This is a genomic window from Onishia niordana (genome assembly GCF_004798965.1).
Classification (GTDB): domain Bacteria; phylum Pseudomonadota; class Gammaproteobacteria; order Pseudomonadales; family Halomonadaceae; genus Onishia; species Onishia niordana.
The window spans coordinates 1-230,686 of the sequence record NZ_SDSD01000001.1 but is presented as its reverse complement, the minus strand read 5'-3'; the positions used below and the strand labels follow the sequence as shown (position 1 = coordinate 230,686).

The 230,686-nt window shown below is 60.3% G+C and carries 195 protein-coding genes and 1 tRNA gene (1 of these 196 cut by a window edge); 146 read left to right on the top strand and 50 right to left on the bottom strand.

Annotated elements, in window-relative coordinates:
- The 3 genes in view from parE to serB are tightly spaced (at most 11 nt apart) and all read left to right on the top strand, a layout consistent with a single transcriptional unit that may run on beyond the window.
- Window positions 1–714 carry the 3' end of a DNA topoisomerase IV subunit B gene (gene parE / locus ETC27_RS00990; protein WP_136253126.1) on the top strand. Its footprint begins 1,167 nt before the window's first position, so only the last 714 of its 1,881 coding nucleotides appear in the window; its start codon lies off the left edge, out of view; the stop codon is at window positions 712–714.
- Between the two features lie 7 nt (window positions 715–721).
- Window positions 722–2,974 (top strand): DNA topoisomerase IV subunit A, encoded by a 2,253-nt coding sequence (gene parC, locus ETC27_RS00985; protein ID WP_136253125.1) that lies wholly within the window; start codon window positions 722–724, stop codon window positions 2,972–2,974.
- 11 nt (window positions 2,975–2,985) lie between these two features.
- Window positions 2,986–4,212: a phosphoserine phosphatase SerB gene (gene serB, locus ETC27_RS00980; RefSeq protein ID WP_136253124.1), complete on the top strand. Its 1,227-nt coding sequence runs from the start codon at window positions 2,986–2,988 to the stop codon at window positions 4,210–4,212.
- Between the two features lie 19 nt (window positions 4,213–4,231).
- Here the strand turns inward: serB and ETC27_RS00975 are convergent, their stop codons facing one another.
- A complete protein-coding gene (locus ETC27_RS00975; protein ID WP_136253123.1) occupies window positions 4,232–6,385 on the bottom strand; it encodes a sensor domain-containing diguanylate cyclase in 2,154 nt (717 codons plus the stop codon).
- Window positions 6,386–6,644: 259 nt separating this feature from the next.
- On the opposite strand from ETC27_RS00975, the gene ETC27_RS00970 reads away from it, so the two are divergent.
- From ETC27_RS00970 to leuA, 3 genes are all read left to right on the top strand, one after another.
- The gene (locus ETC27_RS00970) at window positions 6,645–6,902 is read left to right on the top strand and encodes a TIGR02647 family protein (RefSeq protein WP_136253122.1); all 258 of its coding nucleotides are present in this window, start codon (window positions 6,645–6,647) and stop codon (window positions 6,900–6,902) included.
- Between the two features lie 275 nt (window positions 6,903–7,177).
- Window positions 7,178–8,005 (top strand): ion transporter, encoded by an 828-nt coding sequence (locus ETC27_RS00965; RefSeq protein WP_136253121.1) that lies wholly within the window; start codon window positions 7,178–7,180, stop codon window positions 8,003–8,005.
- Between the two features lie 349 nt (window positions 8,006–8,354).
- A complete protein-coding gene (gene leuA / locus ETC27_RS00960) occupies window positions 8,355–10,070 on the top strand; it encodes a 2-isopropylmalate synthase (RefSeq protein ID WP_136253120.1) in 1,716 nt (571 codons plus the stop codon).
- A 159-nt stretch (window positions 10,071–10,229) separates the two neighbouring features.
- Here leuA and epmB read toward each other — a convergent pair whose 3' ends face one another.
- Complete coding sequence (gene epmB, locus ETC27_RS00955) at window positions 10,230–11,288, bottom strand: EF-P beta-lysylation protein EpmB (RefSeq protein ID WP_136253119.1); 1,059 nt, start codon at window positions 11,286–11,288, stop codon at window positions 10,230–10,232.
- A 97-nt stretch (window positions 11,289–11,385) separates the two neighbouring features.
- Here epmB and efp point away from each other — a divergent pair, with 97 nt between their 5' ends.
- The 44 genes from efp (at window position 11,386) to ETC27_RS00730 (ending at window position 67,620) form a co-directional block, all read left to right on the top strand.
- Window positions 11,386–11,952: an elongation factor P gene (gene efp / locus ETC27_RS00950; RefSeq protein WP_136253118.1), complete on the top strand. Its 567-nt coding sequence runs from the start codon at window positions 11,386–11,388 to the stop codon at window positions 11,950–11,952.
- A gap of 107 nt (window positions 11,953–12,059) precedes the next feature.
- Entirely contained in the window at window positions 12,060–13,034 is a 975-nt protein-coding gene (gene epmA, locus ETC27_RS00945) for an EF-P lysine aminoacylase EpmA (protein ID WP_136253117.1), read from the top strand.
- Window positions 13,035–13,233: 199 nt separating this feature from the next.
- The gene (locus ETC27_RS00940) at window positions 13,234–13,752 is read left to right on the top strand and encodes an Hcp family type VI secretion system effector (protein WP_136253116.1); all 519 of its coding nucleotides are present in this window, start codon (window positions 13,234–13,236) and stop codon (window positions 13,750–13,752) included.
- A 238-nt stretch (window positions 13,753–13,990) separates the two neighbouring features.
- Window positions 13,991–16,114 carry a type VI secretion system Vgr family protein gene (locus tag ETC27_RS00935; RefSeq protein WP_136253115.1) on the top strand — a complete coding sequence of 708 codons (2,124 nt, stop codon included), beginning with the start codon at window positions 13,991–13,993 and terminating at the stop codon, window positions 16,112–16,114.
- Window positions 16,099–16,971 (top strand): DUF4123 domain-containing protein, encoded by an 873-nt coding sequence (locus tag ETC27_RS00930; protein WP_168709003.1) that lies wholly within the window; start codon window positions 16,099–16,101, stop codon window positions 16,969–16,971. Before ETC27_RS00935 ends, ETC27_RS00930 begins: the two co-directional genes overlap by 16 nt.
- The gene (locus ETC27_RS00925; protein WP_136253113.1) at window positions 16,959–20,255 is read left to right on the top strand and encodes a hypothetical protein; all 3,297 of its coding nucleotides are present in this window, start codon (window positions 16,959–16,961) and stop codon (window positions 20,253–20,255) included. The genes ETC27_RS00930 and ETC27_RS00925 overlap by 13 nt, the downstream gene beginning before the upstream one ends.
- 2 nt (window positions 20,256–20,257) lie before the next feature.
- Window positions 20,258–21,241, top strand: a complete 984-nt coding sequence (locus tag ETC27_RS00920; protein ID WP_240724747.1) for a tetratricopeptide repeat protein — start codon at window positions 20,258–20,260, stop codon at window positions 21,239–21,241.
- Between the two features lie 19 nt (window positions 21,242–21,260).
- The gene (locus ETC27_RS00915) at window positions 21,261–22,241 is read left to right on the top strand and encodes a tetratricopeptide repeat protein (RefSeq protein WP_136253112.1); all 981 of its coding nucleotides are present in this window, start codon (window positions 21,261–21,263) and stop codon (window positions 22,239–22,241) included.
- Between the two features lie 105 nt (window positions 22,242–22,346).
- Window positions 22,347–23,243: a tetratricopeptide repeat protein gene (locus ETC27_RS00910; protein WP_240724746.1), complete on the top strand. Its 897-nt coding sequence runs from the start codon at window positions 22,347–22,349 to the stop codon at window positions 23,241–23,243.
- Between the two features lie 78 nt (window positions 23,244–23,321).
- The gene (locus ETC27_RS00905) at window positions 23,322–24,887 is read left to right on the top strand and encodes a hypothetical protein (protein ID WP_136253110.1); all 1,566 of its coding nucleotides are present in this window, start codon (window positions 23,322–23,324) and stop codon (window positions 24,885–24,887) included.
- Window positions 24,888–24,900: 13 nt separating this feature from the next.
- Window positions 24,901–25,932, top strand: coding sequence for a tetratricopeptide repeat protein (locus tag ETC27_RS00900; protein WP_240724745.1), 1,032 nt, complete (start codon window positions 24,901–24,903; stop codon window positions 25,930–25,932).
- A gap of 27 nt (window positions 25,933–25,959) precedes the next feature.
- Window positions 25,960–26,916 carry a tetratricopeptide repeat protein gene (locus ETC27_RS00895; protein WP_240724744.1) on the top strand — a complete coding sequence of 319 codons (957 nt, stop codon included), beginning with the start codon at window positions 25,960–25,962 and terminating at the stop codon, window positions 26,914–26,916.
- A 307-nt stretch (window positions 26,917–27,223) separates the two neighbouring features.
- Window positions 27,224–27,877 carry a hypothetical protein gene (locus tag ETC27_RS00885; RefSeq protein WP_168709002.1) on the top strand — a complete coding sequence of 218 codons (654 nt, stop codon included), beginning with the start codon at window positions 27,224–27,226 and terminating at the stop codon, window positions 27,875–27,877.
- Window positions 27,878–27,887: 10 nt separating this feature from the next.
- Window positions 27,888–28,238 carry a hypothetical protein gene (locus ETC27_RS00880; protein ID WP_205742656.1) on the top strand — a complete coding sequence of 117 codons (351 nt, stop codon included), beginning with the start codon at window positions 27,888–27,890 and terminating at the stop codon, window positions 28,236–28,238.
- A 685-nt stretch (window positions 28,239–28,923) separates the two neighbouring features.
- The gene (gene tssB, locus ETC27_RS00875; RefSeq protein ID WP_136253108.1) at window positions 28,924–29,442 is read left to right on the top strand and encodes a type VI secretion system contractile sheath small subunit; all 519 of its coding nucleotides are present in this window, start codon (window positions 28,924–28,926) and stop codon (window positions 29,440–29,442) included.
- 29 nt (window positions 29,443–29,471) lie between these two features.
- Window positions 29,472–30,950, top strand: coding sequence for a type VI secretion system contractile sheath large subunit (gene tssC, locus ETC27_RS00870; protein WP_136253107.1), 1,479 nt, complete (start codon window positions 29,472–29,474; stop codon window positions 30,948–30,950).
- A gap of 4 nt (window positions 30,951–30,954) precedes the next feature.
- Window positions 30,955–31,389, top strand: a complete 435-nt coding sequence (gene tssE, locus ETC27_RS00865) for a type VI secretion system baseplate subunit TssE (RefSeq protein ID WP_136253106.1) — start codon at window positions 30,955–30,957, stop codon at window positions 31,387–31,389.
- 7 nt (window positions 31,390–31,396) lie between these two features.
- Window positions 31,397–33,160 carry a type VI secretion system baseplate subunit TssF gene (gene tssF / locus ETC27_RS00860; RefSeq protein WP_136253105.1) on the top strand — a complete coding sequence of 588 codons (1,764 nt, stop codon included), beginning with the start codon at window positions 31,397–31,399 and terminating at the stop codon, window positions 33,158–33,160.
- Window positions 33,124–34,143, top strand: coding sequence for a type VI secretion system baseplate subunit TssG (tssG, locus tag ETC27_RS00855; RefSeq protein ID WP_136253104.1), 1,020 nt, complete (start codon window positions 33,124–33,126; stop codon window positions 34,141–34,143). Before tssF ends, tssG begins: the two co-directional genes overlap by 37 nt.
- A gap of 4 nt (window positions 34,144–34,147) precedes the next feature.
- Window positions 34,148–35,470 carry a type VI secretion system-associated FHA domain protein TagH gene (gene tagH, locus ETC27_RS00850; RefSeq protein ID WP_136253103.1) on the top strand — a complete coding sequence of 441 codons (1,323 nt, stop codon included), beginning with the start codon at window positions 34,148–34,150 and terminating at the stop codon, window positions 35,468–35,470.
- Window positions 35,467–36,051, top strand: a complete 585-nt coding sequence (tssJ, locus tag ETC27_RS00845; protein WP_136253102.1) for a type VI secretion system lipoprotein TssJ — start codon at window positions 35,467–35,469, stop codon at window positions 36,049–36,051. The genes tagH and tssJ overlap by 4 nt, the downstream gene beginning before the upstream one ends.
- Complete coding sequence (gene tssK / locus ETC27_RS00840) at window positions 36,051–37,385, top strand: type VI secretion system baseplate subunit TssK (RefSeq protein ID WP_136253101.1); 1,335 nt, start codon at window positions 36,051–36,053, stop codon at window positions 37,383–37,385. Before tssJ ends, tssK begins: the two co-directional genes overlap by 1 nt.
- Window positions 37,386–37,388: 3 nt before the next feature.
- The gene (gene icmH / locus ETC27_RS00835) at window positions 37,389–38,201 is read left to right on the top strand and encodes a type IVB secretion system protein IcmH/DotU (protein ID WP_136253100.1); all 813 of its coding nucleotides are present in this window, start codon (window positions 37,389–37,391) and stop codon (window positions 38,199–38,201) included.
- A gap of 84 nt (window positions 38,202–38,285) precedes the next feature.
- Window positions 38,286–41,015, top strand: a complete 2,730-nt coding sequence (gene tssH, locus ETC27_RS00830; protein WP_136253099.1) for a type VI secretion system ATPase TssH — start codon at window positions 38,286–38,288, stop codon at window positions 41,013–41,015.
- 4 nt (window positions 41,016–41,019) lie between these two features.
- Window positions 41,020–42,621 (top strand): sigma-54 interaction domain-containing protein, encoded by a 1,602-nt coding sequence (locus ETC27_RS00825; RefSeq protein ID WP_136253098.1) that lies wholly within the window; start codon window positions 41,020–41,022, stop codon window positions 42,619–42,621.
- Window positions 42,618–43,343, top strand: a complete 726-nt coding sequence (gene vasI / locus ETC27_RS00820; protein WP_205742655.1) for a type VI secretion system-associated protein VasI — start codon at window positions 42,618–42,620, stop codon at window positions 43,341–43,343. Before ETC27_RS00825 ends, vasI begins: the two co-directional genes overlap by 4 nt.
- An 11-nt stretch (window positions 43,344–43,354) precedes the next feature.
- Window positions 43,355–44,785 (top strand): type VI secretion system protein TssA, encoded by a 1,431-nt coding sequence (tssA, locus tag ETC27_RS00815; protein WP_136253097.1) that lies wholly within the window; start codon window positions 43,355–43,357, stop codon window positions 44,783–44,785.
- A 46-nt stretch (window positions 44,786–44,831) separates the two neighbouring features.
- Window positions 44,832–48,485 (top strand): type VI secretion system membrane subunit TssM, encoded by a 3,654-nt coding sequence (gene tssM, locus ETC27_RS00810; protein WP_136253096.1) that lies wholly within the window; start codon window positions 44,832–44,834, stop codon window positions 48,483–48,485.
- Entirely contained in the window at window positions 48,469–49,098 is a 630-nt protein-coding gene (locus ETC27_RS00805; protein ID WP_136253095.1) for a GNAT family N-acetyltransferase, read from the top strand. Before tssM ends, ETC27_RS00805 begins: the two co-directional genes overlap by 17 nt.
- 31 nt (window positions 49,099–49,129) lie before the next feature.
- Complete coding sequence (locus tag ETC27_RS00800) at window positions 49,130–49,417, top strand: type VI secretion system PAAR protein (RefSeq protein WP_136253094.1); 288 nt, start codon at window positions 49,130–49,132, stop codon at window positions 49,415–49,417.
- A 1-nt stretch (window position 49,418) separates the two neighbouring features.
- Window positions 49,419–51,551 carry a type VI secretion system Vgr family protein gene (locus ETC27_RS00795; RefSeq protein ID WP_136253093.1) on the top strand — a complete coding sequence of 711 codons (2,133 nt, stop codon included), beginning with the start codon at window positions 49,419–49,421 and terminating at the stop codon, window positions 51,549–51,551.
- Window positions 51,552–51,565: 14 nt separating this feature from the next.
- On the top strand, window positions 51,566–52,411 hold the full coding sequence (locus ETC27_RS00790) for a DUF4123 domain-containing protein (protein ID WP_168709001.1): 846 nt from the start codon (window positions 51,566–51,568) through the stop codon (window positions 52,409–52,411).
- A complete protein-coding gene (locus tag ETC27_RS17500) occupies window positions 52,408–55,944 on the top strand; it encodes a toxin VasX (RefSeq protein ID WP_240724743.1) in 3,537 nt (1,178 codons plus the stop codon). Before ETC27_RS00790 ends, ETC27_RS17500 begins: the two co-directional genes overlap by 4 nt.
- Entirely contained in the window at window positions 55,934–56,929 is a 996-nt protein-coding gene (locus ETC27_RS00780) for a hypothetical protein (protein ID WP_136253091.1), read from the top strand. The genes ETC27_RS17500 and ETC27_RS00780 overlap by 11 nt, the downstream gene beginning before the upstream one ends.
- 203 nt (window positions 56,930–57,132) lie before the next feature.
- Entirely contained in the window at window positions 57,133–57,570 is a 438-nt protein-coding gene (locus ETC27_RS00775) for a hypothetical protein (protein ID WP_136253090.1), read from the top strand.
- 70 nt (window positions 57,571–57,640) lie between these two features.
- Window positions 57,641–58,390, top strand: coding sequence for a hypothetical protein (locus ETC27_RS00770; protein WP_136253089.1), 750 nt, complete (start codon window positions 57,641–57,643; stop codon window positions 58,388–58,390).
- A 161-nt stretch (window positions 58,391–58,551) separates the two neighbouring features.
- On the top strand, window positions 58,552–59,745 hold the full coding sequence (locus ETC27_RS00765; protein WP_136253088.1) for a hypothetical protein: 1,194 nt from the start codon (window positions 58,552–58,554) through the stop codon (window positions 59,743–59,745).
- Window positions 59,746–59,925: 180 nt separating this feature from the next.
- A complete protein-coding gene (locus tag ETC27_RS00760; RefSeq protein WP_136253087.1) occupies window positions 59,926–60,336 on the top strand; it encodes a hypothetical protein in 411 nt (136 codons plus the stop codon).
- Complete coding sequence (locus ETC27_RS00755; protein WP_136253086.1) at window positions 60,333–61,148, top strand: hypothetical protein; 816 nt, start codon at window positions 60,333–60,335, stop codon at window positions 61,146–61,148. The genes ETC27_RS00760 and ETC27_RS00755 overlap by 4 nt, the downstream gene beginning before the upstream one ends.
- Before the next feature lie 169 nt (window positions 61,149–61,317).
- Window positions 61,318–62,535, top strand: a complete 1,218-nt coding sequence (locus ETC27_RS00750; protein ID WP_136253085.1) for a hypothetical protein — start codon at window positions 61,318–61,320, stop codon at window positions 62,533–62,535.
- A 363-nt stretch (window positions 62,536–62,898) separates the two neighbouring features.
- Complete coding sequence (locus ETC27_RS00745) at window positions 62,899–63,789, top strand: hypothetical protein (RefSeq protein ID WP_136253084.1); 891 nt, start codon at window positions 62,899–62,901, stop codon at window positions 63,787–63,789.
- Between the two features lie 357 nt (window positions 63,790–64,146).
- Window positions 64,147–64,719: a sugar dehydrogenase complex small subunit gene (locus tag ETC27_RS00740; RefSeq protein WP_136253083.1), complete on the top strand. Its 573-nt coding sequence runs from the start codon at window positions 64,147–64,149 to the stop codon at window positions 64,717–64,719.
- 2 nt (window positions 64,720–64,721) lie between these two features.
- The gene (locus ETC27_RS00735; RefSeq protein WP_136253082.1) at window positions 64,722–66,323 is read left to right on the top strand and encodes a GMC family oxidoreductase; all 1,602 of its coding nucleotides are present in this window, start codon (window positions 64,722–64,724) and stop codon (window positions 66,321–66,323) included.
- A 1-nt stretch (window position 66,324) separates the two neighbouring features.
- The gene (locus ETC27_RS00730) at window positions 66,325–67,620 is read left to right on the top strand and encodes a cytochrome c (RefSeq protein WP_136253081.1); all 1,296 of its coding nucleotides are present in this window, start codon (window positions 66,325–66,327) and stop codon (window positions 67,618–67,620) included.
- 115 nt (window positions 67,621–67,735) lie between these two features.
- Here the strand turns inward: ETC27_RS00730 and asd are convergent, their stop codons facing one another.
- The 3 genes from asd to rsgA all read right to left on the bottom strand — a co-directional run bounded on the left by asd (window position 67,736) and on the right by rsgA (window position 70,627).
- On the bottom strand, window positions 67,736–68,602 hold the full coding sequence (gene asd / locus ETC27_RS00725; protein ID WP_136253080.1) for an archaetidylserine decarboxylase: 867 nt from the start codon (window positions 68,600–68,602) through the stop codon (window positions 67,736–67,738).
- Between the two features lie 83 nt (window positions 68,603–68,685).
- A complete protein-coding gene (locus tag ETC27_RS00720; RefSeq protein ID WP_136253079.1) occupies window positions 68,686–69,516 on the bottom strand; it encodes a sulfurtransferase in 831 nt (276 codons plus the stop codon).
- Window positions 69,517–69,601: 85 nt separating this feature from the next.
- The gene (gene rsgA, locus ETC27_RS00715) at window positions 69,602–70,627 is read right to left on the bottom strand and encodes a small ribosomal subunit biogenesis GTPase RsgA (protein ID WP_136253078.1); all 1,026 of its coding nucleotides are present in this window, start codon (window positions 70,625–70,627) and stop codon (window positions 69,602–69,604) included.
- 58 nt (window positions 70,628–70,685) lie between these two features.
- Between rsgA and orn the strand changes: the two genes are divergently transcribed.
- On the top strand, window positions 70,686–71,273 hold the full coding sequence (gene orn / locus ETC27_RS00710) for an oligoribonuclease (RefSeq protein WP_136253077.1): 588 nt from the start codon (window positions 70,686–70,688) through the stop codon (window positions 71,271–71,273).
- A gap of 11 nt (window positions 71,274–71,284) precedes the next feature.
- Here orn and queG read toward each other — a convergent pair whose 3' ends face one another.
- The gene (queG, locus tag ETC27_RS00705; RefSeq protein ID WP_136253076.1) at window positions 71,285–72,391 is read right to left on the bottom strand and encodes a tRNA epoxyqueuosine(34) reductase QueG; all 1,107 of its coding nucleotides are present in this window, start codon (window positions 72,389–72,391) and stop codon (window positions 71,285–71,287) included.
- Between the two features lie 116 nt (window positions 72,392–72,507).
- Between queG and ETC27_RS00700 the strand changes: the two genes are divergently transcribed.
- The 11 genes from ETC27_RS00700 to ETC27_RS00650 all read left to right on the top strand — a co-directional run bounded on the left by ETC27_RS00700 (window position 72,508) and on the right by ETC27_RS00650 (window position 85,754).
- Window positions 72,508–74,013 carry an NAD(P)H-hydrate dehydratase gene (locus ETC27_RS00700; RefSeq protein ID WP_136253075.1) on the top strand — a complete coding sequence of 502 codons (1,506 nt, stop codon included), beginning with the start codon at window positions 72,508–72,510 and terminating at the stop codon, window positions 74,011–74,013.
- Window positions 73,991–74,476: a tRNA (adenosine(37)-N6)-threonylcarbamoyltransferase complex ATPase subunit type 1 TsaE gene (gene tsaE / locus ETC27_RS00695; protein ID WP_136253074.1), complete on the top strand. Its 486-nt coding sequence runs from the start codon at window positions 73,991–73,993 to the stop codon at window positions 74,474–74,476. The genes ETC27_RS00700 and tsaE overlap by 23 nt, the downstream gene beginning before the upstream one ends.
- Window positions 74,473–75,900: an N-acetylmuramoyl-L-alanine amidase gene (locus ETC27_RS00690; RefSeq protein ID WP_136253073.1), complete on the top strand. Its 1,428-nt coding sequence runs from the start codon at window positions 74,473–74,475 to the stop codon at window positions 75,898–75,900. The genes tsaE and ETC27_RS00690 overlap by 4 nt, the downstream gene beginning before the upstream one ends.
- Before the next feature lie 120 nt (window positions 75,901–76,020).
- The gene (gene mutL / locus ETC27_RS00685; protein ID WP_136253072.1) at window positions 76,021–77,991 is read left to right on the top strand and encodes a DNA mismatch repair endonuclease MutL; all 1,971 of its coding nucleotides are present in this window, start codon (window positions 76,021–76,023) and stop codon (window positions 77,989–77,991) included.
- Window positions 77,991–78,953 (top strand): tRNA (adenosine(37)-N6)-dimethylallyltransferase MiaA, encoded by a 963-nt coding sequence (gene miaA, locus ETC27_RS00680; RefSeq protein WP_240724742.1) that lies wholly within the window; start codon window positions 77,991–77,993, stop codon window positions 78,951–78,953. The genes mutL and miaA overlap by 1 nt, the downstream gene beginning before the upstream one ends.
- A 124-nt stretch (window positions 78,954–79,077) precedes the next feature.
- Complete coding sequence (gene hfq / locus ETC27_RS00675; protein ID WP_136253071.1) at window positions 79,078–79,323, top strand: RNA chaperone Hfq; 246 nt, start codon at window positions 79,078–79,080, stop codon at window positions 79,321–79,323.
- Window positions 79,324–79,337: 14 nt separating this feature from the next.
- A complete protein-coding gene (gene hflX, locus ETC27_RS00670) occupies window positions 79,338–80,654 on the top strand; it encodes a ribosome rescue GTPase HflX (protein ID WP_136253070.1) in 1,317 nt (438 codons plus the stop codon).
- Between the two features lie 161 nt (window positions 80,655–80,815).
- Window positions 80,816–82,057: an FtsH protease activity modulator HflK gene (hflK, locus tag ETC27_RS00665; RefSeq protein WP_136253069.1), complete on the top strand. Its 1,242-nt coding sequence runs from the start codon at window positions 80,816–80,818 to the stop codon at window positions 82,055–82,057.
- Complete coding sequence (gene hflC, locus ETC27_RS00660; protein WP_136253068.1) at window positions 82,057–82,941, top strand: protease modulator HflC; 885 nt, start codon at window positions 82,057–82,059, stop codon at window positions 82,939–82,941. Before hflK ends, hflC begins: the two co-directional genes overlap by 1 nt.
- A gap of 259 nt (window positions 82,942–83,200) precedes the next feature.
- Window positions 83,201–84,382, top strand: coding sequence for an ATP phosphoribosyltransferase regulatory subunit (locus ETC27_RS00655; protein ID WP_136253067.1), 1,182 nt, complete (start codon window positions 83,201–83,203; stop codon window positions 84,380–84,382).
- A gap of 52 nt (window positions 84,383–84,434) precedes the next feature.
- Window positions 84,435–85,754, top strand: a complete 1,320-nt coding sequence (locus ETC27_RS00650; protein ID WP_136253066.1) for an adenylosuccinate synthase — start codon at window positions 84,435–84,437, stop codon at window positions 85,752–85,754.
- Between the two features lie 124 nt (window positions 85,755–85,878).
- On the opposite strand, the gene ETC27_RS00645 is transcribed toward ETC27_RS00650, so the two are convergent.
- The 6 genes from ETC27_RS00645 to ETC27_RS00620 form a co-directional block, all read right to left on the bottom strand.
- A complete protein-coding gene (locus tag ETC27_RS00645) occupies window positions 85,879–88,638 on the bottom strand; it encodes a tetratricopeptide repeat protein (RefSeq protein ID WP_136253065.1) in 2,760 nt (919 codons plus the stop codon).
- Window positions 88,639–88,674: 36 nt separating this feature from the next.
- On the bottom strand, window positions 88,675–89,922 hold the full coding sequence (locus ETC27_RS00640) for an alginate lyase family protein (RefSeq protein WP_136253064.1): 1,248 nt from the start codon (window positions 89,920–89,922) through the stop codon (window positions 88,675–88,677).
- Between the two features lie 40 nt (window positions 89,923–89,962).
- Window positions 89,963–90,853, bottom strand: a complete 891-nt coding sequence (locus ETC27_RS00635; RefSeq protein ID WP_136253063.1) for a polysaccharide lyase — start codon at window positions 90,851–90,853, stop codon at window positions 89,963–89,965.
- 71 nt (window positions 90,854–90,924) lie between these two features.
- A complete protein-coding gene (locus ETC27_RS00630) occupies window positions 90,925–92,499 on the bottom strand; it encodes a PilZ domain-containing protein (protein WP_136253062.1) in 1,575 nt (524 codons plus the stop codon).
- A 44-nt stretch (window positions 92,500–92,543) separates the two neighbouring features.
- The gene (locus ETC27_RS00625; RefSeq protein ID WP_136253061.1) at window positions 92,544–94,463 is read right to left on the bottom strand and encodes a glycosyltransferase; all 1,920 of its coding nucleotides are present in this window, start codon (window positions 94,461–94,463) and stop codon (window positions 92,544–92,546) included.
- Between the two features lie 8 nt (window positions 94,464–94,471).
- The gene (locus tag ETC27_RS00620) at window positions 94,472–95,818 is read right to left on the bottom strand and encodes a UDP-glucose dehydrogenase family protein (protein WP_136253060.1); all 1,347 of its coding nucleotides are present in this window, start codon (window positions 95,816–95,818) and stop codon (window positions 94,472–94,474) included.
- A 536-nt stretch (window positions 95,819–96,354) separates the two neighbouring features.
- On the opposite strand from ETC27_RS00620, the gene ETC27_RS00615 reads away from it, so the two are divergent.
- The 7 genes from ETC27_RS00615 to ETC27_RS00585 all read left to right on the top strand — a co-directional run bounded on the left by ETC27_RS00615 (window position 96,355) and on the right by ETC27_RS00585 (window position 103,461).
- Complete coding sequence (locus ETC27_RS00615) at window positions 96,355–96,822, top strand: SUF system Fe-S cluster assembly regulator (protein WP_136253059.1); 468 nt, start codon at window positions 96,355–96,357, stop codon at window positions 96,820–96,822.
- Window positions 96,823–96,872: 50 nt separating this feature from the next.
- A complete protein-coding gene (sufB, locus tag ETC27_RS00610; RefSeq protein ID WP_136253058.1) occupies window positions 96,873–98,315 on the top strand; it encodes a Fe-S cluster assembly protein SufB in 1,443 nt (480 codons plus the stop codon).
- 81 nt (window positions 98,316–98,396) lie between these two features.
- Window positions 98,397–99,149 carry a Fe-S cluster assembly ATPase SufC gene (gene sufC, locus ETC27_RS00605; RefSeq protein WP_136253057.1) on the top strand — a complete coding sequence of 251 codons (753 nt, stop codon included), beginning with the start codon at window positions 98,397–98,399 and terminating at the stop codon, window positions 99,147–99,149.
- Entirely contained in the window at window positions 99,146–100,504 is a 1,359-nt protein-coding gene (gene sufD / locus ETC27_RS00600; protein WP_136253056.1) for a Fe-S cluster assembly protein SufD, read from the top strand. The genes sufC and sufD overlap by 4 nt, the downstream gene beginning before the upstream one ends.
- A gap of 3 nt (window positions 100,505–100,507) precedes the next feature.
- Window positions 100,508–101,749, top strand: a complete 1,242-nt coding sequence (locus ETC27_RS00595; RefSeq protein WP_136253055.1) for a cysteine desulfurase — start codon at window positions 100,508–100,510, stop codon at window positions 101,747–101,749.
- Window positions 101,750–101,776: 27 nt separating this feature from the next.
- Window positions 101,777–102,340 carry a putative Fe-S cluster assembly protein SufT gene (sufT, locus tag ETC27_RS00590; protein WP_136253054.1) on the top strand — a complete coding sequence of 188 codons (564 nt, stop codon included), beginning with the start codon at window positions 101,777–101,779 and terminating at the stop codon, window positions 102,338–102,340.
- Between the two features lie 260 nt (window positions 102,341–102,600).
- Complete coding sequence (locus ETC27_RS00585) at window positions 102,601–103,461, top strand: SanA/YdcF family protein (protein ID WP_136253053.1); 861 nt, start codon at window positions 102,601–102,603, stop codon at window positions 103,459–103,461.
- Here ETC27_RS00585 and ETC27_RS00580 read toward each other — a convergent pair.
- The 4 genes from ETC27_RS00580 to ETC27_RS00565 all read right to left on the bottom strand — a co-directional run bounded on the left by ETC27_RS00580 (window position 103,388) and on the right by ETC27_RS00565 (window position 106,343).
- Window positions 103,388–103,828, bottom strand: a complete 441-nt coding sequence (locus tag ETC27_RS00580; protein ID WP_136253052.1) for a hypothetical protein — start codon at window positions 103,826–103,828, stop codon at window positions 103,388–103,390. The two genes, ETC27_RS00585 and ETC27_RS00580, sit on opposite strands and share 74 nt — an antisense overlap.
- Before the next feature lie 104 nt (window positions 103,829–103,932).
- Window positions 103,933–104,841: a 30S ribosomal protein S6--L-glutamate ligase gene (gene rimK / locus ETC27_RS00575; protein WP_136253051.1), complete on the bottom strand. Its 909-nt coding sequence runs from the start codon at window positions 104,839–104,841 to the stop codon at window positions 103,933–103,935.
- 20 nt (window positions 104,842–104,861) lie between these two features.
- The gene (locus ETC27_RS00570; protein ID WP_136253050.1) at window positions 104,862–105,299 is read right to left on the bottom strand and encodes an ATP-dependent zinc protease family protein; all 438 of its coding nucleotides are present in this window, start codon (window positions 105,297–105,299) and stop codon (window positions 104,862–104,864) included.
- A 12-nt stretch (window positions 105,300–105,311) separates the two neighbouring features.
- Window positions 105,312–106,343, bottom strand: a complete 1,032-nt coding sequence (locus ETC27_RS00565; protein WP_136253049.1) for a DUF3549 family protein — start codon at window positions 106,341–106,343, stop codon at window positions 105,312–105,314.
- Between the two features lie 458 nt (window positions 106,344–106,801).
- On the opposite strand from ETC27_RS00565, the gene ETC27_RS00560 reads away from it, so the two are divergent.
- The 6 genes from ETC27_RS00560 (at window position 106,802) to ETC27_RS00535 (ending at window position 110,775) form a co-directional block, all read left to right on the top strand.
- Window positions 106,802–107,551: an amino acid ABC transporter substrate-binding protein gene (locus ETC27_RS00560; RefSeq protein WP_136253048.1), complete on the top strand. Its 750-nt coding sequence runs from the start codon at window positions 106,802–106,804 to the stop codon at window positions 107,549–107,551.
- Between the two features lie 12 nt (window positions 107,552–107,563).
- Complete coding sequence (locus ETC27_RS00555; protein WP_136253047.1) at window positions 107,564–108,238, top strand: amino acid ABC transporter permease; 675 nt, start codon at window positions 107,564–107,566, stop codon at window positions 108,236–108,238.
- Window positions 108,235–108,990, top strand: coding sequence for an amino acid ABC transporter ATP-binding protein (locus ETC27_RS00550; RefSeq protein WP_136253046.1), 756 nt, complete (start codon window positions 108,235–108,237; stop codon window positions 108,988–108,990). Before ETC27_RS00555 ends, ETC27_RS00550 begins: the two co-directional genes overlap by 4 nt.
- A 72-nt stretch (window positions 108,991–109,062) precedes the next feature.
- The gene (locus tag ETC27_RS00545; RefSeq protein ID WP_136253045.1) at window positions 109,063–109,398 is read left to right on the top strand and encodes a YqcC family protein; all 336 of its coding nucleotides are present in this window, start codon (window positions 109,063–109,065) and stop codon (window positions 109,396–109,398) included.
- 24 nt (window positions 109,399–109,422) lie between these two features.
- On the top strand, window positions 109,423–109,923 hold the full coding sequence (locus tag ETC27_RS00540) for a gamma-glutamylcyclotransferase family protein (RefSeq protein ID WP_136253044.1): 501 nt from the start codon (window positions 109,423–109,425) through the stop codon (window positions 109,921–109,923).
- A 213-nt stretch (window positions 109,924–110,136) separates the two neighbouring features.
- A complete protein-coding gene (locus ETC27_RS00535) occupies window positions 110,137–110,775 on the top strand; it encodes an OmpW/AlkL family protein (RefSeq protein WP_136253043.1) in 639 nt (212 codons plus the stop codon).
- Between the two features lie 150 nt (window positions 110,776–110,925).
- Here ETC27_RS00535 and brnQ read toward each other — a convergent pair whose 3' ends face one another.
- Window positions 110,926–112,260 carry a branched-chain amino acid transport system II carrier protein gene (gene brnQ, locus ETC27_RS00530; protein ID WP_205742654.1) on the bottom strand — a complete coding sequence of 445 codons (1,335 nt, stop codon included), beginning with the start codon at window positions 112,258–112,260 and terminating at the stop codon, window positions 110,926–110,928.
- Between the two features lie 177 nt (window positions 112,261–112,437).
- A complete protein-coding gene (locus tag ETC27_RS00525) occupies window positions 112,438–113,046 on the bottom strand; it encodes an OmpW/AlkL family protein (protein WP_136253042.1) in 609 nt (202 codons plus the stop codon).
- Between the two features lie 318 nt (window positions 113,047–113,364).
- Here ETC27_RS00525 and ETC27_RS00520 point away from each other — a divergent pair, with 318 nt between their 5' ends.
- Window positions 113,365–113,655 (top strand): cyd operon YbgE family protein, encoded by a 291-nt coding sequence (locus ETC27_RS00520; protein ID WP_136253041.1) that lies wholly within the window; start codon window positions 113,365–113,367, stop codon window positions 113,653–113,655.
- Window positions 113,656–113,852: 197 nt separating this feature from the next.
- Here the strand turns inward: ETC27_RS00520 and putP are convergent, their stop codons facing one another.
- The 6 genes from putP to ETC27_RS00490 all read right to left on the bottom strand — a co-directional run bounded on the left by putP (window position 113,853) and on the right by ETC27_RS00490 (window position 121,833).
- On the bottom strand, window positions 113,853–115,343 hold the full coding sequence (putP, locus tag ETC27_RS00515; protein ID WP_136253696.1) for a sodium/proline symporter PutP: 1,491 nt from the start codon (window positions 115,341–115,343) through the stop codon (window positions 113,853–113,855).
- Between the two features lie 331 nt (window positions 115,344–115,674).
- On the bottom strand, window positions 115,675–118,866 hold the full coding sequence (gene putA / locus ETC27_RS00510; RefSeq protein ID WP_136253040.1) for a bifunctional proline dehydrogenase/L-glutamate gamma-semialdehyde dehydrogenase PutA: 3,192 nt from the start codon (window positions 118,864–118,866) through the stop codon (window positions 115,675–115,677).
- A 284-nt stretch (window positions 118,867–119,150) separates the two neighbouring features.
- Window positions 119,151–119,924 carry a helix-turn-helix domain-containing protein gene (locus ETC27_RS00505; protein WP_136253039.1) on the bottom strand — a complete coding sequence of 258 codons (774 nt, stop codon included), beginning with the start codon at window positions 119,922–119,924 and terminating at the stop codon, window positions 119,151–119,153.
- Window positions 119,925–119,997: 73 nt separating this feature from the next.
- On the bottom strand, window positions 119,998–120,372 hold the full coding sequence (locus ETC27_RS00500; protein WP_136253038.1) for a hypothetical protein: 375 nt from the start codon (window positions 120,370–120,372) through the stop codon (window positions 119,998–120,000).
- Between the two features lie 50 nt (window positions 120,373–120,422).
- Window positions 120,423–120,496: transfer RNA gene (locus tag ETC27_RS00495), tRNA-Gly, on the bottom strand.
- Window positions 120,497–121,419: 923 nt separating this feature from the next.
- A complete protein-coding gene (locus ETC27_RS00490) occupies window positions 121,420–121,833 on the bottom strand; it encodes a CBS domain-containing protein (protein ID WP_136253037.1) in 414 nt (137 codons plus the stop codon).
- Between the two features lie 835 nt (window positions 121,834–122,668).
- Here ETC27_RS00490 and ETC27_RS00485 point away from each other — a divergent pair.
- The 9 genes from ETC27_RS00485 (at window position 122,669) to ETC27_RS00445 (ending at window position 132,944) form a co-directional block, all read left to right on the top strand.
- Window positions 122,669–122,956: a hypothetical protein gene (locus ETC27_RS00485; RefSeq protein ID WP_136253036.1), complete on the top strand. Its 288-nt coding sequence runs from the start codon at window positions 122,669–122,671 to the stop codon at window positions 122,954–122,956.
- Window positions 122,957–123,478: 522 nt separating this feature from the next.
- Window positions 123,479–124,567, top strand: coding sequence for an ABC transporter ATP-binding protein (locus tag ETC27_RS00480; protein ID WP_136253035.1), 1,089 nt, complete (start codon window positions 123,479–123,481; stop codon window positions 124,565–124,567).
- Between the two features lies 1 nt (window position 124,568).
- Window positions 124,569–125,669, top strand: coding sequence for an ABC transporter ATP-binding protein (locus ETC27_RS00475; protein ID WP_136253034.1), 1,101 nt, complete (start codon window positions 124,569–124,571; stop codon window positions 125,667–125,669).
- Window positions 125,662–126,540, top strand: a complete 879-nt coding sequence (locus tag ETC27_RS00470; RefSeq protein WP_136253033.1) for a carbohydrate ABC transporter permease — start codon at window positions 125,662–125,664, stop codon at window positions 126,538–126,540. Before ETC27_RS00475 ends, ETC27_RS00470 begins: the two co-directional genes overlap by 8 nt.
- A gap of 1 nt (window position 126,541) precedes the next feature.
- Entirely contained in the window at window positions 126,542–127,435 is an 894-nt protein-coding gene (locus tag ETC27_RS00465; protein ID WP_136253032.1) for a carbohydrate ABC transporter permease, read from the top strand.
- A gap of 12 nt (window positions 127,436–127,447) precedes the next feature.
- Window positions 127,448–127,720, top strand: a complete 273-nt coding sequence (locus ETC27_RS00460) for a DUF2160 domain-containing protein (RefSeq protein ID WP_136253031.1) — start codon at window positions 127,448–127,450, stop codon at window positions 127,718–127,720.
- 55 nt (window positions 127,721–127,775) lie between these two features.
- Window positions 127,776–129,503 (top strand): ABC transporter substrate-binding protein, encoded by a 1,728-nt coding sequence (locus ETC27_RS00455; RefSeq protein WP_136253030.1) that lies wholly within the window; start codon window positions 127,776–127,778, stop codon window positions 129,501–129,503.
- A gap of 85 nt (window positions 129,504–129,588) precedes the next feature.
- A complete protein-coding gene (glpK, locus tag ETC27_RS00450; protein ID WP_136253029.1) occupies window positions 129,589–131,097 on the top strand; it encodes a glycerol kinase GlpK in 1,509 nt (502 codons plus the stop codon).
- Window positions 131,098–131,246: 149 nt separating this feature from the next.
- Window positions 131,247–132,944 carry a glycerol-3-phosphate dehydrogenase/oxidase gene (locus tag ETC27_RS00445; RefSeq protein ID WP_136253028.1) on the top strand — a complete coding sequence of 566 codons (1,698 nt, stop codon included), beginning with the start codon at window positions 131,247–131,249 and terminating at the stop codon, window positions 132,942–132,944.
- 123 nt (window positions 132,945–133,067) lie between these two features.
- Here ETC27_RS00445 and ETC27_RS00440 read toward each other — a convergent pair whose 3' ends face one another.
- Window positions 133,068–133,529, bottom strand: coding sequence for a DUF6314 family protein (locus ETC27_RS00440; RefSeq protein ID WP_136253027.1), 462 nt, complete (start codon window positions 133,527–133,529; stop codon window positions 133,068–133,070).
- Window positions 133,530–133,554: 25 nt separating this feature from the next.
- Between ETC27_RS00440 and ETC27_RS00435 the strand changes: the two genes are divergently transcribed.
- From ETC27_RS00435 to ETC27_RS00410, 6 genes are all read left to right on the top strand, one after another.
- Window positions 133,555–134,433, top strand: coding sequence for a carboxylate/amino acid/amine transporter (locus ETC27_RS00435; RefSeq protein ID WP_136253026.1), 879 nt, complete (start codon window positions 133,555–133,557; stop codon window positions 134,431–134,433).
- 73 nt (window positions 134,434–134,506) lie between these two features.
- Window positions 134,507–135,388, top strand: a complete 882-nt coding sequence (locus ETC27_RS00430) for an NAD(+) kinase (RefSeq protein ID WP_136253025.1) — start codon at window positions 134,507–134,509, stop codon at window positions 135,386–135,388.
- 1 nt (window position 135,389) lies between these two features.
- The gene (locus ETC27_RS00425; protein ID WP_205742653.1) at window positions 135,390–136,385 is read left to right on the top strand and encodes a metallophosphoesterase; all 996 of its coding nucleotides are present in this window, start codon (window positions 135,390–135,392) and stop codon (window positions 136,383–136,385) included.
- A gap of 242 nt (window positions 136,386–136,627) precedes the next feature.
- Window positions 136,628–137,479, top strand: coding sequence for a rhomboid family intramembrane serine protease (locus ETC27_RS00420; protein WP_136253024.1), 852 nt, complete (start codon window positions 136,628–136,630; stop codon window positions 137,477–137,479).
- Window positions 137,480–137,544: 65 nt separating this feature from the next.
- Window positions 137,545–137,805, top strand: a complete 261-nt coding sequence (locus ETC27_RS00415) for a YeaC family protein (RefSeq protein WP_136253023.1) — start codon at window positions 137,545–137,547, stop codon at window positions 137,803–137,805.
- A gap of 77 nt (window positions 137,806–137,882) precedes the next feature.
- Window positions 137,883–138,635 carry a DUF2797 domain-containing protein gene (locus tag ETC27_RS00410; protein ID WP_439331785.1) on the top strand — a complete coding sequence of 251 codons (753 nt, stop codon included), beginning with the start codon at window positions 137,883–137,885 and terminating at the stop codon, window positions 138,633–138,635.
- A gap of 143 nt (window positions 138,636–138,778) precedes the next feature.
- On the opposite strand, the gene ETC27_RS00405 is transcribed toward ETC27_RS00410, so the two are convergent.
- From ETC27_RS00405 to ETC27_RS00395, 3 genes are all read right to left on the bottom strand, one after another.
- The gene (locus ETC27_RS00405) at window positions 138,779–139,813 is read right to left on the bottom strand and encodes a TAXI family TRAP transporter solute-binding subunit (RefSeq protein ID WP_240724741.1); all 1,035 of its coding nucleotides are present in this window, start codon (window positions 139,811–139,813) and stop codon (window positions 138,779–138,781) included.
- Window positions 139,814–139,976: 163 nt separating this feature from the next.
- Entirely contained in the window at window positions 139,977–140,393 is a 417-nt protein-coding gene (locus tag ETC27_RS00400; RefSeq protein ID WP_136253022.1) for a hypothetical protein, read from the bottom strand.
- A gap of 164 nt (window positions 140,394–140,557) precedes the next feature.
- On the bottom strand, window positions 140,558–142,060 hold the full coding sequence (locus ETC27_RS00395; RefSeq protein ID WP_136253021.1) for a RimK family ATP-grasp domain-containing protein: 1,503 nt from the start codon (window positions 142,058–142,060) through the stop codon (window positions 140,558–140,560).
- A gap of 171 nt (window positions 142,061–142,231) precedes the next feature.
- Here ETC27_RS00395 and rimI point away from each other — a divergent pair, with 171 nt between their 5' ends.
- The 4 genes from rimI to pepN all read left to right on the top strand — a co-directional run bounded on the left by rimI (window position 142,232) and on the right by pepN (window position 146,619).
- A complete protein-coding gene (gene rimI, locus ETC27_RS00390; protein ID WP_136253020.1) occupies window positions 142,232–142,714 on the top strand; it encodes a ribosomal protein S18-alanine N-acetyltransferase in 483 nt (160 codons plus the stop codon).
- An 85-nt stretch (window positions 142,715–142,799) separates the two neighbouring features.
- Window positions 142,800–143,285: a YajQ family cyclic di-GMP-binding protein gene (locus ETC27_RS00385; protein ID WP_136253019.1), complete on the top strand. Its 486-nt coding sequence runs from the start codon at window positions 142,800–142,802 to the stop codon at window positions 143,283–143,285.
- Between the two features lie 189 nt (window positions 143,286–143,474).
- Complete coding sequence (locus tag ETC27_RS00380; protein WP_136253018.1) at window positions 143,475–143,921, top strand: YbaN family protein; 447 nt, start codon at window positions 143,475–143,477, stop codon at window positions 143,919–143,921.
- Between the two features lie 58 nt (window positions 143,922–143,979).
- Window positions 143,980–146,619 (top strand): aminopeptidase N, encoded by a 2,640-nt coding sequence (pepN, locus tag ETC27_RS00375; RefSeq protein ID WP_136253017.1) that lies wholly within the window; start codon window positions 143,980–143,982, stop codon window positions 146,617–146,619.
- Between the two features lie 198 nt (window positions 146,620–146,817).
- On the opposite strand, the gene ETC27_RS00370 is transcribed toward pepN, so the two are convergent.
- Complete coding sequence (locus tag ETC27_RS00370; protein WP_205742652.1) at window positions 146,818–148,419, bottom strand: cation:proton antiporter domain-containing protein; 1,602 nt, start codon at window positions 148,417–148,419, stop codon at window positions 146,818–146,820.
- Between the two features lie 157 nt (window positions 148,420–148,576).
- Here ETC27_RS00370 and yegS point away from each other — a divergent pair, with 157 nt between their 5' ends.
- The 4 genes from yegS to ETC27_RS00350 all read left to right on the top strand — a co-directional run bounded on the left by yegS (window position 148,577) and on the right by ETC27_RS00350 (window position 151,254).
- Window positions 148,577–149,506, top strand: a complete 930-nt coding sequence (gene yegS, locus ETC27_RS00365) for a lipid kinase YegS (RefSeq protein WP_136253016.1) — start codon at window positions 148,577–148,579, stop codon at window positions 149,504–149,506.
- A 22-nt stretch (window positions 149,507–149,528) separates the two neighbouring features.
- Window positions 149,529–149,948 carry a VOC family protein gene (locus ETC27_RS00360; RefSeq protein ID WP_136253015.1) on the top strand — a complete coding sequence of 140 codons (420 nt, stop codon included), beginning with the start codon at window positions 149,529–149,531 and terminating at the stop codon, window positions 149,946–149,948.
- A gap of 44 nt (window positions 149,949–149,992) precedes the next feature.
- Window positions 149,993–150,430, top strand: coding sequence for a nucleoside deaminase (locus ETC27_RS00355; protein WP_136253014.1), 438 nt, complete (start codon window positions 149,993–149,995; stop codon window positions 150,428–150,430).
- A 68-nt stretch (window positions 150,431–150,498) separates the two neighbouring features.
- On the top strand, window positions 150,499–151,254 hold the full coding sequence (locus ETC27_RS00350) for a hypothetical protein (RefSeq protein ID WP_136253013.1): 756 nt from the start codon (window positions 150,499–150,501) through the stop codon (window positions 151,252–151,254).
- Window positions 151,255–151,455: 201 nt separating this feature from the next.
- Here the strand turns inward: ETC27_RS00350 and ETC27_RS00345 are convergent, their stop codons facing one another.
- Window positions 151,456–151,659 (bottom strand): cold-shock protein, encoded by a 204-nt coding sequence (locus tag ETC27_RS00345; RefSeq protein WP_043335501.1) that lies wholly within the window; start codon window positions 151,657–151,659, stop codon window positions 151,456–151,458.
- Between the two features lie 253 nt (window positions 151,660–151,912).
- Between ETC27_RS00345 and ETC27_RS00340 the strand changes: the two genes are divergently transcribed.
- The 3 genes from ETC27_RS00340 (at window position 151,913) to ETC27_RS00330 (ending at window position 153,989) form a co-directional block, all read left to right on the top strand.
- Window positions 151,913–152,752 (top strand): isopenicillin N synthase family dioxygenase, encoded by an 840-nt coding sequence (locus ETC27_RS00340; RefSeq protein ID WP_136253012.1) that lies wholly within the window; start codon window positions 151,913–151,915, stop codon window positions 152,750–152,752.
- A 101-nt stretch (window positions 152,753–152,853) separates the two neighbouring features.
- The gene (locus ETC27_RS00335) at window positions 152,854–153,267 is read left to right on the top strand and encodes an NINE protein (RefSeq protein ID WP_136253691.1); all 414 of its coding nucleotides are present in this window, start codon (window positions 152,854–152,856) and stop codon (window positions 153,265–153,267) included.
- Window positions 153,268–153,344: 77 nt separating this feature from the next.
- The gene (locus tag ETC27_RS00330; RefSeq protein WP_136253011.1) at window positions 153,345–153,989 is read left to right on the top strand and encodes a LysE family translocator; all 645 of its coding nucleotides are present in this window, start codon (window positions 153,345–153,347) and stop codon (window positions 153,987–153,989) included.
- A 167-nt stretch (window positions 153,990–154,156) separates the two neighbouring features.
- Here the strand turns inward: ETC27_RS00330 and ETC27_RS00325 are convergent, their stop codons facing one another.
- On the bottom strand, window positions 154,157–156,127 hold the full coding sequence (locus tag ETC27_RS00325) for a transglycosylase SLT domain-containing protein (protein ID WP_136253010.1): 1,971 nt from the start codon (window positions 156,125–156,127) through the stop codon (window positions 154,157–154,159).
- A 183-nt stretch (window positions 156,128–156,310) separates the two neighbouring features.
- Between ETC27_RS00325 and ETC27_RS00320 the strand changes: the two genes are divergently transcribed.
- The 9 genes from ETC27_RS00320 to ETC27_RS00280 all read left to right on the top strand — a co-directional run bounded on the left by ETC27_RS00320 (window position 156,311) and on the right by ETC27_RS00280 (window position 166,236).
- Complete coding sequence (locus ETC27_RS00320; RefSeq protein WP_136253009.1) at window positions 156,311–156,628, top strand: YkvA family protein; 318 nt, start codon at window positions 156,311–156,313, stop codon at window positions 156,626–156,628.
- Window positions 156,629–156,812: 184 nt separating this feature from the next.
- Window positions 156,813–158,717: a molecular chaperone HtpG gene (gene htpG / locus ETC27_RS00315; protein WP_136253008.1), complete on the top strand. Its 1,905-nt coding sequence runs from the start codon at window positions 156,813–156,815 to the stop codon at window positions 158,715–158,717.
- A 279-nt stretch (window positions 158,718–158,996) separates the two neighbouring features.
- On the top strand, window positions 158,997–159,824 hold the full coding sequence (locus ETC27_RS00310) for a glucosaminidase domain-containing protein (protein WP_240724740.1): 828 nt from the start codon (window positions 158,997–158,999) through the stop codon (window positions 159,822–159,824).
- Window positions 159,825–160,130: 306 nt separating this feature from the next.
- Entirely contained in the window at window positions 160,131–160,730 is a 600-nt protein-coding gene (locus tag ETC27_RS00305) for an isochorismatase family protein (RefSeq protein WP_168709000.1), read from the top strand.
- 384 nt (window positions 160,731–161,114) lie between these two features.
- A complete protein-coding gene (locus ETC27_RS00300) occupies window positions 161,115–162,686 on the top strand; it encodes a Re/Si-specific NAD(P)(+) transhydrogenase subunit alpha (protein ID WP_136253006.1) in 1,572 nt (523 codons plus the stop codon).
- Window positions 162,687–162,702: 16 nt separating this feature from the next.
- Complete coding sequence (locus ETC27_RS00295; protein WP_136253005.1) at window positions 162,703–164,145, top strand: NAD(P)(+) transhydrogenase (Re/Si-specific) subunit beta; 1,443 nt, start codon at window positions 162,703–162,705, stop codon at window positions 164,143–164,145.
- A 110-nt stretch (window positions 164,146–164,255) separates the two neighbouring features.
- Complete coding sequence (locus ETC27_RS00290) at window positions 164,256–165,311, top strand: NAD(P)H-dependent glycerol-3-phosphate dehydrogenase (protein WP_136253004.1); 1,056 nt, start codon at window positions 164,256–164,258, stop codon at window positions 165,309–165,311.
- A gap of 5 nt (window positions 165,312–165,316) precedes the next feature.
- Complete coding sequence (sixA, locus tag ETC27_RS00285) at window positions 165,317–165,805, top strand: phosphohistidine phosphatase SixA (protein WP_136253003.1); 489 nt, start codon at window positions 165,317–165,319, stop codon at window positions 165,803–165,805.
- Window positions 165,806–165,915: 110 nt separating this feature from the next.
- Window positions 165,916–166,236: an antibiotic biosynthesis monooxygenase family protein gene (locus tag ETC27_RS00280; protein WP_136253002.1), complete on the top strand. Its 321-nt coding sequence runs from the start codon at window positions 165,916–165,918 to the stop codon at window positions 166,234–166,236.
- A gap of 72 nt (window positions 166,237–166,308) precedes the next feature.
- Here ETC27_RS00280 and ETC27_RS00275 read toward each other — a convergent pair whose 3' ends face one another.
- Entirely contained in the window at window positions 166,309–167,271 is a 963-nt protein-coding gene (locus ETC27_RS00275; protein ID WP_136253001.1) for an AEC family transporter, read from the bottom strand.
- Window positions 167,272–167,476: 205 nt separating this feature from the next.
- Between ETC27_RS00275 and kdgD the strand changes: the two genes are divergently transcribed.
- From kdgD to ETC27_RS00240, 7 genes are all read left to right on the top strand, one after another.
- Window positions 167,477–168,394, top strand: coding sequence for a 5-dehydro-4-deoxyglucarate dehydratase (gene kdgD / locus ETC27_RS00270; RefSeq protein ID WP_136253000.1), 918 nt, complete (start codon window positions 167,477–167,479; stop codon window positions 168,392–168,394).
- Window positions 168,395–168,442: 48 nt separating this feature from the next.
- Window positions 168,443–169,492, top strand: coding sequence for a type 2 periplasmic-binding domain-containing protein (locus ETC27_RS00265; RefSeq protein ID WP_136252999.1), 1,050 nt, complete (start codon window positions 168,443–168,445; stop codon window positions 169,490–169,492).
- A 103-nt stretch (window positions 169,493–169,595) separates the two neighbouring features.
- The gene (locus ETC27_RS00260) at window positions 169,596–170,039 is read left to right on the top strand and encodes a tripartite tricarboxylate transporter TctB family protein (protein ID WP_136252998.1); all 444 of its coding nucleotides are present in this window, start codon (window positions 169,596–169,598) and stop codon (window positions 170,037–170,039) included.
- Window positions 170,040–170,053: 14 nt separating this feature from the next.
- A complete protein-coding gene (locus ETC27_RS00255; RefSeq protein ID WP_136252997.1) occupies window positions 170,054–171,562 on the top strand; it encodes a tripartite tricarboxylate transporter permease in 1,509 nt (502 codons plus the stop codon).
- Between the two features lie 37 nt (window positions 171,563–171,599).
- Window positions 171,600–173,165, top strand: coding sequence for a galactarate dehydratase (garD, locus tag ETC27_RS00250; RefSeq protein ID WP_136252996.1), 1,566 nt, complete (start codon window positions 171,600–171,602; stop codon window positions 173,163–173,165).
- A 35-nt stretch (window positions 173,166–173,200) separates the two neighbouring features.
- Window positions 173,201–174,526: an enolase C-terminal domain-like protein gene (locus tag ETC27_RS00245; RefSeq protein WP_136252995.1), complete on the top strand. Its 1,326-nt coding sequence runs from the start codon at window positions 173,201–173,203 to the stop codon at window positions 174,524–174,526.
- A 110-nt stretch (window positions 174,527–174,636) separates the two neighbouring features.
- Window positions 174,637–176,214 (top strand): aldehyde dehydrogenase (NADP(+)), encoded by a 1,578-nt coding sequence (locus ETC27_RS00240; protein ID WP_136252994.1) that lies wholly within the window; start codon window positions 174,637–174,639, stop codon window positions 176,212–176,214.
- Between the two features lie 143 nt (window positions 176,215–176,357).
- Here ETC27_RS00240 and ETC27_RS00235 read toward each other — a convergent pair whose 3' ends face one another.
- Window positions 176,358–177,299, bottom strand: coding sequence for an AEC family transporter (locus ETC27_RS00235; protein ID WP_136252993.1), 942 nt, complete (start codon window positions 177,297–177,299; stop codon window positions 176,358–176,360).
- Between the two features lie 300 nt (window positions 177,300–177,599).
- On the opposite strand from ETC27_RS00235, the gene ETC27_RS00230 reads away from it, so the two are divergent.
- On the top strand, window positions 177,600–178,334 hold the full coding sequence (locus tag ETC27_RS00230) for a FadR/GntR family transcriptional regulator (RefSeq protein ID WP_136252992.1): 735 nt from the start codon (window positions 177,600–177,602) through the stop codon (window positions 178,332–178,334).
- Window positions 178,335–178,352: 18 nt separating this feature from the next.
- Here the strand turns inward: ETC27_RS00230 and ETC27_RS00225 are convergent, their stop codons facing one another.
- Window positions 178,353–178,541 carry a hypothetical protein gene (locus ETC27_RS00225; protein ID WP_136252991.1) on the bottom strand — a complete coding sequence of 63 codons (189 nt, stop codon included), beginning with the start codon at window positions 178,539–178,541 and terminating at the stop codon, window positions 178,353–178,355.
- 71 nt (window positions 178,542–178,612) lie between these two features.
- Between ETC27_RS00225 and ETC27_RS00220 the strand changes: the two genes are divergently transcribed.
- The 3 genes from ETC27_RS00220 to ETC27_RS00210 are packed head-to-tail and all read left to right on the top strand — an operon-like array spanning window position 178,613 to window position 181,483.
- Window positions 178,613–179,473 (top strand): alpha/beta fold hydrolase, encoded by an 861-nt coding sequence (locus ETC27_RS00220; RefSeq protein ID WP_136252990.1) that lies wholly within the window; start codon window positions 178,613–178,615, stop codon window positions 179,471–179,473.
- Window positions 179,470–180,354 (top strand): alpha/beta fold hydrolase, encoded by an 885-nt coding sequence (locus ETC27_RS00215; protein ID WP_136252989.1) that lies wholly within the window; start codon window positions 179,470–179,472, stop codon window positions 180,352–180,354. Before ETC27_RS00220 ends, ETC27_RS00215 begins: the two co-directional genes overlap by 4 nt.
- Window positions 180,355–180,391: 37 nt before the next feature.
- Window positions 180,392–181,483 (top strand): patatin-like phospholipase family protein, encoded by a 1,092-nt coding sequence (locus ETC27_RS00210; RefSeq protein WP_136252988.1) that lies wholly within the window; start codon window positions 180,392–180,394, stop codon window positions 181,481–181,483.
- Between the two features lie 160 nt (window positions 181,484–181,643).
- Here ETC27_RS00210 and ETC27_RS00200 read toward each other — a convergent pair whose 3' ends face one another.
- The gene (locus ETC27_RS00200) at window positions 181,644–182,228 is read right to left on the bottom strand and encodes a Smr/MutS family protein (protein WP_136252986.1); all 585 of its coding nucleotides are present in this window, start codon (window positions 182,226–182,228) and stop codon (window positions 181,644–181,646) included.
- A gap of 134 nt (window positions 182,229–182,362) precedes the next feature.
- Here ETC27_RS00200 and prmB point away from each other — a divergent pair, with 134 nt between their 5' ends.
- The 5 genes from prmB to phaC all read left to right on the top strand — a co-directional run bounded on the left by prmB (window position 182,363) and on the right by phaC (window position 187,860).
- Window positions 182,363–183,316, top strand: coding sequence for a 50S ribosomal protein L3 N(5)-glutamine methyltransferase (prmB, locus tag ETC27_RS00195; RefSeq protein WP_136252985.1), 954 nt, complete (start codon window positions 182,363–182,365; stop codon window positions 183,314–183,316).
- 31 nt (window positions 183,317–183,347) lie between these two features.
- Entirely contained in the window at window positions 183,348–184,433 is a 1,086-nt protein-coding gene (gene aroC, locus ETC27_RS00190; RefSeq protein WP_136252984.1) for a chorismate synthase, read from the top strand.
- Window positions 184,434–184,504: 71 nt separating this feature from the next.
- The gene (locus ETC27_RS00185; RefSeq protein WP_136252983.1) at window positions 184,505–184,903 is read left to right on the top strand and encodes a hypothetical protein; all 399 of its coding nucleotides are present in this window, start codon (window positions 184,505–184,507) and stop codon (window positions 184,901–184,903) included.
- 96 nt (window positions 184,904–184,999) lie between these two features.
- Window positions 185,000–185,623 (top strand): phasin family protein, encoded by a 624-nt coding sequence (locus ETC27_RS00180; protein ID WP_136252982.1) that lies wholly within the window; start codon window positions 185,000–185,002, stop codon window positions 185,621–185,623.
- Between the two features lie 395 nt (window positions 185,624–186,018).
- Window positions 186,019–187,860: a class I poly(R)-hydroxyalkanoic acid synthase gene (gene phaC, locus ETC27_RS00175; RefSeq protein WP_136252981.1), complete on the top strand. Its 1,842-nt coding sequence runs from the start codon at window positions 186,019–186,021 to the stop codon at window positions 187,858–187,860.
- Between the two features lie 159 nt (window positions 187,861–188,019).
- Here phaC and lnt read toward each other — a convergent pair whose 3' ends face one another.
- The 5 genes from lnt to miaB form a co-directional block, all read right to left on the bottom strand.
- A complete protein-coding gene (lnt, locus tag ETC27_RS00170) occupies window positions 188,020–189,492 on the bottom strand; it encodes an apolipoprotein N-acyltransferase (RefSeq protein ID WP_136252980.1) in 1,473 nt (490 codons plus the stop codon).
- Between the two features lie 57 nt (window positions 189,493–189,549).
- Window positions 189,550–190,431, bottom strand: coding sequence for a CorC family transporter (locus tag ETC27_RS00165; RefSeq protein ID WP_136252979.1), 882 nt, complete (start codon window positions 190,429–190,431; stop codon window positions 189,550–189,552).
- Complete coding sequence (ybeY, locus tag ETC27_RS00160; protein ID WP_136252978.1) at window positions 190,428–190,955, bottom strand: rRNA maturation RNase YbeY; 528 nt, start codon at window positions 190,953–190,955, stop codon at window positions 190,428–190,430. The genes ETC27_RS00165 and ybeY overlap by 4 nt, the downstream gene beginning before the upstream one ends.
- The gene (locus ETC27_RS00155; RefSeq protein ID WP_136252977.1) at window positions 190,952–192,049 is read right to left on the bottom strand and encodes a PhoH family protein; all 1,098 of its coding nucleotides are present in this window, start codon (window positions 192,047–192,049) and stop codon (window positions 190,952–190,954) included. Before ETC27_RS00155 ends, ybeY begins: the two co-directional genes overlap by 4 nt.
- Before the next feature lie 120 nt (window positions 192,050–192,169).
- Window positions 192,170–193,519, bottom strand: a complete 1,350-nt coding sequence (miaB, locus tag ETC27_RS00150; RefSeq protein ID WP_136252976.1) for a tRNA (N6-isopentenyl adenosine(37)-C2)-methylthiotransferase MiaB — start codon at window positions 193,517–193,519, stop codon at window positions 192,170–192,172.
- A gap of 408 nt (window positions 193,520–193,927) precedes the next feature.
- On the opposite strand from miaB, the gene ETC27_RS00145 reads away from it, so the two are divergent.
- Together ETC27_RS00145 and ETC27_RS00140 are read left to right on the top strand one after the other, a co-directional pair.
- Window positions 193,928–194,551 (top strand): TIGR04211 family SH3 domain-containing protein, encoded by a 624-nt coding sequence (locus tag ETC27_RS00145; RefSeq protein WP_136252975.1) that lies wholly within the window; start codon window positions 193,928–193,930, stop codon window positions 194,549–194,551.
- Window positions 194,552–194,678: 127 nt separating this feature from the next.
- On the top strand, window positions 194,679–195,320 hold the full coding sequence (locus ETC27_RS00140; protein ID WP_136252974.1) for a thiopurine S-methyltransferase: 642 nt from the start codon (window positions 194,679–194,681) through the stop codon (window positions 195,318–195,320).
- Window positions 195,321–195,515: 195 nt separating this feature from the next.
- On the opposite strand, the gene ETC27_RS00135 is transcribed toward ETC27_RS00140, so the two are convergent.
- The 3 genes from ETC27_RS00135 to ggt all read right to left on the bottom strand — a co-directional run bounded on the left by ETC27_RS00135 (window position 195,516) and on the right by ggt (window position 199,158).
- Window positions 195,516–196,145 (bottom strand): YajG family lipoprotein, encoded by a 630-nt coding sequence (locus ETC27_RS00135; protein WP_306462149.1) that lies wholly within the window; start codon window positions 196,143–196,145, stop codon window positions 195,516–195,518.
- Window positions 196,146–196,168: 23 nt separating this feature from the next.
- Entirely contained in the window at window positions 196,169–197,350 is a 1,182-nt protein-coding gene (locus ETC27_RS00130; RefSeq protein WP_136252973.1) for an MFS transporter, read from the bottom strand.
- A 77-nt stretch (window positions 197,351–197,427) separates the two neighbouring features.
- A complete protein-coding gene (gene ggt, locus ETC27_RS00125; protein ID WP_136252972.1) occupies window positions 197,428–199,158 on the bottom strand; it encodes a gamma-glutamyltransferase in 1,731 nt (576 codons plus the stop codon).
- A gap of 187 nt (window positions 199,159–199,345) precedes the next feature.
- Here ggt and rpe point away from each other — a divergent pair, with 187 nt between their 5' ends.
- The 3 genes from rpe (at window position 199,346) to ETC27_RS00110 (ending at window position 201,345) form a co-directional block, all read left to right on the top strand.
- Window positions 199,346–200,044: a ribulose-phosphate 3-epimerase gene (gene rpe / locus ETC27_RS00120; RefSeq protein ID WP_136252971.1), complete on the top strand. Its 699-nt coding sequence runs from the start codon at window positions 199,346–199,348 to the stop codon at window positions 200,042–200,044.
- A gap of 5 nt (window positions 200,045–200,049) precedes the next feature.
- Complete coding sequence (locus ETC27_RS00115; RefSeq protein ID WP_136252970.1) at window positions 200,050–200,334, top strand: GIY-YIG nuclease family protein; 285 nt, start codon at window positions 200,050–200,052, stop codon at window positions 200,332–200,334.
- 168 nt (window positions 200,335–200,502) lie between these two features.
- Window positions 200,503–201,345, top strand: a complete 843-nt coding sequence (locus ETC27_RS00110) for a mechanosensitive ion channel family protein (protein WP_136252969.1) — start codon at window positions 200,503–200,505, stop codon at window positions 201,343–201,345.
- Between the two features lie 101 nt (window positions 201,346–201,446).
- Here ETC27_RS00110 and ETC27_RS00105 read toward each other — a convergent pair whose 3' ends face one another.
- Window positions 201,447–202,748: an NAD(P)/FAD-dependent oxidoreductase gene (locus ETC27_RS00105; protein WP_136252968.1), complete on the bottom strand. Its 1,302-nt coding sequence runs from the start codon at window positions 202,746–202,748 to the stop codon at window positions 201,447–201,449.
- Window positions 202,749–203,025: 277 nt separating this feature from the next.
- Between ETC27_RS00105 and ETC27_RS00100 the strand changes: the two genes are divergently transcribed.
- From ETC27_RS00100 to trpC, 5 genes are all read left to right on the top strand, one after another.
- On the top strand, window positions 203,026–203,691 hold the full coding sequence (locus ETC27_RS00100) for a phosphoglycolate phosphatase (protein WP_136252967.1): 666 nt from the start codon (window positions 203,026–203,028) through the stop codon (window positions 203,689–203,691).
- 266 nt (window positions 203,692–203,957) lie between these two features.
- Complete coding sequence (gene trpE / locus ETC27_RS00095) at window positions 203,958–205,445, top strand: anthranilate synthase component I (RefSeq protein WP_136253688.1); 1,488 nt, start codon at window positions 203,958–203,960, stop codon at window positions 205,443–205,445.
- A gap of 149 nt (window positions 205,446–205,594) precedes the next feature.
- The gene (locus ETC27_RS00090) at window positions 205,595–206,179 is read left to right on the top strand and encodes an anthranilate synthase component II (RefSeq protein ID WP_136252966.1); all 585 of its coding nucleotides are present in this window, start codon (window positions 205,595–205,597) and stop codon (window positions 206,177–206,179) included.
- A gap of 43 nt (window positions 206,180–206,222) precedes the next feature.
- Window positions 206,223–207,242 carry an anthranilate phosphoribosyltransferase gene (trpD, locus tag ETC27_RS00085; protein ID WP_136252965.1) on the top strand — a complete coding sequence of 340 codons (1,020 nt, stop codon included), beginning with the start codon at window positions 206,223–206,225 and terminating at the stop codon, window positions 207,240–207,242.
- A gap of 63 nt (window positions 207,243–207,305) precedes the next feature.
- Entirely contained in the window at window positions 207,306–208,160 is an 855-nt protein-coding gene (gene trpC / locus ETC27_RS00080; RefSeq protein ID WP_136252964.1) for an indole-3-glycerol phosphate synthase TrpC, read from the top strand.
- A gap of 194 nt (window positions 208,161–208,354) precedes the next feature.
- Here trpC and ETC27_RS00075 read toward each other — a convergent pair whose 3' ends face one another.
- Together ETC27_RS00075 and ydiJ are read right to left on the bottom strand one after the other, a co-directional pair.
- Window positions 208,355–210,208 carry a cation:proton antiporter gene (locus ETC27_RS00075; RefSeq protein ID WP_136252963.1) on the bottom strand — a complete coding sequence of 618 codons (1,854 nt, stop codon included), beginning with the start codon at window positions 210,206–210,208 and terminating at the stop codon, window positions 208,355–208,357.
- 310 nt (window positions 210,209–210,518) lie between these two features.
- Window positions 210,519–213,767, bottom strand: coding sequence for a D-2-hydroxyglutarate dehydrogenase YdiJ (ydiJ, locus tag ETC27_RS00070; RefSeq protein WP_136252962.1), 3,249 nt, complete (start codon window positions 213,765–213,767; stop codon window positions 210,519–210,521).
- Between the two features lie 211 nt (window positions 213,768–213,978).
- On the opposite strand from ydiJ, the gene serS reads away from it, so the two are divergent.
- The gene (gene serS / locus ETC27_RS00065) at window positions 213,979–215,256 is read left to right on the top strand and encodes a serine--tRNA ligase (RefSeq protein ID WP_136252961.1); all 1,278 of its coding nucleotides are present in this window, start codon (window positions 213,979–213,981) and stop codon (window positions 215,254–215,256) included.
- Between the two features lie 143 nt (window positions 215,257–215,399).
- Here the strand turns inward: serS and ETC27_RS00060 are convergent, their stop codons facing one another.
- Window positions 215,400–216,254: an SIMPL domain-containing protein gene (locus tag ETC27_RS00060; protein ID WP_240724739.1), complete on the bottom strand. Its 855-nt coding sequence runs from the start codon at window positions 216,252–216,254 to the stop codon at window positions 215,400–215,402.
- Window positions 216,255–216,364: 110 nt separating this feature from the next.
- Between ETC27_RS00060 and ETC27_RS00055 the strand changes: the two genes are divergently transcribed.
- The gene (locus tag ETC27_RS00055; protein WP_136252960.1) at window positions 216,365–217,462 is read left to right on the top strand and encodes an AI-2E family transporter; all 1,098 of its coding nucleotides are present in this window, start codon (window positions 216,365–216,367) and stop codon (window positions 217,460–217,462) included.
- Window positions 217,463–217,622: 160 nt separating this feature from the next.
- Here ETC27_RS00055 and trxA read toward each other — a convergent pair whose 3' ends face one another.
- The gene (trxA, locus tag ETC27_RS00050) at window positions 217,623–217,946 is read right to left on the bottom strand and encodes a thioredoxin (RefSeq protein ID WP_136252959.1); all 324 of its coding nucleotides are present in this window, start codon (window positions 217,944–217,946) and stop codon (window positions 217,623–217,625) included.
- Window positions 217,947–218,221: 275 nt separating this feature from the next.
- Here trxA and cysB point away from each other — a divergent pair, with 275 nt between their 5' ends.
- Complete coding sequence (gene cysB, locus ETC27_RS00045; RefSeq protein ID WP_136252958.1) at window positions 218,222–219,193, top strand: HTH-type transcriptional regulator CysB; 972 nt, start codon at window positions 218,222–218,224, stop codon at window positions 219,191–219,193.
- 106 nt (window positions 219,194–219,299) lie between these two features.
- On the opposite strand, the gene ETC27_RS00040 is transcribed toward cysB, so the two are convergent.
- Window positions 219,300–219,920 carry a phosphoadenosine phosphosulfate reductase domain-containing protein gene (locus ETC27_RS00040; RefSeq protein ID WP_136252957.1) on the bottom strand — a complete coding sequence of 207 codons (621 nt, stop codon included), beginning with the start codon at window positions 219,918–219,920 and terminating at the stop codon, window positions 219,300–219,302.
- Window positions 219,921–220,094: 174 nt separating this feature from the next.
- On the bottom strand, window positions 220,095–221,453 hold the full coding sequence (pabB, locus tag ETC27_RS00035) for an aminodeoxychorismate synthase component I (RefSeq protein ID WP_136252956.1): 1,359 nt from the start codon (window positions 221,451–221,453) through the stop codon (window positions 220,095–220,097).
- 258 nt (window positions 221,454–221,711) lie between these two features.
- On the opposite strand from pabB, the gene ETC27_RS00030 reads away from it, so the two are divergent.
- The 6 genes from ETC27_RS00030 to prpD all read left to right on the top strand — a co-directional run bounded on the left by ETC27_RS00030 (window position 221,712) and on the right by prpD (window position 230,227).
- Window positions 221,712–222,422 carry a GntR family transcriptional regulator gene (locus ETC27_RS00030; protein WP_136252955.1) on the top strand — a complete coding sequence of 237 codons (711 nt, stop codon included), beginning with the start codon at window positions 221,712–221,714 and terminating at the stop codon, window positions 222,420–222,422.
- Between the two features lie 40 nt (window positions 222,423–222,462).
- The gene (gene prpB / locus ETC27_RS00025) at window positions 222,463–223,350 is read left to right on the top strand and encodes a methylisocitrate lyase (protein WP_136252954.1); all 888 of its coding nucleotides are present in this window, start codon (window positions 222,463–222,465) and stop codon (window positions 223,348–223,350) included.
- Between the two features lie 75 nt (window positions 223,351–223,425).
- Complete coding sequence (prpC, locus tag ETC27_RS00020; RefSeq protein ID WP_136252953.1) at window positions 223,426–224,553, top strand: bifunctional 2-methylcitrate synthase/citrate synthase; 1,128 nt, start codon at window positions 223,426–223,428, stop codon at window positions 224,551–224,553.
- 179 nt (window positions 224,554–224,732) lie between these two features.
- Window positions 224,733–227,345 (top strand): Fe/S-dependent 2-methylisocitrate dehydratase AcnD, encoded by a 2,613-nt coding sequence (gene acnD, locus ETC27_RS00015; RefSeq protein WP_136252952.1) that lies wholly within the window; start codon window positions 224,733–224,735, stop codon window positions 227,343–227,345.
- Between the two features lie 9 nt (window positions 227,346–227,354).
- The gene (gene prpF / locus ETC27_RS00010; protein WP_136252951.1) at window positions 227,355–228,545 is read left to right on the top strand and encodes a 2-methylaconitate cis-trans isomerase PrpF; all 1,191 of its coding nucleotides are present in this window, start codon (window positions 227,355–227,357) and stop codon (window positions 228,543–228,545) included.
- Window positions 228,546–228,742: 197 nt separating this feature from the next.
- Window positions 228,743–230,227: a 2-methylcitrate dehydratase gene (gene prpD / locus ETC27_RS00005; RefSeq protein ID WP_136252950.1), complete on the top strand. Its 1,485-nt coding sequence runs from the start codon at window positions 228,743–228,745 to the stop codon at window positions 230,225–230,227.
- Window positions 230,228–230,686: the final 459 nt, after the last annotated feature.

Genomic DNA, 230,686 nt, shown 5'->3' with positions numbered 1-230,686 from the left:
ACGTCTGGCCCGGCGCTGCCGGGCAAGCTCGCCGACTGCGCGGGCCAGGACCCGTCAGCCAGTGAGCTGTTCCTGGTCGAGGGCGACTCCGCCGGGGGCAGTGCCAAGCAGGCGCGTGATCGCGAAACGCAGGCGATCCTGCCCCTGCGCGGCAAGATCCTCAACACCTGGGAAGTCGAGTCGCATGATATCTACGGCTCCCAGGAGGTCCACGACATCGCCGTGGCCATCGGCATCGATCCGGTCAGCGATGACCTGTCGAAGCTGCGTTATCACAAGATCTGCATCCTCGCCGATGCCGACTCCGACGGCTTGCATATCGCGACGCTCCTGTGCGCGCTCTTCGTGCGCCACTTCCCGGCGCTGGTGGCAGCCGGCCATGTATTCGTGGCCATGCCACCGCTGTATCGCATCGACCTGGGCAAGGAAGTGCACTACGCCCTCGATGAAAGCGAGAAGGGCGCAATTCTCAAGCGCCTGGAAGGGAAACGCGGCACCGTCAATGTCCAGCGTTTCAAGGGTCTTGGCGAGATGAGCCCGCTGCAGCTCCGTGAGACCACCATGGCCGCCGACACACGCCGTCTGGTGCAGCTGACCCGCGAGGAGGGTGACGGCACCCTCGAGATGATGGACATGCTGCTCGCCCGCAAGCGTGCCGGCGATCGCAAGAGCTGGCTTGAGGACTACGGCAATCTGGCAGACATAGAGGTTTGATTCCCCGATGACCATGGATATTCAGGTCGCGGAGGGGGACGTCGAGCGTCTGTCCCTTCGCGAGTACACCGAAAAGGCGTACCTCGACTACTCGATGTACGTGATTCTCGACCGTGCGCTGCCGCACATCGGCGATGGCATGAAGCCGGTGCAGCGACGCATCATCTACGCCATGCGCGAGCTGGCACTCAATGCCAACGCCAAGTACAAGAAATCGGCGCGTACCGTCGGCGACGTACTCGGCAAGTTCCACCCCCACGGTGACAGTGCCTGCTACGAGGCGATGGTGCTGATGGCGCAATCGTTCAGCTACCGTTATCCGCTGGTGGATGGTCAGGGCAACTGGGGCAGTCCCGATGACCCCAAGTCCTTCGCCGCCATGCGCTACACCGAGGCGCGGTTGTCCAAGTTTTCCGAGGTGCTGCTCAGTGAGCTCGGTCAGGGCACCGTGGATTGGACGCCCAACTTCGACGGCACCATGAACGAGCCGGTGGTGCTGCCAGCCAAGCTGCCCCATGTGCTGCTCAATGGCGGCACAGGCATTGCCGTGGGCATGGCCACTGATATTCCTCCTCACAATGTCAATGAAGTGGTCGAGGCGACCTGTCATCTGCTGCGCCATCCCGAGGCGACGACGGTCGATCTGCTTGAGCATGTGCCGGCGCCGGACTTTCCCACTGCCGCCGAGATCATCACCCCGCGCGCTGACCTGCGTAAGCTCTACGAGAGCGGGCGTGGCTCGGTCAAGTTGCGTGCTCGCTACACGCTGGAAGAGGGCAAGGTGGTGATCACCGCGCTGCCCTATCAGGTCAGTGGTTCCAAGGTGCTCGAGCAGATCGCCGCCCAGATGCAGGCGAAGAAGCTGCCGATGGTCGCTGACCTGCGCGACGAGTCGACCCACGAGACCCCGACCCGGCTGGTCATCGAACCGCGCTCCAACCGGGTCGACATCGAGGCGCTGATGGCGCACCTGTTCGCCACCAGTGATCTCGAGAAGAACATTCGCGTCAACATGAATGTGATAGGCCTCGATGGCCGCCCGCGGGTCATGCCATTGCCGCAGCTTCTCGGCGAATGGCTCAACTACCGGCGAACCACGGTGCGCCGTCGCCTCGAGCATCGGCTAGGCAAGGTCGAGGATCGCCTGCACATCCTTGAGGGCCTGCTGACTGCCTATCTCAATATCGATGAAGTGATCCGCATCATCCGCGAGGAAGACGAGCCCAAGGCCGCATTGATCACGGCGTTCGAGCTTTCCGAGCGCCAAGCCGAGGCGATACTCGAGCTGCGCCTGCGCCACCTGGCCAAGCTCGAAGAGTTCAAGATTCGCGGCGAGCAGGACGAGCTGGCCGCCGAGCGCAAGCATCTCAAGAAACTGCTGAGCAGCGAGGAAGCGCTCACCGATCTGATCGAGGAAGAGCTGCGCGAGGCTGCCAAGCAACATGGCGATGATCGCCGCGCACCGCTGGTCGAGCGCAGCGAGGCCAAGGCGCTATCCGAGGTCGAATTACTGGGTGCGGATCCGGTTACCGTGGTGCTTTCAGAGAAGGGGTGGATTCGCTCCGCCAAGGGCCATGAGATCGATCCGGCCGGACTCAGCTACAAGTCCGGTGACCGCTTCCATCTAGCGGCGCGCGGCAAGACCAACCAGCCACTGGTGCTGCTTGACGATACCGGACGCGCCTACACGTTGAGCGCCCATAACCTGCCCAGCGCCAGAAGCCAGGGCGAGCCGATCACCGGGCGCGTCAATACTGCGGCCGGCTCGCACATGGCGGGCTTGATGCTGGCGCCTCCCGAGACCCGCTATCTGCTGGCCTCCGATGGTGGCTATGGGTTTGTCACCAAGCTCGAGGACCTGATTGGCAAGAACAAGGCCGGCAAGGCCGTTCTCTCGGTGCCCAAGGGTTGTGCTGTGATTCCGCCACTAGCCGTGCCGAGCGGTGAAGGGGTCAAGGTGGCCGCCGTTTCCAACGAGGGGCGCCTGCTGGTGTTTGCGCTTGAGCAGCTGCCGGAGATGGCCAAGGGCAAAGGCAACAAGATGCTGGATATTCCCGGCACCCGAGCCGCGCGGCGCGAGGAGTTCATGCGCGACCTGGTGCTGCTGCCTCATGGGGCCGCTCTGGTACTGCATGCCGGCAAGCGCAAGCTGACGCTCAAGCCGAGTGATCTCGACTACTATACTGGCGACCGCGGACGCCGTGGCAGTAAGCTGCCGCGCGGCTTCCAGAAGGTTGACCGTCTCGCCATTGATGACTGAAGGAAGGTCCCATGACACGACGACTCCTGATTCGCGCCACGGGCCAGGCCCATCCTGGCCAGCTCGCCAGGCTTGGACAAGCGCTTGCCCGCGCCGGGGCCCGGTTGCTGGACATCAACCAGAGCGTGACCTTCGATATCCTCTCGCTTGAGGCGCTGGTCGGGCTCGATCAGGACAGCGATCTGGAAGCGACTCTCGCTGAGGCTGGTAATGCCTTGGGGCTCGATATCCAGGCAGTGCAGGTTGGCGCCGGGGATTATCAACGCTGGAGTGTTCAGGAAAGCCAACCACGCCTGATCCTGACGCTGCTGGCGCCTCACTTGCCGGCGGGCATTCTTGCCGAAGTTGGCGCCCTCACATCCGAGCATGGTCTGACCGTTGAGCTGATGCACCGGCTCTCAGGCCGCGAGCCGCTGGATGGCAGCGTGCCTGGTGAAGGCGAAGATCGTCATCCGATGGGCGCCTGCGTTGAGTGCTGGCTGCGCGGTGATGAGATCGACTTGCCGTCTCTACGTGAGAAGGCCCTGGCACTGGGCGCCATGCACGGCGTGGATATCGCCATCCAGGAAGATTCCATTTGGCGTCGCCACCGCCGCCTGGTGTGCTTCGACATGGATTCGACGCTGATTCAGACCGAGGTGATCGATGAGCTGGCCAGGCGCCATGGTGTGGGCGACGAAGTGGCCGCTGTTACCGAGCGTGCCATGCGGGGCGAGCTGGACTTTCAGCAGAGCTTTCGCGAGCGCATGAGCAAGTTGAAGGGCCTCGATGAGGCCGTACTCGCCGAGATTGCCGAGAATCTGCCGCTGATGGATGGCGTCGAGCGGCTAATGAAGCACCTGAAACGCCTTGGCTATCGCACCGCCATCCTCTCGGGGGGCTTCACCTATTTTGCCGAACACCTGCAGCAGCGGCTTGGCTTTGACGAGGTGCATGCCAACGAGCTGGTCATCGAGAATGGCAAGGTCACCGGCGAGGTGCGCGAGCCGATCCTGGATGCCGAGCGCAAGGCCTGTCTGCTGCGCGAGATAGCCGAACGCGAGGGGCTTACACTCGAGCAGACCATTGCCGTGGGCGATGGCGCTAATGACTTGAAGATGCTGGCCACGGCCGGACTCGGCATCGCCTTTCGGGCCAAGCCGCTGGTGCGTGAGCAGGCCAGCCACTCGATCTCTACCCTGGGGCTCGATGCAGTCCTTTATCTCATCGGCTATCGCCAGAGCGATCTGGAAAGCTGAGGCTGCCTTAGCCAGCCTTTCACTTTCGCCAAGCAGAGTTAAATGGGTCCTCGGTACTGTCTTCTGAGCCACCGGGGGCCTCTTCCACTCGGTTTCTCCCTTGTCGTTTGGCGTGATATAGGGCGTTATCGACGGTTTTCTCTGCCTGAGCCAACGTCATGTCCCGGTAAATCTCGGCGACGCCAAGGCTTACAGTTAAGCTACCAATGTCTTCGAAAGGCGTCGCTTCAACGGCGGCACGAATCCGTTCCGCCACCGTCAGTGCACCTTCCAGATGCGTGTGGCTAGCAAGTACCATGAATTCCTCGCCCCCCCAACGCCCGAATTCATCGCTCTCTCGCAGTTGGCAGAGGATGATATCGGTGAGTGCCTTGAGTACGTAGTCGCCTACATCATGACCGAAATTATCGTTGATGCGCTTGAAACAATCGATATCGAGCATGATCAATGAAAAGGGCGTGTCGTGGCGCTCAAGCTCATTCATGGATTGCGATAACAGCCGATAGAGCCGGGTGCGGTTGCAGATGCCGGTCAGGCGGTCATGTTCGGCCAAGTGCTGGAGCTCTTTCTCCAATGTCTTCTGTTGGCGAATGTCGTGGAAGATATACACAAAGTGCTCGATCTTCCCCTGAGCATCTTTGAGCGTGGCAATGGATTGCCAAAGAGGGACGATTTCTCCGCTGCGGTGCCGGTACCAATATTCACCCTCCCAGTAACCACTGATAGAGAGGCTCAATTCAATGCGTTGATAGAAGGTCTCATCGTGCTGACCTGATTGCAGCAACTGAGGTGAACGACCCACGACGTCTTTCGGCTCATAGCCGGTTATGGCGGTAAAAGCGTCGTTGACGCGCTCGATGACCCGCTCTCTGTTGACGATCATGACTCCCTGGCCAGTGTGAAAAGCAGTCGCCATTAGCCGGTGCTCGGCCTCCAGGGCCTTCTGGTTAGTCAGGTCATGCATGATGGTGGAAAAATGCGTGACGGCTCTCTGCGGGTTGCGATGGGCGATCAGCGTCTGGCGAACAGGGACTTCCTTGCCCTGGGTATTTCGAATATTGCCTTCTCCCTGCCAGTAGCCTTTGCTCAGTGCCTGAAGCATGGCGTTGTGTTTGAGATACTGCCAGATATCTGTCACGTGTTTATGCACGATATGCTCATCGAGAAATATTGAGCCCTGTGCATCGGCCATCATTTTCCGGCCGGCCGGATTGTAATAAAACGGGCGCGCTTCGGTGTCGGCCATCGAGATCAGGTCGGGGCTTGCCTCGATGATTTCGCTCAACCGCCGATGCTCCTGTTCGAGCTGGCGACGCTCGGTAATGTCGATACCGACGCTCTGAAACGCTGTTGGCGTGCCATGCTCGTCGAAGAAAGCACGAATGGTCCAGTGCACCCAGCGTGTCTCGCCCTGGCTGTCGGTCACTAGATTCTCGAATGCGCGGATGGGGGTCTCTTCTGTAAAGCTAGCCAGATGGTCGGTGATGTCCTGCTGTCCCTGGGCGGGCAGCAGGTCAATCCAGCGTTGGCCCATCAGGGCTTGGGGGGGCTTGCCGATAAGATTCGCCAGTGGCGAGTTGAGGAAAAGGAGTGTGGTGTCGAGAAGAAATCGCATCACGAATTGTGGATGCTGTTCGACCAAATCGCGATATTCTTCTGTCTTGGCGGCCAGTTCGGCTTCAGCCCGGGTGCGTTCAGTGACATCGTGGACGATCGAGTGGAGCAGCGGGCGACCGCTTAGCTTTATCAGGCCGCTGTAGACCTCAACGTTACGAAACTCGCCGCTTGCCAGGCGGTGCTGAAAACGAAAAAAACGACGCTCTTCGCGATGGGCCAAGTGAAGCTCTTGCTTTAGGGCCGCTTCATCGAGGGGGTTGATGTCGCGAATGTTCAGTTGTTCGATCGCCGATCGAGCGTAGCCGTAAAAGGCGAGGGCAGAATCATTGGCATCGACGATTTGGCCGCTCTCAGGCTCGATCAGCAGCTTGGGCGCCGTATTGTGACGAAACATCTCCGCGAAGATCTGTTCAGCCTCTTGCTGCCAGAGATCGCACTCGTGTCGCGTATGCTCCAGCTCAGCCTGTAACTGCTGAATCCAGAGCGCATCAGTCACTTCACCGGCGCCGACCGGGGTAGGCTGGCTGTGCTCTTCTTTCTTCCCTGGGGGGCTCAAAGCTGACTCCTTCACGACAGAACCGCTGGGTTCTGGGCATTGTTATTCTGAGAGTCGTGAAAATAGCGTTTTGCTGGCTCGCCTTCTTGATCACGCTCTTCATCTCGGCCTGCGCCCGGTGATGCGTGATATGGCAGACGTCTCAGGTCTCCATGATGGTTATCGGCAAGTTGCCCCTAAAATTAAGGAGGTTGTGGTGCTGGTGAACTGAGGCCTGGCGAGCTAATTTGTGAGGGTCACTAACTGCCATGAGGTCGCCATGCTCACATCCCGCTATTCACCTGAGCTATTCGAGGAAATAAAGATTCTTGGCTTGTTCAATCTTTCCACCACTCAGGAGGGCATCAAGGTTCACTCGACGGCTGCGCCTGAAGCGATTGAGGCTGCGCGCCGGCTCTATGACAAGGGGCTGATTACCAAAGATGATGGTGGCTATCTAACGACTCTCGGTCATGAGGCTGCCCAGCACGCCCAAGACCTATTGACCATCCTAGTTAGCGAGCGGCTGGCCAGCTAGTGTTTATGCCTGCCTAGGACTAATACGCTCCGTTCCACCAGGTGAGGGTGGGGCGTTACCTTTAGCACGGTGCTTGAGCATCGCGATTCGATTGCTACCTCTGTCAGCAGTGCTTCGTCGGCATGTTGATAGAGGTCGGCATTGATGATGTGTCACAGAAGGGCCTAGTTCACTCTGGCCAATATCCAACGCGACGCATGCCGCCATGACGACATGCTATTCTCCCTCCCCATTGAGTAATCCGTGCCCCTTGGAGAGAGACCCCTGGACCCCCGATGAGTGAGCCCTTCAATACCTGGCAGGCCCGCTTCGAGCGGCTGCGCGCCAACAAGCTGTTTGAGACCTGTGTGATTGCCATCATTCTCGTCTCAGCATTGCTGATCGGTGCTAAAACCTATGAAGAACAGACCAGTCGTTTCGAGCAGGTGCTGTACTATTTCGACTGGGCGGTGACCCTGTTCTTTCTTGTCGAAATTCTGATTCGCCTGGCCGCCGAACGCTCGATCAAGGACTTTTTAAAAAACGGCTGGAATGTCTTCGATACACTGATCGTCGCGGCAAGCCTGATACCGCTGGACGATTCGGAAATGGTCCTGCTCGCACGCTTGCTACGGGTCTTCAGGGTGCTGCGCTTGGTGTCGATGATTCCTGAACTGCGCATTCTGCTGGCCGCGCTTATCAAGTCGATTCCTCGCATGGGTTACGTGGCCCTGCTGATGTTCATCATCTTTTATATCTATGCAGCGCTTGGCAGCTTTCTTTTCCATGACGTTGACCCTTTCCTGTGGGACAACATCTCGGTTGCCATGCTGACGCTGTTTCGTATCGCCACCTTCGAGGATTGGACCGATGTGATGTACGCCACTCAGGAGCTGCATGCCTGGAGCTGGCTTTATTATCTGACCTTCATCTTCCTGACCGCCTTCATTTTTCTCAACATGATGATCGGTATCGTGCTCGACGTGATGCAGAAGGAAAGCGTGCAGATGGAGATCGAGAATGGTACCGGCGAGGCTGGTGAACTGCATGCGCTGCGCCGCGATGTGAAAGCGCTGAGTGAACAGATATCTCGGTTGGAGGAAGGGCTTTCCCGGGAGCGATAGTTGACAAGCGCTCGCTGTACTGATTTGCTTAGTGCTATGAATACGACATCTTCAGCCCTTCGCCTAGATCTACGACTACTACTAGCAGGCCTATGAGCCCGCTGGGCGGCGCGTCGCGTCGCATTGTAGAGTCCAAGTTTTCAGGTCGTTGAGGTAGCAAGATGTCAGTCAGCCATATGTTTACAAGCGTACGTAGTGCAGCGTCTTCCTGGGTTTTCGACCCTCGAAGCCCTCGTTTTGCATCTGCTTACCACTATTTTTTACCGACCGGCGCCCCGGACTGCATTCAGCAGCCGGGGCGTCGTCGTTTGCACACGCCATCACTCGCCCCGCGCCAGGAGTTCACGCCATGATGCTCGCCGACCCGTCCAGCAAATACCGTCCTTTCGTTGCTGTTGATTTGCCCGATCGCCAGTGGCCCAGTCAGCGTATCGAGACGCCACCGCTTTGGTGCAGCGTGGACCTGCGTGATGGTAACCAGGCGTTGATCGACCCGATGGATCTCGAGCGCAAGAAACGCTTCTTCGATCTCCTGGTTCAAGTCGGCTTCAAGCATATCGAGATCGGCTTTCCGTCCGCCTCGCAGATCGACTTCGATTTTGCCCGCGAGCTGATCGAGGATGACCTGGTGCCGGACGACGTGACCATCCAGGTGCTGACTCAGGCGCGTCCGCATCTGATCGATAAGACCTTCGAAGCCCTCAAGGGGGCGAAAAAGGCCATCGTGCACGTCTACAACGCCACTGACCCGGTATTTCGCCGCGTGGTATTCAACGTGGACAAGAGCGACTGCATCAAGATCGCTTGTGATGCCACTGCGTTGATCCGTCAGCGTATGGAAGAGGCGCCGGAAACGAATTGGACCTTCCAGTATTCGCCGGAGCTGTTCACTACCACTGAAATGGATTTCGCCGTCGAGATCGTCGATGCGGTCATGGCCACCTACGGCGCTACCGCCGAGAAGCCGATGATCGTCAACCTGCCGGCGACAGTGGAGTGCGCGACCCCCAACAACTATGCCGATCAGGTGGAGTGGTTCTGTCGCCACATTAGCCATCGTGATCACCTGATCGTCAGTGTGCACCCGCACAATGATCGTGGCACCGGCGTTGCGGCCGCCGAGTTGACCGTGATGGCCGGCGCAGACCGCGTCGAGGGCACCCTGTTCGGCAATGGCGAGCGCACCGGTAACGTCGATATCGTCACTCTGGCCATGAACCTCTACACCCAGGGCGTACACCCGGCCCTCGACTTCTCCAACATCACCCCGATCATGCGTGAAGTCGAGCACTGTAATCAGTTGCCGGTTCACCCGCGCCACCCCTATGTCGGCGATCTGGTGTTCACCGCCTTCTCCGGCTCCCACCAGGACGCCATCAAGAAAGGCATGGCCGCGCGTCGTGAAGACCCGGAGGCGGCATGGGAAGTGCCCTACCTGCCGATCGACCCGATGGATGTCGGCCGTAGCTACGAGGCGGTGATCCGCGTCAACAGTCAGTCCGGGAAGGGCGGTATCACCTATCTGCTCGAGCAGGAGCACGGCATCGAGTTGCCGCGCCGGTTGTCCATCGAGTTCAGCCAGGTAGTGCAGGAAGTCGCCGATCGCACCGGGCGTGAGATCACATCAAAAATGATCTATCAGGCCTTCAGCGACGAATACTTGGAGAAGGATGCGCCACTTGCTCTCATCAACCACCGCATGTCCTCCGAGCCGGATAGCCCGCGAGTTCATCTCGAGGCGGTGATAGAGCACAACGGCGAGCGCAAGACGATCAGCGGTGAAGGTAATGGGCCGCTGGCCGCCTTCATCAAGGCGCTGGTGGCCTACGGCGTGGACGCCGAGATCATCGACTACCATGAGCACTCTCGCGGCCAGGGCGCCGACGCCGAAGCCATCGCCTATGTCGAGGTGCGTGCGGGTGATGAAGCGATCTTTGGCGTGGGGCTCGACGAGAGCATCACGGCCGCTTCCATGAAGGGCGTGATCGGCGCCCTCAATCGTCATCTGGCCGACGAGCCGGTGGCCGCCAACGTCACTGCCGAGACGCTGGAAGCCGTCAAGTAATCGTCGCGGCCCCGGTGTCAATGGCACCGAGGCTGCCGGTTAGCATGACAAGGCGTGCACCACTCGCCAGACCGTATCGCCCCCGTGGCCGACAGGCCGCGGGGGCTTTCGTTTGCTGGGGCTTTCGTTTGCTGGGGCTGCATTGTCGCTGGACGCGACCTAGAGCGGCGTCTTGCTGGCAGCGCCGGGCACCTCGCGCACCAGGCGCGGCATCAGGAAGCCGGGCAGTTGGTCACGCAACGTCTCGACCAGGTGGCGGGCTTCCTCGTCTGGCACATCGAAGTGAGCGGCGCCACTCACCGGGTCGAGTACATGCAGGTAGTAGGGCAGCACGCCGGCCTCGAAGAGCCGTTCCGAGAGCGCGGCCAGGGCCGCCACGTTGTCGTTGACGCCGCGCAGCAGCACGCTCTGATTGAGCAGAGTAACCCCTGCGTCATTCAGTCGAGCACAGGCCGCCGCCACCTCCGCATCGATCTCGTGGGCATGGTTTGAGTGCAGTACCACTACCTTCTGCAGACGGCTGCCACCAAGCCATTCGAGCAGCGCTTCATCGATACGAGCGGGGATCACCACCGGCAGTCGGGTGTGAATGCGCAGCCGCTTGAGATGCGGGATCTCCTCCAGGCGTGCCACAAGCCAGCCGAGCTGGCGATCGCTTGCCGCCAGCGGGTCGCCGCCGGAGAGAATGACCTCATGGATCGAGGTGTCCTCGCGCAGGTAATCCAGGGTCTCCTGCCACTGAGCCCTCGAGGGCGAATTCTCCTGATAGGGGAAGTGGCGGCGAAAACAGTAGCGGCAGTTGATGGCGCAGGCAGGGCTCGCGATCAGTAGCACGCGGCCGGCATACTTGTGAATCAGTCCCCGGCGTGGCGTGTGATCGGTCTCTTCAAGAGGGTCGGCCACGAAGCCGTCCACCGCATCGGTCTCCGCGACCAGCGGTAGCACCTGGCGCAGCAGCGGATCGGTCGGGTCGCCTGGCTGGATGCGAGTCAGATAGGCTTCGGGAACGCGCACCTCGAACAGGGCGTGGCCGTCTCGGGCGCCGGGCAGGGCATCGTCGTCGAGCCCCAGTCGGCGACACAGCTCGACTGGGTCTCGGACCACATTGGCCAGCTGGCGCTGCCAAGCAGGCGCGCCGGAAGGAGAGGAGGGCGACGATGCGAGCGAAGAGGCGAGATCGCTTGCAATCTGCACATTGGCAGGGCTTCGGGTTATCATGCGCGCACACTATCATAGGGCGAGGGCCTGGGCCCGCGTCACATTTTCGATTCACGTCCGTCTCGTGGCCGGCGTGACCAACTATCGGTGAGGAATCATGGCGAACTATTCTACCAACGAATTCAAGGGCGGTCTGAAGGTGATGCTCGACGGCGACCCCTGCGCGATCGTTGAGAACGACTTCGTCAAGCCGGGCAAGGGCCAGGCCTTCAACCGCGTCAAGCTGCGCAACCTGATGACCGGTCGCGTCTGGGAGCGTACCTTCAAGTCGGGTGACTCCCTCGAAGGTGCTGACGTGCTCGAGCTGGAAATGGAGTACCTCTACTCCGACGGCGACATGTGGTACTTCATGAAGACCGACGGCTCCTTCGAGCAGTACGCGGTCGAGAAGCGCGCTCTGGCAGAGACCGAGAAGTGGCTCAAGGAGCAAGTGCCCTACACCGTGACGCTTTGGAACGACAACGCCATCAGTGTGACGCCGCCGAACTTTATCGAGCTCGAAGTCACCGAAACCGACCCCGGCCTCAAGGGTGATACCGCCCAGGGTGGCTCCAAGCCGGCGACCCTGTCTTCCGGTGCCGTGGTGCGCGTGCCGCTGTTCATCAATGAGGGCGAGGTGCTCAAGATCGACACCCGCTCCGGCGAGTACGTCTCCCGCGCTTGATGTCGGGCCCTTCCTGCGCTCGCAGAGGGCGCCAGGTGGGAGAGCCTCGTCCATAAAAGGCCACACTCTCTCGGGTGTGGCCTTTTGTTGTCTCTGGAGAACTATCGATGAGCATTGATTGGCGGCCTACCGCCGAGATCGCGACGCTTCGCGAGCGAGCCCGTCTGACAGGACAGGTGCGGGCTTTCTTCGCCGCCCGTCAGGTGCTCGAGGTCGAGACACCAATGCTTGGTCATGGTGGCAGCACCGATGTGCACCTCGATTCCTTGTCCTGCGAAGCCACGACCTCTGCGGGGCGAGAGCGACTATGGATGCAGACTTCGCCGGAATGTCACATGAAGCGCCTGCTGGCCGCCGGCAGTGGCCCCATCTTCCAGCTTGCCCGCAGCGTTCGTGACGGCGAGGTAGGCAAGCGCCATAACCTCGAGTTCACCATGCTCGAATGGTATCGGCCAGGCTTCTCGCTTGCCGCCTTGATCGACGAGACCGATGCCTTGATTCGCGAGGTGTTGCCGCAAGACCCCGGCCCGCAGCGCCGCCATCGCTATCGTGACCTCTTTCGCGAGAGCCTGGCCATCGACCCCTTCACGGCAAGTATCGATGCGCTGCGTCAACTGGCCGGCACACGAGGCGACCTGGACATGGCGGGTGCCGAGCGGGATGACTGCCTGGATCTATTGATGAGCCTTGTCATCGAGCCGACGTTGGGACGTGAGGGACTGGATGTGGTGATCGACTACCCGGCCAGTCAGGCGGCGCTGGCCCGACAGCACCGTGACCCTGAGGACGGCGAGTGGGTGGCCTCGCGCTTCGAGGTCTATCTCGAGGGGCTGGAGCTTGCCAACGGCTATGACGAGCTGACCGACGCTAACGAGCAGCAGGCGCGTTTTCACGAGGACAACGCCGCCCGCCGGGCGCTTGGCAAGCCGCAAGTCACACCAGATGAGCGCCTGGTGGCGGCACTTCGCTCCGGCATGCCCGCGGGCAGCGGGGTGGCGCTGGGCCTCGACCGGCTGTTTCAGCTGGCGCTAGGTAGAGATAGCGTCGCCGAGGTGATGGCCTTCTCAACGCCCAGTGCCTGAGGGTGGCCGAGCAAGATCTTGCCCGCTGGGCAACTTCTTGCTCGATTCAGGCAAGATCTTGCTCACACAGGCAATAGAGTAGAGGGAGTGATTTTAGTTAAATATTTGATTTTTAGTATATTTACCACGTTTGGCATTTGGTTTGCCTCTTAGGTGGGTGTCCACTGGACATCGCCACTCAACGTCAAGGAGCAGACTCATGCCTACACCGTGTTATATCAGCATCGAAGGCCAGACCCAGGGCAACATCACCGCGGGTGCCTTCACTCCCGAGTCCGTCGGCAACATCTATGTCGAAGGCCACGAAGACCAGATGCTGGTACAGGAATTCAAGCACATCGTGACGGTGCCGACTGACCCGCAGTCCGGCCAGCCCTCCGGCCAGCGTGCCCACAAGCCGTTCATCTTCACCGTGGCCCTGAACAAGGCCGTGCCGCTGATGTACAACGCCCTGGCGTCCGGCGAGATGCTGCCCAACGTCGAGCTGAAGTGGTACCGCACCTCCGTTGAAGGCAAGCAGGAACACTTCTTCACCACCTCGCTGACCGACGCCACCATCGTCGATATCAACCTGCGCATGCCCCACGCTCAGGACACCAACACCTCTGAGTTCACTCAGCTGATGGATGTCTCCCTGGCGTATCGCAAGATCGATTGGGAACACACCGTCGCCGGTACTTCTGGCTCCGACGACTGGCGCGCCCCAGTCGAGGCCTAAGGTCTCGCGCACCGACGGTGCTTCTCCAATGCTCGCGCCCGGCGGGCACCGTCTTTCGCCGCCAGGGCCTGTGCCCTGGCGGCGTCATGTGTAAGCGTTTGCCACTAGATAGTGTCAGCGATCACTTACACATGGCGCCAATGCCTTGTCATGGTGAATTACACGCGTAACCTACCGCTGCCGCCAGCCACTCGCGCTGGCGGTTCGCGTAACGGACACGGCCTCCAGGAGGGATGCCATGCTTCAGCCCAAGGGACTCCAGTTCACCCTGAGCCTTGCCGGTCTCCCTCGTGGCCCAGGCCAGACCGAGCTTTCGGTGATCGACTTCAGCCACGAAGAGGCGCTCTCGGCGCCTTTCCACCTGCGGGTGCGCTTCGCCAGCCGCGCCGCCGATCTCTCGCCGGAGACGCTGCTCGACCGACCGGCGAGCCTGACCGTGTGGCAGGGTGGCATCGCCCAGCGTCGCGTTCACGGCATCGTGGCCGAGTTCGGCCGCGGCGACCGTGGCCATCGCCGCAGCCACTACGAGGTGATTATCCGCCCCTCGCTGTGGCGCCTCTCGCTGTGCCACAATTCGCGCATCTTCCAGCGCGTCTCGCCGCTGACGATTATCAACACCCTGTGCGAGGAGCGCGGCCTGACCGATGTGGCCTTCGCCGTGACCCGCGAGCTCGAGGAGCGCGAGTACTGCGTGCAGTACCGCGAGACCGATCTCGAGTTCGTCGAGCGCCTGGCCGCCGAGGAAGGGCTCTTCTATTTCCATCAGCATCTGGAATCGAGTGGCGAGGATGACGACCTTGGCGCCCACCGCCTGGTGTTTGCCGACGATCCTCAGGTGCTCACCGGGCTCGGCGAGCGCAGCTATCATCACCGCGCCGGTGGCAGCGCGCCTAAGCGCCATCTGCGACGGCTGACCCAGACCGCCCGGGTGCGCCCGGCCCGCGCCCAGCTCAAGGACTACAGCTTCAAGCAGCCCGCCTATGGCCAACTGCAGGATCACCAGGGCCAGGGACTGGAACAGCACAGCCAGCGCGAAGACTATGAGCACTACGACTATCCGGGCCGCTACAAGGCCGACGCCTCCGGTCAGGCCTTTACCCGCCACCGCCTCGAGCACCTGCGCCACGACGCCCTGACCCTCGATGGCGAGAGCGACCTGCCGGAGCTTTCCCCGGGTGCCCGCTTCACCCTGGCCGACCATGATGTCGGCGAGTTCAATCGCGGCTGGCAGGTCGTCAAGGTGATCCACCAGGGCGAGCAGCCCCAAGCGCTGGAAGAAGATGCCGTCGGCATCACCGCCAGTGATCAAGCGGGTATGACTCGCTACCACAACACCCTAACGCTTACCCCGGACGACGCCGCCTGGCGCCCCGAGCCCCAGCCCAAGCCACGTGTCGACGGTCCCCAGGTGGCCTTCGTGGTCGGCCCCGAGGGCGAAGAGATCCACTGCGACGAGCATGGCCGGGTGCGCTGCCAGTTCCCCTGGGACCGCTACGCGGCACCGGATGAAACCGCCAGCGCCTGGCTGCGCGTCAGCCAGGGCTGGGCCGGCGGTGGCTACGGGATGATGGCGATTCCGCGCATCGGCCATGAGGTGATCGTCTCCTTCCTGGAAGGCGACCCCGACCAGCCGCTGATTACCGGCCGCACCTACCACGCGGTGAATACGCCACCGTATTCGCTGCCCGAGCACAAGACCCGCACCGTGCTGCGCACCCAGACCCACCAGGGCGAGGGCTTCAACGAACTGCGCTTCGAGGATCAGCACGACCAGGAGCAGATCTGGTGGCACGCCCAGAAAGATCTGGAGCTGCTGACCGAAAACGACCGTCTCGAGGAGATCCGCCGCGATAGCGATCTCAAGGTCAAGCGCGACCGCATCGCCGAGATCGACCGCGACGATCATCACAGCGTGCACGGCGAGCGCCGCGAGAAGAGCGACGGCGCCCAGCACCTGACCATCGACGGCAGCCTGCACTTGAGCGCCGGCCAGGCCTGGCTCACCGAGAGCGGCCGCGAGCTGCACATCAAGGCCGGCCAGAAGGTGGTGATGGAAGCCGGCAGCGAGCTGACCCTCAAGGCCGGCGGCAGCTTCCTCAAGGTCGACGGCAGCGGCATCACCATCAGCGGCCCCAGCGTGAAGGTGAACGCCGGCGGCAGCCCGGGTAGCGGCACGGGGCAGGGCGCCCAGGCGCCGCTGCGGCCGGGGCATGCCGAGCCTGAAGTGAGTGATGCGATCGCGCCCATCGCGTTGCCTTCGCTGCTCGATTACCAGCTTTCGGAAGCGGCGTTGATGCCGCTATGCGGCAAGATCAGCGAGACCCAGTGCAGCCGGGAGGATTGCCCATGCCTGAATGGCTAGCGCGCCTGCCCGAGCGCACCCGCCTCAGCGGCGAGCCCGACGCCTGGCTGTCGCCCGAGCGGCCTCTGGTGATGGTGCTCGACCAGCGACGCGCCTCCGAGGCGAGCCGCGCTTTGGTAGGCCGCGAGGGCATCCACGAGCATGTGCCGCTGTTCGCCGCCACCCCGCTGGCCCCACTGCAGGAGGCCGGCCCCTGGGCCGTGCCGCTCGAGGCCGGCAGCGACGCCTGGCGTGCCGGTGAGGCGCTGTGCCGGGAACGCCGCCTGGGCTGGTGCTGTCAGCCATTGCCGACGACGGCCTTTGCCGAGCTGATCATTCACCTGCAAAAACTGTTCGTTTGGGCTGATCCGCATGGTGGCCAGTCGCTGGTCAATGTGCAGGATCCGGTGGCCCTGACAGCTCTGCTGGCCAGCGCCGAGTCCGCGACGCTGGCGCAAGTCTTGTCGCCGCTCGGCGAGCTCATCACTCCCACGCCCTCGGGGCATTGGCAGGTTTGGAAGCGTTTCGAGGCGGCAGATGAGCTCGACGCCTCGCCGCGTCTGACGCCCGACATGGAAGCGGCGCTCAAGGCGGCCCCCCAGGCCTGGTTTTTGGCCGAGCGGTTGGGGATTCGGCTAGATGAGGTCGATGCCGCCTGGCTAGAGGGGCTTGCCATGCTCAACCGCTACGGCATCACGCGCGCCCGCCATCTGGACAGCCTGCTGCCCTATGTGCAGCGGGCGCAATGGCGCGAGAGCGAGGAGAGTCGCGAGATCCTCGACTCGGACCAGCCGGCTTGGCGCAAGGTCAAGGCCCTTCGCGAACGGATGGCAACGCTTCAGGCACAGGATAGGAACACGCACGCATGGACGATGTGATCAGGGACAGCGAGTCAACGGCAAGTTCGCCGGGAGGGCCCAAGCCGGGCGACTGGGTTGCGGAGGAGGCTTCTACTCCCCCCTCGGCTCCGACACCCACGGTACATCAGTTGTCGAGCTGCGAGGTAATCCCTGGCGGTGGCGAGGTCGGTCAGCAGGCCTCACATCCCTGCGAGGATGATACCTGGGCCGATATTCTCTACCTGAGCGGGACAGGTACCTTCTGGCTGCTGACCCAGCCGGTGTCGGATGCCCTGCACGAGGCGGCCGATCAACTTGCTCAGATCGTCGCCGAGTCCGACCCCCAAGCTCGCATGACGAAGCTTTCCGAAGAGGCTGGCCTGGCAGGTTGCATCATGCCGGCGACGCTGGATAACTTTCTGAACTCGGATAAACGTAAGGATTACCAAGAGAAGCAGCGTGAGCTAGATAGGGTCGAAGAGTTGGAGGCTTCTCGTAATGGAGCTGCTGGGCGAAGAGAGCGGCGTATTGCACTCGGGCTGAAGCATGACATCGAGATACTTCGTCGCGAAGGGCAGCGTGAAGCCGAGCGCCAAGGCTTTGAGACCGATGGAGATCGTTTCTACGGCGCCTGGGAACAGGAGATCGAAACGGCCTTGACGAACTATCGCGAGTGCCGCCAGGACTACGTCGAGCGGTTCGTCGAAGGCGAGGCTCCCGTCGGCGACGCGATTCGCTATGCCTTTCGGTACACCGCCCTATGCGGTGGTGTCTCGCCATATGTGGCGCGGAGAAGCTGCCCGGTCGAGGACTATGCAGACTATCTCGACGAGCAGAACGATAGCGCCGAAGCGTCCTATATCCAGAGCATTCTCCAACTGGCCGCGATGGGGATCGCCACACCCGAGTTGGCGCTAGCCGATCCCTCTCGGCAGACGCCGGGCCTTCAGCCAGGCGTCTCCGATTTCGATGGCTATAACCACCTGCTCAAGGAACTGCCCGATATTGCTTCCTCAATGGATGCCAAGCTCGAGGATTGGCGGGACAGCACCGCTGGACAGGCGGCACTGCCGATCTTCCTGCTGGAAGAGGAACGCAGTCGATACGAGGATTATTGCCGCCGGCTCGATGCCTTCTACGAGACTGCACGCCAAACGACAGAGGCCATGGAGCCGCGGCGTGTTCTCTATTGGAATGCCGATGTTACTGATCCACGCCATGCGCTCGGCTATCGGAAGCGCAGCGTCGATGTGCTGGTACGCAATGACTTTCCGCTGCGTGAGTTCAGTTCGCCGCTCGGCCCCCAGTCGCTCAGTCACCTTAGCTTGCACCAACTGGCGGCCCTGGCCATGACGGCGGAAGAGCATGAAAGCCTCAAGCGAGGTCTGCCCGGGGATGGCGCGCTGCCCGCCCAGCTTTGGGAGGCTCCCGAGAGTGCGCTCTCGCAGTGGCTTACCGGTCGGGGATGCCAGAGCATCGAGTGGGACCCCGCTTGGCATGACGAGACACTGGGACTGTTCGAGCCTGAGCGCTTCTTCGCCCATCTCGACGAGCAAGAGATTCAGGTTGCATCCCTGGAAGGCCAGCGAGAGGCCTGGGGTGAGACCCTGCAGCACATGCTCTTCACCGGCCCCTCGCTCGAGGTGCTGCGGCTCTTCGATGCCTCTGCTCAGGCCCAGTACCTGCGCATGGTCGGGATGAGCTATGGCGACCTCAAGGAACAGGTCGCACCGGACCGGCCCCAGGAAATCCAGGCCACGGGGCCGAGCCTGTCGTTGGAGGTTATGGACGGCAGCGTCTCGGCCGACGCGGGAAGTAACCTCGAGGCCGAGGCCAAGGATGTCGGTCAGCGGGTCGACGAGCGCCAGTTAACCACCGCACCCGCGGCCGACTCGTCAGCGGCGGGAGGCCTGCAGAATCGACCGGATCGCGGTGCTAGCGCCAAGGCCAGCTATTCGGCCAAGGCGGAGGCCAAGTTCAACCTGGTGGCCGGCGAGCTCTCCTTCGGCACCTTCTCGTTGCCCGAGGAGGCAAACGCCGAGCCCATCGAAGTCACGCTACACAACAAGGGTGATGAACGTCGCAGCCTGGGGTGTTATGCGCTGCGCCTTGAGCCGGTGGCCAAGGGCTTCGCGGGGGCCAGTGCGGCACTCGCCGCAGAGACGGGACTCAGCGTCGGTCAGAATGGCGTCTCCATCGTCGGCCTCGATCGCGCCACCCAGGCCGGGACGGCCGCCTCCTTCAAGGCCTTCGCCGGCGTCGGCATCACGGTTCAGTGCAGTGTGGCGCTACGCTGGAAGCCGCCGACCGATATCCTGCAGCGCCTGCCCAAGTACGCCGCCCTGGACGAGCTGGGCATGCTCAGCGAGCCGCTCGACGACTGGGGCGAGCTATCCAAGGCGACCCTGGCGGCCGAGGCCCTGGCGGGTATCGGTGCCGAGGCCGACTTCCAGATCGGCCTGATCGACGGCAAGTTCGTGCTGACCCTCAAGGCCCGGCTGGTGCTCAAGGGTGGCGTCGGTGGCAAGTTCAGCGTCGAGCTCGACCCCGACCGGCTGGATCCCTGGATGGGCATGCTGCACCAGGCGCTGGTCGACAACGACTACGAGGTGGTCGACTGGATCACCCCCGCCGCCTTCGAGGGCTTCAGCAAACTGTTCTTCATGCAGACCATGCTGCTGGTGGATGTTGGCATGCTGGCGTTGCGGGGCGTGGACTACGTGGATAGCCTGTACGACGACTTCACGCGTTCGGATCGGGCTGGGCCGATAGCGTATGCCATCGTCGATGCGGAAAATAACCCTGAGAAGGAAAGCCAGCTAAAGGCCTGGATTCAGCAGTTACCGCCTGAAGCTCTGGGCCCCTTGTTGCATGTATTAAGGGCCGAGCCGGGCTTTTTTGACTATGACATTGAAGGCCAGAGCTACGGTCGTGGCCAGGCCATCGACCTGCAGCAGGTCGCTATTTTCCGTTGCCTGAAATGGATCGAGGAAGGCTATATGCATGGCCTATATCCACGATCCTCCACACAGACTCGTTTCGAGAAGTCCGTCGCCAGGATGTCTATTGATGGTAAGTACCCAGGTTCCGATACTGATGAAAGCGAGGAAGAAAAAGATAGATATTTCGGGCGTTCATATTGCACGAATAGATATAAGTTAGACGAGTTCATGGGAATAGATACTGGAAGTGATGATGCGAATGCCCGTATAGCCAGGTCTGGATATGAAAGTCTAGCGGATCGGTTGGGGAGTGGTTTTGATTCCCAATGTGAGATTGTGATGACTCCGGCCGGTCGGAACGTTAGCTATAGGAGGAATTGACTGTGCGTATTTTTCCTTTTTTAGGAGTTTTTTTTCTTTTTTTTGCTAGCCCGGCTTGGAGTTTGAATGATGATTCACAAGCTGCTAAGGACGAGGGCATGCGTCTCTACGATATCCAGCACTCGACGGCGGCCTTGCCCTATCTCAAGCAGGCCGCTGAAGCGGGTGATGTCGAGGCAATGTACTACATGGGGGAAGCAGAACGCCGTCAGCGCATGATGAGTATGACGCGAGCGGCCTTGGACTGGTATCTGAAGGCCGCCGAACATGGTGAGCCCTATGCCATGCTGCGCCTGTTTCAGGGTGGTGCTTGCGTTGCCGGTGATGAATGCCCGGGAGATGCCGAGGGCTGGCGCGAGAAGGCGCTGGCCGAAACCCTACCCAAGGCGAAGGCTGGTGATACCGACGCTATGTTGGCTCTCTACCATATCTATCGCCTTATGGATGATAGCGGAGAGGGCGTCGAATGGCTGGAAAAAGCGGCGGAAGCGGGCAATCCCGAAGCCCAGACGCGTCTGGGCATGAATATTCGTGGCGGCCAAGGCTGGTATTTCCTGGAGTCACGCCGTACGGAGGCGGCTGAAGAGTGGTTCAGGCGTGCGGCTGATAAAGGGTATGTTCCAGCAATGAGTGAGTTGTCTGGATTGCTGGCTAATAAAGGCGAGAGCCGGGAAGCCTGGCAATGGCTGGTTAGCGCTTCTAGAGAAGGTGATCGTGGCTCAAGAGTAAATTTAGGCTGGTGTTATCTGAATAAAAGTCAGCAATTAGACGGGCTTTGCTTTGAGGATGAGAACCCTACGCTAGGCTGGGCGATTCTTACAGCGGTAGATGTTGAGCTGGAAGGTGATAGTACATCTGAAGATATTCTGAAAATGAACCAAGATAAGCTTGATCAGCAGGAAAAAGAAGAGGCTGAAGAGCTGGCGGAGGATTGGTTAAACAAGCAGCCACCTCTCTCTAACTTCCCTCCGCGTTTTGGTTTCTAGAATACAGCGATCATGGTGCATGGCCTTGCTGACCCTGGCATGGCTGGTGTTTCCTCTGCTGGCCTCGGCCCTCGAGCCCGAGGCTCAGGCCGCCAAGGATGAGGGTATGCGGCTTTATAATATCAGTCATTCAACAGCGGCACTGCCATATCTGAAAAAGGCGGCTAATGCTGGAGATGTAGAGTCCATGTATTACATGGGAGAGGCGGAGCGCCGTCAGCGCATGATGAGTATGACGCGAGCGGCCCTGGACTGGTATCTGAAGGCCGCGGAACATGGTGAGCCCTACGCGATGCTGCGTTTATGGAGCGGTGGTGCCTGTGTTGCTGGTGATTACTGTCCCGAGGACGCCGAAGGCTGGCGCGAAAAAGCGCGTAATGAGCAGTTGCCCCTCGCCGAGGAGGGAGATGCCGAGGCCATGCTGGCGTTGCATTACATTTATGGCGCCCTAGACGATAGCGATGAAGGCAATGAATGGCTGGAGAAAGCCGCAGAAGCTGGTAGTCCTGAGGCTCAGGACCGTCTGGCCAAGCTGATCCAAGATGGGTACGGCTTCTATTGGTCGGATGGGAGCCGCCTCGAGGCGGCCGAAAAACTGGCTAGAGACGCGGCGAATCAAGGATATGTGCCTGCCATGCATACCTTGTCTGGCACTTTAAGTGATAAAGGTCAAGAAAAAGAGTCTTGGGAGTGGTTGGTCAAAGCATCCGAGGATGGATCGCGCGGAGCTCGCTTGAAAATTGGATGGTGTTACCTTAATCCAGAAGAATATGGCAGTGAAGGCGGAGGGTGTTTTGTCGATCAAGATGTTATGAAAGGTTGGTCTATTCTTTATGCAATAGATGAAGAGGTTGACGATAATACCGCTGAATCGATTATGTCTCGTAATAGAAGTCTTCTCAGTTATGATCAGCGTCAACAGGCGGAAGAAACTGCTGAAGACGAGTGGTTGAATCATGGCCCGCCCTTGTCGAAATTTCCGCCGAAATATGGCTTCTAGATTATGAGGGGTAAGGGTTTTGGTAGTTTGCTGTTCTGCCTACTTTTGCTGTCGATGCCTGCCTGGGGTCTAGATGCGGACGTTCAGTCCGCCAAGGAAGAGGGTATGCGTCTCTACAATATCCATCACTCAACAGCAGCCTTGCCTTATTTAGAGCAAGCCGCTGAGGGTGGTGATGTGGAGGCTATGTATTATATGGGAGAAGCCGAACGACGTCAGCGTATGGGGAGTATGACGCGTGCAGCTTTAAACTGGTATTTGAAAGCCGCAGATCATGGCGATCCCTACGCCATGCTACGCCTTTTTCAGGGTGGCGCCTGCGTCGCTGGAGACCACTGCCCCGAGGGCGCCGAGGGCTGGCGCGAGAAGGCACTGGCCGAGACTTTGCCCAAGGCTGAGAACGGTGATGCCGATGCCATGTTGGCGCTCTACCATATCTATAGCCTGTTGGAAGATAGTGGAGAGGGCGTTGAATGGCTGAAAAAAGCGGCGGAAGCGGGAAGTTCCGAGGCCCAAACTCGTCTGTCTAAAAATATTATTAATGGACAGGGGTGGTATTTTTTTGGTTCGAGTCGTCAGGATGCAGCTTTAGAGTGGTTGCAGTTGGCTGCTAAAAAGAATTATGTGCCGGCAATTGTCGAGTTGAGTGAGATTTTTGTTGAGCAAGGTGATTTTGAGAGTGCCTGGAAGTGGGGTAGATTAGGTGGTGAGCTTGGTTATGTTAATTTAAGGAATCGAGTGGGCTGGTGTTATTTGAATCCGGAAGAGCTGGAGAAGATGTCGGTGGAAGGGCTCTGCCCAGTCGAGCAAGATAAAGTTAAAGGATGGGCGATTCTCCGTGCGGTTGTTGAAGAAGTTGATGATAGGGATGCAAAAGGGATTCTTGAGGATAATCAAGGAACTCTGACATCAGATCAAATGCGTGAGGCTGAAAGGCTATCTGATGAATTGGTGGGCAGACAGCCAGAGCTTTCGGACTTTATCCCTCGATTTGGATATTGACTCTTCGCAGATATACAAGGGTAGAGGTTTGTAAATCTAGAGGCCTCCGCTCAAGCGCAATACCTGCGCATGGTCGGGATGAGCTATGGCGACCTCAAAGAGCAGGTCGCGCCGGATCGACCTCAGGAAGTACAGGCCGCAGGACCGAGCCTGTCGTTGGAGGTTATGGACGGCAGCGTCTCGGCCGACGCGGGAAGTAACCTCGAGGCCGAGGCCAAGGATGTCGGTCAGCGGGTCGACGAGCGCCAGTTAACCACCGCACCTACGGCCGCCTCGCCAGCGGCGGGAGGCCTGCAGAATCGACCGGATCGCGGTGCTAGCGCCAAGGCCAGCTATTCGGCCAAGGCCGAGGCCAAGTTCAACCTGGTGGCCGGCGAGCTCTCCTTCGGCACCTTCTCGCTGCCCGAGGAGGCCAACGCCGAGCCCATCGAAGTGACGCTACACAACAAGGCCGATGAACGCCGCAGCCTGGGCTGCTATTCCTTTCGCCTCGAGCCGGTGGCCAAGGGCTTCGCGGGGGCCAGTGCGGTACTCGCTGCCGAGACCGGCCTCAGCGTCGATCAGAATGGCGTCTCGGTCGTCGGCCTCGACCGCGCCACCCAGGCCGGGACTGCCGCCTCCTTCAAGGTCTTCGCCGGCGTCGGCATAACGGTGCAGTGCAGCGTGGCGCTGCGCTGGAAGCCGCCTCAGGACATCCTGAAACGCCTGCCCAAGTACGCCGCCCTGGACGAGCTGGGCATGCTCAGCGAGCCGCTCGACGACTGGGGTGAGCTATCCAAGGCGACTCTGGCGGCTGAGGCCCTGGCGGGCATCGGCGCCGAGGCTGATTTTCAGATTGGCCTGATCGACGGCAAGTTCGTACTCACCCTCAAAGCCCGGCTGGTGCTCAAGGGCGGCGTCGGCGGCAAGTTCAGCGTCGAGCTCGATCCCGATAGGCTGGACCCCTGGATGGGCATGCTGCACCAGGCGCTGGTCGATAACGACTACGAGGTCATCGACTGGATCACACCCGCCGCCTTCGAGGGTTTCAGCAAGCTGTTCTTCATGCAGGCGATGCTGCTGGTGGATGTCGGCATGCTGGCCCTGCGTGGTGTGGATTACGTGGATAGCCTTTACGACGACTTCACGCGTTCGGATCGGGCCGGACCGATTGCCTATGTCTTGGTGGAAGATCCTCGCCAGGAACAGTTGCGTGCCTGGATCCAGCACCTGCCACCGGAGGCCTTGGGACCCCTGCTGCATGTGCTGGCCAGCGGGCCGGAATCCTTCGATGCAGACGGTGATCGGTTTAGCGAAGCCCAAGCCCAGGATTACCAGCAGATTGCCATCGCCAACTGCCTGCAGTGGTTGGTAGAGGGGGCGACGAAAGGCGCCTATAACGACATGTGCTATCGGTTCTCGGAAACCGACCCCAATCCGGCGCAGATTCTCTTCGAGAAGAGCGTCGCACGGATGGCGAGCGATGGGGAAAAGACCGATGATGATCGGCTGATGGCTTATCAAGAGAATCGACAGCTGTTGGATGAGTTTATGAGTCAAGCATCATCTCATGGAGGAAGGCCTGCTCGCCAAGCTTTAGACAAAAGAGTGCAGTACTCGCAAGACTCCGAGCGTCTTGGTCTACATGTGGCTTCTATTGAGTAAAGGTGGTTCGGTTATGTTGGTTTCTTATTTGGGTGATAATTTTGTGAGTAAATCAGGGAAAGCAAAACTATTGCTGGCGAGTGCTTTGTTTTTGTTTTCTTCTCTCGCTTGGGGGCTGGATGATGAAACCCAAGAAGCAAAGAATGAGGGTATGAGACTTTGGGGACTGTCAGAGTGGATTAAAATGCAGCCCTATCTTGAGCAGGCCGCCGCAGAGGGAGATGTGGAGTCCATGTACTATCTGGGGGAGGCGAACCGTCTGCTGGATAGGGGGCTCTCGCAGGATGCCATGGATTGGTACCTACAAGCTGCAGAACATGATGATCCCTTCGCGATGTTGCGGTTATGGGGCGGTGGCGCTTGTTCCGCCGGAGACTACTGCCCCGAGGATGCTGAAGGCTGGCGCGAAAAGACACTCGATGAACAATTGCCCCGCGCTAAGAATGGCGATGCCGAGGCCATGCTGGCGTTGTATTACATTTATGGCGCCCTGGACGATAGTGATGAAGGGAATGAATGGCTGGAAAAAGCTGCAGAAGCCGGTAACCCTGAGGCCCAGGATCGCCTGGCTAAAATGATTCAAGACGGGCATGGCTTCTATTGGTCGGAAGAGAGCCGCCTCGATGCCTCCGAAGAGCTGGCGCGTCAGGCGGCGAATCAAGGATATGTACCTGCAATGCGGACACTGTCGAGCATGTTAGGGAAGCAAGGAAAAGAGGAAGAATCTTGGGAGTGGGAAGCCAAGGCCTCTAAATCAGGGATGTTGGATGCTCGACTTGGGATTGCTTGGTGTTACCTAAACCCTGATAGTTTTCAGGAGTTTGGAGGGGAGCAATGTCTGGTCGAGAAAGATCCTATCAAGGGTTGGGCAATTCTTTATGCAATGCGTGAAGAGGCAGGAGATCATTATCCGAAAAATCTTATGGAAAGAAATCGTGACCTCCTGACATACGAGCAGCGGCAGAAAGCCGAAGCTTTAGCCGAAGACGAGTGGCTGAATCATGGGCCTCCCCTGTCGAAATTTCCACCGAGATATGGCTTCTAGATTTTGAGGGGTAAGGCTTTTTTTGGCTTGCTGGTCTGCCTGCTTATGCTATCGATGCCTGCCTTGGGGCTGGATGCTGATGCTCAGGCCGCCAAGGACGAGGGCATGCGTCTTTACAACATCCAGCATTCGACGGCGGCCTTGCCCTATCTCGAGCAGGCCGCTGATGCGGGTGATGTCGAGGCAATGTACTACATGGGGGAAGCAGAACGCCGTCAGCGTATGATGAGTATGACGCGAGCGGCCTTGGATTGGTATCTGAAGGCCGCGGAACATGGTGAGCCCTATGCCATGCTGCGCCTGTTTCAGGGCGGGGCCTGCGTGGCGGGAGACTACTGCCCCGAGGACGCCGAGGGTTGGCGCGAGCAGGCGCTCGCCGAGACGCTGCCCAAGGCCGAGTCGGGGGATACCGACGCCATGCTGGCGCTCTATCATATCTATCGCCTGTTGGATGACAGTGGAGAGGGCGTCGAATGGTTGGAAAAAGCAGCGGAAGCGGGAAACCCCGAAGCTCAGATGCGGCTAGGCATGAATATTAGTGGTGGACAGGGCTGGTACTTTCTGGAGTCCAGGCGTTTAGAGGCTGCCGCAGAATGGTTTGGCAAGGCCGCTGAACAGGGCTATGTGCCGGCGATAGCGCAGTTATCTAGCGTTTATGTGAAGTTGGAAGAGTACGGTCAAGCATGGAGCTGGATGATCGAGGCTTCTAATGGCGGACACGTCGATAAACGTTTAGGTGAGGGCTGGTGCTATCTTGATCCTGGGCGTGATGAAAAATGCCAAGTGGAGCAGGATAAGATAAAAGGTTGGGCAATACTGGCAGCTATGGAAGAAGAAACAGGTTTGCGTGCTGCCGAAAGAGTTCTTGATTGGAACGAGGACGAGCTTAGTGATCGTCAGATGCAAGAAGCCGAAGCTTTAGCTAAGGAATGGATGAACAAGAAGCCACCTCTGTCCAACTTTCCCCCGCGTTTTGGGTACTAGGATACAGCGATCATTGTGCACGGCCTTTCTGCTCGTGGCATGGCTGGTATTTCTGTCGGCTACCGCCCTCGAGCCCGAGGTTCAGGCCGCTAAAGACGAAGGCATGCGTCTCTGGGGCCAGCACGAGTGGATCAATATGCAGCCCTATCTAGAACAAGCTGCCGAGGCTGGAAATTTATAGGTGATTATCGATCTCGCTTCTCCTCCTTTTGGGAGGCCAGCAAGTTTTCTTTGAAGGAGGGGAGGGGGAGTGTCGGAAAGCGTGAAAAAAGCTCTGCTTTACAGTTGGTGAATTCTGAAAAAATCCATGGAGGAGTGGGTGAGCGGAGAACTAGAAGAAAGGGTTGTCTTGGAATATTCCTTCACAGGTATGCACATTGCGCCGACTAGAGAGCCTGATACTTATCGGGATGATTGTCGTGTGATGCTTACACATAATGGTGTAGAAAAAACATCATCCAGTGTCATAAGGGATGACTGTGTTTTCATTCCATATGAAGATATCGGGCAGGTTGTTTTGTCCTTTAACAAGGTTTCTCCTGGTTACAGCTGTTCTATATTTTCACAACATAAGGGAGGCGGCTTTATAGAGGTTCATAGCTATAATTATTCAAATGGGATAAACCAAGATCCATTAGAGTGTAATTCTGAATACAGTGAGGTCGTGAGTTTTTTGCATTCTAAGATTCCTGGAGATGAAAGTGTTAGGTGTTTATATGAGGATAAGGGGGTTATGGTTAGGCAGAACCTGGCCGGGTTGTTTTTATTTCTTGTTTTTCTCCCAGTTGTGGTGTTGTCGTTGAACTTGGTAACCGGAAGTCCTTTGATAACCGCGATTTTGGGAGTGGTGGTTATTCCAGCGATTTTCCCTTTCGCTGAGAGGCTCATGCCTGAAGGGAAAGAGTATTCGCCTTCTTGTATACCCAGACAATTCCTCCCGTTACCAGAGGAGAAAGTATGAGCCTTTCCTCTTGGGTAACGTCTCGTTCAGTCAGACGGTAACGCACAAGCAGGAGGTGCACGCCCAGTGGGACATGCTGCAACGCTATATGGATGTCTCCCAGCCCCTGCCTGATGTGCCTCGTCTGGAGCCCTTCCGGGACCGCGATCCTGTGACCGCAGCGCATGACCGCCAGACGGGGCGTGACCCGCGATATTGGCGTGATCTTGATATCGAGGCCTGGAAAGAAGGAGAGGGCGCCGCCCTACTCAAGGCCCAGATGGATTACCCCTGGCAAAAGCAGCAGTACCGACTGACGCCTATGCTCGGGAAAATCGAGATGTCTAAGTATCGCGAGCAGCTTGCTGAGGGGGCGGTATAACGGTTTCTGCTGATTGAGCGCCGACCCCCCTGTGCAACGACTCAAGGCCTTCTACTCCGAGCTGCCCTAAAAGGCGGGACTGGCCAGTGAGGTCATCCGCCTCTCGATATGTTCTCCCTTGGGTATTTTGACCTTACGATTTGCCTGTGTATTTCTCTCCTTCCTCTTTAACGAGTCATTGTGCCTGGCCCTGACCAGGTGCGTTGTATAGGCCAGATTCCTTCATTCTGTGCAGTTCTTTCCGAAGCGAATGACGACGCGTCCCGGTGATTCGGCGGACCACTCTCGTTCGGCATGTCGTATATATTCACTCACTAAAGTAGGTGATCTCTTTCATTTTCTGTAAGACATTTCCTACAAAATGCGAATTTTTAGCAAATGCTAATAATTGTTTATGCGTTTTTGGCTGGAGTTGGTGACTTTTGCCGCCATTTTCGTTCATGGGGTGCTGCGAGGGGCTCGGTGTCTTTTGGCTGATAGTAAAGGGGGCGACTCGACAGTGGCTCGAAGAGTGTTAGCCTGCGCGCCACTCAAAGAAGCCTGTCGAATGGATAATTCTCATCGTTCGACAGGCATAGGTCTGTTTGCTGTGATTCGCTCATGCCGGCATGCGTTAGATGTCGTTGTAGTGGGTTGATTGCGGCAAGTTCCACCCGAGCCGCCATTCGCAGAGAGAAGCTTCGTCATGTCCAAGGAAGGGTCAGTTGCGCCGAAAGAGCGCATCAATATCAAGTATGTTCCGGCCACCGGTGATCAGCAGGCCGAGACCGAACTGCCGCAGAAACTGCTGGTAGTTGGCGACTTCAAAGGGGGAGCCGAAGAAGCACCCATTGAAGAGCGTAATGCCGTCTCGGTGGACAAGAATAACTTTCAGTCAGTGATGCGCGAAGCTGGCCTCGGGCTACAGACCAGCGTGCCGAACCGTCTCGAGGATGGGGCTGAAGAAGAAGGCCGTGAACTGGGCGTCGATCTGCAATTCAACTCCCTGCAGGATTTTGCCCCGGATAGTGTGGCGCGCCAGGTGCCAGAGCTTCGCAAGCTGGTTGAACTGCGCGAGGCGCTGGTGGCCCTCAAGGGGCCGCTTGGCAACGTGCCGGCCTTCCGGGAGCGTCTCCAGGCGCTGATCGAAAGCCCCGAAGCCCGGGATCAGCTATTGAACGAGCTCGAGCTGTTCGATAACGACACTCCCTCAGACAATTCCTGAATTCCCCGCATGGAGGCGAGGCACCCATCATGACCGAATCTACTCAAACTCAGTCCCAGGCTACCGAAAGCGCACAGGAAGCATCCCTGCTCGATCAGGTGATGGCCCAGACGCGCATGGCGCCTGCCGATGAGGGCTACGATGTGGCCAAGCAGGGCGTCGCGGCCTTCATCGGCGAACTGCTCAAGAGCAATGACGAGCAGAAGGTCAATAAATCAGTGGTCGATCAGATGATCGTCGAGCTGGATCGCAAGATTGGCCATCAGGTCGATGAGATCCTGCACGATAAAGAGTTCCAGCATCTGGAATCGGCCTGGCGTGGTCTCAAGCTGTTGGTCGATCGCACTGATTTTCGCGAGAACATCAAGCTCAATGTGCTGCACGCCACCAAGGAAGAGCTGCTCGAGGACTTCGAATTCGCGTCAGAAATCAGTCAGAGCGGGCTTTATCAGCATGTCTATGCCGCCGAGTATGGGCAATTCGGCGGTGAGCCTGTGGCGGCAATGATTGGTCACTACGACTTCACGCCCTCTACGCCGGATATCAAGTTGCTGCAGTATGCTGCCTCCGTGGGGGCCATGTCGCATGCGCCTTTCCTATCTTCGGTGGCGCCGAGCTTCTTTGGTATCGACAGCTTCGAGGAGCTGCCCCATATCAAGGATTTCAAGGCGATCTTCGAAGGGCCCAAGTATGCCCGCTGGCGCAGCCTGCGCGAGTCCGAAGACTCCCGCTACCTGGGCCTGACCGCGCCGCGCTATTTGCTGCGTATGCCCTATGACCCGGTCGAGAATCCGGTCAAATCCTTCCATTACGAAGAGTCGGTCAGCGAGAGTCACGAGGATTATCTGTGGGGCAACACCGCTAACCTGCTCGCCGAGCGCTTGAACGACAGCTTCGCCAAGTATCGCTGGTGCCCGAACATCATCGGTCCGCAGAGCGGTGGGGCGGTAGAAAACCTGCCGGTTCATACCTTCGAGGCGCTGGGCCAGCGGCAGACCAAGATCCCAACCGAAGTGTTGATCACCGATCGTCGCGAGTTCGAGATGGCCGAAGAGGGCTTTATCTCGCTGACCATGCGCAAGGGCAGTGACAACGCGGCGTTTTTCTCCGCCAACTCGGTGCAGAAACCCAAGACTTTCCCCAATACGCCTGAAGGACGCGAAGCCGAGACCAACTACAAGCTCGGTACTCAGCTTCCTTACGTCTTCATCGTCAATCGCCTGGCGCATTACATCAAAGTGCTGCAGCGCGAGCAGATCGGCTCCTGGAAGGAGCGCCAGGATCTCGAGCGCGAGCTCAATACCTGGATCCGCCAGTACGTTGCCGACCAGGAGAACCCGCCGGCCGACGTGCGCAGCCGTCGTCCGCTGCGTGCTGCTTCGGTGAAGGTCTCAGACGTCGAAGGCGATCCGGGCTGGTATCAGGTCTCGCTGGCAGTGCGCCCGCACTTCAAGTACATGGGGGCCAATTTCGAGCTCTCTCTAGTGGGACGCCTCGACAAGGACTGAGCCCATGAACGCCTTCAGGGATCGAAGCGCACCGCTCGGCACCCGGCTGTTCGAGCGCCTGTCGTCGCCGGCGCGTCCCGCGCCGGCAGGCGATCGGGCCGTCGAGGCCACCCTGGTCTCGATTAAGCGTCACCTGGTCGACTTGCTCAACAGCCATCCGGGGCACAGCGAATGTGCACCGGCGTTGGGTCTGCTCGACTTCAACGATGCCACTCTTGGCGTGCTCGACCTTGAGCTCAAGGTCGAGCGTGCCATTCGTGAGTGTATCGAGCGTTTTGAGCCGCGAGTGAGCCAGGTCCAGGTCGAGACATTGCCCAACGAGGCCGCGCCGCTTCAGCTGCGCTTTCAAGTCCATGCCACCCTGGACATGGGGCGCGATTCGACTCAGACCACGATAGATCTGCTGCTCAACGATAAGCGCTACCAGTGCCTGAACTGAGACCGATATGCTGAATCGCTACTACCGGGACGAACTGGATTTCCTGAAGCGACAGGGGCGGGAATTTGCCGAAAGCAACCCCGGGCTCAGTCGTTTCCTGTCCGAGCAGAGCACCGACCCTGACGTCGAGCGCCTGCTTGAAGGGTTCGCCTTCTTGTCCGGACGATTGCGCGAGAAGGTCGACGACGAGTTTCCCGAGCTGACTCACTCATTGATCGGCATGTTGTGGCCCAACTACTTAAGGCCCGTGCCGAGCATGACGGTCGTGCAGTTCACGCCCCATTGGCACAGTCTGAGCGGTGTCCAGTCAGTACCCCGTGGTACCACTCTTGCCAGCCGCGAGGTGGAAGGTACGGCCTGTGGCTTTCGCACCTGCCATGAGTTGGCGCTCTATCCGCTGGCCCATGACGGCGTTTCCGCGCGCCACTCCCGCGAAGCCTCGATGGTCGAATTGGACCTGGCCGTGCATAGCGACCAGCCTCTCAATGCGCTGGGCGTGGGCGATCTGCGTTTGCATCTGGGTGGCAACGACTACACGGCGCGCACCCTCTATCTGTGGCTCAGCCACTACCTGGCCAGCATCGAGCTCGATATCGATGGTCAGCGACTGACGTTGCCCACCCGTCTTGTGGCCCCGGTGGGCTTTGACGGTGAGGATGCGCTACTGCCGTATCCGCGAAATGTCTATCAGGGCTATCGCATCCTGCAGGAATACCTGTGCTTCCCCGAAGCCTTCCACTTCTTCGACCTCCAGCGCCTGGGAGACTTTCTCCCAGCGCGCGCGGCCGAACGGCTTACGTTGCGCTTTACCTTCACGCGCACCCTGCCGGCAGATGCCCGCATAGGCGACGAGAATCTGGCCCTTTACTGCACACCGGCGATCAATCTCTTCGCCCATGATGCTGACCCTGTAGACCTCAGCGGCGAGCGCAGCGAATACCGCATCCGGCCGAGCAGTCGGCTCCCCGCGCACTATGAAGTGTTCAGCGTCGATAGTGTGGAAGGGTGGCTTGAGAGCAATAGCGGCCGCATTCGCGGTGAGCCACGCCGCTACGTGCCCTTCGAGAGCTTCGAGCATCAGATCGAGCGTGACCGCCAGCGCGAGGCCCGCTACTACCGGGTGCGGGTTCGCGATAGCCTGCGTGGCGATGGCTTCGATCACGACATCGCCTTCGTACGCGGCGATGAGCAGGCGTGTCTGGGGTTGCGCGAGACGATCTCGCTGCGCCTGACCTGTTCCAACCGGGAGCTGCCCGAGCGGCTGGCCGTGGGTGACATCTGTGTGCCCACCGAGGACAGTCCGGCCTTCGCCGAGTTTCGCAACATCACCCGGCCCACTCCGGCGATGCGGCCCACGCTGGATGGCAGCCTGCTGTGGACGCTGATCTCCAATCTGTCGCTGAACTACCTGTCACTGCTCGACCGCGATGCTCTGTGTTCGGTGCTGCGGGTCTACGACTTCCGAGCGCTGGTGGATCGCCAAGCTGAGCGCATCGCCCAGAAGCGTCTGGCGGGCATCATCGATATCCAGACCCAGCCGGTCGATCGACTGTATCGCGGCCTGCCGGTGCGCGGGTTGCGCTCCGAGATGACCCTTGATCAGGAGGCCTTCGGCGACGAGGGCAGTCTGTTTCTGTTCTCCAGCGTGCTGTCTCGGTTCTTCTCGCTATATGCCAGCATCAACTCCTTTCACGAGTTGCACGTTATCAACCTCCATAACCGCGAGCGCTACGCATGGACCTTGCAGTCGGGCCAGCAGCCCCTGATGTAGCGCTTGCTCCCCTGGTTGATGGGGCCCGGCGCTACGACTTCTACCAGTTGGTGGAACTGCTCCACCGCCACCACGGCGACGACCTGGAGGCCGACCGCGAGGCCGATCCGGGCACCGAGCGTGTGCGCCTGAAAGCGTCAGCCTCGCTGGGTTTCCCAGGCAGCGACATCGTCTCTCTCGAGCCCCGCGATGCCGGTCGTTACGACATGCAGGTCAGTTTCCTGGGGTTGCAGGGCGCCCAGTCGCCGCTGCCGGGCTATTACCTGGAGTCCATGGCTCATGCCGAAGCCCATGATGAGGGGGCGGCCGGCGATTTTTTGAATCTTTTCAACCATCGGGTGCTGTCGTTACTGCACCGAGGCTGGCGCAAGTATCGCCACCATGTGCGTTATCAGGACGGGGCGGTTGACGGCTTTTCGGCAGCTATTTTTGCCTTGGTGGGGCTTTCCGATGAGCGCTTGCGCGGCGAGACGCCGATCAACTGGAGCAAGATGCTGGCCTATGCCGGCCTGTTGGCCGGACGCTCACGCTCCCCAGACGTGGTGGCGGGCATTATCGGCCATTGCTTCGACCTCGAAGGCGTTGAGGTCGAGTCCTGGGTTCACCGTCAGGTCGAGATACCACCCGACCAGCGCAGCCGCACTGGCATCGCCTGCGCCACCCTGGGGCAGGACATGGTCGCTGGTAGCAAGGTCGATGACATCAGCGGCAAGTTCGCGCTATGCCTGCGCGGCCTGGACTTGGCTCGCTTCCGGGACTTCCTGCCAGATGGCCGCGACCACCAGGCATTGCGCACCTTGATGGAGTTCGTGCTGCGCGAACCGCTGGCCTATGACCTGGAGCTAGAGCTGATGGAAAGTGAAGTAAGACCCATGCGCCTGGGCGAGGGGGGCAGCTGTCAATTGGGCTGGACGACGTTCGTCAAGCCCCAGGCCGGTGCGGCGGCCCGCAGGCGCCGGATACGCATTCAGATGACACGGTGAACCCATGAACGAGACGCTCTCTCAGCAGCAGGCCATCACTCTGGTGGTGACCAACAGTGAACGGCTCGAGGGCCGCTCCACCAGCAGCCACGTTTTCCCGGCAGCGGGCGGCACGCTAGGCAGTGCAGCAACCGATGACTGGCTGTTACAGGATCATGCCGGCCGCGTGCGTCCCGGGCATGCCGAGATTCAGCGCCTCGACGGGCGTTTCTGCCTGATCGATCGCTGCGGCCAAACCTTTGTCAACCACGCCACTCTGCCGCTCGGTCGCGGACGCCGCGTGGCCCTGCGTGACGGCGATGAGCTGCAGATGGGCGAATATCGTCTGCGGATACATCTCGGCGATCGCCAGGCCGATGCCGCCGGTGTTCAGCCGTTGGCGACCCTGGTCGATGAGGAGCATGAGGCGTTCGAGGACGCTGAGCTTACCCCGGCCACAGGTGTGATGCCCCGGCCACAGCACGACCCACTTGAAGCCCTGGGCGAGGCCTCGCCGGCCCAGCGGCATCGGGACCCCATGGCCGCCCTGGCCGATGAGGCCATTACCGGCGAACACGACCACCACGAACTGCTCGATGCCCTGGACGGGCAGGGCGGCGCGGCCAGCGAGCCGGCCGCGCCGAGGAACCGACGCTACGAGGACCCTGACATGGATGAACGCTTGTTGAACGATCTGGAACGCTCTGTCGGCGAGCAGCTCGAAGATCGCTGGCAGGAGCCGGCGACGGCGGATGCCGGCCATATCGGCGCTTCGCCGCTGCTGCAGACCCTGGGTGGCGAACTGCGCTTTCGCGACAGCGCCGAGCAGCACGCCTTCCTCGAGGAGGCGGGACGCACCTTGAAAGCCGCTGTGGACGGCCTGCTGACGCTTCATCAGGCCCATGATGGTAGCCGCTATCCGCTCCGGGACCGTCGTCTGCAGCCGATCGAGGATAACCCGCTGCGCCTCGGTCAATCTTATGAGCAGACGCTGACCACGCTATTCGACGCCCAGCGCAGCCCGGTGCATCTCTCGGCGCCGGCAGCGGTAGCCGAATGTCTCGAGCACCAGCATCAGCACCAGGCCGCAGTGGAAGAAGCCATTGGTGTCGGCCTCAAGTCGATCCTCGATGCCTTCTCGCCGGATGCCCTGCTCAAGCGGTTCCATGCCTATCGTGGCGCCGGTCGCCAGGGCGATGACGAGGGCGGCTGGGCCTGGGAGATGTATCGGCACTACTACCAAGAACTCAATTCCGGTCGCCAGCAGGGCTTCGAGAAGCTGTTCTGGGAAGTCTTTGAGCAGGCCTACGACCAGTCGGTGCGTCGTCAACAGCGGGAGGGCGCATGAGGCTCCCGCTGACCGAGGCGGCGTCGCTGGCGCGGCGTCTGCCGTTACGCACTTCGCTACTGGGCTATCTGCTGCTCGGCTATGCCCTGCTGATGCTGGCCGGCTGCGCCTCGACCTTCGAGGCTGCCGGCAAGACCTACCAGGTCGTGCGCGACCCCTCCATCCCGGTGGGCTACCCGGAGGATCGTCCGACGCGAGTCGACCTGAGCATGCTGGCCGAAGCCAATATCAACCCCAACGTCGAGGGTGAGGGCACTCCGCTCCGCTTCCAAATCCTGCAGCTCAAGGACGACTCGATGCTGATGTCGGCCGACTCTCGCCAGCTGCGTGAGGATCTCGAGGAGGCGCTCGGCACCAACTATCTGGCGCACGATGACTTCACCCTGTTGCCGGGTCAGTTCAAGTTCTACGAGCCCTTCGAGGTCGAAGAGAACACGCGCTACATCGGCATCATTGCCTTCTATGGCGAACCCAATCAGGCGCAGTGGAAGAAGGTCGTGCCGGTCGACGCCCGCGGGCGTGATTACCACCTGCTGGTGCACCTGCTGGAGCGCGAAGCCGCGCTGAGGAAGGAGACCTGATGGCCAGTCGCAACCCCGTGGTCTGGAGTGAGGGGCTGTTCATCAAGCCTCAGCATTTCCAGCAGCAACAGCGCAGCCTGGAAGGATTGGTCGACACGCGCCTGCGCGGCGTCGGCGGTCACCTGCATGGCTTTTTGACGCTTACGCTCAATACCGAGTACCTGAGCTTTGGCCGCATTGCCTTGAGCCAGGCCAGCGGCGTGATGCCCGATGGCACGCCTTTCCGACTTCCCGACGATGATCTGGAGCCCCCGGCCCTTGAGATCACCGATGCTTCGGTGGCCAACCAGGTGGTCTATCTGGGCGTGCCCCTGGCCACCGATGGTGTGGCCGAGGTGAGCTGGGAGGCCTCGACGCTGTCATCGCGCTACCGGGCCGCTCAGCGCGGCGTGCGCGACCTGCATTCGCGGGCCGGTGACCTGGCCGACCTGGACCTGGCGCGGGTCGCGCCGCGACTGTTGCTCGAGAACGAGGACCGCAGCGCCTACGCCTGCCTGGCCGTGGCCCGTATCCTCGAGCGGCGACCGGATGGCAGCCTGGTGCTCGACGAAGCGTTCTTGCCCACTCTGCTCAACGTTCAGGCCGCGCCGGTTCTACAGCGCTTCGTCGGCGAGATGGCAGGGCTGATGCGCGAGCGTGCCCGCAACCTGGCTCAGCGTTTGGCTACACCTAATCAATCCGGTGTCGCCGATGTCTCCGATTTCATGCTGTTGCAGTCTCTCAACCGGGCCCAGCCGCGCTTCCAGCACCTGGCGAGGCTCGGCCACCTGCATCCCGAGCGCCTCTATACCGGCATGCTCGAGACCTGCTGTGAGCTGACCACCTTTACCGCCGAGTCACGGCTGCCGCCGGAGTTTCCGGCCTATGACCACGACCGGCCAGAAGCTGCCTTCCGGCCGCTGATGGAAAGCCTCCGTCAGTCGCTGTCCACGGTGCTCGAACCGCGTGCGATGGCCATCGAGCTGCAGTCACGCCGCTATGGGCTCAAGGTGGCGACCCTTGCCGATCGCAGCCTGCTCGACGATGCCGACTTCATCCTGGCGGTGCGCGCCGAGCTGCCCCCGGAACGGCTGCGCAAGCTGTTCGTTCAGCAGACCAAGGTGGCAAGCGTCGAGCGTATCCGCGACCTCATCAGCCTGCAGCTGCCGGGCATCCCGCTCGAGCCGCTGCCGGTGGCGCCTCGCCAGCTGCCGTTCCATGCCGGCTATACCTATTTCCGCCTCGACCGCCAGAGCGAGGCCTGGAGCATGCTGCAGGGAGCCAGCGGCTTCGCCTTCCATGTCGCCGGCGACTTCCCGGGACTTGCCATGCAGTTCTGGGCAATCAGGAGCTAAGCCATGAACCAACTCGCCAACCGCGATGATGCCCGTCGCCACGAAGACAGCATCGACGTCCAGGGCCTGGAGCGGCTGATCCACAGCCACGCCGATCATCTGGATGCCGACGAAGACTACTGGTTCCGACTGCGCGGCCATAATCTCAATCCGCTGGTCGATGCCTCCGGTTCGCTGCTGGGTATGGTGGTCCGCGTCCGCCAGCTCGACCGGCTTGACGATATTGACCGGCTCTACCGCCAGGTGGTCGACGAGATCGCCGCCATCGAGATCGAGCTCACCGAGCAGGGCTATGACCGGCCGACGCTGCTGGCCTATCGCTATGTGCTGTGCTCCTTCATCGACGAGGCCGTGATGAGCACCGACTGGGGGCAGCAGAGTCAGTGGGCGGGTCACTCGCTGCTGACGCGTTTTCATAACGAGACCTGGGGTGGCGAGAAGGTCTTCTCGATCCTCGGTCGGCTGCGCCAGGAGCCGCGGCGCTATCGCGACCTGCTGGCCTTCATCTATCTGTGTCTGTGCCTGGGTTTCGAAGGTCGCTACAAGGTCATGCCCCATGGCCGCGAGGAATACGAGCAGGTGCTGCGTGAACTCGGCGACCAGCTGGGGGCGCTCGACGAACCCGGCGAGGAGAGCCTGACGCGTCCGCTGGACAACGTGCTCACTGCGCCGCGTCGGCAGGGCGATGGTCTGCCGCTATGGGGCATCTTCGCGCTCTTTGGCCTGATCGTCGCCTCGGTCTATGTCGGCTTCTCCTGGTCACTTGACCAGCAGGCCGACCAGGTCAGTGTGCTGCTCGAACGCATCATCGGCTAACCGCATACGACGTTTCCGGCAACATTTCCTGCAACACAGACGTTTTGCGCCATACCGTTTTTCGGACAACATCCAGGAGAGACCATGCTCAGGGTAGAGCTACCGGCACTGATCGGCCGACTCAACGCCATCGCCCGCCAGGGACTGGAAGGGGCCGCAGGGCTGTGCGCCGAGCAGCAGGCGCCCGAGGTGGGAGTATCCCACTTGCTGATGGCCTTTCTCGACCAACCACTGTGTGACCTTCGGGTACTCCTCGACGTTGAGGAGATCGAGCCGGAAACGCTACGGCGTGCCCTGGCCGAAGACGCGCGCCCAGCGCGTGATCTGGAAGTAAGCACGCCAAGCTTCTCGCCGTTGCTGGTCGAGCTTCTGCAGGACGCCTGGCTGCTGGCGAGTGCCGAACTCGAGCATCGCGAGCTGCGCAGTGGCGTAATATTTGCCGCCCTGTTGCACCATGCAGGGCGCTACCTGGGCCCGCGCGGCGAGCGGCTGCTGGCCGGTATCAATCGCGAGCGGCTGCGTCGCGACTTCACCCGACTGACCCGCGATTCCGCCGAGGCCGCCGCGCCGCAGGACGAGCGCGCCGCACCGTCGCGAGCCGCAGGCGCAGACGACAGCGCCCTGGCACGCTTTGCCACCTCGTTGACCGCCCAGGCACGTCGCGGCGAGCTCGATCCGGTACTGTGTCGCGATCCGGAGATCGATCAGATGCTCGATATCCTCGGCCGCCGGCGCAAGAACAACCCGATCGTGGTTGGCGACGCGGGTGTCGGCAAGAGCGCCGTGGTCGAAGGCCTGGCCGCGCGCATCGTCGAAGGCCGCGTGCCCGAGGCATTGGCCGGCGTGGAGCTGGTCTCGCTGGACCTCGGCGCACTACAGGCCGGGGCGTCGGTCAAGGGCGAGTTCGAGAAGCGCCTCAAGGCGGTGATCGAAGATGTCAAGGAGGCCGCCACCCCGACGCTACTTTTCATCGACGAAGCCCACACGCTGATCGGTGCCGGTAATCCGGAAGGTGGTGCCGATGCCGCCAACCTGCTCAAGCCGGCGCTGGCTCGTGGTGAGCTGCGCACCATCGGCGCTACCACCTGGCGTGAATACAAGAAACACATCGAGAAGGACCCGGCGCTGTCGCGGCGCTTCCAGCCTGTGTCCCTGGGCGAGCCGAGCGTCGAGCAGGCGCTGGTCATCCTGCGTGGCCTGCGCGACGTCTACGAAACCACGCACGGGGTACTGATCGGCGATAGCGGCCTGCGCGCCGCCGCCGAGCTCTCGGCCCGTTACCTGGCCGGTCGCCAGCTGCCCGACAAGGCCATCGACGTACTCGATACCGCCAGTACCCGGCTGGCTCAGGCACTGGATACACCGCCGCGCCGGCTTAGCCACCTGATGAGCGAGCAGCTGGCGGCTCAGCGCGAGCACGATCAGCTCGAGCGCGAGTCCCTGTTGGGGCGCACGCCTGACGCCGCCCACCGCGACGCCCTGGCCGATCAGTTGGTTCGTCTGGGTGAAGAGCGCGAAACTCTGGAAGCCGCCTGGCAGGAGCAGCGCGACTGCGTCGACACCATCCTGTCGCTGCACCGCGAGTTGCTCGCCGACGAGGAGCCCGGTACCGGTGAGCAAGACGCAGGCGAGTCCGGCGTGGATGCGTCCGGCGTGGATGCGTCCGGCGTGGATGCGTCCGACGCGGGTGAGCGGGGCGATGCCGAGCAGGACCACACCGAGCGCGACAAGGCGCATCAGCGCCTGGACCGCACGGCGGCACTGGCCGCACATGAAGCACGCCTTGCCGAGCTGCAGCACGAGTTTTCCCTGGTCAACCCAAGCGTCGAGGAAGCCCAGATCGCCCAGGTGATCGGCGACTGGACCGGCGTGCCGGTGGAGCGGATGACCCGCGATGAGCTGGCGCGGCTCACCGAGCTGCCCGAGGAATTGGGGGGCCTGATCAAGGGCCAGGATCTGGCCATCGAGCGCCTGCATCGCCACCTGCTCACCGCCCGCGCGGATCTGCGCCGGCCTGGCCGCCCCATGGGCGCCTTCCTGCTGGTCGGTCCCAGCGGCGTGGGCAAGACCGAGACCGTGATGCAGATCGCTGAGAGCCTCTACGGCGGTCGCCAGTTCCTGACCACCATCAACATGTCCGAGTATCAGGAGAAGCACACCGTCTCCCGGCTGATCGGCTCACCGCCCGGCTATGTCGGTTTCGGTGAAGGCGGCCTTTTGACCGAGGCGATCCGCCAGCGACCCTATTCGGTGGTGTTGCTCGACGAAGTCGAGAAGGCCCACCCGGACGTGCTCAATCTCTTCTACCAGGCCTTCGACAAGGGCGAACTGGCCGATGGCGAAGGTCGTGCCATCGACTGTCGTAACGTGCTGTTCTTCATGACCTCGAACCTGGGTTATGAGGCCATCGTGCAGCATGCCGACGATCGTGAGGCCATGGATGAGGCGCTTTACCCGGTACTGGCCGATTTCTTCAAGCCAGCCCTGCTGGCACGCATGGAGGTGGTGCCCTATGTCCCGCTATCACGGGACGTCCTCCACGACATCGTCAGCGCCAAGCTCCAGACCCTGGCCGGGCGCATCCGCGACCGGCATCGCCAGGCCGAGGTGGTGCTGGAACCGGCGCTGGCTGAAGCGATCTGTGCCCGCGCCACCCGCAGCGAGAATGGCGCCCGGATGCTCGAATCAGTGATCGATGGTGAACTGCTGCCGCCGGTGTCGCGGGCACTGCTCGAGCGCCTGGCGCGCCGCGAGCCGGTGACCCGTGTGGCGCTTGGAGTCGACCTGCACGGCTTCACTGCGGAGGTAGGATAACGTGATGGACGGGGGCGTACTCGACGAGGGAAAGGCGCTTGCATCGGTGCCGGCGTTGGCCGGTATGTCCGAGGCGATGCGGCTGGTCGAGGGCAATTCGCCCGCCGAACTGCGCCGGCGGGGCCTTGCCCTGCTGCGCGAGCGCCTTGGTGTGGCCTGGGCTCGCTGCCTGGCCCTGGATGCCAGCGGTCGCTGGCTGGTCGAAGACGAGGGCGAGCAAGAGGTGCGGCTGGCCTGTGACGACTTCCGCCATCCCTACGCCCACGCCATACGCCGCGGCGAGCCCTTGGCACTAGGGCTAGGCGAGGCTCGCTTGCGCCTGGATCACGAGGCATTCCAGACGGCCACCACGGGCCTTCCTGCGGCCTGGCGGTTGGTGGTGCGGCCACTGCGCGCCCGCGATGGGCGGCGCGAGTGGCTCGGTGTGCTGGCCCTCGCCGGTCCCGCCGAGCTTGTCGACCCCTTGACCGAGCGCGATGACTTTCTGTCATTCGAGGCGCTGCTGTGCAGGCTTTGGGCCTGGCTTGCCCGCCAGCATGACGAGCGTCGCGACCAGGCGAGGCTTCGCGATTCTCTGGCCGAACTCAACGACGGGGCGCGCCGACGTACGCTCAGCGAGCGACTGCGAACGCGCATCCTCGGCGATTCGCCGGCCATTCGCGCATTGCGCGATCAACTGGTGCGTGCCGCCGAGACGCATCTGGCGGTGTTGCTGCAGGGCGAAACTGGTACCGGCAAGGAGTTGGTGGCTCGCGGCATCCACGAGGTTTCGGCGCGCCATGCTGGCCCCTTCCTGGCCATCAACTGTGCGGCGATTCCCGAGAGCCTGCTCGAGGCCGAGCTATTCGGTCATGTGCGGGGGGCATTCTCCGGCGCCGAGCGAAGCCGCGAAGGATTATTCGGCGAGGCCGATGGCGGCACCCTGTTCCTCGACGAGATCGGCGACATGCCCTTGGCGTTGCAGGCCAAGCTGCTGCGGGTGCTGGAATCGGGCCGCTATCGCCCGTTGGGCGGCGACCAGGAGCGCCAGGTCGATCTGCGACTGGTGGCGGCGACCCATCAGCCACTGCATCGTCGTATCCGCGAAGGGGCCTTCCGTGCTGACCTTTACTACCGGCTTGGCCAGTTCCCGCTCACGCTGCCTGCCCTTGGCGAGCGCCGCGAGGATATCCCGACGCTGGCCCAGGCCTTCGTCGATGACTTCTGTCAGCGTGAAGGTCGCGAGGATATCGGGCTCGGCCGCGCCACCCTGCGGGAACTTGCCGGCCGCGACTTTCCCGGCAATGTGCGCGAACTCAAGAACCTCATCGACTACGCCTGCGCCATGACCCGCGACGGCGAGGACATCGTGCCCGAGACCCTGCCCGTCGCGAGCGGGCCTGCACCCTGCACCGAGGACGAGGGGGCAAGCGACGCCGAATCAGAGCGGCTAAGTCCTGACGATGTCTTCGACTTGCGCCGCGCACTGCGCGACTACGAAGCGACGCTGATCCGTCAGCGTCTGGTCCGCTTCGACGGCAACCGAACCCTGACGGCCGAGAGCCTGGGCCTGCCCAAGCGCACCCTGGCCCATAAGTGCCGACAGCTTGAACTGGATAGCCCATGAACGTGATCGACATCATCCGCGAGCACCCGGCCGCGCGGCCGGCTCGCCACTGGCCTAAGGCCTGGCTCATGGCTCTGGTCCTGGTAGCCGGGCTGCCGCCGGTCTCGACTCAGGCCCAGGCGCAGAGCCAAGCCCCGCACACCAGCGAGCCTCAGACTCCGGACGAGCGCTTGAGAGCGGCCAGGGCCTGTGCCGACTCGCCATCCCGGCTAGGGCGCCTGGAATGCTATGACGCGCTATTCCGCGATCAACGCCCAGCCGAGCCACAAGAGGCGCGTTCGCCGCTGTGGCAGGCCGTGGCTGCCCAGGAGGCCGAGCGTGACAACGACGACTTCGGCCTGCGGGTGAGTAAGTGGCCGGATTCGGTATTGATGAGTGTACCGGCGCTTGGGACCTTGCCGCCTCGTCCGCTGCTGGTGATCAGCTGCGACGATGCCATTACCCGTTTCCAGCTGCATCTGAGTGAGCCGTTAGAAGCCAAGCGAGCGCCGCTCAAGCTTCACGGCGAGGGTGTCACGCTCGATCAGACCTGGCGGATGCTGGGTAACGGCCATGTGGTCAGCGGCGGACGAGGCCTGCCGGCCATCGGCACCCTGAAACGCCTGTTGGGTGGCGAGCAGTTGCGCCTGACCAGCGAGCTTGCCGACATCGATGGGCTGCGTTTCCAACTCACTGGCTGGCGCACGGCGATTGAGCCGCTGCGCACCATGTGCCGCTGGTAGCGAGGACAGATATGTACATTACCCAGCCCGCTCAACTCGAAACACTGTTGGCACCCATTGGTGAGGGTGTTGGTGAGCCGGTAGCGGAGAGCAAGGACTACGACTGGCTCGACGAAGAAATGATGAAGGTCGGCTCGCTGCAGCACGGCGAGGTCGACTGGCAGCAGGCCGAGACCCGCGCCGCGCGTCTGCTTGCCGAAACCGGCAAGGACCTGAAGGTGCTTGGCCATCTGCTGCACTGCCTGCAGCACGACGCCGATCCGGCGCGTTTCTCGCTGTCGCTGGAGTTGCTGGCCGGTGCCCTGGATCGCTGGTGGAGCGAGGCCTATCCGTTTGCTGGACCCCGCGGCAAGCGGGCTCGCCCCAAGCTGTTCCAGCAGTTTGCGCAACGGGCTGTGACTCTGGCCGGTTCCCTCGAGTTTCTGGGCGCCGCCGATGAGCACACGGCCTGCTGCGAGAGCCTGGAGCGGCTGCGTCAACGGGCGCTCGAGCACGAATTGCCCAACCAGTCGCTGGTGGAGCTGGGGCGGTTGTTGAAAAACACCACGCCCTCGGCATCGGCTCCTGCTGCCTCGCCGTCGTCGGCCCCGACGGAGCGCTCGACCCCACAGGAGCCGGCGGCTGCTGACGCCTCGGCATCGGCGCCCCGGGCACCAGAGGCGCGTCTCGAGACAGGCAATGATCGCGGTAATCGCCAGGCGTTGTTGAAGATGGCCGATTTCCTCAACGAGCAGTCGCCGGGCGAGGCCCTTGGCTATCGGCTGCGGCGCCATGCGATCTGGCATGCCATCCACAGCTTGCCGATGACCCGTGATGGACAACGCACCGAGCTGGCGCCGGTATCCGCCGACCGGGCGGCGGAGTACCGCGAGGCCGCGGCGGGGCGACCCACCCTGGAGGATTGGCGGCGTATCGAGAACAGCCTGGCGCTGAGCCCCTATTGGCTCGAGGGGCATCGACTGAGCGCCGAGGTGGCGCGTCGACTCGAGCACCCGCGCTGTGCGGAGGCGATCCGGGACGAGGTAGCGCGTTTCGTCGGTCGCTTGCCGAGCCTCGAGGCGCTGACCTTCAGCGACGGCACCGCCTTCCTCGATGCCGACACGCGCACCTGGCTTGCCGATGTCCCCGGCACCGGGACACCGGGGGGCGCCATGGGCGGCGGTGATCCCTGGCAGGAGGGGCTGGAAACGGCCCGCGAGCGGCTCGCCGACGAGGGGCTGGCACCGGCGCTTGCGGTGCTTGACGAGGGACTGGCGTCGGCGGGGTCGCCCCGTGAGAGCGTCTACTGGCGTCTGGCCAGCGCCGAACTGCTGCAGGAGGCGGGCCTCGGCGCGCTGGCCCGGCAACACTATCAGGCATTGCATGACGCCGTGACGAACCTCGATCTGGAGCACTGGGAGCCGGCCTTGCCGGCCCGGCTGGCGGCGGTGCTCGAGACATGAAGTGCGGCGATATGAAGGAATCGACAGGAACAAGGGAGCAAGGCGCATGTGGAAACAACTGAAGGCCGGTATGAGCCGCTGGGTGCCGGGCATGTCCCAGGCAGACAGCCAGCTCAACCAGGCTCGCGGACACGCCAACAAGGCGAAAGGCCTGAAGCGCCTGGGCGCCTGGTTGTGGTGGCTGCTGGTGATCGCCCTGCTGGTGGCGATCTGGTGGCTGGGACCACAATGGGAGGTCTTCGGTAGCCGGCCCCTTGAATCCTGGGTCAATCGCCTGCTGGCGACCCTGGCGCTCGCCGGGGTGGTAGCGGTGGTATGGGGTATCCGCCTGGCTCGGCGGCTGCGCGCTCTTAATGACGAACGTCGCCACGAGGATCAGCGTCAGCTCGACCCGGTGCTCGGCCAGATCGAACGCCAGGAGGAGAGCCTGGACGCCACCCTCCAAGAACTCACCGACAGCCTGGGCGGTGGCGGCAACGCGCGTTATAAGCTGCCCTGGTACCTGGTCATGGGCGTGGAAAACGCCGGCAAGACCAGTCTGGTCAATCGCTCGGGCCAGAACTTCGCCCTGACCCATGTGATGAAGGCGTCCGGCCAGGGCAAACGTGGCCGGTTGGGCTTCGACTGGTGGATCGGCGACAAGGCGGTGCTGATTGACCCCGACGGCGAGCTGTTGACGCAGGGCGCGCTGCAGGGCGGTGAGCCGGCAGAGCTCGAGAGCCGGCTGTGGGATCACTTCGTGGATTGGCTGGAGCGCCACCGCTCGCGTCGGCCGCTGGACGGCGTGGTGCTGGTGCTCGACCTGGCGCGCCTTAGCGATGCCCAGGTGGCGGTGCGCAAGGCCTATGCCTCGCTGCTGCGCGCGCGGCTTCGTGAGCTGATGGAACGCCACGGCAGCCGGCTGCCGGTCTATGTCACCTTCAGCAAGATGGACCTGCTGCACGGCTTCGATGACTTCTTCCGTCACTACTCCCGGGATGCGCGGCGCGCCCCGCTTGGCTTCACCTTCTCGGCGGCCTCCCTCGATAAGCCCGGTCGCTGGGAAGACGAGTTCGTCGACGCCTACGACGGCATGCTCGAACGGCTCAACCAGACCCTGCCGACCCTGCTGGCCGAATGTCGCGACCGCGAGGAGCGCGAGTCGGTGTTCCGCTTCGTTCGGCAGCTTGCCGGGCTGCGTGATGTCCTGAAGGGCTTCCTCGGCGAGGCGCTCTCCAGCGATCGCTTTTCCACCGCAGCGCTGGTGCGCGGTGCCTACTTCACCTCGGTCTATCAGCAGGGCGTGCCTGAAGACCCCTTCGTCGATGCCGCCGCGCGGCGCTACGGCATGACCGATGGCGTGCAGCCGGCGCACCGGGCGACGCGCTCGGCGCTTTACTTCACAGAGGAGCTGTTCGAGCGCGTCATCTATCCCGAGTCGGGGCTCGCCGGCGACAATGCCCGGGCCGCACGGCGCCGGCGGCGTGCCCGTCGCGTCAGTGCCATGGCCTGTGTGATTGTTGGTGCCTTGCTGGTTGGCGGTTGGTATCACTTCTATGAGAAGAACAGCCAGGCGCTGGCGGCCGTGGAAGACAAGGCCGAGTCCTTCCTCGAGGTACGCCCCGGCGACTGGAATAGCGACGACCCCACCGGCTATGCGCTGCTCGAACCGCTGGATCGTCTGCTCGGCGCCACGAATGAGTTCGGCGACTACCGGTCGCGACCCTGGCTACTGGCCGATATGGGCCTCTATCAGGGACACCAGCTGGGCGTCGAGGTCGATAATGCCTACCTGCGGCTGCTCGAGCAGCAGTTCCTGCCGGCGCTGATGATCGGCATCATGGACGACATGAACCGCGCCCCGGCGGGCAGCAACGACAAGCTGGCGCTGCTGCGTATCCTGCGCATGATGTCCGATGCCAGCGGTCGCCAGCCCGAGCGCGTCCACGAGTTCATGGCGGATCGCTGGCAGTCGGACTTCCCGGCCCGCGGCGATGTGCAGCGCCGGCTGTTGGAACATCTCGACTATGCCCTGGCCTACACCGACCTGGCTGGCCACGCGCAGGAGGGTAAACCCGGTGCCCAAAAGGCCATGGCGCCGCTCAAGGGCAGCATCGCGTCCGCGCAGCAGGAGCTTGCTCGCCAGCCGATGTATGAGCGTGTCTATGCCTCGCTCAAGGCTGGTATTTCCCGGCGCAGCGCCGCGGTACTGGACCTGCGCTCCAGCGTCGGCCCGGCCTTCAACCTGGTCTTCATGGCTCGCAACGACGATCCCGACAAGGTGCGCATCCCCCCGCTGCTGACCCGCAGTGGTTTCGAAGGCTATTTCCTCGACAAGCTGGATCAGGCGACCGAGCTGGCCTTGATCGATACCTGGGTGCTCGGCCAGCGCGATGACATCGACTTCAGCGATGCCGACCGCCGCCGTCTGCAGGAAGCCCTGCGCGAGCGATACATCAGTGACTACCACGTTACCTGGCGCGAGGCGTTGGCCGATATTCGCCTGGTGCCGCTGCCGGATATCCACCAGGCGGTGCTGGTCGCCGATGGCCTGCTCGGCGCCAGTCGTCCGCTGGATCGTTTACTCGGTGAAGTGACAGAGCAAACGCAGCTCTACCCCGAACTGCCGGAGGATGACGCCGCCGCTCGCCAGGTGCTGCAGCGCTCACCGCGCTATCAGTTGGCCAGCGAGATCGAGCGCCATTTCGCGGCGCTCAATGAGCTGACCGAGGCACAGGGCGACAACCCCTCTAATCTCGACGAGATCAAGGGCGCTATCGCCGAGCTGCGCGACTATCTGCGTCAGGTAGATGAAGCCAGCGACCGTGGCCGCCGTGCCTTCCTGCTGGCAAGGGATCGCCTCTCTCTGCAGGGTGAAGACCCCATCGCCCGCCTCGAGCGCATCGCCGAGGATACCCCGGCGCCGGTAGGCGGCATGCTCGAGAGCCTGGCCGATCAGAGCTGGCAGCTGCTGATGGCGAGCGCCGTGCGTCACCTGGAGCGCCAGTGGATCGACGAAGTCGTGGTGCCCTTCCAGCAGCGCCTGGCTGGTCGCTACCCGCTGGCACCGCAGGCCTCTCGCGAGGTGGCGCTGGCCGACTTCGAGGCTTTCTTCGCCGACGAAGGCATCCTCGATACCTTCTATGAGCGTAACCTCAAGCCGTTCATCGAGGGCGCCCCCGAGGTCCTGCGTAACGACGAAGGCAATTCGCTGCTGCGTCAGGGAGTACTTGATGCCGTGCAGCGCGCCGAGCGGATTCGCGAGGCCTACCTCAACCGTGACGGCGTGCTCGACGTGGCCTTCAGCCTGGAGCCGCTCAGCCTGAGCGCCGACAAGCGGCGCGGGGTGATCAGCGTCGATGGCCAGCTGATCGACTATGCCCATGGTGCCAGCCGCCGCGTGCCGATGATCTGGCCCAATGGCCTGCGCGACAGCAACGAGAGCCGCGTCACCCTGGTGCCCAGCGAGATCAATCGCTCACCGCGCACCCTGCGCCGCGACGGGCCCTGGGCCTGGTTCCGCCTGCTCGATGAGGCGCAGTTGATCGGCGCCAGCGAGCGCGAGCTGGAACTCAGCTTCCGGGTCGATGGTGGCAGCATGCGCTATCGCCTGGTCGCCGACGGGCCCCGCAATCCCTTCACCCGGTCACCGGCCGCGGGCTTTGGCCTGCCCACGGCCCTCTATGCCGAAGGAGAACAGCACGATGCTGGCGACACTTAAACGATGGATGGGCGCGGCCTCGGCCCAGCCCAGCGAGTCGCCCGCTTCCGCGGCAGCGGAGGAGAAGGCGGCCAACGAGGAGGCGGCACCGGCACTGGTGCCCGCCGCTCCCGACGACATCGCGCTGTTGCTGAAGGCAGCAGAGCGCGCCGAGGTCGAAGGGCTTTCGCCCTGGGTGCTGCGCGACGAGGCGCGTCTCGAGACCCTGCGTCGCTCGCTGGAATTCGTGGTCCATCGTGGCCTCTGGTTACAGCGCGAGTCGGGCACGGTCGCGCATTGGCAGGGCCGGTTGCTGGCCCTGCGCCACGGCGAGGGGCCGGTGCTTGGCATGGTGCTGGTCTGCCGGCGCGATGACGAGGCCGCCTGGCAGCTGCGCTTCTTCTTCATCGCCCCCGAGTGGCAGGGCCGCGGCCACGGGGCCCGGCTGTTGCTGGCGGCCCGCCGCGAGCTCAAGGGCACACCCCTGCAGACCCGCTTGCCACTGGTAGGGGGCGCGCCAGCAAGCCTCGAGGCGGCAGGCTTTCGGCGCATGCACATGGATGCCGCCGGGGTAGCGAGCTTCGAGGCCCCAGCGCAGTGGAATGATCAACGCGAACGCACAAGCGGCGCCTGAACGGCGACGCGCATTGGCAGGAGGACGACGCATGGGAAGCAAGTTCGTATTGCTGGGGGATCAGGGTACCGACCACGAGGGCTTTCCCCCCACGCCGGTGACCGCCGGTAGCCCGACGACGATGATTGACGGCAAGCCCGTGGCCCGCCAGGGAGACCCCCTGGCCCCCCATGACAAGCCGGACCACGGCCCCCACCCGCGCGCCATCGCCGGGGGCTCGGGCAGCATCCTGATCGACGGCAAGCCAGCCGCTCTGACCGGCCATGCCGTCGATTGCGGCGGCGTGGTGATCGGCAGCGCCAGCGGGGAGGGCAGCTGACATGGCCGACCGCAGCGGACTGCAATTTACCCTGAGCCTCGCCGGCGTCTCTGCTGAGTCCGGCGAGGCCAAGCTTTCGGTGATCGACTTCACCCAGGAAGAGGCGCTCTCGGCGCCTTTTCATCTGCGGGTGCGCTTCGCCAGCCGCGTCGCCGATCTTTCTCCCGAGGCGCTGCTCGACCGCCCGGCGAGCCTCACCGTGTGGCAGGACGGCGTGGCCCAGCGCCGCGTTCACGGCATCGTGGCCGAGTTCGGGCGCGGCGACCGCGGCCATCGCCGCAGCCATTACGAGGTGGTGATCCGCCCCTCGCTGTGGCGCCTCTCGCTGCGCCAGAATGCGCGGATCTTCCAGCGCGTCTCGCCGCTGACCATCATCAATACCCTGTGCGAGGAGCGCGGCCTCACCGATGTGGCCTTCGCGGTGACTCGTGAGCCCGAGGAGCGCGAGTACTGCGTGCAGTACCGCGAGACCGATCTCGACTTCATCGAGCGCCTGGCCGCCGAGGAAGGGCTCTTCTATTTCCATGAGTTCGAGGATGCCGACCTTGGGGCCCACCGCCTGGTGTTCGCCGACGATCCTCAGGTGCTCACCGGGCTCGGTGAGCGCACCTATCATCATCGCGCCGGCGGCAGCGCGCCCAAGCGCCACCTGCGGCGACTGACCCAGACCGCCCGAGTACGCCCGGCCCGCGCCCAGCTCAAGGACTACAGCTTCAAGCAGCCCGCTTATGGCCAGCTCCACGACCAGCAGGGCAAAGGGTTAGAGCAGCACAGCCAGCGCGAAGACTATGAACATTACGACTATCCGGGCCGCTACAAGGCCGACGCCTCCGGCCAGGCCTTCACCCGCCACCGCCTCGAGCACCTGCGCCACGACGCCCTGACGCTCAACGGCGAGAGCGACCTGCCCGAGCTTTCCCCGGGCACGCGCTTCAGCCTGGCCGACCACGACGTCGGCGACTTCAATCGCGGCTGGCAAGTGGTCAGCGTGATTCACGAGGGCGAGCAGCCCCAGGCCCTGGAGGAGGATGCTGTTCAGGCGCAAGGCCTGCGAGATCGGGCAGGCGCGGAAGCCATGACCCGCTACCACAACCGCCTCGCGCTGACCCCGGACGACGCCGCCTGGCGCCCCGCACCTCAGCCCAAACCGCGGGTTGACGGTCCCCAGGTGGCCTTCGTGGTCGGCCCCGAGGGCGAAGAGATCCACTGTGACGAGCACGGCCGCGTGCGTTGCCAGTTCCCCTGGGACCGCTACGCAGCGCCCGATGAAACGGCCAGCGCCTGGCTGCGGGTCAGCCAGGGCTGGGCCGGCGGCGGCTATGGCATGATGGCGATCCCGCGCATCGGCCACGAGGTGATCGTCTCCTTCCTGGAAGGTGACCCCGACCAGCCGCTGATCACCGGCCGTACCTATCACGCGGTCAACACCCCGCCGTATTCGCTGCCCGAGCACAAGACCCGCACCGTGCTGCGCACCCAGACCCACCAGGGCGAGGGCTTCAACGAGCTGCGCTTCGAGGACCAGCACGACCAGGAACAGATCTGGCTGCACGCCCAGAAGGACCTGGAACTGCTGACCGAGAACGACCGCACCGAAGAGATCCGCCGCGACAGCCACCTCAAGGTCAAGCGCGACCGCATCGAGGAGCTCGACCGCGACGACCACCTCACCGTGCACGGCGAACGCCGCAGCCAGATCGACGGCGACGACCACTTGAGCGTGGGCCAGACCCGCCACGAGAAGATCGGCCGTTCCCAGCTCGTCGAGGCCGGCAGCGAGGTGCACCACAAGGCCGGCATGAAGGTAGTAGTCGAGGCCGGCGCAGAGATCACCTTGAAGGCAGGCGGCAGCTTCGTGAAGCTCGATCCCAGTGGCGTGACCATCGTCGGCCCGAGTGTGAAGATCAACTCCGGCGGCAGCCCCGGCAGCGGCACCGGCCAGAGCGCCCAGGCGCCGACGTTGCCGGGAGAAGCGACGGAGGAGACGCATGAGGACACCACCATGGGGCCGGTGTTCGGTAAGCGTCTCGATCAGGCCATGGCGGACGACATTCCGCTGGTGGAACGCTGTCAGAAGCAGATGGACGGCAGCTGTCCGCTGAGCGATTGCCCCTGCCGTAATGCGGCCTCCTGATGGAGGCGGCGCGCGTGGATAAGCTGGAGGCACTGCTTGACGATGGTGCCGGCCGCTGGCTGCTGCTCGAGGAAACAGGGGCGACCCTGAAGGCGTTGTATGAGCTGTCGACGACGCCCGAATACGAGTGGCTCTTCCTGGAAACTCCTTATTCCGGCTTCCTGAAGTACAGCCCGCTGGTCATCCGTGTAGATAGCTTGCGCAGTGAGTTGTTCCAGATTTTTCGGGAAGACCCCGTCGGCGGACGTTTCCCGGGTATCCTGGTGACAAGCCACGCCGCCGAGGCGGAGGTCCTGGATCACCTGCGCCGTTGCCTGGCCGTGCGCTTCTATGGCGAGCGACTCGGCATGGTGCGCTTCTATCATCCGGCCGTGGCCGCCGTGCTGTTCTCCCCGGAAGCGCAGCCCGGTGCCGAGTGGCTGGGACCGCTGGAGCGTTGGGTCTGGTTCGGCGGAACCCTAGCCCAGCAGGCGGACGTCGGGCTCGGCTGGTATGGCTTCGGGACAGGTGACGTTCAGGAAACGTCAGTATCGCCGAGCGACTCGTCATCGCCGATCCCACTCTCTAGCAGCCAGGAACGTGCCCTTGAGGTCTACATGCGCCAGCAGCGCGACTGGCGGATCTACCGGCGGCCCGGCGATCGTCTGGAGGAGGCCGAATCGTGTCGACACTTTTGGGCCGCTTTCCAGCTAGCCGAAACTCAGGGGATACCGGCCGATCAGCGACGGAAATTCTTTGCGGACAGTCGAAAATGGCCAGCCGAAGACCTCCTGGCGAGGATCGAGGACGTATCCCTTAAGCAGCGTTGGGAGACATGGCGAGAGCCAATCGTAGATCATGGGAAACGGAGCGCCCGATGAGCCAGGAACTCAGTCAACACAAGGCATGTGAACCCCCGAAACTCTTTATTCAAGTCATGGGTAAGCAGCATCCCGAAGGGCATCGCTTCGTCTTCTATGATCTCGAGGATCAACAGGAACAGTCGGCGATAGCCGAACGGCTGAAAGAGGAAGACGTGGCCGATCCCGTGAGCCATATCCATGGCTGGGACTGGACCGACGAACCGTCCCGCAATGTATGGCTGGAAATCGCTTCTGAGCAGGGTACCCCCATCCAGGTGCCGCTTTTTCGGGAGGTCAGCGAGACGCCCTGGCAGGAGCATCCCCACCAGACCACGTGGCAGCATCACGTGGTGCAACCCGTGATGCCAATGGCGCTTTGGGCATCATTGCGGGATGGTGAGTCGCATGCCTTGCCGGTGCGCTCAGGTTATCTGTACATCCATTACCGAGGCGCCATCTGGCGCGAGATCGAGGTCTCGATCACCGACCAGGGGCAGTGGGAGTTTCGGGATGTCGACCTGTCACGCCACCGCGATGGCGAGGGCCTCTATACCGACAACTGCCGCGAGAGTGTCGGTACGCCGTTGAGCGAAGTATGGCTGCCGGCTCGAAAGGACCTCGCCTGGTTCTCATCGGCGGTCAGGGTGGCCTTTTCCGAGGTCCAGTGGTCGGCGCCGCGCCTGAACTACCTCGAGGCCAACGACAGCGAGCGCCAGCGGCGCTTTCAGTCCGTATCGCTCTCCCATCCGAGGGATGACGTTCGCAGCGGTCGGTTACTGTCCGCCTCGACATTACCGGTGCAGCGCGAACGCTGTCCTGGGCTGGAGCGTCGCATTGCCCATCCGCCCCTATGGACCGAAGACCTGAGCGGTGAGGTCGTCTCTTCCCGCTATGCTCAGGCGGAGGCCGAGCAGCGCCAGCTCGCCGCGGGCGGCAGCGAGGCCATCAGTGGGGCCTGGAACAAGGCCAAGATGTCCGACTCCCCCCTGGCCCTGGAGGCCGGGCTAAGGGCCGCGGCCATGGAAAGCATCTGTGCCGAAGGTAGGCCGACGAGCGAAAATGAGAGCGATGGGGGCGGGTCGGCCCTCAAGGAGGCAGCGCCTGCCGGCAGTGATGTGCTGGCGGATGCCCGAGCCCGGGAGATCCCCGGTTTGGTACTGAACGATACCCTGTTTGACCTGAGTCATGCCCTGGAGCAGACGCAGCTCGCCCAGCATTACCTATCGCTGTTGCTGGAGCACTGTGCTCAGCAACCGCACCATCGCAGTGCCGTTATGCTGCAGAAGCGCGTCATGCCCCAGCGCATTCGAGGCCAGGAGAACCCCTATCACGACGTCGCCGACGGCGAGGCGCTCAATTACCGGGCCGGCAAGTTCCATACTGCCGTCGCTACCCTGGCGCGCGACATAGCGCATGAACTCTGGGAGTCCCACCAGGGCCGGCTGGCCGAACTGATCGGGGATCATGAGACCCAGTTAGTACTGGGTGACCTCTTCAGCCTGGAGGGCGGCGATTACCTGGCGGGGTTCTACCTGTCGCAGCTGTGCTTCACCTGCCTGAGCATGGATCGCCAGCGCAGCGATACCCTGTGGGATGGTGATATCGCCGACCAGTTTGGGACGCCCCAGACCGAGAAGGCCGCCCATACCTTGCAGCGACTGCTGGAGGAGGGCAGCAGCGAGCCGTTACATGCCATGTGCTTCCCGGATGCCGAGGCGCACCCGGTGGATGCGCCTTTCGTACTCCCCGAGAACGAAATCAACGACGGCAGCGGCCTCTTCCGCGCGTTGGCACTATCACAGGAAGGTGAGCGTTCCGAGCCGCCGGCACCGGATGAACTGCAGGCCTGGTGGGCGGCGCTGCCCGCGGCCATGGCGGCCAACAGCAGTGGCACGGGCGAGCTCAAGCGTTGGGCCAATACCCTGGACGGGATTCTTGGCAAGATCGCCGAGAGCGGCAAGAACCTGCTCAGTCAGGTGGCAGAAGAGGGCGAGCGGACTGCCATGAAAGCACGCCTCTACCTGCCGGCCTTCAATGCCTCGCGTAGTGCCTTGCCAAATCTGATCGGTGAGCTGACCTTCCAGCCGCTCGGCGAGGTGGATCTCGGCCGCAAGGTGATCCTGGGTGTGGAAGATGTGGCCTCGGGGCTCACCTTCGGTCTCGACAAGGCCGAGCGAGAATACCTCGCCAGCAACCATCACCGCCGCTTCTATGGCGAGGTGTTCCGCACGGAGAATGGTGAAGAGATTCTGACTGGCGGCACCAATCGGCAGCGGTTGCGTTCGATGGCCGAGCTGGGTGAGGCCAGGGAGATTCGTTTTATTGTCGTCGATGCCGACTCCAACGCAGCCCATATGGCGCGTCAGGGGCGGCAGCGTATTGGCTTTGCGGAACGGGCTGCCGAGGTAACCAAGCTGCCGTATATTCTGGTTGTTGTTGAAGCGATAAATTTGCATCAGAGCTTGTTAGCAGCTTCAAAAGAGGGAGCGGTAAGTAAGTCTGGGCTATATGCATTTTCAGCCTTGGTGGATCTTGGACTGGCAGGGTTAAATATAAGTGACTACATAACAAAGCGTCATCAGGCTCCTCAGCCCATTGCTAGAGTCAGCGAAATCAGCCAAAAGGTGTTAAAGCGGAACCAAGGGGGCGGTATTATCGCAAGGCTGTTCCCTGAGCTCATCACCGTCAACTGGCTGGTGGCGAAGGGCTCAGCTTTATTGCTGGCCATCACCATGACTTGGGAAGCCTTCGAACGCTTCGATGAAGGGGATACGGATGCGGGCATCGCCTTCGCCACCGCTGCCACCGGTGCGACGCTGTTGATGGTCTTCGGTGGCCCGGTGGGCTGGATCGGTCTGGCCCTACTCCTGGGAGGCGGTGTCTCCGGCATATTGCTGATGGATGGCCCCATGGAGCAGTGGTTGAAGCACGGCCCCTTCGGGGACCAGCGCGATGATGCACCCTGGTTGCAGGAGCCGGTGGAAGCTTACTATCGCCTGCAGGGCGTTCTAGCCAATATCCAGATCACGGCGCGGCGCGTCTCGGTGGTGGAACGGGATGCCTTGCTGTCGAAGATACGGCGCGCCGAGACATCCAGCATGAACCTGATGCGAGGTAGTGTCTGGCAGATGCAGGACAGCCTGCAGGATATCAATACCGCCATTGAGGTGCGCAGTGCCCTGCCTGGAATGGGAAGCGAACTCGAAGACAACGTGGTGTTGGAGCGCGTGCTGGGAACGCGTACTAGCTCGCCGTCAGGGACCATCTGGGAGCGAAGCGCTACCACGCGACGGCATCCAATTCTGACCCGGATAGGGCACTACAAGATTAGTTACTTTCTGCACACGCCTGCTCCCGCTACTGAGCGGCGGCACGGCTTCGGCAGCTTCGCGTCCTACCGCTGGGACGTTCGCTTGCAGTTCAGGGAGCCTGCGCGGCGCCCGCCTTTGTTGCCGCATATTTTCCCCGCGCCTGCGCCGCTGGATGATGGTGCCGTGGTACTGAGCGACCCTGACGATTACTGGATCAAGGAAACCCTCGATGTCCGTTAACGAGACCTTCGACGGCTACTACGCCGACACGGCCTATACGCCCGATCAGCGTAGGAACTGGGAGGAGGAGAATCCCGAACGCGAGAAAATCTTCGGCAGCCGGCTGTCTTGGGATCGCAAGACCCAGGATACCGGTCCCAAGGAAATGTACGATCCTAGTCATATCGAGATGGCAGAAGTCGAGGAGGAGAAACGCCAGACCTCTGGTGTTGAAGGTGAAGCTATCTTTAAACAGCTCAAGGCTCGCTATGATCATCAGGCCATGATGCCGCCAAACTACAAGACGACAGCGGTTGTTTTTTATATGGCTACTGCTTTTGGAAAAGGCTTTTCATATATATCGGCCATTGGTTTTGTTTTTTTTCTCTTAATATATTTGCTATATTTGCCGACAAAAGGGTTTGATTTTAAGGATTACCTGGAAGTCGTGGAGGGTTTTTTTTTCTTGCTTTCTCCGATTTTTTTGGCTTCCGTTTTTTTTTGGAAGGTCGGTGATTTTCTGGAAAAGAAACGCCCAGATATCTTTCTTGGTCTGCGTAAAGGTCCAGTGTGGAAAGCTGATCGACAAACAGGGAACTTGACCCTCTATAATCCAAAGAAAGCGTGGAAGAAGCGTGTCGAAGCCCCATTCTACGAATTCGATGCCTACCTGCAGAGCTCGCCCGATACTCAGGGCAGCGCTACCTATACGTTGATTCTTCATCACCCTAAGACGGGTGTCTCGCAGAAGATGAAGAGTTTCTTTCCCTCGACAAAGATGCAAGGGGAGTTAATTGCCGGCTGGCACTTTCTGCAGCGCTATATGGATGTGTCCCAGCCGCTACCGGACGTCCCAGGCCTGGAGATCCATCGTCACAAGGATCCGACCACCGCCAAGGCGGACAAGCGTCGTCGGCGTAATCCTCGTTTCTGGCGCGACAAGACCGAGGGCGAGATTAAGAAGATTCAAGAAGACAAGTACCGCAAGAATATCCGGCTTCGCTGACGTACTGCACACTTTATAACCCACGGTCTCGTCATCGGATCGGCGAGTCGCCAAAGCACGGCAAGGACGCCGTACCCATTGATTCTCTCTAGGGAAGGCGCGCTGCCGTCTGCCCCGGCGGTAGCGTTCTTCAAGGCTTTAACTTTAATCAGTACCTGTCCCTGATTTTTCTGCTCTACCAGCCATCGGCCCGCCTGGAGCCGGTGACCACGCTTGGCTACCGGGGGCGGGCATCGATTCAGGTTCATCAAGGGTACTGGCTCAAGATTGCGCTGCCCTCGATGCTGGCGGGGGAAAAGCTCAAGCTATCTCATAATGCGAGCCAGGGTTTCTGGGCGCCGGCTGCAAATTTCGCGGATCGAAATGAGCGCTCGCCCGATGAACTGGCGGCATCGGCGGACTATGGCCCGCAAGAGTCACGCGTCTGGCAGGCCTGGTTGCCTGCCGATGTACAAGCCCCGGAGGCGGAATTCTCGCTGTCGATCGATTATCCGGCGACGCTACTGAGCTCCACTAATGGCGCTGACTTTGTTTTTTATAAGCAAGAGGCAGATTCGGGTGGCTTTAACCTGGAACTGGGGGAGAATTCCCCTGTTCGACAAGCGATAGGTCGTATGTTCAACCTGACGGTGCCAGCTTGAATGTATGATGAATGGTGAGGCTAGTGTTTAAATATTTTATATTCAGAATTTATGAAAAGGTGTTTGTGTGATGTGGTTTATTCAGCCAAAAAAAAATTATGTGCCTGAGATGCCCTGGGAACGTGCTGCTGAACCCGAAGTTATGAGCTGGCAAATCAGGGTGAGAGACTATAACATCCTTGTGGGGAATATGGTTTTCTTGGGTACCTACCTTCTTGTAGGGGGGGGTCTATGGGCTTTGATTTATTTCCAGGGGGGAGGTGTTGTTGATGACTATTCAATGTCATTAATTGTTATGTCTATTCTTATGATGCCCATAGTGATGAGTATGACTCATCAAACCTCTATTATCGTCTATCGGTTGACGGATAAAGGCTATGAGATGTTCTCATGGAAACCTCAGATTGATTCGGTGAAGCCGGTGATGAAGTGGACCGCGATAGTTTCCGGTGTTGCCGTTTTGGTGGCCACCTTCTTCAATCCTTATTTTATTCTTGGTGCAGTTGGCCCAGCTGGTTTTGGGCTGATTGCATTGTCGATGGGGAACGCCGGTAGCTACCAAAAACTTGTGAGGGGTGAAGAGCATTGCAGCGCTTCTTGGCAGGATGTGGAAGAAGTGGCTCTTTGGAGGAAACGTCGACTGATTGGGCTCCGGTTTACCTTTCATACAAGTGAAGGTGTTAAACAGAATGGATATCGCACCTTGTTTTGCAAAAAGGGTGAAGAAAATCAGCGAGTTGCCTTTATAAGGGAGAAGGTGTCGGAGGTACCTTATGTAGAAAGAAAGATGGAGGTTTTTGAAGGTGGAATGGCAATTTAGACACATTCTTATACAACCTCAGGTCATTAGCTTTATCTCGGCAAGGACGCCGTGCCCTTCGATTCTCACCTGGGAAGATGCGCTGCTATGTTTCCCACGGGTCTCGTGTCCTCTACGATTTTTGGCGAGCTAAAATGCTAGGCTACGCAAGGAGGCAGGACATGACCGATGCTGCGCAGCCGGGAGAACAGCAAGGATACGAGGAGACGGCCTTCACGGCCGAGCGTATTCCCCGACAGGCACCGCCGCCGCCCAAGGGAACTCTAGGCAAGCTAGGTGACGCCTTCGATATGGCGCGCCTGCCCTGGGGACATTATGTGGGCGTCAACCCTTCAGAGTTCGAATATGAGTATTCGGAAGCTTGGTACCGTAACTATAGGTACATGGGGGAGAAGAATTTTCACGATTATACGATGCTCAATGAAACTCGTTGGTCACAATTTGTCGATGAAAATATCGGTCTTATCTATCGCTTCTTTCGTTTTTGGTTCGTTTTCTGTTCCCATCTTTTTAGTTTTATTGGTCCTGGAGGAAAAAAAGGGGGGGGATGGCTTTTTAGTGGCGTCACGGCGGTTGGGACCATCTTATTTCTTTTTGCCGCAGATACCATCTTGGCAGCGCTAACGCCGCTAGCGATCGTGGTGGGGGTTTGTGGGTTATGCACTGTGTTAAGAAGACTTTTCGAAACTCAGAGTATTCGTTTCTACAAGAGCAACCAGAATTGGTCGGATGATGTCGCCTTCTGTCGCCGTTCTGGCCTGGTCAAGAGCTTCCAGGGCAACTTCCCCTTCTACGAATTCGATGCCTTTATCGAGATGGCCGCAGACATGAAGGGCAACCAGCGCCATACCCTCAAGGTGCGCCATCGCTATCCGCAGTTCAGCAAGGACAAGCGGAATGGCCTGCCGTTGGAATTCACTTTTCCCACCGATACCGGCAGCATCGCCGAGCGCTATGCCATGTGGGACATGCTGAGCCGCTTCATGGACGTCAGCCAGCCGCTGCCGGATATTCCCCGGCTCGAGCCGTTCCGTCATCTCGACCCGACCACTCGAGCCTTCGACGAGGCCGGCAAGCGTGGCCGCCCGGTCACCTACTGGCGCGACCTCTATGCCAAGGTGGACGAGGAGGAGTTGAATCGCCTGCGTGATGAGCATCACGAGAAGGTGAACGCCGCCCCTTGGGGTAGCCGCCCCGACCTGATGGCTCAGTCGGTACCGGGCTATGAGGACAGCTACACCGCAGAACCCGAAGACGTAAACGCCTACGCCCACGCGCCCACCAAGAACGTGCGCTTCGTGGAGCGCCCGGAAGCGGCATCACCGGAAAGCCCGTCAGACCGCAACGATACCTAGCGCTCAACGCCAAGAGCCTCGATGGCCGCTAGGCATCTATTAACCGAACGACATATCGCACGGCAAGGACGCCGTGCCATCGATTCTCGCCTGGAAGGGAGCATTGCCGTGTACCCCGGCAGTAGCGTGCCTTTAGCTTGTTGGCGAGCTAAAGCGCAAGAACAAGCAAGGAGGCAGGACATGACCGACGCTGCGCAGCCGGAAGAACAGCCAGGGTACGAGGACACTGCCTTCACTGCTCAGAGTATCCCACGGCAGGCACCGCCGCCCCCCAAGAGCACGCTTGGCAAGCTAGGTGACGTCTTCGATATGGCGCGCCTGCCCTGGGGGCATTATGTGGGCGTCAACCCTTCAGAGTTCGAATATGAGTATTCGGAAGCTTGGTACCGTAACTATAGGTACATGGGAGAGAAGAATTTTCACGATTATACGATGCTCAATGAAACTCGTTGGTCACAATTTGTCGATGAAAATATCGGTCTAATCTATCGCTTCTTTCGCTTCTGGTTTGTTTTCTGGACACATGGTTTAAGCTATATAGGCCCTGGTGGAGGCAAGGGGGGGGATGGTTTATTTCAGCGATCGCAATGATACTGCTAGCGTTATTGCTAGTTTTGGAGTTTTTTGATCCAAGTGAAAAATTTCCTTTCGATGCACTAGCTGTTCCTTTGTCAGTATTTTTAGCCTGCGGGGTGGCTACTATATGTAAAAGCCTATTTGAGAAATACAGTATTCGTTTTTACAAGAGTAATCAGAATTGGTCTGACGATATCGCCTTCTGCCGCCGCTCCGGGCTGGTCAAGACCTTTCGTGGTAACTTTCCCTTCTACGAGTTCGATGCCTTTATCGAGATGGCCGCGGACATGAAAGGCAACCAGCGCCATACCCTCAAGGTGCGTCATCGCTATCCTCAGCACAGCCCGCATCCCAACAAGGCGGTCAAAGGGCCGTTGGAATTTACCTTTCCCACCGATACCGGCAGCATCGCCGAGCGCTATGCCATGTGGGACATGCTGAGCCGCTTCATGGACGTCAGCCAGCCGCTGCCGGATATTCCCCGGCTGGAGCCGTTCCGTCATCTCGACCCGACCACCCGGGCTTTCGACGAGGCTGGCAAGCGCGGCCGCCCGGCCACCTTCTGGCGCGATCTCTACTCCAAGGTGGACGAGGAGGAGTTGAATCGACTGCGCGACGAGCATCACCAGAAGGTGAACGCCGCCCCCTGGGGCGGCCGCCCCGACCTGATGGTTCAGTCAGTACCGGGCTATGAGGACAGCTACACCGCCGAACCCGAAGACGTGAATGCTTACGCGCACGCACCGACCAAGAACGTGCGTTTCGTGGACCGCCCTGCGGCGGGCACGGTGGATGACACTTCCGATCAGCACGATTCACAGCGCTGAGTCTCCCGAGTCACGGTTGTCATTGGCTTCACCGGGGCGCCGATGGCACGGCAAGGACGCCGTGCCATCGATTCTCGCCTGGAAGGGCGCGCTGCCGTGTACCCCGGCAGTAGCGTGCCCTTAGGATTGTTGGCGAGCTAAAACGCTGGAACAAGCAAGGAGGCAGAACATGACAGATGCCGCGCAGTCGGAAGAACAGCAAGGGTACGAGGACACTGCCTTTACTGCTGAGAGTATCCCACGGCAGGCACCGCCGCCGCCCAAGGGAACTCTAGGCAAGCTAGGTGACGCCTTCGATATGGCGCGCCTGCCTTGGGGGCACTATGTGGGCGTCAACCCTTCAGAGTTCGAATATGAGTATTCGGAAGCCTGGTATCGTAACTACAAGTACATGGGGGAGAAGGACTTTCATGATTTTAATCATCTGAATGAATTGCGGTGGTCGAAGTTTATCGATGAGGATATTAGCCTTATCTACCGCTTCTTTAGGTTCTGGTTTGTTTTCTGGACGCATCTCCTTAGTTTTATTGGGCCGGGGGGGAGGAAGGGGGGGGGGTGGTTTGTTTCAGGAATAGCTTTCGTTTTGCTGTTGATTGTTGTTGTTGGCGAGGTTTTGCATCCGGGAAGTGGTTCTTTTCTTGAGATGGCATCAGTCCCTCTAACAGTTTTTGCAGCTTGTGGGCTGGCCACTATATGTAAGATATCGTTTGATAAGTATAGTATTTATTTTTACAAGAATAACCAGAACTGGTCGGACGATATCGCCTTCTGCCGCCGCTCTGGGTTGGTGAAGACCTTCCGGGGCAACTTCCCCTTCTATGAGTTCGATGCCTTCATCGAGATGGCGGCTGACATGAAGGGCAACCAGCGTCATACCCTCAAGGTACGCCATCGCTATCCCCAGCACAGCCCGCATCCAAACACGGCGGTCAAGGGGCCATTGGAGTTCACTTTTTCCACCGATACCGGCAGCATCGCCGAGCGCTACGCCATGTGGGACATGCTGAGCCGCTTCATGGACGTCAGCCAGCCGCTGCCGGACATTCCCCGGCTCGAGCCGTTCCGTCATCTCGACCCGACCACCCGGGCTTTCGACGAGGCTGGCAAGCGCGGCCGCCCGGCCACCTTCTGGCGCGATCTCTACGCCAATGTGGACGAGGAGGAGTTGAATCGACTGCGCGACGAGCATCACCAGAAGGTGAACGCCGCCCCCTGGGGGAGCCGCCCCGACCTGATGGCTCAGTCGGTACCGGGCTATGAGGACAGCTACACCGCCGAACCCGAAGACGTAAACGCCTACGCCCACGCGCCCACCAAAAACGTGCGCTTCGTGGAGCGCCCGGAAGCGGCATCACCGGAAAGCCCGTCAGACCGCAACAATACCTAGCGATCAACGCTAAGAGCCTCGTTGGCTGCGAGGCATCGATTCACCGAACTGCATACCGCACGGCAAGGACGCCGTGCCATCGATTCTCGCCTGGAAGGGTGCACTTTCAGGCTCAAATGATGAACTGCACTCTAGAGCATTTTGCTTATGAGCACTTCCATTGCCGCCGATATGGTTTTTATTACGGCGTCCGTTCTAATTGGAGTCACTAACTTCTCAGCGTTTTATTAATGGTGTGGTTGATTTCCTACAGTCTGGTAAGCGATGACGTGATCAAGGGTGGCTGGTTTTCTGATATGATCCCAGGTCGCATAGTCATGGCTATATGCGATCTTTTCGAATTACATTAAAGGAAGTTCAGGGATGAGCGAGCAGGCCGAAGCGTTTTCGTATGAGTTAACGTCGATCAGGGTGCGTCAGATAAAATCTGGCCCGCCCTTAAGCTGGATCATCGATTCATTTCGGCTGGTTCGAGCGTATTGGAAGACAATCATTCCTGCTTACTTGATCGTTATCGTCGGCTCTATCTTAGCGCAGTTTGGTGTTGGTTCGCTTCAATCACACAATTTCGGCATTGGAACGATCCTTGTCTTGTTAGTGGTCTTGTTTCTGGCTGCCTTGCTGCAGTCGGGCATGATGGCGGTCTTTCATGGAGCGGCGGAGAACAAGCCTCGAGTCGGCGATGTTTTCCGCGGATTTAAGGGAAGAAATATACTGGGCATGTTTCTACTGTTCTTGAGCATGCTGTTGATCTTTTCGGCCTTTGCGTTGGTGATGTTTCTGCTGGTGAAGGTCTTGGGGGGAGGCTCCATGATGAGTGCCATGAGCTCTTATGGTAGTTCTTATGGCAACTCTTATAGCCGTATGATGGCGGCGATGATGGGTGGGTCGTCCCTGTTGGTCATCTTTTTCGTCGCAGGGTTGCTTGTCGTTACGGCGCTGCTCTACTACGCGGTTCCGCAGATTATCGTGTCTGGCGAAGGGGTTTTTTCCGCGTTGAAGAATAGCTTTAAGGCCACCTTCAAGAACCTCTTGTTACTTCTCGTCTTCGGCATTAACGCTGTGACCCTCTATGGTCTGGCGGTTTTTATTTCCATGTTCAGCGCAGCCCTCACCACATCTGTGGTTTTGATGGTATCCCTGATAGTCGTGGTGATCTCGGCTTTCTTCCTGATTTTCAACGGGGCCTACTATCTCTCTTTTCGGGATGTGCTTCTGTCCCGCCCGGCAGATACCGATGCTGCACGTGTGTAATTCTTGATGGCCTACTTATAGGGCGTGAAAGCCGTGCATTGCGATGCACGGCTTTTGCTGCATAAACCTCGCCGTAGGTAGCTACATGATTGGCAGCGGCGGGGTAGACATCTGATCTGCCAATGTACAACAGAAAGGAAAGCGTGCTGTCGCCTGCCCGACTATTTTAAAAAGTGCAGGACAAGCACTTGGCACGCCCGCGTATCTCACCACATACACCACACCCCGCAAACGCGCCTCACGGTACAGGGCAATGGAAGTTCCCAGGACGCTCTGATAGCATGCTAACGACTAATACCTTAGTCGCATGTGCCTTCCCGGCGCGCATTTCCCCCCGCACTGCATAAAGGACGATAGATGACGACCTCGTCTCGCCATACGCCGCCCGCTTCGGCCGATGGCCGTGCTCCCCGGCTCGCGCTGAGTCGCCGTAGCCTGCTCAAGCATTCTCTGGGTGTCGGCGCCATTCCCCTGATGCCGGGCCTGGCGCTGGCTCAGCAGGGGAATGGGGCTGATGCCCCCTTTGAACGCTTCATGCGTCTGTCGCGCCAACTGACAACGCGAGCCCGTCTCGATGAAGAGCGGGGCAAACGGCTCTTCGAGGTGCTGTCGCGTCACTGGGTCACACTCGATGACGATCTCGTTTACCTGGATGAGGCCTTCCAGGCCGACACGGTCAGCCTGACAACGGCGCATCGCAGCGTGGCCAATCGTCTGCTGTCGGCGTGGTACACGGGCGTGGTCGGCAAGATGCCGAAGGCCGAACTGGTCACCTACCAGCAGTCGCTGATGTTCGATGCCGTCTCCGATGTGTTGGTGATTCGCAGTTACTGCCCGAATCGTCCCGGCTACTGGGCCGAAGAGCCGCCATCCCCGGCCCTGAACGCCAGCGCAACGACCGCCTCGTCCACCACCAAGCAGGGAGCCTGAGCATGGCCGAAACAGCATCTGCCGATGTCGTCGTGATCGGCTCTGGCGTGGCCGGGGCACTGATCGCCCACCGCATGGCCGAAGCCGGCAAGTCGGTGATCATGCTCGAGGCGGGTCCGCGCATGCCGCGCTGGCAAATCGTCGAGCGCTTTCGCAACCAGCCCGACAAGATGGACTTCATGGCGCCATATCCGTCCAGCGACTATGCGCCCCATCCGATGGCGAGCCCCGACAACGGCTATCTGGTGCAGAAGGGTGAGCAGGCCTACGACGCTCAGTACATTCGCGCGGTCGGCGGGACGACCTGGCACTGGGCCGCGGCGGCTTGGCGCTTTCTGCCCAGCGACCTGAAGCTCAAGAGCCTGTATGGCGTGGGGCGTGACTGGCCAATCGACTACGCCACCCTGGAGCCCTACTACCAGCGGGCCGAGGAGGCGCTTGGCGTTTGGGGGCCCAACGATATCGACCTGGGCTCACCGCGTAGCGCGCCCTATCCGATGGAACCGCTGCCGCTTTCCTACAACGATCAGCGGGTGTCGGCGGTACTCAACGGCAATGGCTTCAACATGGTCACCGAGCCGGTAGCGCGTAATAGCCGACCCTACGACGGCAGGCCGACCTGCTGTGGCAACAATAATTGCATGCCTATCTGCCCGATCGGGGCCATGTACAACGGCATCTTCCACGTCGAAAAGGCCGAACGTGCCGGCGCCCAGTTGATCGATCAGGCGGTAGTGCATCGTATCGAGGCGGGCGATAACGGCCGCATTACGGCGGTGCATTACAAGGATCCGCAGGGCGCTGAGCACCGTGTGGAAGGAAGCGAGTTCGTGCTGGCCGCCAACGGTATCGAGATTCCCAAGCTGATGCTGATCTCGACCAGTGCCGCCTATCCGGATGGCATCGGCAATTCTTCGGGTATGGTCGGCCGCAACCTGATGGACCACCCGGGCACCGGGGTACGTTTCTTCGCCAACGAGAAGCTATGGGCGGGCCGTGGCCCTCAGGAAATGACCTCGATCGTCAGCTGGCGCGATGGCGATTTCCGCAGTGACTTCGCGGCCAAGAAACTGCATATGTCGAACATCTCGCGCACGACGCCGATGACCAACGAGATCCTCGCCGAGGACACCCTGCGCCTGGGGCCGGAACTTGATCAGGAGATCCGCGACCGGGCCTCGCGCTATGTGCAGTTCGACAGTTTTCACGAGCTACTGCCGCATCCCGAAAATCGCATTGTGCCGAGCAGCGAGAAGGATGCGCTGGGGATTCCCAAGCCGGAATTCCACTATGCCATCGATGATTACGTGAAGCGCAGCGCGGCGCATACCCGCGAGCAGTATGCCCGCATCGCCGAGTTGATGGGCGGCACCGATGTGCAGTTTCGCGACGACTACTCGAACAACCAGCACATCTGCGGCACCGTGCTGATGGGCGAGGATCCCGCCGACTCGGTGGTCGACGGTGACTGCCGTTGCCACGATCACGCGAACCTGTCGATCGCCAGCAGCGGTACCATGCCGACGGTGGGCTCGGTGAACTGCACCCTGACCATCGCCGCGCTGGCCCTGCGCATCGCCGACCGTCTGCAAGGGGAGGTGTAACATGACGCGTCTTGCTTCATGGAGTGCTCTCCCGTCGGCGCTGGCGCTGCTCGCCACACCCGCCGTAGCCCAGCAGCCAACCGATCAGGCGCTGATCGACAAGGGCGAGTATCTCGCCCGGGCGGGGGATTGTACGGCCTGTCATACTGCGCCAGAGGGTGAGCCCTTCGCCGGTGGCCTACCGATGTCGACCCCGGTCGGCACCATCTACACGACTAATATCACGCCGGATAAAGAGACCGGCATCGGCCAATATACCGTCGAGGACTTCGCCAACGCCTTGCGCAACGGCGAGGCAAAGGACGGGCATCAGCTGTATCCGGCCATGCCTTATCCGTCTTTTTCGACCCTGAATGACGCGGATATCGAGGCGCTTTATGCCTATTTCCAGCATGGCGTCGAGCCGGTGGTCAAAGAAAATCGTGATAGCGACATCCCGTGGCCGATGAGCATGCGTTGGCCACTGAATGTCTGGGCCTGGATGTTCGCCCCCGACGAGGTCGGCTATCAGCCGGATGCCTCGAAGAGCGATGAGTGGAATCGTGGCGCCTATCTGGTCGAGGGGCTTGGCCACTGCGGCACCTGCCATACCCCGCGCGGTATCGCCTTCCAGGAGAAGGGCTATGCGGCCGGGGATGAGGACTATCTCGCTGGCGCCGAGCTGGATGGCTGGTACGCCTTCAACATTACCGGTGATGAGGACCACGGGGTCGGGGGCTGGAGCGACGAGCAGCTGATCACTTACCTGGAGACCGGTAGCGTGCCTGGCAAGGCGCAGGCGGCGGGGCCGATGGGTGAGGCCATCGGGCACAGCCTGCGTTTCCTGAAGCGCGAGGATCTCAAGGCCATCGCGACCTATCTGAAGTCGGTGCCGGCGGTCAGCGAGGCTGGGCCGAGCCGCTTCGAACAGGGGCAGCCGGCCGATGATGTCGCCAGGCTACGTGGTATCGATCTTACCGAGGACGCGGCGCAAGATCAGGGTGCACGGCTGTATCTGGGGGCCTGCGCGAGTTGTCATGGGGCTTCGGGGCAGGGCTCTCAGGATGGGCACTATCCGCCGCTGATCAATAACAGCGTGATGGGCAGCACGCATCTGGGTAACCTGACCCAGGTGGTGTTGCACGGTATCCACCGCGAGACCAACGACGGTGAGCTCTTGATGCCAGCGCTGGATCAGGACATCAGCAATGATGAGGCGGCGAGTCTGATGGCCTACCTGGTAGAGCAGTTCGGGCACCCGGATGCTCAGGCACCCACGGCTGCGGAAATTGACGAATGGCGGCAAGCAGGGCACTAGGCGTCTAGTTAAGCCGCTCTTGTCAGCCAACGATGAAAACGCCCCACCGACGCGATGATGCCAGTCGGTGGGGCGTTTTTTTGCCATGTCAGGGCTTATTTTGCCATGGCGGGGCTTAGGCGGTCTGGTCCGTATGGCGTGGAATCTCGCCGAGTCGCGAGCCCATGAGTACGCCGGCATTCAGGCTGGCACTATCGAAGTCGACCTCGTGGCCGAAGCACATCACGACCGTCGAACCGAGCTTGAAGCGTCCCATCTCGGCGCCTTTCTCCAGGGTGATCGGCTCGTCGAAGCGAATGGATTGCACCCGATTGCTCAGTGGGGTGATCTGGCCGGCCCACACTGTCTCGATGGCGGCGACGATCATCGCGCCTACCAGCACCATGGCTAGCGGGCCTTCCTCGGTGTCGAAGATGCACACCAGCCGTTCGTTGCGGGCGAAGAGGGCCGGCACATGATCGGCAGTGGCCTGGTTGACCGAGAAGATGCGCCCCGGCACGTAGACCATCTCTTTGAGTGTGCCGGTCAGCGGCATGTGCACCCGGTGATAGTTGCTGGGCGACAGGTAGACGGTGGCGAAGCTGCCCTGACGGAAGGGCGCGGCTCGATGCATGTCGCCGCCAAGGAGGCTGGTCAGTGAATAGGCCTGGCTCTTGGCCTGGATCAGGGTGCCGTGATGGATGCGTCCGAACTGCGACAGGGCGCCATCGGCGGGCGATGCCAGGCCCTCGGCGATGGGGCGGGCGCCCTTGCGCAGGGCGCGGGTGAAGAAGTCGTTGAAGCAGGGATAGGCGGTCGGGTCCGGCTCGGCGGCCTCGTCCATGTCGACCTTGAAGCGCTTGATGAAGGCGCGGATCAGGGCGTTCTTCAACCACCCCAGGCGCGTCTCGGCAAGCCAGCCCACCACCCGGGAGATAAGGTGATGGGGCAGGGGGTACTGGATCAGGGCAAACAGCTTGTCGCGGGTCACGTAGTAGGGCATCCGTTGGTGTTCGGTGGGGCATCGATCATGATTCGACCAGTGCTCAAGGGGTGTCGATCGGCTCCGCCTAGCATTAGCTTCGCTTAGCGCTCGATCGGGGTATCGTCACGATTCCCCCAGTCCTTCCAGGAGCCGGGGTAGGCGCGAATAGTGTCAAAGCCCAGAGCCTTGCCGGCGAGCCAGGTCAGGCCGCTGCGGTGGTGGCTCTGGCAGTGGGTGACGATGTCCATGTCAGGCGTCAGCCCCAGGGCTTCGAGTTCGGTGATCAATTCGGCATAGTCGCGCAGCCGCAGGGCATTGTCGCGATCCATCACATCCAGCCAGTCCATATTAACGGCGCTGGGAATGTGGCCAAGGTGCTTGTTCTCGCCTTTTTCGCCGTCGTATTCGGCCTGTGAGCGCGCGTCCCAGACGGCAAAGTTTCTGTCGCCCAGACGCGCCTGGATGCCTTCGGCGTCAATACTCACCTCGGGATGCAGGATCTCGGCCTCATAGTGGCTGAGGACAGGCTCATGGGGGAGAGTCTCGGTGGCGAGCCCTTCCTGGCGCCAGGCGTGAATGCCGCCGTTGAGGTAGGAATAGCGCGTGTGGCCAATCAATTCCAGGGTCCAGAGCAGACGCCCGGCCCAGCCGCCGCCCTCGTCGTCGTAGGCCACCACATGGGTGTCGCGCTCTAGCCCCAGTGAAGAAAATAGCGCGGAGAGCTGCTCGACACTGGGTGTGTCGTTAGGCACGTCGCTGTTGCCACGTAGCAGGTGCTTGAAGTCGAGGAAGATCGCGCCTGGTACATGGCCTTCAAGGTAGCTATCGGCTTTCGCCGGCACATCAATGATCAGCAGATCCGGGTGACCAAGCCGAGCCTTGAGTTGCTCGGGTTCGATGATCAGCGGTAGCAGGTTATCTTCGGAGCTCATGGGTCACGCCTCACAATGAATCAGAGAATGCCAAGATCATGGCACAGCCGGCTGGGCCGTTTCTAATGCTGCGCCACTTTGGCGTTTAGCGACTTGGATTGTTGAGGCTTTCGAGGATGCGACGGTAGCTGTCGAAGCGCCGCGGATCGATCTCGCCGCGCTCCACGGCGGCCAGCAGGGCACAGCCGGGCTCATGGCGATGGCGACAGTCGCGGAAGCGGCAATGGCCGAGGTGGTCGCGGAACTCGATAAAGCCCTGGGTGACCTCGTCCTCGGTCAGGTGGCCCAGGCCGAACTCGCGAATGCCGGGGGAGTCGATCAGCTCGCCGCCATCGGCCGAGGGCAGCCGGTAGAGGCGCGCGGTGGTGGTGGTGTGGGTGCCCTTGCGGGAGTCCTCGGATAGCGCACCGATGCGCAGCGCTTCATCGGGTAACAGGCGGTCGATGAGCGAGGACTTGCCGACGCCACTCTGGCCGACGAACACCGAGGTGCTGTCGGTCAGGCGCGCATGCAGGGCTTCCAGTCCATCCGGGCGTTGGATGGTGGCCTCGACGACCGGATACCCCAGCGCCGCATAGCGATCGAGCAGCACCTTGAGCTCACCGCCATCGTCGGGCAGCAGGTCGATCTTGTTGAGCACCAGCACCGGGGCGATACCGGTGGCCTCGGCGGCCACCAGGTAGCGATCGATCAGGTTGGCATGGGGGGCAGGCTCGACGGCGAAGACGATCAGGATCTGGTCGATGTTGGCCGCCACTGGTTTGAGTTGACCACGGGCATCGGGGCGTTCGAGGACGTTGCCGCGCTCCCCCCGGGCGACCACGACGCCGCTGCCTTCTTCCCCCAGGCGCCAGACCACCCGGTCGCCGGTGACCAGGCTCTCGAGGTTGGCGCGCAGGTGGCAGCGGTATTGGGCGCCGTCTTCGCTGGCGGCGACGGCAAGGCTGCGGCCGAAGTGAGCGATCACGCGGCCCTCGCGCTCCGGCCCGTATTCGCCTGCGCCGAGGGCGGCGTTGTCATCGACGTCGTTGCGGCTCGCACGCTTGGTGCGCTCGGCCTGAATCTTCTCGATGCGCCAGCGCTGCTGGCGGGTCAATTTGCGTTTGCTCATGCGGGCCCAAGGGTCTGTACAATGGCGTATATTGTACCCACCCAGGAGACACCCCACCATGGCCGATGAGCAAGGTGCGCCACGCAATGACCTCTTGATCTGGATCGATCTGGAGATGACCGGACTGGATCCGAACCGCGAGCGCATCATCGAGATCGCGACCTTGATCACCGACAGCGAACTGAATCTGGTCGCTGAAGGCCCGGCGCTTGCCGTTCATCAATCCGATGCCCTGCTGAACGGCATGGATGACTGGAATCAGAAGACGCATGGCGCCTCGGGGCTGATCGAGCGGGTCAAGAAGAGCCCCATCGATACCGCCGAGGCCGAGCGCCAGACGCTTGAATTCCTGGCAGCCCATGTGACACCGGGGAGTTCGCCGATGTGCGGTAACAGCGTGCATCAGGACCGTCGTTTCCTGGAGCGTGAGATGCCGGCACTGCTGGCTTTCTTCCACTATCGCAATATCGACCCCTCGACCCTCAAGGAGCTGGCCAAGCGCTGGAATCCGGGGGCACTCGTCGGCTTCGAGAAGAAAGGCACTCACCAGGCGCTCGACGACATCCGTGAGTCCGTGGCCGAGCTGGCCCATTACCGCAACACCCTCCTGCAGCCGCCGAATCAGGCGCGTGACGAGGAAGAGTAAGCCATCAGTATCTAGAGGATGCGCTGCGCGCGCTTGTGGGACTGACGTTCAAGCGCCCAGCGCACATGCTCGCGTACCAGGTCCGAGGGGTAAGCCAGCCGCGCCTTGAGGGCGGCTTCCACGGATTCGCTCCAGGGGGCGTTGCCGAGCCCCACCGCCAGGTTGCGTAGCCAGCGCTCGTAGCCGATGCGGCGAATCGCGCTGCCGGCGGTCTTGTCCAGAAACTCCTCTTCGCTCCACGCAAAGAGCTTTTTCAGCTCGATGCGATCAAGGTCGTGGCGAGGCGAGAAGTCATCCTCTTCGCTGACCTTTGTGAAGCGGGTAAAGGGGCAGACGAGCTGGCAATCATCACAGCCGTAGACGCGGTTGCCCATCGCCTCCCGGTACTGCTCGGGAATGGAGCCGTGTAGCTCGATGGTCAAGTAGGAAATGCAGCGCCGCGAGTCGACGACCTTGTCCTCGACGATGGCGCCGGTCGGGCAGGCGGTGCGACATGATGAGCATTTGCCACAGTGCTCAGACTCGAAAGGCGCATCCACCGGCAACGGCAGATCGGTGTAGAGCTCGCCCAGGAAAAACAGCGAGCCTGCCTGGGGGTTGAGCAGCATGGCGTTCTTGCCGAACCAGCCAAGCCCGGCCTTCTGCGCCAGGGCTCGCTCCATCACCGGGGCGGAGTCGACAAAGGCTCGGTAACCGAAGGCCCCGACCTCGTCCTCGATGCGCTTGGCGAGGTTGGCTAGGCGTTTTCTGATCAGCTTGTGATAGTCCCGCCCCAGCGCATAACGTGACACATAGGCGGTATAGGGCTGGCCCAGCACCTTGGTGGTCTCGACCTCGGGTGGCAGGTAGTCCATGCGCACGCTGATCACGCGCAGCGTGCCGGGCACCAGCTCTTCCGGGCGGGTGCGTTTGGTGCCGTGCTTGGCCATGAAACCCATCTCGCCGTGATGGCCGGCTTCAAGCCAGCGCTCGAGATAGCGCTCGTGGGTGGCGAGGTCCGTGTCGGTGATACCAAGTTCCTGAAAGCCAAGTTCACGGCCCCAGGCCTTGATCCGCGCGGCCAGTGCCTGCAGGTCTGGGTCGGAAAGCTCGTGGTTAGCGGAGGCGGAAGTCGACATGCGAAAGGAGTCACGGCGTGGATGGCGGCTGAAGTGGCGGCTTGACGTCGCCAGTCGGGCGGCGAGCGCCCACACCCTACACTAGTCTCTTGGTGTCGTCATATGAGGAGCCAACCATGCACAACGAGGCAGGACGCCCGCTCTACCGGGCTGCCCAGGTAGGTGAGCTGGATCAGCGCACCATCGCGGCGGGCATCGAAGGCTTTGCGCTGATGCAGCGTGCAGCGGCCGCGGCATACCGCCGCCTGCGGGAGCGTTGGCCGGCGGTCAGGCGACTCAGTGTGCTCTGCGGGGCGGGTAACAATGCCGGCGATGGCTATGTGATTGCCGCCCTGGCGGCCCTGGATGGGCTCGACGTGCAGCTCTATAGCCTGCGCGATCCCGCTTCGCTCAAGGGCGATGCCGGCCGAGCGGCGACGATGGCCCTCGAGGCGGGTGTCAGCATGAGCACCTGGACGGCCGAGGACTCGCTTGACGGCGAGTTGATTGTCGATGCGCTGCTCGGTACCGGCCTTGCCGGTGAGGTCCGCTCGCCCTTCGATGCGGCAATCGAGGCGATCAATGAAAGTACTGCTCCGGTGCTCGCGGTGGATATTCCCTCGGGCCTCTCGGCCGACACCGGCGCTGTGCTGGGGGCGGCGGTGCGGGCAAGTCTTACGGTTACCTTCATTGCCGACAAGTTTGGCCTGCATACCGGTGCCGGCCCTGCGTGCTGCGGCGGGGTACAGCTCGAGTCGCTGGGCGTCGAGCCGCTCGACCATGAGGATCTTGAGCCGGCGGCATGGCGGCTCGGTGCAGAGACGGCGTTGCCGCCTCGCGACCGGGATAGCCACAAGGGGGTATTCGGTCATGTGCTGGTGATCGGCGGCGCGCCGGGCTTCGGTGGGGCGGCGCTGCTGGCAAGCCAAGCCGCGGCGCGACTCGGCGCCGGCAAGGTCAGCCTCGCCACCGCTCCCGAGCATGTCACGGCGAGCCTGACGCGCTGCCCGGAAGTCATGGTGCATGGCGCGCGCAACGCCAATGACCTGGGCTCGCTGCTAAACGCTGCCACGGTGTTGGTGGTGGGGCCGGGGCTGGGGCTCGGCGCCTGGGGACAATCCATGTTGCAGGCGGCGCTGGGTGCCGGAAAGCCGCTGGTGGTGGATGCCGATGCCTTGAACCTTTTGGCCAGTCACTGGCCTGAACTCAGGCGCGATGACTGGCTGCTGACCCCTCACCCTGGTGAGGCGGCGAGGCTGCTGGGTAGCAGCGGTGAGGCGATTGGGGCCGATCGCCCGGCAGCGGCGCGTTCTCTGGTGGATCGCTACGGCGGGGTCGTGGTGCTCAAGGGGGTCGGTAGCCTGGTCGCCGATGCTCAGGGGCTCGCGGTCTGTCCCTTCGGCAACCCTGGTATGGCAAGCGGCGGAATGGGTGATGTGCTGTCCGGTATGCTGGGCGCATTGATCGCCCAAGGGCTCGGCTTGCCGGAAGCGGCACGGTTTGGTGTGGCGCTGCACGGCAAGGCCGCGGATCAGGCCGTGGCAAAGGCCGGGGAGCGTGGTTTGCTGGCCGGTGATCTGGCATCCTATGCGCGACGATTGATCAATGGCAGGAACGATGATGTACGTGATACTTCCGGATGAACAGACACAGGTTGCCTTCGGCAAGGCCCTGGGCCTCGCCCTCAAGGGACGCGGGCAGGTCCATCTGGAAGGTGAACTGGGCGCCGGCAAGACGACGTTGACCCGGGGGGTGCTGCGCGCCTACGGGCATGAAGGGGCGGTCAAGAGCCCGACTTATACGCTGGTCGAACCTTATGAGCTTGGTGACGTCCATATCCAGCACTTTGACCTTTACCGGCTTGGCGATCCAGAAGAGCTTGAGTTCATGGGCGCCCGTGACCTGCTGGGCGATGATCAGCTAAGTCTGATCGAGTGGCCGAGCCGCGGTGCTGGCTGGCTGCCGACACCGGATCTGAACGTCAAGCTTGAGGTGCAGGATACGGGGCGTAGCGCCTGGCTTGAAGCCAACACGGATTGGGGACGGCTGGTGCTTACGCAGCTTGCCAACTGGGCCGTCAACAGGGACTTTTCGACGACACCATGAATGTGATCGCTACCATTTCAGGCCTTATGCGTCGCGGCCTAACACCTTCGGTTCTGCTGCTGGCAACGCTTTGTGGCATGCTTTCAGGGCCTACCATGGCGGCCGATGTGGATAATATGCGGCTGTGGGCGGCGCCCGATCATGCGCGCCTGGTGTTTGACCTGTCATCCTCGGTCGATGCCGATGTCTTTACCCTGGATAACCCTGACCGGCTGGTGATCGATCTCAAGGACAGCACGCTCAAGACCGAGAGCGAGGCGCTGAATCTTGAGGGCAGTGCCATCACCTCGGTGCGGACGGGCGTGCGCAGCGGCAACGACCTGCGCGTGGTGCTGGACCTTGGCCGGCGTGTCGAGCCACGTCATTTCTCGCTGAGTCCCAACGATCAGTATGGCCACCGCCTGGTGGTGGATCTCGAATATCCAGGCGAGAGCGCGGTCGAAGACCCGATCGAAGATATGATTCGCGCTCAGCAAGATGACGCTCAGCCGGCGGCGCCAACCGGGCAGGCCAAGGCGGCACCGCATCCCAAGCGCGACATTATCGTTGCCGTGGATGCCGGTCATGGGGGTGAGGATCCTGGGGCTATGGGCAGTAACGGTACTCGTGAGAAGGATGTCGTGCTCGACATTGCCCGCTCATTGAAGCGCATCATCGACGCAGAACCGGGCTTTCGAGCGGTGCTGATCCGTGATGGCGATTATTATGTCGGCCTGCGTGAACGCACGCGCATCGCCCGGGAGCAGAAATCCGATTTCTTCGTCTCGATCCATGCCGATGCCTTCACCAGTTCCCGGCCCAAGGGTAGCTCGGTATTTGCCCTGTCCCAGCGTGGCGCCACCTCGGAAACCGCCAAGTGGCTCGCCAATAGCGAGAACCGTGCCGACTTGATCGGCGGCGTGGACGGCAACCTGTCGTTGCGTGACAAGGACGAGGTGCTGCGCGGGGTACTGCTTGATTTGACCATGACGGCGACCCTCAATGATTCGCTGGCCATTGGCGGGCAGGTGCTCGATCGGCTCAAGCGGGTCAACCCGTTGCACAAGCCAAGGGTCGAGCAGGCGGGCTTCGTGGTATTGAAGTCGCCAGACATCCCCTCGCTGCTGATCGAGACAGGTTTCATCTCGAACCCTCAGGAAGAGCGGCGCCTGAAAGATCCATCGCACCAGCGCGGATTGGCGCAGGCTATTTTCTCGGGTATTGAGGCGCACTTCACTCGCAATCCGCCGCCGGGCAGCCTTCTGGCCTGGCAGCGCGATCAGGGACGCGGCCAGGCCAGTAACGAGTACCGCATTCAGCCCGGTGACACGCTGTCCGAGATCGCCGCCCGCCATCAGGTGCCGCTGGCCATGCTCAAACAGGCTAACGAGATTAACGGGGATAACATCCGGGTGGGCCAAGTGCTGCGCATTCCGCGTAGCTGAGCCTCGCGGGCGACGGCACCGCGATTGACCAGGCCATCCGGCGCCCGATATCGGCGATTACACCGGCCCGAGGGCCGGTGTCTGGTGCCTCACCCCCGTTTCAGACAGATCAGAGATGCTATGACAGATAGGCATGCCATCCAGGTGCTCGATCCGCGCCTGGCCAACCAAATCTCCGCCGGTGAGGTAGTCGAGCGCCCCGCCTCGGTGATCAAGGAGCTGGTCGAGAACGCCATCGACGCGGGCAGCCAGCGCATCGAGCTTGAACTCGAGGCCGGGGGTGCCCGGCTGATCAAGGTGCGGGACGATGGGTCGGGCATTAACGAGGACGACCTGCCGCTGGCGCTGGCGCGCCACGCGACCAGCAAGATTACCTCTCTCGATGACCTCGAGGGGGTGGCAAGCCTTGGCTTTCGGGGCGAGGCACTGGCCTCTGTCAGTGCGGTCTCGCGGCTTGAGCTGACCTCGAACGTCACCGACGACCCCCGTGAGGGCTGGCGAGTGGTGGCCGAGGGGCGCCGCATGGAACCCCGTGTCACGCCTGCGCCGCATCCCAGAGGGACCTCGGTGATCGTGCGCGACCTGTTCTTCAATACCCCGGCACGGCGCAAGTTCCTGCGCACCGAGAAGACCGAGTTCGGTCACGTCGAGGAAGCCTTCCGGCGTCTGGCGCTGTCGCGCTTCGACATTGGCTGGACCCTGCGCCATAACCAGAAGACCTTGCACCAGCTGCGCCCGGGTGATGATGGCGCCTCGCGTGAGCGTCGCATTGGCGCGTTGCTCGGCAGCACGTTTCTGGACAACGCCCTGCACCTGGATATTGAAGCCAGCGGGCTCCGGCTGTGGGGTTGGGTAGGGCTGCCGACGCATTCCCGTGCTCAGGCCGATCAACAGTATTTTTTCGTCAATGGCCGCGTGGTGCGCGACCGCCTGGTGGCCCACGCGGTACGTCAGGCCTATCGTGACGTGCTTTTCCACGGTCGCCACCCGGTGTTCGTGCTCTATTTGGAACTCGACCCCTCGGTGGTCGATGTCAACGTGCATCCCACCAAGCACGAGGTGCGCTTCCGCGATGGGCGCCTGGTGCATGACTTCCTCTTCTCGAGCCTGCACCGGGCGTTGGGCGAGGTGCGGCCCAATAGCGATGCTCCTGGTCAAGAGAGCGAAGCGGGGGGTGCATCTGGCGAGCAGGGCGTCGATCACAACGGTGTGGTGTCACCTGGTTCGGCTGGTCCTTCATCTGATCATGCTGGCGAGTCGGGGCGCTGGCAGCAGCAGCCGATGGCGCTGCGCCCGTCAAGCGACGAGCGCCATCCCGGTGCCAATAAGGTTCGCGAGTTCATGGCGGGGTACCATGCCCTGCACCCCGATCATGAAGAAACCCTGCTGACGCCCCAGGTGACGCCGCCCGGCGGCGTGGCCGCCGGTACGGCACTGGCCGAGCGCGAAGAAGCGAAAGCCGCCCGCGCGCCCGCAACGCCGATGCCCGAAGATGATGCCACTCAGGCACCGCCCATGGGCTATGCCGTTGCTCAATTACATGGCGTGTATATTCTCGCCCAGACCGAGCGCGGCATGGTGGTGGTTGATATGCATGCCGCCCACGAGCGAATCACCTACGAACGCATGAAAACCCAGGTGCACGGCGACGCGCTGGAGGCTCAGCCGCTGTTGGTGCCGGTATCTCTGGCAGCGAGTCCCGGCGAGGTAGCCACCGCCGAGTCAGAGCGCGACGCCTTTACCCGTCTGGGCGTCGAGCTCGACGTGGCTGGCCCGGAAACGCTGCTGGTACGCCAGGTGCCGACCCTGCTTGCCGATGCCGATGTCGAACCGTTAATTCGTGACATGCTCGGTGATCTCGAGCGCTATGGCCGTTCGGATCGTCTCGAGGCTCATATCAATGAGTTGCTCTCGACCATGGCCTGCCACGGTAGCGTGCGTGCCAATCGGCGGCTGTCGATCGCCGAGATGAATGCCCTGTTGCGTGACATGGAGCGCACCGAGCGCAGCGGACAATGCAATCATGGCCGCCCGACCTGGTTCGAGATGTCGATGCATGAGCTCGACAAGCGTTTCCTGCGGGGGCAATGATGAGCGCAATGACAACGGCCGGCGAGGCTGATGATCGCCCGCTGGCGATTCTGCTGATGGGGCCGACGGCGGCGGGCAAGACCGACCTGGCGATGGCGCTGCATGAGCGTCTCGGTTGTGAGCTGATCAGCGTCGATTCAGCGATGGTCTATCGTGGCATGGATATCGGGACCGCCAAGCCCAGTTCCCAGGAGCTTGCCAGAGCCCCGCATCGACTGATCGATATTCGTGATCCTGCCGACCCTTACTCGGCGGAGGATTTTCGCCAGGACGCGCTGCGAGAAATGGCGAGCATCAGCGAGGCCGGCGGGGTCCCGTTGCTGGTGGGCGGCACCATGATGTATTTCAAGCACCTCATCGAGGGAGTCGCCAACCTGCCGAGCAGTGACCCGGTGGTGCGCGCCGATATCGAGGCATTGGCCGCCGAGGGCGGGCTTGGCGCGGTGCATGAGGCGCTTGCCGACGTCGATCCCGAGTCGGCGGCGCGCATTCATGCCAACGACCCCCAACGACTGATGCGAGCACTTGAGGTGCAGCGTATCAGTGGACGGGCGATGAGTGAGCTCTGGCGTGAGCAGCAGCGTGAAACCTTTCCCTATCGTACGCTGTCCATGGCCGTGTCCCCCACTGATCGTGGCTTGCTGCACGCGCGCATCGCCGAGCGCTTCGATGCCATGCTGGCCGGCGATTTCCTCGCTGAGGTCGCTGCCCTGCGCGAGCGGCCGGATCTGCATCCGGGGCTGCCCTCGATGAAGAGTGTCGGCTATCGTCAGGCATGGGAGCACCTCGATGGCCACTATGGCCGGGACGAACTTCGCGAGCGCGGGGTGATAGCGACCCGTCAGCTGGCCAAGCGTCAACTGACGTGGCTGCGCCGCTGGCCCGATCTGCATTGGATCGATAGCCAAGCTGCTGAACCGTTCGAGGAGGCCTTGAATCTCGTGCGCCGCTGCGGGACATAGCGTAAGATAGACGGTTGGATTGGCTCGTTCTTTTCGAGCCGCACACTATCCGTGCCGAGGAGTGGCCTATGCCGCGCCGAGGCCGATAAAAACGACATCAAAGAGACAGATTAGGGAGAGCAAAATGTCCAAGGGGCAGTCCCTCCAAGACCCTTACCTGAACATCCTGCGCAAGGAGCGCATTCCGGTATCGATCTTCTTGGTCAACGGTATCAAGCTGCAAGGTCAGATCGAGTCCTTCGATCAGTTTGTGATCCTGCTGCGTAATACTGTCAGCCAGATGGTATACAAGCATGCTATCTCGACGGTCGTGCCGTCGCGTAACGTGCGCCTGCCCGCCCAGGATCCTGCGGCGGCCGAGGAAAGCTGATTACGAGGTACTGATTGTTTTTTGAACGTCCCGACGCCGGAGAAACGGCGATCCTCGTCCATGTCGACTTTCAGGATGAGAAGGAGCGCGAAGACTCGGGGGAATTCCTCGAGTTAGTACGTTCTGCTGGTGCCGAGCCGGCTACCCTGATGCAGGGCAGCCGGAGCCGCCCCGATTCTCGTACCTTTATCGGCAGTGGCAAACTCGAGGAGCTCAAGGAGCTTCGCGAGATACATCATGCCGAGCTTGTGATCTTCAACCACGCCCTGAGCCCGTCTCAGCAGCGCAATGTCGAGCAGGCGTTGAAGTGTCGGGTGCTCGACCGTACCGGGCTCATTCTCGATATCTTCGCCCAGCGCGCTCGCACCCATGAGGGTAAGCTGCAGGTCGAATTGGCCCAGCTCGAGTACATGTCCACACGTCTGGTACGCGGCTGGACCCACCTCGAGCGTCAGAAGGGTGGCATCGGCCTGCGCGGCCCGGGCGAGACCCAGCTCGAGACCGACCGTCGCCTGTTGCGAGGTCGGATCAAGTCGATTCACAAGCGTCTCGATAAGGTGCGCTCTCAGCGCGAGCAAAATCGCCGAGCAAGAGCACGGGCAGAGATTCCCAGCGTTTCGCTGGTGGGCTATACCAACGCGGGCAAGTCGACGCTGTTCAATAGCGTGACTGAGGCTAGCGTCTTCGCTGCCGACCAGCTGTTCGCGACGCTTGATCCAACCCTGCGCCGTCTCGAAATCGAGGACGTGGGACCGGTGGTGCTGGCCGATACCGTGGGCTTCATCCGCCACCTGCCGCACAAGCTGGTCGAGGCCTTTCGCGCCACGCTGCAGGAGGCCGCCGAGGCCAGCCTGCTGGTGCACGTGATCGATGCCGCTGACCCGGATCGCGAGCTCAACGTCGCGCAGGTCGATGAGGTGCTCGAAGAGATCGGTGCCGACGAGGTGCCGTGTCTTAAGGTGATGAACAAGATCGATCTGTTCGGCAGTGCGCCCCGCATCGAACGTGATGGAGATGGACGTCCCCAGTCGGTGTGGGTGTCGGCCCAGCAAGGGCTGGGGCTTGACCTTTTGCAGCAGGCACTCTCGGAATGCCTTGCTGAAGATGTGCTGGATACCTCCATTGCGCTGGCGCCTGAGCAGGGCAAACTGCGTGCCGGCCTGCATGAGCTGGGGGCCGTGCGCGAAGAGCGTTTCGATGAGCAAGGCCGCACACTGCTTGATATCCGTCTCCCCAGGCGTGAGTTCATGCAGCTGATGGCGCGACTCGGTGAAAAAGCCGATACCTATCTGCCTCCTGAAGAACAGGAAAAGCCGGTATGGGAACCTTAAGGGTTTTCTGATGCCCTTGATTAAGGGCAAGATGACGCTTAACGCTACCGGCAGGATGGCCGGGGCACAGAATAGGGCATGACGATCGTTCGCATCGCATGATGGGTCGGGACGCGACACTCTCGACCCACGACGCAGTCAACGCAGAGTGGAGAATACGTATGGCTTGGAATGAGCCTGGTGGAGGCAAGCAGCATGACCCCTGGAGCGGGGGCGGCCGACGCGGTGGTAGTGGCGGCGGTAACAATGGGGGCGGGGGCGACAATCAGGGCCCGCCCGACCTCGATGAAGCCCTTAAGAAATTCCAGGACAAGATCAACAGCCTCCTCGGTGGCCGTGGTAAGCGCAGTGGCGGCGGCGGTGGCGGTAAATCGGGAGGTGGTCGCCGTAATACCTTCGCGCTACCGGGCTTGCTGATCGTGATCGCCTTGGCCGTATGGGCCGCCTCAGGGTTCTATCTGGTCGATCAGTCAGAACGCGGTGTCGTGCTGCGTTTCGGCAAATTCCAGGAAATCGTGACGCCTGGCCTGCAATGGAATCCGCCGTTGGTGGATGACGTGCGCATGGTCAACGTGACCCGTGTCCGTTCGCTGACCCAGACCCAGACGATGCTCACGGAAGATGAGAACATCGTTTCCGTCGAGATTTCGGCTCAGTATCAGGTCTCCGATCCCCGTGATTTCGTGCTCAATGTGCGCAATCCCGAGGTGAGCCTCGAGAATGCTTTGGACTCTGCGCTTCGCCACGTGGTCGGCGGCACCGAGATGATCGATATCCTGACCTCCGGACGTGAGATTCTCGGTAGTGCAGTCAGCAGCCGCCTGCAGTCCTATCTGGACAGCTATGGTACGGGGCTTTTGCTGCAGACCATCAACATCGAGTCGACCGCGCCACCGGATGCCGTGCAGGACGCCTTCGATGACGTCATCCGTGCTCGCGAGGATCGCCAGCGTACGATCAACCAGGCCATGGCCTATGCCAACGCGATCATCCCCGAAGCTCAGGGTCAGGCTCAGCGTCTGATCGAACAGGGGCAAGGGTATCGCGAGTCGGTGGTCGCCGAGGCGCAGGGTAAGGCCAACCGTTTCAATTCGTTGCTGACTCAGTACGAGGGTGCTCCGAGTGTGATGCGTGAACGCCTCTACCTCGACACCATGAGCGAGGTGCTGGGTCGCACCGACAAGGTGCTGGTTGATGCCGAATCGAGCCCGATGATGTACTTGCCGCTGGATAAGCTGCGTTCGGGCAGCACCTCCAGGCCAAACGGTCAGAATAATCAGGATGCCAATGCTCAGAATGTCGACTCTCAGCAGCTTCAGCGCCAGCGTGGCCAGAGCCAGCAGTCCAGTCGCAGCACAAGCTCCAGCAATAGCACCAGCGGTATCCAGAGGGAGGGCCGGTAATGATTAATAATCGCTCCCTGCTGATCGTCGGCGGCCTTGCAGCTGTCGCCTGGTTGGCCAGCAACAGCCTGTATATCGTTGATGAAACCGAGCGTGCCGTTAAGCTGCGCTTCGGTGAGATCGTCGAAGAGAATATTCAGCCTGGTCTGCACGTGAAGATCCCCATCACTCAGACGGTGCGGACCTTCGATACCCGGGTGCTGACACTGGATACCGATGCCAGCCGTTACCTGACGCGTGAACAGAAAGCGGTGATCGTCGACTCCTACGTCAAGTGGCAGGTAGTGAATCCTACCCGTTACTACGAGGCGACCGCCGGCGACGAGATGATGGCCGTGCGCCTGATTCAGCCCCGCGTCGACGAGAGCCTGCGTAACGAGTTCGGTCGCCTCAATCTGCAGGAGATCATCTCCGAGCGCCGTGATGATCTGATGACCGGTCCGACGCAGGAACTCGACAAGCTGATGCGCGAAGAACTGGGTGTGGCGATTCGCGACATCCGCGTCAAGCGCATCGACCTGCCGGAAGACGTTTCCTCGGCGGTTTACTCGCGCATGCGCTCCGAGCGTGAGCGCCAAGCACGGGAATGGCGTGCACAGGGTCAGGAAGAGTCCGAGCGTATCCGTGCCAATGCCGACCGTCGCCGCCAGGTGCTGCTGGCGCAGGCCCAGTCGCGTTCTGAGACGCTGCGTGGTGAGGGTGATGCCGAGGCGGCAGCCATCTACTCCGAGGCTTACCAGCAGGATGAGGAGTTTTACTCCTTCTGGCGCAGTCTTGATGCCTATCGCCAAAGCTTCAGCGGTGGTGGCAACATGATGGTGCTCGATCCGTCGAGTGACTTCTTCCGCTACCTCAAGAGCCCGTCGCCAGAGGGTGAGCAGTGAGCGTGCTGGCGTGAAGCGTGCGTTAGTGTGAACCAATGAGCGGGGTTAGGATCGCCCCGCTCAGGGTTCATCACTGCAGCAAACGTGGTAGAATCCTGAGACCGGGCGTTGCCCGGTTTTTTTGTGGGCGTTTCTACGGATCGTGCGACTCCGTTCTCACGGGGCATGCATTTCCATGGCATGGATTTCGGGGCCTTTTGGCGGCCTTGTTATCCCGGCCGACGCTCGGTTAGGCCATTCAACCTTGGCAGGACAGAACATGACCATCGCTGACCGCTGGTTGCTCCCCGACGGCATGGATGAAGTGCTGCCGCCCCAGGCGGCGCGCATGGAAGAGCTGCGTCGGGCGCTGCTCGACCTCTACCATCGCTGGGGGTATGACCAAGTGATGCCGCCCCCCCTCGAGTTCCTCGACTCGCTGCTGACCGGCACCGGTACCGACCTTGACCTGCAGACCTTCAAGCTGACCGACCAGCTTACCGGGCGCATGATGGGGGCTAGTGCCGACGTGACCCCTCAGGTGGCGCGCATGGATGCTCACTCCCTTAAACGCCAGGGGCCAGTGAGGCTTTGCTATTGCAGCAACGTGCTGCGGGCCAAGTCCGATCAGCACCAGGGCAGTCGCAGCCCTGTCCAGGTTGGCGTTGAGCTGTTCGGTCATGCCGGCCTTGAGGCGGATCTCGAGATCCTTCGTCTGGCGCTATCTAGCGTCAAGGCGGCCGGCGCTCATGAAGTCCATCTGGCGCTGGGACATATCGGTCTCTATCGCAGCCTGGTGCAGGCGGCCGAGCTGGATCGAGACGAGGAGCGCGCTATCTTCGCGGCGCTGGAGCTCAAGTCGCCGGGTGACCTGGCGGCCTGCGTGGAGTCGAGCGTCACGGACCCGGCACTTGCCGAGATGTTCCTCGCGCTAGTTGATCTGCATGGCGGGCTTGACGTGCTTGATGATGCCAGGCGTGTGTTCGCCGAAGCGCCAGCACCGGTCGCTGCGGCCCTGGAACAATTGGCGGCATTGTGTGATGGCGTGGCGGCGGCCGATCCGCAACTCGATATTTATATCGATCTTGCCGAGCTGCGCGGCTATGAGTATCACACCGGCATGATGTTCGCCGCTTACGTGCCTGGCTATGGCCAGGCGCTGGCCAAGGGCGGGCGCTACGATGATACCGGGCGGGCCTTCGGTCGCGCGCGTCCGGCCACCGGCTTCTCGATGGACCTGAAGCTGCTGGCGACCCTCGATGAGCAGCAGCCGCCCTGTGACGGTATCTGGGCTCCGGCCGACGATGCCCCGGGCCTCGCCCAGGCTGTCCAGGGCCTGCGCCAGGCCGGCGAGCGTGTGGTGCAGGCCCTGCCAGGCCAGCGCACCGGGCCCGCCGAGCACCGCTGCGATCGCAAGCTGGTGTGCATGGGCGATGACTGGCAGGTGTCTCACCTGGCCTAAGGCCAGCGATGAGGCTTCGATTGACGGATTCTTTGATCAAGAGACGAGAGCAATGGGCAAGAACGTAGTCGTACTGGGCACCCAGTGGGGTGACGAAGGCAAGGGCAAGGTCGTCGACCTGCTGACAGAATCAGCTGCCGCGGTGGTGCGCTTTCAGGGCGGCCACAATGCCGGCCACACCCTGGTCATCGATGGTGAAAAAACCGTCCTGCACCTGATTCCTTCCGGCATCCTGAGGGATGATAAGACCTGTGTCATCGGCAACGGAGTGGTGCTGTCACCAGAGGCGCTGATCAAGGAAATCCACGAGCTGGAAGAAAAGGGCGTACCCGTGCGTGAGCGCTTGCGCCTGTCGCCGGCCTGCCCGCTGATTCTGTCCTATCATGTGCGCCTCGATCAGGCGCGCGAGAAGGATCGCGGCGTGGCCAAGATCGGCACCACCGGTCGCGGCATCGGCCCGGCCTATGAGGACAAGGTTGCCCGTCGTGGTTTACGCCTCGGGGATCTGCAGCATCGTGAGCGTTTCGCCTCCAAACTCGGCGAGGTGCTGGCGTATCACAACTTTGTGCTGACACGCTATCACGGTGAAGAGCCGGTCGATTTCCAGGAAGTGCTCGACGAGGCCATGCAGATGGGCGAGGATCTGCGCCCGATGGTTTGCGACACCGTGGGCCTGGTTCATGATTTCCGCAAGGCCGACGAGAACATCCTCTTCGAGGGTGCCCAGGGTTCCCTGCTGGATATCGACCACGGCACCTATCCGTTCGTTACCAGCTCAAACACGACGGCGGGTGGCACCGCGACCGGCTCCGGCGTCGGCCCGCTGTACCTGGATTACGTGCTGGGTATCACCAAGGCCTACACCACGCGTGTCGGTTCTGGCCCGTTCCCCACCGAGCTCTTCGATGATCACGGTCGCCACCTGGCCGAGAAGGGACACGAATTCGGCGCGACCACCGGCCGCGCGCGTCGCTGCGGCTGGTTCGATGCCGTGGCGCTACGTCATGCGGTACAGATCAACTCGGTTTCTGGCCTCTGCCTGACCAAGCTTGATGTACTCGACGGTCTGGAGAACATCCGCGTCTGCATCGGCTATCGCAGCAAGGATGGCGAGGTGCTGGATACGCCGGTGGATTCCGAAGGATATGAAGCCATCGAGCCGCTTTATCAGGATCTGCCGGGGTGGAGTGAATCGACTCTGGGTGCCAAGCGCCTCGAGGATTTGCCGGACAACGCCCGTGGCTATATCCACTTCCTGGAAGAGCAGGTCGGCACGCCGATCGACATCATTTCCACCGGGCCGGACCGTAACGAAACCATCGTGCTGCGTAACCCCTTCGACGAGCGAGCCGTCCGTCACATCAGCGCCTGACACAGGTAGCATGACACAAGTAAGTAATACACAAAGGCCGGCAATTTTGCCGGCCTTTGTGTATCTATCTTCTGTGTTTATCTTGGCGATGGGGGAGAGAGGCGCTCTGTCCCCCGTCGGTTGATTAGCGACTAGCAGTTTCCTGCACAGCCTCGAGGGCACTGTCATCGGATAGCAGTCCGTGCAGGGTTTCAGCGGCCATCTCTGAATCTCCGCCCATTACGCCATCCAGCCATACCAGCGCCTGTTCGTTGTTGGCATTCTCCAGCCCGTTGGCGGACAGGTAGGCCTTGGCCAACGCCAGGCGTGCCGTTTCATGCCCTTGGCGGGCTGCCTTTAGCAGGTAGTCGGCCCCCTGGCGACGGTTCATCTCGATGTGATCGCCCCGCAGGTACTCACGACCCAGGGTCGCCTGAGCACCGGCATGACCTCGGTCGGCGGCCTGCGTCAGCAGGCGCTGCCCTCGAGCCGTGTCTTGAGTCATACTGCCGTCGCCACGCAGAAGGGCGGTGCCGAGCAGCGACTGTGCTGACAGGTTGCCTGCTTCGCTGGCCTGGGTCAGCCAGCGGTTCGCCTTGTTCGGGTCAGCGTCGACGCCGGTGCCTTCCAGATAGACCTTACCGAGAATCTGGGCGGCATACTCATCCCCCCTTTCAGCAACAGTGCGAATCATCTCGAGACCCCGTTGGGTATCCTGTGCCACGTGCTCGCCTGACAGGTAGGCCTCACCCAGCCGCAGTTGCGCGCTCTGGTGGCCGCCGCGGGCCGCCTGTTGTAACAGGCGGATGCCTCGCTCAGGGTCGGCGGCGGTGACCTTGCCGTTCAACAGCAGCTCGCCGAGATCGGCCCGCGCACCCGCATGGCCCCTGGCGACCGCCTGCTCGATATAGTGCAGGCCCTTGGCCGGGTCGCGGGTCACGCCCCTGCCGTCGAGATACATGCGGCCCAGGCTGGCCGCCGCGCCGGCATGGCCCTGGTCGGCGGCCCGGCGGAGCCAGCGACTGGCACGCGCCAGGTCCTGCTGGACACCCTGGCCCTTGAGAAAGGCCTCGCCGAGAGCAGCCATGGAGCCTGGATGACCGTTTTCGGCGGCCTCGACCAGGGCACGGATGTTGCCGGCCGACCCCTGGTCCTGACGGGTGCGGCTGAGGGCTTCTTCCGCCGAGGGGTGCCCCGCATCGCGTGCCTTCTCGAGCCAGTAGGTCGACTTGGCAAGATCACGCGACACGCCCTCGCCGTCGCGGTAGGCGCGCCCCATGACCACCATGGCGTAGGCATCACCCTCCCGCGCGGCCTGCTCCAGCAATGACAGCCCCTGAGAGGACCGGTCGGCTGGCAGCTGGCCCAGCATGTAGGCCTCGCCGAGCTTGGTCATGGCCGTGGTGTCGCCGGCGTCGACCGCCTGTTGCAGCAGTGTCTTGGCCTGCTGCGGGCGAGCCGGGAGTACCTCGCCTGTCAAATAGCCTTCACCCAGCACCCGCAAGGCCCCGGTCTGTCCCTGCTCAACGGCTTCGCGGAGCAGCGCTTCGGCGCGTTCAGGGTCGGGCGTCACGCCGCGACCATTGAGGTAGAGCTCTCCGAGTTGCTGCTTGGCATAGGGGTGGCCAAGTTGGCTACCCCGCTTCAGGTAGTCGGCGGCCATATACGGCTGGGTCGGGACCTCTTCCCCACTCAGGTAGATATCACCCAGTGCCGCCAGTGCCAGACCATCGTCTTGGGCTGCGGCCTGCTTGAGCAGTGCGATGCCACGCTGGGGATTCGCCGGCACCCCTTCGCCGGCGACCAAGGCACGGCCCAAGATCACGGCCGCATCGGTGGAGCCCTGTTCGAGGGCGGTATTTAGCCAGCGCGTTGCGCTATCGGGACGTGCCGGTACTAGGCGGTCCTGGAGCAGCACTTTGCCCAACGCAGTCATGGCATCGACATCGCCGTTGTTGGCGGCACGCTGGAGCATGGATAGCCCTTGTTCTACGTCGCCGCGTTCCAGTAATGCTTTACCGGCTTGCTGCAGGGCGCTGTTGTCGCCTGCCTGGGCGGCCTGCATCAGCCAGTGGAGCTGCTGCTGTGGTTGGTCACTCAGCAAGCCGGTGGGCGTGTAGAGTTTGGACAGCTGGATCATGGCGTTCACGTCGCCGTCCCGCGCCTGGCGTTTGAGTGCTCTGGCGTAGCGTTGCGCGTAATCGCTTGCCTGCTCGGGGGAGGCGGCCAGCCAGCCATCGGGACGATGAGCCTGTGCCAGGGCAAGTAATGCTTCAGGTTGGCCCTGCTCGGCGGCCTTGCGATACAGAGACGCCGCGAGCGATGGGTCAGCCTTGACGCCTTCGCCACCCTTGCTCAGGAGCTCGGCCAGCATCACGGGGGCGTCTCGTCCGACCTCTTCTTCAACGGCCTGCTGCAACAAGTAGTACGCCAGCAGGTCGTTGCGCTCGACCCCATCGCCTTCGCGGTATAGCTTGGCAAGATTCAGCGAGGCGTTGCCGAGGATGTAGGACGGGGTGCTCACGGCCTCGCCATATAGCTGTGCCGCCTTGGCCGGGTCACGGGGCACTAGCTCGCCATGATCATAGACCTTGGCCAGTTCGTAATACCCTTTAGGTAGCCCCTTGGCGGTCAAGCTCTCGAGGAGCCGAATGGCCTCTCGAGGGTTATTAGCTGCGAGCGCCTCGTCGGCCTTGCGGATTGTATTCTTATGGCGGAACTCCAGGTATTTGGGCCGCCCACCGTCGAACCAGTCCTGATGCTCGGCCGACAGCGAGGCTGTGCCGTGGGTGCCTAGATCCTTGGCGGTATTGGCACAGCCCGTCATCACCAACAGCATGGCCGTAAGGGCGAGCCAGGGCGTCGTCCCCTGGGGGCGGGTAGAGAAGGAGAGAGACTTACTCATGTGTTTTGACCTCGTGTTGAGCGTTAAGGGACGGCATCACTCCTGGCCGAGCCCCTTGAACGCCGTGGTTTCGCGCTTCTCCTGATCCATGACGATATGGCGCTGTGCATCGGGGTCCATGAAGTAAAGCGTCATATAACCGCCGGCGCTGCGGTTGTAGACGGGACGGACCTGCTTGAGAAAGGTGGCGATTGCCGGATTGTCGAAACGTGACTGGTAGATCTCCATCCAGGCGAAATACTGACTGTCCTTGAGAAACCCGGTGTACTGCTCGTGCGGGGCCATGTCGCCAAGTACGCTGGGATCCTTGAAGGCCGCAAGGGCAAAGTCGACGGCCTCGTGGATGCTGTTGCCTTCAACGCGCAGATCGAAGATCTCATAGCCCTGGCGACTGATGACCTGCATGTTGGTAATCAGGTAGAGCAAGGCGTAGTTCTGGTAGTGAGTGGCGCGCCGGCCGCGGGCGACCTCCATCGGCAAGGCGCCCTCTTTGGTGATGTCGTGCAGGGCCGAATAGATGGCGCTGACGCCGAAACGGAACAGCTCGTTGTCCTCGGTAAGGACGCCGACCATGCTGGCGTAGAGGGCGCGGCGGTAGAAGTGGTTGTTACAGCAGCTATTGCCCGCCTGTCCTTGGATATCGGCATGCTGGTGGGCCAGATCATTGAGCCAGGTCTCGATCCTTTCCTTTTCCTTCTCCATACCGTCGATCCGCGGCTCCACCGTTGAGTAGGCCATGGCCGCAGCGAAGATCATCGACTCGGTGGCAAACCAGGCTTGGGGTTCCTTCGAATCATAGAAAAAGTTGGTAAGGGCCTCATCGTTGGCCCATTGGTCGAGAAAGCGCATCAGGCACTCGCCATAGTAGTCATCGCCGGTGGCCATATACGCGCCGGCCAGTCCCGAGACACTGTCGGAGAATTCGAACAGCGGTTCGGAGGCGAGCTTCCATGCTTCCGGGCTTGGATAGTAACCAGGAATTCGCAGGCGAGTGGTGATGGGGTCAATGGACATCAGCTGCTTACAGCTTTGGCCAGTCTCCAGCTGGTCGATCTCCTGAATCAGTATCGGGTTGTCGGTCTGCTCGAGCATTGCCATACGTTCGTCGACCTCAAAATACGAGGCTTGCGGGTCCGTGACCTTGTACTCAGACAGATCAAGTTCCGCGCGTTGTTCGAGGGTCATGGCCGTCGCGGGCAGGCTTGCCGCGAGACCGGCCAGCAGGGCACAGAGGCCTGTGAGCAGTTGCCTCGGAAGGCAACAGTGCTTAAATGGCAGGATCATGGACTCAGGGCTCCTGTGAGGGGATGACCATGCGCATTGGTCATGACGTGGGCGCATAGAAACGGAAGGCGGCAAAGTCGGCATGCTGGTCGCTGGGCGTCCGCCAGTCCTTGCCGTGGCCACCGAAGAAGGTGGAGAACATCAGGCCATCGATAGTGACGTCCTCGCTGGTGCGATAGATGATGTCCCGCTGCTCGAGGATCGGGCGTCCATCCACCCATACACGGGCGATGCCATTGGCCTGGCCCGGGTCGTTGAGCACGATTTCCTGCTCGAGGGTCACCCAGCGTCCGGTGGGGAAGGACCACAGACCCCGGCCGACCGATTTGCCATATTCCTTATCTTGGTCGACCGCGTACTCATAGAGCTCACCCTGACCGTTCTTGCGCCACATGTAGCGCATCGAGAAGCCATTCTTGCCGTTGGCCTCTTCCCCACCGCTAGGCGCCTCGCCACCAAAGAGTCCTGGCAGTTTGCCGCCCTTGACGAAGTCGAAGCCCGGCGCGAAGCGCACCTGATAAGAAAGGCAGGCCGTCTCGGCACCAGCCAGCGATGCTGGGGCCGCATAGAAACCGGCTCCACCGATGTCGGTATCCCCGGGGGATGAGGTATTGGCCGGGTAGTGCACGCGCAGACCGGCTTCGCCGAGGCCCGTCTGGTGAGCGTCGAGCACCTCGGCATTCTGGTCGGTGCCCCAGTCTTTATGGGTCGTGAAACCTTGGCGAATGGCGGCCTGGGGATCCTTTGCGCCGACTTCGGGACTTGTCGATGCCACCAGCGGGTAGCGTTTTGAACAGGCACTTTGGGTCGGTGTGCCCAAGGCCGTGTCTTCGTCGGCCATTGAGGCAGACATCGGTAGCAGGCACAGGACCACCGCGGTGATCGCGGCGGTAAGTGGGCGCTGCGCGCAAAGAAGGGTCGCATTGGACATGACGGGCTCCTTGCAGCAGTGCTCCGTCAGGGCGGAGCACGCGAGGTGAATCGGTCGTTGGGGGAACGGCTTCAGCCAGCCTGTGCGGTATCCGCATCCCCGGCGAGAGAGTCGTAGATGCCTTCGCCGAACTGGATAACCGAGCGGGCGCCTTGCCATACCCATTCAGCCGTGGCCCCCAGGAAGGGATCTTCGGTGAAGCGCACGTCGACAGGAGTGCCGACGCGAGTGGCCGGCAGTGGTTCTTCAGGCACCAGCAGCACACTCGCGACGTTCTGTTGCTGACGGACCCAGCTTGGGAAGCCGGCGCGCGGCTGGCGCTCGATATCCAGCGCAACGCTGCGAACCCGAGCATTGACCGGACCCGAAACGTTCGGCAGCGAGATGTAGGCCTGCTGGTTGGGATCGATGTTGTCGATATCGTCCATGTGCACCAGCGCCTCAACCATGATGTCGTCCTCGCCGGTACGGATTAGCGTCATGATGCGCTCGCTTTCATTGATGTAGGTGCCATCGGCGCTACTCAAGGCCCAGGCCACGAGGCAGTTGCAGGGGCTGTAGATATCATTTTTGGACTGGCGTGATTCCAGGGCGGTGATGCGCGAGCTCTGGAAGTCGCGGGCCGTCTTGAACTGCTGAATACGCGTCTTGGCTACTGCCGGAGACACTGTCTCGAAGCTCGATGTCTCGCCACTTGAAGGTTGAGAGGCATTAGCCACGCTGACCTCTTGGGTCGACGAGGCGAGACTCTCATCCAGGTTATCGATCAGCTGACTGTTATAGCTTTGCGCCGCCTTGGCGAGGATCAGGTCTGACTCCAGGTCGGTGTTCTTGACCCGGGTGAGCTTCTCGTCGCGCTCGACGCGGTCGCCCGCGGTGAGGCCATGTTCCATCAGGATGCCCGGGCCCGGTGCGCGAATATCGATGCGTGGTGCCGTGACGGCGGCAAAGCTGGGTTCGATCAGCATGAAGTTACGATATGCGGTGGCCGCGAGCGCCAGCATCAGCACCCCGAAGGCCACGAATAGCGCGATATATCGCCCCATCGGCTTGGGCGGACGCTGGGCGGCCGCTGCCTGCGTACTGCCTTGGCTGCTCTGCCGGCGCCGTGGTGTCTGGGCATCCTCGCCCTCGAGAAGTCCTTCGACACTGATCTGGCGACCGCTGAGGCAGGCACGAATGATGCGACGCAGCAGCTCGTGGTGAGAGGTCTCCATGTCGATGATCTCGAAAGCCGCTTTGTAGCCGTTACCGGAAGCTTCTTCAGTACAACGGCGACATTCGGCGACCACCGGCACGATGAGTTCCGTGTTGCCGGCCATGATGAGCAACGAGGCTTTTATTCGAGCCTCCAGGCGGAAGGGGCGCTCGCTGTAGAGAGCGAAGCCACCCTGGGACACGTCGCTGCCGGTGAAGCTATTGCCGTCGTCCAGCTTCACCGTGAAGGGCGGCGAGACGCGAATGTAGCGCCGCTCGTCACGGCGCTCATGTTCCACCGCTTCTCCAGGAGGCGTGGTTTTCTGCTCAGCCGCGCGCGCTCGTGATGGCTGCGACGTTTGATGCCCACTACCAAGGGTGGGCTCGTGGCCTCCGAGGGTGGGCTCGTTGCGCTTGTCGCTGCCGTTGTCGGCGAAATAGTCGGTCATGTGGGATGTCTCCTTGAATGGTCACCTGGCTCGTGAGGCGGGCGCTATGACTGGCCCGGTTGCACGCTGAGGCGCATATCGACAAGGGTCACTGTGTCGTCGCCGAGCTTTAGCTCACAGCTGTTGGGTGATCGGCATTCTTGTGTATCGGGATCGGTGATCAGCTGCCCATCGGCATCGTGCAGGTGTCCTGCCAGGCGCGATGACATTTCCAGGGTGGTCGGCAGCGCTCCGTCGGCGCCGTGTAGTCGCATTGCCGACGAGGATGTCTGTTTAAGCTGATCCAGTAGCGCGGCATCGAGGCGCAGCACGCCGGGCGGCAACTGAATGTCGTCGCGGTTGCTGTCATTAAGTAGGGTGGCTAACCAACGATTGTCAGCGCCCTGAGTGGCCGCGCTGTCGCTCTCTTGGGTGGTATCGCCGAGGATGTTCATGGCGGTCGAATCGGGTATCCGCATGACGCCTGTAGAGAGCACCAATACATAAACCATCACGCCGACGAAAAAGGCATGCAGAACGTGCCCCATGCGGCGCTGGCGGCGCACGGCGATAGCATCTGACGGTTCGCCGGCCGAAATTCCCTGGCGCGACCACTTCTGACGATTGAAACGAAAGCTGACAAAGGTCTTCAGCAGGGCGCCAAATACCTGGTTGTAGTAAATCATCGGTATCCACAGGAAACTGAAGCGGCCTCGCTGCCAGGCAAGAATCAGCGTCGAGACACTGCGTGTGAACAAGATCCACAGTAGATAGGCGAAGATAAACGACGGTCTTATGAAAAGCGTCACCAAGATGGCGACGATGGGACCGATTAACGTGGTCCACATCGATAGGCGCTGATCCACAAGACTCCACCAGGTGAACATGCCCATTGGCCGCGGCCCGAGCTTGATGGCTCGGTCGCTGGTACGCAGCATATTCCCGTACCAGCGCCGCATCAGGTCAGTGGTCGAGGCGAAGAAGCGCTTACGATTCGGCAACTCCTCAAAGCCGGTCACATAGACGTCCGGCACATACAGCATCTTCCAGCCGTTCTTGAGCAGCCAGTACCAGGTCGATTTGTCATCCCCGGACAGGAACTTGAAGTTACCGAAGCGCCAGTGCTCGACGTGGTCATTCTCGACCAAGTCGATGAAGTCCCGGTGGGTGGCCAGGTCAGCGCGAAAGGCGCTGTAGCGCCCCGTCAGCACCAGCAAACGCCCAGACACCGCCATTGAGCTCATGACCAGGTGGCGTTGTGCATAACGCAGGTCGTACCACTCCTTGGTGGCATCGTTGCCGGTCACGATGGCGTTGTTATTGGTGGTCAGGGCGCCGATATCGTCGCGCGTCTGAAAGAACGACAACGAGCGCTCGAGTGTTCCCGGCTCGAGCAGAATGTCGCCATCCATGGAGACCAGAAGGGCGCCTGGTGCCGGCTGGCGGCGTGAAATGGCTCGCAGTACCTCGGCCATGGCGGAGCGCTTGCCGTCGCCTTTCTGGAACATATAGCGGATCTCGATATTCTCAGGCCAGCCATGTTCCTCCATGACATGCGTGATCACATCGACGTCGCTACGATCCGAGATGGAGGCAAAAATCGTCGTCGGTACGCCATAGTCGCTGACTTCACTAACCAGGCGCTCATAAACCGGAAAGCTGACTTCGGGCTCAATGCGAAACGAAGTGCACAGCACGAAGAGCTCATTGGCACGAGCGACCTGGTCGGCGGCGTCGGCCTCGGCACGCATGCGCGGGAACACCCGGCGGTTGAACCAGACAGAACGCACCGCCTGGAGGAACCACCAGGAATAGCGCCAGATGCCAATTGCCCCGATAGCAAAGAAGAAGCTCTTCGATTCGGGAGAAAAGACATCGGCAGGCAGCTCAACCAGCAGCACCACCAGCAGGGCAAGCCCCAGCAATAGCGTGGTCAACTCCGTCACCTTGCTGGCGACGGAGGTGTTGGCAGGCAGTTTCGACATCTCGGCTCCTAGGCCAGTGCGGGCTTAAGCGAGTTGCCCCGGCCGATGGCGTAGTAGGCCAGACCCGCTGAAGCGACGGCCTGGGGATCGAAGAGGTTGCGCCCATCGATCAGGGTGGGTGTGAGAAGTGACTCATGCAGCTGTTCGAAATCGACGGTGCGGAAAGCCTTCCATTCCGTGCAGATCACCAGCGCATGGGCACCTTCCAGGGTGTCATCACGGCGTGTGGCAAGTTCAAGGTCGTCGCGCTCACCATAGATACGGCGACATTCGTCAGCGGCTTCGGGATCAAAGGCCTGAACCTTGGCACCGGCCTGCCACAGAGATTCCATGAGTGCACGACTCGGCGCTTCTCGCATATCGTCGGTGTTTGGCTTGAAGGCGAGGCCCCAGACGGCGATCGTTTTGCCGGCCAGGTCACCATCGAAGGCCTGTACCAGCTTGTCGAACAAGCGGGTCTTCTGTCCTGCATTCACTTGTTCAACGGCATTGAGCATGCTGGCTGGCTCGCCGACTTGCTTGGCGGTGAGGGCCAGTGCCTTGACGTCTTTGGGGAAGCAGGAACCCCCATAGCCGCAGCCTGGATAGATAAAGCTATAGCCAATACGCGGATCGCTACCGATGCCGTGGCGGACATGTTCGATATCGGCACCCAGGCGTTCGGCAAGGTTGGCGATCTCGTTGATGAAGCTGATCTTGGTCGCCAGCATGGCGTTTGCGGCGTACTTGGTTAGCTCCGCGCTACGTACGTCCATGAACATCAGCTTGTCCTTCTGCCGGTTGTAGGGCGCGTAGCATTCACGCATGTAACCACGCACCTTTTCCGACTCGGTCCCTACCACGATGCGTGCCCCACGGCTGAAGTCTTCGACGGCCGCGCCTTCCTTGAGGAATTCCGGGTTGGAGCAGACATCGAAGTCGAGGCTGACGCCTCGTTCGGCGAGGGTCTCGGCCACCGCTTCATGCACTAGCGAGCCAGTGCCGACGGGGACCGTAGACTTGTCGACGACGACCTTGTACTCGTTCATATGGCGGCCGATGGTACGCGCGACTTCCAGGACATACTTGAGATCGGCGCTACCGTCTTCATCCGATGGGGTACCAACGGCGATGAACTGTAGCGTGCCGAAGGCCACCCCTTCGGCCGCATCGGTCGTGAATCTCAGTCGGCCGTCTGCCACATTCTGCTGAATGATCGGTGACAGGCCCGGTTCGTAGATAGGAATCTCACCCGCCTGGAGGCGCTCGACCTTGTCAGCATCGATGTCGACACAGGTGACTTCGTGGCCGACCTCAGCAAGGCAGGCACCAGTGACAAGGCCGACATAACCAGATCCAAAAATCGTAATGTGCATGGCAGCACGGCTCCCTATTTATGCGTTGGATATCCTGCTGGAGAAGGCAAATAAAAGGCCATTTTTATATTTATATATATATTTCAATATCTTGAGATTATCTGGTCGTCATAGAAGCCGGTGGCCGGTGCGAGATGGACGAGCTTGCGTTGCGAGTTGGCAACGCTGAGAGGCGGGTTTTTAAAAATCCTTTTTATTCAGTGGTTTATAATGTCGCCTATAGCAGACGCCCCAAGCTTGATTGTTTTTATGTATCTGATATTCATGCGTTTTTTATTTTTTTGGGGAAGGTGTGGTTTATCTGCAGATCTTGCTTCGAGCGAAAGGGGACAGGGGATGTCAGTAAATGCGATTGATTGGTGTTTGCGTTGGTATTGGCATCGATTATGTCGACATCTTTCGACAATCCTGTCGGGGAGAGGAGGAAGGCTTCACATCGCCTTTATACAGGACTAAAATGGTCCTCAATCCGAGGTCGCTTCGCCAAGTAAGCCGTCACCGTGCGATGCGTACTGCGCTCAGTAAGGAGTGGCACCATGCTGAAACTGTCCCGTTTGACCGATTACGCTGCCGTGGTCATGGCGCAGATCGCTCGTCATCCGGAGCAGCCGCATGCCGCTGCGGACTTGGCTGAAGAGGTTCAGCTGCCTCACCCCACGGTGAGCAAGACGTTGAAGATGCTGGTACGCGCTGGTTTATTGACGTCGCAGCGCGGTGCCCAAGGCGGTTATCGCCTGGCGCGGCCAGCCTCCCAGATCAGTGCCTCTGACATCATTACAGCCATTGAAGGCCCAGTGGCGATGACCGAGTGCAGCCAAGATGACGGTGACTGTGATTTGGCCGCAACCTGCGGTGTGTCCGACAACTGGCAGAGAGTGTCGCTTGCCGTGCGTACGCTGCTCGACAGCGTGACGCTCGCGCATCTAGCCGAAACCACGCCAATCAAGTTGCCGGTCAGGCTACCCATTCAATCCGTGACCCTGGCCAGCGAGGCCGGTTGCTAACGTACAACGCCCGGATTCCTCGATTCCAACTGACCGGGAGGAGATAGACCATGGCAAGTGAAGAAATGGAGCAGCTTGTCCGTCGCGAATACACCCAAGGGTTCGTGACAGACATTGAAAGCGACACGATGCCGCCCGGCCTCGATGAGAACACCATCGCCTTCATCTCGAAGAAGAAAGGCGAGCCAGAATGGATGCTCGAGTGGCGTCTCAAGGCCTATCATCAGTGGCTGAAGATGACCTCGCCGTCCTGGGCGCACCTGGACTATCCGCCGATCGACTACCAGGCGATCTCCTACTACAGCGCGCCGAAGAAGGACGAAGATCGTCCTCAGAGCCTTGATGAAGTCGACCCCAAGCTGCTCGAGACCTACGAGAAGCTGGGCATTCCGCTGCATGAGCGGGCGGCCCTTGCTGGCGTGGCCGTGGACGCGGTTTTCGACTCGGTGTCCGTGACAACGACATTCAAGGACAAGCTGGCCGAGGCGGGCGTGATCTTCTGCTCCATCTCGGAAGCCATCCGCGATTACCCGGAGTTGATCAAGCAGTATCTGGGCACGGTGGTGCCGTCTGCCGATAACTACTTCGCGGCGCTCAACTCGGCAGTGTTTACCGACGGCTCCTTCGTCTTCGTGCCGGAAGGCGTGACCTGCCCGATGGAGCTCTCCACCTATTTCCGCATCAATGCCGCCAATACCGGGCAGTTCGAGCGCACCCTGATCATCTGCGAAAAGCAGGCTCAGGTCTCCTATCTCGAAGGCTGCACCGCACCGCAACGTGATGAGAACCAGTTGCACGCGGCAGTGGTCGAGTTGGTGGCCTTGGAAGACGCCTACATCAAGTACTCCACGGTCCAGAACTGGTACCCGGGTGACGAAGATGGCAAGGGCGGTATCTACAATTTCGTGACCAAGCGCGGTGACTGCCGGGGTGACCGTTCGCGGATCAGCTGGACCCAGGTCGAGACCGGCTCGGCGATTACCTGGAAGTATCCGTCCTGCGTGCTGCGCGGCAAAGACAGCATCGGTGAGTTCTACTCGGTCGCCGTGACCAACGGTCGTCAGCAGGCCGACACCGGTACCAAGATGATTCACATCGGTGAGGGCACCCGTTCCAGCATCATCTCCAAGGGCATCTCCGCCGGTCGCAGTAACCAGTCCTATCGCGGCCTGGTCAAGATCGGGCCTAGGGCCAAGGGCGCGCGCAACTTTACTCAGTGCGATTCGCTGCTGATCGGTGACCAGTGTGGCGCTCACACTTTCCCGTATCAGGAGATCGGTAACAGCACAGCGACCGTCGAGCACGAGGCGACCACCTCGAAAATCGGCGAGGACCAGCTGTTCTATTGCCAGAGCCGGGGTATCTCCGAGGAAGACGCGGTCAGCATGATCGTCAATGGCTTCTGCAAAGACGTCTTCCAGGAGTTGCCCATGGAGTTCGCCGTCGAAGCCGAGGCGCTGCTCAATGTGACATTGGAAGGGGCTGTCGGCTAAGCGCCGCCTGGCTCAATTACCGTCTCCGTCATCGAATCTTACAAGGCCGCGCGGCGGCCCGAACCGAATCAAGGTGTCAACATGCTCGAAGTCAAGGATCTGCACGTCACGGTGGAAGGCAAGGAAATCCTCAAGGGCCTTTCGCTCTCGGTCAACCCGGGTGAGGTCCATGCCATCATGGGGCCTAACGGCGCCGGAAAGTCGACACTGTCGGCAGTGATCGCGGGTAAGGATGGCTATGAAGTGACCAGCGGCTCGATCACTTTTGAAGGTCGGGATGTGCTGGAGATGGAGATTGAGGAGCGTGCTTGTGCCGGCATGCTGCTCGGCTTCCAGTATCCGGTCGAGATCCCCGGCGTGAAGAACATCTATCTGCTCAAGGCAGCCCTGAATGCTCAGCGCGCGGCGCGTGGCGAAGATGAGATCCCTGCGCCGGAGTTCATGAAGCTGGTGCGTGAAAAGATCAACTTCATGAAGATGGATTCGAGCTTTTTGCAACGCGCCGTCAATGAAGGCTTCTCGGGTGGCGAGAAGAAGCGCAACGAGATCCTGCAGATGCTGTTGCTCCAGCCGAAGCTGGCGATGCTTGATGAGATCGATTCAGGCCTCGATATCGACGCCATGAAGGTTGTCGCCGATGGCGTCAACTCGCTGCGTGATGCCAATCGCGCCATCCTGATGGTCACTCACTACCAGCGCCTTCTCGATCATATCGTGCCGGACGTGGTTCACGTGCTGGTTGATGGTCGCATCGTCAAGACCGGCGACAAGGCGCTGGCCCATGAACTCGAATCGCGGGGCTATGAATGGGTCCTGGAGGAATCCGCGGCATGAGCGACGAACAGACCTTTCTCGATGCATTGAGCGCACGCGCCGATCGCCGAGGCGCCGAGCCCACCTGGGTTGCTGCCCGTCGCCAGGCCGGTGCGGCACGCTTCGAAGCAATGGGGTTCCCGACTCGCCGTGACGAGGCGTTCAAGTACACTGATGTACGGGCGATCGCCCGCGGCGATTTCACCCTGTCTCAGGATGCGCAGGATGTGACGCCGCTGTCGCCTGCGACGGCGGCTGCGCTGACGCTGCCCCTCAAGGCCCTGCGCCTGACCTTCGTCGACGGTATCTTTGCCCCCGAGCTCTCTGATCTGGCGGCCCTGCCGGCAGGTGTCAGCGTGGAGCCGCTGTCTCAGGCACTGGCCGCTAACCATGAAGCCGTAGGCGGCGCTCTTGGGCGTCTCGCGGGTGTCGACTTTTCGCCGTTCACGGCATTGAACACCGCCTTTGCCGAAGAGGGCGCGGTGATTCGGCTGGCACCGGGGACGGTGGTCGAGGCGCCGATCCTGGTGCAGTTCCTTTCCCGTGCCAATCAGGTGCCCTTGATGAGCCACCCGCGGGTGCTGATCGAGGCCGGCTCGCGCAGTGAGGCCACGGTGATCGAGCACCAGGTGGGCGAAGAGGGTGCCGCCAACTTCTCTAACCTGGTCTCAGAGGTCATGCTCGAGCGTGGTGCGATTCTGACGCATTACAAGCTTCAGGAAGCCGCGCTCACGGATCTGCATGTCTCGAGCCTGCATATCGACCAGGGTCGCGACAGCCGCTTCACGTCCTTCAATCTGAACCTGGGGGGCTCGCTGGTACGCAATGATATCGTCGCCGATATGAATGCCCAGGGCGCTGAGGCGAACTACTTTGGGCTCTTCTTCGCTCAGGGGCGTCAGCACGTCGATAACCATACGCTGGTCAATCATAACGCGCCCCATACCTTCTCCAACGAGAACTACAAGGGCATTCTCGGCGACCGCGCCCACGGTGTCTTCAATGGCAAGGTGATCGTGCGCCGCGACAGTCAGAAGATCGAGGCTCATCAGAGCAATGCCAACCTGCTGCTTTCTGATCGCGCCGAGATCGACACCAAGCCTGAGCTCGAGATTTACGCGGATGACGTCAAGTGCTCCCACGGGGCGACCACCGGCCAGCTCGATGAAGAAGCCATCTTCGCATTGCGTGCCCGGGGTATCAGTGACGAGACCGCGCGCGGCCTGTTGACCCTGGCCTTTGCCGGCGAGGTCATGGATCAGGTAGCCCTGGACGCGATCGCCGAGCGGGTCGAGCGGACGGTGGCGGGCAAGCTGCCGGAGCGCTTCAACCTGGCCGGACTGGTCGAAGCGGCTGCTGCCCTGGATGAGGAGTGAGTCATGACCGACTTCAGTGACCTGATGCTGGACGTGGCCAAGGTGCGCAATGACTTCCCGATCCTCGATCGGGAAGTGCATGGCAAACCGCTGGTGTATCTCGATAACGCCGCCACCTGCCAGACGCCACGGCAGGTGATTGAGGTCTTCGATGACTACTATGGGCGCTACAACGCCAATATCCATCGTGGCCTGCATACCTTGTCTGATGAAGCGACCGCGGCCTTCGAGCGCACGCGTGATAAGGTGCGAGCCTTCATCAATGCCCGTGAGATCCGTGAGATAATTTTCACACGAGGCACTACCGAGGCCATTAACCTGGTCGCGAACGCTTGGGGGCGTGCCAACCTCAAAGCTGGCGACGAGGTACTGATTTCCCAGCTCGAGCATCATTCCAACATCGTGCCCTGGCAATTGCTGGCCGCTGAGATCGGCTTCACTATCAAGGTGATCCCGGTCGATGAGCGTGGTGTGCTCGACCAAGACGCTTATCGCGATCTGTTCACCGAGCGGACGCGTCTGGTGGCTGTGAATCATGTCTCCAATGCCTTTGGTACTGTCAATCCGATCTCAGACATGGCGCGGGTGGCCCATGCTCACGACGCCCTGATTCTGGTCGACGGCGCTCAGGCAGCACCTCATGAGCAGATCGACGTCGTGGCCATGGACGCTGACTTCTACGCCTTCTCGGGCCACAAAGTCTATGGGCCCACTGGCATCGGCGTGCTCTATGGCAAGGCAGAGCTACTGAGTGCCATGCCGCCGTGGCAGGGTGGTGGCGAAATGATCAAGACGGTTTCCTTCGAGGCCGGCAGCACCTTCGCCGACATTCCCCACAAGTTCGAGGCCGGCACACCGGCGATCGCCGAGGTGATCGCGCTGGGGGCGGCGCTCGACTGGGTGGCGGGCATCGGGCTGCCGCTGATCCGTGCCTGGGAGCATCGCCTCACCGAGCATGCCACCCGGGAGCTTTCGCGTATCGACGGCCTGCGGATTCTGGGAACCGCGCCAGGCAAGGCTGCCGTCATGTCCTTCGTGGTCGATGGTGCACACAGCCAAGACATCGGCTTGCTGATTGATCAGCTTGGCGTAGCGATACGCACCGGCCATCATTGCGCTCAACCGTTGCTTTCTCACTTCGGTGTTGATGCCACCTGCCGCGCGTCTTTCGCCGCCTACAACACCCCCGAGGAGATCGACATCTTCGTCGAATCCCTGGAGCGTGTGATTGGTATGGTGCGCTAACTGATTCCGGAGGAGACAATGTCGGCAATGGAACAAGTTGATGGGCTCTATAAGGGTCAGGAAATGCCCTTGCAACGGGATGTGGATGTGATCTCCATTCCCTTCGGCAAGACCGTAAAGCTGACCGAAGACAGCATCGTCTCGGTGATGCAGGCCAAGGGCAGTACCGTCAGTGTGGCCTTCGAAGGTCGCTTATTCTTGGTCGAGGGTGCTAACCTTGATGCCTTGGGCCTCGAGTCACTGCCACGCCCCACCTTGCCTGAGGATGCCAGCGAAGAGCAGATCGAACAGTTTGTCTGGGACCAGCTGCGCACTTGTTTTGATCCGGAAATTCCGGTTGATATCGTCGAGTTGGGCTTGGTCTATGGCTGTCGCATCGATCGATTGCTGAATGGCGATCGCATCGTCACCATTCGCATGACGCTTACCGCCCCTGGCTGTGGCATGGGGGATGTCATTGCCGCCGACGCCCGTAACAAGATTCTCGGTGCTCCACAGATCAGCAAGGTGCACGTCGAAATCGTCTTCGACCCGCCCTGGAGTCGCGAGATGATGAGTGAGGAAGCCAGGCTCGAACTGGGTATGTTCTGAGGTTATCTACTACTTCCGAAACCCGCTGTTGACAGTTCTTGGCCGACTCTCGCTATTGGGGCTCGCGTACCGTGAAGCGATTGACATGGAAAAACGCATGTCGAACGGCTGAGAACATCTTGCTAGACGCGCAGACAATGCCCCGTTTCTGGTAACAGGATCGGGGCATTTAACGATCGACATGCGCCCAAGGGCCGATAGACAGCAAAGGGTAGGCTTGCATGTACCGGAAATGGGGGAGAGGTCTTAGAGCCATCCTGATGACGCTAGGCGCCTTGGTGGTATGCCTGGTGGTGCTGGGAGTCGCCGCAAATCTTTGGATGGTAGAGAGGACTCGTGGCCGTATCGAGCATCAGCTGGCGCAGTGTGTCCAGGCGCCGGTTGGTATCGTGTTCGGGACCTCGCTATGGAGTCGCCAAGGAGGGCGTAACCCGTACTTTGCGGCGCGAATCGATGCAGCCGCTTACCTGATGCGTGAACGACGCGTCAGCCACTTGCTGCTGTCCGGTGACAATCGTACCCGTTACTACAACGAACCCGTGAGCATGTGGCGAGAGCTGCGGAATCGCCGTGTGCGCGACGTTGACATGACCCTGGATTACGCGGGTTTCAGCACTTTCGATACGCTGGTTCGTGCCCAAGCGGTATTTGATGTTGAGCGTGCGCTACTGATCAGTCAGGCCTGGCATTTACCCAGAGCCATGTTTATTGCCGATGCGTCAGGTCTGCAGGTCGAGGGCTGTGCGGTTCAAGCTGAGTCTGCTGATGGTATCTGGCGACTGCGCGCCCGGGAGTGGTTGGCGCGACTGGCGACGCTTGGCGATCTTTATCTCTGGGGGCGAGAAGCGTACTTCCTTGGCCCCAAGGAGCCGCTGGTGATCGCTAAACCACCGCGGATATCGCCGGTGGCCGTGGCCGTGTCTTTGCGGTTGCAAGGGGCGTTGCATGAGGGAAAAGGTTCGCCACAGGCTCCTACTATGGATGGGGAGGGGAGCTTGCCTGCAGCGAACTCAGGCGATAGTGCTGCGCCGCCTGTCAGAAAAGAGGCTAGCGGTTCTGTTTCTGAAGTTGATAAAGCTCTCGAATCAGCTTACGACAGCCCTTCCAGCAACGCTCAATGACCGGCTCGATAGAGTCGGGCAGCGGGTGTGTGTGAAGCGTGGCGAGTGCTTGCATCAGCACCCGCTCCTGTTCGAGTAGCTCACCGATGAGTACCTGGCTGTCGTTGCCGACAAAGCTCTTCAGCCGGCTCCAGAGCCACATGTAGTCGTCACGTTCGACATCGGCATCTCGAGGAAGCAGGTTGAGATGACGCTTGGCCAGCGTCTGCAGCTTCTGCATTTCCTTATGGCGTGCCTCATAGTGCGGTTTCAGCACTTCACGCAACGCCGGACGCAGGCGTTCGATGTTGTCTTGGAAGTAGTCGAGGCTATCGGCCAGCGCTTCGAGCAAGCTGTCCATCGCCACTTGGCGATTATCGAGAAACATGAGCAGTCACCTCCTCCGGTGACGCAGATTGTGCGCGGGGAAACGGTGTTTTGCTACCCCGTGACGAGAAAAACTCTCGAGCCGCTCGACTCGAGAGCGTCGCACTAGCCCTTGGGCTTCGGCGGAGCCTTGCGTTTGGGGGCCGCGTGTTTTTCCAGGTTTTCGACGATCAGACCGGCGATGTCCTTGCCGGTGGCCGTCTCGATGCCTTGCAGGCCTGGCGAGGAGTTGACCTCCATGATCACCGGTCCGTGATTCGAGCGCAACAGGTCAACCCCTGCTACGCGCAGTCCCATGGCCTTGGCGGCACGGATCGCCGTGGAGCGCTCTTCCGGTGTGATACGAATCACACTGGCGCTGCCGCCGCGGTGCAAGTTGGAGCGGAACTCGCCTTCGGCGGCCTGACGCTTCATTGAGGCCACCACCTTGTCACCGATCACCAGGCAGCGAATGTCTGCGCCTTTGGCTTCCTTGATGTACTCCTGAACCATGATGTTCGCCTTCATGCCCATGAAAGCCTGGATCACGCTTTCCGCCGCCTGGTTGGTCTCGGCAAGCACTACCCCGATACCTTGAGTGCCTTCCAGCAGCTTGATGACCAAGGGAGCCCCCTTGACCATGGTGATCAAGTCGGGGATGTCATCGGGCGAGTGGGCGAAGCCGGTCACAGGCAGGCCAACGCCCTTGCGCGAAAGCAGTTGCAGGGAGCGCAGTTTATCCCGAGAGCGGGTTATTGACACGTTGTCGTTGAGGACATAAGTGCCCATCATCTCGAACTGTCGCAGTACGGCACATCCATAGAAGGTCACTGATGAGCCGATGCGCGGAATCACCGCATCGAAGGGCTCGAGTTCTTCCCCTTTATAGTGAATAGAGGGCCGGTGCGATGTGATGTTCATGTAACAGCGCAGCGTGTCGATGACCCGAGCAGTATGGCCGCGCTGCTCTGCCGCTTCGATCAGGCGGCGAGTTGAATAAAGATGGCGATTGCGTGATAGCAGGGCGATATGCATACATCAGCTCCTTGTAGGGGTCAGGGCTCGCCATGAAGGAAGGCGGCGCCGGGGGCGACTAACAGGCGGCGCATGGCACGCCGTCCAAGCAGCATGGGATGTCGCATATCGCCACGGTGAGTCAGGCTTAGTTCTGCCATGAAGTCGAGATCACCAATTTGCAGGCGTGTGCGCACTACGTATCGCCATTCGGCCTGGCCGTTGGAACTGGTGACCAGTCGCCGGTCATGCAGGTGAAGGCGCACTGGATGAGGCGGGCTTTCAGGCCCACCACCACGGGTCACGAAGCTGACCCAGGTATGGCCATCTTCTTCGAACGTCTCAATTTCCTCGGCATGAAGGGCCGATGTGCGTGCTCCAGTGTCGGCCTTGCAGCAAAGGGTCAACCCCAGATCGGGAAGCGTCACCATCTCGCGGCGGCCGATGACCGCCTTGGCGTGATAGGGCAGTGCTTTCATGATCCCTCCGGGTCAGCGGTGCAGGTTGGCTAGCCGTTGTCCAACCGGCGAGTGAGTCGCTGCATCACGCAATTGCATCAGCAGTGGCAGGCGCAGCCTTGGGATCAGTGCCAGGTCTCGCACCATCGCCGTGAAGTCTACCGATGGTTGCTCAGCCAGGCGCTCAAGATAGCGCGGCAGCCGCTGAGCATCTTCTAGGTGCTCCCAGCCTCGTGCCGCAATGGCCGCGAGCAGGTCAGGGCCACAGGCGGCAGGGTCGTCGAGTAACTCGCCATACCAGTTGCCGACACTGTCGTCCTGGCTTGCGCCTATCGCTCGCACGCACGCACAGAACGTCTCGATATCAGCTTCGCGCGCCGCCTTTTCGCCGCGAGCGCGTAGGCTCATAATCAGTTCGATGTCCAGTTCAACATGTTCAAGGCAGTAGCACAGTGAGTGCAATACTTCCTTGGGTAGTGCTGGCAAACGCTTGGCAAGCGCATGAGCCTGGTCGGCATCGTGGTGTGTTGCGAAGTCTGCGAGTCCCTGAAGGCCGAGTGCCTGCCATTGGCTTTCTGACGCAGTGTCTTGCGCGTCGGTCAGGTAATTTTCGACAAGCTCCAGGTGCTCACTTGTCGGCCGGTTCAGGTCGTGGCTGGCGCGGGCATGCAGCATCGCTTGCAAGGGTAAAGAGGGGGTAAAGGCCAGCGGATTGTCTTTCATCAGATTGTCCACTCGGCTCTCTTCACCAAGTGTCGCTACGCTGTGGCCAAGCGTCTCAAGCAGGCGTTGGATAAAGGCGTCCCGGGGGGCGGACATCAAGTATCCCTGCTCATCCAGCGGCAGCGACAGGAACCAGGTCAGCGGTTCGGTGGCATCGCCAATAGTGAAGACGCAGGCGAATCGCGCCTGCCCTTGCCATGGCATTGACCAGGGCTGACGTTGAGCCTCGAAGGCGGCTAGCTCGTCTAGCAAACAGGGCGCCAGACGTCGACCGAGATGGTAGAGCCGTACTTGGGCGCCGCTGCGCGTGAAGAAGTCGTGAAGCGTAAAAATTGGCTGCATGGCACCTTCCCATAATCAAGCACTCACTGTATCACTTTTGGTAGGACCCTTGGCAGCCCCGGACCAGCGTAGAAGGGCTGTATTGTATAAAAATCACCCAGCTCTCGTGAGCGCCCATGACACCCCGGCAAGCCATGCTTGTCCAATGGTTATCCACAGTTCTTTGCAGGGTTTCTGTGCATGACGAGTACTTGGTGATAACAGACCCGCTCAGTGAGGTGCATGCCATGCGCTTCCGGTCGTGTTAAGAGGCGGGTGAAAGAGAGGGGAGAAGAGGGAGAAGAGGGAGAAGGTTGCAGGGGAGAAGTAGCGTATGCCTTGGGCGTAGATAGTCAGGCTCGATTGGTCGTAGTGAGCTTGCGTCGTTAGCCTATGTTCCAAAGGGTAATAAGCTTTATAATCACTTATTACCTAATAATCTTTTTGCACATATCTCAAGCACACTTTAGGAGAGCCACATGCTGCGTGCCTTCCCACTTTCCCTCTTGGCTGCCGTTGCACTCGCCACCGCAGGATTGGCTCAGGCAGATGATCCGCTCAGGGTAGGGATGTCCGGAGGATATTTCCCTTTCACGTTCGTCGAGCAGGATGAGCTCAAGGGCTTCGAGGTGGATGTGATGGAAGCTGTCGCCGAAGAGATGGGCGTTGAAGTCACGTTCGTGACTGCCAACTTCTCCGGCCTGTTCGGTATGCTCGAGTCAGGTCGGATCGACACCATTGCCAACCAGATCACGATTACCGATGAGCGCGAGGCCAAGTACCGTTTCACCGAGCCCTACGTTTATGACGGTGCTCAGGTGGTGGTCAAGCGTGGCAACGACAGCATTCAAGGCGTCGAAGATCTTCGTGGCAAGTCGGTGGCAGTCAATCTGGGGTCGAATTACGAATCACTGCTTGAGGATTTGCCCTATGCCGATGAAATCGACATTCGCACCTACGAGAGCAATATCGAGCAGGATACGGCGCTCGGCCGGGTCGATGCCTTCGTCATGGATCGCGTCAGTGCCAGTCAGGTAATCAAGGAAAAACCGTTGCCGCTGGCGCTCGCTGGCCAGCCGTTTTCACAGATTCGCAACGCCCTACCGTTCCGGGAAGACGATGCGGAACTTCGTGACCGTGTTAACTCGGCTGTTGCGGCGTTGCGTGATGATGGCTCGTTGAAGGCGATCTCCGAGCGGTGGTTCGGCACCGACATCACTCGCCCGTAACCGGGAGTCATGATGAATCTGCTCGACCTTGATTACATGCTGGGGCTGGTGCCGGTACTGCTGAGCTATTTGCCCCTGACGCTGGAAATGGCCGCAGCCGGTATGGTGCTTGCTCTGATCCTCGCCTGTCTGCTGGCCGTGATTCGCGTGCTGGCGATTCCGGGGCTGAATGCAGCAACGATCCTGTTCATCTCTTTCTTTCGCGGTACACCGCTTTTGGTGCAGCTCTTCCTGTTCTATTACGGGCTGCCTCAGGTGTTCAGTGCGTTGACCGAGATCAACGGGGTGACGGCGACTATCCTGGGGCTTACCCTGCACTTCTCTGCATACATGGCGGAGTCGATTCGTGCCGCTATCATCGGGGTAGACCGCAGCCAGACCGAGGCGGCGCTGTCGGTCGGTATGACCAATGCGCAGCTGATGCGTCGCATCGTACTGCCCCAGGCGACCCGTATTGCGGTGCCGACACTGATGAATTATTTCATCGACATGATCAAGGCCACCTCGCTGGCTTTTACTCTGGGCGTGACGGAACTGATGGGGGCCACTCAGAAAGAGGCCGCCGGTAGCTTCCTCTATTTTGAGGCCTTCATTACGGTAGCGATTATCTACTGGGGAATCGTCGAGCTGTTGGCTTGGCTGCAGCGGCGCCTAGAAGCACGTTTCAACGAGGCCTATCAACGATGATGGTGGTAGAAGGACTGTTCAAACGCTTTAAAGGCGGAGTTGTGCTCAATGGCATTGACCTGGAGATCAAGCAAGGCGAAATCATCGTCGTGATTGGTCCGTCGGGGACAGGAAAGTCGACGCTGCTTCGCTGTCTGAATTTCCTCGAGCGGCCTGATGCGGGGCGAATTCGCATTGGCGATCTCGACGTTGATGCTGCTCGTCCCCGCAAGGCGGATATCCTGGCACTGCGTCGCTGCACTGCCTTCGTCTTTCAGAACTATGCCCTGTTCGCCAACAAGACAGCGCTGGAGAACGTTGCCGAAGGCCTGATCGTAGTCAATCGCTGGCCAAAGGGCAGGGCGCATGCCCGCGCCAGGGAAATTCTCGAACGCATCGGCCTTGACGATAAGGCGGATGCCTATCCCGCCTCGCTTTCTGGAGGCCAGCAGCAGCGCGTGGGAATCGGGCGCGCCATGGCGGCTCAAGCGGAGGTGATCTTGTTCGATGAGCCGACGTCGTCGCTGGATCCTGAGTGGGTCGAGGAAGTGCTCGGGCTGATGAAGCAGCTGGCCGCCGAACGTCAAACCATGCTGGTGGTGACTCATGAGATGGCCTTTGCGCGCGACGTAGCCGATAGGGTCATCTTCATGGAGGGCGGTCGCATTGTCGAACAGGGACCGCCTTCAGCGCTTTTCTCGACGCCTCGTGATCCTCGCACCCGAGATTTTCTGCGCAAGGTGCTGTCGAGTCAGGCGCCATTGGAGAGTTAGAGGTCTGACGACTGGCCAAGGCTAGGTTTGCCCGGGATAATGGCGAGTTTTGGTGTTGAATCGGGAGAGACTATGAGTGTTCATCAACAGCTAGACGAAGCGGTTCGCCGCCTGGAAGCGACCCTCAAGGCAACGGATCTTTGGAGGGTGGAAGAGCCCTCGGCCGAGGCACTGGCCAGCGAGCAACCGTTCTGTGTTGATTCCATGTCCCTGCCGCAATGGCTACGCTTCGTATTCATCGCCCGCCTCGATACCATGATTGCAGAAGAAGCGGTACTCCCCGCGAGCTGCAGCGTGGCGCCGGCAGCCGACCTGTATCTCAAGCAGGAACAGGCGCGTGCCGGCGATCGCCTGCTGGTCGTTAAGGCCATAGAGGAAGTCGATCAGGTGATCAACGAGGCCTCCTGAGGTCGCCAATATCAGGAGAGCTGCATGCCCTATTACTTTGCCTATGGCAGCAACATGAATGTGGCGCGGGTCGATGCCCGAATCGGTGAGACCCGTCGTGCGTTGGCCGGCGTGTTGGAAGACTACCGGCTGAGCTTCGACAAGGCGTCCAAAGTGCCCGGCATTGCCCATGCCAATGTCCATCCGGCCGAGGGACGCCGGGTCGAGGGAGCACTCTTCGAGTTGACTCATCCTGATCAGATCATGTTGATGGATCCCTTCGAAGGACATCCCCATGATTACACCCGGGTGCGTGCGTCGGTGCTCACCGCTGAAGGCGCTATCGAAGCCTGGGTGTATGTTGCTCAGCCGGAGCGAACCGGAGACGCATTGCGGCCGGCGCGTGAGTATCTTGCGCACTTGCTGGCGGGGCAGGCCTTTCTGTCGGTGGAGTATCATGCTGCACTGGAACGGGTCGACGCCGTGGATGACCTGGACGATCACAGCCTCGTGGCACTGGGGCTGCATCGCCACACGCCGCGCTGATCCCTTGTCGACCCTATTCCTTCTTGTTTATCTCTTTTTCTGATGTTCCCAATTAGCGTTTCGCGGTGAAGCGGCATGGGGCGCATTGTCGCACCCCTGGCTCGGTGCCGCCGGGTCTTGCGCTGTGTCAATATTCGCCTTGTTCTCGTTGAGTAGACTCGTGATGACTTTTTCGGCAGCCATGGTTGCCCCGACAGCAAAAGGAATCGAGTCATGCGTTATTCTGCCTTCGCCGCCGTTCTCGCCTCTGGCCTGGTGGCCGCCAGTGCCCTTTCTTCAAGTGACGTGCTCGCTGCGGATGCCAGCTATGGGGCCGGGGATATCTTCACTCGCCTCGGCGTCGCCAAGGTGACGCCCAAGAGCGACAACGGTACTATCGCGAATGGCGCTTACGATGTGGATGTGCAGAGCAAAACTGCTGGCGCCTTCACACTGGGTTATCGGTTCACCGACAAGCTGGGCGTCGAGCTGCTGGCCGCCGAACGCTTCGAGCATGACATCGAGCTGAATGGGGCTAATCTGGCCTCGACCAAGCACCTGCCGCCGACTCTGACGCTTCAGTACTATCCGTTGGGGGGCACCCAGGCCCGCGTACAGCCTTATGCCGGCATCGGTGTCAACTACACCATCTTCTCCGACGAGCAGCTCGACATCGGCACGCTGGAACTCGAGAATTCCTGGGGCGCTGCCGGCCAGGTCGGTGTTGATTTGTTGATCGATGAGCATTGGGCCCTCAACGCCGCCGCTTGGTATCTGGACATCGACACCGATGCCAAGGTGGGTGGCAGCGATGTAGGCACCGTCGAGATCGACCCGGTGGTGGTGATGGGCGGTATCAGTTACCGCTTCTGAGCTGCCTGCCATAGCGGCACGTAATGGCCTGCTTTAACGACGACGCCCGCTTCCTATGGGAAGCGGGCGTCTTGCGTTGGACCTCTTTATCACTATGGCACGGTCAGCGCTTGTACATGCTGCATGCACCTAAAGGCCCGTTTGATGGCTTCAGTCGGCGAGTGCCGGGTCCAGGGAGTTACCTTTACGGTGACTCAAGGCCAGGCCCAGTAGCAGGCCAACGGCGGCCGGCAGTACCCAGCCGAAACTCGTCTCGCCGAACGGCAGCATTGCCTGCAGGGTGCTGGCTGGTTTTACCAGGGCCTCGATGCCGCTGGCCGCCAAGCCGTCCAGCAGGCTGGCGGCAAAGGTCAGGCCCATCGTGGAGGAGAAGACCCGCGGCGCATCCGCCAACTGTCGGCGCAACAACGACAGGGCGATCAGGGCGATGGCTGGTGGATAAAGGGCCATTAGTACCGGCACCGAGACGCGGATCAGGCTCTCAAGCCCCTGATTGGCCACCAGGGCGGCAAAAACTCCCATGATGATGACCATCACCCGATAGGGTAGGCGAGGGAAGAGGCGATGGAAATACTCGCCGCAGGCGGTTAGCAGGCCGATCGCGGTGGTCAGGCAGGCCAGGGTGATGATCACCGCCAGCAACACAGGGCCGGCCGGGCCGAACAGCGCCTGCACATAGGTGGGAATCAGTGCGCCGTTGTCGGCGCCGGGTGCCACTTCATGACTGGTCGCGCCCATGTAGGCCAGGGGCAGGTAGACGGCGGCCAGGCAGGTGGCGGCGATTACGCCTGTCATGAGGGTGTAGCGCATCATGGTGCGGCGATCCTCGATGCCGCGGTCGCGGATGGCGCTGACGATCAGGATGCCGAAGACCAGCGAGGCCAGGGTGTCCATGGTCAGGTAGCCGTTTTCGAAACCCTGAGCGAAGGGGGCGTCGGCCCAGCTCTCGCTGACGGGTCCCAGCGGTCCTTGGGGGAAGAGCAAGGTGGCACCGGCAATTACCAACAGCAGGAAGATCAGCAGCGGGGTGATCCATTTGCCGATCACGTCTACCAGCCGGCCGGGCGATAGTGCCAGCAGGGTAGCAAGGCCAAAGAAAAGCACCGAGTGAATGGCCAGGCCGGTGCTGGGAGTCGAGTCGATGAAGGGGCGCATGCCCATCTCGAAGGCCACCGTGCCGGTGCGAGGTAGTGCGAACAAGGGGCCGATTGATAGGTAGATGCCTAGCCCGAAGAGCACCGCAGCCGCCTTGGGCAGGGGAGAGGTTAGCCGGTCCAGCCCGCCGCCGACGATGGCCACGGCGACGATGCCCAGCAGTGGCATACCCACGCCGGTTACCAGAAAGCCCAGTGCCGCGGGCCAGAAGGCAATGCCGGCACCCTGGCCGACTTGCGGCGGGAAGATGATGTTGCCGGCACCGAGGAAGAGCGCGAAGGTCATGAATCCCATCGCGAGTACCTCGAAGCCGGAAAGACGCGTTTTCACGAAGAATACCTGCGAGTTGATAGTGGAACGTTGGAAACAACGTGGGTTTTTCGGCGCGGTATTATCGTCGATACGCTTTCTCGCAGCAAAAAAAACGCCGGGCCAAAGGCCCGGCGTTGGATGCTTCTGCTCTGGATAGTCAGTGACTGCTCAGAAGCGTGAGGCTGTGCCCCTTGCTTAGAAGCGCAGGGTGATACCGCCACCGATGGTGACGGGATCAACGTCTCCGGTGCCAATGCCATTGCCGTTCAGGCTGGCATCAGCCTCGACATCGGCATAGCTCACCGAACCGTTGAGCAGTAAATAATCGGTCAAGGCGAGGTCGACCCCGACCTGACCTGTCGCGCCCCAGGAGTCATCGATATCCAGACCACTCAATTCTTCATCTGAATAGGTCGTGTAGTTGACTCCGACACCAACATACGGCTGCACCTTGCCGCCGGTGCCACCGAGTGGGTAGTAATTGGCTAGCAGGTTGACCGGCGTGCGATCCACGCTGCCGATGCCAGCCCCTCCCAGGCTCAGGTCATGCTCGAAGGGTTCGCTGCTGTTGAGCTCAACGCCAACTTTGTCCGTGAACAGGTATCCAAAACCGTAGGTAAAACCGTTCTCGTCGGACACATCAAGCTCGGCTCCACCAAGGTTGCCATTGTCCGAAGAGGGCTCGACTTGTGCGACACCGCCACGCACGAAGATATCACCGGCCTGATAGGCCATTGCCGTTTGAGTCGCCATCAAGCTGGTGGTCGCGATAATGGCGGCTGAAAGATATGTTGCTTTGTTCATGGAAGTCTCCTGATGGCTGATGAGGGTCGACGGCTATGTATGCAATGCCCGTGTCGGCTCTTTGTTGAACAAACCTAGTATAGGAAACAGTGTTTTCTTTGGCTTTAAAATTTTTCTAATGAGCCTGATAGTATTGATTGCCATAAATTATAGGCCCTACGAGATGAGTGGTTGCTTACCCGTAGTGTGTTGATGGAAAGGATTTGTAGAAGATTGGCCGCTTGCGATTAAGGGCGATTCGCCAAATGAGGTGAGTTGGTCTTGACTGGAAGGCACGAGTAAACGGTTCGGCACTGCGCGCATCGGCGAGGAGGGCATATGGATTCACGCATCGTACGTCACGTCTGGTTGCCCTTTGCTGCATTGGTATTGTCGTCGATTATCTCGGTGGTGCTGCTTTGGCGACCTGAGGTGCTCAGTAGTCTGTCCTGGGGGTGGCGCCTGCCGATGGTGATGGTGGGGGTTTGGGCCTTGGGTGCTGGCTTCATGCACGGCGTGGGGTTGACGACACATCAGCGGTGGGGGCAAAGGTTGATGGCGGGGTCCACCTGTGGGTGGGGGCTTCTAGGGTTCGCCATGTTTGTGCTGGCTAGGCTAGTCGTCAGTTGAGAGGTCAGTTTAGAGGTCAGTTGAGGGGGCAGTTGAGAGAGTCCAGCGAAAGCGAGCGAAGTACTCGGTGGTAATGTTTAGGCAAAAGGTTCTTTGGAACCGGTCTGCGGTAGCGTTAAAGCACATCTTGACGCCGGCAATAAAAAGGGCTCCCGAAGGAGCCCTTTTGCTGCGTTTTATGCGCGGTGCGCGTTCTGTTACCGATCAATCACCTTGTATTCCCCGGCATCGGCAGTCGCACTGCTGACCACGAGGATGGCAATCAAGGAAGCGATGAAGCCAGGAATAATCTCGTAGACACCCGGGCCACCCATGAATGATCCGTTCCAGCCCAGCGTAATCCAGATCATGACGGTGGCGGCACCCACGACCATGCCGGCGATAGCCCCAGCACCATTAGTGCGCGGCCACATCAGTGACAGAATGATCAGAGGACCAAAGGCCGCGCCGAAGCCTGCCCAGGCGTTACTGACCAGGCCCAGCACTTGAGAGTCTGGATCGGAGGCAATGACAACGGCTACCAGGCCAACCAGTACTACGCAGATACGTCCCACCATGACGCACTCACGATCAGTCGCTTCCTTACGCAGGAAAAGACGGTAGAAATCCTCGGTCAGTGACGAGGACGACACCAGCAACTGACTGGAGATGGTGCTCATGATCGCAGCCAGAAGCGCCGCAAAGAGGAAACCAGTGATCAGCGGATGGAACAGCAGGTTCGCCAGGATGATGAAGATGGTTTCCGGGTCTTCAACGTTCAAGCCGTTGCGTACCGCGTAAGCCCGACCAAAGATACCCAAGGATACCGCGCCGATCAGGGAGATCAGCATCCAGCTCATGCCAATGTTACGAGCGACCGGGACTTCCCGCAGCGTCCGGATAGCCATGAAGCGCACGATGATATGCGGCTGTCCGAAATAACCCAGCCCCCAGGTAACGGCAGACAGCCAGCCAATAAAGGTCAGTCCATCTGTCCAGGAGAGGAGGGTGGGGTCGACCTCCATCAGGGTCTGTGACGCCTGATCAAAACCGCCACCGCCTTCGCCGAAGAGCACCACTGCCGGCATGATCACCAGTGCCAGCATCATGATGCAGCCTTGCACGAAGTCCGTCATGCTAACGGCCAGGAAGCCACCAACCACTGTATAGACCAGCACCACGCCAAGAGTGATGATAATGCCAGCGGCGTAGTCGCTCAGGCCACCGAATGTGAAAATGCCGGCAAATGCACTTTCGAACAGTTTGCCGCCAGCCACTAGGCCAGAAGCGGTGTAAACCGCAAAGAAGATCACGATGACGATAGCCGATACCGTCCTCAGCGACATCGCCCGCGTCGGGAACCGGTTTGCCAGGAAAGACGGAATGGTAATCGCATTTCCATAGTGGACCGTCTGCTCACGCAGGCGGGGTGCCACCAGCGTCCAGTTGAAGAAAGCACCCACCAGCAGGCCGATGCCGATCCAGGCCGATCCCAGGCCAGACGCAAACATCGCGCCGGGCAAGCCCAGGAGCAGCCAGCCGCTCATATCCGAAGCGCCGGCTGATAGGGCGGCCACTTTAGGGCTGAGAGAGCGGCCACCCAGCATATAATCTTCAGAAGAAGACGTGGCCTTGCGCATTGCATAGATGCCGATGGCAACCATGAGCGCAAAGTAAGCAAATAGACTAATCCAGACACCAATAGCCATAGGGGCATTCCTCCAGTGCATTAGGACGGAACTCAATCCGACCAATTAGCGCGGTTACCGTGAAGAATCCGGTAGTGGCACGCATTGTTTTTGTAGCTTTCTTCCCTTCACGTACCTAGGCGATGATGCCGATGCTGAGCATTAACGACGGGCCGTGGGTGATACGAGGGCCGGCGATCAGATCGTTTTTCACCATATTGAGTCATCCATCTGCAGTTATTGTTGTCGAACGCCGAAATGGCCCTGCCTTGTGGGTGATAGACAAGACTCTTTCGTACGTACCCGCCAGGCGGGATGTCACCACCCCGCCTGGCAGACTCCTCGGTCCGGGTTACTCTTCACCCATCGCGAGTAGCGACGCGTTGCCGCCTAGCGCGGCTGTATTGACGGTCAGGGTTTTCTCTGTAGCGAAGCGCAACAGATAGTTCGGTCCACCGGCTTTGGGGCCCGTGCCCGAGAGACCCTGACCGCCGAAGGGCTGAACTCCCACTACTGCACCAATGATATTACGATTTACGTATACATTACCTACCCGAATTTTCTGCGCAATGTCTTCGGCGAAGGTTTCGTTGCGGCTGTGTACGCCAAACGTCAGTCCATAGCGACGATCGTTGATGGTTTGAACGACATTGTCGATGTCGCTGGCCTTGTAGCGAACGATATGCAGCACTGGGCCGAACTGCTCGCGGTCCAGAGCGTCGATGTTATCGATCTCGAAGGCGACCGGAGCGACAAACGTGCCCTGGTCGGTGTGCGACGGGTCCAAGCGGGTCTCAGCGACCAGGCGGCCTTCGCTCTTGAGCTTCTCGATGTGAGCCATCAGGCCTTTGCGCGCGTCTTCGTCGATCACTGGGCCCACATCAGTGCCCAGGTTGCGCGGATCGCCGACATGCAACTCGTCCATGGCACCCTTGAGGATCTCGATGACACGATCAGCCACATCATCCTGTAGGTAAAGCACACGCAGGGCGGAGCAGCGCTGACCGGCACTCTGGAAGGCAGACTGTACGACGTCTGCCACCACCTGCTCGGGCAGGGCGGTAGAGTCGACAATCATGGCGTTCATGCCGCCTGTCTCGGCGATCAGTGTCGGCAAGGCCGCACCGTCCCGGGCCGCCAGCGCTCGGTTGATGATCTGGGCGGTGTCAGTGCCTCCGGTAAAGACCACGCCAGTGATGCGTGGGTCGCCGCTGAGCACACTGCCCACGGTGGGGCCGTCGCCCGGCAGCAGTTGAACCACGTCGCGCGGCATGCCGGCCTCATGGAGCAGCTCGATGATGCGATTCGCCGCTAGCGAGGTCTGCTCGGCTGGTTTGGCCAGCACCGGGTTGCCTGCCACCGCGGCCGCCACGACCTGTCCGCAGAAGATGGCGATCGGGAAATTCCAGGGGCTGATCGCGGCGAAAACGCCCTTTCCTGAAAGCAGCAGTTCGTTGGATTCGCCCGTCGGTCCCGGCAGAGGGGTGGCAGTGCCAAACAGCTCCTCGGCGCGTGTCGCATAGTAGCGGCAGAAATCCACGGCCTCACGGATCTCGTCGACACCGTCGGTCAGCAGCTTGCCCCCTTCGCGAGAGCAAAGTGTCATCAATTCGGCGAGGTTCTCCTCCATCAGGTCGCCCAGGCGGCGAATGATGGCGGCACGTTCGGCGACGGGGGTTTTATCCCAGCGAGGGAAAGCCGCCCAAGCGGCATCTACGGCTTTGGATGCCTGATCTTTGTTGGTCCATTGGACGCTGCCCACTTTGACTTTGCGATCGAAGGGACACAGCACATCATGGCGAGCGTCGCTGTCATCGGCGATATCGAAGGCCAGGAGCGGTTTAGCGTTGTACTCCTTGTCCATGAATTTCGCCATCTCATCCATGAGGGGCTGGTACTGGCTCTTGATATTCAAGTTTACGCCCTTGGAATTCGCACGGTTGGGCCCATAGATATCCTTGGGCAAGGGAATCCGGTTGTTGCTGAAGGTCTTGAACTGCTTAAGCGTTTCTACTGGGTGCACGCAGAGCGATTCGACCGGTACACGCGGGTCTACCAGCTGGTGGACGAAGGATGAATTGGCCCCGTTTTCCAGCAGTCGGCGAACCAGGTACGGCAGCAGGTCCTTGTGTGCCCCTACCGGTGCATAGATGCGGCAGTAGGTACCGCTGGGAGCACGTTTGAGTGCCGCATCATATAGCGCCTCGCCCATGCCGTGCAGGCGCTGGAATTCGAAGGGCCGGTTGGCCTCGTTAGCCAGCTCCAGGATGGTGCTGATGGTGTGCGCATTGTGCGTCGCAAACTGAGGGAAGATACGCCCCCGAGTGCTTTCCGACAGAAGGAAGTTAGCGCAGACCAGGTAGGCAACATCAGTGCTGGCTTTGCGGGTATAGACCGGATAACCCTCGACGCCGATCTGCTGGCATTCCTTGACCTCGGTATCCCAGTAGGCGCCCTTGACCAGACGCATCGGGATTTCATCTCCCTGCTCGTCAGCCAGGCGATTAAGGTAGTGAAGTACCGGCAGTGCCCGCTTGGAATAGGCCTGCACGACCAGGCCAAACTTGCCCCAGCCCTGGCAGGTATCGCTTTCGTAGATGGCACGGAAAACTTCCAGCGATAGCTCCAGACGGTCGACTTCCTCGGCATCGATGGTCATGGCGACATCACGCTCACGCGCCATGGCGGCCAGTTCACGCACGGTGCCTACAAGCTCTTCGAGTACCTGTTCACGCCGGCCAAATTCATAGCGCGGGTGCAAGGCCGAGAGTTTGATGGAGATCGAAGGTGATGGCGTCTTGGCTGACAGCTTCTTGCTGGTCTTGCCAACGCTCTTGATGGCATCGGCATAGGAGTCGAAGTAGCGCTTGGCATCCTGGCGGGTGCGGGCGGCTTCACCCAGCATGTCATAGGAGTAGGTGTACCCCTTGTCGAGCATCGGCCCGGAGCGCTTCAGGGCTTCTTCTATATCGCGGCCGAGCACGAACTGCTTGCCCATGATCTTCATCGCTTCGTACATGGCGCGGCGAATGACCGGCTCACCCATACGGTTGACGAGCTTATTGATGAAGTTTGCGGGCCTGCCTTCCTTGGGCTTATCCATGTTAATGACCCGGCCGGTCATCAAAAGGCCCCAGGTAGACGCGTTAACGAACCAGGACTCACTCTTGCCAACGTAGGCCTTCCAGTCTGCCGGGCCAAGCTTGTCGTCGATCAGGGCATCTGCCGTGGCCTTGTCGGGAATGCGCAGCATGGCCTCGGCGAGACACATCAGCATCAGGCCCTCGTGGGTATCGAGGCTGTACTGCTGGAGTAGCTCATCAATGGAGTCTACCGCTGTATCCATCTCCCGGACGTCGCGCACAAGCTCAGCAGCTTGGTCGGCCGTTCGCTTGAATTCGGCTTCGTCGGCAGACAAGAACTCCACGAGTTCACCCACAAAGGTGTCTTCATCAACAATGTAATGGTCGCTGATGCGGGCAAATAGCGTATCCAGGTCCTGCTTCCAAATGGTGCTATCCAGCATGTTGTTAGCGTTGAGCATTATGAATATCCCATAACAATACGTGACCGGGCGGCATTGCCGACATGACATCAAAGGCCTGCGTTGCTAGCAGGAGCCCGGCTGGTGAAGCGTGGCCCAAGAAACGTTGAATCAGGCGTGAGCTGTTCGTGGCCGTTTCATGACTGGATGAATGTAGTGATGCACGAGGCATGCGTCTTGTGAATTTCCCGGCTTGATTTGTCAAAAAACGGGAAAGGTTGCAGGCCTGTATCCAGACGTAGAGTTGGGGTTATGTCTTAACGCTTAACGTCAACAATGGTCGGCTACGCTTGACGACGCAAGGCGCTGGGGGGATGCCCAAAGCTGCGGCGAAAGGCATGCGACAGTGAACTTTGCGAAGAAAACCCCGTTTGATCAGCAATTTGCGACAACGGAATGCGCGTTGAAAGGAGGAGGTGCTGGGCAGCGCGCAGGCGCTTGGTCAACAGGTATTGATAGGGAGTGATGCCGGTCTGTTGGCGGAAACAGTCATTGAAATGTGCCTCGCTCAGGCAGGCATGGCGAGCCAGATCGGCGACACCTAGGCGCTGGGAAAGGTGCCGCTGGATGTAATGATCCAGTGAGGCCAGGTTGATGCGCTGCTGGCCGCTGCGTGTCTCTCGAGCAGACGGCTGTCGCACGTTCAAACACGATAGAAAGGTGGCCACCATCAGTTCGTGGTGTGCCAGCGGCTGCGGCATTTCGTGCTCCTGACGGCCTAGTTCCTGCACCAAGAATTCCAGATAGCGCGTGAGCGCGGTATCCAAAGAGAAGAAGTGTGGGGCATCGAACAGGCGGGCAAACGCATGGTGCTGGTCTGCCAGGGGGTAAGACGTGGATGGCAGGTTCAGGATCAGGTGGCGATTGACGCCCACTCCTTCGTAATAATGCACGTGGTTCGCCGGCACAATGCATCCCGAAAGGGGGGCGATGGACCCGCCTAGCCCTTCGATCTCGAACTCGGCATTGCCATCAACGCCGATAACGATCTGGTGAAAGTCATGATGATGATGCTTGGTCGTGGTATCGAGCGGGACGAGGTGAAGGGCGCTGGGCATCGGTTCGGCTCTCCCGGCAAAGTAAACCGCTAAGCTTGCTGTTTACGCCGACGTAACGGGGAAGGCTTCGGCGTCAGTGTTCTTGTTTTCTTGCTTCTCGCAAGGCGGTCCTGGCGGCTAGGTGGTCACGTAGCGCCTTGAGGTCTTCTCTTCCGCTGCGGGAAAAAAGCGATCCCCCTTGAGCGGCCTGCCAAGGACGCCCGTGCTCTTCCATCAGGTGTTGGGCGCGGCGGCGTACACCTTCGAGGAACTCGTCATGACGGACAGGGTAGCCAATCACGGTATGCCACTCGGTATCACTTAGGGTGCCGGCGAGCGCTTTGTCGAAAAGCGATAATAGATCATGAGCTTCTGTGCGGTAGCGCGGCGTACGAGTCAGCATCATGATGCCGACCATGCTACCGATAACCAGGAAGCAAACGGCAAAAATCAGCAGAAAAATCGCCATATTCAAGGCTCGATGAGGAACGAAATCGTGCAGAGGGGCGTGGCATCTTATGGAGCGGGTGAAGGGGATCGAACCCTCGTCTTAAGCTTGGGAAGCTTCTGCTCTACCATTGAGCTACACCCGCGAGTCAAATTTGATAGTAAATCCAAGAGCTTATCTGATGCAAGTTGTCTTACCTTTTTCTCTATTTTTCCCTGTAAGTGCTTGTTTTGCGGTTTTTCAATGAGACTGTAGAGCGGCCCTTCGCTCGGCGTGTTGGGTTTTAAGCCGCGACGAGATTGTGCATAGCGGATTAGCCCAGGATAGGGTTGTTCACGTCGCCACCCACTACCATCGCGGGGAGTGCCACGAGCCAGAATCGCAGGGGCAGGTTAGCTCTAGCTATGGCAATAATCGAGAAGCTTGATGCCAACACGCAAGGGCGAGACTTCCTGGTTGGCGACATTCACGGCTAGTGTGGCTTGCTGGTGGAGGCTATGGCCCGAGTGGCGTTCGACACGTCCGGGATCGGCTCTTCAGCGTGGGGGAGATACAACCTGTCGCGAGCATCGATGCTGTAGAGGTGGGGCACACCATTGTTGGTACCCCGGCCACGCTGGGCGATGTGCATTATATCGATACCGGCACCTTCATGTCGGGACGCTTGGCACAGATAGGTGCGCGGGACGTGCTGGATACTGTGCAGCAGATCAAAGGCCACCAGCCTTTGCTGCAAAGAAGGCCCACCACAAATTTTTTTGAATTGGTACGGATAGTTTTCGAGAGCATGCGGTCACAGTGGGTGAGTACCAATTCCTAGGTGATAGCAGTCGCGATAGGAGTGATTACTCAGGTTTCGATTCTTGACCGCCATGCGTTTTCGCATGGCGTTTTTTTTGTGTGGGTGGTGGAGCCTCTATCGTGAAGGCTTTGCCCTGTGGCGCCCTGGTTTCCAGCGCGCTGCGATGAGAGAGGCATCAACGGACACGGCCCGGCCTTTTAAAGAAGGCCGGGCCGTGTCCATTGATGCGGTGTTTAGGTGCGAATTCAGAAGCCGTGTTGGGGCGCCTAGTGATTTCCGCCACGCATTTTCAGAATGGCGCCGAGGATGTCGCGGCGGGTGACGATGCCGACGAGCCGCTCCTGTTCCACTACGGGATAAACCTTAGGTTTAGTACCAAGCATTTCCTGAGCCAGGTCGGTGATGCTCTTGGCAGGTGTCACTGATAGCACCTCATGGCGCATCAGTTCCTTGACCAGTGGTGGTTCATCGTTGAGGTAGGCGCTCTGGAGCAGTTTGCCGAGCACATCTTGCTCTGAGATGAAGCCAATCAGGTGATCCCTGTTATCGACGACCGGCACACCGGGTAATCGATGCAGCCCCAGGCCCTTTGCCAATTGAGTGATCGACGTGTCGCCGGTCACTCGATAGCAATCGCGGGACATGATGTCGCGTATGATACTGGGCGCGTTTCGAGGCATCGTCGGTCTCCTTGCATCAACAGTGATGACATCTTGTGTCGCTTGGCGCCGGGTTGCGTCATTCCCCGGCCCACATTCCATGCAGTGCTCAACGAGTCAAGAGCCGAGCTGCAGGTTGGCCTTCAGATGGCGAAGGGCGGTTCGCGATCCCTCTTCGATGATTGGATGATAGAGGCTATCTCAAGCCCCTGCGCGGTGTTCTACTAAGATACAGCTCAGATGAAACAGTGCGACCGGGTCTCCACAATAGGGCCACAATCTCAGGCCGAGGAAGGGGCTGCTGCGCTGTTTGGTATGAGCCTGCACCTGGCCCTCGTTGCCTTGCACTCTAGCGAACGACTTAGGTCATTAAATGACACCTCGCCGTTGGCCAGGGAATCACATCCACTGTAGCGCGTCTCTCCTCAGCATAGCTGAGCTCTACTCTTGCCATTTAAATGTCGCTAAACACTCCTGCCAACGGTATACGGCGATGAAGAAGTAACAGTTGGTTCCGCCTGGGGTACGGCAGGGCAGGGGGTAGTGTTATAGGCAGGGTTACAGATCGGTGAGCTAAGCGGCCTGGCGAAAACGCCGGCAAGCCTCCTGTTCGGTAAGTGAATGAATAAGTTAATCGATATCTTTTCTTCAATAGTCATTAATAATGAAACGACCATGACAGATCGTAGGTCGTTACAGATAAAGCCCTCTTGTGTCGGTTGCGTAGTCTTTACCGCAGACCCTCCTTCGCTACCGTCTCGGTATCTGTCTCGCTCATCATCAAGGGTCTAGAAGATCGGCGTCAGGGTGGCATCGAAAGCGGAAACACCTTAACGACAAATAAAGGAGAGTCTCTATGGATGCTCGCGAATATCTTGCCAAGAAAGGCATTGAGTTGGACAAAGAAGAGGAAAAACCTCATACCCTCGAGGAACTGGCTTGGTCCAGAGCCATTGAGGCCGGGCATCATCGGCCCCGTACGGGCACGCCACACGATTGGGAAGATTGGTCCCGCTATCACGAGTCACTGGCTGAAGATGCCGACAGGCTAGAACAGAAAATCGACCCCAAGGCGCATGGTGAGGCGTTGTCTCGCGGTGAGAATGCCAAGAATACCGATGATAAAGAAACCGATGAGACCTGAGGTGGCTGAGCACTCTCTCTAAGCCCGTCTCAAAGCCCGCCCCTTGTAATTTGTTGCTTTCCTCCCCTGATTCCCGTTGTCTCCCTCCTTGCCCCCAAAGTGGGGCATTCTTCGGCACAGCCCTGTGCCGTCCAATGTTGTTGCGTATGTCTAATGATGATCGAAAGCGAAAATGACATGCGAAAATTCCGCACCTAGACTTTTTTCAAGCATTTAGATGATTTTTATGGGCTTGTAGACCAAGGTATAAGCGCCAAATGGGCCATTTGCGTTGCTGTAGAGCCACCCCTGCACTAGTCTGAGCACTGAAACGAACACTTTTTCGTGTTCGTTTGTTTAAAAGCGAACATTGGTGTGGGATCTGACGTTGTCTTCCTTGCCCTAATCGCTTCCTGACAATAAAAGACAGTGACCACAAAACAGGAGCTCGCCCAGTGTGTTTGTCCTTCCGCCGTCATGCGTCGCGACGCCTGCTCTCAGGGTGTCCCGTGCTGCCTCATTCAAGCTGCTCATGAGAACGACATGTCCCTGATCCTTGAAAACATCGACCACGTGGTCAACGGCGCCACCCATATCGATGGCGTGAACATGGAGTTGGCCCCGGGGTCTTTCAATGTGCTGCTGGGCCGTACCCTGGCAGGCAAGACCACACTGATGCGCCTGATGGCCGGATTGGAAGTGCCGACCCGGGGGCGCGTGATGATGGACGGTCGTGACGTGACAGGTGTCTCGGTGCGTCGCCGCAACGTATCGATGGTGTATCAGCAATTTATCAATTATCCGGCGCTGAGTGTTTACGAGAATATTGCTTCGCCGCTCAGGTTGGCCAAGGTGGCTGGCGCCGATATCGATCGCCGGGTGCACGAAACGGCCGAGATGCTGCGCATCGATCACCTGCTGGATCGCTTCCCGCTGGAATTGTCCGGTGGCCAGCAGCAGCGCACGGCCATGGGCCGGGCGCTGGTCAAGGAGGCGGATGTCATCCTCTTCGATGAACCCCTGGTCAACTTGGATTACAAGCTGCGTGAGGAGTTGCGCGACGAACTGCGCGCGCTCTTCAGCGAGCGAAACTGCATAGCGGTCTATGCAACCACGGAGCCTGGCGAGGCACTGGCATTGGGTGGCAATACTGCCGTCCTGCATGAGGGACGACTGCTGCAGTATGGCCCGACGGAAGAGGTGTATCACCGTCCGCAAGGCATTCTCGCGGCCGAGATGTTCTCGGAGCCGCCGATCAACATTGTCGGCGGTCAGATTACCGATAGCGCAGTGCATCTCAACGGCGGCATTCAGTTTCCTCTCAATGATGATCTACGCCCACTGGGGGCTGGGGACTACCGTTTTGGCATCCGGGCCTCGCATATCGCGCTGAGCCCTCAGTCAAGCGATGATCTGGCGCTCGAGATGCGGGTCGACCTGGCCGAGCTCAGCGGCTCGGAAACCTTTCTCCATGTGCACAACGAGCGCTTCGAGATGACGGTGCTGCTGGAGGGGGTGCACGAGTTCGACCCTGACGACGCCGTCACCCTCTACGTGCCCACCCACAAGGTTTATGCCTTCGATCAGCAAGGCGGCGTGGTGCACATTCCGGCGCATTTGGGAGGCCTATAAGATGGCGGAAATCACCCTGCGACATCTCGCTCATTCCTACCTGCCATCGCCTGCCGGACCGGAAGACTATGCAATTCGCGAGATGGACCACATCTGGCACCAGGGCGGCGCCTATGCCCTGCTGGGGCCGTCCGGCTGCGGGAAGTCGACTCTGCTCAACATCATTTCTGGGTTGCTGGAGCCGTCCAGCGGTGAAGTGCTTTTCGATGGCGAGCGAGTGAACTCCCTGGCACCCGAGCAGCGCAACATTGCCCAGGTTTTCCAGTTCCCTGTGGTGTACGACACCATGACGGTGTTCGATAACCTGGCCTTTCCGCTGCGCAACACCGGCATGGCCGAGACGAAGATTCGCGAGAAAGTGCTCGAGGTGGCCGAGGTGCTTGAGTTGACGCCTCAGCTCAAGCGCAAGGCCAAGAACCTGACAGCCGATGAGAAGCAGAAGGTTTCCATGGGCCGCGGTCTGGTTCGCGAAGATGTCTCGGCGATTCTTTTCGACGAGCCGCTGACCGTGATCGACCCGCAGCTCAAGTGGAAGCTGCGCCGCAAGCTCAAGGAGATACACCGGCGCTTCAACATCACCATGGTGTATGTCACCCACGACCAGCTGGAAGCCTCGACGTTCGCCGACAAGATCGCGGTCATGTATCAAGGCCAGGTGGTGCAGTTCGGCACCCCCCGAGAGCTCTACGAGCGTCCGGCCCACACCTTCGTTGGGTATTTCATTGGCAGCCCCGGCATGAACCTGCTCGATATCTCGGTGAAGGATGACCAGGTGCGCTGTGGCGAGGTGGTCATTCCGGTCACGCCCAGGATGCGGGATCTCATTGCCCAAAGCGACTCAAGCAATATTCGTCTGGGCATCCGTCCTGATTTCGTCGAGGTCTTCGAGACTCCCGAGGCCGATGCGCTGACGGTCAATGTGGTGAATGCCCAGGACTTGGGCACCTATTCGATCCTGACGCTCGCGCTTGGCGACATCACCCTCAAGGCGCGCATCAACGAGGATCAACCCACGCCCAAGGGCAAGGCCTATATCCGCTTCCCTCAGGCGCGTCTGGGCGTCTATATCGACGAATATCGCGTGGAGACTGACCATGAATAAGGTCTACGACAATAAGGCGTGGCTGCTGATTCTGCCGATGCTGGCGCTGGTGGCCTTTTCGGCGATCATCCCGTTGATGACCGTCGTCAACTACTCGGTGCAGGACGTCTTCGATGCCAATACCCGCTTCTTTACCGGCACCGAATGGTTCGTACAAATGCTCAACGACCCGACCCTGCAGTCGGCGTTGCTGCGTCAGTTTGCCTTCTCGCTGACGGTGCTCTGCATTCAGGTCCCGCTGGGTATCGGTATTGCCCTGCTGATGCCGAAGAAAGGCTGGCAGGCCTCGGCGGTGTTGATCCTGGTGACGCTACCGCTGCTGATCCCCTGGAACGTGGTGGGCAGCATCTGGCAGATCTTCACCCGGGGGGATATCGGGCTGATGGGCTGGGGGCTTCGCGAACTGGGCTACGAGTACAATATCACCCGCAGCACGGTAGATGCCTGGGGCACCATCATCATCATGGATGTCTGGCACTGGACGCCGCTGATTGCGCTGCTTTGCTATAGCGGTCTGCGCTCGATTCCCGAGGCGTATTATCAGGCAGCGCGTATCGATCGTGCCTCGCGTTGGGCGGTGTTTCGCTATATCCAGCTGCCCAAGCTGACCAACGTGCTGGTGATCGGTGTGCTGCTGCGCTTCATGCATTCTTTCATGATCTATGCCGAGCCCTTCGTATTGACCGGCGGAGGGCCTGGCAGCTCCACCACCTTCCTGAGTCAGTCGCTCACGACCATGGCAATCGGTCAGCAGGATCTTGGTCCATCCGCCGCCTTCTCGCTGATCTACTTCCTGATCATCCTGCTGGTCAGCTGGGTGTTCTACACCGCGATCATGAATATGCAGAAAGACAAAGAGGGGGGCGCCTGATATGAGCCAGTCCAAGCCCACGACGCCTGCTGAAGTCCGCCAGCGAGCAGCTATCGAAGACAAGCGGAAACGCCGCAAGTCTCGCGCCGTGCCGGGGCGCCTGCGTCCCAAGCTCTTGCTGGGGCTGTATCTGCTGTTCGTGCTACTGCCGATCTACTGGCTGATGAACATGTCGTTCCAGTCAAATACCGAGATTCTCGGTGGCTTAACCTTGTGGCCCGACAATTTCACCCTGGAACACTACGCCAAGATATTTACCACCGAGACGTGGTACATGGGGTATGTGAACTCCATCACCTATGTGGTGATGAACATGGTGATCAGCATCCTGGTTGCTCTGCCGGCGGCCTATGCATTCAGCCGCTATCACTTTATCGGCGACAAGCATCTGTTCTTCTGGCTGTTGACCAATTTGATGGCCCCACCCGCCGTCTTCCTGCTGCCGTACTTCCAGCTCTATTACACCGTGGGACTGTTCGATACCCATATCGCGGTGGCACTGGCGCACTGTCTGTTCAATATTCCGCTGGCGATCTGGATTCTCGAAGGCTTCATGAGCAGTGTGCCCAAGGAGATTGACGAGACCGCCTTCATCGATGGCTATAGCTTCCCGCGCTTCTTCGTGCGCATCTTCATCCCGATGATCCGCTCCGGTATCGGCGTGACGCTGTTCTTCCTGTTCATGTTCTCGTGGGTCGAGCTGCTGCTGGCCAGCACGCTGACATCCACGAATGCCCAGCCTATCGCCTCGGTGATGACCAGTACCTCAACGGCTTCCGGCATCGACTGGGGAACGCTGGCGGCCGCTGGGGTATTGACCATACTGCCCGGCATCCTGGTGGTCTACTTCGTTCGAAATCACATCGCCAAGGGCTTCGCCCTGGGCCGCACCTGAGGAGGGCGCGTCATGGAATGGATGGTCTGGACGCTGCCGACCACACTCTTCTTTTCCTTCATCGGGGCGATGCTCGCCGGGATGACGGTCTGGGAGGTGGTGCAGCCGACGGTTGAGCGAAAAGGCTTTTTGCCGATCTCGACCACACGCGGTGATCGTCTCTTTATCGGGCTGTTGTCTGCCGCCTACCTGCATCTGCTGGTGGTGGGCTTTACGCCCCTGAGTATCTGGTGGGCCCTTGCGGGATCGGCACTGTGGTTGCTGGTACTGATCCGTTGGGGGTGATCTGGGTGGAAGGAGCCACTCCTTCAAGTAAGTACTTCAATAAGAAGAGGTCATTATGATACCGACAAGAATGCGACTCTCTGCGCTGGCGGCTGGCGTTATGTTGGCTAGCGGGTCAGTGCACGCCGACAATCACGATACCCAGGCCGTCATCGACCGGTTGCTGGAGGAGCACTTCCAACAATCGACCCTGAGCCGGGATGAACAGATCGCCGAGCTTCAGTGGTTCGCCAAGGCCGCCGAGCCCTTCCGCGGTATGGAGATCAATGTCGTCTCCGAGGGCTTGACGACGCATGTCTATGAGCGCGATGTCCTGGCCAAGGCGTTTTCAGAACTGACGGGCATTGAACTCACCCACAACATTATCGGTGAGGGTGACGTCGTCAATAACATGCAGACCCAGATGCAGTCGGGTCGCAACATCTATGATGGCTACGTCAACGATTCGGATGCCATCGGCACCCATATTCGTTATGGCACCACCGTTAACCTGTCCGAGGCGATGGAGAACGAGTGGTCAGATTACACCCTGCCGACTTTGGACCTGGATGACTTTATCGGCATCCAGTACACCACCGGACCCGATGGGGATATCTACCAGCTTCCTGATCAGCAGTTCGCCAACCTTTACTGGTTCCGCTATGACTGGTTCCAGCGCGAGGACCTGCAGGCGAAGTTCCGTGAGCAGTACGGCTATGAGCTGGGCGTGCCAACCAACTGGACCGCCTATCAGGACATCGCCGAGTTCTTCACCAACGAGGTAGGGGAAATCGATGGCCAGAAAGTCTACGGCCACATGGATTACGGGCGTCGCGATCCGTCGCTTGGGTGGCGCTTCCATGACTCCTGGCTGTCGATGGCCGGTATGGGTAGCACTGGCGTGCCCTTCGGCAACCCGGTTGATGACTGGGGTATCCGCGTCGACGAGGAGAGCCGTCCAGTGGGCGCCAGCGTTAGCCGCGGTGGGGCGACCAACTCGCCGGCCTCGGTGTTTGCGGTCACCAAGATGGTCAATTGGCTGCGTGACTATGCGCCGCCCGAAGCCCAAGGCATGACCTTCGGTGAGGCCGGTCCGGTGCCTGCCCAGGGCCAGATCGCCCAGCAGATGTTCTGGTACACCGCCTTCACCGCCGACATGACCAGCCCCGATGTGCCGGTCACCGATGACGAGGGCAATCCCAAATGGCGGATGGCGCCTTCACCGGCGGGCCCCTACTGGGAAGAGGGCATGAAGGTCGGCTATCAGGACGTAGGCTCCTGGACCTTCTTCGATTCCACACCCGAGGATCGTCGCACCGCGGCTTGGCTGTACGCGCAGTTCACTACCGCCAAGACAGTGTCGCTTGAGAAGCTGATCGCTGGCCTGACGCCGATCCGTCGCTCCGACATCATGTCCGAGGAGATGACTGAGATGGCGCCCAAGCTGGGTGGCCTGGTGGAGTTCTATCGTAGCCCGGATCAGTCCAAGTGGACCCCGTCGAGCACCAACGTTCCGGATTATCCGCGCATGGCACCGCTGTGGTGGCAGAACCTGGCCCCTGCGGTCAGTGGTGATGTGACGCCCAAGGAAGCCCTGGATAATCTGGCGGGCGATCTTGACAACATCATGGCGCGACTGGCGCGTGCCAAGGTGTTCGAGACCTTCGAACCCAAGCTCAACGAAGAGCGTGACCCTGAGTATTGGCTGAGCAAGCCCGGCGCACCGAAAGCTGAGCTTGATAACGAGATGCCGCAGGGAACCACGGTGCCTTACGACCAGCTGATCCAGTCCTGGCAGCAGTAAGGGGACGCTGACCAAGAGGTCAATATCAACCGGCATGACGCCGCCTCGTCCCGTTCGCGGGGCGAGGGGGTGCCGAGGTGATTCCATGAACAAGGGCTATATCCTGGCCATCGATCAGGGCACCACCGGCTCGACGGTGCTGGTCTTTGACCATGACGGCACTGCCCGGGGAAAGGCGTACCGGGAGTTCCAGCAATATTACCCGAAGCCTGGCTGGGTCGAGCACGATGCCGAGATGATTTGGAGCGTGACACATCAGGTCGTTAGTGAGGCGCTCACCCATGCGGATATTCTTCCTGATCAGATCGTGGGTATCGGCATCACCAATCAGCGCGAGACCACCGTGTTGTGGGATCGTGAGACCGGTGAGCCGGTGCATCGCGCGATTGTCTGGCAGGACCGCCGTGCGGCGGGCATCTGTGAGACGCTACGCGAGAAGGGCCTAGAAGCGACCTTCCGCGACAAGACGGGGTTGGTTTGCGACCCCTATTTTTCCGGTACCAAAGTGCGGTGGTTGCTCGACAATGTCAGCGGCCTACGTGAACGCGCCGAGCGCGGTGAACTCGCCTTTGGCACCATCGATAGCTGGCTGGTCTACAAGCTGACTGGTGGCCGGGTGCACGTGACCGATGTCTCCAATGCGTCACGCACCCTGATGTACAACATTCATACCCTAGAGTGGGATGAGGCGTTGCTGGATCTGCTTAACGTGCCGGCAGTTCTGCTTCCCGAGGTCATGGCATCGTCGTCGCGGTTTGGGGAGACCGACCCTGACGCTTTCTTCGGCGCGTGTGTGCCGGTGGCCGGCATTGCCGGCGATCAGCAGGCGGCGTTGTTCGGGGAGGCTTGCCACGGCGAGGGGATGGCCAAGAACACCTATGGCACCGGGTCCTTCCTTTTGATGAACACCGGCGCCCAGCCGGTTGCCAGCCAACATGGCCTGCTCACCACCATCGCCTGGCGAATCGGCGACGAACCCGTGGAATATGCCCTGGAAGGAGCGATTTTCGTCACCGGTGCGGCCGTGCAGTGGCTGCGTGATGAGCTTGGCATTATCGAAGACGCCGCCGACACCGAACAAATGGCACTTTCCTTGTCCGGCAACGACAACGTCTATTTTGTCCCTGCGTTGACCGGACTGGGCGCGCCTTACTGGGATCCGTACGCGAGAGGTACTCTGCTTGGCGTGACCCGCGGCACCACCAAGGCCCATATCGCACGCGCGGTCCTCGAGAGCATTGCCTACCAGGCCCGCGACATCGTTGAGGTCATGGTCGATGAATCCGGCATTCCTTTAAGGGAACTGCGCGCCGACGGCGGAGGTGCCGTGAATACCTTTCTGATGCAGTTTCAAGCCGATGTTCTTGGTGTACCGGTCAAGGTGCCGCGTATCACCGAAACCACGGCCCTCGGTGCGGCCTATCTCGCTGGGCTGGCCACCGGATTCTGGAAGGATCGTGCCGAAATAGATGCCAAGTGGCAGCTGGCCCAGCGCTATCAGCCGGCCATGCCCGAGTCTGAGCGTGTGGCACTTTATCAGCGCTGGCATCGGGCGGTGGCGCTCTCCAGGGCCTGGGATTCACCTCTCGAGTAAACTCCTGCGCTCATTGGGGGGCAACAGTGGCAGACAGCGTGCCTTCATGGCTGCGGTGATCACGTGTTCTGTCGTCTGATATTGCGCCGGATTCTTTGCGGCGTCTCAGGGCGTCGTAGTGGCTCAGTCATTTCAAAAGGCACGGCATCATGCACTTGCGTAAGCACAATATTGACCGTCATCAGCAAGAGGATTTCGACGTCCTGGTCATCGGGGGCGGTATCAATGGTGCGGCGTCGGCCGCCGCGTTGGCCGGCAAGGGCGTCAAGGTGGCATTGATTGATCGTGGCGACTTCGCCAGCAGTACTAGCATGCACTCCTCGAACTTGGTATGGGGCGGCATCAAGTACATGGAAAGCCATGATTTCCCGTTAGTCAGAAAGCTATGTAAGAGTCGCAATCATCTCATCAAGCACTTTCCGTCGACGGTGCAAGAGATTCGCTTCCTGACGACCATTGCCAGCGGATTTCGTTACCACCCTCGTTATCTCTGGGCCGGCAGCTGGCTCTACTGGTTTATCGGTAACGGCTTTACCAAGATCCCGCATTACCTCTCGTCGTCGGACATCAAGGCTCGTGAACCGATCATCGATACTGCCGGCAGTGTCGGGGGCTTCGAGTATTCCGATGCCTATCTGCACGACAATGACGCGCGCTTCGTCTTCAACTTCGTGCGCAGTGCCATGGATCGCGGCTGCGCGGCAGCCAACTACGTCGAATCGCTGGGTGCCAAGCGGGAAGGGCAGCGCTGGATTATTCAGGCCCGCGACGTGATGACCGGAACCAGCTACGAGATTCGCGCCAAGGTGGTGGTCAATGCCGCCGGGCCTTACGTGGATCAGCACAATGCCCTTAGCGGTGAGCGCACCGAGCACCAGCACGTCTATTCCAAAGGAATCCATCTGATCGTGCCGCAGCTCACCGAACACCGGCGGGTGTTGGCCTTTTTCGCCGATGACGGTCGGCTGTTCTTCGTCATTCCCATGGGGCGACGTACCTGCATCGGCACCACGGATACCCGCGTCGACAGCCCGGACGTCCAGGTCACCGATGACGATATTCGCTTCGTGCTCGACAACATCAACAAGCGGCTGACACTCGACACGCCGCTCACCCGTGATGACATCATTTCGACGCGCTGCGGCGTGCGCCCGCTTGCGGTCAAGGCGAGCTCGGGAGGCGACCGGGACTTCCTGCAACTGTCGCGCAAGCACGTCATTGATACCGATGCGGCCACTCACCACCTGAGTATCTTTGGCGGCAAGCTCACTGATTGTCTCAACGTTGGCGATGAGATCGTGGCGGCGGTCAAGGAACTTGGCGTCGAGGTGCCCTATGGAGATTACGTCTGGTATGGCGAGCCGCACCGTGCGGTCCGCGAGGAGTTCTTCCATCAGGCGCGCCTGTTGGGGCTGGACGAGATGGCGCCTCATCACCATGAAGCGCTGAGCACCCGGCTGTGGCGGCGTTATGGCGCTCAGGCGTTGGACATGCTCGAGGAAATTCGCGAGGATCCGCGTCAGGCTGATGTGCTGATCGAGGGCACCGAATACTTGCGTTGCGAGATTCGTCAGGCCCAGCGCCGCGAGATGATCACCTGTCTTGAAGATTTCCTGCGCCGGCGTTCCAAGATTTCGTTGGTGGTAAAGGCCGAAGAGATCCGCAACGCACCCGGCCTCCGGGAGGCCTGCGAGATCCTGTTCGGCGACGAGGCGGATGCCAAGTTGGACGAATATCTCGCCAGCGCCCAGGCCCAGAGTGTGGAGGAGAGGTTGAGTGCTGATGCTCAGGCGGCTGATTCTCAGGTGAATAATCCCGCGCACTCAGAAACACTCAAGTGGCGGTGACGCTCATCCGCAAGTCGCCAGGCGTGAAGTAGATCGCTGCTGGTGAGGGCAGGACGGGTGACGGGGTCTCAATCATCGTACGGGCATCCCATGCCGGCCGCGGGCGAGAGCCTTCGTCGGTGCTTACTGCACGAAATAGCGGTAGGCGATCGCCTCATCCTTGCGGGGGCCCTGGATACGCCAGTCGAGCGTAAAACCCTCAGGGGTCATTGCAAGGTTTGCCGTGTAGCGATCCTCGCCGCACAGGTGCGCCTCGGCGGCCACCAGGCCATTGCCATCGGAGGACTCGATCAGATCGAACAGCCAGACGGCGGCGCCCTGGCCACGCCGCTCATGGAAGAGGCGCACGCGTTCTTCTTGTATCTCCCAGCGATAGACATTGCGAAACGCGATCGCTTTCGGCTGTCCTGTCAGCGCAAAGTATCCCTGCTCATGAAAGCGCAGCACATTACCCTCTTCGCTGACCGAGACGGTGCCATGCCCCTCGCCGGACCAGGCACATCGCGACGCGTCACCCGAGCGCGACGAAAATTCAAGTCGACGGATGGTTGGTAGCAGGGCGCGCGCGCGTATAATGCTCGTCAACTTTCTCTCCTCATGAGGTTAACCAATGGGCTATCTAGTGGGCGTCACGGCCCTGTGGGCGTTCTCTTTCTCACTGATTGGCGCGTACCTGTCCGGTCAGGTCGACAGCTATTTCGCGGTACTGGTGCGTATCGTGCTCGCCGCACTGGTGTTCCTGCCATTTCTCAAGCCGCGGCTGCTGGCGAATCGTCACAAGTTGGCGCTGATGGCGATCGGTGCCGTGCAGCTGGGACTGATGTACATCTTTTTCTATCAGTCATTTCTGCTCTTGTCGGTGCCTGAGGTGCTGCTGTTCACTATCTTCACGCCACTCTATGTCACGCTGATCGACGATGCCTTGGCCCGGCGGTTCACGCCATTCTATCTGCTCAGTGCGGCGCTTGCCGTGCTGGGTGCGGCAGTGATTCGGTACAAGGGCGTGGACAGCGGTTTCTGGTTGGGTTTCCTGGTGGTGCAAGGCGCTAACCTGTGCTTCGCGCTGGGGCAGGTGGCCTATCGTCATCTGGCTGTTCGTCTTGACGAGAAGGTGCCGCAATACAGCATCTTTGGTTGGTTCTACCTGGGCGCGTTGGCACTGGTGATCATGGCCTTCGCCCTGTTTGGCAATCCCGCCAAACTACCGACCACGGGGATGCAATGGGGGGTGCTTGCCTGGTTGGGTCTCGTTGCCTCGGGGCTTGGCTACTTCCTTTGGAACAAGGGCGCGACCCGTGTCGATGCGGGCGCACTTGCGATCATGAACAACGCCCTGGTGCCGGCCGGTCTCCTGGTCAATCTGGTACTCTGGAATCGGGATGCCGATCTGTCGCGCCTGGCACTGGGCGGGGCCATTCTGTTGGCGTCACTTGCCATCAACGAATGGTGGGTCCGGCGTCGCCGCCTACCCGTCTCACCGCTGGCCTGATGTCTGATGAGTGGCGGTTTGCCGCTCCCGACGGGAGTCCGCATAATGGCGGCTTGTTGAGGCGGGAGCGCGCATGACAACCTTCAAGAACATTGGCCTGATCGGCCGCATGGGTAGTGCCAAGGTGGTGGAGACCCTGAAGCGACTGATCCGCTTTCTTGATGATGGCGGCTATCACGTCATTCTCGAGGACCGAACCGCCACCGTGATGCTGGATCATGGTCAGCAGGAAGCCAGTCGGCGGATGCTGGGTGAGATCTGTGACCTGGTGATCGTGATCGGTGGTGATGGCAGTCTGTTGGGGGCAGCCCGAGCGCTGTGTCGAAGCGGGACCCCGGTGCTGGGCGTCAACCGAGGTCGGCTGGGCTTTCTGACGGATATATCGCCTAGTGAACTCGAGGACAAGGTCGGCGAGGTGCTGGCCGGGCGCTACATGATAGAGGAGCGCTTTCTTCTTGACGCCGAGGTCTACCGACATGATGCGCTGGTCGGCAGCGCCGAGGCCCTCAATGATGTGGTGATGCACCCGGGCAAGGCGGTGCGCATGATCGAGTTCGAGCTCTTCATTGATGACCAGTTCGTCTATAGCCAGCGCAGCGATGGTCTGATCATTGCGACTCCCACCGGCTCCACCGCTTATTCGCTTTCCGGTGGTGGTCCCATCGTTCATCCAAGCATTGATGCCATCACCCTGGTGCCGATGTTTCCCCATACGCTGTCGAGCCGGCCCATCGTCATCGATGCCAGGTCCGAGATCCGTATTCATATCGGTGAGACCAACGAAGCCTATCCTCACGTCAGCTGCGACGGCCAGACACGGGTGGTGTCAAAGCCTGACGATATCCTCTATGTCCGCCAGAAACCTGAGCGTCTGAAACTGGTCCATCCATTGGGGCACAACTTCTACGAGGTCTGTCGCAGCAAGCTCGGCTGGAGCAGCCGATTGGGAGATTGACATGGCCATGACGGATAATATTGAAGGCTATGACCTGATCGGCGACGTGCATGGCTGTGGTGCCACCCTGGCAGCACTGCTCGAAAAGCTCGGCTATCATCGACGGCGGGGTGTCTATCGTCATCCACGACGGCGTGTGATCTTTCTAGGGGATCTTATCGATCGTGGTCCCAGAATTCGCCTGGCCGTCACCATCGCGCGTCGCATGGTCGAGGCTGGCGAAGCGCATATCGTCATGGGCAATCACGAGTACAATGCCCTGGCGTATTGCCGGCGCGATCCCGACGGTGGCTTCCTCAGGCCCCATACGCCGCGTCGCAATCGCATCATCAAAGAAACCCTCGAGCAGTACAGCGGCCATCTGAACGAGTGGGATGATACGCTGGCCTGGTTCATGCAGCTCCCATTGTTCCTCGAGCTTGATGGTCTGCGGGTGGTTCACGCCTGTTGGGATCAGACGCTGATCGACGCCTTCCGGCGTGATCATCCCGACGGACGAATTGATGAGGCCTTCCTGTGTGAGTCGGCGGTTCCCGGGACCGAAGCATTTGCGATCCTGGATCGGCTCACGCGCGGTAGCCATCTCACCTTGCCCAATAACCTTGAGGTGCATTCCGGGGACGGTTTCAGACGCCGCAGTTTCCGAACTCACTTCTGGGCCCAGCACCCGTCTACCTATGGCGATGTGGTCTTCCAGCCAGACAACCTGCCGGATGACCTGGAGCTGCGCGTGCTTTCCGACAACGAGCGCGCCCGACTCAGCTACTACGGGCCTGACGAGCCGCCCCTGTTCATTGGCCACTACTGGTGCGAGGGTATCCCGGCGCTACCAACGCCGAACGTGGCCTGTCTCGATTACAGCGCGGTAAAATTCGGTCGTCTGGTGGCCTATCGCTGGAGTGGTGAGGCTAGGTTGGATGCCGATCATTTCGTTTGGCTCAAGGTGCCACGCGACGAGCAGGCGATGCCGCGGCCTTGGGAAATCGACTTTGATTGAGCAAGCTAGGGAGGGGTGAACGTTTGGTTACTTTAATATGACAAAGTTTTACATTATTTTAGCCGTTATGCATGAACTTCCTAGCTCGTGGCGCATCTCAAGTGTGTTCCCTTGAATGATCCCTTGCTCTTATCCGGCGGCCCCCTCCGCCGGATTTTTCTTTGTGGAATTCGTTACACTTGGCCTGATGGCTGTGAGACGGCCAACATCCCATTCCCCATCGGCATGAAAAGGAACCCCGCATGTTGAAGGTGCTCATGCTGCCCCGAGACACCGATACCCGCGATCTGCGTCAGGCACTGTGGGCGCATCGTATTGGTCATCGCTTCACTGAAGACGAAGACGGTTACACTCTTTGGTTGGCTGATCCCGCTCAGTTCGACGAGCTCACCCACCTCTTGGAAAGGTGGAAGTGCGGTGATTCGTTGATGCCCGATGGCCACGCCGCCCGCGCCAAGTTCAACAATTCATCCTTCCTGCGCCCCTTCGCTCTGGCTCCAGTGACGGCGAGCCTGCTGGCGGCCTGCATGATGGTGTTCGCACTGATGGGCTTGCTTGGCGATATCGTGGTGGCCATGCTTGCCATCGTGCCGGTGGCAGTGTCAGGCGGTAGCCTGACCCTCGGTACACTCGCCGATACCTTCGGGTCTGGGCAGGTGTGGCGCGTCTTTTCGCCGGCCCTTTTGCACTTCGGCTGGATGCACCTTGTCTTTAACCTGCTCTGGATCTGGTATTTCGGTCGCCAGATCGAGGAACTGCGGGGTGGCAAGTTGATGCTGGCACTGAGCCTTGTCAGCGCCATCGCCGGTAACCTGGCGCAGTACTCGACCGGAACGGTGCTGTTTGGGGGGATGTCGGGGGTGGTCTATGCGCTGCTCGGCTATGTATGGCTGATGTCACGTCAAGCGCCCCGCACTGGCTTCTTCGTGCCCCAGATGCTGGTGGTATTCATGCTCGGTTGGATGGTGTTTACCATGACCGATATGGCCGGGTTGGTCGGTTTCGGTAACGTGGCCAACGAGGCTCATGTGGGCGGCCTGATCGTGGGTCTTGTTTGGGGCTGGTATGATGCGCGCCGTGCCCGCAGGGCCTGATGGGACGATGTTGAGACTCCGGGTCACAGGTGATGACATTCCCATGTCACTAAAGGAAGACTGAAATGAGCGAAATGACCTTCGACAAGATGGTGCAACAGATGACGCCGGCCATTTACGATAGCCTCAAGCAGGCGGTGTCACTGCGAAAATGGCCCGATGGGCGGGTATTGAGCGCCGAGCAGGTCGAGCTATGTCTCGAGGCAGTGATCAAGTATGAGGCAGAGCATGGCGTATCCCCCGACCAGCGGGTCGGCTATCTGGATCGCACCAGCTGTGGCAGTAATGACAGCGGTGGCGAGGAAAGTCTCACGTGGGTGAACTGATCGATACCGCCGCGCGCGGTCATCTGCGCAAGATGGCCATCACGCCCGGCAGAGCGGGCGAGGCGGCGGACTATGCCATGTGCCTGGATGACTCGCTCCTGCCGCTTGGTGCGCGACTGGGCCAGCCGTTGCGGCTTAACTGGACCGGTGCCATTGCATGCACCCACTGTGGCCGTGCCACCAAGAAGAGTTTCGCTCAGGGCCACTGTTATCCTTGCTTCAAGCGCCTGGCGAGCTGCGATACCTGCATCATGAAGCCAGAGACCTGCCACTTCTTCGCGGGCACCTGTCGCGAGCCGGAGTGGGCCGAGCGTCATTGTTTCCAGCCCCACGTGGTCTATCTCGCTAATTCATCGGGACTCAAGGTCGGTATCACCCGGGGCACTCAAGTGCCGACCCGCTGGCTCGATCAGGGAGCCATCCAGGCCTTGCCGATTCTCGAGGTTGATACCCGCCAGCAGTCCGGCTTCGTCGAGATGTTGTTCAAGGAAGAGGCCAGTGATCGCACCAACTGGCGCGCCATGCTCAAGGGCGAGGTCGACCCCATGGACCTTGTCGCTGAACGCGATCGCCTCTTGGCCAAGCTTGAGGGCGGGCTTGCTAACCTGCGCGAGCGTTTCGGTGTTGATGCCATCCGCGAATTGGATGCGGCGCCGATACATCTTGATTACCCGGTACTCGAGTTTCCGCGCAAAATTGTCTCGCACAATTTCGATAAGAATCCCGAGGTCTCAGGTACGTTGATGGGCAGCAAGGGACAATATCTGATCCTCGATACCGGCGTTATTAACTTGCGCAAGTTTACCGGCTACGAAGTCGAGTTTAGCTGAAAGGGTCTGGCCTCTATCTCTGGCCGAGCCCATTCAGTGTTCGTCGGCCTTGATCCTGCGCTTGCCGGAACAGTCGACTGCCTCGAAGCCGCGTGATCGTTCGCCTCGAGACTGGCTGGCCCGAGCGACACTTCCCCGCCATGTCAGTCGATCCAGCCCCGTTCGCGGTAGTAGCGCTGTGCCCCCTCGTGTAGCGGCGCACTCAGCCCCTCCTGGATCATGGTCTGCGGCGTGAGTTCGGCAAAGGCGGGGTGATGCGCCTTGAAGCGAGGCAAATGCTCGAAGACTGCCTTGACCGTCTCGTAGATCAGCTCGGGAGCGGTGTCGCTGGAGGCGACTAGGGTGGCGCGAACCCCGAAGGTCGCGATGGCCGCTTGGCCGGGGCCGTAGAGACCGGCGGGGATGGTGGCGCGCGAGTAGTAGGGATGAGCGGCCAGCAAGGCGGCGACGGCGTCACCCTCGACGGCAATGAGGCGGGCATCGCAGAGGCTAATCGCCTTGTCGACGCTGCGGTTGGGGTGGCCTACGGTGTAGACTATGGCCTCGATGTTGCCGTGGCAGAGCTCGAAGGCCTGCTGATCGGCGGGCAGGCCGCTGGCCTGGGCGAAGTCATCCCGTGTCCAGCCGACGGCCTTCATCACCACCTCCATGGTGCCGCGTTGCCCCGAGCCCGGGTTGCCAAGGTTGATGACATGCCCGGGCAGGTCCTCGAAGCGCTCGATGCTGGCCCTGCGTCGCACCACCAGTGTGAAGGGCTCGCTGTGCAGCGAGAATAGCGCCCTTAGGTTTGGGTCGGGGCCCGCCGCGGCAAATTCCTCCAGCCCATTGATGGCGCGATATTGGGTATCGGACTGCGCCAGGGCCATCGGCAGGCGCCCCGCGCGCACGGCCTCCAGGTTGGCCACCGAACCGCCGGTGCCCACAGCTAGGCAGGGCAGGGTCGCGACGCGGCACAGCGCGCGACCGGTGAGGTAGTAAACCCCGCTGGGGCTCGCCGTGCCAATGGTCAGCGTCGGCGCGTCGGTCTGAGCCGAGGCCGGTGTGATGGCGAGAGCCAGCATGGCGCCCGTGAGCCAGGGCCCCAGCAGCATGGCGCCGAGGCGCCTGGCGTGTCGAATCGACTGGGTGACGGCGCTCAGCAGGGAGGCCTTCAGGAAGAGCGAGGGAGCAAGCGGCATGGGGGTGACCTGTAAAGGACAAGGGATGGGCCCGACAGGCGCCCATACTCAAGGGTAGGCATGCCGAACGCCGCTCACAATATGAGTCGACTCCCCCGGTCGGCGCACATAAGGATCAGGTGGCGTGGGACCAGCGTTGATGCTACGTCCTCCCCGGCGGGGCTCATCCGTAGTGGGCGAGTGCCGCTGCCAATTCCTGTTCGTGAAAGCGTCTGGCTGCGTCAACCTCTGGCACACTGCCTGATGCGCTTTGCGCCTTCGTCGATGCTTCCTTTCCCCCGCCACTCATAGCATCGCTGTCGAAGCGACCCAACCTGCTTGCCGTGTCGAAGAAGCCTGGCGCCGGCAGGGCGTGGCGTTCTCTGGATTGGCTGACCACCAACGCCGCCAGGAAAGGCCGCCCGGCTTCGGCATCCTCCAGCATGCTATCTTCAAGGAGCCGTGCCAGCGCTTGAATCATGCGTGGCGGGGTGAGCCCCAGGGCATCACAGGCCTGGCGGTAGGTGACGGTCTTTTCCTGGCGAGCGACGCGGGTCAGGTAGTCGCGTAGCTGGAGCTTGGCGGATGCATCATCGGTCATCTGGGGCGGTCCTTGATCGAGTCGTGCCTAGGGGCAGTACTTATAAGCAGTACTTATAAGCAGTACTTAGAAGCAGTACTTAGAAGCAGTACTGAGAAGCAGTACTTAGAAGCAGTACTTGAGGGCAGTGATTGCCTGAGCCGCTCATCCTAGCAGTCGACGCCTTAGCCACCGAGTCGGCGATTAGCCTCCATGCGCTCGAGAAATACCTCGAGGATACGCGTGTAGAGTGCCCGCCCCAGCAGGGCATCTTCCACGCCGGTGTCGATGTTGGGGTTATCGTTGATCTCGATCACCACCACCCGGTCACCGATCTGTTTCAGGTCGACGCCATAGAGACCATTGCCGATCAGGCGAGTCGCCTTGAGGGCTGTTCTGACGACGGTCGCGGGGACGTCCTCGGGCGCGTGGGTGCTGAACCCGCCGCTTCTGGTCTTGCCCTTGGAATGGTCATAAATCTGCCAGTGGCCGCGAGCCATATAGTAGCGGCTGGCGAACAGCGGTTGGCCGTCGAGCACGCCGATCCGCCAGTCGAAGTCAGTGGGCAGCCATTCCTGAAGCAACAACAGGGCCGACGAACTGAACAGCCGCTCAGCTTCGGTCAATAACGCGTCGGCGGAGGCGATCTTGACGATGCCCCGTGAGAAGGAACCGTCAGGGATCTTGAGCACCATGGGGAAATGGAGTCCCGCCGCTTTTTCGGCCAGCCGCGGCAGGTCATGGCGGTGCAGCAGTATGCCTTCTGGAGCCGCTATGCCGCGCGTGCGCAGCAATGTATGCAGGTACACCTTGTTGGTGCAGCGCAGGATGGACCTGGGGTCGTCAATGACCACCAGCCCCTCATGCTCGGCGCGACGGGCCATGCGATAGGTGTGATGATCCAGGCTCGTGGTTTCGCGGATGAAAAGCCCATCGAACTCAGCCAGACGGCCCATGTCACGCTTGGTAATCAATGAAACATCGATGCCCAGCTTGCGACCGGCGCGTATGAATTCCTTGAGGGCGCCGCGGTTACTTGGGGGTAGGGCTTCCTTTGGATCGACCAGCATGGCCAGGTCGAAACGATAACGCTTGCGTGCCTTGGGGCTTCGCCAGACCTTGCGCGAGTGTCGGTTCAAGGCATTGGCGAACAGGTCCTGCTCGTCTTGTGTGAGCGCGGTAAGTCGCAGGGGCTTGAGGCGTGACAGCCGCCATATGTCCTGGCGACGCGTGAAGTGAGCCTCGAGCAGCGGGCAGGGCAAGCGTTCGAAGAGTCGGCGGGCCAGCTTGGACAAGGCCGGCTCGAGGCACTCGCCGAACATGACGCGCAAGGTGACACTGCTCCCGGGCAACGAGCCACGTCGAGCGAGATCATTGAGCAAGGTATTCAGAGCATCGAGTTGCAGATCCACCAGTGCCTTGCGCGACAGTTGATTGAGGGTCTCGACACTGGGCAGTACGCGCTGGCCACGTGCCTGGGCGAGCAGTGAGACATAGTAGCCACTCTCCAGGTACGCGAGATCACCGGACAGGTTGATGACGTGGGTAGCTGCATCCTGTTCCTTTTCTTTCTCCAGGTTCTGGGCCGGCCGCGTCTCGGCCACGTAATCGTCGGCGGTAATCAGGTCTTCGGTTGGAAAGTAAGGGCGCCAGTCAGTGAGGCGGTCGACGACGATTTGCAGGGGCATGGACAGGCTCTCCTTGAGCGTGGCCTGGGGCAGTGATCGAGGGTCAGCATGCGCGTGCAGGAGGGTCAAGACAATATGCAGGTATGGTGAAATAAATTCATGATCCCAGGCGGTGACATTGGGTTACATGCATCGCAGAATTCCTCTCACATACCTAAGGTGCTCCACGTCATGACCGCCCTGTTGCGCCCGGCTCAGCCGAGTGATCTCGCAGCGCTTTGCCAGCTCGAACAATGCTGTTTCGCCACCGACCACTTCAATCGCCGTCAGCTGGCACATCTGCTCAAACGCGCTCATGCCGTCACCTGGGTGGCCGAGAATGACGCCAAGTGTTTGGTCGGCTATGCGACCTTGCTGCTGCGTCGCAATAGTCGCGCGGCCAGGCTCTATTCCTTCTGCGTGCATCCGGATAACCAGGGCCAGGGAGTCGGGCGGCGACTGCTTGATACACTTGAGGGTGAGGCGCGCGAACGGGACTGTGAGTGGCTGACCCTTGAAGTGCGCGCCGATAACCGGCGTGCCAGGGCCCTTTACCGGCGCATGGGCTTCGGGTTGCGGCGTTGGCTCGACGATTACTATGCGGATGGCTGTGCCGCCTGGCAGATGGAGAAGGCGCTTTTCGCCTCCGATACGGCGCAAGTGGCCAGCGGTTGACGCCAAAGGGTGGTCGAGACGGGTGAAAAGCCCGGCACTGTGCTCTAGAATCGCATTCCTTTACCCTCTTCGTCAGGACTGTCTCATGCCCTCCTTCGATATCGTCTCAGAATTTGACAAGCACGAAGCCATGAATGCCGTGGATCAGGCCAATCGTGAAGTAACGACACGTTTCGATTTTCGGGGTGTCGATGCCAGCTTCACCCTCAATGACGATACTGTCTCGCTCGAGGCCGATGCCGATTTCCAGCTCAAGCAGATGATTGATGTCCTGCGGACGAAACTGATCGCCCGTGGTATCGATGCTCGCTGCATGGAAGAGCAGGACCCGGAGCTCAGTGGCGTCAAGGCTCGTCAGGATGTCAAACTGAAACAGGGGCTTGAGCAGGCGGACTGTAAAGCGATCGTCAAGCAGATCAAGGATGCCAAGCTCAAGGTTCAGTCTCAGATCCAGGGCGACAAGGTGCGTGTGACAGGTAAGAAGCGTGACGACTTGCAACAGGCCATCGCCCTGCTCAAGAGTGAACAGGGGCCGGACTTGGCGCTGCAGTACGATAACTTCCGCGATTGATCGAGTCATCTCGCCATCATGAGCGTGTCTGAGTGAGTAGGAGCAGGATGCCGACTATGATGGCGCGTTATTGAGCGATACTAGATACCAGATAGTACAAAGCGATTTCCGTTCATGGCCTCAATCAGGTTCAATCCCCTGATGGATGCTAAGCTTAAGCAAGATGCCGTCGTCATCAGGAGAGCGGACATGCTTCGAACCACCGCGACCCGCACCGCCTACCGCCTGCTGGCGTTGGTGAGCTTTGCGCTCGGGGTGGTCGGCGCCTTTCTGCCGCTGATGCCCACCACCTGCTTCATGCTGGTGGCGGTGTGGGCGGCTTCCAAGAGTTCGCCGCGTTTCGCCGCCTGGATTCGGCAACATCCACGCTTTGGTCCGCCACTGGCGGCCTGGGAGCGGGAGCGGGCGATTCCCCGTCATGCCAAGCGCCTGGCTGTGTTGATGCTGGGCCTGTCTATGGGGATGTTGGCACTTAGTCCGATGTCACCGATCGTCAAGCTGGCCGTTATCGTGTTGCTTATGGGCATCGCGGCCTGGATCGTCACGCGCCCCGAGCCACGTGCCTTCCCGACCTTTACCTTTACCTCCCAGACTTTATCGCCCCGAGCCATGAACTCGTTTCAGCGCCGACTTTGAGATGGCTGCCACTGGCGCCGTACAATGATCGGCGATTTCAGAACAGGAGCCTTCCTTGATGTCTGCAATGCAGCCGACCTACCTGCATGATTATCAACCACCCGCCTATCGCGTTACGCATACCGAGCTGAAGTTCGACTTGGCGCCGACGGCGACCCGTGTCACCGCTCGTCTGCATGTGGAACGTCATCCCGCTCATCAGGATGCGGTTGAGCAGCCGATGGTTCTCAATGGCGAACAGCTTGACCTGAAGCGTATTGCTATCGACGGTCAGGACCTCGACGCTGATGAGTACGTGCAAGACGATGACTTCCTGACTATCCATCGTGTGCCGGCGCGCTTCCACCTCGACACTGAAGTCGAGATCAATCCGGCGGGAAACACCGCACTGGCAGGCCTCTACCAGTCCAATGGCATGTTCTGCACTCAGTGCGAGGCGGAAGGCTTTCGACGGATCACCTTCTACCCGGACCGCCCGGATGTGATGGCGACGTTCTCGACCACGGTGATTGGGGATCAGGAGTCGTCTCCGGTACTGCTGTCCAACGGTAACCCGGTGGAATCCGGCGAACTCCCCGGTGGACGTCACTTCGTGACCTGGGAAGATCCGCACCCCAAGCCTTGCTATCTATTTGCCCTGGTGGCCGGTGACCTGAAGAAGGTCGAGGATCACTTCACCACCCACAGCGGTCGAGATGTCACCCTGCAGGTATGGGTCGAAGAAGAGAACCTTTCCAAGACCGATCACGCCATGGCGTCGTTGAAGCGCGCCATGAAGTGGGATGAAGAGACCTATGGGCGCGAGTACGACCTTGATCTGTTCATGATCGTGGCCGTCAATGACTTCAACATGGGCGCCATGGAGAACAAGGGGCTCAACATCTTCAACTCGGCAGCGGTGCTGACCCATCCGCATACTGCCACCGATGCGGCGTTCCAGCGCGTCGAGAGCATCGTCGCCCATGAGTACTTCCACAACTGGTCGGGTAACCGAGTGACCTGCCGCGACTGGTTCCAGCTGTCGCTCAAGGAAGGCTTCACGGTCTTTCGTGACCAGAGCTTCTCGGCGGATACCAATTCGGCGCCGGTCAAGCGCATCGAGGATGTCTCGATGTTCCGTACCGCTCAGTTCGCCGAAGATGCCGGGCCGACCGCTCATCCGATTCGTCCGGATCACTACATCGAGATCGGCAACTTCTACACCCTGACCATCTATGAGAAGGGCGCAGAAGTGGTTCGCATGCTGCAAAACCTGCTGGGCTGGGAGCTTTTCCGCCGCGGCTCGGATCTGTATTTCGAGCGCCTCGACGGTCAGGCCGCCACCATTGAGGACTTCGTCGGCTGCATGAGCGAGGTGTCGGGCCTGGATCTGTCACAGTTCATGCACTGGTATTCCCAAGCCGGGACACCAGAGATCGATGCCCATGGTGAGTACGATTATGCCAAGTCCGAGTACCACCTGACGCTTCGCCAGCGCACTGCGCCGACCCCGGGGCAGCCGGATAAGGTGGCGCTGCATATTCCGATCCGCATGGGGTTGGTCGGTACCAAGTCCGGCCAAGACCTCAAGATGACCCTCGACGGCGAGTCGGTGGGAACTGACACCGTGATCCACCTGCGTGAGTCTGAGCAGCATTTCGTCTTTACCGACCTGGCCGAGGCGCCGGTGCCCTCGCTGCTGCGCGGTTTCTCGGCGCCGGTCAAGCTCCGCTATCCGTACAGCCGTGAAGAACTGGCCTTCCTGCTGCAGCATGATTCCGACGGATTCAACCGCTGGGATGCCGGTCAGCGGCTAGCGATGCTGGCACTCGACGACCTGATCGCCGCGCATCGCAACGGTGTCGAAAAGGTCATGGATGTCCGCGTCACCGATGCCTTCCGCATGCTGCTGACCAGCGAGACCGACGATAAAGCCGTGCTCGCCGAGATGCTGACGCTGCCCTCGGAAGCCTATATCGCCGAGCAGCAGCCGATGGTCGATGTCGATGCCATTCATTCGGCCCGCACCTTCGTCAAGCAGTCGCTGGCGCTAGCACTGCGTGACGAGTTCATGGCGGTGTATCGTGCCAACCAGCTTGACGTGCCCTATGCGCCGGAGCCCGAGCAGATTGCCGCGCGCAGCCTCAAGAACGTGGCACTGTCCTACCTTGTGGCCATTGAGGACGAGGAAGCCTTGGCGCTTGCTCAGGCGCAGTTCGACGCCGATCACAATATGACCGATGTGCGCACGGCGCTGACACTGCTGACGCATAGCACGCGCAGCGACTTGGCCGACCCGGCACTGCGCGCCTTCGGCGAGAAGTGGGCCCGTGATCCACTGGTGATGGATCAGTGGTTCAGCCTGCAGGTCACACGGCCTCAGGCTGATGCTCTGGAGCGCGTCAAGTTCCTTATGGAGCATCCGAAATTCTCGCTGAAGAACCCCAACAAGGTGCGTGCCCTGATCGGCGCCTTCGCCAGCAACCGGGTCAACTTCCACCGCATTGATGGCGAGGGCTACAAGTTGCTGGCCGACGTGGTGATCGAGCTCAACCGCCTCAACCCGGAAATCGCCGCGCGCCTGATCACGCCGCTGACCCGCTGGCAGCGTTTCGACGAGACTCGTCAGGCATTGATGAAGACCGAGCTTGAGCGCATCCGCGCAGAGGAGCTCTCGCCCAATGTCTATGAAGTGGTCGAAAAGGCGCTGGCTACTTGAGGCATCGAGCGCCGATGCCTCATTGGCGGTGTGCCTTGGCGTCTAGCTGCGTATCAAGGCCCGCCGGATAGCGAGTACTGGCGCTCTTCAAGAAGCAAGAAGGGCCGCCCTCATAGGGCGGCCCTTTTTTTGTGCGCACTCACGGATGCGAGCTCAGGGATCAGTGCGAGTAGCGCAGTGCGCCATGACCTGTTTACGTCAGCCTAGCTGATCGACGTCTGTGACCAAGCCTGCTTCCTTGGCCGCGCTATCGGCCAGGGCTCGGCCAGCCTCATCGTAGATGTGATAGACCGCGTTGGCCCCCAGCGCCTGAATCGGTTTGATCTCGTCAGGGTACTCGACGATAGCGGTGATCTGTCCCTTGAATTCCTCACGGTCGTGGAGTTGTTTGAGAGCAAAGAGGTTACCCGCATGGTGTGGCATGGCCAGCACCACCAACTTCAGGGTGGGGGACATCATCAGCTTGTCCCAAAAGTCCGAATCCAGCGCGTCACCTTCCAATAGGTTGTAGCCCTGGTCTTTCAGTCGCTTCACGCTGTGCGGGTTGCTGTCGATGCCAAGTACAGTGAGACCATATTGTTTCTGCAGCCGTTTGTAGGTGCTGCGCCCTATGCGCCCCATGCCCATGACCACGGCTTCGGCATTGCCTACCTCGATAGAGCGTTCTACTGCGTCGAGCTCGTCGGTCATGCGCGCCGGTAACAGGTTGGAGAAACGCCGGTAGAGCGTCTCGCTTGAATTGTTGAGTAGGGAAGAGAGGACGAAGCTGATCGCGACCGACAGTGACATGACCACCAGCCACTTATCGTCAATCCAGCCCTGACCGGCTGCCAGTGCGCCGACGATGAGTCCGAACTCGGAATAGTTGGCGAGACCCAGCGATGCCAGGACCGAGGTGCGCAGACGCAGGCGAAAGGCCATGAAGATCAGCTGATAGAGCATCGCCTTAAGGGGCACCACGGCGACCAGCAGCAAGGCCAGGCCCAGCATTTCTGCATCGGGCATGGCGGTGAGGCCAATGGTCAGGAAGAAGCCGACCAGCAACAGTTCCTTGAGGCTGAACATCGAACGCGCCAAGTTCTGAGCGGCCGGGTGGGGGGCCAGTAGCAGGCCCACGATCAGTGCCCCCAAATCGCCCTTGATGCCGACAGCATCAAAGAGGCCATAACCCAGTACCAGCGCCATCAGCATGCCGCACAACATCTGCATCTCGCCATGACCCATGCGGTCGAGAAGCTTCTGCAGCAGTGGGGCGGCAGGAATCAATAACAGCAACAACAACGCCCAGGGGCTTGGAAGCTCGCCTGTGGATGCGGTCAGGAACACCACCGCGAAGATGTCCTGCATGATCAGCACACCGATCGCCAGACGGCCATAGGCGGTCTGGGTTTCGCTGCGTTTGTCCAGCACCTTGATCACAAAGACGGTACTCGAGAACGATAGGGCGAAACCCAGCAGCGCCATCGTTTGCCAGGGCACATCGTCGAGGAGTGCGAAGCCCGCCAGCCCGAACAGGCCTAGTGCCACGCCCAGCACCAGGCTCGAGACTATCAGGTGGAACGAGGCCCCGGCCCATACCTCGCGGCGCAGCAGAGTTCGGACATCGAGTTTGAGCCCAATGGTGAACAAAAGCAGCGTTACGCCAATGTTGGCCAGCGTGCTCAGTAATGGGGTCTCTTCGTAGCCCAGCGCATTGAGTACAAAGCCCCCAGCAAGAAAGCCGACCAGTGGCGGAAGCCTAAGCGCAATAGCGCAAACGCCGCCCAGGAATGCGACCAGCAAGAAAGCCGGCTCGATCATGATGTCTCCTCGTCTGTACGTCCTTGTTCGACCGGAGTATTGCTCTGCCCGGTTACGATTGTCGATGTATTATGGTTTCTTATTGGTTGGCCGTTGCCAAGCTTTTAGGCTGGCCATGCGTCGCCGACACCCGGTCCAACGGTGTAAGATAACAACCATGAATTCTGACTGCTCAATGCTACGCTTGCTGGTAAACGGCAAATCGGCTCACTCGCCAGCCCTGCGTGAGGTTGTGGAAGCCACGCGCGCGAAAGGTTCCCGGCTCGAGGTGACGGTCACCTGGGAGGCTGGAGATGCGGTAAGGCTTGCAGAACAGGCAGGTAAGGACGGCGTCGCTCGACTTATCGTCGCTGGTGGTGATGGCACCGTCAATGAAGCAGTTAATGGCCTTATGCGATTGTCGCGAGAAGATCGGCCCGCCCTGGGCGTCTTGCCGATGGGGACGGCCAATGACCTGGCGACAGGTCTGGGGATCCCTGATGACCTGAGTGAGGCGATGAATCTGGCGCTCAATGCGTCCTTGCGTGCGGTGGATGTACTGAACGTTGGTGATCACTATTTCCTCAATATGTTGTCGGCTGGCTTTGGCGCCGAGATTACCGCCTCGACACCCAAAACACTCAAGCGCTTGCTAGGCGGCGGTGCCTATTCGCTGATGGGGGCTCTCAAGGCTCGGCGCTTTCATGCCTGTCCGGCCAATCTCGAATGGCCGGAAGGTGAGGGGCGTCGTGAACTCTTCCTGCTGGCGATTGGCAATGGTGCCCAGGCTGGTGGTGGGCAGCGTCTTAGCCCGCTGGCGCATCTCGATGATGGGCTGCTGGAGGTGCTGACGGTTAGGCAGTTCTCTTCGCTTTCGGGTATGCGACAGATGCTTGCCGAACTCAGGCGGCTGCCGGCGAGTGGAGAGTATGTCGAATACTGGCAAACTGATCAGGTCCGGGTAACAGCTGACCAGCCATTACCGCTGACCTTGGACGGTGAGCCGCATCGCATGACGCAGCTGAACGTGAGCCTTGAGCATCATGCGATCGATCTGCTGGCCCCTGAAGCGTGCCAATTGTTAGACAGTGCTGTACCAAAATCGTGATGATCATCAGGAGCGATGTTCGATGTTGACCCCATTTCACCTAGCTGTGCAGGTGCGCGATCTCGACGAGGCACGTGGCTTCTATAGCGAATTATTGGGTTGCCCGCTGGGTCGCTCAAGTGACACCTGGATCGATTTTAATCTCTTTGGCCATCAGTTTGTCTGTCACCTGAATCCCGATATGGCCCCACAGCACCACCATAATGCGGTAGACGGCCATGGCGTGCCGGTGCCGCATTTTGGTGTGGTTCTCGAGATGAGTGACTGGGAGGCGCTGGTCGATCGCCTTACTGAGGCCGGGGTGCGCTTCGAGATCGAGCCCTATGTGCGCTTTCAGGGCCAACCGGGCGAACAGGCGACCCTATTTTTCTATGATCCCAGTGGTAATGCACTGGAATTCAAGGCCTTTCGCGATATCGACGGGCAGTTGTTCGCGACCTGAATGAGTCCGACCACGCCAATGACATAGCCCGAAGGAGGTAGACCATGGATGATTTCATGCAGGCGGCGATCGATGAGGCACGGTTGGGGCTTGAAGAAGGTGGCGTGCCGATTGGCTCGGTGCTTGTGCATCAGGGACGCATCATCGGTCGCGGCCATAACCAGCGGCAACAACGCGGTAGCGTAGTCCTCCACGGTGAGATGGATGCCCTTGAGAATGCCGGACGTCAGCCCGCATCGGTATACCGTGAGTCGGTGCTCTACACCACCTTGTCACCCTGCCCGATGTGCAGTGGCGCTATTCTTCTGTATGGCATTCCCAAGGTAGTGATTGGCGAAAATCGCACATTTCTTGGCGCTGAAGAGGCCTTGCGCCAGGCCAGCGTTGAACTCGAAGTACGCGACGATGCTCAGTGTCTAGCACTGATGGATACCTTCATCGCCCGGCACCCCGAGGTCTGGGCCGAAGATATCGGCGAGTAAGCATGCGCCTTGCGTGCGCGTCAGCGCTTTGCTGGAATGCCCCCACACACGATGCGAGGAAGTTCAAGATGATGAAGATGCCATACAAGTCCCTGCTGACGGCCCTGGTTCTTAGCCTGGGGGTGGCCGGGTGTGGCAATGGTGAAGATGCTGCGGCAGGCGACCCTGCGGCAGGCGATCCTGCGGCAGGCGATCCTGCGGCAGGCGACTCGACAGCAAGTGACTCGACAGCAAGTGACTCGGCGGCAAGTGACTCGGCGGCAAGTGATTCGGCGGCTGGCGATCAAAACGACGCCGCTGGGGATACCGCCGCGGCTGAGGGCGATCAGGAAACCGAGGCCGTCGAAGTTGAAACTTCGGATGACGAGATAGCAGCGGAAAGCACGACGTCAGGCAGCATCGCGGAGGGTAGTGCCCAGACAGGAAGTAGTGCCCAGGCGCCTGATGCGGCAAGCAACGCAGAGGCCACTGACAACACAATGAGTGGTGAGGCGACCTTGAGTGAGGGATCCATGGGTACCGGATCCACCAATCAAGACCCTTTGCTCGACGAGCCCCAGAGCGACCTCAGCTCTGATACGAGCTCTGACACGGTATCCGGCGGGCCTAGCGATACCGAGCCCGGTGCCATGAGCAACGAAAGCGAAAACCTTGAGGTGGCGCCTGGTGAGACCAGCGAGTCGGAGATTGAGGCTTTCATGGCCGAGACCGAGCGTCGGTTCCAGGAGGCACAACAGGAAATCGATCAGCAATTCAAGGAGGCGGAGAGCAAGTCGCCGGAGGAGATGCTGGACAATGCAGAGGATGAGCTCGAACAGCCGTAAGTGCCATATCCGTTGCTGATTGACGTGCAAGCTTGATTGGTAGGTTGACCTAAATAAGAAGGTCCACCGGAGTGGACCTTGGGTAGCATCGCAACTTTTTTACATGGTATTTGATCAACCGATGTCGAAGTGCGATGCATTCCCCTCTGATGCTGTCATCCTTGCAACGTTAGCAACTGGCGAGGGGGCACGTCTTCTCGATCAGACGGGCTTGATGTTGGCGGCCTGTAGGCCCTTCTTGCCCTGAGTGACATCGAAGCTAACTTTCTGCCCGTCCTGCAGGGACTTGAATCCCTCAGCCTGGATTTCGGAGAAATGGGCGAAAAGGTCGTCGCCGCCATCATCCGGGGAAATGAAGCCGAAGCCCTTGGTGTCGTTGAACCACTTGACAGTGCCAGTTGCCATCTTTGATTTCCTTACCTTGCTTTATGATGATGCTGGGCCCGCCAGGCCAGTGCCCGCCGGAAGTCCCCTCTATACGTAGACCAAGCAGTAAAGAAGAACGAGCGGCGAATGATGTAACTATTAATCATCGACAGACACCGTTCTACTTTTCAAGCCACGTAGCGGATAGATGCATCGGCAGCCGAGTTAGGTCAATATAACCCGCGAAGTGGCATGCCTGAATGCCCGCAAAATCACTTTAGATGGAAAAATCATGGCCGTCCAGAACGTCGATTTCACTGCCGCCGACGCTCCTCAACGCTTCGTTGCTTCGCTGCGAGAAACAGGGTTCGGGGTGCTGCGCAATCATCCGATTTCCGCCGAGTTGGTGGAATCCATCTACCGGCAATGGCAAGAGTTTTTTGCAGGGGAGTCCAAGCATGATTTTCGCTTCGACCCTGAGCGCCAGGACGGCTACTTCCCGCCCGAGGTATCAGAGACGGCCAAGGGCCGGACGGTCAAGGACCTGAAAGAGTACTACCACGTTTATCCGTGGGGCCGAATGCCCGAGGCCCTCGCTGAGGACATCATGGAGTACTATCGTCGCGCCGAAGCGCTGGCGGCGACGCTTCTCGGCTGGATCGAGGCTGAGACTCCGCCTGAGGTGGCGAAACGCTATCAGGAGCCGCTGTCGCACATGATTGCCGAGAGCGGCCAGACCCTGCTGCGCGTCCTGCACTATCCGCCCTTGGCGGGCGATGAAATTCCTGGTGCAGTGCGCGCTGCTGCTCACGAAGATATTAATTTGATCACCGTGTTGTCGGCGGCCAATGAGCCCGGACTCGAGGTGAAGACCCGCGAGGGGGAATGGCTGGAGGTTCCCTGCGATCCAGGGCAGCTGATCATCAATGTCGGCGATATGCTCCAGGAGGCCTCGGGCGGGTATTTCCCTTCGACTTCCCACCGGGTGGTCAACCCGAGCGGCCCCTCGCGTTTTCAGTCGCGCCTGTCGTTACCGTTATTCCTGCACCCGCGGCCGGAGGTCGTCTTGTCCGAGCGGCATACTGCTGACAGCTATCTCAAGGAACGCCTGCGTGAACTGGGCGTCATCTGAGCACACGGCGGATTAGATGCTGTCCGCCACGCGCGACTTCACTACGACCCGACATGACCACTTTCTGACATATTCCCGATGAGGTACCCGGTATGGCAACAATGAGCAGTGCGCCTAGCGACACTCACAGCAAACTGATCGGCTACCTGCTGTGGATCTTTGGCTTTCTCGGCGCCCATCGCTTTTATTATGGAAAGCCGGTCACCGGTACCATCTGGTTCTTCACGCTGGGCTTGCTGGGTATCGGCTGGCTGATCGACCTTTTCCTCATCCCGGCCATGGACCGTGATGCGGATTTCCGTTATCAGGCGGGGCCGGTCAATTACTCGCTAGCTTGGGTGCTACTGACGTTCCTTGGGATTTTCGGCTTGCACCGCTTCTACATGGGCAAGTTCCTGACCGGTATTTTGTACCTGCTGACGGGCGGATTCTTCCTGATCGGCGTGCTCTATGATTTCTGGACCCTTAATGACCAGATATCGATGAAGCATGCCAAACGCGGTATTTTCAATTGATCCACGGCCGGGTATGCCCCGGCCGTCGCCCGTCGCCCTGACGGGGCGAATCTGCATGGCAAGGAGCCCGGTCCCTCATGTTCTTCGATGCACAGTTCTGGCCCTTTCTTATTGCCATTACCCTGCTGACGTTGAGTCCGGGCGTCGATACGCTGCTGGTGATCCGCAACACCACGCGAGGGGGCTTACGCGACGGTGTATTAACCAGCCTGGCTATTTGTAGCGGGCTCTTCGTGCATGCTGCTGTATCGGCGCTCGGCATCTCGGTCATCCTGCTGCAATCGGCCCATGCCTTCTCGGCGCTCAAGCTTATCGGTGCGGCCTATCTGATATGGCTTGGCGTGCAGAGCCTGGCGAGCGCCAGGCGGGGCACACCATTGCCCATAGCGGGGTGTGAGGTCGAGCGTCAGGCGGTATCGCGTTGGGTGCCGCTACGTGAAGGCTTTCTGTCCAATGTGCTTAACCCAAAGACCGTGGTGTTCTACATGGCCTTTCTGCCCCAGTTTATCGGCCCTGGCGATCCGGCCTTGGCTAAGTCGCTGTGGCTTGCCGGCGTGCACTTCCTGATCGCCAACCTATGGCAAATTGGCATTGCGGTGATGCTAGGCAAGGCCGGTCAGTGGTTGGCGCGACGCGCCGTGTCGAGGACCCTTGATGGTGCCACTGGGGTGGTGATGATCGCCTTCGGCCTAAAGCTCGCGCTGTCTCAGCGTCCTGTTTGAGTGTCCTGGCCTGCCGCAATGCTCCCCTGTCGGGTCTGACAGTCACCTGCCGCGCCTGGACCCACTTGAGGCTAGAAAGTCATCCAGATACACCACGGGCCCGCAAAGCGGGCCCGTGGTGTATGGGGCTTTCTCAATGGCTTACCCACATGTTCGCGGCAAGCGAGCTATTGCCTGGCGAGCAGGGATCTATCGTATCGCTCGTTTCGCTCGGCCGGGGTCAATAGCGCCACATTCTGCGTTTCGCCGCCCTGTGCGAGGCTTTCGAAGATGACCCGATAGGCCATCACCGCCTGGACATATTGGCGGGTCTCGTGGAAGGGAATGCTCTCTACAAAAAGATCGAACTCCCGCGGGGCATCCTTGAGCCAGCGGTCGACGCGCGTCGGGCCGGCGTTATAGGCAGCGGTAGCGGCCAGACGGTTGCCGCTATAGCGCGCGATCATATCCTCGATGTAGCGGCTGCCCAGGCGAATGTTGGTCTCCGGTTTCAGCACACCATAGAGACCCGGGTCATCGAGTCCCAACTGCTGACTCACTTGGCGTGCGGTAGCCGGCATCAGTTGCATCAGGCCGCGGGCGCCGGCCGGGGAGACCACTGTGGGGTTGTAGGCGCTCTCACGGCGTGCAATGGCCATCAACAAGTAAGGATCGACGCCGCGCTGGTTTCCCCAGTGCAGAAAATCTTCGCGATAGGCTTCGGGGAAACGCCAGTCCAGGGCATCCCATAGCCCGGCAGCAATCGTGGTCTGCACCGCTCGTGCATGCCAGCCACGGTACGCGGCGTAGTCGGCTAATGCCTTGGCCTTGTCATCGTCGGCACGGCCGGCGGCGGTGTACCACTCACTACTGGCAAGACCGGGCTCGCCGATGCGAATCAGGGCCTCGGTGCGCTGGACGACGGGCCACTGTGCAATGCGCTCACGATACGCTTCGTTATAGCTGACCCGCTCAAGATTCAGTGCATAAGGGGTGCCTAGCCTGTCTGCGGCAGCGAAACCGAAGAAGCTACGCTCGCCGGCGGCGGCGCGAAATGCCTCGGCGGCCCCGCTGGGGTTGCCTGTCTGCTCAAGCGCGCGGCCCACCCAGTACTGCCAGCGCGCCTCACGGCGGGGGTCGTCCGGTAGGCGGTGGACCCAGTCGATGACCCCTGACCAGTCACGCTCGGCAAGCGCAGTGCGCACTCTGAGCTCCAGCAAGTCGGTGTCCTGGAACTCGCGCAGCGTGGCATCCACCCATCCCCGGTTATTGGCAACGTCTCTGACCAGTGAATAAAACATCAGGTCGTGCTCGATTTCTCGTCTCGCCGCGGCGCCAAGATCAAGGTGGGGGCCTATCTTGCGCCAGGCCTCCAGGGCTGCCTCGGTGTCTGCGCGAGTGAAGCCGTGCATAGCGGCAGCATAGAGGGCGCTGGTGCCATCCCCATTGGGGCCGATACGCGTGGGCATCTGAGTAATCGCCGCATAATCCTGTTGCAAGCGGTCAAGTGCATCGAGCCCTGGTTGCCAGCTGCTGCCCAACTGGCGACCAAGATAGCCTACCATGCCGGCCTCACCTTTCTGCCAGGCGAGTGTCAGACGCTCCCAGGTCTCTAGGGCGCCAATCTCGCCACGCGCGCGAAGTTCGCGAAATAAAGGATCACAGGCCGCTGGCTGGGAATGGCCGACGCGCCACAACGCGAGTCCGCCTTCGGCGGCTTTCTGGGGGCGAGTGTCGAGCATGGCGGTATAGTAATAACAGCGGCGCTGAGTGCCATGGGGCTCGCCGCTGCTGATCTCGCGCAGGCTTTCAAAGCGACCGGCCTTACCATAACGGCTGATCGCCTCACCGCGCATCCAGCCGGCCAGCGGTGAATCATCATGGCGTGCGATGAAGCGTTCGACATGGGATGCCGGTGCATCCGGCAGACGAGCCAGCAGGCGATGGTAGTCCACATAGCCTTCGAGTACATGACCCTCGATGGCTGCCTGATCGATGCGCGAAAATTCTTGTGCCCGAGCGGCTGTCAGAGCCGCCTGCATGGCATTATCCTTGGCCTGGTCGGCCTCGGCAGCGTCAACGGATAAACCCAGGGGCAGGCTGAGCGCCAGGCTTGCCAGCAGTGCCGGCCAATGCCGGAAGGGTAGAGTGCGTCGCATTTGGGGTCTCCAGAGTCGTGCCACTTCGCCATCATCCCCCATGTAGGGTCCCTTGAGTAGCGTCGCCCGCATCTTAAACTAGGCAAAATGACAAGCGGGGCACACAAAAGGCGTACAATGACAGTGATAAGTCGGCACTCGCGTGAGAATGCCGCAAAAGCAATCGGGCGAACCGGGGGCAACATGGCAGGATCACCATCAGGAGGCAAGGGGTGGCTGAGTCGCCGCAGTCGATCATTTGCGCGTATCGGTCGTGCCCTCACCACCTTTGTTCCCATGCTCGGCGATGTGCTCAAGGGGCGTTATCGGCCGGTGCCGTGGCGGGCGATTGGCTGTATGGCCGCAGCCGTCGTCTACTTGCTGTCACCTCTGGACTTGATTCCCGACGTTTTCCTCTTCCTGGGGCTTGCTGACGATGCGCTGATCGTCGGCTGGTTGCTATCGCGGGTGGACCGTTATCTCGCGCCGTATCATGCCTGGCGTGAAGGGCGAGAAGAGTGACCCGGGGCCTATCGGCCCTTGATGTACAGGGTTGCATCTGCGTGTCATCAGGCGATTTCACTCCGCTGATTTCAAAGACTTGAAAAGCCTGTTCAGGGCCCCATATCTCGGTCACGTCACCTGATAGTGGCGCGTTGCCTCTGGCAACCGCCCCCAATGCTGAGATCGATGAGGGACTCGTTACATGTCTACCGTCACCCATGAAGAAACTCTGGGCTTCCAGACCGAAGTTAAGCAGCTGTTGAATCTGATGATTCACTCCCTGTATTCCAACCGGGAGATCTTCCTGCGTGAAATGATTTCCAACGCTGCCGATGCCTGCGACAAGTTGCGGTATCAGGCGCTGGATAATGATGCGCTGTACGAGGGTGATAGCGATCTGCGTGTCGAAATCGAGCATGATGCCGAGGCGGGAACCGTCACCGTTCGTGACAACGGCATTGGCATGAGCCGTGAAGACGTGATCCAGAATCTTGGCACCATCGCCAAGAGCGGTACGGCTGACTTTCTCCAGCAACTCTCCGGTGAGCAACAGAAAGACGCGCGACTGATCGGTCAGTTTGGTGTCGGTTTCTATTCTGGTTTCATCGTTGCCGACGAAGTCAGCGTGCGCACTCGCCGTGCCGACCTGCCCAAGGATGCCGGTGTGGAGTGGCGTTCCAAGGGCGAGGGTGAGTTCACCATCGCTGACATCGATCGTGAGGTACGTGGCACGGAGATCGTGCTGCATCTCAAGGACGACGCACAGGAATACGCCGACGATACTCGCCTCAAGAGTCTGGTGCGCAAGTACTCCGACCACATCGAAGTGCCGGTGCGCATGCAAAAGACCGAGACCGCCAAGGATGATGAAGGCAACGAGATCGAAGGCAGCGAAGTCGCGACCTGGGAGACGGTCAACGAGGCGACCGCTTTGTGGGTGCGGCCAAAGGCTGAGATCAGCGATGACGAGTACAAGGAGTTCTACAAGCACGTCTCTCATGACTTCAGTGATCCGCTGACCTGGAGCCATAACCGGGTCGAGGGCAAGCTCGATTACATCAGCCTGCTGTACGTGCCGAGCCGTGCGCCCTTTGATCTTTACGAACGAGACGGTGCCCGCGGCCTGAAGCTCTATGTGCAGCGCGTCTTCATCATGGACGACGCGGAGCAGTTCTTGCCGCTTTATATGCGCTTCATCAAGGGCGTGGTGGACTCCAAGGATCTGTCGCTGAACGTGTCTCGCGAGCTTCTGCAGCAGGACCCGCAGGTCGACAAGATGAAGGCAGCACTGACCAAACGCGGCCTGGACATGCTCAAGAAGCTGGCCAAGGACGATGAGCAGTACCAGACCTTCTGGAACAACTTCGGCACCGTGCTCAAAGAAGGCCCTGCCGAAGATTATGCCAACCGCGACAAGATCGCTGGTTTGCTTCGCTTCGCCTCGACGCACACCGACAGTTCTACCCAGGATCAGTCACTGGCCGCCTATGTCGAGCGCATGAAGGAAGGCCAGCAGAAGATCTATTACATCGTCGCCGACAGCTTCAATGCGGCCAAGCACAGCCCGCATCTCGAGATCTTCCGCAAGAAGGGCATCGAGGTACTCCTGCTCTCCGACCGTATCGATGAGTGGCTGATGAGCCACCTCACCGAGTTCGATGGCAAGTCCATGGTCGACGTCGCCAAGGGCGAGCTTGATCTGGGCGAGATCGAGGACGAGGAAGAGAAGAAAGCACAGGAAGAGACAGCTAAGTCCAAGGAAGACCTGGTCAAGCGCGTCAAGGAAGCGCTGGGTGATGACGTTCAGGAGGTCAAGGTGACACACCGCCTGACCGACTCGCCGGCCTGTGTTGTGCTGCCTGAGCACGAGATGGGCTTCCAGATGCGCCGCATCATGGAGGCTGCCGGTCAGCCGATGCCTGAGGTCAAGCCGATCCTCGAACTCAACCCAGACCATGCGCTGGTGGGTCGCTTGGAAAGCGCCGATAGTGCGTCCTTTGGCGACTTGTCGCGCATCCTGCTCGACCAGGCGATCATCGCCGAAGGGGGCCACCTCGATGACCCGGCCGCCTACGTCAAGCGTCTCAACGCCTTGCTGATGGCGTGAAAGCCATGCGGTGAGAGCGCTCACAACCATCGTCGATGAGTGAGCGCCAACCCTGCCAGGGTCTCCTGGCAGGGTTTTGTTTTTTTGTGCAGTGCAGAAATGCTCGGTGATTCTGCTTAAGCCTGATAATCTTGCCGCGGATTGTTACCGGCTGTGGGAGGCAACTTCCTCATGCCCTTGATTGTGCTCCACGCACTTGCTGTGGAGTACCCTGTTGAGTCGTCGCCATGACATGACTGTGGTCAACAAGCGCACTCAACGATCATTAGCGGAGTCCTGATGATGCGCTATGTGTTCTCTTTCTTTCTGCGGATAGTACCCTCACGTCGTTGGCCATTATTTTCGACGCTGCCGGTATTAAGCCTGTTTCTTCTTGCCCTGGTTGCCATGCCGCCACTCGCTGTTTCTCAAACAGCTTCTTACACTGTCTCTCCGACCGTCTCTCAGACAGTTCGGCCCGTCGATGCCGGGGCTGAGGCGCTTGCTAATGCTGTCGCGCTGCCAGATCTGCGACAGTTGCCGGCGGGTCCGCAACGCAAGGACGCCTTCCTCGAGGTGCTGGTGCCGATTGTCGAGGTCGAGAATTCTCGCCTTGCTGCGCGTGGTGAGTGGCTGCGGGCGCTCGCCAAGCGAGATACGCCCTGGACCATCGTTGAGCGTGAGCGAGTGGCGGCGTTATGCGAGGACTATGCGCTTGAGTGCGTGCCCGGTGAGATCAGTGAGCTTCTTCTCAAGCGGGTTGCCCCGGTACCGCTGGAGATGGTCGCGGTGCAGGCAGTGGAGGAGTCCGGGTGGGGAACCTCGCGGTTGGCCCGCCAGAACAACAATCTCTTCGGTATGCGTGCCAGCAGTGGTCGCTATCAGTCCTTTGATAGTGTTCAGGACGCTGTGCGTGCCTACCTCAAGAATCTCAATACCCACGGCGCCTATGCTGAGCTGCGGGCGCGTCGCGCTCAGCTGGCTGCACAGGGTGATGTGCCCCCGGAAGCGCTAATCGCGACGCTCAATGATTACGCTACACGCGCCGATTACCAGGACGTGCTTTTGTCGCTCTTGCGAACCAATGCGGAGCGGATACGTCGTCATGTTGGTGAGGCCCCAGCCTGACCAAAGCCGTTACCCCGCATGGCTAGGTATAGCGTTCACCAGGTTGAGCGCCTTAATGATGCCTCCACGGCTTAAACGGTGGAGGCGTTTTGGTTGGGGGCCATGACGGCAAAAGCGTTGATAGCTTTTTGCTGCATCGCAGGGCAGTTCGGCCTGTGAGCACCTATGCTTGCATGATAGCTGTCAGAGGCAGGCGATTGACGGTAACTGTGCTCTGGGTTCCGAGGGGCCATAATGCCTCCGGCGGCTCACTGGTTTCTCCGGCGGTCAGGACGGCTTCTTTCACGACAGGCGACGGGGGTAGATATGGTCCGCCAGTCAAGCAATGCACGGTTGCGTCTCTACGATGCCAGGGATGATGCGGCGGCCCTGCTGCTGATCGACATCCAGCAGGCCGTTGATGATGCCGAGCTCTACGGCGCTCACAGCAATCCAGCGCTCGACGAGCGCGTTCATGAATTACTGACCTGCTGGCGAGGCGGGAATGGACACATTGTGCACGTACGGCATTTTTCCCATAAGCCAGGATCCTCCTATCGCTCCGGTCATGCCGGGGCCGAGTTCAAGCGCTCAGCGATGCCTCGACCTGGGGAGCGCGTTGTCACCAAGCATGCCGAAAGCCCCTTCATCGGGACCGATCTGGATATCTGGTTGCGCCGCCACGGCATCGCACGGTTAGTCATTGCGGGCGTGGCCACTGGTCATGCCGTGACCATGGCCGCGCGTCACGCCCATTGTCTCGACTTCGGTGTGGTAGTGGTTGCCGATGCCTGTGCCAGTTTTCCGTTAGCGGGGGTTGATGGCGAGACCTTGGCTGCCGAGGATGTGCAGCGGTTCAGCCTGGCATTGCTTGGAAGCCATTGCGCGCGCATCGCCTCGACGCAGGAAGTGGTTCAGCAGTTTTAAGGGGTTTCCTTGACCTGCATTGCAGTTCGAAGGCGTGAATGACCCACGCAGAATGCCGGCTGCCATTCGTCAATAATGCTTACGTTATGGCACCCATAACGATTTTGTCAGGTTGTCAGTTTCGGCTTTTACATTGTTTATCAAACACTTGGCTCAGTCGGGTAATATAACGCTATGGTTATGTGTTCCATAACTCTATATTTATAAAAGATTTTTTTTCGTTGGCTCTTGCCTTTGCGGCGCTTTCTCCAAACACTGCGCTGTCGCATCTGAAGGTATGAGTGGACGCCGCTAGGCGTATTACCCTTCGGATATTCCTGCAAAATCGACTCATTCCCGTCTGGTTCCGTACGGCGGCTAGCATCGCGACAAGGGAGGCATAAAGTGAAGATCGGAGCACCTAAAGAGCGAGCTCCGGGCGAGGCGCGCGTTGCGCTGACCCCGGAGAGCGCACAGCAGATTCAGAAACTTGGACACGAGTGTCTGATAGAGACAGGAGCTGGCGTTGCCGCGGGCTTCGCCGATGAGGCCTATCGTCAGGTCGGTGTCAGCGTGGTTGAGGACACCAAGGCGCTGTGGGATCAGGCCGATACCGTGATCAAGGTGCGCGAGCCCACGGACGAAGAGGTCGACCGGTTGCATGACGGTCAGACGCTGATTGCGTTCTTCTGGCCGGCCCAGAATGAGGCACTGCTGGAGCGCTGCCGTGCTCAGGGCGCGACGGTCATTGCCATGGATATGGTGCCGCGTATCTCTCGGGCACAGAAGATGGATGCCCTGTCGAGTACCGCTAACATTGCCGGCTACCGGGCGGTGATCGAGGCCGGTAACCAGTTCGGGCGCTTCTTCACCGGCCAGGTCACCGCCGCAGGCAAGGTACCGCCAGCCAAAGTGTTGGTCGTCGGTGCCGGCGTGGCGGGTCTCTCCGCCATCGGCACTGCCACCAGCCTTGGTGCCGTGGTGCGTGCCTTCGATGTGCGTCCCGAAGTGGCCGAACAGATCGAGTCGATGGGTGCCGAGTTCCTGTTCCTCGATTTCGAGGACAGCCAGGACGGCGCCGAGAGCGGCGGCTATGCCGCACCCTCCAGCCCGGAGTTTCGCGAGAAGCAGCTGGCCTGTTTCCGTGAGCAGGCGCCGGATGTGGATATCGTCATCACCACCGCGCTGATTCCCGGCAAGCCGGCACCCAAGCTGTGGCTCGAGGACATGGTCGAGGCCATGAAGCCTGGCTCGGTGATCGTTGACCTGGCCGCCGAGAAGGGTGGTAACTGCGATCTGACCGTACCGGATGAGCGTATCGTGACCGATAACGGCGTGATCGTGGTCGGCTACACCGACTTTCCGTCGCGGATGGCAACGCAGTCCTCGTTGCTATATGCAACGAACATCCGGCATATGCTGTCCGACCTCACGCCTGAAAAGGACGGCGTGATCGATCACAACATGGACGATGACGTGATTCGCGGTGCCACGGTGACGCATGCCGGGGACATCACTTTCCCGCCGCCGCCCCCCAAGGTGAAGGCGATCGGCGCGTCCAAGCCAAAGCCCAAGGAAAAGGAACCCACTCCCGAGGAGAAGAAAGCCGCCGAGCATGCCGCCTTCGTCTCCCAGACCAAGACCCAGGTCGGGATGCTCGCGGTGGGCGGCGCACTGATGTGGCTGCTCGGTCAGGTGGCGCCGCCTTCCTTCATGCAGCACTTTATCGTCTTCGTACTGGCCTGCTTCGTGGGTTACCAGGTGATCTGGAATGTCAGCCATTCGCTGCATACGCCACTGATGGCGGTCACCAATGCCATCTCCGGCATCGTTATCCTGGGTGCCGTACTGCAGCTCGGCTCGGGTAACTGGCTGGTGGGCCTATTGGCCGGCATATCGGTGCTGATCGCGTCCATCAATATCGTTGGCGGCTTCCTGGTGACACGCCGGATGCTGGCCATGTTCCAGAAATCCTGAACCGCGGAGAGTCGAGATGTTGGGTCAAGAGTTCGTTTCTGCTGCGGCTATCGCGGCAAGTGTATTGTTCATCCTCTCGCTGGGGGGGTTGAGCAATCAGGAAAAGGCCAAGCGGGCGGTGTGGTACGGCATCGTTGGCATGGCGTTGGCAGTGGGCGCCACCATGTTCGGCCCGGGCGTCGGCGGCTATGGCTGGATGATTCCCATGATGCTGATTGGTGCCGCAGTGGGCACCGTGTTGGCGCGCAAGGTCGATATGACCGAGATGCCACAGCTGGTAGCGGCGTTGCATTCCTTTGTCGGCTTGGCAGCGGTCTTTGTAGGCTGGAACGCCGATCTGGAGCGGCGTCGTGTGTTGGCGGCAAGGCTCGCCGAGTCCGGGACCGAGGGCTTCTCCGCCTTTGCCGCGACCCTGGCGTCGAAGACGCCGGCCGAACTGACCTTCCTGCAGATTGAGGTGGTGCTCGGGGTCTTCATCGGCGCGGTGACCTTCACCGGTTCGGTGATTGCCTTCGGCAAGCTCGCCGGCAAGATTGATGGCAAGCCACGCCAGTTCCCTGGCGGCCACTGGCTGAATGCCGGGGCGGCGATCCTGTCGCTGGTGCTGGCCATCGCCTACCTCAATGGGGCCGGTTTCTGGACCCTGCTGGTACTGGCGCTGCTGGCTTTCTTCGTCGGTTGGCATTTGATCATGGGCATCGGCGGCGCCGACATGCCGGTGGTAGTTTCCATGCTGAACAGCTACTCCGGCTGGGCGGCAGCGGCTATCGGTTTCACGCTATCCAATGACCTGTTGATCGTGACCGGTGCCCTGGTGGGCTCCTCGGGCGCCATCCTCTCCTACATCATGTGCAAGGCGATGAACCGCAATTTCGTCAACGTGATTCTGGGTGGCTTCGGCGGCACCCAAGGGGAAGCGGCCGAGATCGAAGGCGAGCAGGTGTCGATTGATATCGCCGGTGTGGCCAGTGCGCTTAACGATGCCGACAGTGTCGTCATCGTGCCGGGCTATGGCATGGCGGTGGCTCAGGCCCAAAATGCCGTTAGCGAGCTGACCCGCAAACTGCGCTCCTCCGGCAAGAACGTTCGCTTTGGCATTCACCCGGTGGCCGGGCGACTGCCGGGCCACATGAACGTATTACTGGCCGAGGCGAAGGTGCCGTACGACATTGTCATGGAGATGGACGAAATCAATGATGACTTCACCGAGACGGATGTGGTGATCGTTATCGGCTCCAATGACATCGTCAACCCCGCGGCACAGGAAGACCCGGCGAGCCCCATCGCTGGCATGCCGGTATTGCGGGTGTGGGAGGCCAAGCAGGTCTTCGTCTGCAAGCGTGGTCAAGGTACTGGCTACTCTGGTATCGAGAACCCGCTGTTCTTCAAGGAGAACACGCGGATGTTGTTTGGTGATGCGCGGTCTAGCATCGACACGCTGGTGCCGATGATCGACTGAGCCGAGCAGGGCTGTACGCCCACTCCGAGCAACTCCCGAGCGGAGAGGCATTTCTGCCTCTCCGCTTTTCGTTACAATGAGGCTATCTATCACTCGTCAATGGATCGAGAATGTCTGATGATCGCTTGAAGGTTGCCGTGCTGGGCGGTGGCAGTTTCGGGACGGCGCTTGCCAGCATTGCCGCCGATAATGGTGCCCAGGTGCACCAGTGGATGCGAGATGTGGCCTTGGCTGACGAGATCAATCGCGACCATCGCAACCGCCATTACCTACCGGATTACGCCATTAATCCTGCCGTCACGGCTTCTACCGACATGCGTGAGGTGGTCACTGACGCCACCCTGGTGCTGGTGGCGATTCCTTCCAAGGCCTTCCGTTTAGTGGTGCGTCAGGCGCGCCCCTGGTTATCGCCCGACCAGATACTGGTCAGCACCACCAAGGGAATTGAAGCCGAGGGGTTCAAGCTGATGAGCCAGATCCTCGAGGAAGAGACCGGCTTTTCCCATATCGGCGTGATTTCAGGACCCAATCTGGCCTCCGAGGTCGCCGACAAGCAGCTCACCGCGACCGTGATTGCAAGTGACGACCCCCTGACACGGGCGCGGGTGCAAAGCGTGCTGGGTTGCGACTATTTCCGAGTCTATGCAAGCAATGACCGCTTTGGTGTTGAGCTTGGTGGCGCGTTGAAGAACATTTATGCCATCGCCGCCGGCATGGCCGCTGCACTGGGCATGGGCGAGAACACGCGTAGCATGTTGATGACTCGGGCCTTGGCCGAGATGAGTCGCTTCGCGGTTCACCTGGGAGCCAACCCCATGACGTTCCTCGGTCTGTCCGGCGTCGGCGACCTGATCGTCACCTGCTCGTCAAAGCTCTCGCGAAACTACCGGGTCGGCTATGCCCTTGGTGAGGGCCGAACCCTGGAGGAAGCCGTTGATGCGCTGGGGCAAGTCGCCGAGGGTGTCAATACGGTGCACCTGGCTCACGACATGGCAACGGAGGAGGGCGTCTACATGCCGCTTGCCGAAGGCCTGTATCAGGTGCTGTTCAATCAGGTGCCTGCACGCGACATGGCCAAGTTGCTCATGCAGGGCGAGCAGAGCAGCGATGTAGAGTTCACGCTGTCCCGCGAGGATGTCAAAGAGGCTAGACGCCTGGAGGAATGACAACGATGCACGAGACCCTATGGATCATGCGCCACGGCGAGGCTGCTCCCGGCCAGCCTGATGCCGAACGTTCGCTGACCAAGCAGGGCCATCAAGAAGTCGCGGGCATGGCCGATTGGCTGGCCAAGCGACTTGGCGATGAGGGGCTTGCCAAGCCGCGGGTGTTGGCAAGCCCGTATCGTCGCGCTCAGCAGACCGCGACGCTGATGGCCGAACGCTTGGGCGTGGCAGTCGAGACACTGCCCATCATCACGCCGGAGGACCCGGTGGGGCCGATTCTTGACTGGCTGATCGATACCCAGGAGCAGACACCCGGGCCCTTGTTGCTGGTCAGTCACATGCCGCTGGTGGGTGCTCTGACGGCACAGCTCACCGATGGGGCTCGGGCGCCAGGGCTTGGGTTCCCCACCGCGGCTATCGCTCGGCTTGAAAGTGACGTGTTCGCCGCTGGCTGTGCTCGCCTCATCAGCCTGGAAGTACCCGGGGGGCACTGAATTCGCCATAGCAGTGCTTTCTCCCTATTGGTCTATCTCTCGCGCCGTCTTCCGGCGGCGCCTTCCCCGTGCAGGAAAAACTCCCTCTCGTTTTCTCCTAGGAGCACCCCATGACGTATATGGTCAACAATCGTATCCACGTGACGCCGGGCTACGAAGAGACATTCGAGGCGCGCTTTCGTGCCCGGGCCGGTGAAATCGATCAGCAACCCGGCTTCGTCGCCATGCGGGTGCTGCGCCCTCAAGGCAATCAGGCGCCCTACATCGTGGAAACTGAATGGGAGAGCCAGGATGCCTTTCGTGCCTGGGTCGGCAGCGATGACTTCAAGCGAGCCCATGCCAACCCCATGCCGAAGGAGGCATTCGGTGAGGGGGGTGGCATCGAGCAATTCGAAGTGGTCGAGGGAACGGTCGCTGTGGGGTCTCGTTAGCGCTTGTCTTGGCAGAAGAGACGCTTTTGTTGGTCTTTGATGGCGCCGTTTGGCGCCATCGGTTTTTTTCTACTAGATCAGCCCCGCGAGCCGAAGCGCAAAGATACCCAGGGTGACAGTGATACTGGCCATTAGTGTGGTCAGCGCGATGATATTGGCGGTGAGCGTCTCGTCGTTGCCCATGGCTTTGGCCATCACATAGGCGGCCGCTGCCGTAGGGCTTGCGAAGAACAGGAACATCACGCCGAGTGACGGTCCGGTGAACCCAGCCGCGACGGCGAGCAATGTCGACGCTGTAGGTAACACCACCATCTTGGCCAGACTGGCGCTCAGCGTGGTGCGATAGCCTTTCCTCAGGGCACGGGTGGAAAGGGTCGCGCCGATGCAAATCAGCGCCAGAGGCAACGTAAGCGAGGCGAAGTAGTCGCCTGTGGTGGTCAGCCAGTCGGGGAGTGATACATCCCATACGGCAAAAGGTGTCGCCACCACCACCGCTAGAATCAGAGGGTTCGTCAGGATGTGCTTCAGAATGCTCTTCCAGTCGACGCCCTGTGATGCTCCTTCCTTTTGTGGCTGGTAGGTCGCCAGCACGATCACTGACAGTACGTTATAGCTCAGGATTACCACGCCAAGTAACAGCCCGCCTAGCGACACGCCTTCATCACCATAAAGTCCGGCGGCCAGCGCCAGGCCGACGACGCCGCAGTTACCACGAAAGGCCCCTTGCACATAAACGCCTCGCAATGGGCGCCGTACGCGCCCCATGGCCCACCCCCAAGTGGCAGCGAAACTTGCAAGCGTCGCTAGCGCAAAAAACAACAGCATCCAAGGGTCGAGAGTCGCTTCTAAGTCGGCGTCCGCCAGGCCGAAAAACAGCAACGTCGGCAGCGTGGCCCGAAAGACCAACCGAGAAGCGGTGTTGACGAAGTTTTGATCGATCCAGTGAAAGCGCTTCAAGCCAATGCCGATGAAGACCATGGCAAACACCGGCAGAGTGACGTTGAGCGTCGAAATAAAGATGTCGATCAATGACATGAGTGCATCCTGAGGGGATTCTGGCGCGTTGCAGCAGTACTTGGGGCGAAATAAGCGTCGCCTCTGGGAGCTCTACTTTGGTCTAAATTTACCACAGTACCTATTGTCAGTCTGGAAAGGAGTAGCTAGCTTGTCATTTGTATGATGTATGACATTAAGGCCGACGTTGAAGGCTGCCCTGCGGAACAAGAGAGAGGACGATCAGGTGAGTTTCACACGCGATGAAGTCAAGCAAGCCATCAGTGACGGACTACTGTCCTTCCCGATCACCGATTTTGACGCCGAAGGGCGTTTCGATGCCGAGAGCTATCATCAGCGGCTCGAGTGGTTCATCAGTCACGAAATCTCGGCTGTTTTTGTCGCCGGTGGCACGGGCGAGTTCTTCAGTCTGTCTCAGGATGAGTTCCGCGAGATCGTGCGCCTGGCGGTGAAGGTCGTCGATGGCAAGCTGCCGGTGATCGCAAGCGCGGGTCTCAGTGTCGCGACCGGCAGTGCCTTCGCGCGCATCGCCGAGGAAGAGGGCGCCGACGGCATTCTGCTGATGCCGCCCTACCTGACCGAGTGCCCCCAGGATGGCCTGATGGACTATGCGCGTCAGATCTGCGATTCCACATCCATCAGCGTGATCTACTATAACCGGGGTAACGGCATCATGAAGCCGGCGGCAGTGAAGCGCCTGGCCGATGCCTGTCCGAACCTGATCGGCCTCAAGGATGGCAAGGGCGATCTGCAGGCCTTGAACCGGATCATCCGGACGGTCGGCGATCGACTGGCCTACGTGGGGGGCGTGCCGACGGCCGAGATCATGGCAGAAGCCTATCTGGCTATTGGTGTGAACACCTACTCCAGTGCGGTATTCAACTTCGTGCCGGATATGGCGGTGACCTTCTACAAGGCCTTGCGCGGTGGCGATACCGAGACGGTCCGTCGCATCAGTCAGGATTTCTTCCTGCCCTTTGTCGATCTGCGCGACAACAAGTCCGGTTATGCGGTCAGTCTGATCAAGTCTGGCGCCGAGATCATTGGGCGTCCCGCCGGTAGCGTTCGCGCGCCGCTCGAGATGCCCAATGCCGATGAGCGAGCTCGACTCAAAGACTTAGTCGAAGCCGCCAAGGGGTTCTAACCCCTGACATTCACCCATATCCAATAATGACAGCGAAGAGGTGAGAACATGAGCATGCCCAACATCTACAAGACACTCGGTACTTCAGTATTGATGGCCGGTATGGCCTTTGGCAGCAGTGTCGCCATGGCAGCAGACGGCCCGCTGCGCGGCAATGTCCGCGTCGTGATCGGCTCGACGTCGACCGGTGGTGATACCTACCAGAACTCCAATATCGTCGTCGATGCACTGGCCGAGCACCTTGACCTCAACATGAAGGTGGACGCCGTCGGTGCCACTGCCGCTTTCCGTGCGCTGGATCGGGATGCACGGGGTAACACCCTGATGATCTTCCACGATCAGTCCTACCTCGGTCATCTCTATGGTGTTGAGGGCTACGACAATATCTTCGAGAAATACACCATCGGGCCGACCGTTGCCATCAACCCAGGAAACGCCTACCTGGTGCCCAAGGATTCTCCCTATGAGAACCTGAATCAGATCATTGAAGCGGTGGGTAATGGCGAGACAGTGCGTGTCGCGATCCAGCCGGGTGGTGTCTCCGAGATTGGTTTCAGTGCCCTGAAGAATGCGATCTCTATCGAGCATCCGGGCATGGAAGACAACCTGGTGGCCGTGAATACTGGCTCTCAAGCCGACAAGAACCAGCAACTCTTTGACGGTCAGGCGGATTTGATCAACGGCACGGTACAGGCCAACGAGCAGTACACGCGACTGCCGGAAGATGATCAGAAGGCCATGCGTTTCGTGTGGCTCACCGCTCGCAATAGCACCATCCAGCAAGCGCCGGAAGATGGCCTCGGCAAGACCTCGCGTGAAGAGCTGCTTGAATTTGTGGAGCCCAACGTGAACGTCACCATGGGCGATGAGAACTTCACCTTCGATAAGGAGTTCTTCTTCCTCTACAACAAGGACATGGACCCGGCAATCGTCGATCAAATCGATGATGCACTGACCGAGATCTATGCCGAGGGTGATATTCAGGACGTTCAGAAGAATTCGTTCTTCATTCCCAACTTCAAGCCGTCTGATGAAGCAGCGGAATATCTCGAAAACAAGCGAGCCGTCTACGAAGACATCATCACCAATATTCAATAAAGCCTGGATCGCCGGCAGGCATTGCCTGCCGGCTTTTTCCGCCGTGTCATACCCCATGTAAAACGAAAGGCTCGTTTGAACGAAGGCCTTCATCGGAGCCGCTATGGAACCAGGACTGACATCCCTGTTAAGTGTCTCGATTGATTTCGAGACCTCTCACTTGTTCTTCCCTCGCATTATTCATTGGCTGATGGGAGGCCTTTTCGCACTGATTCTGGTGCTAAGAATCCTGCCTTTCCTGGCGTCAGTCAGGCGAGGAGAGCGGACGCTGCCCATCCTTGGCGAGTCTTTCGACAAGTTCCGCTTCTTCGGATCCCTGGCACTGATGGCCGTCTATTTCTACCTGATGGCGGTTGTGGGTGATCTCTTTCCCTATACGGGCTACGGGTTTCTTTTTGTTTCGATGGTTTTCATCTTCCTGATGTCGCTGATGTACATGCACACCAGGACCAAGCGTAAGGTCATGACCGCTGCCATCAATGCCATCGTGGCACCCAGTCTGGCGTGGTTCATTCTCGCCAAGCTGTTCCAAATCACCTTGCCGTAGCGGAGTCGTACCCGATGCTGGATATACTGTCGTTACTCGATATTACGTTCTTCCTGCTGGCGGCCCTGGGTGCCCTGGTGGGCATCATCTTTGGGGCTATCCCGGGGATGACCGCGACCATGGCCGTGGCGGTGTGCTTGCCACTCACCTATGCCCTGGGCCTTCATCACGGACTGGCGTTGCTGCTGGGTCTCTACGTAGGGGGCATCTCAGGCGGCATGGTGCCGGCCGTATTGCTTAACATTCCTGGCACGCCTTCCTCGATTACCACGACCTTCGATGGCTACCCCATGGCCCAGAAAGGGGAAGGGGAGCGCGCATTGCGTGTCTGCGTGGTCGCGTCCGTCGTCGGTGGCCTGATCAGCGCCATCGTGCTCTTCCTGTTCGCGCCGATTCTTGCCGAGTTTTCGATCAAATTCTCCTATGTGGAGAAGTTCTTGATCATTCTGCTGGCGTTGACCGTTATCGCCTCCATGTCCAGCAATATGCTGGTGGGCATCTTCAGCGGTGTGCTGGGTATCTGGCTGAGCCTCATCGGCACCTACAGCATCTCTGATGGTGGTAATGGCAAGACGCGTTTGATGTTCGATTTTCTTGAGCCCTACCTGTTCGAAGGCTTCTCTCTGCTGCCGGTGTTGATCGGTATCTTCGGTATCGCGACCATTCTGCTTGAGGCCGAAAAAGGCGTAAAAAGCGGCCTTTCCGGCAAGACCATCAATATCGGCAAGGGGGGCGGTTTTTCCTTTTCCCTCTTCAAGGGGCGGGCGACCAACCTGGTGCGTTCTTCCTTTATCGGTACTTTCGTTGGCATGTTGCCGGGTGTCGGTGGCAGCGCTGCCTCGGTGCTTGCCTATACCCAGGAAAAAAACCTGTCGCGTGACTCAAGCGAGATGGGGAAGGGGGCGCCTCAGGGGCTGATCGCGTCCGAGTCCGCCAATAATGCGCTGACCGGTGGCGCACTGATTCCGCTGCTGTCACTCGGTATTCCCGGTGATTCTACCACCGCGGTGCTGATCGGCGCCTTCACGTTGCAGGGCATTCAGGTCGGCCCCTTGTTCATCCCGGAGAATGCCGACACCTGGTACGTGATGATGACCGCGCTGGTATTTGCCAACATCGTGATGTTCTTTTTGATGTTCTATGCCATCAAGCACATCGCCAAGGTGGTACTGGTGCCCAAGTACATCCTGTATCCGCTGATTGTGATGATGTGTGTGGTCGGGGCCTATGCCATCAATTACGGCATCATGTTCGATGTCTGGACCCTGCTGATCTTCGGTGTGCTCGGGTATCTGATCCAGAAAGTCGGCCTCGAGGTGGCGCCATTGATCATCGGCTTCATCCTCGGCAGTCAGGCGGAGGTCTACTTCGTCAAGAGCCTGGAATCCTTCGGTACTTTCGCGATCTTCTTCACCAAGAGCCCGATCGCCATGGTGCTCTGGGGCCTGATCGCCGCCTCGGTGGCCTTCTCGGTAGTGATGGGGTTGAAGAGCCGCGCCAGGCGCCGGGGGGAAGAGTCGTGATGAGCGCTCACCACTCCTGCAACCGCGAGGACCGAGTATGACGGACAAGCGATCTCCCCGAGTGATTCGCATCCACTCCAAGGACAACGTTGCCGTTGTCGTCGAGCAGGGCGGCCTTGCCGCCGGGGATAGGCTCGACGACGGTATCGAACTCCAGGTAGCCGTGCCTCAAGGGCACAAGGTGGCGCTCGAGGCATTGGCAGCAGGTGATGCGGTCATCCGTTACGGCGAAGTCATTGGCACGGCCACCATGTCCATTCCTCAAGGCGGGCATGTCAACGAGACCAACCTGCACATGCCCACGGCTCCGGCCCTTGAGGATCTGCCGCTGGCGACCCGCCCAGCGCCAACGGCGCCGCCTCTCGAGGGCTATACGTTCGAGGGGTTTCGCAATGCTGATGGCAGTGTGGGGACCAAGAACGTGCTCGGCATCACGACCAGCGTGCAGTGCGTGGCGGGCACCGTCGATTACGTGGTCGAGCGCATCAAGCGCGAGCTGCTGCCACGTTTTCCAAACGTTGATGATGTCGTGGGGCTCAATCACAGCTATGGCTGTGGTGTGGCGATCAATGCGCCGGCCGCGGTAATCCCGATTCGCACCATAAGAAACCTGGCGCTGAATCCCAACTTCGGCAATGAGGTCATGGTCATAGGGCTGGGTTGCGAGAAGCTGCAGCCCTCGACTTTGATCGAGGACCGGCCGGTTAAGATATTTGAAAACACCGCAGCCGCTGACCCCAGCGCCAATGTGCTGAGCATGCAGGATGAGTCCTTCACGGGCTTCGGTGAGATGGTCGAGGGCATCATGGCCATGGCCGAGCGCCACCTCGAATACCTTGACCGTCGGCGCCGCGAGACCTGCCCGGCCTCCGAGCTGGTGGTGGGCATGCAGTGCGGTGGCAGCGATGCCTTCTCCGGATTGACCGCCAATCCGGCGGTGGGTTTTGCGACCGACCTGATCGTGCGTGCCGGGGGCAGCGTGATGTTCTCCGAGGTCACCGAGGTTCGCGATGCCATTCACCTGTTGACGCCGCGTGCCGTGGATACCGCGGTCGGGCAGGCGTTGGTCGATCAGATGGCCTGGTACGACGACTACCTGACCCAGGGCCAGGCCGACCGCAGCGCCAACACCTCGCCGGGTAACAAGAAGGGCGGACTCTCCAATATCGTCGAGAAGGCGCTGGGATCGGTGATCAAGTCCGGCAACTCGCCGATCGTCGATGTCATCGGGCCCGGTGAACGGTTACGCAAGCGCGGTCTGACCTTTGCTGCCACGCCGGCCAGCGACTTCATCTGCGGCACGCTTCAGGCGGCCGCTGGCATGAACCTTCAGGTCTTCACCACTGGGCGTGGCACGCCCTACAACCTGCCCATGACCCCGGTCATCAAGGTTTCCAGCAATTCCACTCTGGGACGGCGCTGGCACGATCTGATCGATCTCGATGCGGGGCGTATTGCCACGGGCGATGCATCCATCGAGGAGATGGGCTGGGAGTTGTTTCATCTCATCCTCGAGGTGGCCAGTGGCCGCCGTCAGGTCGCCGCTGACCGGCTTGGCCTTTACAACGACCTGGTGCTGTTCAACCCGGCACCGGTGACCTGAGTCCCTTAGCGATTTCTACAGGAGGCAATAGCCCCATGTTTCCCAAGATTACCAAGATGAACATTGTGCCGGTGGCCGGCGAAGACGGTTTCCTGCTCAACCTCAGTGGCGGTCATGCGCCCTGGTTCATCCGTTGCGTGTTGGTGCTGGAAGATGCGTCCGGCAACCGCGGGGTGGGCGAGATCCCCTCCAGTGAGGGCATCCTCAAGGGGTTGGAAAAGTGCCGTCCGCTCGTAGAAGGCGCCCCTGTCAACGAGGTCAAGCAGGTATTGAGCCGGGCCCGTGAGCTGCTGGCCCAGGGTGGCCCCGAGGAGCGTGGCCGCCAGACATTCGACCTGCGCGTGGCCGTGCATGTGGTCACCGCCATCGAGTCGGCGCTTTACGATCTGTTTGGCCAGGCATTGGGCATGCCGGTTGCGGACTTGCTGGGTCAGTTCGGTCGCCAGCGCGATGAGGTCGAGGCGTTGGGCTATCTGTTCCTGTTAGGCGACCCGGACAAGACCGATCTTCCTTACCCGAAAGTCACCAATCCCGTGGATGCCTGGGACGAGGTGCGGTATCGCAAGGCCATGACCCCTGATGCGGTGGCCAACCTGGCCAAGGCCGCCTATGACCGTTATGGCTTCAAGGACTTCAAGCTCAAGGGCGGCGTATTGCGTGGCGAAGAAGAGGCCGACTGCATCCGCGCGCTGCACGAGGCATTCCCCGAGGCACGCCTGACGCTGGATCCCAATGGAGCCTGGAAGCTCGACGAAGCGGTGCGGGTGCTAGACCCGATCAAGCACCTGCTGAGCTATGCCGAGGACCCTTGTGGCCAGGAAGGCGGCTTCTCCGGTCGCGAGACCATGGCCGAGTTCAAGAAGCGTACCGGCATGCCGACCGCCACCAACATGATCGCCACCGATTACAAGCAACTGCAGCTCGCGGTACAGCTAAACGCCGTGGATATTCCGCTGGCTGACTGTCACTTCTGGACCATGCAGGGCGCTGTGGCCGTGGGCGAGCTGTGCAACGAGTGGGGCATGACCTGGGGCTCGCACAGCAATAACCACTTCGATATTTCACTGGCGATGATGACCCATGTGGCTGCTGCCTGCCCGGGTGAGATCACCGCCATCGATACCCACTGGATCTGGCAGGACGGCCAGCGCATTACCAAGGAACCGTTCCAGATTCGTGACGGTAAGCTCAAGGTGCCTAAGACGCCGGGGCTAGGGGTCGAGCTTGATGATGCCAAGCTCATGGAAGCCCATGAGAAGTACAAGCGACTGGATGTGACCCAGCGTAACGATGCGATGGCGATGCAGTACCTGATCCCGGGCTGGGAGTTCGATCCCAAGCGTCCCGCTCTGGTGCGCTGATAGTGGTGGTCTGACACCTCTGAACACTTCTTGCCTGATGAGGCGGCGAGTGCCGTCTCGTCTGACCTGAACGGCGCCGTATGGCGGCGTCCCATGACAGGAGAAATCGTATGACACTGGAAGGCAAACAACTGATCGGCCAGAGCGCCGTGGCCGCCAATGGCGCGGCAATCAACGCCATCAACCCCGCGACCGGCGAGACCCTGTCACCGGCCTATGCCGCCGGCGGCAAGGCCGAGGTCGACCAGGCCTGTGAACTGGCCTGGGCGGCCTTCGGCACGTATCGCGAGACCGGCCTCGAGGAACGCGCCCGCTTCCTCGAGACCATCGCCGACGAGATCGAGGCCATCGGTGACGCGCTGATCGAGCGTGGCGTGGCCGAATCCGGCCTGCCGCAGGCTCGCCTGCAGGGCGAGCGCGGCCGTACCTGCGGTCAGCTGCGCCTGTTCGCCTCGGTGGTGCGTGCCGGCGAATGGCTCGATGTGCGCATCGACCCGGCGCTGCCCGAGCGCGAACCGATGCCGCGTGTCGACCTGCGTCAGCGCCATATCGGCCTGGGCCCGGTCGCCGTCTTCGGTGCCTCCAACTTCCCGCTGGCGTTCTCGGTGGCCGGTGGTGATACCGCCTCGGCCCTGGCCGCTGGCTGCCCGGTGGTCGTCAAGGCGCACTCCGCGCATCCTGGCACCAGCGAGCTGGTCGGCCGCGCCGTGCAACGCGCCGTCGCCAAGTGCAACCTGCCCGAAGGCGTGTTCTCGCTGATCTACGGCTCCGGCCGTGAAGTGGGTCAGGGCCTGGTCCGCGATGCGCGCATCAAGGCCGTGGGCTTCACGGGCTCGCGCAGCGGCGGCACCGCACTGATGCAAGCCGCCCAGGAGCGTCCCGAGCCGATCCCGGTCTATGCCGAGATGAGCTCGATCAACCCGGTGTTCCTGCTGCCCGAGGCCCTGAAGAGCCGCGCCAAGGAACTGGGCAAAGCCTTCGTCGGCTCGCTCAACATGGGCGCCGGCCAGTTCTGCACCAACCCGGGGCTGGTGATCGCCCAGCAGGGTGACGGCCTGGAGGCGTTCCTCGACGCCGCCGGCGAGGCGGTCAAGGGCGCCCCGGCTCATACCATGCTGACGCCGGGCATCCATGAGGCTTACACCCAGGGTGTCGAGGGCCTGACGCAAAGCCGCCATGCCCGTGAAGTGGCGCGTGGCCCGGCTGGCGACGGCCCCAACACCTGCCAGGTCGGGCTGTTCGTCGCCAAGGCGGCCGACTTCCTGAGCGATGAAGCCCTGCAGGCCGAGGTCTTCGGGGCCACCTCGCTGGTCATCGAATGCGCCGACCAGGCCGAAGTGGCACGCGTGGCCGAGCATCTGGAAGGCCAGCTGACCGCGACCCTGCAGATGGACGATGGCGACCTGGACGCCGCCCGCGGCCTGTTGCCGATCCTCGAGCGTCGCGCCGGGCGCGTGATGGCCAACGGCTGGCCGACCGGCGTCGAGGTCTGCCACGCCATGGTCCATGGTGGGCCTTATCCTGCCACCTCTGACTCGCGCACCACCTCGGTGGGCAGCGCGGCAATCCATCGCTTCCTGCGCCCGGTCTGCTACCAGAACCTGCCCCAGGGCCTGTTGCCCGAAGCGCTGCGTGACGGTAACCCGGAAGGCGTCAGCCGCCTGGTCGATGGCAAGCGTGAGGCCTGAGTAGGCCGCGTGAGTCGACACAACTGAGTCAATGCGACTGAGTCGGCCCGAAGAGCCCCGCGAAAGCGGGGCTTTTTTGTGTCGGCTCTGTGTCGGCAAGCAGTGTGGAGGAGTTGCGGGGCGGGCTTTCGTTTGGCTTGCGGCTAGATCAATGCCAGTAGCTTTAGCACGAAAAGCCCTGCGCTGATGGTCACTAGGCTGAGTAGCGTGCTGACCACGATGATGCTGGCGGCGAGCTGCTCGTTGCCGCCGGCGGCCCTGGCCATGACGTAGGCTACCGCCGCGCTTGGGCTGCCAAGGAACAGGAACAGAATGCCAAGCTCTGCACCGCGAAAGCCGAGCGGTACTGCTATCAGCACACCAAGGGCCGGCATCAGGGCGAGCTTCCAGAGGCTGGCTTCCAGGGCAAGCGTGCTGCTTTGCCTGGCAGCAGAGACGCTCAGGCTGCCGCCGATGCAGATCAGTGCCAGTGGCAATGAAAGGGATGCCAGATAATCGCCTGAGGTCATTAGCCAGGTAGGCAGTTGCACCTCGAGGTAATTGAGGGGGAGGGCGGCCACGATGCCTATGATCAGCGGGTTACGGGTGACATCGCCAAGAATCGCCAGGGGACGTGCGCTGACAGATGGGCTATAGACGGCCAGCACAATCGCTGACAGCACGAGGTTGAGGACGATGATGGCACCGGCCATGATACTGCCCAGTGACAAGCCGATATCGCCATACATGTTGGCCGAGAGGGCCAGGCCGACGATGCCGCAGTTGCCGCGAAAAGCCCCCTGCACGAAGACGCCTCGGTCTTCATGTGGACAGCGTGGCAGTGCCCATAACCAGATCAGCGCGAAGGCCAGCGTCGAGACAACCATGTAGGCGCCGACCAGCTTGACGTTGAGAGCCGTGTTGGGGTCGGCGCGTAGGATGCTCAGAAACAGCAGTGTAGGCATAGTGGCCCTGAACACTAGCTGGGAGGCGGTATTGACGAAGTCTTGATTGATCCAGCCAAGCCGCTTGAGTAAGGCGCCGACGAAGACCATGGCGAATACGGGGAGGCTGACTTCCAGTGTTGTGAAAAAGACATCGACCATCGAGTTGTCATCCTTTTATCTAGCATGCACAGGGTAGCTGTGATGCTAAGCAGTGCCCCTGTATGGCGCGAGGTCAAGCAGGTGGCATGTGCTGCCCTGTGGTGATGGGTAGTATGATGTATGATGGGTGGTGAAGTGAACGTTTGTATACGGCCTTCACTTACGCTAAGAGCAGAGCTAAAAGACACTAGTGATGTGTGGCCATGCTTGGCTGTGATGTGGTTGTCGAAACTGACAGGTTCGCAGGCATTTTTCGCGACGTGACGTGCAGGAACTGAATTTAGGGTAAAGGGTGCGGAAATGGCGAAATCGAGCTCATGGGATGTCAAGCGCGTCAACCGCGAAGGGAGTCTGTCTCAAGCCGTCGTGGAGCAACTCGAGCGTCGCATAACATCAGGCGATACACCGGTGGGGAGCAAATTGCCTACCGAAAGTGAGCTGTGCGAGGCCTTTGGGGTTAGCCGCACGGTGGTGCGCGAGGCTATCACCTATCTAAAGTCGCTGGGGCTGGTCGAAACTCGGCGCGGTGTTGGAACGACAGTAATTCGCAACGATAAGGCTGAACCACGGCCGGCCGTGCACATCAGCCCCCAGACCATTGAGGATATCCTTCAGGTACTGGAGCTGCGATTGACGCTTGAGCCCGCGGCGGCCGAGTTGGCTGCACTGCGTCACGACGACAAAGACCGCAAGTTGCTGGAGACGCGACATGCCGAGTTTGTGCAGGCGCAGGCGGCGAAGTCACAGGCTCGCCGTGAAGATTTCGCCTTCCACCACGCGATCATAAAGGCAACGCACAACGTGTGCTTCGAACGTCTTTACGAGTCCTTGAGCGCCAGCGTGATCCCGCGTGCCAAGCTACTCAGCGCCGATATAGATCCTCGCGGTACGGCGCGTTATCTCGAGCTGGTCCATGAGGAACATGCCCGCATTCTGACGGCCATTATCGAGCGAGATGGGCCATCAGCACGAGAAGCGATGCAGCAGCATCTTGAACGCTCTCGCGATATGTATGCACGTTACCGGGATGCCTAAGCGCCTAAGGCGAATTCCCTAGTGGGTCAGCCACCATCCGACGACGATGGCAGCGGCGACGGTGGTGAAGAAGAGGGCATTACGTAGTTGCGTATCGCGGGGTGGACGCGGCTTTGACACGGCGGACTCCGGAAAAGAGAAGTGAGAGGCGAAACCGCTTGCTTCGATGGCAGCGGGGGTAGCTTCGAAATCAAACAGTCGTTTCATTTCGAGGCCGGAGCGGCTAGATTGTGAGGGTAAGCCGTTAGCTTGCTAGTTGCCACTTTCCAGGACGCCCCATGCTTCAGCGCCATGAATCCTTTCGGGGATGCACCGCATCAGTCGGTGCATCTGTTGCCACCCACCAGAAGCCACCATTGGTCTTCGCTCATGCCAACGGCTTTACCGGGCGGAGCTATCAAAGCCTGCTGTCACCCCTAAGCGAGCGGTTTTCCCTCCACCCCCTGGAACAACTCGGTCACCATCCGCGCTTTCCCGTAGGGCGGAATTGGTTGGCGCTGCGCGATGAGCTGTTGTCGCGCCTACCTGAGGATGACGAACCGGTGATCGGCGTCGGTCACTCGATGGGTGGCGTCTTGATGGCCATGGCCGCCGACAAGGCACCCGAGCGCTTTCGTTGTGTGGTGGCGATGGACCCACCCCTGATGCTCGGTCTCGATGCATTGGCCATCAAACTGGCCAAGCGAACCGGGATGGTTGACCGGATCACGCCAGCGGGCCGAAGCCTCAGGCGTCGGGCACACTGGCCTGATCGGCAGGCGATGGGTGAGGATCTGAGGCGCAAGGGGCTCTTTCGTGGTTTCACCCCGGAGGCGTTCGATGACTATCTGGCGGGGGCCGTGAAGCACCTCCAGAGCGGTGGGGTGTCGCTTGCCTTCTCGCCGGATACCGAGGTCGAGATCTTTCGTCATCTTCCCGATCACCTTCGCTATCTTCCGTCGCGACTCTCGGTACCGCTCGCGCTTCTGGCCGGTCGCGAGTCGGACTTGTTAACCAGGCGCCGGATTCGCCGAATCCGGCGCCATGATGTCCCGCTCGAGCTGGTGCCCGGTGGGCACATGTTTCCCATGGAGCATCCCGACGCCTGTCGCCGGGCGCTGTGCACAACCCTCGAACGCCTGCTGGAGCCTTCCTCATGACCCCAACCGACTTGTACCTGGGCGAGAGCCGTTTGGCGGCTCTGGCCTGGGGGGATCCCGATGCGCCCACCTGGCTCGCGCTGCACGGCTGGCTCGATAATGCCGCAAGTTTTTCTCGGCTGGCCCCCCTGTTGGCCGAGCGGCTCGGTATTCGCGTTGTGGCGCTGGATTTCTCAGGCCACGGTCTCTCCAGGCGTCACCCACCGGGGGTCGACTATGCTATTTGGGACTACTGCCACGACGTGTTGGATGCCATGTCTACGCTCGAACTGGAGACAGCACCTCTGTTGGCCCATTCAATGGGAGCCGCTGTGGCCTGCTTGTTTTCTGCGGGGCTACCCGAGCGAGTGGAGCAACTGATGTTGATCGATGGCCTTGGCACGCTCACGACGGAAGGCAAGGACACCGCTCAGCAATTGCGGCGTGGCCTGCTTGGACATCGTCGCCGCCGTTCGCTGTCACCACGCTATGCTGATATAGAGAGTGCTGTTGCGGCACGCGTTGCAGGGGGCGTGACACCCATTGATGCTGATACGGCGTGGCCACTGGTCGAACGTAACCTGGAGCCTTTGGACGATGGTCATTTTCGGCTGCGAACGGATGGCCGGCTGCTGCGTCCCTCGCTGGTGCGTTTCTGTCCCGAACAGGTGACAGGCCTGCTTGGTGCGATTAGCGCGCCTTCGCTGCTGATAGAGGGTGAGAGCGGTATCCTTGGCGAGCGGGATAGCGCGAAGCAGGCGAGGGCAGCCTTGCCAGGGCTCGAGCGACGAGTGCTGTCAGGAGGGCATCATTTGCATCTCGAACGCGAGGTGCTGGCTGAGGTAGCCGAGAACATCGCACAATGGTGGCAAACGGTCTCCTTGGGCGTGATCGAAGAGTGAAGCGGGCCAGATGCCTATCTGGTGCGGAGGGGAAATCATGAACAGCAAGGCGAAAGAGGGAAAACGTGTCGCCCTGGTGCTTGGCAGTGGTGGCGCGCGCGGCTACGCACACATCGGCGTGATCGAGGAGCTCGAGGCGCGGGGCTATGAAATCGTGGCGATCTCGGGGTGTTCGATGGGGGCGCTGGTGGGCGGTGTCTATGCGGCAGGCCAGTTGCCAGCCTATCGTGACTGGGTGTGCCAACTGGATTATTTCGATGTGCTCAAGTTGGTTGATGTCACATGGAGCCCAATGGGCGCCATGCGTGCCAATAAGGTAATGGGCAAGCTGGCCAGTCTGATTGGCGAGACCCGCATCGAGGATTTGGCGATACCGGTGACCACCGTGGCAACCGACCTGGTACGACAGCGCGAGGTCTGGTTTCAGAGCGGCTCCTTGTTGCAAGCCATTCGGGCATCCATTGCCGTGCCTGGCATTATCACGCCGGTTCATGTCGGCGATCAGGTGCTGGTTGATGGTGGACTCATGAACCCTTTACCGATCATTCCCACTGTTTCGGCGCGAGCCGATCTGGTGGTAGCCGTCAATGCCACGGCTCACAGCCCTCGGCCGATCAGTCTGGAAGAGCTTTTGCCGGAAGAAGAAGTGGCAGAAGAGTTAGCTCGCGAGGAGGCTCTAGAGGCCGAGGGACGCGGTTTTTCCGGCTGGGTCTCCGGAGTGCGCGGTCGTGCGCAGCGCCTGTTTAACAGTGGCAGTAGCGGCGGGTCCGATGAGGCAGAAGAGGCGCCGAGCACTCAGGGGGAAAGTCAGCGTGCCTGGGGCAAGCTCGACATGATGCTGGCGTCTTTTGATATTACCCAGGCGGCCCTTGCCAAGTACAAGCTGGCGGGCTATCCCCCGGACGTGTTGATCGAGATACCCAAGACGGTCTGCGGAGCATATGAATTTCATCGCGCAGAAGCGCTGATCAAGCTGGGCCATCATTTGGCCTCCCAGGCGATAGAGCGGCTCGAAGGATCTGCGGCCGGCCGGGTTGGGACCAGCCGGGCAACGCTTATCCAGGCTCCCACGGTCGAGCCCTCGTCTGGGCAGACAACGCCTGCGGCTAGAGAGGCTGCTTCACCCTGAATAGGTGCTTGTGTCTGACTAGGCAATGTCTGAAAAGTACTGCGCTCGCCCATACGGCGTTAAAAATCGGCTCAAGATGCTCATTTACACCCCGTAAACTCCGCTCTTTCGCCAATTTTTGCCTTGTCTGGCCTTCGCTCGTCGACTTTTCAGACAAAGCCTAGAGGCTTTCGCCTCGGCGCCGCAGTAATATATAGACCGCACCGCTGCCGCCATCCATTTCGCGAGCCGAACAGAAGGCCAGCACACTAGGCCACTCGCGAAGCCAGGCGTTGACATGACTTTTGATAACCGGGTAGGCATCCGGCCCCGTGGCGGAGCGTGATTTGCCGTGGACTACCAGTACACAGCGGGCGCGTCGTTCGCGGGCCTCGCGAATGAAGCTCTCGAGCTCTGAGCGCGCCTCATCGATGGTATACCCGTGCAGGTCGAGGCCTGCCTCCCAGGCGATGCTGCCGCGCTTCAATTGGCTGCGGGTGCGTTGGGGGAGGTCCGGGACGGTAAACTCGAGCCACTCGGAAGGGCGTACGGGTTCAACCCGCCCATCGCTGGTGCGGCTGCTTAACTGATAGCTATCGTTTTCCAGGGCGGCGGCACGGCGTTCGGCCAGCGCCTCCTGGCGCCGCTTCTTGGGTTTGCCCGGGTCGGCTCGGTTAGAGCGCATGGGTTTGACCCCTGCATCGGCCAGGGCCTGGCGAAACAGCGAAACCTCGTCATCGTCCGGGTGTCCGCGGCGCTGGCTCATGTTGCTCCCCGTGGATTACGTTGAATGGGTAAATGACGGGCCAGTATAGCGGCTTGGCAGTGACTGTGAACCGTGCGACGGGCCGGGTACAATCCCAAGTCTGACACTCAATTCGATAAATCACAGGACGACGCGTGGCCGCCTCCCGACCCGATGCCGATTCGACCCTTGCTCTCGATGATCGCGAGATCGCCGAGCACCTTCATACGCTGCGCGACTGCCTGCGTTGGACGACCAGTGAATTTTACACGCATGGCCTGTTTTTCGGTCACGGCACTGCCTCTCCCTGGGACGAGGCGGTTGCGCTGACGTTGGGGGCCTTGCATCTGCCCTGGGACGTTGATCCTTCCGTGCTGGAGGCGCGACTGCTGCCCATGGAACGGACACGGATCGTCGGTCTGGTCCGTGCGCGCATCGAAACCCGTCGGCCCTTGCCTTACCTGCTCGGAGAGGCATTTTTCTCAGGGGTGGCGTTTAACGTCGATGAGCGTGTGCTGATTCCCCGCTCGCCGATTGCCGAGTTGATCGAGGACGGGTTCGCCGCCTGGTTCCCCGCCGAGCCGCCGGCTCGTGTGCTGGATCTGTGCTGTGGTTCCGGCTGCATCGGCATCGCGACTGCGCTGCATTTGCCTACCGCCGAGGTCGATCTGGCCGACATCAGCACCGATGCCCTTGAGGTTGCCAAGACCAACATCACGCGCCATGACGTCGGTGCACGGGTGCGGGCTGTGGCTTCTGATGTGTTTGAGGGCCTTGGCGGTCAGAGCTACGACCTGATTGTCTCCAATCCCCCCTACGTGGATGTCCGCGACCTCGCCACCATGCCAGCGGAATTCGGTCACGAGCCGGCCTTGGCGCTGGGGGCGGGAGATGACGGCCTGGATATCGTGCGCCGCATACTGCGTGAGGCGCGGAGCCTGCTGACCGATGACGGCGTACTGATCGTTGAAGTCGGCAACTCCGATCATCACCTGGAAGCGGCCTTTCCCGAGGTCCCCTTCATGTGGCTCGAGTTCGAACGTGGCGGGCAGGGCGTCTTCGTGCTGACCGCCCATGAACTCGATGCCTACGCCGCCTCCTTCGCCTGAACCGCTGATACCTGAGCCTTGAGGAACGTCAATGTCCGGTAATACCTTCGGTAAGCTATTTACTGTTACCACTTTCGGCGAGAGCCACGGCCCGGCGCTGGGCGCCATCGTCGATGGCTGCCCGCCGGGGATTCCGCTCAGCGAGGCCGACCTGCAGCGCGACCTCGATCGCCGTCGTCCCGGTACCTCGCGCCACACCACCCAGCGTCGCGAGCCGGATCAGGTGCGCATTCTTTCCGGTGTCTTCGAAGGCGTCACCACTGGCACTTCGATCGGCTTGATGATCGAGAACACCGATCAGCGCTCCAATGACTACTCGAAGATTAAGGATCAGTTCCGACCGGCCCACGCTGATTACACTTACCATCACAAGTACGGTCAGCGGGACTATCGGGGCGGCGGGCGCTCCAGTGCCCGGGAGACCGCCATGCGCGTGGCGGCCGGCGCCATCGCTAAGGCCTACCTGGCAGCTCAGGGCATTCGCGTGCGTGGGTACATGAGCCAGCTCGGTCCGATGGCCATGGAGTTCAAGAGCTGGGCCTCGGTCGAAGAAAACGCCTTCTTCTGCCCGGACCCTGATCGTGTACCGGAACTCGAAGACTATATGGATCAGTTGCGTCGTGATCAGGACTCGGTGGGTGCCAAGATTACCGTGGTGGCCGATGGCGTCCCGGTGGGGCTTGGCGAGCCGGTCTTCGATCGCCTGGATGCCGAGCTTGCCCATGGCCTGATGAGCATCAATGCGGTCAAAGGGGTGGAGATCGGTGACGGCTTTGCGGCCGTTGCCCAGCGGGGCAGCGAGCATCGTGACGAGATGACGCCAGAGGGGTTTCTGTCCAATCATGCCGGTGGCGTGATTGGCGGGATATCCTCGGGCCAGCCGTTGATTGCTCATCTGGCTCTCAAGCCGACCTCCAGCATTACCTTGCCGGGCCGTTCCATCGACGTGCACGGTGAGCCGGTGGAAGTGGTCACCAAGGGGCGGCATGATCCCTGTGTGGGCATACGCGCAACGCCAATTGCCGAGGCCATGATGGCGCTTACCCTGATTGACCACTTGCTGCGTCATCGGGCGCAAAATCTCGACGTGAGTGTGGATACACCCCGCCTGCGTTGAGTTCATGGGGGGCCACACGCTGGCCCCCTGGCTGCTAGACTGAAACCCAATCCATCAGTTTGGCGATGCCTATGAAGATTCACCTCGAGTTCGACCTTACACCTGCCGAATTTCGTCAGTCTCTTGGCTTGCCTGATGTCGAGGCATTCCACAACGAGCTGATGTCGCGTGTCCAGCAGCAAATGGATGCTGGAGCAGAAGGCTATGACCCCATGAGCCTTCTGCAGCCCTTCCTCAAGAGCCCCTTCATGCCGCCGGCTTTTCAAGAGTCGTTCAAGGGCAACTTTCAGGACAACCTCAACCAGGGAATGAGCAGTTTCGGCAATTACCAGCAGATGATGCTTGATATGCTTCAAAAGGCTCAGGCCGCTTCCAGCCAGTCCAAGGAAAAGGATGAGAGCTCAAAGGCTGATGAGAGCAAGTCAGCTGACGAACCAGCCAGTGCCCGTTCGCGGTCTCACCGTAAGTAACGTTGGTGGTTGCATGGTCATGAGACCGGTACTACGCTTTGTGCAGTGCAGCAATCAGGGCTCGCGCCCACATTGATGAACCATGGAGGATGTGCCATGAAGGACAAGACGTTTACCGAGTTTACGGAGCAGGCTGAAAGTTTCTTCGCGCCGATGCGCAAGCTCAATGGCTTGATGCTAGACAACATGGAGAAGCTGACCCAGTTCCAGCTTGAGTCCATGAAGCGTTACAGTCAGTTGGGCACAGAGCGGCTTCGTGATGCCAGCGAGGCCAAGGACCCCGAGGCGATGCGTGACTTCGGCACGCGTCAGACAGAAATGATGAACGAGCTCTCTACCCAGCTACTCAAGGATGCTGAGGCGATGACCGAGCTAAGCCTTGAGTTCAAGCGCGAAATGGAGAAGGTGCTGACGGAAGTCTCGGATACGGCGACCCAGCAGGCGACCTCGGCGACACAATCCGCTACCGAGCAGATGACCACCGCCACTGAGCAGGCGCTAGCCTCGACGCAGCAATTCGCCGAGCAGGCCAGCCAGCAGGCCGCACAGGCGACCAAACAAGCGGCAGAGGCCACGCAGCAAGCAGCGCAATCCAGTCAGCAGGCGACAACCAAGCCGTCTTCAAGTGCAACCAGCCGCCGCAGTAGCTCAAGTGCCAAAAGCTCAGCATCTAGCAAATCGGGTGGTGCCGGCAGCACGGGGGGAAACAAGAGCTCCTGATGCCGGATTGCATCGCCTCATAGGACATGTCACCCATGGCTTAAAGATGAACGCATCTTTCGGCCATGGGTGCGTATATATTGGCGGTGGCAGGGATGGCGAGTGTGGTATATAGGCTAAGAGAGAAAGGGCACTGAACCCCTTGGATCGAGCATGATTGTAATGCAGCGACCATTGCCATGTGCGTCTCCGGGTAGCCGAGTATGCCGCTTGTTATGACAATACGATATTGGGTTGGGGAGGCTTATATTGTCAGGCTGGTTTGTTAGGCCAAGGATCAACGGATCCTTTGACCATCAGGAAGTGGGGCAACGGATAGTGTCATAAGTGCGGTGGCAGCAGGATTGGATCAGTAGTTTCGAGATCACGCAGGGCTTCGATCACAGGAGTGGGCAATGCAGTCAGGTTTACATGCGCCATCGGCGTCCGAGCTTCAGGAATGGAACAAGCAGCTGGAAGTAATGGGTCAGGAATATCAGGTGCTGATGCAGGATATGCTGGCGCGGATGTTGCCCGGGGAGGCCGGCAAGACCATCTATGAAGATATGCGCGAGAGTTTTCGCGCTGGTGCTGAAGCGTTGGTCAGCGATCCTGATACGCTCATGAATGCTCAGCTACGGCTTGCCCAGGATCAGATGCAGCTTTTCCAGCAGAGCCTGCGAGACTTGAGTGGTGAAGAGACAGAGCTTTTGATCGAGCCTGCCCGTGACGACCGCCGTTTCAAGGATGAGGCTTGGCGCAAGGAGCCTTTCTATCGCGCTCTTTTAGAGCAATACCTCTTGTTTTCGCGGCTTGTCGAAGAAATGATCGGCAATCTTGATAACTTGCCTCCCGATCAGAAGCGCAATCTTGAGTTCTATGCGCGTCAGTATGTGAGCGCCATTTCACCCTCAAACTTCGCCTCTACCAATCCGGAGGTGATGCGCCTGACCATGGAGACTAAGGGGCAGAACCTCATCGAAGGGCTTGCCCAACTTCGCGAGGATCTGGCCAACTCGGCGGAGGGTATCAACGTCAAGATGACCGATCGCAGCGCCTTCACGGTCGGCGAAAATGTGGCAGTAACGCCGGGCTCGGTAGTTTTCGAAAATGAGCTCATGCAGCTGATCCAGTACGCACCAACCACCGAGAAGACGTTCAAGACGCCGCTTTTGATCGTGCCGCCCTGGATCAACAAGTACTACATTCTCGACCTTCGTCAGGATAATTCGTTGGTGAGGTGGCTCGTTGATCAGGGCCACACCGTCTTCCTGATCTCCTGGCGCAACCCGGGCACTGAACAGCGGGATTTGACCTGGGCAGATTACATGCAGCTTGGTCCCATCGAGGCCATGAGTGCCATCGAGCAGGCATGTGGCGAGAAATCAGTGAACCTTCTGAGCTATTGCATCGGGGGGACCTTGACCGCCTCGACAGTGGCCTATTTGACCAGTACCCGCCGCGGGCGCAAGGTGCGTTCGGTGACCTATATGGCCACCTTGCAAGATTTCAGTGACCCCGGCGAGATTGGTGTCTTCCTCAACGAGCCGGTGCTTAAGGGGCTCGAGCGTCAGATGGAGAAGGACGGCTATCTCGACGGTCGAGTGATCGCCTTTTCGTTCAACCTGCTACGTGAAAAAGACTTGTTCTGGTCGTTCTATATCAGCAATTACCTTAAAGGCGAACAGCCAGCGCCTTTCGATCTGCTGTACTGGAACACCGATGGCACCAATCTGCCAGCCGCTACCCATGGTTGGTATCTGCGCAACATGTATCTGGAGAACCGTCTGATCGAGCCCGGTGGCATCGAGCTGGATGGCGTCAAGATTGACCTGCGTAAGATTTCCACGCCGAGCTATTTCGTTTCCACCCGTGAAGACCATATCGCCAAATGGAACAGCACCTATGGCGGCACTCAACTGCCCAAGGGGCCGGTGACCTTTGTGCTCGGTGGTTCCGGACACATCGCCGGAATCGTGAACCCGCCGCACAAGAACAAGTACGGTTTCTGGACCAATGCCGAGTTGCCCGCCCAGCCGGAGACTTGGCTTGAGGGCGCGACCTTCAATGAAGGCTCCTGGTGGCCGCATTGGCAGACCTGGGTGACGGAGAACGGCTATGCAGATGCCGACAAGATGGTGTCGGCGCGGCAGCCCGGCGAAGGAGGGCTTGAGATTCTGGAGCCTGCTCCGGGGCGCTATGTGTGCCAGACCATCCCTGAAGTGCTTGGGCAGGTGGCGTCGAAGGAAGCATCCTGAGTTTTTCACCAATCCCTGATGCAACGAGGCCCGCCAATGGCGGGCCTCATCGTTTTCTAGCCTTAGGTGGTAGCAGAAGCCGTTGGTTGATCATGATGGACCGGTGTCAGCGTGTCAGCGGTAACTGGCTTGATCCGAGAACACATCATCACTGGTGCATTAGCTCGTGAGTCGGCGTCTTGATATGCGAAGTCCCGGCAGCACCAGGAGGGTGGCGGCGAGCCAGGCAGGCCAGCTCCCCGTTTGCGTGAAGGGCGTGCTGCCTTGCATGGCATGCACCTCGCCGGTCAGGGCGGTGGCGGTGAACTGGGGGGCTTGCGCGGTGATGCGCCCCTGGTCGTCGATGATAGCGGTGATGCCATTGCTGGTGGCACGCATCACATAACGGCCGTTCTCCAGAGCCCTGAGCCTTGCCATTTGCAGATGCTGCTTGGGACCCAGGGAATCCCCGAACCAGGTGTCGTTGGACACCGTCAGCAATATTTCGGCGTCCCGAGCGCGTGCGGCCACCAGATCGGCATAGACGATTTCATAGCAGATAGCACTGCCGATGGTGAGGCCAGCGGCCTTGATTGGCGCCTGCGTTCCTTGAGCCGGCGTCATCGCCGGGGCAGGCAGGTCGAAGAAGGCAATCAGGCCGCTCAACAGACTCTCGAGGGGCAGGTACTCGCCAAAGGGCACCAGGTGAGCCTTGCGGTATTGGCCGCTGGCATTTCCAAGGCCGATGATGCTGTTGAAATAGCCATCCTCATCACGCTGCAGGATGCCGGTGAGCAAGGCGGTATCAGGGGCGATATTGGCCTGAACGCGTTCCAGAAGCGGCCGGGCCTGGTCTTCGAACATCGGCAGGGCGGCCTCGGGCCAGACGATCAGGTCGGCATCGTCCTCGAGGTTGCCTGTCAGGGTGCTGTAGGTGTTCCAGGCGTCTCGTTGTCCCTGAGGGCTCCACTTGCTCAGTTGAGGCAGATTGCCCTGCAGCAGTGCCACCTGAGTCTGGGCCTCGGCAGGGCGCGTCCACTGGTCGGGAAGCGCCTGAGGCACTAGCCAAAGGCCGGCGATGATGGCCGCCGGCACCCAACGCTGTCGCAGGGCTTCAACGCCTAGGGTGCCGGTCAGGGCGGTGATCAACGATAGCAGATAGACACCACCCACCGGTGCCCAGGCAGCCAGTGGAGAATCGACCTGTGAGGTGCCGATCAGTAGCCAGGGAAAGCCGGTAAACAGATAGGTGCGCAGTACCTCGCCAAGCACCCAGGCGCCGGCAAAACTGAAAGCGGCAAGCCTTTGGCCGGTCAGGCGCCGGTACAGCCATAGGGTGGCGGCAGGGAAGAGCGCCATGGATGCGACGAAGAGAGCGGTAAGCACCAGTGCCAGCGGCATGCTGGTGTAGCCATAGTCATGGATCGAAACATATACCCAGGAGGCACCGCTACCAAAGAGGCCAAGGCCATAGCACCAGCCCTTGAGAGCCGCCTGGCCAGGGCTCAGGGTCTGTATGCCAAGATACATCAGGCCGATGGCGACCGGGCCTAGCCACCATAGGGTGAAGGGGGCGGCGGACAGGGTCGTGAGTCCGCCAGCAATCAGCGCGATCAGGCAGCCGATCACCAGGCTCAGGCGTCGTTCTTTCATCATCGGTCTCTTGTGGCGTCCATGCACCGCAACTGAGGATCGTCTAGTCGATCGTCATCAGGCGCGGTTCTCCTCTGGATACTGGGTGTCGGCCTGTTCGGCCTGTAATAGGCGAATACGCCGGTTATCGGCATTGAGTACCGTGAATCGCCAACCGCCGAGTTCAGCAAATTCGCCACGGCGGGGAAGGTGGCCGAAGCTCTGCATCACCAGGCCGCCAAGGGTGTCGAACTCTTCGTCGGAGAAGTCAGTATCGAAGCGCTCGTTGAAGTCTTCGATCGGTGTCAGGGCGCGAATTGCATAGCTGCTATCCCCCAACTCGCGGATATCCTCTTCCTCGTCGGTATCGTGTTCGTCTTCTATATCGCCGACGATCTGTTCAAGGATGTCTTCGATGGTCACGATGCCGGCCGTACCGCCGTATTCGTCGACCACCACCGCCATGTGATTGTGCGTCTCGCGGAATTCCTTTAATAGGCTGTTCAGGCGCTTGGATTCGGGCACGAACATGGCCGGACGCAGGATGCTGGTGAGATCGAAGCTGTCACGATTTTCCTGGCTCTTACTGATCAGCGGCAGCAAATCCTTTGCCAGCAAGATCCCTTTGACTTCATCCAGGTTTTCGCCGATGACCGGGTAGCGGGAGTGGCCGGTCTCGAGAATGACCGACAGATAATCCTCCGGCGGCTGATCGGCGGCAATCGCCGTAACCTGCGAGCGGGGGATGAGGACTTCCCGAACCTGCTGGTCGCTGATCTGAAGGGCGCCCTCGATGATGGTCAGTGCATCCTGATCAAGGCGCATCCGTGGACCGGCTTCGCGCAAGAATTCCCTCAACTCGTCACGAGAACTGGGCTCTTCGGAGTCAGAACTGAAGGCGTTGAACAGTTTTTCGAACCAGGACTTGTTGCCCTGACTACTCGATCGATCTTCGCTCATGCGTGGGGTCTCTTTTCCTCGGAACCAAGGTCGAGATGATGGTCGGCCGCATAGGGGTCCTGGATGTCGAAGCCCGAAAGGATAACCCGTTCAAGAGCCTCCATCTGCTCGGCTTCGTCATCCTCGATGTGATCATGGCCCAGCAGGTGCAAGGTGCCATGGATCACCATATGAGCGTAGTGAGCCGCCAGTGACTTGTCCTGCTCGCGAGCCTCGCGGACCACGACAGCATGACAGATAACCAGGTCGCCGAGCAGCGGCAGTGATACACCTGGCGGCGACTCGAAAGGAAAGGATAAGACATTGGTCGGACGGTCGCGGTCGCGATAGTCGCGATTGAGCGTCTGGCTCTCATCGGAATCGACAAAACGCACCGTCAGTTCCTGGTGCGTTTCATCTGCATGCTGAAGCACCGCACCGATCCAGCGTTCCAGTTCGTCCTGCGTGGGCAGCGCCGCGATGGCGTCGCTGTCCTCAAGGACGACCTGGCGATCGACAGTGACTGGCGGAGGTTCACTTATCATGATGACTCCCCCGTGCTGCCAGGGGTCTGGTTCAGGCGCGCTTGGCGCTCGCCGGCCTGTGCTTCGCGCCGCGCCTCACGCTGTTCACGACGGTCTCGCTCGGCGGCTTCTTGCTCGGCCTCGAAGTGATCGTAGGCTTCGATGATCCGCTGGACGAGCGGGTGGCGCACCACATCCTTGGCGGCGAAATGGGTGACGCCGATGCCCTGGGTGTCCTTGAGGACGTCGAGGACCTGAATCAGGCCCGAACTCTGCCCCTTGGGCAGGTCGACCTGGGTCACGTCACCAGTGACCACGGCCGTCGAGCCGAAGCCGATGCGAGTCAGGAACATCTTCATCTGCTCGCGTGTGGTGTTCTGACTCTCATCGAGAATGATATAGGCGTTGTTCAGGGTGCGGCCGCGCATGTAGGCAAGCGGCGCGATCTCAATGACCTGGCGCTCAATCAACTTGTTGACCTGCTCGAAGCCGATCATCTCGTAGAGGGCGTCGTACAGCGGACGCAGATAGGGATCGATCTTCTGAGCCAGGTCGCCAGGCAGAAAGCCCAGCTTCTCACCGGCTTCAACGGCAGGGCGCACCAGCAGGATACGGCGGACTTCCTGGCGGTTGAGGGCTTCCACCGCAGCGGCAACGGCCAGATAGGTCTTGCCGGTACCCGCCGGTCCGATACCGAAATTGATATCGTGAGCACGGATGCTGGCGACGTAGCTCTGCTGGTTCTGCCCGCGCGGCTTGATCAGCGCCTTGGGCGTGCGCATCAGCAGGTCGCCATCGCCGATGGCGTCTTCATCCTCCTCAATGGCTTCGAGGCCGGATTCCTGCAGGAAGAGATGCACCATGTCAGGCGTAAGGTCGCTCGCTTCAGTTTCGCGGTACAGACGCTCAAGGACATTGGCCGCTGCCTTGGTCCGGGCGCCGGGGCCGGCCAGCTGAAAGGTGTTGCCGCGGTTGCGCAGGGTCACGCCCAGGCGCTCTTCGATCAGCTTTAAGTGTTCATCACGCTGACCGCTTAAGTTGGCCAGGCGCCTCGGATCATTGGGCTCGAGGGTCAGGGTGATGATGCGATTGGCCTGAGAAGTAGTCTGGGTCAAGTCGTGAGGGTCCCATGCGTTGAAGAAGGATGTCGGCAGCTTACTGCCCGGGTGTGTCGGGGGCAATGCCTGCGGCGACGCACGGCCAAGGCCGTGCGTCGCCTGGGAGGAAGGCCGAGCTTAGTAGCAGGCGGGAGAAGCCAGCTCGCCGCGCAGTGAGTTGGGTAGCGCCTCGGTGATTTCCACATCGACAAAGTGACCGATCAGCTCGGCCGGATTCGGGGCGCGGAAGTTGACCACCCGATTATTCTCCGTGCGGCCGGATAGCTGGCCGGGGTCTCTTGGTGAGAAGCCGGTGATCAGGATGCGCTCGATGTTGCCGACCATGCGTCGACTGATGTGCATCACATTCTGATTGAGGCGCTCCTGCAGGATAGCCAGACGCTCTTTCTTGACCGACTCCGGCGTTTCGTCGTCAAGCTCGGTGGCGGGGGTGCCCGGCCGCGCCGAATAGACAAAGCTGAAGGAATGGTCGAAGCCGATGCGATGGATTAGATCCATGGTCGCCTCGAAGTCGGCTTCGGTCTCGCCGGGGAAACCGATGATGAAGTCCGATGAGAAACTGATTTCTGGGCGCAGCGCACGGATGCGTTCGAGTTTGTCGACGTACTCCTCGACCGTGTGACCACGCTTCATGGCGGCCAGGATGCGATCCGAGCCGGCCTGTACGGGCAGATGCAGGTGGCTGACCAGTTCCGGAATTTCACCATAGGCTTCGATCAACGAATCCGAGAACTCCACCGGGTGTGAAGTAGTGAAGCGAACGCGATCGATCCCTTCGACAGCAGCCACGCAGGCGATAAGCTCGGCCAGGTCGATTTCGTCGCCGAGCTGGTTTTCACCCCGATAGGCATTGACGTTCTGACCCAATAGGTTGATTTCCCGCACGCCCTGGTCGGCGAGATGAATGACCTCGTCCATCACCGATTCGAAGGAACGGGAGATCTCCTCGCCGCGGGTGTAGGGCACTACACAGAAAGTGCAGTACTTGGAGCAGCCTTCCATGATCGATACGAACGCGGTGGCGCCATCGGAGCTTGGCTTGGGCAAGTGGTCGAACTTCTCGATTTCCGGGAAGGTTACGTCGACCACCGAGATGGGGTCCGCGCTCTTGTTGCGTGTGTCGAGCATGGTGGGTAAGCGATGCAGCGTCTGGGGTCCAAAGACCATATCGACGTAAGGCGCACGCTTGCGTAGGGCTTCGCCTTCCTGGCTGGCCACGCAACCACCAACGCCGATCACCAGGTCCGGGTTCTTTTCCTTGAGCTTTTTCCAGCGACCCAACTGGTGGAACACTTTCTCCTGCGCCTTCTCGCGGATCGAGCAGGTATTGAGCAGGAGAACGTCGGCATTGCGCTCGTCGTCGGTCATTTCAAGCTGGTGAGATTCGCCGAGCAGATCCGCCATGCGGTCGGAATCATACTCGTTCATCTGGCAGCCATGGGTCTTGATGAAGAGTTTCTTCGTCATAACAATAGGCCGAGACCGCAGGGGCCACGGCGCGTCCGTCACCGAAATGGGGAATGAAGATGGGTGTGGCCTAGATAGGGCAACCCGATCAGGAATTGGGCGATATTATACGTATCCAGTGGCGGCGCGGCCAGCGTCCAAAGGCTGTGCTATTCTGGCCGCCGTCGGGGAAATCGTCTGCCATCCTTGGATGACAGTAAGGTTAAAATTTAAACAATCCGTGGCAGTTCCAGGCCTTGCGCCGATTGCCACGCGATCGTTGACGGTTTTCCCAAGACTTATCCACAGAAAGTGTGGATGGGGAAAGGTCTCATCGCAGTGCCATCGTCACAGGACGTGCGGTGGCCTGAGCTAATCCGCGTGGGCAGGCGTCAACGAGCCTCCATCGCCCTGATAGACGGCAGATTTATGCGAACATTCAACTCTTTGATGCTGGGGATTTCCTTGGCGACGCTGACACTTGGGGCCGAGGCCCAGGAGTCCACCGACCCTGATTTTTGGGTATCGGATGATCTCACCACTTTCGTACGCAGTGGGCCGACCGACGGCTATCGTATTGTTGGAACCCTGACAGCTGGTGATCCCGTCGAGTTGCTCGAGACCAACGGGGATTATTCGCTGGTTCAGGGGCCAGGTGGCGATCAGGTATGGATTCTCTCCTCGAACCTTCAAGACGAGAAAAGCGCCACCGCACAGTTGCCGGCGCTCCAGGAGCGCGTCGAGACCTTGAGCGACGAGCTTGAGGGAATCAACGAGCAATGGGAGGGGCGCCTGGCATCTACGACCTCTGCCCTTGAACAGCGCGAGGCGCGTATCGAGGACCTCGAGAGCCGAAAACAAGCGCTACAGCAGCAGTTCAGCGATGCCCAGGAGAAAGTGCGTGGACTCAAGGCACGGCTGGATACCCAGGAAGAAGACCTGCTGTTGCGCTATTTCATGTACGGCGGTGGCGTGGCCGGTGGCGGCTTACTGGTGGGACTGATCGTTCCCCATCTGCCGAGGCGTCGCAAGAAAAGCGATCGCTGGTTCTAACATGATCCGCCCAGCTGCCCTGGCGCGCCCGGCCGCGATGTACAGAAAGTGTGAGTGATCAGCCTCCATCGGGCCGGGCGTTTGCTGATGGGTGTTGAAGGAAAGGGGCCGAGCAACAGGAGTATGCATGAGCAATGAGTGGATATCGCGCTGGCGCGAGGGGCGGATCGGGTTTCACCGTGAGGCCGAGCATCCTGCACTAGTTCGGCATTGGCCGGACCTGGGCGTCGAGGCAGAGACCACGGTGCTGGTGCCGCTATGTGGCAAGAGCCTGGATATGCGTTGGTTGGCGGCCCGCAGTCACCCGGTGCTGGGGATCGAGTTGGCTTCGCAGGCGATTGAGCAATTCGTTGCCGAGGGCGGAGAGTCATCTCGTTATCGCCAGGGAGACTTCGAGGTCTGGCGGCAGGGCAACATCGAATTGTGGTGTGGCGATTTCTTTCATTTCCATACCCAGCAGGCCGCCGACCTGGGTGCCTTCTACGATCGTGCGGCCCTGATCGCGCTGCCTCAGGCGACCCGTCAGCGTTATGCCTTCCATTTGGCTCAGCTGTTGCCACCCGGCGCGCGGGGGATCTTGATCAGCTTGACGCGAGCCCCTGGTGATAACGCTGGCCCGCCGTACAGTGTGCCTGCCGATGAAGTACACCAGCTGTTCGGGGCCAATTTCGAAGTGAGCCATCTGGAGGATGGTGAGCCTGAAGCCAATGGCTGGCAGGAGAGTGTCTGGGCACTTACGCGCCGCGGACCTCGCGCAAGCCAGGAATAAGCCTAGTGGTCCGGAATAAACCTAGTGGTCATGGAGACAGTCATTAGCGGTAGTCATTAATATTAGTCATTAACGAAGAACTTGGTGTGACATGCATCGCCAACGCTTAACAGAACGCCCGGCCATTCAACAGGCCGGGCGTTCTTTTTTTCAAGTGACGGATCTCTTCGATTATTACAGACAGGACGCGGTGCTTCAGCGGGCCAGCAACTGGCCAAGGGCCGGGTCACTGAATGATCGGTCGAGGCCGTCGCTCAGCAGTTCGTTGATCATCTGGGTGTTCTCTTCAAGGCTTGGGCGCAGCGCATAGGACTGGTTGCGCCGCGAGGTATAGCGGCCGACATAGCTTTCGCCGCCATTGTGGGCCTCGGCCTCGAACACCGCCTCGAGCTCTGCTTCACCGAGCAGTGGTTGGCGATTGCCCCGCGCATAGTCAAGACGCTTGAGTGTCAGTGTCAGGCTCGGGCGCTGGGCGCTTGCTTCATCGGTAGGCGTGAACCCCATCTGACGCAGGGCATAATCCGCCTGCGCCTGGAGCTCGGGCAGTACATCGCCGCTCTCGAGGGTAATGGTGTCCGTACTCATGGTGGCGCCACTGCGACTCCCCAGGAGGGCACTTTCACGACCATCGACCACGGTCAGTGTTACTGCCTGGCCACTGCCGCTCGCGGGCAGGTTGCCGCTGACCTTAGGGGTGGCCTGAACATAGTGCGGGCTACTGGCGCAGCCGGTCATCGCCAGCAGGAGTAGGCCCAGCATCAGGCTGTGCAGCAAGAAAGCTAACCTGGGCGCCCGGGAAGCGTGGTGGCGTGTCTCATCGCTCAATGGGTGTCTCATGATAAGGAGCCTTATGTTGTGGAGGGTGCGGTGTCTTGCCGCCGAGTATACCCATGCAGACACCACAAGCCGATGATCGGCCCCGGCAGCATCAGCCAGGCAATCCAAGGGCCGGTGGTCTGCCAGAGTGGGATCAAGGTCAGTAGCGACAACATGGAAATCGCAAAGCCGATGGCGTTCTGCATGGTCAGGGCGCTGCCGACGATACTGGCGGGACAGGCATGGGCCGAGAGCGCCGAGAATTGCGGTGAGTCGACCACTGCCAGCGCACTCCACAGCGCCAGGAACGCGACTAGCCCCGTCGCTGGCAGCTCGCTCAACAGTGGATAGAGCGCACAGCACAGGCTTGAGCCCGCCAGAGCGAACTGTGCCACTCGTCGGCTGCCCAAGCGTGCACTGAAGGCACCGCCAATCCAGCAGCAGGGGCCGCCGATAGCGATCAGTGCGAAGGAGGCGAAGGCAAGCTCGGCGGTACCCAGGGATGGAAAGCGGGTCGCGAGAAGCAGGGGCAGTAAGGCCCAGAGGGTATAGAGCTCCCACATGTGGCCGAAGTAGGCGCCTGCAGCATGACGGAAATGACGGATCCGGAAAGCTGACAGCCCTGCCAGGCGCAAGCCTCGAACGGGAGTGGCACGGGTCTGACATGGCGCCTCGCCCAGCCGCCATACCATGATGCCACCCAGCACAGCCAGCAGCGAGGCGCTCCAGATGCCACCTCGCCAGGACAGGGTGATCTCATCGAGAGCGGTGAGGCCGCGCAGGCCGTGGGGCAGGGCGGTCCCCAATACCAGCATGCCGACCAGCCAGGCCAGACCCACGCCGCTGCGCCCCGGCATCCAGCCGACCATCAGCTTCATGCCCACCGGATAGATGCCCGCCAGACACATGCCGGTGATGACCCTGAGCGTTACGGCGCCTTGGAGCCCCCCAGCCAGCGGCAGCAGGGCATTGGAGAGGGCGCCGAGCAGGCAGCAGGCGGCGAACAGCCGGCTGGCATCGACGCGGTCGGCAAGCCCGCTGAGGCCGATGATCAGGGTGCCGAGCAGAAAACCGCCTTGAACGGCGCCGGTCAACCAGCCGAGATCGGCCGGTGTCAGTGTCCATAGCGCCATCAGATCTGGCAGGACGGCGTTGGGAGTGAACCATAATGCGGTACCAAACAGCTCGGCGATGGCGAGAATCAGGGTGGGCATGAGCACCTGAGCGCAACGGAGAAATGAAACGGCCCGGCAATGCCGGGCCGTGGGTAAGAGCAAAGCTGTGTGGAATGTTAGAGCCCCATGGCAGAAGAGGTCGAGCGCCGCGGGTCAGCACCGCCGAAGTAGTCTCCCTGGCGAATCAGGATCGACTGCGCAGCCCCCATAGCGTCCTGTTGGCTGATCACATGGCCCTTAGCCTCAAGCAGCTCGATCGTATCCGGGCTGATGCCATCCTCAATGCGAATCTCGTCGGGCAACCATTGATGGTGGATGCGCGGTACGCTGACCGCTGTCTGGATGTTCATGTCGTGATCGATGACGTTCATCAACACCTGAAGGGTGGTGGTGATGATCCGTGAGCCGCCGGGGCTGCCGGTGATCAAGTAGTTTTTGCCATCCTTCTTGACGATCGTCGGGGTCATCGAAGAGAGCATGCGCTTCCCTGGCTCGACCTTGTTGGCCTCGCCGCCGATTAGCCCGTAGGCATTGGGTACGCCGGGCTTGGCCGAGAAATCGTCCATTTCATTATTGAGCAAGAAGCCGGCGCCATCGACGACGATCCCCGAACCGTAGCTGAAATTGATGGTGTAGGTGTTGGATACCGCCAGGCCATTGCCGTCGGCAATCGAGAAGTGGGTCGTCTCGTTGGATTCATAGGGTAGCGGGTTACCCGGCGCCAGGCTGTCACTGGGCGTCGCCTTGTCCATGCTGATGCCCTTGCGCAATTCATCAGCGTAGGCCTTCGAGGTGATGCCCTCGAGAGGCACCTCGACGAAGTCGGTATCGCCCAGATACTCGGAGCGGTCCGCGTAGGCGCGTTTCATGGCCTCGGCCATCACGTGAATGGTGTCGGCTGAATTGAAGCCCATGGCGCCGATGTCGTAGTCCTCAAGGATATTGAGCATCTGCACGATATGGGCGCCGCCGGAGGAGGGTGGGCTCATGGCGTAGATGTCGTGGCCACGATAAGTGCCGTGACTTGGCTCGCGAATGACCGGCTGATAGTTGGCCAGATCGTCCATGGTAATCAGGCCGTTATGGGCCTCCATCTCGGAGACGATCAGTCTGGCAGTCTCGCCTTCATAGAACTCCCGGGCCCCCTCGGTGGCGATGCGCTTGAGGGTGGCGGCAAGATCCGGCTGACGGAAGGTTTCGCCGACCTGATAAGGGCTGCCATCAGCCTTGAAGAATTTCGCCCTTGATGCGGCCCAGGGCTCGAAGGTCATGCGCGCATCATGTATGCCGTCGACAAAGCGCTGAGGAAGCGGGAAGCCATTGTTGGCCAGTTCGATGGCGGGCGCCAATGCCTCGGCAAGGCTCATGGTTCCATATTTTTCCAAGGCCATGGCCAGGCCTGCAACGGTGCCGGGCACCCCGGCTGCCAGATGCGTGAAGCGCGAGCGTTCGGTGACGGGGTCACCATCAGCGTCCTGGAACATGGTCTCGGTGGCCGCAGACGGCGCCATCTCACGATAATCAATGGCGATGACCTCGCCGCTCGATTCATCCGAGATCAGCATGAAACCGCCGCCACCAATATTGCCTGAGCGTGGCTGGGTGACGGCCAGAGCGAAGCCGGCACTGACGGCAGCATCCACGGCATTGCCGCCCGCCGCCAGTACGTCATGGGAGACCTGAGAGGCCAGGAAATGGCTGGTGGCCACCATTCCCTGGGTGCCAACTTCCGGGTGGAAGCGTGCACCCTCGAGAATCGCTTCCTGCGCGAAGGTGCTGGGTGCGAACGATAGACTACCAGCCAGCAGGCCAAGGGCCAGCGAGCGACGAATGTGGATCTGGGGCATGACCGTCTCCTTGGTGATGGGCTATTTCACTATTGTTGCTTTGTGAAAGGGCTGCAAGGAAAAGCCATGTGAAGGGGTGGTTGATTCTTCCATGAGTGGCGCACCGGGATGCTGGCGCTTTGCGTTCTGCTAGAATGGCGACCTTTTCCCTGTCACCCCCTCTTCCTAACAGGAGCCTGCCCTGCCCATGAGCGACGCAATGCCAGACTTCAAGATCGCACCCTCGATCCTTTCAGCCGACTTCGCCCGTCTCGGGGAGGAGGTCGACAATGTATTGGCCTCCGGCGCCGACATCGTGCATTTCGACGTCATGGACAATCACTACGTGCCCAACCTGACCATTGGTCCCATGGTCTGCGAGGCGCTGCGCAAGCATGGCGTTACCGCCCCGATTGACGCCCACCTGATGGTGCGCCCGGTCGACCAGTTGATTGGCGACTTCATCGATGCCGGTGCCAGCTATATCACCTTCCACCCGGAAGCGTCCGATCATATCGACCGGTCGCTGGCGATGATCCGCGACGGAGGATGCCAGGCCGGGCTGGTATTCAATCCGGCAACACCGTTGTCCTATCTCGATTACGTGATGGACAAGGTCGACATGATTCTATTGATGAGTGTCAATCCAGGATTCGGCGGACAGTCGTTCATTCCGGGCACACTCGATAAGCTGCGTGATGTTCGCCGGCGTATCGATGCCAGCGGCCGCCCGATTCGTCTGGAAATTGATGGGGGCGTGAAAGTCGAAAATATCGCTGAGATTGCCCGAGCCGGGGCCGACACCTTCGTCGCCGGTTCTGCCGTGTTCAAGGGTCGCAACGACGAAGACCCAAACCGTTATGACAGTGTGATGCAGGCCTTCCGTGATGAGCTGGCGAAGGCCTGAGCAGCATGACGGCCTCTCCCTGCTGGCATCTCTATATGCTCAAGACGGCGGCCGGGCACCTTTATACCGGCATTACCACCGATGTGGTGAGGCGCTTCGCCGAGCACAGCGAGGGTGTCCGTGGCGCCAAGGCGCTGCGTGGCAAGGGGCCACTGACGCTTCTTCACCACGAGGCCGTCGGGGCGCGTGGAGATGCGTTACGCCTCGAAGCTCAGGTCAAGCGTCTGTCGCCGGCGGGCAAGCGCGCCTGGCTCGAGGCGCGATGCCCAGGCTGCACTGATACAGATTGAGTACCGCAAACGCTGCCATAATGGCTGCGGTGCTCTATAAAGGGATGAACCGGCCGGCAGCGAAGAGGTTGCTAAGCCTCTTGGCGGTACCATGTCGCCGATGCCTGATCACTGAGAACTGACCAACCCCGGCGGCATGCATGCCGCCCGACTCGTTGAGGAACCGCTATGGAAATGGATGCCCTTATCACCTACCTACAGACCACCGGTGCTGGCTTTGCTATCGATCTGGTGGCGGCTCTCGCCATCTTCGTGATCGGTCGCTGGGTGGCGTCAGTGGTGCATCGTCTAAGCACCAGGGCCATGGAGCGGGCCAGGATCGAGCCGCTGTTGATCAAGTTCCTGGGTAATATCCTGCGAACGTTGTTGCTGATCGTGGTAGTGCTGGCGGCCATCAGCCAGTTAGGTATCCAGACCACTTCCTTGATTGCGGTGCTGGGTGCTGCCGGATTGGCCGTTGGTCTGGCGCTACAGGGCTCGCTTGCCAACTTCGCCGCCGGTGTGCTGGTGATTATCTTCCGGCCGTACAAGATCGGGGATTACGTCGAGGCCGGAGGGGTAGCCGGGGTGATCGATGACGTACAGATCTTTACTACCGAGCTCAAGACGGGCGATAACCGCAAGATCATCGTGCCCAACGGTCAGATGATGAACAGTGCGATCACCAATTACTCCTCGCATGACACTCGCCGGGTCGACCTGGTGGCGAGCGTCGGTTACGACGCCAATATCGATACTGTGCGCCGGGTGCTGGAAGAAGTGGTCGCGAACGATACCCGAGTCCTTGAAGCGCCGGCGCCCAATATCCGTATGAATGCGATGATGGATTCCAGTGTCAACTGGATCGTGCGGCCCTGGGTCAAGGCCAGCGATTACTGGGATGTGTACTGGGAAATGACGGAAGAGATCAAGCGGCGCTTCGACGCCGAAGGCATCAGCATTCCCTTCCCGCAGCGAGACGTGCACGTCTATCACCATGAAGAGCAGCAGAGCGGGCAGGGCCGCTTGTAAGACTCATGGCGATCGCAGTACTAGCGCGATAACGACAAGGCCGCCGAGATCATCGGCGGCCTTGTCGTTTTGATGCCGCTTGGCGGCCTGGCGCTTGTGACTCAGTGCAGCTTCATCTTTGGCTTCAAAAAGCGATTGATGCCGTCGACAACCACGGTCATGCCGGTCTTGACGGTGCCGTGGATGGCCAGCTGGTGCATGCGGTAGAGCGAGGCATAGAAGACCTTGGCAAGGCGCCCCTCGATGAAGAGCGATCGAGCCGAGGCCCCCCGCATCAACGAGCCCACGGCGTCAAAGTGAGCAAGTGAGATCAACGATCCGCGATCGTGATAGGTGAAATGCTTGAGCGGCTTGCCCTCAAGGGTAGCCAACAGATTGCGATAGAGGGTGCCGGCCTGCTGGTGAGCGGCCTGAGCCCGAGGCGGCACCGTACTACCGCCTTCCTGGGGGCAGCTGGCGCAATCGCCGAAGGCGAAGATATGCGGGTCATCGAGACTCTGCAGGGTGCGTTCGACCTTGAGTTGATGGTTACTTTGCGTGGAGAGTCCCAGTTCCGAGAGAAAAGCGGGAGCCTTGATGCCGGCTGCCCAGACATTGAGGTCGGTCTCGATCCGCGTGCCATCGGAGGTCATGAAGCCTTCTTCGTCGGCGCAGGTCACTTTGGTATCCACGTGGATATTGACACCAAGCCGCTCGAGTTCGCTTCTAACGGCCTGGCTGATACGCTCCGGCAGGGCTGGCAGGATCCGTGGGGCCGCTTCGATCAGATGGACTTCGAGCTGCGTGCTTTCAAGCGAGGTGAAGCCGTAACTGTTGAGCATCTTCGAAGCGCCGTATAGCTCGGCGGCTAACTCCACGCCGGTTGCGCCAGCGCCGACAATCCCGACGGACAGTTTGGGATGAATTCGCCGTTCCGGATCGCTGTAGCGCAGGAAGGTATTCAGCATGTCGTGACGAAAGGCTTCTGCCTGGTGCGGGCTATCGAGGAAGTGGGCATGCTCGGCGACGCCTGGCGTGCCGAAATCATTGGAGACACTACCCAGTGACATCACCAGGTAATCGTAGTCCAGCTCACGGGAGGGCAGGACCACCGTCTCGCCGTCGTCATCGATAATCGGCGCCAGTGTCAGCTTTTTTTCACCCCGGTCCAGGGCGCTCAGGGTGCCGCGTTGAAAGCGGTAACCATGCGCTTTCGAATGCCCCTGATAGGAGACTTCGTCGAGGCCTGAATCGAGAACCCCGGTGGCGACTTCATGCAGCAGCGGTTTCCAGATATGGGTAGAGTTACGGTCCACAAGTACGATTTCGGCGCGCCGGCGCTTGCCGAGTTTGTGACCCAGCCGGGTCACCAGTTCGAGCCCGCCGGCGCCACCGCCGACCACCACGATACGCGGTAGAGACATGAAAAACTCCGTTGCGTTGATGAATGGAAAGATTGAGAAGCGTAATGATCGCCCTGGCCAGGTAAGCCCAATCATGGAAAACACGAGGTAACGCTCACCCGAGATTTCCAAGGCTAGACACCTGATGCGGCGATGGCTGACGCCTAGGATATGCCTCTGCTCGACGTCTGCCTACGGCCAGGAGAGAGTTTTGGTCATGTTTTGTCGTAATATTACATGCATAAACTGGATCTTGAGTGACATTGCCCTACGAACACCTTGATGAGAAGGAAGCGTTATGCATCCCCTTATTCGCGACATTGAAATGGTGGCTTTTGACCTGGATGGCACTCTGATCGATTCCGTGCCTGATCTGGCCGTGGCAGTGGATGCCGCTCTCGTGGATCAGGGGCTGGCGCCTGTTGGTGTGGCGCGGGTGCGCGACTGGGTTGGCAACGGCTCCCGCCTATTGGTCGAGCGAGCGCTTGGCGAAGCATTGAACCGGTTGCCCGAGAAGAGTGAGGTCGAGGCGTGCCATGAACGTTTCCTTCTCCATTACCGGGCTTCCCCTGTGGCGCGCACCAAGCTGTATCCCGGTGTCCGAGAAGCGCTTGATGGCCTGCTTACTCAGGGGGTGTCACTGACGTTAATCACGAATAAGCCCGAAGCCTTCATCGCACCGATCCTTGCGCATTTTGCGCTCACGGAGTGTTTCGGCTTGTGCCTTGGTGGCGATTCTCTGGATGAGAAGAAGCCAAATCCCGCTCCCCTGTTACATGCAGCAGCTCATTTTGGCGTGTCGCCAAAGGCCTGTTTGATGGTCGGTGATTCCCGCCATGATATCGAGGCAGGCAAGCGAGCCGGATTTCGTACTCTTGCGGTGCCTTATGGGTATAATCATGGCGAATCGGTAAGTGACAGCGCGCCAGATGCGGTAGTTGAATCGCTTACTGAACTCGTTTAGTGTGATTTTGTCATTGCACTATAAAAATCGCCCAATCGATAAAATCCTGCTATTACGGATTCCCTCATGACGCCGGACACCCGTCATTCACTTCAAGATGCACTTTTCCCGGGTCTCGCTGGCCTGATGCGTGACGTCAAGCGTTGGCGATGGTGATGCCGGCCTCGTCCGGCGCACACCGCTGACTGCTGGTTAGTGCGGTATCTGCGCCTCTATGTAAGACTCCACGCTTAAGTGATTCATTCTTGAAGGAAATGCCGGGCATGATGACCCTCGAACGTTTCGATGAGCTGGCCTCTGCCGGCTACAACCGAATTCCGGTGACCCGCGAGGTGCTTGCCGACCTCGACACCCCGCTTTCTACCTATCTGAAGCTGGCCAATGTGCCCTGGACCTTCCTGCTCGAGTCGGTGCAGGGCGGCGAGAAATGGGGGCGCTATTCGATCATTGGGCTGCCCAGCAGTGAGCGTATCGAAGTACGCGGTTATGAAGTGCGCCACCTCAAGGATGATGAGGTACTGGGCGCGAGCCGGGTCGAGGACCCCCTTGCCTGGATCGAGCAATTCCAGCAGCGCTTCAAGGTACCGCGTCTGGATGATCAGCCTCGCTTTGACGGCGGCCTGGTCGGCTACTTCGGCTACGACACCGTGCGCTACGCCGAGCCGCGTCTTGCCGGCGTCGATAAGCCCGATCCCCTGGGGGTGCCGGATATCTTGCTGATGGTCTGCGATGAATTGGTGGTCTTTGACAACCTTTCCGGCCGTCTGACGCTCTGGACCCATGCCGACCCGGCCATCGAGGACGCATACCCCAAGGCCTGCGAGCGGCTCGAAAGCCTCGAGATTCGGCTGCGCAGCAACACCATCACCACCCAGAGCCCTGGTACGGGCGGACGCGCGGTTGAAGAAGGCCATTTCAACTCGGGCTTCACCGAGGATGGGTTCAAGGCCGCCGTTGAGAAGATCAAGGAGTACGTGCTGGCCGGCGACGTCATGCAGTGCGTACCCTCGCAGCGGATGTCGATTCCTTACCAGGCGCCGCCGCTTGACCTGTACCGTGCGCTGCGCAGCCTTAACCCTTCTCCCTACATGTTCTTCTTCAATCTTGATGATCATCATGTCGTGGGGTCGTCGCCTGAAATCCTGACGCGCCTGGAAGATGGCGAGGTCACCGTGCGCCCGATTGCGGGGACTCGGGTGCGGGGTGCCACCGAAGCCGAAGACCAGGCCCTGGAAGCTGACCTGATGGCCGATCCCAAGGAGATCGCCGAGCACCTGATGCTGATCGATCTGGGCCGTAACGATGTCGGCCGTATCAGCGAGACGGGAACGGTCAAGGTCACGGATCAGATGGCCGTGGAGCGCTACTCTCATGTCATGCATATCGTGTCCAACGTCACCGGGCAGTTGAAGCCGGGCTTCTCGGCGATGGACGTGCTGCGCGCTACCTTTCCTGCCGGCACGCTTTCCGGGGCGCCGAAGATCCGCGCCATGGAAATCATCGACGAGCTAGAGCCGGTCAAACGAGGCATTTATTCCGGTGCCGTGGGCTATCTTTCCTGGCACGGCAACATGGACACTGCCATCGCCATTCGCACCGCCGTCATCAAGGACGGTCAGTTGCACGTTCAGGCAGGTGCCGGAGTCGTCGCCGACTCGGTACCCGAACTCGAGTGGCAGGAGACCCTCAACAAGGGGCGAGCCCTGTTCCGCGCGGTCGCCATGGCCGAGCGCGGCCTGGATAACTTGCAATAAGTACGCAATAGGCGCTGGTCGCGAGCCTCGTCATTGAGGCTTGAGGCGGCTGGTTGGCCAGAGCTTTGTCTCCAAGAACGTCTTCTAAGAACCGTCCTTGCCTGATTGCCATCGCCCGGCGTGTCCGGGCGAATGTTGGAGATTGATCCATGTCCGTGTTGATGATCGACAATTACGACAGCTTTACTTACAACGTGGTGCAGTACCTCGCCGAGCTTGGGGCGAAGGTCGATACCCACCGCAACGATGCGATCACCATCGAAGAGATCGAGGCCATGGCGCCCAGCCATATCGTGATTTCGCCGGGGCCTTGCACGCCCACCGAAGCCGGTATTTCACTTGAAGTGATTCGCCATTTCGCCGGCCGCGTGCCGATTCTCGGCATTTGTCTTGGCCATCAGGCCATTGGTCAGGTATTCGGCGGTCAGGTGGTACGGGCCCCTCAGGTGATGCATGGCAAGACCTCCAAGGTACGCCACCTGAATACTGGCGTGTTTACCGGACTCGAGAACCCCCTCGAGGTGACCCGCTATCATTCACTAGTAGTGGCTGAAGAGAGCGTGCCGGACTGCCTGGAGATCACCGCTTGGGTCGATGACGATGACGTCACACCGGGCCTGATCATGGGCCTGCGTCACAAGACGCTGGATATTGAAGGGGTACAGTTCCACCCTGAGTCCATTCTTACCCGTCAGGGCCACGAACTGCTGGCCACCTTTCTGCAACGTGGTTGAACGTTGATCGCCACACCACGACATGGATCGCGAGGAGAAAACAATGCAGATGCGAGAGGCGATCGACGCCGTGATGCGCGGCCAGAGCCTGAGCTATGAACAGACGCATGGTGTGATGCACGCCATCATGACCGGCGAAGCCACCGACGCCCAGATCGGCGGATTCCTGGTTGGACTTTCCGTGAAAGGCGAGACCCCGGCTGAAATCAGCGCCGCCGCTCAGGTGATGCGCGAGCTGATGATTCCGGTGAATGTTGAGGGCGAGAATCTCGTCGACATCGTCGGTACAGGGGGAGACGGCGCCAACCTGTTCAATATTTCGACAGCGGCGAGCTTCGTGGTCGCCGCAGCTGGCGGGCACGTTGCCAAGCATGGCAACCGTGGTGTGTCCTCTTCATCTGGCAGTGCTGACCTGTTTGGCGCCGCCGGTATCAATATCGATCTGGCCGCCGACCAGGTGGCGCGCTGCATCGATCAGGTCGGGGTGGGCTTCATGTTCGCCCCGAACCATCACACCGCCATGCGCTATGCGGTGGGGCCACGCCGTGAGATGGGGGTGCGTACGCTGTTCAATATTCTCGGGCCGCTGACCAATCCGGCCAGTGTTCCCAATCAGCTGCTAGGTGTCTATGCGGCTCACCTTCTGCCGTTGATGGCCGAGGTGCTGAAGCGACTGGGCAGTAAGCACGTACTGGTGGTCCATGCAGAGGATGGTCTCGACGAGATTTCCCTGGCGTCCGCGACTCATGTGGCCGAGTTGAAGGACGGCGAGATCACCGAGTACACCATTGCCCCCGAGGACTTCGGCATACAGCGTCAGTCGCTGGATTCACTCAAGGTGTCGACGGCCGAAGAGAGTCTGTCGCTGGTCAAGCAGTCATTGCTTGGTGAAGGGCCGGCGGCGGATATCGTTGCCCTGAATGCCGGTGCGGCCCTTTATGCCTCGGGTATCGCTGACACCCTCAAGGAAGGCGTGCTGATGGCTCAGGATGCACAGGCCTCTAAGCTTCCCTCTGAGAAGTTCAAGGAGCTTGCCGATTTCACGCGGGTCTTTGCGGCCTGATGCGGTTTGGTGACCTGGCCGCCGTTTGTAGATACGGCCTTTGAATAAGTAGGAACGTCTGACATGACTCAAGCTCAAGATACGCAGTCTCAAGGTGGCCCGTCTCAAAGTGCCCCGCCTACGGGCAGCCTGCCGACCATTCTGGCGCGCATTCTCAAGCGTAAGGACGAGGAGGTCGCCGAGCGGCGTCAGGCGGTCAGCGAGGAGGCGCTTCACGAGCTCGCGGCTCGCCAGGCCCCGCCGCGTGGTTTCATCGCTGCTCTGGATGCGCGCATTGCGGCCGGTGACCCGGCGGTGATTGCCGAGGTCAAGAAGGCCTCACCCTCGAAAGGCGTAATGCGCGAGGACTTCCGTCCCGCCGACATCGCCCGCGCCTATGAAGAGGGTGGGGCAGCCTGTCTCTCGGTGCTGACCGATGCCGATTTCTTTCAGGGACACGAGGATTATCTGATCGAGGCGCAGGACGCTTGTGCGCTGCCGGTGATTCGCAAGGACTTCATTATCCATGGCTACCAGGTGGTCGAGGCGCGTGCCATCGGTGCCGATTGCATCCTGCTGATCGTCGCCGCCCTGGATGATGTCCGCCTCAAGGCGCTGCATGATCAAGCGGTCGCGTTGGGCATGGATGTGCTGGTAGAGGTTCACGATGCGCAGGAGCTTCAGCGTGCGCTGGCGCTGGATCTCGCGCTGGTGGGGATCAACAACCGCGATCTGCATACCTTCGAGACGCGTTTGGATACGACGTTCGAGCTCCTCGAGCGAATTCCCGAGGGCGTGACGGTGATCACCGAGTCCGGCATTCATGAGCGGGCGGATGTGGCGAAAATGCGCGAGCAGGGGGTACACGGTTTTCTGGTCGGCGAGGCCTTTATGCGCGTAGACGACCCCGGTGCAGCGTTGCGAGCGATGTTCTACTGATCGCTTCAGTCATACATTATCGCTTCAGTCATGCACTGCTGTGCCGCGGACACGGCTACGTCTCGTCGGCGTATGTCATCCAGCCGCAATGACGCGCGCCATCTGACGCAGTGAAGCGCCTGAAGGTAACAGGGCTGCCAATTGGCAGCCCTGTTGCATTTGTTGGGTATCAAGCAGTGGGTGCGGTTGCTGTATCAGTTGATGGGGCGCCGGCGTCGTTCAGTGCGCTGCGCTTCCATGACTTCGCTGCCGGTGTCTGCATAGGGAAGCCCGATCATGATCTCGCCGCTACGCGGCACGAACGTCTCATGAGAGGTCGCAAGACGGATGCGTCCCCCGGGAATGAAAGCAAATAGCGGCAGTAGTCGATCACGATGCTTGGCGCGGTAGTCCTCGATCTTCATGTTGCTGGTGATCGGCATATACTCGATGTTGGCCCCGCGCGCGATGAGGCTCGACAGACGGGCAAACGTCACATCCTCACCAAAGGCTATGGGCAGGTGACCCAGGGCCCGGTCATGTCGAGGCTGCGGTTTCTTGCCGGCTTTGACCGCCAGGCGGTAGACCCTGCCCACACCAACATGGTGCTCGAAGTGCAGGGCCGCCAGGTTATTGAGTTCGCGATAGGGCGACAGTGGCAACAGGTGACCGATACCGGTCAATTCCAGATGCTGGGCGGCGTGTTCCGAAAGAGGGTCGCCGTAATAGACGGGTAGCCCTACTGCTCTGGCTTCCTGTACGGCATCCCAGCTGTAGTCGGTGAGCAGTACCTTGAAGCCTTTTGCCTGAAGCGCACCCGCAATGGCCCTGGCCACGGGATTGGCGCCGATGATCAGAAAACCTCGCGGTGTCGGGCGGCTCAGCTTCAGTGTGTTGGCCAAGGGACGAGCCAGCAGGCTTTGCATGACCACAGTGCTGATGATCACCAGGAAGGTCACTGGTACCAGCATCTCGGCGCCGGGCATGTTCATGCTCTCAAGGCGCAGAGAGAATAGTGACGCGACGGCGGCGGCGACGATGCCGCGGGGCGATATGAAGGCCAGCAGTGCCTTTTCGCGCCAATCGAGTGCACTGCCCAGGGTGCATAGCCAGACGGTCAGTGGGCGTGCAACACCCACCAGTACGGCCAGGAAGGCCCAGGCAGGCCACGTCAGTAGCGACAGTTGATCGGTCGTCAGGCGCGCGGCAAGCAAGATGAATAGCCCCGATATCAGCAGTACCGAGAGTGTTTCCTTGAATTCAATGATGGGCTGGGTGGGCACGCCACGCATGTTGGCCAGCCACACACCCATCACGGTCACCGTCAGCAGCCCCGATTCGTGAAACAGGGTGTTGGAGGCCGAGTAGAGGGTCAGCATCATCATCAGGGTGCCGAAGCTGTGCAGCTTGCGCGGTAGCCAGTTATGGCGGAGTACCAGCCCCCACAGATAGCCACCCGATATCCCCAGTCCGAAGCCGATCATGGCTGTCTTACCGAACAGCAATAGGGTGTGCGCGGCGGCATTACCGGCATCGACAGCCCCCCCCAGCGCCACGAACTCGTAGACAAGGACAGCGCCGATAGCGCCCACCGGGTCAATCAGGATGCCCTCCCAGCGCAGGATCTGGGTCAAGTTCTCCTTGGCACGCAGGGTTTGCAGCAGCGGCAACACCACGGTAGGGCCGGTGACGACCAGTAATGCGCCAAGCACGCTGGCCATTTGCCAGGATAACCCCAGCAACAGGTAGGCAGCCGCCGTGCCGATCAGTCCTGTCACCAGCACGCCCCAGGTCACTAATCGGCGCACGGTCCGGCCATGCCCCCCCAGCTCACGGAAACTCAGGGTCAATGCGCCCTCGAAGAGAATCACCGCGACGGCCAGTGAGACCAGAGGAAACAGCAGGTCGCCGAGCAGGGCATCCGGGGCGAGCACACCCGTGATAGGACCTGCGGCGATGCCCGCGACGAGCAGCGTAAGGATGGCCGGCAAGCGTAATTGCCAGGCGATCCACTGGCAGATAAGCGCCAAGAGACCGATGCCTGCCAGTTGGAGGGCTGCATGCTCCATGAGGATGCTCCGGTGAGTTTCAGAAAGCCGCGAAGCCTATCTGTGTGGCAGGACACATGCAAACCCTAATCGGGTTCGACGTGTTCTGGTGACAATGACGCTAGCGCCTCACTCGGAGACAGGGGATCCCGCATCAGCTAGCTCGCTTTGAACCCAATGATACGCACGAGGTCATGCCAAGGCTGTCGTGTTCACGACTTACAGGGCTGTGGGAATGCGCGTGTCTGAGCTTGCAGAGCTGTCCGGACTTATGGGGGCTTGCTATAGGCCTACCCTGACACGACCCGTGCTGCCAGGGTAGGCCTAGCTATCAGGCGCTGCGCAGCGTTTCGAGCAGGCCTTGCAGTGGGTGAGCAAGCGCAGTGTCGGACAGACGCTTGGCCTGGCTGCGGCAGGAGTAGCCGGTCGCCAGCAGGCGGCCGGCGTTGTCGGAATCTTCCACCTTGGGCTGCCAGGACTGCGCATAGATGGTTTTTGAGGTCTCGAGGTTTCGCGCCTCGTGGCCGTAGGTACCGGACATGCCACAGCAGCCGCTCGACAGCACCTCGAGTTGCAGCCCGAAACTGGCAAAGACCTGCTGCCAGGCCTTGGGCGAGCCCGGTGCGTTGGTCTTTTCGGTGCAGTGGGCGAGCAGCTTGAACCCCGGATCGCTGAGTGTGACGCCACGGGGCTTGAGGCGTTTGCCCAGTGACACCAGCCACTCCTGCAGCATCAATACCTCGGGCACCGCATCCGGTCCCAGGGCTTTGATGTATTCCTGGCGATAGGTCAGCGTCATCGCCGGGTCGATACCGACCAGCGGCACGCCGAAGCTTGCCAGGCTCTGGAGCTTCTTGGCCTGACGTTCTGCCGTGCGCTCGAAGGCGCCGAGGAAACCCTGCACGTTGAGCGGCTTGCCGTTGGGGGAGAAGGGCGCGACGAAGACCTTAACGTCGAGCCGCGACAGTAATTCGACTACGTCCATGACCAGCTTGGATTCGAAGTAGCTGGTAAATGCGTCCTGGACCAGAACCACGCTGTTGGCCTTTTGCGTGTCGGTGAGCAGGCCAAGCGACGTCGGAGTGGCCTCTGCCACGCCCCAGGCCTTGAGTTGCTTCTTTAGACTCGCTCGGGACAGCTTGGGGCTATCGACCATGCCAATGGGGCCAGATAACAGACGATCCACCAGGCGGTTGTTGAGTGCTGCATTGTAGAGTGGTGCTAGCGGCGCGAGATAGGGCACGACAAATTCCAGGCCGCCTATGACGTAATCCCGTGGCGCACGCAGATAGCGGCCGTGATAGATCTCTAGGAACTGGGAGCGAAATTCCGGCACGTTGACCTTGATCGGGCATTGGCCAGCGCAGGACTTGCACGCCAGGCAGCCCGCCATGGCGTCATAGACCTCATGGGAAAAGTCTTCCTCGCCGCGGCGCTTGGCCCAGGTGTTACGGGCCCGGGCCGGGAAGTCGCGGACGAAGCCCCAAAGGCCCGCGGCTTTCTTCTGTTTTGACTCTTCCACTACATCGGTGCCGGCGCGCCCCTGCAGGCGTAGCCATTCCCGCATCAAGCTAGCGCGGCCCTTGGGCGACTGGACTCGCTCGCGGGTCGCCTTAAAGGACGGGCACATGGCGTCGTCGGGATCGTAGTTGTAGCAGGCGCCATTGCCGTTGCAGTAGACCGCTGCGGCATGGGACTGCCAGACCCGCTCATCGATCTGTCGATCGTGCTGGCCTCGTGTTGGCACCCCGTCGATGGCCAGCAGCCCCGGATCGACCCATTTCACCGTCTGCTCGCTGTCGCCCGCCTCCTTCTCTTCAGCATCTTCTGCCGCGAGAGGGGTGGCGATCTTGCCCGGATTGAGCTGGTTATACGGATCGAAGGCGGCCTTCAGCCGTTGCAGGCTCGGATAGAGCTCGCCGAAGAACTTGGGCGCGTATTCGGAGCGCACCCCCTTGCCGTGTTCGCCCCACAAGAGACCGTGATACTTGTGGGTCAGCTCGGCGACCTCATCCGAAATCTTCCGGATCAGCGCCTCCTGGGCCGGGTCCTTCATGTCGATGGCCGGCCGCACATGCAGCACGCCGGCATCAACGTGGCCGAACATGCCATAGGCAAGTTCGTGGGCGTCGAGGACGGCACGGAATTCGGCGATATAGTCGGCCAGATGCTCCGGTGGCACCGCAGTGTCTTCGACGAAGGGAATCGGGCGCTTCTCGCCCTGGACGTTGCCGAGCAGGCCCACTGCCCGCTTGCGCATCGCATAGACGCGCTGGATCTGCTCATGGCCCTCGGCCAGGGTGTAGCCCAGCCGCTCGACGCTATCGTCCGCCTCCAGGTGACGGGTGAAATCGGCGATGCGCGCCTCGAGTGCCTCGGCATCATCGGCGTTGAACTCGATCAGATTGATGCCGCGAATCGATGTTTCGATGCGCGTCGCCACCGCCGTACCGTCTTCGGCTTGGTCGTCGGCCTGGTCTTCATGATTGCCTGCCCTAAGCGCGCCAGTGGTGGCCGGGAAGAATTCCGCCACGCTGTCCCACACGAAGTCCTGCTGCGCCAGGCCCAGCACCTTGTCGTCGACGGTCTCTATGGAGGTGGGGCGCAGCGCCTGCGGCTGGTCTGATGAAGAGTCGAGCGCCTGCGGCTGATCTTGTGATGAGCCCATCAACGCCTTGGCATCGCGCAGGGCATCCATGAAACTCGAATAGCGTACATTGACCAGCGTCGAGTGCTTGGGGATCGGCAGGACATTGAGGACGGCCTCGTTGAGGAAGCCAAGCGAGCCCTCTGAACCGCACAATACGCTGTTGAGGTCGAATTGGTGCTCATCGGTGTACAGGTGTGCCAGGTCATAGCCGGTCAGGCAGCGATTGAGCTTGGGGAACTTGGCCTCAATCAGCCCGGCCTGAGTGTCGATGATCATGCGGGCCGTACGATGGACCTCGCCGACCCGATCGTCACGCTCGCACGCCCCCTCGAGCGCCTTGGCGTCGAGTGGTTGACTGGTAAGGCGCTCGCCGCCCAACAGTACGCTGTCGAGCTCGAGGACGTGATCACGGGTCTTGCCATACTCGCAGCTACCCTGGCCGCTGGCATCGGTCGAGATCATGCCACCGATGGTCGCGCGGTTGGAGGTTGATAGCTCAGGGGCAAAGAACAGCCCATGGGGCTTCAGGGCGGCATTGAGCTGGTCCTTGACCACGCCTGCCTGCACGCGCACCTGGCGCCGTTCTACGTCGATGTCGAGAATGGCGTTCATGTGCTTCGAAACATCGATCACCAAGCCATCGGTCAGCGACTGGCCGTTGGTGCCGGTGCCGCCGCCGCGAGGCGTCAGCACTATTTTGCGATGCGTCTCCTGGCCGGCGAGGCGGGCGATGCGCTCTAGATCCTCGGCGTGGCGGGGGTAGAGCACCGCCTGGGGCAGGCGCTGATAGATCGAGTTGTCGGTGGCCAGCACCGTGCGGTTGGCATAATCAGGGGTGATCTCGCCGTCGAATCCCTCGGCCCGCAGGGCCTTGAGAAAGTGCAGGTAGTCGGCGTCGAGTCGAGCAAGGCTGTCCAGTTGTGCAATCATGAGGCGCTATAAGACCGTGGATCGCTGCGCTGGCCGGCGGACATCGCCATCGATGTCCTGGCGAGGGCAGTAATAAGGGGATATGACCACTTTACCGCAGCCTGCCGGGAGGTGCACGCCGGCGCCGGCGTGGTGAAAGCAGTGGCTTTTCCCTACAATGGGCGCCTGCTGGCGACATTGCCCTTTCATTGACTGTGACGGACAGGATTCCATGCTCGATCCAAAACTGCTGCGTGGTGACCTCGACCAGGTTGCCCAACGACTGGCCAAGCGTGGCTTTACCCTCGATACCGCTCAGCTCGAGTCCCTGGAGTCCAGGCGTCGTGAGCTGCAGACGCAGACCGAACAGCTGCAGAGTGAGCGCAACACGCGTTCCAAGGCGATTGGCAAGGCCAAGGCCGAGGGTCAGGACATAGCGCCGCTGCTGGCCGAGGTAAGTGACCTGGGCGATCGCCTGGATCAGGCCAAGAAAGCCCTGGCGAGCTTGCAGGAAGAGTGGGACGCCATGGTCGCGTCCCTGCCGAACCTGCCTCACGAGAGCGTGCCGGAAGGCGCAAGTGAAGACGACAACGTCGAGCTGCACCGGTGGGGCTCGACGCGTGAGTTTGACTTTGACGTCAAGGACCACGTCGACCTGGGCGCCAAGCTTGGCTATCTGGATTTCGACATGGCCTCAAAGCTCACCGGTTCTCGCTTTGCGGTGATGCGTGGCCCGATCGCCCGGCTGCATCGGGCCCTGGCGCAGTTCATGCTCGATACCCAGACCGAGGTACATGGCTATGAAGAGTGTTATGTGCCCTACATGGTCAATGCTGATTCACTCACCGGCACCGGTCAGCTGCCCAAGTTTGGTGAAGACCTCTTCCGTCTTGAAGGGGAGCAGGACTACTACCTGATTCCCACGGCCGAGGTGCCGCTGACCAACTTTGCCAGGGACGAGATTCTCGATTACAAGGCGCTTCCGGTTCGCCTGACGGCACATACGCCGTGCTTTCGTAGTGAGGCCGGCTCTCATGGACGCGACACCCGAGGCATGATTCGCCAGCACCAGTTCGACAAGGTTGAGATGGTGCAGATGGTCGAGCCAGACAAGAGCTACGAGACGCTCGAGGAAATGCGCGGTCATGCCGAGGCACTCTTGCAGGCACTGGAGCTGCCGTATCGTGTTGTGACCTTGTGCACGGGCGACATGGGTTTCGGGGCGACCAAGACCTACGATCTGGAAGTGTGGCTGCCGAGCCAGGATACCTACCGGGAGATTTCTTCGGTCTCCAACTGCGAGGACTTCCAGGCGCGGCGCATGCAGGCACGTTTCCGTCATCCGGACCAGAAGAAACCGCAGCTACTGCACACGCTCAACGGCTCGGGGCTGGCCGTGGGTCGCTGCCTGCTGGCGGTGCTCGAGAACAATCAGCAGGCCGACGGCTCGATCCTGGTACCGGAAGCGCTGCGTCCCTATATGGGAGGGGTCGAGGTGATCAACGCCTGAGGGCGTTAGATGTCGTTCGCCCACCTCTGGACAGGTGATTTCTCCTGAGGTACGTCTTGCCTCGCCGATGATCAGACTGCAAAGGCCCCGACGGATTATCCGTCGGGGCCTTCTGCGCTCGGGCGTTCGGACGTTTGATCACGTCATGGCGTGTCTGCGATGGTCCAGTGAATCGCCACCTCGGCCTCTATCTCGATCTGGCCCGGGCGATACTCCGAGGTCATCTCCTTGGATGCAGCGTCGGCGCTTCGCATCATCATCTGTGGCTGGAAACGCGGCATTTGAGTTTCCTGAACCAGCAGTACACGCCCGAGATTGATATCCAGGCGCTCGGCCATCAGCGCCGCCTTGTCCTTGGCCCGGTCGATGGCGAGCGCAAGCGCCTTATCGCTTGCCGCGCGGCGATCCTTGAGGTCATAGCTAACGCCGTCCAGGGAGTCGACGCCTGCATGGGTCAAGGCATCGAGAAGGTCGGGCAGGGCATCGAGATCATCAAGGGTCAAGGTGATGGGGCGCGTCAGTTGGGTGCGTACTTGTCGCTCAGGCTGACCCTCAGCATTGACGGGGCCTTGTACGTAGTTCGGTTGCACGGACAGTGAGCCTGCCTGAATGGCCTCTCGGGCTAGGCCTTGCTGTTCAAGGGCGCGAATCAGCTTGCCCATGCGGTCCTCCAACCGCGCGCGGGCTTCCTTGAGTGCCTCTGGGTCGGCCTCGCGTGCCGCATCGGTGGCGCGCGCCGGGGTGCGTTCCCACAGCCGAGCGTTCAGAGTGGCCATGTCCGGAGCGACGTCAAGCGTATGCTGAGCCGAGACTTCGAGTCGTCGCTCAAGTGACTGCTGAGCAGCCGGTTGCTGGGCTTCGGCGGTGGCGCTGATTGATAGGCACGCCGCCAGCAGCAGGCTTACGCCAACCGCCATAGGTGAGCTTCGATGTTGAGACAGCCGCTGGCGCAGTGAATGCTGGCCTGTCAGGGTTTGCTTGGCTAATAGAGAAAACATGCAACCTCCGTGTAGTTTGAGCGACATTTTACCCAACGATTGTGTAAAGGGTGTGGCGAGTCGGTAAACTTCATTCATCATTCAGCATACGCGATTCCAGGGAAGGGCCCATGAACGACGAGGATCTCGACGAGGCGGCAAGGACCATTCCGCTCAATCTGACGCTGGCGCTGGCTGCCCTGGTGGTCATTATCGGTGGCATGAAGCTAGGCTCTAGTCTGTTGGTCCCCCTTCTGCTGTCGCTTTTCATCGCCGTGATATGCACATCACCGGTGCACTGGCTGCACCGTCTCGGGGTCGGTTTGCGGTTGTCGGTGTGGCTGACCTTGATGGTGATTGGCTTGCTACTGAGTCTACTCGGTCTGTTGTTGGTCAATAGCGTGACGACCTTTACCGAGGCACTGCCTGGGCTTGAGTCACAACTCTATGATCATTACCTGAGTATTCTCAACTGGCTGGCGGGCATGGGGGTGTCGATTCGTCCCGAGCGTTTCTCCGAATGGCTGGACCCGACCAAGGCGACCCAGTTGATTCCGGCGCTGCTGGGAGAAGTCGGCAACATCTTGATGCAAAGCCTCATCGTGGCGCTGCTGGTCATCTTCCTGCTCTTCGAGACCCTCAACTTTCGGCAGAAAGTGTCCCAGGCGTTGATGAATCCGGCACCAAGCTTGCAGCGTTTCAATGAGTTCAGCCTGACCCTCAAGCGGTATCTGGCAGTCAAGACGCTTATCAGTCTGGTGACGGGCGTGCTGGTATGGCTGTCTTGCAAGATACTCGGCGTCGATTTTCCGCTGCTATGGGCAACGCTGGCCTTTGGGCTCAATTATATTCCCAACATCGGCTCAGTATTGGCGGCGATTCCGCCAGTACTATTATTGCTGGTGTCGCCTCAGGGCGGGATATTTCCGGCGGCGCTACTGGCGGGGAGCTTTCTCGGCATCAATTTTGTGATGGGGAACCTTGTCGAGCCGAGAGTGATGGGGAGAGCGCTGGGTCTGTCGACCTTCGTGGCTTTCCTGTCGCTGGTGGTCTGGGGCTGGATACTAGGAACGGCGGGGTTGTTGCTGTCCGTGTTGTTGACGATGACGCTGAAAATTGCGCTCGATAGTCACCCTCAGACCCGCTGGATGGCTCGTCTGCTAGGGCCGGGGCACGAGCGCCCGGTGGTGCCGCAAGAAGAAAAAAAGGCCTCATCGGTCGACTCATGAATATTGCGTCAGGGAGTAGCTCCTAAGGATGAGACTGAAAAAGGCGGCGTTTGGTGAAAGCACACGAAATCAGCTACCCAGATTGAAACCAGGTATCCAAACGCCAACGCCCCGGCAAGGCCAGGGCGTTGAGGATCAGACGGTAGGGCTTGGCCCGCGATCAGGCGTTCTGATCGAGAAACTGCGCTAGCTGAGACTTGGACTGAGCTCCTACCAGCGAGGCCACCTTGGCGCCAGACTTGAATAGCATCACGGTGGGAACACCGCGCACGCCGTGCTCAGAGGCAATATCGGGCGCATCGTCTACGTTCACGCTCACGACCTTCACATTGTCGGCACGCTCATCGGCGACTTCGTCCACTACCGGTGCCATCATCTTGCAGGGGCCGCACCAAGGTGCCCAGAACTTCAGCAGTACCGGCTTGTCGGACTTGAGAACTTCCTGCTCGAAATTGGCGGTGGTGACATCGACGTTGTTGGCCATGTAATTCTCCCATTGCATTACGCGTTGAACGCGCGCTTCTTAAGCGTAGTCGGCAGATGGTAGCGGCCGCCAGGGCCGCTGGCAAATGCCCGATCCACAATCACACCGATAGTCAGATGCAATAATCTGGCCTAGCCACCGGGCTCTCGTGGAGCTTTTTTATATGCTAGGCTTATAGCATAAAGTAATCATGCTACATCATGTTATTGCTTAGCGGTATTAAAACTGTGAGCCGACGGCTCGGTCAATGCGTGGGCATAAGGAGCGTTTCGGGGATGAAACTGCAGCAATTGCGTTATATCTGGGAGGTCACCCGCCATAACCTCAACGTCTCGGCCACGGCGCAGAGCCTTTTTACTTCGCAGCCAGGCATTTCCAAGCAGATTCGTTTGCTGGAGGACGAACTTGGTATTGAGATATTTGCCCGTAGCGGTAAACACCTCACTCGCGTGACGCCCGCTGGCCAGGCGATCATTGATTTGGCAGGGCAGGTCTTGCGCACGACCGACAACATTAAGCAGGTCGCTCAGGAGCACAGTAACGAGCGCCGGGGTAGCCTGTCGATCGCTACCACGCATACCCAAGCGCGATATGCGCTACCGCCGGTGATCGGTGAGTTTACCCGCAAGTACCCCGAAGTGGCGTTGCACATGCAGCAAGGTACCCCCAAACAGATTGCCGAGATGGTCAGCGAAGGTCAGGCCGATTTCGCTATCTGCACAGAATCCCTTGAGCTTTTCAACGACCTGGTGCTGTTGCCCTGTTATCGCTGGAATCGCTGTGTACTGGTGCCCAAGGGGCATCCACTGACCGAGGCAGGAAAACTGACACTGGAAGGGCTTGCCGATTACCCGCTCGTTACCTACGTGTTCGGTTTCACCGGCCGCTCTCAGTTAGACGATGCGTTCCGTGCCAAGGATCTTACCCCCAACGTGGTACTGACCGCCGCGGATGCTGATGTCATCAAGACCTATGTGCGCCTCGGCCTTGGGGTCGGTATCGTCGCTCACATGGCGGTTGACCCAGAGGCTGATGGAGACCTGGTGGCGTTGGATGCCAGTCATCTCTTCGAGAGCTCGACCACCAAGATCGGCATTCGCCGCGGCACCTTCATGCGCGGTTTTATGTTCGACTTCGTTCAGGGATTCGCGCCGCATCTCGATCGCGATCTGGTCGAGGCGGCACTGGCAGCCGGACCGCGCCACGACCAAGAACTCTTTACTGACATCACCCTGCCGGTACGCTGAGTTACCAGCGTCGATCATCTTCGTCAGCTAAATACAGAAAGGCCCCGATAGCTTGTGCTGCCGGGGCCTTCTTGGATCTGTCTGTCGCCTTGACGCGCTTGGCGGGTCAGTGCTGAAGGTGTAGCCCGCACTCGCGCTTGTCTTCTACCTTGGTGGGGTCGAAATAGTCAAAGTTGTTGGGCAGGTCGTGCTTTACTAGGTAGTCATACATGTCCTTGGCACTCCAGTTCAGCACTGGGGCGACCTTAATCAGCCCATCGTCGTTGACCGATACCGGCTGCATCTTGGCCCGCTCGGGGGTGTCTTCGGCGCGCAGGGCGGTCAGCCACACCTGCGGGGCCATTTCGCGCAGTGCACGGGAGAAGGGTTCCAGTTTTACCTCCTCCGTGAAGGCGGCATGACGCGGGTCGTCGATGGTTGGCATGGCGCCTTCCAGTGCTTCGCGATGGGCCCGGGTCCGCTTGGGCAGGTAGCTCACCAGGTTCAGATTCAGTCGCTTGATGACGTCGTCGGCAAAGCGATAAGTCGCTTCCGTGTTATAGCCCGAGTCCATCCAGACCACAGGGATGTCCGGCTGGATTTGAGACACCATGTGCAGGATCACCGCCTCGAAGGGACGGAAGTTGGTGGTGCAAATAGCATGTTTGTTGTGACTCAGCGCCCAGCGCGTCAGCGCCTCGGGGTCGTGGCTGAGGTCGCGATTGATAGCGTCGATGTCAAAATCCATGGGGGCCTCCTGAAATGATGGGGAACCGGTCAAATTCCGATGATGGCGCCACCCTAGCAAATCGCCAGTCTGGAGCCCCAATACCCATTGGTTCGGTTCTTATATAGCGAAATGATTGCCCCTAGAGGATGGTTAGAATCCTTGGTGCTAATCAGAGCCGGGATCTCGATGGCCTCACTGGGGGGCAATATCGCTCAGGGCCGTCAGCAGGTGGCGGATCTTGTCCAGCGTCTCGGCGAATTCGGCGCTTTCCTCGGAGTCTGCTACCAGACCACCGCCGCCCCAGAGGTGGAGCTGTCCGGCACTGGCGACCGCGGTGCGAATGGCGATCGAGGTGTCCATGTGTCCGCGGTGGTCGATATAGCCTAGGCTACCGCAGTAGACGCTGCGTCGACTGGGCTCCAGCTCGTCAATGATCTGCATGGCGCGGATCTTCGGTGCGCCGGTGATAGAGCCGCCGGGAAAGGCGGCCGCCAAGATGTCGAGAGGGGTTTGGTCATTGGCTAGGCGACCCTCAACCACACTGACCAGGTGGTGTACGTTGGCGTAGCTCTCCAAACCGCACAGCTGGGGCACCTTGACACTACCCGGCGCGCAAGACCGCCCCAGGTCGTTGCGCAGCAAATCAACGATCATCACGTTCTCGGCCCGATCCTTGGCACTGGCCTTTAGCTCATTGGCCAGGGCCGCATCCTGTTCGGCTGTCTCGCCACGCGGGCGAGTGCCTTTGATCGGCCGTGCCTCGACACGGCCTTGATGACATTGCAGAAACCGCTCCGGCGATAGTGATAGTACCGCCTTGTCATCCCAGGCCATGTAGCCGGCGAACGGCGTGGGGGTTGCCTCACGCAGGTTCAGGTAGGCCTGCCATAAATCGCCCTGATAGGGGGCGCTGAAGCGCTGAGCCAGATTGATCTGGTAGCAGTCGCCAGCATGAATGTAGTGCTGCACGGCGCGAAAACGCTCACCGTAGCCCTTCCGGTCCTGCTCGCCCGCAAAAGGGGCCGTGATAGTAAAAGGGGTAATGGTAGGCGGTGCGATCGCAAGCCACGCTTCCACCTGGGCACGCCGTTTCTTGTCGGCTACCAGGAAGCTTTCGCCTCGGACATGATCTTGAATGATCGCCCAGTCATAGAGGCCGACGCGACTCCACGGGAGCTCCACTGCATCCGTGGCCTTGCCGTGGATTGGCTCCAGGCAGCGCCCGAAGTCGTAACTCCAATAGCCGATTAGGCCGCCGAGGAAGGGCAGATGGCTCTCAGGTGTCTCGACGTCAAGCTGAGACAGCAGTGCCTTCTGGGCGGCGACCGGATCCCTGGGTAGTGGTGTGTCGCTATCGCTGCTTACCTCGCCAGTGGGGCTGACACTCATCAGGGCTAAGGGTTCAGCACTCATGATGTCATAGCGCCCGCCTGGGCCTTGAGGGCGCCCGCTGTCCAGCAATACAGCGCCGCGCCGTTCGCGCAAGGGAGCGAAGTAGCCCAGCGGGTCCTGCCGGTAGGGCAGTGGCGTGATTTCCATCGGTGAACTCATGGGGTGCGCTTTTCTTCAACGAGCGGCACATTCTAGGCCGCATGAGACCGTTTGTCCCATCTCTCTCGGCTTCAGCGTTGATGAAGAGGGAAGTGCTCGGCGTTACCCTATCAACTCTGCTAACATTGTCGACAACAAGTTTCATGCTCGTCTTTAGCCTTACGCCCAAAGGTGTAGTCTTTGCGGGGTGCATGCGTATTGACCCCGACGAGACAGCTGGCTAAAGTTCATCTCATCATCTAATTGTCGACAATTAACATGACAACAACCTCAACGGATCTTGAGACCCCCGAAGTGCGCACCTTGGCGGAGCGGGTCTTCAACCAGTTGCAGAGCGCCATTGTGCGCGGAGATCTGGCGCCGGGCAGCAAAATTACAGAGCCGGGGCTGTCCAAGGCCTACGGCATTTCTCGCGGTCCACTACGCGAGGCGATGCGCAGGCTCGAGACGCATCGCCTGATCGAGAGGGTGCCCCACGTCGGTGCTCGCGTGGTCAAGCTGTCGATGAAGGAGCTGATCGAGCTATTCGACGTGCGCGAGGCGCTTGAAAGCATGGCCGCACGGCTGGCTGCCGAGCACATGACCGCGGAGGAGATCGCGGGCTTGCGCGATGTGCTGGCCGTGCACGAGCGCCAGGCGGACCTGAGACGCGGTGAAGCCTACTTTCAGCGGGAAGGAGATCTCGACTTTCATTACATGATCGTGCAGGGCAGTCACAACCGCATGCTGATGACGATTCTCTGCGACGATCTTTATTACCTGGTGCGGCTCTATCGCACCCAGTTCAGTGCCAGTGGTAGTCGGCCGCAGCGAGCCTTTGTCGAGCATCATCGCATTGTCGATGCCATTGAGGCCGGTGATGCCGAGCTTTCTGAGCTTTTGATGCGACGTCACGTCAGCGCATCGAGGGCGAATGTCGCCGAACGCTATGCGGCTATTCTCGACCAGGAATCCACCTCTACCCCATGACGGACGTCGCCCGGGGTACTTATCCAGATAGGAGATCACCATGACCACCTTTACCCCCGGTGCCCGCTTTCGTGCCGCTCTCGAGGCGCAGCGTCCGCTACCCATCCTGGGCACTGTCAACGCCTATACCGCACTGATGGCGCAGCGGGTCGGTCATCAGGCGATCTACTTGTCTGGGGGAGGAGTGGCCAATGCTTCTTTCGGGCTGCCTGACCTTGGCATGACCACCATGAATGATGTGGTCGAGGACGCGAAGCGGATCACCGCCGCCACTGATCTCCCGTTGCTGGTGGACATCGATACCGGCTGGGGCGGCGCTTTCAATATCGAGCGTACCGTCAAGGAGATGCAGCGCGCCGGCGTTGCCGCCGTTCACCTCGAGGATCAGGTGGCGCAGAAGCGCTGTGGGCATCGTCCCAACAAGGCCATCGTCTCAAAAGAGGAAATGGTCGACCGCATCAAGGCGGCGGCCGACGCGCGTATTGATCCAGACTTCTACCTTATTGCACGAACCGATGCCTTCCAGAAGGAAGGGCTCGAGGCTGCCATCGACCGGGCCAATGCCTGTGTGGAGGCCGGCGCCGATGCCATCTTCGCCGAAGCTGTCCATAGTCTCGAGGACTATCGTGCCTTCTGCGACAGGGTCAAGGCGCCGATTCTTGCCAATATCACCGAATTTGGGGCAACACCGCTATTCAGCCAGCAGGAGCTGGGTGAGGTCGGCTGCCGGATGGTGTTGTATCCGCTGTCAGCCTTCCGCGCCATGAATGCGGCGGCTCTCAAGGTCTATCAGAGTATCCACGACAACGGGCATCAGCGTGACGTGGTCGACAGCATGCAGACGCGCGATGAGCTCTACGATTTTCTCGACTACCACCGCTTTGAGCAGAAACTGGATGCGCTCTTTGCCGATAAAGAGCAGACCTGAGCCGTCCAGGGTCGAGGGCCTTTAGCATCTCAACAATAAGCATAATCTCGCTTACACGTCAGTAGGAGACACGACATGGCAGATAAACCCATCGGTGGCGCCGGCTTGAGAGGCCAGAGTGCCGGTGCCACGGCACTGTGCACCGTTGGTCATACCGGATCCGGCCTGACCTATCGCGGCTTCGACATCGAAGAACTGGCCGAAAAGGCGAAGTTCGAGGAAGTGGCTTATCTGCTGCTCAAGGGCAAGCTGCCGAATCAGGCTGAGCTGGATGCCTATATCGCCAAGCTCAAGGGATTGCGCGGCCTGCCCCAGGCGCTGAAGAGCGTGCTTGAACAGATTCCCGCCGACGCTCACCCCATGGACGTGATGCGCACCGGCGCCTCGATGCTTGGCAACCTGGAAACGGAAGAGAGCTTCGATCAGCAGCAGGACGTGACCGACCGCCTGCTCGCCGTCCTGCCATCGATTATCTGCTACTGGTACCGTTTCACCCACGATGGCGTGCGCATCGAGACCGAGACCGATGACGCCTCGGTCGGCGGGCACTTCCTGCACCTGCTGCATGATGAACCGGCCTCTGAGCTGCACGCCCGGGTGATGAATGTCTCGTTGATTCTCTACGCCGAGCATGAGTTCAACGCCTCGACCTTCACCGCCCGCGTCTGTGCTTCCACGCTGTCGGACATGCACTCCTGCGTGACCGGCGCCATTGGTTCGCTGCGCGGCCCCTTGCATGGCGGAGCCAACGAGGCGGCGATGGCGATGATCGAGGACTGGCAGTCGCCTGAAGAGGCCGAGCGTGAGGTCATGGGCATGCTCTCCCGCCGCGACAAGATCATGGGCTTCGGCCATGCCATCTATCGTGAGTCCGATCCGCGCAACGCCATCATCAAGCACTGGTCCCAGAAGCTTGCCGAGGACGTTGGCGATAGCGTTCTGTATCCAGTCTCCGAGCGTGTCGAGGCGGTCATGTGGCGTGAGAAGAAACTGTTCTGCAACGCCGACTTCTTCCACGCCAGCGCCTATTACTTTATGGGCATTCCCACCAAGTTGTTTACGCCGATCTTCGTCTGCTCGCGGGTCACCGGTTGGTGCGCCCATGTCTTCGAGCAGCGTGAGAACAATCGCATCATTCGCCCGAGCGCCGATTATGTCGGCCCCGAGAAGAGCGAATGGGTGCCCATCGAGGAGCGCGACTGACGTGCCTGTCTGAGCCCTTGTCTTGATAAGGGCGGGGACAAGTCGAAGCGAGGGCCCTACGCCAGGGAAGGCGTCGGTAGCACCCAGGGATGGGTTCATAGTGCCCGCGCAGGCTTGTTCCTGACTGGATAGCCGCTGCAATCGCCTTTTCTTCTGTCCCTGAACCGATGGTGCACGCCATGAACACTGAGTACCGCAAGCCCTTACCCGGCACATCGCTTGATTATTTCGACACCCGTGCGGCCGTCGACGACATAAAGCCCGGTGCCTTCAACACCCTTCCCTACACCTCGCGCGTGCTGGCCGAGCAGCTGGTGCGCCGCTGTGATCCGGCGATGCTGACCGATGCTCTCGAGCAGCTGATTGAGCGTCGGCGCGACCTGGACTTTCCCTGGTATCCGGCGCGGGTGGTGTGTCATGACATCCTCGGCCAGACGGCCCTCGTCGACCTTGCCGGCCTGCGTGATGCCATCGCCGAGAAGGGCGGTGACCCGGCCAAGGTCAACCCGGTGGTGCCGACCCAGCTGATCGTCGACCACTCCCTGGCCGTCGAACATGCCGGCTTCGAGCAGGACGCCTTCGAGCAGAATCGGGCCATCGAGGACCGGCGTAACGACGACCGCTTCCACTTCATCAACTGGACGAAGACCGCGTTCAAGAACGTCGATGTCATTCCGCCCGGCAACGGCATCATGCACCAGATCAATCTGGAGAAGATGTCGCCGGTGGTGCAGAAGCGGGATGGCGTGGCCTTCCCGGATACCTGTGTGGGCACCGACAGCCACACCCCCATGGTTGACGCCCTGGGCGTGATCTCCGTCGGTGTGGGTGGCCTCGAGGCAGAGAGCGTGATGCTGGGTCGCGCCTCCATGATGCGCCTGCCCGACATCGTCGGTGTGAAGCTTACCGGCCGGCTGCAGCCGGGTATCACCAGCACCGACATGGTGCTGGCGCTGACCGAGTTCCTGCGCCAGCAGCGCGTGGTCGGCGCCTACCTGGAGTTCTTCGGCGAGGGTGCCGAAGCGCTGACCGTGGGCGACCGTGCCACCATTTCCAATATGACGCCCGAATACGGGGCGACGGCGGCGATGTTCTACATCGACGGCCAGACCATCGACTACCTGAAGCTCACCGGTCGTGATGACGATCAGGTGGCGCTGGTCGAGCAGTACGCCAAGATCGCAGGCCTGTGGGCCGACAGCCTTGAGGATGCCGAGTACGAGCGCATGCTCACTTTCGATCTCTCCTCGGTCACTCGCACCCTGGCGGGTCCTTCCAATCCGCATGCCCACCTGCCGACCTCCGAGCTCGCCAAGCGTGGCATTGCCGTGAACCTGGACAAGGCACAAGAGGAAGAAAAGGCGGGCAAGTTACCCGATGGCGCGGTAATCATCGCCGCCATCACCAGCTGCACCAACACCAGCAACCCGCGCAACATGGTGGCGGCCGGTCTGATCGCCCGTAATGCCAACCAGCTGGGGCTGACACGTAAGCCCTGGGTGAAGAGCTCTCTGGCCCCTGGGTCCAAGACCGTGAAGATGTACTTGGAGGAGGCCAACCTACTGCCTGAGCTCGAGGATCTCGGCTTTGGCGTGGTGGCGTTTGCGTGTACCACCTGCAATGGCATGTCCGGCGCCCTGGACCCTGACATCCAGCAGGAAATCGTCGACCGGGACCTCTATTCCACGGCTGTGCTCTCCGGCAACCGTAACTTCGATGGCCGCATTCATCCTTATGCCAAGCAGGCCTTCCTGGCCTCGCCACCGTTGGTGGTGGCCTATGCCATCGCGGGGACCATTCGTTTTGACATCGAAAAGGATGCTCTGGGCTACGACCAGGAGGGCAATCCGGTCACGCTGAAGGATATCTGGCCCGCTGACGAGGAGGTCGATGCCATCGTCAAGAAGAGCGTCAAGCCGGAGCAGTTTCGGGCCACCTATATCCCGATGTTCGATGTGGACAAGGGTGCGAGCACTGAGGTCAGCCCGCTCTATCAATGGCGTCCCCAGAGCACCTACATCCGTCGTCCTCCTTACTGGGAAGGCGGTATGGTCGGCGAGAAAATGCTCAAGGGCATGCGACCGTTGGCGGTGTTGCCGGACAACATCACCACGGATCATTTATCCCCGTCCAACGCCATCATGCTGGACAGTGCGGCGGGCGAGTACCTGGACAAGATGGGCCTGCCCGAGGAGGACTTCAATTCTTACGCGACCCATCGCGGCGATCATCTCACCGCTCAGCGCGCCACCTTTGCCAACCCCAAGCTCTACAACGAGATGGTGCGGGACGAGGACGGCAAGCTGCGGCAAGGCTCGCTTGCACGCATCGAGCCGGAAGGCCAGGTCACGCGCATGTGGGAGGCCATCGAAACCTACATGGAACGCAAGCAGCCGTTGATTATTATCGCCGGTGCCGACTACGGCCAGGGCTCGTCACGTGACTGGGCGGCGAAGGGCGTGGCGCTTGCGGGTGTCGAAGCCATCATCGCCGAAGGGTTTGAGCGTATTCACCGCACCAACCTGGTCGGCATGGGGGTGATGCCGTTGCAGTTCGAGGAGGGCACCACCCGCCACACGCTGCAACTGGACGGCACCGAGATCTATGATGTGGAAGGAACGTCGGCACCGCGCGCCACCCTCGAGCTGGTGATTCACCGCCAGACGGGTGAGGTCGAGCGGGTACCGGTCATCTGTCGGCTGGATACCGCTGAAGAGGTGTCCATCTACTCGGCTGGCGGCGTCTTGCAGCGCTTTGCTCAGGACTTTCTTGAATCCAGCGAGGTCGCCTGAGGAGGCTGCATGATCCACCATCCGCAGATAAAAGTGCCCGCCACCTATATGCGTGGCGGCACCAGCAAGGGGGTTTTCTTTAGACTCACCGACCTGCCTGACACTGCCCAGGTCCCCGGGGAGGCCCGCGACCGGTTGCTGTTGCGCGTGATCGGCAGTCCCGACCCTTACCAGAAACAGATCGACGGCATGGGCGGGGCGACCTCCAGCACCAGCAAGACCGTGATTCTCTCCAAGAGTGAGAGCCCCGACCATGACGTCGACTACCTCTTTGGGCAGGTCTCCATCGACAAGGCCTTTGTCGACTGGAGCGGTAACTGCGGCAACCTCTCTGCGGCGGTGGGCCCCTTCGCTATCAGTAATGGCCTTATAGATCCCGCGCGAATCCCGGAAAATGGCGTGGTTGAGGTGCGTATCTGGCAGGCCAACATTGGCAAGACGATCCTGTCGCGGGTGCCGATCATTGATGGCCAGGTGCAGGAGACGGGCGACTTTGCGCTCGACGGCGTGACCTTCCCGGCCGCTGAGGTGCCCGTGGCCTTCAAGGATCCCGCAGACGGCGAGGGCGCTATCTTTCCCACCGGTCAGCTGGTCGATGATCTAGAGGTGCCGGCCGACGTAGTGGAGGAGGGCGTCATTAAGGTGACGATGATCAATGCCGGCATCCCCACGGTGTTCGTGAACGCCGCCGATCTCGGCTATACCGGCAGCGAGCTCCAGGAGACGATCAATGGCGATCCCCGGGCGCTCGAACGCTTCGAGACCATCCGCGCCCACGCGGCCCTGCGCATGGGGCTGATCAACGAGCTTGGCGAGGCCGCCAATCGCCAGCACACGCCCAAGGTCGCCTTCGTGGCACCGCCGGCGAGCTACACCGCCTCCAGCGGCAAGGCGGTCGAGGCCGAGGAGATCGATCTGCGGGTACGGGCCCTCTCAATGGGCAAGTTGCACCACGCCATGATGGGTACCGCGGCAGTCGCTATCGCCTCGGCGGCAGCCATCGAGGGAACGCTGGTCAATTTGGCGGCCGGCGGTGGCAAGCGCAATGCCGTCACCTTTGGCCATCCCTCCGGCACCCTACGGGTTGGTGCGGAAGCGAGTCTGGTAGACGGTCGTTGGATGATCGATCAGGCGGTAATGAGTCGTAGCGCGCGGGTGCTGATGGAGGGCTTCGTTCGCGTGCCCGGTGACAGCTTCTGATCTGTCTGTTGACCGGATTGCCTTGCTGACAAGCGTTGCCGGTGAGCCCTTTAGAGCGTTGCTGCCGTGAAGTGGTCGGTCTGACGTATTGCCTTTACACCGGCCCACTTCCTGGGGCGTCGCCTTTACCTATCCTTTACTTATAGTGAAGTGGTCAGCAATGACGTATGACCCGCCAGTGATGAGGAGGATCTGCCATGGATGCCACCGCAGAAGCCAATGTTCGTCCGGATTATGATACCGAGCTTCAACGGATCGCAGACTATGTACTGGGCTATCGCATCGACAGCGCCGAGGCCCTGGAGACGGCGCGCAACTGCCTGATGGACACGCTCGGCTGTGGTCTGCTGGCGCTGCGTTTCCCCGAGTGCACCAAGCATTTGGGGCCATTGGTGGAGGGTACAACAGTGCCCCATGGTGCGCGGGTGCCGGGCACGTCCTTCCGCCTCGACCCGGTCAAGGCCGCCTGGGATATCGGCTGCATCATCCGCTGGCTCGATTACAACGACACTTGGCTGGCCGCCGAATGGGGACACCCCTCGGATAACCTAGGCGGGATTCTCGCCGTCGCCGATCACCTGTCGCAGCAACGGGTAGCCGACGGCCGCCAACCGGTGACCATGCGCGAAGTGCTCGAGGCAATGGTCATGGCCCACGAAATCCAGGGCGTGATGGCACTGGAGAATTCTTTCAATCGCGTGGGGCTCGACCACGTGGTGCTGGTCAAGGTGGCCTCCACCGCAGTGGTCGCCAAGCTGATGGGGGCTGATCGTGAGCAGTTGCTGTCTGCGCTGTCCCATGCCTTCGTCGACGGTCAGAGTCTGCGCACTTATCGTCATGCGCCTAATGCCGGCTCGCGCAAGTCCTGGGCCGCCGGTGATGCGACATCTCGCGCCGTGCGCCTAGCCGATATCGCCATGCGCGGCGAGATGGGAATTCCCGGGGTGCTCAGTGCGCCTCAGTGGGGCTTCTATGATGTGCTGTTCGCCAAGACCAACAAGGATCAGCAGATCAAACCGGAAGGGCAGCGTCAGTTCGCCATCAGCCAGGACTATGGCAGCTATGTGATGGAGGACGTGCTGTTCAAGATATCCTTCCCGGCGGAGTTTCACGCCCAAACCGCCTGCGAAGCCGCTGTTACGCTGCATCCGCAGGTCAAGGATCGACTCGACGAGATCGACCGGATCGTGATCACCACCCACGAGTCGGCGATTCGCATCATCTCCAAGGTAGGGGCGCTTGCCAATCCGGCCGATCGGGATCATTGCTTACAGTACATGACCGCCGTACCGCTGGCCTTCGGCCAGTTGACCGCTGAGCACTATGAGGATGCCTTTCATCGTGACCATCCCATTATCGATCAGCTGCGGGACAAGATGGAGGTCATCGAGGACGCGCGTTATACCCGCGAGTACCTCGAGGCCGACAAGCGCTCCATTGCCAATGCCATTCAGGTGTTCTTCAAGGATGGCAGCAAGACAGAGCAGGTCGCCGTCGAATACCCGATCGGTCACCGCCGGCGCCGTGAAGAAGGCATTCCGCTGCTCGAGGATAAGTTCAAGGCCAACCTGGCGACCCGCTTCGTGCCGCGTCGCTGCAACGACATCTTTGCCCTTTGCACCGATCAGGCCCGCCTCGAGGCCACGCCAGTTCATCGCTTCGTAGACCTATTCGTGATCTGAGTGTATCGACTGTCATACGCCACTCGGCCGCAAGGAGGAGGGCGCCCGGCAGTGTTGATCAGATGGCTATGCCAAATAGTCCCACCAACATGTGGGGGCCGAGTTGCAGATGCTCATTGTTAGGTGGGTGCTGATATTTCATCTGGCGAGTTCCTTGGGCCTGGACTAGTCTCATTGATCGGCACAGCGAAAGCGCCAGTGGTGTGGTTGGTGAAAGGTATTGGGCCGTTTTTGATGTTAGTGCTAAAAAGCCCTTGCGTGGTGCGCCGATAGTCCGTAAAGTACGCATCCGCTGCCGCCGACGAGCACACGTCGGAAGCGGTGTAGGGTGTTGGAAGCACTTGTTTTCGTTAAGGTTTTTCGAATGATTTGAATCGATCAACATTGACAAAACAGCCGGAAACGGTAAAATGCGCCTCCACTCGATCGGCGTTCAACTCGCCGCTGGTTTGCCCGGTC

Bases quoted from the DNA above. Each gene is read 5' to 3' on its own strand.
- parC (WP_136253125.1), top strand. From the start codon at position 722: ATGACCATGGATATTCAGGTCGCGGAGGGGGACGTCGAGCGTCTGTCC.
- serB (WP_136253124.1), top strand. From the start codon at position 2,986: ATGACACGACGACTCCTGATTCGCGCCACGGGCCAGGCCCATCCTGGC.
- ETC27_RS00970 (WP_136253122.1), top strand. From the start codon at position 6,645: ATGCTCACATCCCGCTATTCACCTGAGCTATTCGAGGAAATAAAGATT.
- ETC27_RS00965 (WP_136253121.1), top strand. From the start codon at position 7,178: ATGAGTGAGCCCTTCAATACCTGGCAGGCCCGCTTCGAGCGGCTGCGC.
- leuA (WP_136253120.1), top strand. From the start codon at position 8,355: ATGATGCTCGCCGACCCGTCCAGCAAATACCGTCCTTTCGTTGCTGTT.
- epmB (WP_136253119.1), bottom strand. From the start codon at position 11,288: ATGATAACCCGAAGCCCTGCCAATGTGCAGATTGCAAGCGATCTCGCC.
- efp (WP_136253118.1), top strand. From the start codon at position 11,386: ATGGCGAACTATTCTACCAACGAATTCAAGGGCGGTCTGAAGGTGATG.
- epmA (WP_136253117.1), top strand. From the start codon at position 12,060: ATGAGCATTGATTGGCGGCCTACCGCCGAGATCGCGACGCTTCGCGAG.
- ETC27_RS00940 (WP_136253116.1), top strand. From the start codon at position 13,234: ATGCCTACACCGTGTTATATCAGCATCGAAGGCCAGACCCAGGGCAAC.
- ETC27_RS00935 (WP_136253115.1), top strand. From the start codon at position 13,991: ATGCTTCAGCCCAAGGGACTCCAGTTCACCCTGAGCCTTGCCGGTCTC.
- ETC27_RS00930 (WP_168709003.1), top strand. From the start codon at position 16,099: ATGCCTGAATGGCTAGCGCGCCTGCCCGAGCGCACCCGCCTCAGCGGC.
- ETC27_RS00925 (WP_136253113.1), top strand. From the start codon at position 16,959: ATGGACGATGTGATCAGGGACAGCGAGTCAACGGCAAGTTCGCCGGGA.
- ETC27_RS00915 (WP_136253112.1), top strand. From the start codon at position 21,261: ATGGCCTTGCTGACCCTGGCATGGCTGGTGTTTCCTCTGCTGGCCTCG.
- ETC27_RS00910 (WP_240724746.1), top strand. From the start codon at position 22,347: ATGCGTCTCTACAATATCCATCACTCAACAGCAGCCTTGCCTTATTTA.
- ETC27_RS00905 (WP_136253110.1), top strand. From the start codon at position 23,322: ATGAGCTATGGCGACCTCAAAGAGCAGGTCGCGCCGGATCGACCTCAG.
- ETC27_RS00900 (WP_240724745.1), top strand. From the start codon at position 24,901: ATGTTGGTTTCTTATTTGGGTGATAATTTTGTGAGTAAATCAGGGAAA.
- ETC27_RS00885 (WP_168709002.1), top strand. From the start codon at position 27,224: ATGGAGGAGTGGGTGAGCGGAGAACTAGAAGAAAGGGTTGTCTTGGAA.
- tssB (WP_136253108.1), top strand. From the start codon at position 28,924: ATGTCCAAGGAAGGGTCAGTTGCGCCGAAAGAGCGCATCAATATCAAG.
- tssC (WP_136253107.1), top strand. From the start codon at position 29,472: ATGACCGAATCTACTCAAACTCAGTCCCAGGCTACCGAAAGCGCACAG.
- tssE (WP_136253106.1), top strand. From the start codon at position 30,955: ATGAACGCCTTCAGGGATCGAAGCGCACCGCTCGGCACCCGGCTGTTC.
- tssF (WP_136253105.1), top strand. From the start codon at position 31,397: ATGCTGAATCGCTACTACCGGGACGAACTGGATTTCCTGAAGCGACAG.
- tssG (WP_136253104.1), top strand. From the start codon at position 33,124: ATGGACCTTGCAGTCGGGCCAGCAGCCCCTGATGTAGCGCTTGCTCCC.
- tagH (WP_136253103.1), top strand. From the start codon at position 34,148: ATGAACGAGACGCTCTCTCAGCAGCAGGCCATCACTCTGGTGGTGACC.
- tssJ (WP_136253102.1), top strand. From the start codon at position 35,467: ATGAGGCTCCCGCTGACCGAGGCGGCGTCGCTGGCGCGGCGTCTGCCG.
- tssK (WP_136253101.1), top strand. From the start codon at position 36,051: ATGGCCAGTCGCAACCCCGTGGTCTGGAGTGAGGGGCTGTTCATCAAG.
- icmH (WP_136253100.1), top strand. From the start codon at position 37,389: ATGAACCAACTCGCCAACCGCGATGATGCCCGTCGCCACGAAGACAGC.
- tssH (WP_136253099.1), top strand. From the start codon at position 38,286: ATGCTCAGGGTAGAGCTACCGGCACTGATCGGCCGACTCAACGCCATC.
- ETC27_RS00825 (WP_136253098.1), top strand. From the start codon at position 41,020: ATGGACGGGGGCGTACTCGACGAGGGAAAGGCGCTTGCATCGGTGCCG.
- vasI (WP_205742655.1), top strand. From the start codon at position 42,618: ATGAACGTGATCGACATCATCCGCGAGCACCCGGCCGCGCGGCCGGCT.
- tssA (WP_136253097.1), top strand. From the start codon at position 43,355: ATGTACATTACCCAGCCCGCTCAACTCGAAACACTGTTGGCACCCATT.
- tssM (WP_136253096.1), top strand. From the start codon at position 44,832: ATGTGGAAACAACTGAAGGCCGGTATGAGCCGCTGGGTGCCGGGCATG.
- ETC27_RS00805 (WP_136253095.1), top strand. From the start codon at position 48,469: ATGCTGGCGACACTTAAACGATGGATGGGCGCGGCCTCGGCCCAGCCC.
- ETC27_RS00800 (WP_136253094.1), top strand. From the start codon at position 49,130: ATGGGAAGCAAGTTCGTATTGCTGGGGGATCAGGGTACCGACCACGAG.
- ETC27_RS00795 (WP_136253093.1), top strand. From the start codon at position 49,419: ATGGCCGACCGCAGCGGACTGCAATTTACCCTGAGCCTCGCCGGCGTC.
- ETC27_RS17500 (WP_240724743.1), top strand. From the start codon at position 52,408: ATGAGCCAGGAACTCAGTCAACACAAGGCATGTGAACCCCCGAAACTC.
- ETC27_RS00780 (WP_136253091.1), top strand. From the start codon at position 55,934: ATGTCCGTTAACGAGACCTTCGACGGCTACTACGCCGACACGGCCTAT.
- ETC27_RS00770 (WP_136253089.1), top strand. From the start codon at position 57,641: ATGTGGTTTATTCAGCCAAAAAAAAATTATGTGCCTGAGATGCCCTGG.
- ETC27_RS00765 (WP_136253088.1), top strand. From the start codon at position 58,552: ATGACCGATGCTGCGCAGCCGGGAGAACAGCAAGGATACGAGGAGACG.
- ETC27_RS00760 (WP_136253087.1), top strand. From the start codon at position 59,926: ATGACCGACGCTGCGCAGCCGGAAGAACAGCCAGGGTACGAGGACACT.
- ETC27_RS00755 (WP_136253086.1), top strand. From the start codon at position 60,333: ATGATACTGCTAGCGTTATTGCTAGTTTTGGAGTTTTTTGATCCAAGT.
- ETC27_RS00750 (WP_136253085.1), top strand. From the start codon at position 61,318: ATGACAGATGCCGCGCAGTCGGAAGAACAGCAAGGGTACGAGGACACT.
- ETC27_RS00745 (WP_136253084.1), top strand. From the start codon at position 62,899: ATGAGCGAGCAGGCCGAAGCGTTTTCGTATGAGTTAACGTCGATCAGG.
- ETC27_RS00740 (WP_136253083.1), top strand. From the start codon at position 64,147: ATGACGACCTCGTCTCGCCATACGCCGCCCGCTTCGGCCGATGGCCGT.
- ETC27_RS00735 (WP_136253082.1), top strand. From the start codon at position 64,722: ATGGCCGAAACAGCATCTGCCGATGTCGTCGTGATCGGCTCTGGCGTG.
- ETC27_RS00730 (WP_136253081.1), top strand. From the start codon at position 66,325: ATGACGCGTCTTGCTTCATGGAGTGCTCTCCCGTCGGCGCTGGCGCTG.
- asd (WP_136253080.1), bottom strand. From the start codon at position 68,602: ATGCCCTACTACGTGACCCGCGACAAGCTGTTTGCCCTGATCCAGTAC.
- ETC27_RS00720 (WP_136253079.1), bottom strand. From the start codon at position 69,516: ATGAGCTCCGAAGATAACCTGCTACCGCTGATCATCGAACCCGAGCAA.
- rsgA (WP_136253078.1), bottom strand. From the start codon at position 70,627: ATGAGCAAACGCAAATTGACCCGCCAGCAGCGCTGGCGCATCGAGAAG.
- orn (WP_136253077.1), top strand. From the start codon at position 70,686: ATGGCCGATGAGCAAGGTGCGCCACGCAATGACCTCTTGATCTGGATC.
- queG (WP_136253076.1), bottom strand. From the start codon at position 72,391: ATGTCGACTTCCGCCTCCGCTAACCACGAGCTTTCCGACCCAGACCTG.
- ETC27_RS00700 (WP_136253075.1), top strand. From the start codon at position 72,508: ATGCACAACGAGGCAGGACGCCCGCTCTACCGGGCTGCCCAGGTAGGT.
- tsaE (WP_136253074.1), top strand. From the start codon at position 73,991: ATGTACGTGATACTTCCGGATGAACAGACACAGGTTGCCTTCGGCAAG.
- ETC27_RS00690 (WP_136253073.1), top strand. From the start codon at position 74,473: ATGAATGTGATCGCTACCATTTCAGGCCTTATGCGTCGCGGCCTAACA.
- mutL (WP_136253072.1), top strand. From the start codon at position 76,021: ATGACAGATAGGCATGCCATCCAGGTGCTCGATCCGCGCCTGGCCAAC.
- miaA (WP_240724742.1), top strand. From the start codon at position 77,991: ATGAGCGCAATGACAACGGCCGGCGAGGCTGATGATCGCCCGCTGGCG.
- hfq (WP_136253071.1), top strand. From the start codon at position 79,078: ATGTCCAAGGGGCAGTCCCTCCAAGACCCTTACCTGAACATCCTGCGC.
- hflK (WP_136253069.1), top strand. From the start codon at position 80,816: ATGGCTTGGAATGAGCCTGGTGGAGGCAAGCAGCATGACCCCTGGAGC.
- hflC (WP_136253068.1), top strand. From the start codon at position 82,057: ATGATTAATAATCGCTCCCTGCTGATCGTCGGCGGCCTTGCAGCTGTC.
- ETC27_RS00655 (WP_136253067.1), top strand. From the start codon at position 83,201: ATGACCATCGCTGACCGCTGGTTGCTCCCCGACGGCATGGATGAAGTG.
- ETC27_RS00650 (WP_136253066.1), top strand. From the start codon at position 84,435: ATGGGCAAGAACGTAGTCGTACTGGGCACCCAGTGGGGTGACGAAGGC.
- ETC27_RS00645 (WP_136253065.1), bottom strand. From the start codon at position 88,638: ATGAGTAAGTCTCTCTCCTTCTCTACCCGCCCCCAGGGGACGACGCCC.
- ETC27_RS00640 (WP_136253064.1), bottom strand. From the start codon at position 89,922: ATGATCCTGCCATTTAAGCACTGTTGCCTTCCGAGGCAACTGCTCACA.
- ETC27_RS00635 (WP_136253063.1), bottom strand. From the start codon at position 90,853: ATGTCCAATGCGACCCTTCTTTGCGCGCAGCGCCCACTTACCGCCGCG.
- ETC27_RS00630 (WP_136253062.1), bottom strand. From the start codon at position 92,499: ATGACCGACTATTTCGCCGACAACGGCAGCGACAAGCGCAACGAGCCC.
- ETC27_RS00625 (WP_136253061.1), bottom strand. From the start codon at position 94,463: ATGTCGAAACTGCCTGCCAACACCTCCGTCGCCAGCAAGGTGACGGAG.
- ETC27_RS00620 (WP_136253060.1), bottom strand. From the start codon at position 95,818: ATGCACATTACGATTTTTGGATCTGGTTATGTCGGCCTTGTCACTGGT.
- ETC27_RS00615 (WP_136253059.1), top strand. From the start codon at position 96,355: ATGCTGAAACTGTCCCGTTTGACCGATTACGCTGCCGTGGTCATGGCG.
- sufB (WP_136253058.1), top strand. From the start codon at position 96,873: ATGGCAAGTGAAGAAATGGAGCAGCTTGTCCGTCGCGAATACACCCAA.
- sufC (WP_136253057.1), top strand. From the start codon at position 98,397: ATGCTCGAAGTCAAGGATCTGCACGTCACGGTGGAAGGCAAGGAAATC.
- sufD (WP_136253056.1), top strand. From the start codon at position 99,146: ATGAGCGACGAACAGACCTTTCTCGATGCATTGAGCGCACGCGCCGAT.
- ETC27_RS00595 (WP_136253055.1), top strand. From the start codon at position 100,508: ATGACCGACTTCAGTGACCTGATGCTGGACGTGGCCAAGGTGCGCAAT.
- sufT (WP_136253054.1), top strand. From the start codon at position 101,777: ATGGAACAAGTTGATGGGCTCTATAAGGGTCAGGAAATGCCCTTGCAA.
- ETC27_RS00585 (WP_136253053.1), top strand. From the start codon at position 102,601: ATGACGCTAGGCGCCTTGGTGGTATGCCTGGTGGTGCTGGGAGTCGCC.
- ETC27_RS00580 (WP_136253052.1), bottom strand. From the start codon at position 103,828: ATGTTTCTCGATAATCGCCAAGTGGCGATGGACAGCTTGCTCGAAGCG.
- rimK (WP_136253051.1), bottom strand. From the start codon at position 104,841: ATGCATATCGCCCTGCTATCACGCAATCGCCATCTTTATTCAACTCGC.
- ETC27_RS00570 (WP_136253050.1), bottom strand. From the start codon at position 105,299: ATGAAAGCACTGCCCTATCACGCCAAGGCGGTCATCGGCCGCCGCGAG.
- ETC27_RS00565 (WP_136253049.1), bottom strand. From the start codon at position 106,343: ATGCAGCCAATTTTTACGCTTCACGACTTCTTCACGCGCAGCGGCGCC.
- ETC27_RS00560 (WP_136253048.1), top strand. From the start codon at position 106,802: ATGCTGCGTGCCTTCCCACTTTCCCTCTTGGCTGCCGTTGCACTCGCC.
- ETC27_RS00555 (WP_136253047.1), top strand. From the start codon at position 107,564: ATGAATCTGCTCGACCTTGATTACATGCTGGGGCTGGTGCCGGTACTG.
- ETC27_RS00550 (WP_136253046.1), top strand. From the start codon at position 108,235: ATGATGGTGGTAGAAGGACTGTTCAAACGCTTTAAAGGCGGAGTTGTG.
- ETC27_RS00545 (WP_136253045.1), top strand. From the start codon at position 109,063: ATGAGTGTTCATCAACAGCTAGACGAAGCGGTTCGCCGCCTGGAAGCG.
- ETC27_RS00540 (WP_136253044.1), top strand. From the start codon at position 109,423: ATGCCCTATTACTTTGCCTATGGCAGCAACATGAATGTGGCGCGGGTC.
- ETC27_RS00535 (WP_136253043.1), top strand. From the start codon at position 110,137: ATGCGTTATTCTGCCTTCGCCGCCGTTCTCGCCTCTGGCCTGGTGGCC.
- ETC27_RS00525 (WP_136253042.1), bottom strand. From the start codon at position 113,046: ATGAACAAAGCAACATATCTTTCAGCCGCCATTATCGCGACCACCAGC.
- ETC27_RS00520 (WP_136253041.1), top strand. From the start codon at position 113,365: ATGGATTCACGCATCGTACGTCACGTCTGGTTGCCCTTTGCTGCATTG.
- putP (WP_136253696.1), bottom strand. From the start codon at position 115,343: ATGGCTATTGGTGTCTGGATTAGTCTATTTGCTTACTTTGCGCTCATG.
- putA (WP_136253040.1), bottom strand. From the start codon at position 118,866: ATGCTCAACGCTAACAACATGCTGGATAGCACCATTTGGAAGCAGGAC.
- ETC27_RS00505 (WP_136253039.1), bottom strand. From the start codon at position 119,924: ATGCCCAGCGCCCTTCACCTCGTCCCGCTCGATACCACGACCAAGCAT.
- ETC27_RS00500 (WP_136253038.1), bottom strand. From the start codon at position 120,372: ATGGCGATTTTTCTGCTGATTTTTGCCGTTTGCTTCCTGGTTATCGGT.
- ETC27_RS00490 (WP_136253037.1), bottom strand. From the start codon at position 121,833: ATGCCTCGAAACGCGCCCAGTATCATACGCGACATCATGTCCCGCGAT.
- ETC27_RS00485 (WP_136253036.1), top strand. From the start codon at position 122,669: ATGGATGCTCGCGAATATCTTGCCAAGAAAGGCATTGAGTTGGACAAA.
- ETC27_RS00480 (WP_136253035.1), top strand. From the start codon at position 123,479: ATGTCCCTGATCCTTGAAAACATCGACCACGTGGTCAACGGCGCCACC.
- ETC27_RS00475 (WP_136253034.1), top strand. From the start codon at position 124,569: ATGGCGGAAATCACCCTGCGACATCTCGCTCATTCCTACCTGCCATCG.
- ETC27_RS00470 (WP_136253033.1), top strand. From the start codon at position 125,662: ATGAATAAGGTCTACGACAATAAGGCGTGGCTGCTGATTCTGCCGATG.
- ETC27_RS00465 (WP_136253032.1), top strand. From the start codon at position 126,542: ATGAGCCAGTCCAAGCCCACGACGCCTGCTGAAGTCCGCCAGCGAGCA.
- ETC27_RS00460 (WP_136253031.1), top strand. From the start codon at position 127,448: ATGGAATGGATGGTCTGGACGCTGCCGACCACACTCTTCTTTTCCTTC.
- ETC27_RS00455 (WP_136253030.1), top strand. From the start codon at position 127,776: ATGATACCGACAAGAATGCGACTCTCTGCGCTGGCGGCTGGCGTTATG.
- glpK (WP_136253029.1), top strand. From the start codon at position 129,589: ATGAACAAGGGCTATATCCTGGCCATCGATCAGGGCACCACCGGCTCG.
- ETC27_RS00445 (WP_136253028.1), top strand. From the start codon at position 131,247: ATGCACTTGCGTAAGCACAATATTGACCGTCATCAGCAAGAGGATTTC.
- ETC27_RS00435 (WP_136253026.1), top strand. From the start codon at position 133,555: ATGGGCTATCTAGTGGGCGTCACGGCCCTGTGGGCGTTCTCTTTCTCA.
- ETC27_RS00430 (WP_136253025.1), top strand. From the start codon at position 134,507: ATGACAACCTTCAAGAACATTGGCCTGATCGGCCGCATGGGTAGTGCC.
- ETC27_RS00425 (WP_205742653.1), top strand. From the start codon at position 135,390: ATGGCCATGACGGATAATATTGAAGGCTATGACCTGATCGGCGACGTG.
- ETC27_RS00420 (WP_136253024.1), top strand. From the start codon at position 136,628: ATGTTGAAGGTGCTCATGCTGCCCCGAGACACCGATACCCGCGATCTG.
- ETC27_RS00415 (WP_136253023.1), top strand. From the start codon at position 137,545: ATGAGCGAAATGACCTTCGACAAGATGGTGCAACAGATGACGCCGGCC.
- ETC27_RS00410 (WP_439331785.1), top strand. From the start codon at position 137,883: ATGTGCCTGGATGACTCGCTCCTGCCGCTTGGTGCGCGACTGGGCCAG.
- ETC27_RS00405 (WP_240724741.1), bottom strand. From the start codon at position 139,813: ATGCCGCTTGCTCCCTCGCTCTTCCTGAAGGCCTCCCTGCTGAGCGCC.
- ETC27_RS00400 (WP_136253022.1), bottom strand. From the start codon at position 140,393: ATGACCGATGATGCATCCGCCAAGCTCCAGCTACGCGACTACCTGACC.
- ETC27_RS00395 (WP_136253021.1), bottom strand. From the start codon at position 142,060: ATGCCCCTGCAAATCGTCGTCGACCGCCTCACTGACTGGCGCCCTTAC.
- rimI (WP_136253020.1), top strand. From the start codon at position 142,232: ATGACCGCCCTGTTGCGCCCGGCTCAGCCGAGTGATCTCGCAGCGCTT.
- ETC27_RS00385 (WP_136253019.1), top strand. From the start codon at position 142,800: ATGCCCTCCTTCGATATCGTCTCAGAATTTGACAAGCACGAAGCCATG.
- ETC27_RS00380 (WP_136253018.1), top strand. From the start codon at position 143,475: ATGCTTCGAACCACCGCGACCCGCACCGCCTACCGCCTGCTGGCGTTG.
- pepN (WP_136253017.1), top strand. From the start codon at position 143,980: ATGTCTGCAATGCAGCCGACCTACCTGCATGATTATCAACCACCCGCC.
- ETC27_RS00370 (WP_205742652.1), bottom strand. From the start codon at position 148,419: ATGATCGAGCCGGCTTTCTTGCTGGTCGCATTCCTGGGCGGCGTTTGC.
- yegS (WP_136253016.1), top strand. From the start codon at position 148,577: ATGAATTCTGACTGCTCAATGCTACGCTTGCTGGTAAACGGCAAATCG.
- ETC27_RS00360 (WP_136253015.1), top strand. From the start codon at position 149,529: ATGTTGACCCCATTTCACCTAGCTGTGCAGGTGCGCGATCTCGACGAG.
- ETC27_RS00355 (WP_136253014.1), top strand. From the start codon at position 149,993: ATGGATGATTTCATGCAGGCGGCGATCGATGAGGCACGGTTGGGGCTT.
- ETC27_RS00350 (WP_136253013.1), top strand. From the start codon at position 150,499: ATGATGAAGATGCCATACAAGTCCCTGCTGACGGCCCTGGTTCTTAGC.
- ETC27_RS00345 (WP_043335501.1), bottom strand. From the start codon at position 151,659: ATGGCAACTGGCACTGTCAAGTGGTTCAACGACACCAAGGGCTTCGGC.
- ETC27_RS00340 (WP_136253012.1), top strand. From the start codon at position 151,913: ATGGCCGTCCAGAACGTCGATTTCACTGCCGCCGACGCTCCTCAACGC.
- ETC27_RS00335 (WP_136253691.1), top strand. From the start codon at position 152,854: ATGAGCAGTGCGCCTAGCGACACTCACAGCAAACTGATCGGCTACCTG.
- ETC27_RS00330 (WP_136253011.1), top strand. From the start codon at position 153,345: ATGTTCTTCGATGCACAGTTCTGGCCCTTTCTTATTGCCATTACCCTG.
- ETC27_RS00325 (WP_136253010.1), bottom strand. From the start codon at position 156,127: ATGCGACGCACTCTACCCTTCCGGCATTGGCCGGCACTGCTGGCAAGC.
- ETC27_RS00320 (WP_136253009.1), top strand. From the start codon at position 156,311: ATGGCAGGATCACCATCAGGAGGCAAGGGGTGGCTGAGTCGCCGCAGT.
- htpG (WP_136253008.1), top strand. From the start codon at position 156,813: ATGTCTACCGTCACCCATGAAGAAACTCTGGGCTTCCAGACCGAAGTT.
- ETC27_RS00310 (WP_240724740.1), top strand. From the start codon at position 158,997: ATGATGCGCTATGTGTTCTCTTTCTTTCTGCGGATAGTACCCTCACGT.
- ETC27_RS00305 (WP_168709000.1), top strand. From the start codon at position 160,131: ATGGTCCGCCAGTCAAGCAATGCACGGTTGCGTCTCTACGATGCCAGG.
- ETC27_RS00295 (WP_136253005.1), top strand. From the start codon at position 162,703: ATGTTGGGTCAAGAGTTCGTTTCTGCTGCGGCTATCGCGGCAAGTGTA.
- ETC27_RS00290 (WP_136253004.1), top strand. From the start codon at position 164,256: ATGTCTGATGATCGCTTGAAGGTTGCCGTGCTGGGCGGTGGCAGTTTC.
- sixA (WP_136253003.1), top strand. From the start codon at position 165,317: ATGCACGAGACCCTATGGATCATGCGCCACGGCGAGGCTGCTCCCGGC.
- ETC27_RS00280 (WP_136253002.1), top strand. From the start codon at position 165,916: ATGACGTATATGGTCAACAATCGTATCCACGTGACGCCGGGCTACGAA.
- ETC27_RS00275 (WP_136253001.1), bottom strand. From the start codon at position 167,271: ATGTCATTGATCGACATCTTTATTTCGACGCTCAACGTCACTCTGCCG.
- ETC27_RS00265 (WP_136252999.1), top strand. From the start codon at position 168,443: ATGAGCATGCCCAACATCTACAAGACACTCGGTACTTCAGTATTGATG.
- ETC27_RS00260 (WP_136252998.1), top strand. From the start codon at position 169,596: ATGGAACCAGGACTGACATCCCTGTTAAGTGTCTCGATTGATTTCGAG.
- ETC27_RS00255 (WP_136252997.1), top strand. From the start codon at position 170,054: ATGCTGGATATACTGTCGTTACTCGATATTACGTTCTTCCTGCTGGCG.
- garD (WP_136252996.1), top strand. From the start codon at position 171,600: ATGACGGACAAGCGATCTCCCCGAGTGATTCGCATCCACTCCAAGGAC.
- ETC27_RS00245 (WP_136252995.1), top strand. From the start codon at position 173,201: ATGTTTCCCAAGATTACCAAGATGAACATTGTGCCGGTGGCCGGCGAA.
- ETC27_RS00240 (WP_136252994.1), top strand. From the start codon at position 174,637: ATGACACTGGAAGGCAAACAACTGATCGGCCAGAGCGCCGTGGCCGCC.
- ETC27_RS00235 (WP_136252993.1), bottom strand. From the start codon at position 177,299: ATGGTCGATGTCTTTTTCACAACACTGGAAGTCAGCCTCCCCGTATTC.
- ETC27_RS00230 (WP_136252992.1), top strand. From the start codon at position 177,600: ATGGCGAAATCGAGCTCATGGGATGTCAAGCGCGTCAACCGCGAAGGG.
- ETC27_RS00225 (WP_136252991.1), bottom strand. From the start codon at position 178,541: ATGAAACGACTGTTTGATTTCGAAGCTACCCCCGCTGCCATCGAAGCA.
- ETC27_RS00220 (WP_136252990.1), top strand. From the start codon at position 178,613: ATGCTTCAGCGCCATGAATCCTTTCGGGGATGCACCGCATCAGTCGGT.
- ETC27_RS00215 (WP_136252989.1), top strand. From the start codon at position 179,470: ATGACCCCAACCGACTTGTACCTGGGCGAGAGCCGTTTGGCGGCTCTG.
- ETC27_RS00210 (WP_136252988.1), top strand. From the start codon at position 180,392: ATGAACAGCAAGGCGAAAGAGGGAAAACGTGTCGCCCTGGTGCTTGGC.
- ETC27_RS00200 (WP_136252986.1), bottom strand. From the start codon at position 182,228: ATGAGCCAGCGCCGCGGACACCCGGACGATGACGAGGTTTCGCTGTTT.
- aroC (WP_136252984.1), top strand. From the start codon at position 183,348: ATGTCCGGTAATACCTTCGGTAAGCTATTTACTGTTACCACTTTCGGC.
- ETC27_RS00185 (WP_136252983.1), top strand. From the start codon at position 184,505: ATGAAGATTCACCTCGAGTTCGACCTTACACCTGCCGAATTTCGTCAG.
- ETC27_RS00180 (WP_136252982.1), top strand. From the start codon at position 185,000: ATGAAGGACAAGACGTTTACCGAGTTTACGGAGCAGGCTGAAAGTTTC.
- phaC (WP_136252981.1), top strand. From the start codon at position 186,019: ATGCAGTCAGGTTTACATGCGCCATCGGCGTCCGAGCTTCAGGAATGG.
- lnt (WP_136252980.1), bottom strand. From the start codon at position 189,492: ATGAAAGAACGACGCCTGAGCCTGGTGATCGGCTGCCTGATCGCGCTG.
- ETC27_RS00165 (WP_136252979.1), bottom strand. From the start codon at position 190,431: ATGAGCGAAGATCGATCGAGTAGTCAGGGCAACAAGTCCTGGTTCGAA.
- ybeY (WP_136252978.1), bottom strand. From the start codon at position 190,955: ATGATAAGTGAACCTCCGCCAGTCACTGTCGATCGCCAGGTCGTCCTT.
- miaB (WP_136252976.1), bottom strand. From the start codon at position 193,519: ATGACGAAGAAACTCTTCATCAAGACCCATGGCTGCCAGATGAACGAG.
- ETC27_RS00145 (WP_136252975.1), top strand. From the start codon at position 193,928: ATGCGAACATTCAACTCTTTGATGCTGGGGATTTCCTTGGCGACGCTG.
- ETC27_RS00140 (WP_136252974.1), top strand. From the start codon at position 194,679: ATGAGCAATGAGTGGATATCGCGCTGGCGCGAGGGGCGGATCGGGTTT.
- ETC27_RS00130 (WP_136252973.1), bottom strand. From the start codon at position 197,350: ATGCCCACCCTGATTCTCGCCATCGCCGAGCTGTTTGGTACCGCATTA.
- ggt (WP_136252972.1), bottom strand. From the start codon at position 199,158: ATGCCCCAGATCCACATTCGTCGCTCGCTGGCCCTTGGCCTGCTGGCT.
- rpe (WP_136252971.1), top strand. From the start codon at position 199,346: ATGAGCGACGCAATGCCAGACTTCAAGATCGCACCCTCGATCCTTTCA.
- ETC27_RS00115 (WP_136252970.1), top strand. From the start codon at position 200,050: ATGACGGCCTCTCCCTGCTGGCATCTCTATATGCTCAAGACGGCGGCC.
- ETC27_RS00110 (WP_136252969.1), top strand. From the start codon at position 200,503: ATGGAAATGGATGCCCTTATCACCTACCTACAGACCACCGGTGCTGGC.
- ETC27_RS00105 (WP_136252968.1), bottom strand. From the start codon at position 202,748: ATGTCTCTACCGCGTATCGTGGTGGTCGGCGGTGGCGCCGGCGGGCTC.
- ETC27_RS00100 (WP_136252967.1), top strand. From the start codon at position 203,026: ATGCATCCCCTTATTCGCGACATTGAAATGGTGGCTTTTGACCTGGAT.
- trpE (WP_136253688.1), top strand. From the start codon at position 203,958: ATGACCCTCGAACGTTTCGATGAGCTGGCCTCTGCCGGCTACAACCGA.
- ETC27_RS00090 (WP_136252966.1), top strand. From the start codon at position 205,595: ATGTCCGTGTTGATGATCGACAATTACGACAGCTTTACTTACAACGTG.
- trpD (WP_136252965.1), top strand. From the start codon at position 206,223: ATGCAGATGCGAGAGGCGATCGACGCCGTGATGCGCGGCCAGAGCCTG.
- trpC (WP_136252964.1), top strand. From the start codon at position 207,306: ATGACTCAAGCTCAAGATACGCAGTCTCAAGGTGGCCCGTCTCAAAGT.
- ETC27_RS00075 (WP_136252963.1), bottom strand. From the start codon at position 210,208: ATGGAGCATGCAGCCCTCCAACTGGCAGGCATCGGTCTCTTGGCGCTT.
- ydiJ (WP_136252962.1), bottom strand. From the start codon at position 213,767: ATGATTGCACAACTGGACAGCCTTGCTCGACTCGACGCCGACTACCTG.
- serS (WP_136252961.1), top strand. From the start codon at position 213,979: ATGCTCGATCCAAAACTGCTGCGTGGTGACCTCGACCAGGTTGCCCAA.
- ETC27_RS00060 (WP_240724739.1), bottom strand. From the start codon at position 216,254: ATGTTTTCTCTATTAGCCAAGCAAACCCTGACAGGCCAGCATTCACTG.
- ETC27_RS00055 (WP_136252960.1), top strand. From the start codon at position 216,365: ATGAACGACGAGGATCTCGACGAGGCGGCAAGGACCATTCCGCTCAAT.
- trxA (WP_136252959.1), bottom strand. From the start codon at position 217,946: ATGGCCAACAACGTCGATGTCACCACCGCCAATTTCGAGCAGGAAGTT.
- cysB (WP_136252958.1), top strand. From the start codon at position 218,222: ATGAAACTGCAGCAATTGCGTTATATCTGGGAGGTCACCCGCCATAAC.
- ETC27_RS00040 (WP_136252957.1), bottom strand. From the start codon at position 219,920: ATGGATTTTGACATCGACGCTATCAATCGCGACCTCAGCCACGACCCC.
- pabB (WP_136252956.1), bottom strand. From the start codon at position 221,453: ATGAGTTCACCGATGGAAATCACGCCACTGCCCTACCGGCAGGACCCG.
- ETC27_RS00030 (WP_136252955.1), top strand. From the start codon at position 221,712: ATGACAACAACCTCAACGGATCTTGAGACCCCCGAAGTGCGCACCTTG.
- prpB (WP_136252954.1), top strand. From the start codon at position 222,463: ATGACCACCTTTACCCCCGGTGCCCGCTTTCGTGCCGCTCTCGAGGCG.
- prpC (WP_136252953.1), top strand. From the start codon at position 223,426: ATGGCAGATAAACCCATCGGTGGCGCCGGCTTGAGAGGCCAGAGTGCC.
- acnD (WP_136252952.1), top strand. From the start codon at position 224,733: ATGAACACTGAGTACCGCAAGCCCTTACCCGGCACATCGCTTGATTAT.
- prpF (WP_136252951.1), top strand. From the start codon at position 227,355: ATGATCCACCATCCGCAGATAAAAGTGCCCGCCACCTATATGCGTGGC.
- prpD (WP_136252950.1), top strand. From the start codon at position 228,743: ATGGATGCCACCGCAGAAGCCAATGTTCGTCCGGATTATGATACCGAG.